The organism is Dickeya aquatica (assembly GCF_900095885.1).
Classification (GTDB): domain Bacteria; phylum Pseudomonadota; class Gammaproteobacteria; order Enterobacterales; family Enterobacteriaceae; genus Dickeya; species Dickeya aquatica.
This window is the reverse complement of record NZ_LT615367.1, coordinates 3,686,651-3,917,336: the sequence shown is the minus strand read 5'-3', so window position 1 is coordinate 3,917,336 and position 230,686 is coordinate 3,686,651. Positions and strand designations below refer to the sequence as shown.

Sequence of the window (230,686 nt, the reverse complement as noted above, 5' to 3'; positions counted from 1 at the left end):
GACAGATCACGCCAGCAGCATCAATGCGCAGGCTGCGTCAAACTCTCGTCTGGGCAATATCCTGATGGGCATCTCATTTGCTCTGGCTATCCTGCTGGCGGTAATAAGCTACCTTATCATTCGTAAAGCGATTCTGGTGCCGATCAACGTGTTGATCACGCGCATCCAGCGTATCGCCCAGGGCGACTTGACACACCCGGCCGAAAATCTGGGGCGTAATGAAATCGGTATTCTGGGTGAAAATCTGCAACAGATGCAGGCCTCACTGACGAATACAGTCACGGTGGTGCGCGAAGGGGCTGACTCTATCTATCAAGGCGCATCCGAAATCAGCGCGGGTAACGTTGACCTCTCTTCCCGTACTGAGCAGCAGGCGGCTGCGCTGGAGCAGACGGCTGCCAGTATGGAGCAGTTGACCTCAACGGTGAAACAGAACTCTGATAACGCTAACCATGCTAGCCAACTGGCGCGTAACGCATCAAATAAAGCGGAGCAGGGAGGAAGTATTGTGCAGGATGTCGTCAGCACAATGAATGAAATCTCATCCAGCTCAAAGAAAATTTCCGAAATTACCAGTGTTATCAACAGTATTGCGTTTCAGACTAACATTCTGGCACTGAATGCTGCGGTTGAAGCGGCCCGTGCCGGTGAGCAAGGCCGTGGCTTTGCGGTGGTAGCAGGGGAAGTGCGTAGTCTGGCGCAGCGCAGTGCTCAGGCAGCAAAAGAGATAGAGTCGTTAATTGGTGAGTCGGGCCGGCTGGTGGAAACCGGTTCAGATCTGGTTGCCAAAGCCGGGTCTACCATGGAAGAGATTGTGAAGGCAGTCGTCAGTGTTACGGATATCATGGGAGAAATTGCTTCCGCTTCTGATGAGCAGAGCCGTGGGATTGGTCAGGTAAATCAGGCTGTGCTGGAAATGGAAGGTACGACACAGCAGAATGCGGCGTTGGTGCAGGAAGCATCTGCGGCTGCGTTATCACTGGAGTCTCAGGCTGAAAGGCTGACGCAGGCGGTGGCGGTGTTTAGACTGAATCACCATCAGGAACGGGTATCGGCAAAAGCGGCATTACCATCGGATAAGACGCCGCTGCGACCTGTTGCGGCAATAAGCGCCGGGCGTCGTGATAATAACAGCGAGCATAACTGGGAAACCTTCTGATGCGCTGACGAACCAGTCAGGCATCGTGACTAAAACAGGCCCGCCATTATGGCGGGCCTGTTGCTATCAGCACCGTATCGCGTTGCTTCATCAGGCCAGAAAAGCTGACCTGATGGATAAGCTTTGCGAAGATAAAATACGGGTTGGGCCTTACGCCATCTTTTTATACTTGATGCGATGGGGCTCCAGTGCTTCAGCGCCAAGCGTCCGCTTTTTATACTCTTCGTATTCTGTGAAGTTGCCTTCAAAGAACTCGACCTTACCTTCATCCTGATAGTCAATAATGTGTGTGGCAATACGGTCAAGGAACCAGCGGTCATGGGAAATGACCATTGCACAGCCAGGGAATTCCAGCAGGGCGTTTTCCAGCGCACGCAGCGTTTCGATATCAAGGTCGTTGGTAGGTTCATCGAGCAGCAACATATTGCCACCCACTTGCAACAGTTTTGCCAGATGGACACGACCGCGTTCACCACCAGACAGCTCACCAATGCGCTTACCCTGGTCAACGCCTTTAAAGTTAAAGCGGCCAACATAAGCGCGGCTTGGCAGCTCGAAATTGCCGATGCGCATAATGTCCTGACCACCTGAAATTTCTTCCCACACGGTTTTACTGCCATCCATCTTGTCTCGGAACTGATCAACCGAAGCAAGTTGTACCGTTTCACCTAAGGAAATAGTACCGGCATCGGGTTGTTCCTGAGCTGACAGCATACGGAACAGGGTTGATTTACCCGCACCGTTAGGGCCGATGATCCCGACAATGGCACCTTTAGGAATTGAGAACGACAAGTTATCAATCAGTACCCGATCGCCATAGGATTTGGTCAGACTTTGGACTTCCAGCACTTTGTCACCGAGGCGTGGGCCGGGTGGAATAAACAATTCGCTGGTTTCATTGCGTTTTTGATATTCAACGCTATTAAGCTCATCAAAGCGTGCCAGACGGGCTTTCCCTTTTGCCTGACGGCCTTTGGGATTTTGGCGTACCCATTCCAGCTCTTTTTCAATCGACTTACGGCGCGCCGCTTCTGTTGAGGCTTCCTGAGCCAGACGCTGATCTTTCTGCTCCAGCCAGGAGGAGTAGTTACCTTCCCACGGAATACCTTCACCACGGTCAAGTTCCAGAATCCAGCCTGCTACATTGTCAAGGAAGTAGCGGTCATGGGTGATGGCGACGACCGTACCTTCATAGTCGTGCAGGAAACGTTCCAGCCAGGCAACAGATTCGGCATCCAGATGGTTGGTCGGTTCGTCGAGCAGCAGCATGTCTGGTTTTTCCAGTAACAGGCGGCAGATAGCAACACGACGACGTTCACCACCGGAAAGGTTGGCAATCTTTGCCTCCCAGGGGGGAAGGCGCAAAGCATCCGCTGCGCGCTCAAGCTGGTTATCGAGGTTGTGACCATCGTGCGCCTGAATGATAGATTCCAGCTCACCTTGCTCTTTGGCCAGTTTATCGAAGTCAGCCTCTGGGTCGGCATAAGCGGCATACACTTCATCAAGCCGGGTCAGAGCGCGTTTAACTTCAGATACCGCCTCTTCGACAGCTTCCCGGACAGTGTGCTCCAGATTGAGCTGGGGTTCCTGCGGCAGATAGCCGATTTTAATCCCTGGCTGTGGCCGGGCCTCGCCTTCAATGTCTTTATCGATACCCGCCATGATGCGCAGTAGTGTGGATTTACCTGCGCCGTTTAACCCCAGCACACCAATTTTGGCTCCAGGGAAAAAGCTGAGGGAGATATTTTTCAGGATATGTCGCTTCGGCGGAACAACCTTACCGACGCGGTGCATGGTGTAAACGTATTGAGCCACGTTGCTCTGAGCCTCTTTTCTGTCTGTTCAGTTTAGCGTGATGCCATTAAAGCATGGCGCTTATAGGGGCATGTTGCTGGCGGCACATAAGTATGTGCGACCAGCAAAGGGAATTTACTGTTGACGGAGTTTAGCTGTTTTCGCCGAATGATCCCAGCTATCCCGTTACCGTGTTGCTGAGTCTGCGAAGTGCATTCCGGCAGCGATGTCATTAACGGTATTGCTGTCAGTTGAAACTGCGGGCCGCGTGGTAACGTATACCAATAACTCAATATTTTGTTCTGTATTCCGGCTGCTTGAGCGTATCGTTGCCAGGCAGGATATGCCAAACTGGCGATGAGCCTGATACAGATTATGGTGGAGAAAACCGCTCTGTTGGTATTGGGTATGCATCGGTGCAACGCGTCTTTAATCCGTGACACTGGCGGAGATAATCATGAGTGAGGGCAGGAAAGTGATGTTCGCAATGAGGTGCTGGCGATATGTGGCCATCGCGCTATGTCTTATCGGGGCGTCGTGTCAGGTATTGGCCGATTCGCTCAATGAGCAACGCCAGCGCTATCAGCAGATAAAAACAGCCTGGGACAACAACCAGATGGATATCGTGTCTCAGTTGATGCCGACGCTGCGCAGTTACCCGCTCTATCCTTATCTGGAATATCGTGCATTAACGCAGGATTTGTCTGTGCTGAGCGTAGCGCAAGTCAAACAGTTCATGGCAGAACACCCGACACTCCCGTCAGTACGAACACTGAATCACAGCTTTATTAATGAGCTGGCTCGTCGTCAGGATTGGCCTGGTTTACTGGCCTTTAGTCCGGAGCAACCTAAACCTGTCGCCTCACGCTGTAATTATTTGTATGCCAAAGTGATGACAGGGCAGCCTCAGGGCGTGTGGGAGCAAACCCGCGAAATCTGGCTGGCGGGGCGTTCTTTGCCGCCTGTCTGTGACAAGCTGTTTTCAGCCTGGCAGCAACAAGGCGGGTTGACAGTATTAATGATTCTGGAGCGAATGAGGCTGGCAATAGATGCGGGTAATGCAGGCCTGGTCAGCCACTTATCCAAACAGTTACCGACAGATTATAAAACCATTACCGATGCATTACTGAAATTACAAAGCAATCCTAAAACGCTAGACCGCTTTGCCCGCAGTGTTGGCCCAACTGATTTTACCCGTAAAGCGATGTTATCTGCGTTTAGCCGCCTGGCTCGTCAGGAGCCTGAAAGCGCACAGGCGCTGTTGCCCCAACTGGTGAGTTTACAGAAAGTCACCCCGCAGGAGCGTCAGAGCATGGAAGAGGATGTCGCCTGGCGCTTTATCGCCAGTGACGTGACGCAGGCACAGGCAGAGTGGCGTGATGCGGTTATTCAGCGTAGCTCCTCGGTGCCGTTACTGGAGCGCCGTGCGCGTATGGCATTGGCTCAGGCAGATAAACGAGGGCTTGCACAGTGGTTAGCTCGCCTGCCTTCTGAAGCGCAGCAGAAAGATGAATGGCGTTACTGGCGTGCTATTTTACTCATAGAACAGGGCCAAAAGGCTGAAGGGGAAAACCAGCTTCGTGAATTGATGACGATTCGTGGTTTTTACCCAATGGCGGCAGCACAGAAACTGAATCTTAATTATCCGTTAACCACCGTTATTGCGGCGAAACCCGATCCTTCACTGGGTCAACTGGCTGAAATTGCGCGTATAAGAGAGCTGATGTTCTGGGGGCTGGAAAGCCTGGCGCGGTCGGAATGGGGAGCATTAGTCGCCAGTCGGGATCGCTTGCAGCAAGAGGCACTGGCACGATTTGCGCTCGAGCAAAATTGGTATGATCTCAGCGTGCAGGCGACGATCGTCGCAAAATTATGGGACAATTTGCAAGAGCGCTTCCCATTGGCCTGGGAGGCGGTGTTTCGTCAGGCAACGCAAGGAATGGGCGTGAGCCAGAGCTATGCGATGGCGATTGCTCGTCAGGAAAGTGCGTGGAATCCGCAGGCTCGCTCAAGCGTTGGCGCATCAGGGCTGATGCAGTTGATGCCCGCGACAGCCCAGCATACGGCAAGCATGTTTAACATGACCAATTACACAAACAGCAGTCAGTTGTTAGACCCGCTGATGAATATTCAGTTGGGTACCCGTTATTTAGATTATGTTTATCAGTCGTTTGGGCAGAATCGCATTCTGGCATCAGTTGCCTATAACGCGGGGCCTTCTCGTGTCAGCAACTGGCTGAAAGACAGTAGCGGCCGTATAGATGCTGTTGCGTTTGTAGAAAGTATTCCGTTTTCTGAAACCCGGGCTTATGTTAAGAATGTGCTGGCGTATGACGTCTTTTACCGCAGTTTGATGCAGCGGCCAACCGCCTTGTTTACCGATAATGAATGGCAACGGCACTACTGATACTGAGATGTACGGGGTGTGAAAGCGGTATTTATCTCTGCCGCTTTCACCCGCAGTGCGATTATGGCAATCATGCTGTCCATTTTCGCAACCTGATAAGTCCAGCATAGCCAGAGCTATACGGGCTCGTAGTAAGGGGGCATGTCTTGCTGTGTGGGCCTCAGGGATTATGCTGTGGCTGCCTGGTATATAGCGAGATATCCTTTCCCGCCTGCTTTTTTTCGTTTGAAAGAGTATGCTATGCTGATGTACTAGTTTAATAGTATGGCCTGCCATTATGACACTATTTTCTCCCCCTGATGCGGATTCTCCTGAACAATATGATAAGGACTGGCACGCCTTTGTTGCCTTGCTGCAACAGGCGGTATCTGAAGGGCTGGAGCAGCCATTGTTACAGTTATTGTTGACGCCGGACGAACGCACCGCCCTGGGAACGCGGGTTCGTATTATTCAGGAATTGATGCGTGGCAAGATGAGTCAGCGGGAGCTGAAAAATGAACTGGGGGCCGGAATTGCGACGATTACACGAGGCTCTAACAGCCTCAAATCCGCGCCGCCCAGATTAACAATGTGGCTGGAAGCGCAATTATTACCAGAGCATGAGCCTTCTTCACCGAAAGAGTCGTGAGGGATTGCCAGATGGCTGCCATCATGCGCTTGGGGCAAGTATCGGGTGTTGATAAACCGGATTATGGAACGGAACCAGAGCTAATAGCAGTGCCTGATAATACACGCTGGTTCGGGACAGTTTGCCATCAGTAAAGACCCCAATTGCACCGCCCTGGCGTTTGATGTCCTGAATTCCGGTCAATCGTGCCATTTCATCCCCAAGCTCGCGGCCTTCACTGATGCCTTGCAGAATACTTTCAGGCAATACCAGGCTTGCTGAGCGAGATTCGCCGCGAATAGTGGCATTTTCAATTACCATCCAGGCGAACGTCATGCTCTCTTCAATGCCTGCTTCTACGCCAACCCAGAAGTCAGCTTCGGGACGTACCTGACGTGCTCTCATGACACGGTTCCTGGCCCCTGTTCGGGTTTCAACCGAACCCAGCGGCTGATTGGGTACTCCACTATCTACATCCACCCCTTCAATACGGCAATTATCTGCACCAAAGACATCAGCAAATGCTAAAGTGATGGCTCGAATTTTGGCCGGGTTAGTCGTAGATGCGACAACATGGTACATAATGCTTCCCTACCTTGCAGTGAGTTTGACGCAGTATAACGGAAAAAGAGTATGTTACAGGTATATCTTGTTCGCCATGGTGAAACCGAGTGGAATGTGGCGCGTCGTATTCAGGGTCAATCAGATAGCGCACTGACGCTTGCCGGAGAATGTCAGGCACAACGCGTCGCTGAAAGAGTAAAAAAACTGGGTATTACACATATTTTTAGCAGCGATCTGGGGCGAACCCGCCAGACGGCTGACATTATTGCGCGGGCATGTGGTGATTGCCCGGTTATTCTGGAGCCAGACTTACGCGAGTTAAATATGGGGATATTGGAGGAGCGTCTGATTGATTCTCTTAGCCCTGAAGAAGAAGGGTGGCGTAAGCGATTGCTTGATGGAACGCGCGACGGGCGTGTTCCTGAAGGTGAGTCCATGTCTGAGCTGGCGTTGCGCATGCATCGGGTTCTGGAGAAATGTCTGGCATTACCGCCAGGCAGTCGTCCGCTGCTGGTGAGTCATGGCATTGCGCTGGGATGTTTGCTCAGTACGCTACTGGGGCTACCCGCTTTTGCCGAGCGCCGATTGCGCCTGCGTAACTGCTCGTTATCGCGAGTGGATTATCAGCAAAGCCCTTGGCTGGCATCGGGATGGGTGGTGGAAACCGCCGGAGACGTCTCCCACCTTGACGCCCCCGCGTTGGATGAGTTATAGCGTTAACGCTGAATTGGGATAAGGTATTCGCACCGAATGATCTTCGGTGGTTCAACGTCGTCTCTGTCACCTTGTGGATGGTAACGCTCAATGTCAAAGCCCTGGCGACGCGTCAACTTATAGGTTGGCAGGCAAGTGTCGTACAGGGTAATGATGAAGTCCTGCAAATCATCTGCCGGGCCTTCGTAGATAAATGTCGCGTAGTCGCCGCCTGGCAACATCACCGGCTCACCAGGGTGAACGCCATCAGGAACATGATGAGGTTCTAATGCTGTGGTATATAGCACTTCATGTTCATCGTCCTTCTCTTTACTTGGGCGAGAATGATGCAGGCCGTAGAGCACTGGCGGTACACGCTTCGCTTCTCCCAGATACTGTCGCCAAAAGTGAATACGAATTTCGGTGCGAAAACAGGTAATTTGCTCAAGGTTACAGGTGTAACTTTGTGTCAGGCCAACCAGTTGCGTTTCAGGGAGCTGGATGAACTCTGGCTGTGGCATGGTAAATGCGCCGAGCCGAATGGGCGGATGAATGCCAAAGGTGTTCCAGTCGTCTGCGCGCCGGTAAGAGGCGGGCGTTTGGGCGAACTGCTTTTTAAATGCCCGAGTGAACGTTTGCTGCGAATCGAAACGGTATTGCAAGGCAATGTCGAGAATCGGTCGGCTGGTTAGACACAGTGCTACAGCCGCTTTAGTGAGGCGACGAGCACGGATGTATGAACCGATAGCGTGACCTGTTACATCCTTGAACATTCTCTGTAAGTGCCACTTAGAGTAGCCGGCCTTGGCCGCGACATTATCCAGCGATAATGGCTGGTCAAGATGACTCTCCAGCCAGTTAAGCAGGTCACGTATGATACTGGCTTGATCCATAGATCGTCCTCATAAAATACACTGAGCGCTAAGCGTGTAAGATCCGGCATCATAGCAACTTTTTCCCTGACGCACTTACACAAGATTTTTGTGCCTGACGAGCAAAGAATCTGATTAACATAGACAGCAGCAGTAATTTGTCCCATACATGTTCTGTGAACCACGGCCATAGCACCGTTATGGCGATAAAGTGAGAGAAAGCCAATGATGAAAAAACACTGGGTATTAACGGCTGCGGCCTTGTTTTTCGGCGTCACCACCGCGCAGGCGGAGGAGATTGGTTCGGTAGATACGGTTTTTAAGCTGTTTGGCCCAGACCATAAAATTATTGTTGAAGCCTTTGATGACCCTGATGTTGCCAATGTGACGTGTTACCTGAGTCGTGCCAAAACCGGTGGTATTAAAGGAGGGCTGGGGCTGGCCGAAGATACGTCAGATGCGGCCATTTCTTGTCAGCAGGTTGGGCCCATTACGTTGAGTGATAAAATCACTAACAGTAAGGGTAAAGGGAATGTGGTTTTTCAGCAGCGAACATCGTTGATTTTCAAAAAATTACAGGTCGTTCGTTTCTATGATGCGAAACGGAATGCATTGGTTTATCTGACCTACTCTGATCGTGTGGTCGATGGTTCACCGAAGAATGCACTCAGTGCCGTGCCGATTCTGCCCTGGAATAAGTGATGGTTTTCATTCCATGACGCGCATAATAAAGGCCGGGATATAAAACCCGGCCTTTTACTGTGTGCAGAGCTGGAAGCGGTTTAGTCTTCCAGATCACCACAGAAGCGATAGCCTTCGCCATGAATGGTAGCGATGATTTCCGGCGTATCAGCCGTAGATTCAAAATGCTTACGAATACGGCGGATAGTCACATCAACCGTGCGGTCATGTGGCTTGAGTTCGCGGCCTGTCATTTTTTTCAACAACTCGGCACGGGTCTGGATTTTGCCTGGATTTTCACAGAAGTGGAGCATGGCGCGAAATTCACTACGCGGCAGTTTGTACTGCTCACCGGTCGGGCTAACCAGAGAGCGGCTGTTGATATCCAGCTCCCAGCCATTGAAGCGGTAGCTTTCCACCAGACGACGTTCTTCCGTACCACCGCCTAAATTCATCGTGCGCGACAACAGGTTACGCGCGCGAATGGTGAGCTCACGCGGATTAAATGGTTTGGTGATATAGTCATCCGCGCCGATTTCCAGGCCCAGAATTTTATCAACCTCGTTATCGCGCCCGGTCAGGAACATCAGTGCCACGCTTGCCTGTTCGCGTAATTCACGCGCCAACAGCAGGCCATTCTTACCTGGCAGATTGATATCCATAATGACCAAATTGATGTCGTGCTCAGACAGGATATGGTGCATTTCGGCACCGTCGGTGGCTTCGTGAACAACATATCCCTCAGCTTCAAAAATACTTTTGAGGGTGTTACGAGTAACCAATTCGTCTTCGACAATAAGAATGTGCGGGGTCTGCATGTTTGCTACCTAAAATTGCCAACTAATATAGAGATTCGAAAGTACAGAAGTCCTGGTTCTCTCGGGCGTTTTGGGAAATCATGTTCACCGTTTTTTCGCCGACCGACTCAAGTACGTAAATACGTTTTGATGCACTCGTTTCCACCTGAAGCGCATCTGGTAACAGGTGACGATGAGGCATTACAACCGGGCCTGATGTAGCGCTCAGTTTAACCTTATTAACAGCAACATAACAGTGAACACTGATTTTACCGACTGGCAAATCTACGGTTCCATTGACATATATCAAATTTCATTGTAGCACGTTAGCAATTTGTAGAAAACGCGCAACGAATACTGGTATCTATCACAATTTAACATTTTTATTTTCGCCACGGCATAATAAATGTTGATGGCTGAAGCGTTTCCGTTTTTGCAATTACTGGTATTTGGCGCTTGTCAGGCAACAAGGCTGCTTTTGTCTGCGATTGTTCCTGGTTTTGTGCGCCCATAACATTCTGAACGCCAGTGCCTGTGAAGGCCATCTGGGAGGTAATGTGCAGTTTTATCTTGTTTTAGTGGCCCCTGCGCGAGCGGAAAATGTTGGGGCGGCGGCCCGGGCGATGAAAACCATGGGGTTTGGTCAGTTGCGTATTGTCGAGAGTTCGGCGCATCTGGAACCCGCAGCGCGTTGGGTGGCACATGGTTCGGGGGATGTGCTGGATAATGTGGAAACCTTTGCGACACTGGCCGATGCGTTGGCTGACGTGGAGTTTACCGTTGCGACAACCGCCCGCAGTCGCGCACGCTTTCATTATTATTGTACGCCTGCGCAACTGCTGACCGTGCTGGAGGAGAAACGTCAGTGGGTATCGTCTGTCGCCCTGGTGTTTGGTCGGGAAGATTCCGGGCTGACCAACGAGGAACTGGCGTTGGCCGATATTCTTACCGGAGTGCCTATGGTGGCAGATTATCCATCATTGAATCTGGGTCAGGCGGTGATGGTGTATTGCTATCAGTTGTCATCACTGATGCAGGTTACAGCTCCGGCAGCCCAACCCGCGCAGGCCGGACAACTGGCAGCATTAAGACAGAGGGGGGAACGTCTGCTGGCGAGGGTGGGCGCGCAGCATGATGAAAAACTGCGTGACTGGCTGCAACAGCGCCTTGGATTGCTGGAGCAGCGTGATAACGCAATGCTGCATCGGCTGTTACATGACGTAGAAAAAACGTTCTTGGCAGAAGATAGTGAGAAGTGAGTCATTTTTAGGAAAACATCGCCCATAGTTTTTTTTTATAAATGATTATCTGGTTTTTTTTGTTGGGTGCAGCCAATATCTCCATTGTGATCGCGGAAAACAAACACAGGCAGTGAAGAAATCCATTGACTTGGCAGGGCGATTGCCCTAACTAATAGGGCAGATTAATTTTCTTTTTACAAGAACGGTACGCAATGCATTCCATCAGCCTGGTTATCACCACCATTATTATTACCACCGGTACTACCAGTAACGGTGCGGGCTGACGCGTACAGAAGAATCCAGAAAAAGCCCGCACCTGAGAGTGCGGGCTTTTTTTTTACAGATATCGCGGGTTTATTTCTGCCTGCCAGCCTAACAAGGCCGTAGTAAACGGTATTCAAAAACGCACCGGGCGTTTTGGCCACTGAAAATTCAGGAGAACAGACAAAAATGCGAGTGTTGAAATTTGGCGGGACTTCGGTTGCCAACGCAGAGCGGTTTGCGCGCGTTGCCGATATCATCGAAAGTAATGCACGTCAGGGACAGGTTGCCACTGTGTTGTCGGCACCGGCGAAAATCACCAATCATCTGGTCGCTATGGTTGAAAAAACCGTGGCCAGACAGGATGCACAGCCAAATATCACCGAAGCAGAAGCCATTTTTGCTGATTTGTTGCAGGGTCTGGCGCAATCACAACCCGGTTTTGCCTATGACCGCCTGAAAGCACGGGTGGATGACGAGTTTGCCCAGATAAAACAGGTGCTACATGGTGTTGAACTGTTAGGTCAGTGTCCTGATAGCGTTAACGCAGCCATGATCTGCCGTGGTGAAAAGCTCTCTATTGCCATTATGGATGCGGTGTTTCAGGCGCGCGGCTATCAGGTGTCTGTCATCGATCCGGTGCGTAGTTTATTGGCTCAGGGCCACTATCTGGAATCGACCGTAGATATTACCGAGTCGACTCAACGTATTGCCGAGCTTGCGATTCCGGCTGATCATGTAGTGCTGATGGCCGGTTTCACCGCCGGGAATGATAAAGGCGAATTGGTCGTGTTAGGTCGCAACGGCTCTGACTATTCGGCCGCCGTGCTGGCAGCGTGTCTGCGGGCTGACTGTTGTGAGATCTGGACTGACGTTGACGGGGTGTACACCTGTGACCCACGTCAGGTGCCGGATGCCCGATTGCTGAAATCGATGTCTTATCAGGAAGCGATGGAGCTGTCTTACTTCGGTGCCAAAGTGCTTCATCCTCGTACTATCGCGCCTATCGCTCAGTTCCAGATCCCTTGTCTTATCAAGAACACGGAAAACCCTCAGGCACCCGGTACGCTTATCGGCCTTGAAAGTCTTGATACCCAATACCCGGTTAAAGGCATCACCAACCTGAATAACATGGCGATGATCAACGTTTCCGGCCCCGGTATGAAAGGGATGGTGGGCATGGCCGCGCGCGTGTTTGCCGCTATGTCGCGCGCCGGTATTTCCGTTGTGCTGATTACCCAGTCGTCGTCTGAGTACAGCATCAGTTTTTGCGTGTCTCAAAGCGAGTTGCCGCGAGCCCGTAAAACGCTGGAAGATGAATTCTATCTGGAATTAAAAGAAGGCGTGCTGGAGCCGCTGGATGTGGTGCAGCGACTGGCTATCATCTCCGTTGTTGGCGACGGTATGCGCACACTGCGTGGCCTGTCGGCCCGTCTGTTTACCGCGCTGGCCAGCGCCAACATCAATATTGTGGCGATAGCACAAGGCTCGTCCGAGCGCTCAATCTCGGTTGTTGTGAACAACGACGTGGCGACCACTGGCGTGCGGGTGGCGCATCAGATGTTGTTTAACACCAATCAGGTGCTGGATGTGTTTGTGATTGGCGTGGGTGGCGTGGGTGGTGCACTGCTGGAGCAGATCCAGCGTCAACAGCCGTGGCTCAAGCAAAAACATATCGATGTGCGCGTATGCGGGATTGCCAACTCGAAGGCGATGCTGACCAACGTACACGGTATTACGATGGATAACTGGCGTGATGAACTGGCGCGGGCGCGTGAGCCGTTTAGCCCGGCGGCCATCAGCCGCCTGGTGAAAGAGTACCATCTGCTCAATCCGGTGATTATCGATTGTACCTCGAGCCAGGCGGTGGCTGACCAATACGTTGATTTCCTGGCTGAAGGTTTCCATGTCGTGACCCCGAACAAAAAAGCCAATACCGGCTCATTGCGCTACTACCATCAGTTGCGGCAGGTCGCGGCCAAATCCCGCCGTAAGTTCTTGTATGACACCAACGTGGGCGCGGGGTTGCCTGTCATTGAAAACTTGCAGAACCTGCTGAATGCCGGTGATGAGCTGATTCGTTTTAATGGTATTTTGTCGGGTTCGTTGTCGTTTATCTTCGGTAAGCTCGATGAGGGCATGTCACTTTCTGCGGCAACCTTGCTGGCGAAAGAAAAAGGCTTTACCGAACCAGACCCGAGAGATGACCTCTCTGGCATGGATGTGGCGCGTAAGTTACTGATTTTGGCGCGTGAAGCAGGCTATGAACTGGAGCTTGAGGATATTCAGGTGGATTCCGTGCTGCCGCCTGACTATGCCCAGGGCGATGTCGCCAGTTTCCTGTCACGCTTACCGGCGCTGGATGCCGAATTCTCCCAGCGTATTGAGGCTGCCCGCGCGGAAGGTAAAGTGTTGCGTTACGTTGGCAAGATTGACGAGGGCAAATGTCAGGTGACGATCAGTGCCGTGGGCAGCAATGACCCGCTGTTTAAAGTTAAAGACGGCGAGAACGCGCTGGCGTTTTACAGCCGTTATTATCAACCCTTACCACTGGTGTTGCGTGGATACGGTGCAGGTAATGACGTGACGGCCGCCGGGGTGTTTGCTGATTTGCTGCGCACGTTGTCGTGGAAGGTAGGAGTATGAGAATGGTGAAGATTTATGCCCCGGCGTCTATCGGGAATGTCAGCGTCGGCTTTGATGTGCTGGGCGCGGCGGTATCACCGGTTGATGGTACGTTGCTGGGCGACTGCGTGAGTGTGCAGGAAGCGGCGTTGTTTACGCTGCGTAACGAAGGGCGTTTTGTCAGTAAATTGCCGGATAACCCGAAAGAGAACATCGTTTATCAGTGCTGGGAACGTTTTTGTCAGGAAATCGGCAAGACGGTGCCGGTCGCAATGACGCTGGAAAAAAACATGCCGATCGGCTCCGGGCTCGGCTCAAGCGCCTGCTCCGTGGTGGCCGGTTTGATGGCGATGAACGAGTTTTGTGGCAAACCGCTGGATGATAACCGTCTGCTCACGCTGATGGGTGAGCTGGAAGGGCGTATCTCCGGCAGTGTGCATTACGATAACGTCGCGCCCTGTTTCCTCGGCGGTATTCAGTTGATGGTCGAAGAGATGGGGATCGTCAGCCAGCCGGTGCCAGGGTTTGATGAGTGGCTGTGGGTGATGGCCTATCCGGGGATTAAAGTCTCCACCGCTGAGGCGCGGGCGATCCTGCCTGCACAGTACCGCCGTCAGGATTGTATTAGCCATGGCCGCTATCTGGCCGGTTTCATCCATGCCTGCCATACCGGCCAGGCGGAACTGGCGGCAAAACTGATGCAGGATGTGATTGCTGAACCGTATCGTACCCGTCTGCTACCGGGCTTTGCGGCCGCACGTCAGGCAACCCGTGAACTCGGTGCGCTGGCGTGTGGTATTTCCGGCTCCGGGCCGACGCTGTTTTCCGTGTGCAACGAGATGAACGCTGCCCACCGTGTAGCGGATTGGCTGCGTGAAAACTATCTGCAAAACGACGAAGGGTTTGTTCATATTTGCCGTCTGGATACCGCAGGCGCGCGACAATTGGGATAACGCATGAAACTGTACAATCTGAAAGACCACAATGAACAGGTGAGCTTCGCTGAAGCGATTAAAAAGGGGCTTGGCAGCAATCAGGGCCTGTTCTTCCCGCTGGAGTTACCCGAATTCGATCGCACCACGATTGATGAACTGCTGTCGCTGGATTTTGTCACCCGCAGCAGCCGTATTTTGTCGGCGTTTATTGGCGATGAAATGTCTGATGAGACCGTCTATCAGCGAGTGAAAGCCGCTTTCCGCTTCCCGGCCCCGGTGGCCCCGGTGAGTGAAGATATCGGTGCACTGGAGTTATTCCACGGCCCGACACTGGCATTTAAGGATTTCGGTGGCCGCCTGATGGCGCAGATGCTGGCCGAGGTTGCTGGTGATGAACAAATCACCATCCTGACTGCCACCTCCGGTGACACTGGTGCCGCCGTCGCCCATGCGTTTTACGGCCTGAAAAATGTACGTGTGGTTATCCTCTACCCGAACGGTAAAATCAGCCCGTTACAGGAAAAATTGTTCTGTACGCTGGGCGGCAACATTCACACCATTGCGATTGATAGCGACTTTGATGCCTGTCAGGCACTGGTGAAACAGGCGTTCGACGATGAAGAACTGAAGCGTGCGATAGGGCTGAATTCGGCAAACTCTATTAATATCAGCCGTCTGTTGGCACAAATCAGCTACTACTTCGAAGCGGTTGCCCAGTTACCGCAAGATGCGCGCAATCAGTTGGTGGTGTCAGTGCCTAGCGGTAACTTTGGCGACCTGACGGCGGGCCTGCTGGCCAAATCGCTCGGCTTGCCGGTGAAACGTTTTATCGCAGCCACCAACGCCAATGACACGGTACCGCGCTTTTTGCAAAGCGGTGTCTGGCAGCCGAACCCGACGGTGGCGACGCTCTCTAACGCGATGGATGTCAGCCAGCCGAACAACTGGCCACGAGTCGAAGAATTGTTCCGTCGTAAGAATTGGCCGCTGACTGCGCTGGCGTTTGGTGCGGTGAGCGATGAGACGACCAAAGCCACCATGCTGGAGCTGGAAGCGCTGGGTTATACCTCAGAGCCTCATGCGGCAATTGCGTATCGCCTGCTGCGCGATCAGTTACAGCCGGGCGAGTACGGCCTGTTTTTGGGTACCGCCCATCCGGCGAAATTCAAAGAGAGCGTGGAGGCGATTATGGGTAAAACACTGGTGCTGCCGCAGGCGCTGGCCGAACGTGCCGACCTGGCGTTGCTGTCGCATCACTTTGCCGCAGACTTTGCCCAACTGCGTCAGTTCCTGATGGAACTGCCGCACTAATTTGTCGCCGCTTGCGGCCAGCGGTGAAAACGCTGTCTGGCCGCGTTTATCGGGCGTGGTGTCTCATCAGGCATCACGCTCATCGCGCTTGAAAATGAGTTCCTCTGCCGAGGAGCTATCAGCATCAAAGTAATACCCTTCGCTGTCAAAATGCTTTAACTGTTCCGGTTGCGTCAGGCGGTTTTGAATGATGAAGCGGCTCATGAGTCCACGCGCTTTTTTGGCATAGAAACTGATAACTTTGAACTTACCGTTCTTTTCATCGAGGAAGACCGGTTTTATCAGCCGTGCCTTGAGTTTAGCCGGTTTGACGGCTTTGAAATACTCATCCGATGCCAGGTTAATCAACACCTCATCATCTTGCGCCGCCAGTGCCTGGTTCAGGGTGTGCGTGATGGTGTCGCCCCAGAATGGATAGAGCGAATCCCCGGCATCGTTTTGCAGCCGGGTGCCCATTTCTAAACGATAAGGTTGCATCAAATCCAGCGGGCGCAGTACGCCGTAAAGGCCGGACAAAATGCGCAGGTGCCGCTGGGCAAAATCAAAGTCACTTTCACTAAAGTCCTCCGCGGCCAGCCCGGTATACACATCGCCTTTGAACGCCAGCAGTGCCTGGCGCGCATTATCAGGAGAAAATACCGGTTGCCAGGATTGAAAGCGTGCGGCGTTAAGGTCGGCCAGTTTATCGCTAATCCCCATTAATGAGGCGATTTCGGCAGGGGTAAGCCGTTGACAGTGCCTGATAAGTTTTTTGGAGCAATCGAGCAGTTCGGGTTGCGTATAGCGTGATGTGGCAAGCGGGCTGGTGTAATCCAGCGTTTTGGCCGGTGAAAGAATTATCAACATGTAACGTACCCCGTGCAGGTTTTGAGTTGGGCTTACTGTAGCAAACGTGGCTAAAAAAAGGGGCAATGACTGCAACAGGTGCCGGGCATTAACGTAGCCAGACTGAGGCCTGTTTACAGGTAAATATCGTATTTTATTGATTTATAAGTGATAAATTGATGGTGCTAAGCCGGGGGCGTTTACCGGGCCGCTTGCGCAGGTAGTGGTGCGTGTTATTATCAGGCTCTGGCGACAGTTCCTGCCACCAGTTCATGCACAAACAATGAGAAAGGCCAACATGACGGATAAACTGACTTCCCTACGCCAATTCACCACTGTAGTGGCGGATACCGGTGATATCGCGGCAATGAAGCTTTACCAGCCGCAGGACGCCACCACCAACCCTTCGCTGATTTTGAATGCGGCTCAGATCCCCGAATACCGTGTGCTGATTGATGATGCGGTTGCCTGGGCGCGTGCCCAGAGTGACAAGCACGAACAGCAGATTATTGATGCCGGTGACAAACTGGCGGTGAATATCGGTCTTGAGATTCTTAAACTGATCCCTGGGCGTATTTCCACAGAAGTGGACGCTCGTCTTTCCTATGACACCGAGGCCAGTGTTGCCAAGGCCAAGCGACTGATCAAATTGTATAACGATGCCGGTATCAGCAATGATCGCATCCTGATCAAACTGGCGTCGACCTGGCAGGGTATCCGTGCGGCAGAGCAACTGGAAAAAGAAGGCATCAACTGTAACCTGACGCTGCTGTTCTCTTTTGCTCAGGCTCGTGCGTGTGCTGAAGCGGGCGTGTTCCTGATTTCACCGTTTGTTGGCCGTATTCTGGATTGGTACAAAGCCAATGGCGATAAAAAAGAGTTTGCGGCGCATGAAGACCCAGGCGTGGTGTCTGTTACTGAGATTTACGCCTACTACAAACAGCATGGCTATGAAACCGTGGTGATGGGGGCAAGCTTCCGCAATGCGGGCGAAATTCTGGAGCTGGCTGGCTGTGACCGTCTGACCATTGCTCCGGCACTGCTCAAAGAGCTCTCTGAAAGTGAGGGTGACGTGGTGCGGAAACTGGCGTATAGCGGTGAAGTCAAAGCGCGCCCGGCGAAGCTGACCGAAGCGGAATTCTACTGGCAACATAATCAAGACCCGATGGCGGTAGACAAACTGGCTGACGGTATCCGCAAATTTGCTGTAGACCAGGGCAAACTGGAAAAAATGATCGCCGAGCTGCTGTAAGCGGTGTGGTGAGAGGCGACTCCTGCCACCCTTCGGCCAGTGATGTTGACCCAAGAATGGCCAGCGTATGCTGGCCGTTTTGTTTACTGAGTCTGTTTATTTCGGCATGGACTGGTGTAAAGCGTATCTGGTGTTGGGGTTATGCCATCGTTTTAGCAATATTATCGGTGACGGTACAGTCGCGCGTTCTTTTTGCCAGATAGAGATTCACGTCAGCCCGCCGGATGATGTCATTAAGCGCTTCATCAGGCGATTCCAGTGCTACCAGCCCGATACTGACAGAAATGCCGGGTGCGATTTTTTGCACCTCAGCCTGTGGGTCGCCAAGATTGGCTCTGACGCGCTCTGTTACACGAATCGCGTTATCCAGCGTGGTATTCGGCAACACAATGGCAAATTCATCGCCACCCAGACGACAAGATATGTCGTGATGGCGAAAGGTATGGCGAAGCGTGTTGGCCACGGCTTTTAGCGTTTCATCCCCGGCAGCATGTCCGAGTGTGTCATTCACTTGTTTGAAGTGATCAATATCAATCAGCATGGCGCACAGGGGTTTATTGCCCTGACGAACGGCTTTTAGTGCACGATTGGCGAATTGATAAAAGGCGTCACGACGTAAAAAACCGGTAAGATCGTCATAGCGGGCAGAGGCAGGCAGTTCTATCAGGTATTTCTTTGCGACCAGCGACAGTACGCTGCCCATAACCGCAGTCATCAGGCTGATGCAGACCAGCGTGATAATTTCCGCCGAGGAGGAGAAAATGCTGTCAATACCCGGTGAGGAGCCAAGTGTGGTGATGCGCACCCGTACGCCAATTAACTGATCCGTGGGTGACAAGATGGGAGTAACCGTGGTGAGCTGGTTCTCTTCCGGCAGATTCCCCGAGGAAGGCAACAGGTTCCTGCATACCCGGATAATGGCCATTTCATTGAGTGAGAGGCTCATTTCCGACAGGCGATTGATACATTCATGGCGGGTATCCCGCGTGTTAAATGACATAATGCGCACCCGGGAAAACATGGCATTACCCACTTTATAGATACGATCGCTTTCAATGGCTTCGCCACCGGTGTTGTAGGATTCGTACACCTGAACAGCATGGTCGAAATTGCGTTTTTCTTCCTGCCAGTCTTTTTGACGTGAATTCAGTAATAACAGGCTGGTCAAGGCAACAGAGAAGATGCCGAATAAGAAAAATGCGGAAACAGGGTTGGCAAGTAACCGGACAAGCTGGCTTTTAATTATATTCATTCACTTTTCCTGCATTTCCCAGTGATGTGCCGTAGTACGGCAATGTAGTCCAGCCCCATGGCGGTTTGGTTCATCAGCGCGTGCTGCTCGTTGTATTCAGGAGAACCCTCGGCGTTGAGCGGTTTTTTCCTGCGGTAATCACTGAGCAAACGGGCCTTGACCACCATGCTGGTTGGGGTGGACTCTTTAATAATGGTTATAACCGCTAAACCCGGAGGGGGGAGATGGCGTTGCTATCCGCCACCACGCTTTGGCAAATGACCGCTGTAGCGCTTCCCTGCAACCCGGAAAATTTAGGGGGCATTATTTGAAACGGTCGCCAATCTCTAATTGCTAACTCTATGAATAATTAGAAATTAAAGGTGGCTTGTCTCGTTTCTTATTGTTCCGTACAGATTTCAGGCATTGTCGCATTAGTACACAGATTTTTGAATGGTTTAATGCGTAAGATAATGCGTCGAATTTTTAGAAAAATTTTTTGATAAACAAGGGGTGTTTATGAACAGTTTGTGTGTTGGTTTGGTATCGATTTCTGATCGTGCATCCAGCGGTGTGTATCAGGATGAAGGTATTCCAGCGCTGCAAGCCTGGCTTTCAGAAGCCTTGACGACGCCTTTTAATGTACAAACCCGTTTGGTGCCGGATGAACAGCCGTTAATTGAACAGGCACTGTGCGAGCTGGTGGATGAGTGCGGTTGCCATCTGGTGTTGACGACTGGCGGCACGGGGCCGGCGCGACGCGATGTGACGCCGGATGCCACGCTCGCCGTCGCGGACAGAGAAATGCCTGGCTTTGGCGAGCAGATGCGCCAGATAAGCCTGCGCTTTGTGCCAACGGCAATTTTGTCGCGTCAGGTGGGCGTAATTCGTAAGCAGGCGTTGATTCTGAACTTACCGGGTCAGCCAAAATCTATTCGTGAAACGTTGTCGGGTCTTAAAGATGCTGACGGGCAGGTCATTGTTGCAGGGATTTTTGCCAGCGTGCCTTACTGTATTCAACTGCTCGAAGGCCCGTATATTGAAACCAATCCCGATGTCGTAGCAGCTTTTCGACCAAAGAGTGCCATCCGCGAGATTAAAAGCTGAATTTTGCGATTTTAATTTCCAAATATTTCACCATGCTGGTGTGTAAGAATGCTTACGTTATAGTAATCTTTCCTTTACATGAAAAATGAAGGTTATTTTTCTTATCACGCTGGCATTTTTTGGTGATTTATGATTGCTGAACAACAGCGCCGGTTGAACCGGCATGATTACAAAACCCTGTCACTGGCGGCACTTGGGGGAGCCCTCGAATTCTACGATTTCATTATTTTCGTGTTTTTCGCTGCCGTTATTGGTGAATTGTTCTTTCCCTCAGATATTCCTGAGTGGCTGCGTCAGATGCAAACCTTTGGCATTTTTGCCGCCGGTTATCTTGCCCGCCCGCTGGGGGGCATTGTGATGGCTCACTTTGGCGATAGGGTCGGGCGCAAGAAAATGTTCAGCCTGAGTATCCTGCTGATGGCGTTACCGACGCTGGTGATGGGGATGCTGCCGACTTACGCGAATATTGGTATTGCGGCTCCGCTGTTGCTGTTACTGATGCGCGTATTGCAAGGGGCGGCGATTGGCGGAGAAGTGCCCGGAGCCTGGGTTTTCGTGGCTGAACATGTACCGCGTGCGCGTATTGGTTTTGCCTGTGGCACACTGACTGCCGGGCTGACGCTGGGGATTTTGTTTGGCTCAATGGTGGCAACCTTGCTCAATACGCTGCTGGTGCCATCACAAATTGTGGCTGGCGGCTGGCGTATCCCATTCTTTATCGGTGGGATTTTTGGCCTCATCGCGCTCTATTTGCGTCGTTGGTTACAAGAGACACCGATTTTTCGCGAAATGCTGGCGCATAAAACGCTGGCTGAGGAGATGCCGCTCAAGGCGGTCGTGTATCGGCATAAAAAAGCGATAGCCATCTCCATGCTGCTGACCTGGATTTTGTCAGCGGGGATTGTGGTGGTAATCCTGATGGCTCCGGTGTACTTGCAGAAACTGTACGGTATCCCGGCGGCATTGACATTGCAGGCCAACAGTCTGGCGATTGTCATGCTGATGGTCGGTTGCATTATCGCCGGGCTGGCATCGGACAAGATTGGCGTCGGCCGTACCTTTATCATCGGCAGCCTGCTGTTTGCGGTGTGCAGTTGGTTCTTTTATTCGCAGGCGGCTCAAAGCCATAGCCTGTTGTTCATCAGCTATGCGCTGGCGGGGTTGAGCGTCGGGGTTGTGGGCGCGGTGCCGTATGTGATGGTGCGTGCGTTCCCGCCAGCGGTGCGCTTTTCCGGTATTTCTTTTTCCTACAATGTGGCATACGCCATTTTTGGCGGTATGACGCCTATCTTCGTGACGCTACTGATGAAATGGACACCACTGGCACCGGCTTTTTATGTGCTGTCACTCAGTGCGCTGGGGCTGATGCTGGGGATTTATCTGCAAAGCCATACCCACGAAGAGGGGGAGGCTTATGCAGAACCGGCGACATCGCCTGCTGGCGTATAGTCGCTGCTCTGGTGTGTTCCGTGAAAGGGGTAACTCACTGATAAAAAGCTGAATAAAAAAGAGAGGGACCGCATGGATGCCTCTCTTTTTGTACCTGATAGCTTAGGTCATGCGAGTCTATCAGTGTGCGCCACGGGCACCAATTGGCAGAATGGTACGGCCATACTGCTCATTGATCACTTCAGCCATGGCCAGATAAATGGCGCTGGCCCCGCACACGATCCCTTCATAACCGGCAACGGTCAGCAGGGCATGGTTGCCCGTGATGTTGCCGATAGCCAACAGGGCAAACAGTACCGTCAGGCTGGCAAAAACGAATTGCAGCGCGCGGTTGGCCGCCAGCGTGCCAAAGAACATAAACAGGGTGAAAATGCCCCACAGTGCCAGGAATACCCCGAGGAACTGGGCATCCGCCGCTTCTGCCAGACCCATTTTCGGCAACATGATAATCGCAACCAGCGTTAGCCAGAATGCGCCGTAAGATGTGAATGCGGTGACGCCGAAGGTATTGCCTTTTTTGTATTCCAGCAGGCCTGCCAGAATCTGCGCGATACCGCCGTAAAAGATCCCCATACTCAGAATGACAGAGGTCAATGGGAAAAAGCCTGCGTTATGCAGGTTCAACAAAATAGTGGTCATTCCGAAGCCCATCAGTCCCAGTGGACCCGGATTCGCCAACGTTTTAGCGTGCATACATCCTCTGCAATAACAAAATAGTCAATATACGTGGTCAATGTGTTGTGTCGCCTGGGTATTATCACCCGGCAGCTAACGAGCCATAACCTGCCTACAGGCCGGGTTAATCCCTTTTTCTGTGGCGGGCGCGGCATCATAGCGGGCTGACATGGGCGAGACAACAAGATAGGGAGCGAATAATTTGATCAAAAACCGGGAAGATGCAGTTTTTTTTGGTGAGGGCCCCTTGATGCCGGAATTGTTGTCCCCATCTTAGAGTCATCAGTATGGTTTGGCTGCATGACAAAGACGATTTCGGGGTGTTGAAACGTCGTTTTTCGCCCGCATAGTAGGTTAAACCACCACACCGGATATGACTTTTAAGTGGAGATGTTTAGATGGGTAAGATTATTGGTATCGACTTGGGGACAACCAACTCTTGTGTAGCGATTATGGACGGTACGCAGGTTAAAGTACTGGAAAACAGCGAAGGCGATCGCACCACGCCTTCCATCATTGCCTATACGCAGGATGGTGAAACTCTGGTTGGCCAACCGGCTAAACGTCAGGCGGTGACTAACCCGAAAAATACGCTGTTTGCTATTAAGCGTCTGATTGGCCGCCGTTTTCAGGATGAGGAAGTACAGCGTGATGCCGATATCATGCCGTACAAAATCATTCCGGCTGATAACGGTGATGCCTGGGTTGATGTGAAAGACCAGAAACTGGCTCCGCCGCAGATTTCCGCTGAAGTCCTCAAAAAAATGAAAAAGACGGCGGAAGATTATCTGGGTGAAACCATCACCGAAGCCGTTATCACCGTTCCGGCTTACTTTAACGATGCCCAGCGCCAGGCGACCAAAGATGCCGGTCGTATTGCGGGTCTGGAAGTGAAACGTATTATCAACGAACCGACAGCGGCGGCACTGGCTTACGGCCTGGACAAAGGTGTTGGCAACCGCACTATCGCCGTGTATGACCTGGGCGGTGGTACATTTGATATCTCCATCATCGAAATCGATGATGTGGACGGTGAAAAAACCTTCGAAGTATTGGCGACCAACGGTGACACTCACCTGGGCGGCGAAGACTTTGACAGCCGTATGATCAACTATCTGGTTGATGAATTTAAGAAAGATCAGGGCTTTGACCTGCGTAACGACCCGCTGGCAATGCAGCGTCTGAAAGAAGCGGCAGAAAAAGCGAAAATCGAGCTCTCTTCTGCCCAGCAGACTGACGTTAACCTGCCGTACATCACCGCCGATGCGACGGGCCCGAAACACCTGAACATTAAGGTGACGCGCGCCAAACTGGAATCTCTGGTTGAAGAGCTGGTGACGCGTTCGCTGGAGCCGCTGAAAGTGGCATTGAAGGATGCCGGCCTGTCTGTTTCTGATATCCACGATGTGATTCTGGTCGGCGGCCAGACCCGCATGCCGCTGGTGCAGAAGAAAGTGGCTGACTTCTTCGGTAAAGAACCGCGTAAAGACGTGAACCCGGACGAAGCGGTAGCGATTGGTGCCGCGGTGCAGGGCGGTGTGCTGGCTGGTGATGTGAAAGACGTGCTGTTGCTGGACGTTACCCCGCTGTCACTGGGTATTGAAACCATGGGTGGCGTGATGACTCCGCTTATCTCTAAAAACACCACTATCCCGACCAAACACAGTCAGGTGTTCTCAACGGCGGAAGATAATCAGTCTGCGGTGACTATCCATGTGCTGCAAGGTGAACGCAAACGTGCACATGACAACAAATCACTGGGGCAGTTTAATCTTGATGGTATCCAGGCGGCACCGCGTGGTATGCCGCAGATTGAAGTGACCTTCGACATCGATGCGGACGGTATTTTGCATGTGTCTGCGAAAGACAAGAACAGCGGTCGTGAGCAGAACATCACCATCAAAGCCTCTTCTGGCCTGAATGAGGAAGAAATTCAGAAGATGGTGCGTGAAGCGGAAGCAAACGCTGAAGCAGACCGTAAGTTTGAAGAGCTGGTACAGGCGCGCAATCAGGGCGATCACCTGCTGCACAGCACCCGTAAGCAACTGGAAGAAACCGGCGACAAACTGGCCGCAGCGGACAAGACCGCTATCGAAGAGGCACTGAAGGCGCTGGAAGCCTCGCTGAAAGGCGAAGATAAAGCCGATATCGATGCGAAAATCCAGAAGCTGGCAGAAGCTTCCACCAAACTGCTGGAAGCGGCGCAGCAGCAACAGGCTCAGGCCGGTGCTGCGGGTGCTGATAACGCCGCCCGTCAGGATGACGACGTGGTGGATGCTGAGTTCGAAGAAGTTAAAGACAAGAAATAATCGCCCTTAGGCGGGCGCAGTAGCGGTAGCTCATACTGTTGCTGGCAACCAGCACGGGCGTCGGGGAAACTCTGCGCCCGTGCACGCATGTTGAGGGCAGGAAAAAATAATGGCCAAGCAAGACTACTACGAGACTCTGGGCGTTGCGAAAAGCGCAGATGAGCGCGAGATTAAAAAGGCGTATAAACGGCTGGCGATGAAATACCACCCCGATCGTAATCCGGGTGATAAAGACGCTGAGGCTACGTTTAAAGAAGTCAAAGAAGCCTATGAAATTTTGACCGATGCTCAGAAACGTGCCGCCTACGACCAATATGGGCACGCCGCATTTGAGCAAGGCGGTATGGGCGGTGGCGGAGCCGGTGGTTTCGGCGGCGCAGATTTTGGTGATATTTTTGGCGACGTGTTCGGCGATATTTTTGGCGGAGGCCGTCGTCAGCGCGCCAGTCGCGGTGCTGATTTGCGTTACACCATGGAGCTGACGCTGGAAGAAGCGGTGCGCGGCGTCACCAAAGAGATTCGAATTCCCACGCTGCAAGAGTGTGATGTTTGCCACGGCAGCGGTGCCAAACCTGGCAGCAACGCAGTGACGTGCCCTACCTGTCACGGTAATGGTCAGGTGCAGATGCGTCAGGGCTTCTTCACGGTGCAGCAGACGTGTCCGCACTGTCATGGGCGCGGCAAGATAATCAAAGATCCTTGCACCAAGTGCCACGGTCATGGCCGTGTCGAGAAAAGTAAAACGCTGTCGGTAAAAATTCCGGCAGGCGTTGATACCGGCGATCGTATTCGTCTGGCTGGCGAAGGGGAAGCGGGGGAGTTTGGCGCTCCGGCAGGGGATTTGTACGTACAGGTTCAGGTACGCGAACACCCCATCTTCCAGCGTGAAGATAATAACCTCTATTGCGAAGTGCCGATTAACTTCGCCATGGCGGCATTAGGCGGCGAAATCGAAGTACCGACCCTTGATGGCCGCGTGATGCTGAAAGTGCCTGCAGAAACGCAGACCGGCAAGTTGTTCCGTATGCGTGGTAAAGGCGTGAAATCGGTGCGAGGCGGTGTGCAGGGCGACCTGCTGTGCCGCGTGGTGGTGGAAACACCGGTGAACCTGAGTGACAGGCAGAAGCAGTTGTTGCAAGAGTTGCAGGAAAGCTTCGGTGGCCCCACCGGCGAAGGCAATAGTCCGCGCTCCAAAAGTTTCTTTGATGGTGTGAAAAAATTCTTCGATGACCTGACGCGTTAAGCGCGCAGTCAACGAGTGAGAAAACCGGCCGCTATGTAGCGGCCGGTTTTTTACTCTCGACCTTTTACTCTCAACCTTATCCCTCTCAGGGCGTGAGTTGATGCTCGTCAGCGAGACAGCACACAACAGCTCGGTTTTCAAAACAACGGCTCGGTTTTCAAAACAATGACTCGGTTTTTTCGTGCTTTAACTGCGTTTAAAACTGCTTTTAACGAAGGATGAAGTGGCTTAATCTTGCCTGCCGTGATGGCCGGGTGGGAACGCCTGTATTGCGCCATGACGGTTTTATTGGTGTGTTTGCATCAGATTTTGTGCGCCATTCTCTGGCATCGTTGCAGTGATAACGGTGCGTCTGGTGCATAACCTATAAGGGAGAAGACGCGTGATAAAGCTCGTTCGTTATCTGATAGGCCTTGAGGCAGCAGCCGGTCTTATTTTAATTGCCGCAACGCTACTGGCGCTGGCGATAGCCAATCACCCGGCCACATTACCGTGGTATCAGGCATTTCTGGACACGCCGGTGATAATGGGCATGGGAGCATTGCATCTCAATAAGCCGTTGCTGCTGTGGATTAATGACGGCCTGATGGCATTGTTCTTTTTGATGGTAGGGCTGGAAGTTAAACGCGAACTGGTGATGGGAGCGTTAGCCAGCCGTAAACAGGCCATGCTGCCAGTGCTTGCTGCCCTCGGCGGTATGCTGGTTCCGGCCTTGTTTTTCCTGTTATTTAACGCCAGTGATGCGCAAATGCGTTCTGGCTGGGCCATACCCACCGCGACGGATATCGCCTTTGCGGTAGGCATTCTGGTGCTGTTGGGTAAACGGGTGCCAGTCGGGTTGAAAGTGTTCTTGCTGGCGCTGGCTATCATTGATGATTTGGGCGCGATTGTGATTATTGCCCTGTTCTATACTCAGCAACTGCACTGGCTGGCACTCTCTGGCGCGCTGGCTGCTATTGCCTTGCTGGCGTATATGAATTACCAGCAGGTGATGAAAACCTCGGTCTATTTGTTGGTTGGGGCGGTGCTGTGGGTGTTTATCCTGAAGTCAGGCATACATGCGACCCTTGCGGGTGTGATTGTGGGGTTCTTTATTCCATTGCGCGCTCCTGCGGGTAAGCCTTCTCCGGCAGTGACGCTGGAGCACGGTTTGCAAAGCTGGATTGCCCTGTTGGTGATCCCGCTGTTTGCCTTTGCCAACGCCGGTATCTCGCTGCAAGGTGTGACGTTGGATAATCTGGTGTCGCCGTTAACGTTAGGGATAGCGAGCGGTCTGTTGCTGGGTAAACCAATTGGTGTATCACTGTTTAGTGTTCTGGTGGTGCGTCTGGGATTGGCCAAATTGCCCGCAGGTGTGACATTACGACAGATTATGGCGGTATCCGTGTTGTGCGGTATCGGGTTTACCATGTCGATTTTTATTACCCTGCTGGCATTTGGCGAAGCCGATATGCAAGACATCCTGTATGCCAAACTGGCGATTTTGCTGACCTCTCTGGTGACCGCGGTGCTGGGCTATTGGATATTACGCTCAGTGTTGCCTGCCAGCGCACGTTAACTCTCACCCGCTTAGGGGACCGGCTGATATGTCACACATCAACTTCAACCACCTCTACTATTTCTGGCAGGTGTATAAAGCCGGTTCAGTGGTCGCTGCCGCTGAACGGCTGTTCCTGACGCCGCAGACGGTGACCGGACAAATCAAGTTACTGGAGGTGCGTTTACAAGGCCGGTTATTTAAGCGTAAAGGGCGAGGGCTTGTCCCTACCGAGCTTGGGCAACTGGTATTCCGCTATGCTGACAAGATGTTTGCGCTGAGCCAGGAAATGCTGGACATCGTTAATTACCGCAAAGAATCCAGCCTGTTATTTGATGTTGGTGTGGCGGATGCGCTCTCCAAACGCCTGGTCAGTCGGGTGCTGGAATCGGTGGTGAATGAACAGGCGTCGATTCATTTACGCTGTTTTGAGTCAACGCATGAGCTGCTGTTAGAGCAGCTCAGTCAGCATAAGCTGGACATGATTTTATCTGATTGCCCGGTCGATTCAGGCCAGCAGGCCGGGTTGTTCTCTCGGAAGCTTGGCGAATGCGAGGTGAGTTTTTATTGTCGTCAACCGGTACCGGATTTGCCATTTCCTGCGTGTTTGACGCAACGCAAGTTGCTCATTCCGGCGCGCCGTACCATGCTGGGCCGCAAGTTGCTTAACTGGATTAGCGGGCAGAACCTGTCGGTTGAGGTGATGGGCGAATTCGATGATGCTGCGCTGATGACTGCGTTTGGGCTTAATCATGATGCTATTTTCGTTGCGCCATCGCTGCATGTCAGTGTGATACAGGCTCAGGGAGAGGTCGAAGAGATTGGCCGCCTTGAGGATGTTAAAGATGAGTATTATGTGATTTTTGCCGAACGGATGATCCAGCATCCTGCGGTGCAGCGGGTATGCAATGAGGACTACTCCTCTCTATTCCGGCTATAGATATTATTCTGACTATCGCCAGTAAGGGAGGGGCCATCCAGCCTGGTAGATTCAGCGACAAAAAAACCGGCCAGAGCCGGTTTCTTTAGCGAGCTATCACGTTGCCGTGATTACTGCATCGCGCTGATCTGTGCAGTCAGATTAGATTTATGACGCGCAGCTTTGTTTTTGTGGATCAAACCTTTGCTGGCCTGACGATCCACGACTGGTTGCATGTCATTAAACGCTTTCTGCGCAGCTTCTTTATCGCCGCTGGCGATGGCCGCATACACTTTCTTGATGAAAGTACGCATCATCGAGCGACGGCTAGCGTTGTGCTTGCGGCGCTTTTCAGACTGTACGGCGCGTTTCTTAGCTGATTTGATATTAGCCAAGGTACAACTCCCAAATATATTCTATCGAGGACAATTCAAAGGCCGAGGAATATGCCCGTTTAGCCTTCTTTTGTCAATGGATTTGTGCAAATAAGCGCCGTTTGTACGTCAGCGCCAGTTACGTTGTGATGGCGCGGGATTTTAACAGCTTAAGCGCCCGGAATACAGCCTTTCGCGTCATAAATTCACCCTTTACCCACCTTATCTCAGGCACAAAGGCTCAACCGTTTGATTACGGGCTAAAAGCCAGCACCGCGCCGCAGGCCGCAGCCAGTGCTGGATGAAAATTTCTCATCGCTCTGGCAGACTAAAATCCGGTGCGCAGGCAACAAAAGGCATGAATCGCGGGTTAACCTTACCCGTTGTACAAGGTATAATCCGCCGATTTCCACTGTTTTGAGCCAGTTATGCAGCTAATTCGCGGTATACACAATCTTCAGGCCTGCCATTACGGCTGTGTGCTAACTATTGGTAACTTTGACGGTGTTCATCGCGGGCATCAGGCGCTGCTTGAGCGCCTCAGGCAGGAAGGAAAATCGCGCGGCCTGCCGGTGATGGTGATGATTTTCGAGCCTCAGCCATTAGAGCTGTTTGCGACCGACAAAGTGCCTGCAAGGCTGACCCGTCTGCGAGATAAGGTGAAGTATCTGGCACAGGCAGGCGTGGATTATGTATTGTGCGTCACGTTTGATGCCAGTTTTGCCGCCAATCATGCCAGCACCTTTATCTCCAGCCTGCTGGTGGAAAAACTGGGCGTGAAATTCCTGGTGGTGGGGGATGACTTCCGCTTTGGTGCTGGTCGTGAAGGGGATTTCCTGTTATTACAGAAAGCGGGTGCCGGGCTTGGGTTTGAGGTGTGCAGTACCACCACCTTCTGTCGCAGCGGTAAACGGGTAAGCAGCACCGCGGTGCGCGAGGCGCTGGCAAACGATGAGCTGACGCTGGCAGCGGAACTGCTGGGGCATCCGTTTAGCATCTCGGGCCGGGTGGTGCATGGTAACGCGCTGGGTCGCACTATCGGCTTTCCCACCGCCAATCTGCCGCTTAAACGTCAGGTGTCACCTGTTAGTGGTGTTTACGCTGTTGAGGTACATGGACTGGGAGCCGCCGCGCTACCCGGTGTGGCGAATATCGGTACACGCCCGACGGTAACCGGAGATAAACGCCAGCAACTGGAAGTGCATGTGCTGGATGTCACGCTGGATCTGTATGGCAAACATATAGATGTGGTGATGTGCAAGAAATTACGTAGTGAGCAGCGGTTTGCTTCGCTGGATGCGCTGAAGCAGCAAATCGCCAACGATGTGGTGGCCGCCCGTGACTTTTTTGGGTTGAAGGCACCGGTTTAATTTTTCTCTAGCCGAAAACGAAATCGAGAAACGAATGAGTGACTATAAAACTACCCTGAATTTGCCGGAAACAGGGTTCCCGATGCGTGGCGATTTGGCCAAGCGTGAACCTGACATGCTGAAACGTTGGTATGAGCAGGATCTGTACGGGATTATTCGTAGCGCCAAGAAGGGTAAGAAAACCTTTATTCTGCACGATGGCCCTCCGTATGCGAACGGCAACATTCACATTGGTCACTCAGTTAACAAGATCCTTAAAGATATTATTATCAAATCCAAAGGGTTATCTGGCTATGACTCGCCGTATATCCCCGGCTGGGACTGCCACGGCCTGCCGATCGAGTTAAAAGTTGAGCAACTGGTCGGTAAACCCGGAGTGAAAGTGAGTGCTGCCGAGTTCCGCGCAGCCTGCCGTAAGTATGCCGCCGAACAGGTGGCCGGGCAGAAGAAAGACTTTATCCGTCTGGGTGTGCTGGGTGACTGGGATCGCCCTTACCTGACGATGGACTTCAACACTGAAGCCAACATTATTCGCGCGCTGGGCCGCATCATCGAAAACGGCCATCTGCACAAAGGAGCTAAACCGGTGCACTGGTGTGCCGATTGTGGTTCTGCGCTGGCGGAAGCGGAGGTGGAGTATTACGACAAAACCTCTCCGGCCATTGATGTGGCGTTCAACGCAGTTGACCGTGCGGCGGTGCTGGCAAAATTCGGGCTGGCGGCTGATGCTGTTGATGGCGATGTGGCGCTGGTTATCTGGACGACGACCCCCTGGACACTGCCTGCCAACCGCGCCATTTCACTGAATGCCGAATTTGATTACGTACTGATTCAGGTAGCGGATAAAGCGATTATCGTGGCTGAAGGTCTGGCTGATTCCGTTGTCAAGCGCGTGACGGGCAGTGACGCCGTTTCTCGTCTGGGCCAGGCGGTAAAAGGCAGAGAGCTGGAACTGCTGCGCTTCCGCCATCCGTTCATGGCGTTCGATGTGCCGGCTATTTTGGGTGATCACGTTACGCTGGATGCCGGTACGGGTGCAGTACACACCGCCGGTGGTCACGGCCCGGATGACTATGTCATCAGCCAGAAATACCAGTTGGAAATCGCCAATCCGGTCGGGCCGAACGGCTGCTATCTGTCTGGTACGTTCCCTGGGCTCGATGGTCTGTTCGTGTTTAAAGCCAACGACAAGATTGTTGAATTGCTGCGCGAGCGCGGTGCACTGCTGCACCATGAAAAGCTGCAACACAGCTACCCGTGCTGCTGGCGTCACAAGTCACCGATTTTGTTCCGCGCCACGCCACAGTGGTTTGTCAGCATGGATCAAAAAGGGTTGCGTGCGCAGTCACTGTCGGAAATCAAAGGGGTACAGTGGATCCCTGACTGGGGTCAGGCGCGCATTGAGTCGATGGTCGCCAACCGCCCTGACTGGTGTATCTCCCGCCAGCGTACCTGGGGGGTGCCGATGTCACTGTTCGTGCACAAAGAAACCCAGGCATTGCATCCGCGTACCGCAGAGCTGATTGAAGCCGTGGCATTGCGTGTTGAGCAGGATGGCATTCAGGCATGGTGGGATCTGAACCCGGCGGATCTGCTGGGGGCGGATGCCGAGCACTACGAGAAAGTGCCGGATACGCTGGATGTATGGTTTGACTCAGGTTCAACCCATGCATCAGTCGTGGATGTGCGCCCTGAATTCAGCGGTCACGCGGCGGATATGTATCTGGAAGGTTCTGACCAGCATCGTGGCTGGTTCATGTCTTCACTGATGATTTCGACGGCAATTAACGGTAAAGCGCCCTATCGTCAGGTGCTGACGCACGGCTTCACCGTGGACGGCCAGGGCCGCAAAATGTCGAAATCCATCGGCAACACCGTCAGCCCACAGGATGTGATGGATAAACTGGGTGCCGATATTCTGCGTCTGTGGATAGGCTCTACCGACTATTCCGGCGAAATTGCTGTCTCTGATGAAATCCTCAAACGTTCTGCTGATGCGTACCGCCGTATCCGCAATACCGCCCGTTTCCTGCTGGCTAACCTGAATGGGTTTGACCCGGTGCAGCACAGCGTGAAACCACAAGAGATGGTGGTGCTGGATCGCTGGGCGGTGGGTCGTGCCAAAGCCGCGCAGGAGGAGATAGTCGAAGCCTATGAGAGCTACGATTTTCACCGCGTGGTGCAACGCCTGATGCAGTTCTGCTCCATTGAGATGGGCTCGTTCTATCTTGATATCATCAAAGATCGTCAGTACACCGCGAAGAGCGACAGCGTGGCGCGTCGTAGCTGCCAGACTGCGTTGTATCATATTGCCGAGGCGCTGGTGCGTTGGATGGCCCCGATTATGTCGTTTACCGCTGATGAAATCTGGGGATATCTGCCGGGTAAACGTGCACAGTTCGTCTTTACCGAAGAGTGGTATGACGGGCTGTTCGGTCTGGCTGATGACGAGCCGATGAACGATGCCTTCTGGGCCGACATGCTAAACGTGCGTGGTGAAGTGAACAAGGTTATCGAGCAGGCGCGTAACGACAAGCGTGTCGGTGGCTCACTGGAAGCGGCGGTGACGCTGTATGCCGATGACACACTGTTTGCACAGCTCAACAGCCTGCAAGGTGAGTTGCATTTTGCCTTATTAACCTCCAAAGCGCGGTTGGATCATGACAACAATGCACCGGCAGACGCGCAGCAAAGTGAATTACCGGGGCTGAAAATTGTCCTCAGTAAGGCGCAAGGCGAGAAATGCCCGCGCTGTTGGCACTATGAGACGGATATCGGCAGCAGTGCTGCGCATTCTGATGTGTGTGGTCGCTGTGCGACCAATATTGGCGGTGATGGCGAAGAGCGTAAATTTGTCTGATGAGTAACTCGACTGGAGCAACAACGGGTTTGCGCTGGCTATGGCTGGCTGCACTGGTATTGGTGGTGGATTTGGGCACTAAGCAGTGGGTGATGACCCACTTTCAACTGGGTCAATCCGCGTCATTAATGCCTTTCTTCAATTTTACCTATGCCCATAATTATGGCGCGGCGTTTAGTTTCCTCGCAGATAAAGGCGGCTGGCAGCGTTGGCTGTTTGCCGCCATTGCGCTGGCAATCATTGTGGCGTTACTGGCGATGATGTACCGCTCCAGTGCTGCCCAGAAACTGAACAACATTGCTTATGCGCTGATTATCGGCGGAGCGATTGGTAATTTGACGGACAGACTGGTTCATGGCTACGTCATCGATTTTCTGGATTTTTTCATCGGTGACTGGCATTACCCGACGTTTAATCTGGCGGATACCGCTATTGTGATTGGTGCGTTGCTGATTGTGCTGGAGGGGTTCCTGACCTCGCCACAAAAAAAGCAGCAGGAAGGTAAATAATCGATGTCGGTATCTGTCACTCAGGGCTGTGAAGTGCTGGTGCACTTCACGCTGACACTGGAAGATGGCTCGGTGGCTGAGGCAACCCGAGATAGCGGCAAGCCAGCGATGTTCCGGCTTGGTGACGGTAGCCTGTCAGCCGGGCTTGAAACTGCGCTGTTTGGGCTGACTGTCGGTGAGCGACGCCAGTTTAGCCTGCCGCCGGAGTCGGCGTTTGGCCTGTCCAACCCGGATCTTGTCCAGTTTTTTCTGCGCCGTGATTTTGCCCAGACTGGAGTGCCGGAAGTGGGCACGATTATGCTGTTTAGCGGCATGGCGGGTAATGATATGCCAGGCATTATCCGTGAGGTGGCCGAGGAGTCTGTCACGGTTGATTTTAATCATCCGCTGGCAGGCCATACCATTACCTTTGACGTGGAAGTGCTGGAGATAACCCCCCTTCAGACGGAGGTCACGCATGAAAATCCTGCTGGCGAATCCCCGAGGGTTCTGTGCCGGAGTCGATCGTGCCATCAGCATTGTGGAGCGGGCGCTGGAGGTATATGGCGCACCGATTTACGTTCGTCATGAGGTGGTGCATAACCGCTATGTGGTTGATGGGTTGCGCGAGCGTGGCGCGATTTTCATTGAGCAGATTGAAGATGTGCCGGATGGTGCCATTCTGATTTTCTCTGCTCACGGTGTGTCACAGGCGGTCAGAACAGAAGCGAAAAACCGCGATCTGACGGTGTTTGATGCCACCTGCCCGCTTGTCACCAAGGTGCACATGGAAGTCGCGCGTGCCAGCCGCAAAGGCACGGAGGCGATTCTTATCGGCCACGCCGGGCACCCCGAAGTGGAAGGCACCATGGGGCAATACAGTAACCCGAAAGGGGGCATGTATCTGGTTGAGGGGCCGGATGATGTCTGGAAACTCAGGGTGAAGGATGAATCTAACCTGTGTTTCATGACGCAGACCACGTTGTCGGTGGATGACACCTCAGCGGTGATTGATGCGCTACGGGCGCGTTTCCCGCTGATTATCGGCCCGCGTAAAGATGACATTTGCTATGCCACCACCAACCGCCAGGAGGCGGTGCGCAATCTGGCCGCCCAGGCTGATGTGGTGCTGGTGGTCGGTTCAAAAAATTCCTCTAACTCCAACCGGCTGGCGGAGCTGTCACAGCGTGTGGGTAAGCCCTCTTTCCTGATTGATTCGGCCGAGGATATTCAGGAGCACTGGCTAAAAAATGCGGCTTGTGTCGGCGTCACGGCTGGCGCTTCCGCACCCGATATTCTGGTGCAGCAAGTGATAAAACGCTTGCAGAGCCTTGGTGGAGCGGTAGCGTTCGAGATGGAAGGGCGCGAAGAAAATATCGTGTTCGAAGTACCGAAAGAGCTGCGTGTAGACGTGCGCGAAGTGGAATAAACCCGCAACTGAAGAGATACGCAGCCACTGCGTGTTAACCCCATTATAAAAATGCCAGCCGGTGTAGATCGTCTGGCATTTTTTTGGAGAACGATATGTCCCCGCTGGCGATAATTCTGGATACCGACCCTGGCATTGACGATGCGGTTGCCATTGCCGCTGCGCTGTTTTGCCCTGAACTGGAGTTGCGTTTACTGACCACGGTAGCAGGCAATGTCACCGTCGATAAAACGACCCGCAATGCGTTACAACTGCTCGATTTTTGGCAATCGACCGTTCCCGTTGCAGCCGGTGCCGCCGCCCCCTTGTTGCGGCCATTATCGAGCGCCGCTGATGTGCATGGCGAGTCAGGATTGGGCGGCTATGATTTTGCACCACCGCGTCGTCAGGCACTAAACCAGCCTGCGTTCCAGGCCATCTATCAATACCTTAACGACAGCGACAGGCCGGTTACGCTTGTCACCATTGGCCCGCTGACCAACATTGCGCTGCTGCTGATGCACTACCCTGATTGTCGCTCGCGTATTGCGCGGCTGGTGATGATGGGCGGCTCTTGCGGGCGGGGCAATGTCACGCCGAGTGCTGAATTTAACATGGCCGTTGATCCCGAAGCGGCGCGGCGCGTGTTTGACAGTGGTATCGATATCGTGATGTGTGGGCTGGATGTCACGCATCAGGCGGTGCTGACGCCTGAATATTTGGCGACACTGCCTGCACTTAATCGCTCCGGCGCGATGTTACATGCGCTATTTAGTCATTATCGCAGCGCCAGCATCACCGGTGGTCTGCGAATGCATGATTTGTGCGCGATTGCCTGGCTGGTGAAGCCAGAGTTGTTCAGGTTACAGCGCTGTTTTGCCACGGTTGAGACACAGGGAGAGTACACCTCCGGGGCAACGGTGGTGGATCTGGACAATCGCCTGCAAAGAGCGGCGAATGCGCAGGTTGCCGTAGGGCTGGATGTGGACGGCTTTCGTCACTGGGTGTCTGAGATGCTTTCATCTCTGCCTTAATTGGGCCGCTTTGCCTTATGGCGTTTACTGATATCGCACCGCTGCTGTCGTAAATTTCTAATTATGGAGATTTTCGGCTGGCGGCTCAGGGCCGGGCTGGTTAACCTGAGACGATTTCCTCACTCCTCAACAGATAAAGAGTATGAATATGCGTGATGCACAGGTTCGCGTCGCTATCGCGGGCGCGGGTGGCCGCATGGGGCGGCAGTTGATTCAGGCAGCGTTACAAATGGAAGGCGTGGTGCTGGGCGCGGCGCTGGAACGCGAGGGTTCTTCCCTGATTGGCTGTGACGCCGGGGAACTGGCCGGTGTGGCAAAAACCGGTGTCGTGGTACAGAGCGCGCTGGATGCGGTTGTCGATGATTTTGACGTGTTTATCGATTTCACCCGTCCTGAAGGCACACTTCACCATCTGGCATTCTGCCGTGAGCACAGTAAAGGGATGGTGATTGGCACCACCGGGTTTGACGACCAGGGCAAAGCGGCTATCCAGCAGGCAGCGGCTGATATCGGTATTGTGTTTGCTGCGAATTTCAGCGTTGGCGTCAACCTGTTACTGAAGTTACTGGAAAAAGCGGCCAAAGTGATGGGCGATTATACCGATATCGAAATCATTGAAGCGCACCATCGTCATAAAGTGGATGCGCCATCAGGCACGGCACTGGCAATGGGTGAAGCGATTGCCGGGGCGCTGGGGCGTGATTTGAAGGATTGTGCGGTCTATGCCCGTGAGGGGCATACCGGCGAGCGCGATCCTCAGAGTATCGGTTTTGCTACCGTGCGCGCAGGCGATATCGTCGGTGAGCACACCGCCATGTTTGCGGATATTGGCGAGCGCATTGAGATAACCCATAAAGCCTCAAGCCGTATGACGTTTGCAAATGGCGCTGTCAGGTCAGCATTGTGGTTAAGTGCGCATAATCACGGCCTTTTTGATATGAGAGATGTGCTTGGGTTAAATGATTTATGATTTTTCTTCTAAAAGAAACTTTCATAATTCATTGAAAAAAATGGCATCTATAGGGATGCCATTTTTTTTATGCAAAAAATAGCATTTAAGTTTAATTCTATTTTTAGATTGCCATTTTCCATGGTTTTCTTTGTGTTTTGTTGGGGTTGTCTGTATGTTTTTTGCTCTTTAAATCAGGTGTGCGGGAGTTTTCATCACTTTGTGATTCATAATGGCTGGCAACCGTTTACTTTTTCCAGTTGATATGGGTTTTTGTCGCTGTGGCTGGAAATTGTGTCTTGAAGCCATAAAATACCTAAAAAAATGCCGCTTTGGGTGGACAACGGACGGGGGCATCATTAAAATGCGCGCAATTTGCCAAAAATTTGCCTTACAGGTGGTTTTTGCATTGATTTAGCGTTTGAAACTGAATTAATATGCAAATAACATGATTTTTTATTCCTTGGAGGGTGTTTTGATTAAGTCAGCGCTGTTGGTTCTGGAAGACGGAACCCAATTCCACGGTCGGGCCATTGGGGCAGAGGGAGCGGCAGTGGGGGAAGTGGTCTTCAATACGTCGATGACCGGTTATCAAGAAATCCTCACTGATCCTTCCTATTCCCGCCAGATTGTTACTCTTACTTATCCTCATATCGGCAATGTCGGTGCCAACAAAGCCGATGAAGAATCTCCCGCTGTTCATGCACAAGGGCTGGTTATTCGAGATTTGCCCCTGATTGCCAGTAACTACCGCAGTGAAGAAAGCCTGTCTGACTACCTCAAACGTCACAACATTGTGGCGATTGCCGATATCGATACCCGCAAGCTGACGCGTTTGCTGCGTGAAAAAGGCGCGCAGAACGGTTGTATCATCGCGGGCGATGCGCCGGATGCGGCGCTGGCGCTGGAAAAAGCCAAAGCGTTTCCTGGCCTTAAGGGGATGGATCTTGCCAAAGAGGTGACGACACAATCACCCTATACCTGGTTACAGGGCAGTTGGACGCTGGAAGGGGAATTGCCCGCAGCAAAAGACGAGAGTGAACTGCCGTACCATGTGGTGGCCTATGACTACGGCGTGAAGCGCAACATCCTGCGTATGCTGGTGGATCGCGGCTGCCGCCTGACGGTTGTGCCAGCGCAAACCCCGGCTGATGAGGTACTGAAACTCAACCCGGACGGTATTTTCCTCTCCAATGGCCCCGGCGACCCGGCACCGTGCGATTACGCGATTGAGGCTATCAAAGCGTTTCTGGAAACCGATATTCCGGTGTTTGGTATCTGTCTGGGCCACCAGTTGCTGGCGCTCGCCAGCGGCGCGCAAACCGTCAAGATGAAATTCGGCCACCACGGTGGCAACCATCCGGTGAAAGACTTGGATGGCAACCGCGTGATGATAACCGCCCAGAACCACGGCTTTGCGGTCGATGAAACGTCGCTGCCCGCCACGCTGCGCGCGACGCACAAATCGCTGTTCGACGGTTCGTTGCAGGGGATTCACCGCACCGATAAAGCAGCGTTCAGTTTTCAGGGGCACCCGGAAGCGAGCCCCGGCCCGCACGATGCCGCACCGCTGTTTGATCACTTCATTGAACTGATTGAGTCTTACCGTAACACCAAATAATCGGAGCCCGTTTAGTCACGCTGCGGTAAAAGAACAGGGCGAAAGCGCCAGTGCAGCAGTGAGTAAACGGGTTCGCAGGAGCGAGAAATGCCAAAACGTACAGACATAAAAAGTATCCTGATCCTCGGTGCCGGCCCGATTGTCATCGGCCAGGCCTGTGAGTTTGACTATTCCGGTGCTCAGGCGTGTAAGGCACTGCGCGAAGAAGGCTACCGTGTCATTCTGGTGAACTCTAACCCGGCCACTATCATGACTGACCCGGAGATGGCCGATGCCACCTACATCGAGCCGATTCACTGGGAAGTGGTGCGTAAAATTATCGAAAAAGAGCGCCCGGATGCGGTGTTGCCGACCATGGGTGGCCAGACGGCGTTGAACTGCGCGCTGGAGCTGGAGCGTCAGGGCGTGCTGGCCGAATTCGGTGTGACCATGATCGGTGCTACCGCCGATGCGATTGATAAAGCGGAAGATCGTCGCCGTTTCGACATCGCGATGAAAAAAATCGGCCTGGAAACGGCGCGTTCCGGCATTGCACACACCATGGAAGAGGCACTGGCGGTCGCGGCGGATGTGGGTTATCCCTGCATCATCCGTCCTTCCTTTACCATGGGCGGCACCGGCGGCGGTATCGCGTATAACCGCGAAGAATTCGAAGAGATTTGTACCCGTGGGCTGGATCTGTCGCCGACCAAGGAACTGCTGATCGACGAATCGCTGATCGGCTGGAAAGAGTATGAAATGGAAGTGGTGCGGGATAAGAATGACAACTGCATCATCGTCTGCTCGATTGAAAACCTGGATGCGATGGGCATTCACACCGGTGACTCCATCACTGTCGCTCCGGCACAGACGCTGACCGATAAAGAGTACCAAATCATGCGTAACGCCTCGATGGCGGTACTGCGTGAAATCGGTGTGGAAACCGGCGGCTCCAACGTGCAGTTTGCGGTCAACCCGAAAACCGGCCGCCTGATCGTTATCGAAATGAACCCGCGTGTGTCGCGCTCTTCTGCGCTGGCTTCCAAAGCAACCGGTTTTCCGATTGCCAAAATCGCCGCCAAGCTGGCGGTGGGTTACACGCTCGATGAGCTGATGAATGACATTACCGGCGGGCGCACCCCGGCGTCGTTCGAGCCGTCTATCGACTATGTTGTCACCAAAATCCCGCGTTTTAACTTTGAAAAATTCGCTGGCGCTAACGATCGTCTGACCACGCAGATGAAGTCGGTGGGTGAGGTGATGGCCATTGGCCGTACTCAGCAGGAGTCGCTGCAAAAAGCGCTGCGTGGTCTGGAAGTGGGCGCGACCGGTTTCGATCCGAAAGTGAGCCTGGATGACCCGGAAGCGCTGACCAAAATTCGCCGCGAGCTGAAAGATGCCGGTGGCGAGCGTATCTGGTATCTGGCGGATGCATTCCGCGCCGGGATGTCGGTTGACGGCGTGTTCAACCTGACCAACATCGACCGCTGGTTCCTGGTGCAAATTGAAGAACTGGTGCGCCTGGAAGAGCAGGTGGCTGAACAAGGGGCGAATGGCCTGACGCCGGAATTCCTGCGGTTACTGAAGCGTAAGGGCTTTGCCGATGCGCGTCTGGCGAAACTGGCGGGTGTGTCCGAGAGTGAAATTCGCAAACTGCGCCAGAAATACAATTTGCACCCGGTGTATAAGCGCGTGGATACCTGTGCGGCGGAATTTGCCACCGACACAGCCTATATGTACTCGACCTATGATGATGAGTGTGAAGCCAACCCGAATCAGGATCGCGACAAGATAATGGTGCTGGGCGGCGGGCCGAACCGTATCGGTCAGGGCATCGAGTTCGACTACTGCTGCGTGCATGCGGCGCTGGCGCTGCGTGAAGACGGCTATGAAACCATCATGGTCAACTGTAACCCGGAAACCGTCTCCACCGATTACGATACCTCCGATCGCCTCTACTTCGAGCCGGTGACGCTGGAAGACGTGCTGGAGATTGTGCGTATCGAGCAGCCGAAAGGGGTTATCGTGCAGTACGGCGGGCAAACGCCGCTGAAACTGGCGCGCCAGCTTGAAGCCGCCGGTGTGCCGGTGATTGGCACCAGCCCGGATGCCATCGACCGCGCCGAAGACCGTGAGCGTTTCCAGCAGGCGGTTAACCGTCTTGGCCTGAAGCAACCGGCTAACGCCACGGTCAGCACCATCGACCAGGCGGTGGAAAAAGCCGTTAACATCGGTTATCCGCTGGTGGTGCGCCCGTCTTATGTGCTGGGTGGCCGTGCGATGGAAATCGTCTATGACGAAGTGGACTTACGTCGCTACTTCCAGACGGCCGTCAGCGTGTCCAACGATGCGCCCGTGCTGTTAGACCGCTTCCTTGATGACGCGGTAGAAGTGGATGTGGATGCCATCTGTGACGGCGAGCGCGTGCTGATTGGCGGCATCATGGAACATATTGAGCAGGCGGGGGTTCACTCCGGTGATTCCGCGTGTTCGCTGCCCGCTTACACCCTGAGTAAAGAGATTCAGGATGTGATGCGCCAGCAGGTGGAAAAACTGGCGTTCGAGCTTTCCGTACGTGGCCTGATGAACGTGCAGTTTGCGGTGAAGAACAATGAAGTCTATCTGATCGAAGTTAACCCGCGTGCGGCGCGTACCGTGCCGTTTGTCTCCAAAGCCACAGGGGTTCCGCTGGCCAAAGTGGCGGCTCGCGTCATGGTTGGCCAAACGCTGGCGCAGCAGGGCGTCACCAAAGAGGTGATCCCGCCGTACTACTCCGTCAAGGAAGTGGTGCTGCCGTTTAATAAGTTCCCTGGCGTTGACCCGATCCTCGGGCCGGAAATGCGCTCTACCGGTGAAGTGATGGGCGTGGGCCGCACGTTTGCTGAAGCCTTTGCCAAAGCGATGCTGGGCAGCAACTCGCCGATGAAGCAAACCGGCCGTGCGCTGCTGTCAGTGCGTGAGGGCGATAAAGCTCGCGTGGTGGATCTGGCTGCTAAATTGCTCAAACACGGTTTTGAACTCGATGCGACTCACGGCACTGCGGTGGTGCTGGGCGAAGCGGGGATTAACCCGCGCCTGGTGAACAAGGTGCATGAAGGCCGCCCGCACATTCAGGATCGTATCAAGAATGGCGAGTACACCTACATCGTGAACACCACGGCAGGTCGTCAGGCGATTGAAGACTCCAAACTGATTCGCCGCAGTGCGTTGCAGTATAAGGTGCATTACGACACCACCATGAACGGCGGCTTTGCGACAGCGATGTCACTGAATGCTGACCCGACCGAGCAGGTTATCTCGGTTCAGGAAATGCATGCCCGCATTCGTGGTTAAAGCATAAAAAAACCGCGCCTGAGTTCAGGCGCGGGATTGGCGTGTGAGAAACCGGTCAGCTATCTGGCCGGTTTTTTTTGTCGGTTATCCGGGCGGCGATTTAGCTTAGTGCGACCTTGATACCGAGGGTTATCAACACCCCGCCCAGCAGTTTATCAAGCAGTTTTTGCGCTTTGGATAGCCCTTGCCGCACGGCTTCGCTCTGGATCAGTATCACCAGCAGCGGCCACCAGATGAGCGTCAACCCCAGAATGATCCCGGCGTACCACAGCTTTTCGCCCAGGCTGGAATTCAGGTGGAGTACCTGAGTGAACACCGCCAGAAAGAACAGCGTGGCCTTGGGGTTGAGCAGGTTACACAGATACCCTTGCATGAAGGCTTTCCACAGCCCGATTTGCTGGCTACGGATGCCGGAAAGCGCGAGCTGGCTGCCGCCACGGGCGCGAAGTGCCTGAATACCCAGCCAGATAAGGTAGGCCGCACCGACATATTTCAGCAGGCTGAATAACCAAGGTGTGGTGGTGATAACCACCGCCAGCCCGGCGACACAGTAGGCCATATGGGTAGCGACGCCTGCGATGACGCCAAGTACGGTCATCATGGCAGCGATACGCGGATAACGCACCGCGTTTTTGATAACCAGAAAGAAGTCCGGGCCGGGAGAAATCATCCCCAGCGCAGCGATGGTGGCGACAAATAAAGAGGTCTCAAGCATGATGGATTAGGTGTGACAATCAAAGAACCGGCGGAAAAAGGTGGGCATAATACCGCCAGTGAAATTTTTTCGCACTATTCATTTTTCCACGCTATCCATCACCCGTTTTACGTGTTAATAAACTTATAAAAGCCACAGCGATAGTGGTTATATTTGGGCAGACAGTAGGGATGTAACATGGTATGTGAAACGACACAGCAACGGGATATTACCCGCTTGTGTATTCAATGTGCGCTGTTGCTGTTGCAGCATGGCGCGGAAAGTACGCTGGTTGAACAACTGGCATCACGCCTTGGCGTGGCATTGGGGATGGATAGTGTTGAGGGCTCTATCTCGGCGAATTCGATTGTCCTGACCACCATCATGCAGGGGCACTGCCTGACATCGACGCGTAAAAACGTCGATCGCGGCATCAATATGCATGTGGTGACGGAGGTTCAGCGCGTGGTGATTATGGCTGAGCATAAACTGCTGGATGTGGATGGTGTGGCGAAACGCTTTAGTCATATCAAACCGCTACGTTATCCTCGCTGGTTAATGGTGACGATGGTGGCGCTGTCGTGCGGTTGCTTCAGCCGCCTTAATGGTGGTGGCTGGGATGCGTTTCTGGTGACATTAATTGCCAGCGGCATGGCGATGTATGTCCGTCAGGTTCTCACGGCTCGTCATCTCAATCCTTTGATTAATTTCTGTATTACCGCTTTTGTTGCCACCTCTGCATCGGGCCTGCTGATGCGAGTCCCCGGCCTTGAACACAGCTCGCCGGTGGCTATGGCGGCCAGTGTGTTGTTGCTGGTACCCGGTTTTCCGTTGATTAATGCGGTGGCGGATATGTTTAAAGGCCACATCAATACCGGGCTGGCACGCTGGACGATGGCCAGCCTGCTGACACTGGCGACCTGTATTGGTGTGGTCACGGCGATGGCACTATGGGGGCTGCACGGATGGTCATTGAACTGATTGTTGCGTTGATTCAGGATATGCTGCTGGCGGCCATCCCTGCGGTGGGGTTTGCCATGGTGTTCAATGTGCCGATGCGGGCGCTGCCGTATTGTGCATTACTCGGTGGGCTGGGGCATGGCGCGCGCTTTTTATTGATTCACTTTGGCGTGCCGATTGAATGGGCGACGTTTGCGGCCTCTATCATGGTAGGGATTATCGGTATTCGCTGGTCGCGCTGGTTTCTGGCTCATCCCAAGGTGTTTACGGTGGCGGCCGTTATCCCGATGTTTCCCGGTATCTCAGCCTACACGGCGATGATTTCCGTGGTGCAGCTCTCCCATCAGGGGTACAGCGAAGCCTTGATGCAGATGCTGATTACCAATTTTTTGAAAGCCAGCTTTATTGTCGGGGCTTTGTCTATCGGTTTGTCACTACCCGGTATCTGGATTTACCGTAAGCGGCCTGGAGTCTAATCGACAGGCGTTCGGTGTTCTCTTAAATATTGGCCGGGGGCCCGGTTATGATATCGACGCCTCCACGGCCTTTCCGTATAGTGACACCAATTTTGTAGCCTGTAGGGTTTTACCATGGTGATTAGTTTGATTGCCGCACTGGCAATAGATCGTGTGATCGGTATGGAAAATGCCATGCCGTGGCATTTGCCCGCCGATTTAGCGTGGTTTAAGCGCAATACCCTCAATAAGCCTGTTGTCATGGGGCGCAAGACATACCAGTCTATTGGCAGGCCGCTGCCGGGCCGGTTGAATATTGTGGTGAGTCACCATCCCGGTGATGACGATCGCGTCACCTGGGTTGACTCTCTGGATGCAGCGCTGGCAGCCGCAGGCGATGCTGAAGAAGTGATGGTGATTGGCGGAGGCCGGGTGTATCAGCAGATGTTGCCGCGCGCTACCCGGCTCTATCTGACCCATATCGATGCTGACGTTGAAGGCGATACCCATTTCCCTGACTATGAGCCTGATGAGTGGATATCGAGCTTTAGCGAATTCCACGATGCCGATGAACAGAACTCCCACAGCTACTGTTTCGAAATTCTGGAACGCCGCTAGCGTCTTGCTGCACCCTTGTCTGACCCGCCGTTCGGCGGGTTTTTTTATCACGTCAGGTGCGATTTGTGCACCATCCTTGTTACTGGTGCTGCATTTTTGTTGTCTCTTTGTATCTCCATGTAAACGTTTGGTCATATTTATTGCGTAGCATTGGTCGTCATTTGTGTCTCGCCGTGAGGCTTGTGGCCTCATTTGAATGAATCATGCAAAGGACGTAGCCGACTATGACTGACAAGATGCACATTAATCATGACGCCAGCCTGATGGATCCTGCCCGCCGCAAACTGTTGGGCCACGCCGGAGCACTGGGGCTGGCGGGTTTCCTGGGCGGGGGTATCGGTTTTTTCCCCGGCGTGACCAAGGCGGCCAACAGCAATACGCCTTCCAGCCCGTTACTGGGTTTTAAAGGCATCGCCACCTCGACGGAAGACAACATTGTGATTACGCCCGGCTACCGTGCCGAGGTGCTGATCTCCTGGGGAGAGCCGTTACTCGAAGGGGCACCGGCCTTTCATCCCGAGGGCAAGAACAGCGCCGCCGATCAGGAAAAACAGTTTGGCGATAATAACGACGGCATGAGCTTTTTCCCGATTGATGAACGCCACGGCGTGATGGCCATCAATAACGAATATGTCAACGAGCAGTACCTGTTTGCGCATGGCGGCACCAAAGCCGTCAGCCTTGAAGATGTGCGCAAATCTCAGGCCGCTCACGGTGTGTCGATTGTCGCCGTCAAGCGTGTCGCCGATTCAGTACGTTGGGAGATTGAACGCCCGTCGCGCTATAACCGCCGTATTACCGCTAATACGCCGATGCGCTTTAGCGGCCCGGCGGCAGGCCACGCGCTGTTGAAAACCGCCGCCGACCCACAGGGTACGCAGGTGCTGGGGACATTTGGCAACTGTGCCAACGGCAAGACGCCGTGGGGCACGTACCTGACCTGTGAAGAGAATTTTGACACTTACTTCGGTACCCGTCAGGCGGACTATCAAACCACATCAGAACAGAAACGTTATTCATTGAAGGTCAAGGAGCCTGAGCGTAACTGGGTGGATTTTGATGATCGCTTTGATGTCGCTGTGCACCCGAACGAATTTAACCGCCACGGCTGGATTGTGGAAATCGACCCGATGAACCCGGACGCTACGCCGGTAAAACGCACCGCTCTGGGGCGCTTCAAGCATGAAAATGCTGCCGTGACCGTGGCCAAAAACGGGCAACTGGTGGTGTATATGGGGGACGATGAGCGCGGTGAATTTATCTATAAATACGTCTCGACAGGTCGGGTGGATATGAGTAATCCGGCGGCGAATGCCGCACTGCTGGATGACGGCGTGCTGTATGTTGCGCAGTTTGATGCCGATGAAGCCGGTACACCGCTAAAAGGAAAAGGGCGCTGGATTGCGCTGGAGTTTGGCAAGAGTGGCCTGACGCCGGAAAACGGTTTTCACAGCCAGGCTGAGGTGCTGATTTTCGCCCGTAAAGCAGCCTCACAGGTGAAGGCTACGCGCATGGACAGGCCGGAGTGGATCGCGGTTAACCCGCATGATGGCCGCGCTTATTGTACGCTGACAAACAACAGCAAACGGGGCGAGGAGGGGATGCCGGTCAATGCCGCCAACCCGCGCCCGAATAATATTTATGGTCAGATAATCCGCTGGGATGAGGGCGGCGATGCCAGCGCGGCTCTCTTTAACTGGGATATGTACGCCCTGTGCGGCAATCCGGTAGCACACCCGGAGGGCGTGAATCGTGGTACGCCAAATATTACCGCAGAAAACAGCTTTAACAGCCCCGATGGGCTGGGCTTTGATAAGGATGGCCGCCTGTGGATCCTGACAGACGGTAACTACAGCAACAGCGGCGATTTTGTCGGCCAGGGCAATAATCAGATGCTGGTGGGTGACCCGACCAGCGGCGAGATCCGCCGTTTTATGGTCGGCCCGAAATCCTGCGAGCTGACCGGGATCGCCTTTACGCCGGATTACCGCACGCTGTTTGTCAACGTGCAGCACCCCGGTGAGAAAGGGGATTCACACTTTCCCGGCAACAGCGTGCGGCCTCGCTCATCGGTTGTGATGATAACCCGTGACGATGGCGGTGTGATTGGCGCGTGATGGTGTGATGTGACTGTCACCGGCTGTCAGCGCCGGTGACCTTAAAGCGCGATGTCGCCGCTGTTCAGCTGCGTTTGCCGTGATGGCTCGTAGAAATAGCGTTTATCTTCCCAGCGCAGGCAGGTCAGCGCGCCTCCCCAACAACAGCCGGTATCCAGCGCATAGATGCCTTTTGGCGTGCCTTTGCCTTCCAGTGATGCCCAGTGGCCGAAGGCGATGGCGTATTCAGAAGCTACCGGCCCGCCCAGAGAAAACCAGGGTTTGAGTAATGACGGAGCCTGCGAAGGCGCTTCTTTACACAGCATGTCAAGCTGGCCACCGGAGAAGCAATAACGCATGCGGGTGAGCACATTGGTACTAAAGCGCAGCCGCGCCAGACCACTGAGTTCCGGGCTCCAGTGGTTTGGCATATCGCCATACATCGCATCGAGAAACAGCGGGTAGCTGTCGCTGCTGAGGATCGCTTCTACCTCGCGCGCGCACATTTTTGCCGTTTCCAGTGTCCATTGCGGCGTGATACCGGCATGGGACATCACCAGCTTGTGCGCTTCATCGACCTGAAGCAGCGGCTGGCGGCGCAGCCAGTTAATCAGTTCGTCCGCATCCTGTGCGTTGAGCAGCGGATCTAAACGATCTTTCGGTTTATTACGGCTGATCCCCGCGTAAACCGCCAGCAGGTGTAAATCGTGGTTGCCGAGCACCAGACGCACTGCGTCACCCAGTGAACGCACATAGCGCAGCACTTCCAGCGAGTCAGGGCCACGCGCCACCAGGTCACCGGTCAGCCACAGGGTGTCATGACCAGGGTTAAAGCCAATTTGAGCCAATAGCGCCTTGAGTTCGACGGCGCAGCCGTGAACATCGCCAATAAGATAGGTAGCCATAATCGTTTAATGTATGAGTGAGGGAATGGCCAGACGAAATACCGTAATGGGAGCCTGAAATGTTTCACCCTGATGGTCAATCATCTGGTAATACCCTTCCATGGTGCCCATCGGGGTTTCCAGAATCGCGCCGCTGGTGTATTGGAATTCGCCACCGGGCTTGATAACAGGCTGAAGGCCGATAACCCCCTCGCCCTGCACCTCGGTCTGTTTGCCGTTACCGTTGGTAATCAGCCAGTAGCGATTAAGCAGTTTGACGTCATGACGCCCCAGATTACGAATAGTAATGGTATAGGCAAAGACGAAGCGCGCGTCCTCTGGCTGGGATTGCGCTTCGACATAGAAGCTCTGAACCTGTATGCAAACTCGGGGCGCATTCATCATGACGACAACTCCAGCTTATTCCTGCGATGTGGGGTGTGCGGTCAGCCATTCGGCCAGCCGACAATATTGCGTAATGGTCACGTTTTCAGCCCGGATATTCGGGTCTACCTCTAGCGCGCTCAGTTGCCCGGGAGTGAACAGATTCCCCAGACTGTTGCGCAGCGTTTTGCGACGCTGGTTAAAGGCTTCGGTTGTTATCCGGCCCAAAATACGGGTATCCACCACCGGATAAGGTGACGTGGTGTGCGGCACCAGTCTGACCACCGCCGAGTCCACTTTAGGGGCGGGGCGGAAAGCTGTTGGCGGCACTTCCAGCACCGGGATCACCTGACAATAATACTGCGCCATTACGCTCAGGCGGCCATAGGCTTTGCTGTTTGGGCCCGCGACCAGCCGGTTCACCACCTCTTTTTGCAACATGAAGTGCATGTCACGGATGGCGTGAGTATAGCTGAACAGATGAAACATCAGCGGTGTCGAAATATTATACGGAAGATTACCAAATACCCGCAGCGGCTGTCCTGCCTGTTGCGACAGCGCGGAAAAATCGACGGTCATCGCATCCTGCTGGATGATGGTGAGCTTGTCTTTGAGAACCGGATGCACCTCCAGACGGGCCGCCAGATCGCGATCGAGCTCCACCACGGTGAAACGATCCATTCGATTGCCGATCGGTACTGTCAGCGCCCCCAAACCGGGGCCGATTTCTACCACCGCCTGATCCGGCAACGGGTGAATGGCGCTGACAATACTGTCGATCACAAACTGATCGTTGAGGAAATTCTGACCAAAACGCTTACGGGCGAAATGGCCTTGGTGGACGCGATTATTCATTACAGTTAGTCGTCATATCAATAGCGAGATGTAAGGCAGTCCGCAGACTGCCTGAGTCGGCCTGGCCGCTGGCGGCCAGTTCCAGCGCGGTGCCGTGGTCAACGGAGGTACGGATGAACGGTAGCCCCAGGGTGATATTCACAGCCCGGCCAAAGCCCTGATATTTCAGTACCGGCAGGCCTTGATCGTGATACATCGCCAGCACCGCATCGGCATGGTCGAGGTACTTGGGCTGAAACAGGGTATCGGCAGGAAGTGGGCCGATAAGCTGTATTCCGGTTTGGCGCAATTCGTCCAGAGCCGGGATGATGACATCCAGCTCTTCACGCCCCATGTGCCCGCCTTCACCGGCATGCGGATTGAGCCCGCACACGTAGATGGCAGGCTGAGGTATGCCGAATTTTTGCTGCAAGTCGTGATGCAAAATCGTGATCACTTCATGCAGGCTGTCACGGGTAATGGCATCTGCCACCGCTTTTAACGGCAGGTGAGTGGTAGCCAGCGCCACGCGCAGCTCTTCGGTTGCCAGCATCATCACCACACGCGGGCGGTGGCTGCGATCGGCAAAAAATTCGGTATGGCCGGAAAAGGCGATACCGGCATCGTTGATGATCCCTTTGTGCACCGGGCCGGTGACGAGAGCGGCAAATTCACCGCGCAGGCAACCATCACACGCACGGGCCAGTGTTTCTACCACATAGCGGGCGTTGGCTACGTTTAACTGCCCCGCGACAACCGGTGCGTCAAGCGATACCGGCAGCAGCGTCAGCGTACCGGCCTGCTGAGGTTGTGCGGGCTGCTCCGGCTGATACTCACGCCATTGCAGCGGCAGTTGCAATGCCTGAGCGCGCGTTTGCAGCAAATGTGCATCAGCGCACACCACCAGTTCTACCGGCCAGTCTTGCTGGGCCAGTGTGACTATCAGGTCAGGGCCAATCCCGGCCGGTTCGCCGGGTGTCACCACTATTCTGGTGACACTACGCGGTTGCCGCTTTTCGCTCTGCATCAGTTCTGCCCACTGATGATTTTCACGTAGGCTGCGGCGCGTTTTTCCTGCATCCAGGTCTGGGCTTCTTCGGCAAATTTACGGTTAAACAGCATGCGATAGGCGCGCTCTTTTTGCGTCGCATCGGTTTTGTCTACCTGACGGGAATCCAGCAGTTGGATCAGGTGCCAGCCAAAAGAAGAGTGCACCGGCGCACTGAGTTCGCCTTTTTGCAGTTGGGTCAACGCATCGCGAAATGCCGGATCGTACATATCCGGTGACGCCCAACCCAGATCGCCGCCCTGATTGGCGGTACCAGGGTCTTGCGACAGCTGTTTGGCTGCCGCGGCAAAGCTCAGTTTACCGCTGCGAATCTGGCTGGCGATATCTTCAAGCCTGGCGCGGGCCTGCGCGTCGTTCATCACCACCGAGGTACGCAGCAGGATGTGACGGGCGTGCATTTCTGTCACCGAAACCGCCTGATCGCCGCCACGGGTGTCGTTAATACGCAAAATATGGAAACCGACGCCTGAGCGGATGGGCCCGATTATCTGGCCTTTACGCGGGCTGGAGAGACGTTCAGCAAACAGCGACGGTAACTCCTGCGGGCGGCCCCATCCCATCTGGCCGCCTTTCAGTGCCTGAGGGTCGGCCGAATAGGTGATGGCCAGTTTGCCGAAATCTGCGCCCTGAGAGGCCTCTTTTACCAGTCGGTTAGCCAGTGACTCGGCTTTATCGACCTGATCCTGGGTCGGGTTTTCTGCAAGCGGGATCAATATCTGGCTCAGGTTGACTTCGGGGCCGTTCGCCCCCTGGCTTGCGAGCTGCTGGGCCAGCGAATCCACTTCCTGCGGCAAAACGCTGACACGGCGGCGCACTTCACTGTTACGCACTTCGGCGATGGTCATGTCTTTGCGGATCTGGCTGCGATAAGTGTCAAAATTGACGCCTTCAGCGGCCAGACGGCTGCGCAGTTGATCCAGACTCATGCGGTTTTGCGCCGCGATATTGGTGATGGAACGATCCAGTTGATCGTCTGAAATCTGCACACCCATCTTCTGCGCCATCTGCATGATGATGTTATCCATGATCAGGCGTTCCAGGATCTGGTGGCGCAGCGTGCTGTCATCCGGCAATTGCTGACCGGCTTCCTGTGAATTCATTTTCACGGATTGCAGCAGGCTATTGATATCGCTTTCCAGAACCACACTGTTATCGACCACGGCGGCGATTTTATCCATCTCCTGCGGTGCCGCAAACGCCATGTTGGCACTCAGTGCCAGTCCCAGAACAAGCGCTCTCCAGTTCTTCATACCTTTCCCGTTAATGTCATCCGCCAGAGCGGGTTAAATGTTGAGAACCTATCCCATCAAGGCTGCGTGAGCGGCCATGTTGAACCCAGACTACCCCAAAAGCGCGCTGCGGTTTTTGGCAGGCAGGCCGTGTTAACACTGGTCGCGAAACACGGCCTGCTGCGCCAGGTTCTTAATCGTTACCGGTTATTTAGACGTCTCTCGTTGTCAGAGTTCCCGGCATTACATCGTCATAACATACCTTAGAACGCGCGCTGGTAAGGCAGGATGCTATTGCCCAGCATTTTTTCTGTGCCCAGGCCGTAATTGCTGCTCAAGCCGCGTAACTCAAAGCTGAAGCCTATTTTATTGTCATACACGCTTTGGTTGAGGTTGCTGTTCCACTTGGTAATTTTGCGCTCGTAGCCAACGTTGACCGCCCAGCAGCAGGTGTTGTATTGCAGGCCCAGTAACTGATCGGCCGGTTGATTCGCTTTGGTGTCATAGTAGTAAGCACCAATAATTGCCCAGCGCTCTGATAACGGCCAACTGGCGGTGGCACCAACCTGAGAAATCCCTTGCTGATAACCGGGGTTTCTTATGTTGGGCAGCATGGCCTGAATGTATTCAGCACTGGCAAAACGGTAGTTCAACTGGAACATGCGCTCGCCACCACCACGGTACTCCAGCACCGCATCCCCCAGCGTGAAATTATTGATGCGCTTGTCATACTGCGCCCCGCCGCGCACGCCCCAGTTATCGGCAAACTTCCAGTAGGCATCGCCAGCCCAGGCGAGGCTGCCGCTGTCATTATTCTGGTCAATGCTGGCGGCCGTGCCGGTACGCGGGCGGTCAAAGTAATAAATCTGACCGAGGGAGGCATTAAAGCGCTCCTCAAGCGCACCGTCGTATAAACGGGTGGTCACACCGCTGGAGACCTGATTGGCTGAGGCGATGCGATCCAGACCGCTGAAGGTTTTATCACGGAACAGACCGGCGTAGTTAGCCTGTAACAACGTGGAGTCGTAGGTGCGAATGGATGACTGATTCCGGTACGGCACATACAGGTACTGCACGCGAGGCTCCAGGGTTTGGGTGTAGCCTGTTGCCCAGTCCATGTCGCGCTCAAACACCATTTTTCCATCGGTTTTGAATTGTGGCATCACACGATTGGCACTCTCTTTTAGAGCCTGAGCCTCGGTATTGTTAATGCCACTGGCGAGGTATTTATCCAGGTTTTCCTGCTGATAGTGGGTGGCCATCAGTTTGGTTTCGGTATTCAGGCTGGCCCACTGGTTGGCAATCGGCAGTGATAACGTTGGCTCGATGTGAAACCGTGTCGCATCCGGGTAGACCGGGTTTACGTTGGTAAATTTCACCGCCTGGCCATAGAGATGGAAGTCAAACGGGCCGACGTCGTTTTGATAGTAGTTGACATCGAGCTGCGGTATCGCGCGATAGACATCCCGGTTAGCCAGGCTGCTGAAAATCTGGTACTGACGGGTTGATAATGTGGCGTCCCAGTTCAGGTTGGCATAGCCCAGGCTGAACTTTTGGGTGGCATAACCATCGGTGGTGTTGCCGTAAACGGAGTCCAAATCGGTGAAATAGCTCGAGTCACTGACTTTGGTGTAATCCGCGCTGAAACGCCAGACCTGATCGACCACGCCGAAATGCTGCCAGTGGAACAGCCAGCGGGTATAGCTTTCATCAGGCGCATAACCGGACTTGCCCGACATCACATCGTTTTTGTACTGCTTGTCGTTCTCCAGCCAGTCAAACTCAATCAGGCTAAAACCAAAACGAGACAAGTGACGGAATTCGTTTTGCCACTGCATACCACGGTTGGTCTGCACATGTGGGGTAATGGTGGCATCGTAGTTCGGGGCGATGTTCCAGTAATACGGGGTAATCAGCTCAAAACCATTGCTGCTGCCGTACTTGGCATTCGGAATAAGAAAACCGGAGCGGCGTCTGTCACCCAGCGGTAACTGCATATAAGGGCTATAGAACACCGGGACACCTGCGATGCGAAAACGGGCGTTCCAGATTTCAGCCACTTCTTCTTGTCTGTCCTGAATCACTTCCGAACCGACTACACTCCAGCTATCATCTCCTGGCAGACAAGAGGTGAACGAACCGTGATCCAAAATAGTGTAACGGTTGTTCTCACGCATCTTCATCTTGTCGGCATCGCCGCGCCCCTGACGGCCAACCATTTGATAGTTGCCGTTTTCCACGTCGGTGTCTTTTGTGTTCAGGTTAGACCAGGCTCTCGGGCCTTTGAGAATGACCTGATTGTCGTCGTAATGCGCATTACCAATCGCGGTCACGGTACGGACCGGATCGGCCTGATTGGCCTGCTGCTTTTGGTTAAGCAGAACCTGATCGGCAGTGAGTACGCGGTTGCCTTGCTCAACGTAAACATTACCCGTGAAAACCGCATCGTTCGGGTAGTTGGCCTGTGACTGGTCAGCGGTGATATGAACCGGCAACTGGCTGGTATCACCCGCGATGAACGGGCGATTGTACACAGGCACGCCCAGCATACACTGAGAGGCGAGATCGGCCAGCGCGTGCTGGCTGTACAGCGCCGACCCAATAACTGAGGCCAGCAAGGTTGGAAGACTTTTTTTCATACGCGGTATCAGGTGTTCCGTCATCAAGGGCATCATGCCGGCAAACGGTCAGAGACTCGATATAACTACTGGCACGGTGCCAGTGCAAAATCCCCGCCATTTTCTATGCGTTGCCGTTAGGAGCAAAGATAAATGACGGGTATGATAAAGCAATTTTTAGCCGACGGCATGGGGATTTGAGGAGTATATGCGGTATTGGGGAAAGTTGCTGGGGCTGGCGCTCGGGATTGTATCCAGCGCGGGTATCAGCGGGTTGATTATCGGGCTGTTGCTGGGTCATTTGGTTGACAGAGCCCGTGCATCCCGTCAGCGCGACTTTTTTTCCGCCCAGGCGACCCGTCAGGCGTTGTTTTGCCTGACTACGTTTCAGGCCATGGGGCACCTGGCCAAATCCAAAGGGCGGGTTACCGAGCTGGATATCCGCGTCGCCACCAACATGATGGATAGACTGGAGCTACACGGTGAAGCACGCAATGCCGCGCAACAGGCGTTTCGTGAAGGTAAAGCCAGCCAGTTTCCGGTGCGCAACAAGCTGCGCAAGCTGCGTGATGCCTGTATCGGGCGCTTTGACCTGATTCGTATGTTTCTTGAAATTCAATTGCAGGTTGCGTTTGTCGATGGCGCGCTGCATCCCAATGAACGTCGTCTGCTGTACGTGTTTGCTGATGAACTGGGCGTCACCCGTGAACAGTTTGAACTGTTCATGCGCAATATCGAGCGCAACAACGCGTCTTCTCGCCAGGGGAATTATCAGTCGCGGCAAAACAGTTATCAGTCAAGGCAAAACAGCCAATCCAGGCAAAACAGCCAGTCGAGACAACAAGGGCAGTCGCAGCAAGGGAATTCCCAGTCACAGAACAACAGCTATCACTCTTCTTCCCGGCAGGGCAATAAATCCTACCAGCGTTCTTACGGCGGGCAGTCTTACGGGCAGCGCCCGCCGATATCATCGCGTGGGCCAACGCTTGAAAGCGCCTGCCGCACGCTGGGGGTTCATACCAGTGATGATGCCGCGACAGTGAAGCGCGCTTACCGCAAGCTAATGAGTGAGCATCATCCCGATAAAATGATGGGCAAAGGGCTATCGCCCAGAATGATTGAAATGGCCAAGCGCAAAGCCCAGGACATTCAGGCCGCTTACGAATTTCTCAAAACCCACAAATTTTCCCGCTGACGCCCTGCGCGTTTCTCCGCTGTCATCCTGTTGTTAACGAGACACGTCATCGTGCCGGACGCGCTTTAAAAATCGGCTTCGCAGCGAAAATGTATTGGTGTGGCGAACGCCGGATGGGTGATGGCCAGCTCTTGTGCGTGCAGTAACAGCCGTGGAGCCATCGCCAGCGCCTCGGGTGAGGCATAAAACCCGTCGCCTAAAATCGGGTGGCCGAGCGCCAGCATATGTACCCGCAACTGGTGCGATCGCCCGGTAATCGGCATCAGTTTGACGCGCGTCGAGCCATCATTATCGCGTGACAACACCTGATAGGCGGTCTGAGCGGGTTTACCTTGTTCGAAGCAGACTTTCTGTTTGGGCCGGTTCGGCCAGTCACAAATCAACGGTAAATCTATCAGCCCTTCATCCTGCTCAAGATGGCCAAACACGCGTGCGACATAGGATTTCTTCGGCTCTCGTTCTCGAAATTGCCGTTTAAGCTCGCGCTCGGCGGCCTTCGTCAGCGCCACGGCTATCACACCGCTGGTCGCCATATCGAGCCGATGCACCGACTCGGCGGTGGGGAAATCAGCCTGAATGCGGCTCATGATGCTGTCTTTGTGTTCTTCAGCACGGCCGGGCACCGAGAGCAAGCCGCTGGGTTTATTCACCACCATGATGTGCGGGTCTTGATACAGGATATGTAACCAGGGGTCGCGCGGCGGATTATAGGGTTGCATGAATACTCCGACAGCGCGGCAAGGGGTCTTGCCGCGCTAAATGATAGACAACCGGCGGCGCTTACTGATGCGCCACCATCACCAGACGGATGGCATCAAGACGCCAGTTGGCCTGTTGCAGGTTTTGCAGCACCTGTTCACGCTGTTCTTCCAGCGCTTCCAGCTCGTCATCACGAATATTCGGGTTAACGGCTTTCAGCGCTTGCAGGCGTTCAAGTTCGCGGCGTAATTCGGCATCGGCACGGTTTTTCGCTTCGGTTATCAGCACCTGTGCCTGTGCATCAACCAGCGGTTGGGCCTTTTGCAGCATGGCATGGACATCATCCTGTACCGCATTGACCAGCTTGCTGGAGGTATGACGGTTCACCGCGCTCAACTGACGATTGAAACTTTCAAACTCCACCTGTGTGGCCAGGTTGGTGCCTTTGCGATCGAGCAGTACGCGAATCGGCGTCGGCGGCAGGAAGCGGGTCAGTTGCAGTTTTTTCGGTGCCTGCGCTTCAACCACATACACCAGCTCCGCCAGCAGGGTGCCAACCGGCAAGGCTTTATTTTTCAGCAGTGAGACGGCGCAACTGCCGGTGTCACCTGAAAGCACCAGATCCAGCCCGTTACGGATAAGCGGGTGCTCCCAGCTGACGAACTGCGCATCTTCGCGCGACAGCGACTGTTCCCGGTCAAAGGTGATGGTGCAGCCATCCTGCGCCAGGCCGGGGAAATCCGGCACCAGCATATGCTCAGAGGGCGTCAGCACGATCAGGTTGTCGCTGCGGTCATCCTGATGGATACCGATGATATCAAACAGGTTGAGGGCAAAATTGACCAGACCGACATCATCATCCTGCTCGGCGATTGCCGCAGCCAGCGCCTGTGCCTGCTCACCGCCATTGGAGTGCAGTTCCAGCAGGCGGTCACGCCCCTGTTCCAGTTGTGCCTTGAGCTGGTCATGTTGCTGGCGACAGGTGTGGATGAGCTCATCAAGCCCGTCGGTTTCGGTGGGTTTCGCCAGCAGCGTAATCAACTGTTCATGGTGCTTATCATAAATGGTGCGACCGGTCGGGCAGGTGTGCTCGAAGGCATCGAGCCCTTCGTGATACCAGCGTACCAGCAATGCCTGCGCGGTATTTTCCAGATACGGCACCATAATCTGGATGTCACGGCTCTGGCCGATACGATCCAGACGACCGATGCGCTGCTCCAGCAGATCCGGGTTAAACGGCAGATCAAACATGATCAGATGGCTGGCGAACTGGAAGTTGCGGCCCTCGGAGCCTATCTCGGAGCAGATAAGCACCTGTGCGCCGTCTTCGGCGGAGGCGAAATACGCTGCCGCCCGGTCACGCTCAAGAATCGACAGCCCTTCGTGGAACACGGCTGCGCGAATCGCCTCGCGGGTGCGCAGCACTTGTTCGAGTTGCAGCGCGGTGGCGGCTTTGGCGCAGATAACCAGCACTTTTTCATCGCGGTGGCTGGTGAGGAAATCCAGCATCCATTCAACGCGCGGGTCAAAGCTCCACCATGTCGCGTTATCATCTTCAAATTGCTGATAAATCTGCTCCGGGTAGAGCATATCACGGGCACAGTCTTCCGCTGATTTACGCGCATTCATGATACCGGCGACGCGCATCGCGGTTTGATATTGCGTCGGCAGCGGCAGTTTTATCTGGTGCAGTTCGCGTTTCGGGAAGCCTTTTACCCCCTGACGGGTATTGCGGAACAGCACCCGGCTGGTGCCGTGGCGATCCATCAGCATCGCTATCAGCTCCTGACGGGCGCTGATAGCATCCTCACGCTCGCTGGCGATGGATTTCAGCAGCGGCTCGATATCCTGCTCGCCCAGCATGTCGCTTAACATGTTGCGCTGCGCATCACTGATAGGCTCGCCGCCCAGCAGCAAGCTGACGGCATCCGCCACCGGGCGGTAGTGCTGTTGTTCGGCGACAAATTCCTGATAATCATGGAAGCGATCCGGGTCAAGCAGGCGCAGGCGGGCAAAGTGGCTTTCCTGGCCTAACTGCTCTGGCGTTGCGGTCAACAGCAAGACGGCGGGCGTGACCTCGGCGAGCTTCTCAATGGCGCGGTACGCCGCACTCGGTGCCGCTTCACTCCAGGCCAGATGGTGCGCTTCATCGACCACCAGCAAGTCCCATTCGGCATCCTGTAACTGTTCAAAGCGTGAGGGGTTGCGGCGCACAAAATCGAGCGAGCAGATAATTAACTGCTCGGTTTCAAACGGGTTATCGCTGTCCAGACGCGCTTCGGCGTAGCGCTCGTCATCAAACAGGGAAAACAGCAAATTAAACCGGCGCAGCATTTCCACCAGCCACTGATGCTGCAAGGTTTCCGGCACCACTATCAGCACGCGCTCGGCACGCCCGGCCAGCAGTTGCTGGTGGATAATCATGCCCGCTTCAATGGTTTTCCCCAGCCCCACCTCATCAGCCAGCAGTACGCGAGGCGCGTGGCGCTGGCCCACTTCGCGGGCAATGTACAACTGATGGGGGATAAGGCTGGCGCGCATACCGCGCAGGCCGCCCCACGGCTGCAATGCCTGGGCGTGCTGGTGCAAACGGGCGCGATAGCGCAGCGCAAAGCGATCCATCCGGTCTATCTGCCCGGCAAACAGCCGGTCTTGCGGCTTATTAAAGGTGAGTTTGCTGTCTAAAAAGACTTCGCGCAGCTCGGCGGCTTCTTGCGTATCCAGCCGCTGGCCGATATAGGTACGCAGGCCATTCTCGTCACGAATATCGTCAACCTGTAACTGCCAGCCCTCATGGCTGGTGACGGTATCGCCGGGATTGAACATCACGCGGGTGATGGGGGCGTCATTTCTGGCATAGAGGCGGTTTTCGCCGCTGGCGGGAAACAGCAACGTCACCATACGGGCATCCATCGCCACTACCGTACCCAATCCCAAATCGCTTTCTGTGTCGCTTATCCAGCGTTGACCAAGTGTAAAAGGCATAAATTCTAAACTCGATACTCGTCGTTGTCGGAGAATGTGTTGACCGGGGTCGCGCCCCTCATCTGGCAATACCTGCCCTGCCTTGCGCAACTCGCCGGGGCGATGCTGGGCATAGCGGGTAGTACGGGGATGGGGAGCGCCTGATATTTTGAAAGGGCGCTATGGTACTGGATGGTGGCCTGTTCGTCACCTGTCAGGCAGCAGCATCACATTAAAATAGCCCCATTTGTCCGGTAATCAGTGTAGCAAAATCGTCGTGCAGGAAGGGTAAAATTGCATCAGCCACCGGCTGAAGCTGCTTTTCCACGTAATGGCTGTAATCGAGCGTGGAACGGCGGTTCTCCAGCGGTTCCGGGCCGTTGACGGTGATGACATAACTTATCCAGCCGCCGTTCTGATATTGCAACGGCCTGTCGTGTAGGCGGTTGTAGTCGTCGGCCATGCGTGCCGCGCGCACCTGCGGCGGCACATTGCGCTGATAGTCGCTGAGCTTGTGACGCAGGCGTTTGCGGTAGACCAGCCATGCATCATGTTCGCCACTGAGCGTGCGCTGCACGAACGCTCGCACCCAGTCCTGATAAGGTTCTCGGTGGAAAATGCGCAGGTAGAGTTGCTGCTGGAACTGTTGCGCCAGCGGTGTCCAGTCGGAGCGCACCGTCTCCAGCCCTTTAAACACCATCTGCTCGCCTTGCGCACTGTGTATCAACCCGGCGTAGCGTTTTTTGCTGCCAAGCTCGGCACCGCGAATGGTCGGCATTAAAAAGCGCCGGAAATGGGTTTCATACTCCAGTTCCAGCGCGCTGGTGAGCCCATGCTGTTGAAATAAGTGCTGTTGCCACCAGTGGTTGACGTGTTCTGCCAGTTCCTGGCCAATCGCATCCGCCGCGGCGTTGCTGTGCGCTTGCTTAAGCCAGACGAATGTCGAATCGGTATCGCCGTAGATGACCTGATAACCCCTGGCTTCAATCAGCGCCCGCGTCTGGCGCATGATGTCGTGGCCGCGCAGGGTAATCGATGAGGCGAGGCGCGGGTCGAAAAAGCGGCAACCGCTGGAGCCGAGCACGCCGTAAAACGCATTCATGATGATTTTCAGCGCCTGCGACAGCGGCTTATCACCGTGCTGTTTGGCCAGGTCGCGTTGCTGCCAGATAGCTTCCACAATCGCCGGCAGGCAGTGGTGCTGGCGGGAAAACCAGGCCCCGAGAAAACCGGCTACCGCGTGCTGTTCATCAGGATGCTGCAACCCGGCTATCAGCCCGACCGGGTCTATCAAAAAGGTGCGGATAATCGCGGGATAGAGGCTTTTGTAATCCAGCACCAGCACCGAGTCGTAGAGACCGGGGCGCGAGTCCATCACATAGCCGCCTGGGCTTGCCTGCGGCGGCACCTCGCCAAGATTGGGGGCAGCGAAACCGGCGCGGTGCATACGCGGCAGGTACAGGTGGGTGAAGGCGGCCACCGAGCCGCCGCTGCGGTCAGCGGCTAACCCGGTAACACTGGCGCGCGCCAGTAAAAACGCCAACAGGTGTGTGTGTTCAATAATGCGAGTCACCAGCTCACAATCTTTCAGGTTATAGTGCGCCAGCGCCGGTTTATTGTGGGCGAAGCGCTGTTCTATCTCATCCAGCCGTTGATAGGGATTCTCGCTGGCTTTGCCTTCGCCGAGCAGCGTTTGCGCGACAAATTCCAGGCTAAAAGACGCAAAATGCCAGGTGGCGGATTTCAGCGCCTCAATGCCATCGACAATCAGGCGGCCCGGTGCGCTGGCGAAAAAGTGCCCTTGCCGGTAGCCGTGCTCCCGCCATTCCAGCACCTGTGCGTGACGCCCAAGGCGCAGCGGGATGTGATAGCGTTGCGCGTGTTGTTGCAGCACCCGTAAATCAAACTGCACCAGATTCCAGCCGAGGATCACGTCCGGGTCATAGGTTGCCAGCCACTGATTGAGTTTTTCCAGCAGTTGCGGGCGGCTGGCGACATAATCCAGTTGCAGCCCCCGGGCGTCCTCGGCTTCGCCATTTGCTGGCCCCAGCATAAAGACCTGACGCTGGCCGCACCCCTCAAGCCCGATGCAGTACAGCTCACCGTGGCGACTGGTTTCAATGTCCAGCGACACGGTTTTAAGCGCCGGTTGATAGCCAGAGGCAGGCTTAAGGCGGGTATTTTCCAGCACGCCGCTGGCAGAAGGCTCACCGCTAAACCACACCGGTGCGGTGATAAAGCGCTCCATCAAAAAGCGCTCTGGCGGGCGGATATCGGCTTCATACACCGCGATATCTGCCTCGCGCAGCTGTTTTTCAATGCGCAGTAACTGCCGGTATTGCTGGCAATACAGCCCCAGCAGGGGCTCTTGGTGAAAACTCTGTAGCGGCACCGGGCGCAATTGCCAGTGGCGCTCATGGCGCAGCAGGCGTGCGATTGATGCCTGATGGCGCAAGGGAACGAACGCCACCGCCTGCTGCATCGGCAAGCGAACCTGGCAAGGGCCGTCGTCCGTCGCCAGCCAGAAATCGACCTGAATACCGGCGGGGGTATCCTGCCAATGGCGGGTTAACACAAAGCCTTGCCGGGGAGAGGTAATGCTCATCACATGTCGTCAGGGTTAGGTTGTCAGAGTAAAAAATCTACGGTGTAGAAAATTATGGATATTTATACAGTATCTGTCCAGTTATGCCTGTGCCTGACAACGCTCTGGCGTGATACATCCCACTGCTATTCATCCCACTGCTATTATCGGCCATCGTTTGCCGCTTTCCTGCTATCATCCCGTTATCTTCGTTCATAAAAAAGCAGAAATGTAGAGATTTATGGAAGCCTGGCTGGAACACTTCATCACACAATCACTGGCCTATTCGCTCACAGCGGTGTTGCTGGTGGCGTTTCTGGAGTCGCTGGCGCTGGTGGGGCTGCTGCTGCCTGGCACGCTGATGATGGCGTCACTGGGGGCGCTTATCGGCAGCGGCACCATGGGGCTTTACCCGGCCTGGGGCATGGGGATTGTCGGTTGCCTGCTGGGGGACTGGATTTCCTATTTTATTGGCTGGCGTTTTAAAGAAAAACTCCATAACTGGTCGTTTCTGCAAAAGCACAGCGCTTACCTGTATCGTACGGAAAAAATGTTGCACCAGCACAGTGTGGCGACCATTTTGATCGGGCGGTTTTTTGGCCCGACGCGACCACTTATTCCAATGGTGGCGGGAATGCTGGAGCTTTCGCCCCGGCGTTTTGCGCTGCCGAATATTATCGGTTGTCTCACCTGGCCACCGGTATACCTGATGCCCGGCATTCTGGCGGGGGTAGCCATTGAGATCCCTGCGCAGGCCGATAGCGGCAGTTTTAAGTGGTTGCTGCTGGTGACGGCTATCCTGCTGTGGTGTGCGGGGTGGTTGCTGTGGCGTTGGTGGCGCGTCTCTCGTGGGGAAGATGCCGTGTCAACCGGCTGGCTGACGGCTTTACGTCTGCGCTGGCTGGCTCCACTGTTATCGGTTATCGCCGCCGTTAGTCTGTGGCAGTTGTGGCAGCATCCGTTGATGCCGGTGTACCGGCATCTGCTGTGGCAAATCCTGAATGGATAATCGGGTCGCAGCCATACCGGGTAAACCGGTATGGCTGCCCGCAGGTTAGCGGTAGAACTCCGCTACCTGATCAAAAATCCGCATCTCTTCGCCGTGGCGCGTCACCTGCAACACGTCTTCCAGCTTTTCGACCTGGCTTATCATCTGTGCCAGCCGTTGATCGTCTTTAACCAGTAGCCAGATGCGGCTTTGCTCGCTGTCTGGCAGCGGCATACACATAATGCCTTCGACGTTAAAGGCGCGGCGGGCAAACAGCCCGCACACATGTGACATCACACCCGGATGGTTGCGAACCGAAAGCTCTAGCGTAACCTGTGCAGCAATAGTCGGGGTCGGCATGATTTACTCTCCAATCATCTCAATGTTGGCGGCACCCGGCGGCACCATCGGGAACACTTTTTCGTTGATATCGATTACGGCGTGAATTAACACCGGGCCAGGGCGGTGCAGCGCATCGTGCAACGCTGCCTGCGGGTCATCGGCGGCATTCAGGTCACAGGTGGCGAAGCCAAAGCCCGCGGCAATGGCCAGAAAATTGGTCTGATAGCGGTAGTCAGAGGCAACATAATTTTGCTGGTAGAACAAATCCTGCTGCTGATGCACCAGCCCAAGTGACTGGTTATTCATCAGCACGATTTTAACATTCAGGTTCTCTTCAACGGCGGTGGCCATCTCCTGAATATTCATCATCAGGCTGCCATCGCCGGAGAAGCACACCACGGTGCGCGCAGGTTCAGCCAGCGCAGCACCAATGGCGGCAGGCACGCCAAAGCCCATGGTGCCAAGGCCGCCGGAGGTCAGCCACTGACGAGCCCGGCGCAGCGGATAAGCCTGCGCCACCCACATCTGATGCTGGCCGACATCGGTGGTGATAATCGCGTTGTCATCAAGGTGCCCGGCCACCGCACGCACCAGCCCGTAATGGCTGAGTGGGTCATCGGCCCTTGGCATACTCAGCGGGAATTCGCGTTGCAGCGCCTGTACCTCATCGCGCCATGCCTGACGTGATTGTGCCTCAATTAACGGCAGCAACTGTGTGAGCGCCTCTGCCACATCGGCATTCAGGGCAACATGCGGCGTGCGGATTTTGCCAAGCTCGGCCGGGTCGATATCAATGTGAATGACGCTGGCATCTGGGCAGAACTGTTCGGCTTTGCCGATAGCGCGGTCATCAAAGCGCGCGCCGAGCACGATAAGCAGGTCGGATTGTTGCAGGATAAGGTTGGTACAGCGGGCGGCGTGCATTCCTAACATGCCAAGCGACAGCGGGTGGTCAACCGGCATGGCACCGAGCGCCATCAGCGTCATGGTGGTGGGCAGACCGGCGCGCTCCGCCAGTTCGATGGCTTGCTGATGCGCTCCGGCGCTGATGATGCCACCGCCCAGATACAGAATCGGCCGTTTGGCCTGATTGATAAGCGCGGCTGCCTTATGGATGGCCGCATCGTCAACTGCCGGAGTGGCTGGCAGCACGGCTGGTTCGGGCAATCGGTCAAGTTCAATGGTCGCGGTTTGTACATCTTTGGGAATGTCCACCCAGACCGGGCCGGGGCGGCCCGTTTGTGCCAGCCGGAAGGCATCGTGGATGACGCGCGGTAGTTCGTTGATGTCGCGTACCAGATAGTTGTGTTTGGTGACCGGAATCGAGATGCCATAGGTGTCAACTTCCTGAAACGCATCTGTACCAATCATGCCGGAAGAAACCTGCGCGGTGATGCACACCAGCGGGATGGAGTCGAGCTTGGCATCGGCGATGGCGGTCAGCAGGTTGGTGGCTCCCGGCCCGCTGGAGGCCATGCAGACGGCGGCGTTACCGCTGACGCGTGCCATCCCCTGGGCGATAAACCCGGCTCCCTGTTCATGGCGGGCCAGCACATGGCGAATGGTCTGGCTTTTGCCCAGTGCATCGTACAATGGTAACGCCGCACCGCCGGGAATGCCGGTCACGGTAGTAATGCCTTGCTGTTCCAGCAGGCGGATGATCAGCTCCGCGCCTGTATAACGCATAATCCTGTCCTTTTTCAGAGCCGGTGTCAGGAGAGCGGGGAGGGTAGAAAGCAGAAACCCCGCTCGGCTTGCGCCGGCGGGGTTTGGAATCTCGGTTTGATTCGGAACCCGTTACGGCGCGCTGCCGACCACGACCACCACGCGCACGACGACGACCGCGTCAAGCAGCGCGGTGTTGTTTAGTAGTGCGAAAGTAGCGGCGGTGTGTTTCACGGAGAACCTTTGTTCGTTTTGGTTAATTAGCGCACCCATATAAGCATGGGTGTGGAAAAGCCGACAAGGCTTTACCACCATAAAAAGGTAAAATCGTGCTGAATGTCACGTTTTTTTTGCAAAGACAGCAAGCACGTTATGCCAGTCCCAGCATTCTGGCCGCTTCAGGGTGGTGTGACAGCATGGTGGTTTGGCCGTCGTAACCAATCTGGCCTTGCGCAACCAACAGGCTACGCGGCGCGATGCGCAGCGCATCATCCAGTTGGTGGGACACCATCAGCAGCGTCAGTGAGCGCTCCTGACAGATGTGTTCGACCAGTGCCAGCATCTCCTGGCGCAGTGCCGGGTCGAGCGCGGAAAACGGTTCGTCAAGCAGCAAGATCGGTTGCTGGCGAATCAGGCAGCGTGCCAGTGCGGCCCGCTGGCGCTGACCGCCGGACACCTGCGCAGGCAGGCGCTCCAGCAAACCGCTTAACCCCATGCGCCCGGCGATGTCATGCAGCGTCGCGTGTTGCGTGGCCGTCAGCTTCAGGCCGGGGTGTAAGCCGAGCGCGATATTCTGCCAAAGCGTCAGGTGGGCGAACAGGTTATTTTCCTGAAACAAAATCGACACCGGGCGTTGTGACGGCGCACTGGCGCGGTGGTCTTGCCCGTTGAGTATCAGTGCGCCGCTGTCCGCCATCAGGAAACCGGCTATCAGCGCCAGTAGCGTGCTCTTGCCTGCACCGCTGGGGCCAAGCACAGCAACCCGTTCACCGGGCTCAATGGTGACATCAAAGCGCATCGGCAGGTGTTGGTAGACGTAGGTCAGCGTATCAAGCGTTATCATTCTTGCCTGCCAGTTTCTCAATGAGCGTAAACAACAGAAAACACAGCGCCAGCAGTATCAGCGCGGTGACGGCTCCTTCGCTACTGCGATAAGCGCCGATTTGCTGATAGAGATAATACGGCAGGGTGCGAAACTGCTCGCTGCCAAACAGCGCGATGATGCCAAAATCCCCTACCGACAGCACACAGGCAAAGGCGAGCGCGCGTGCCAGCGGGGCACGCAAGGCGCGCAATTCCACCATCTTCAACCGTTGCCAGCCGCATAAACCCAGTGACTGGCACAGCCCGTTATAGCGCGCGGCGGTGTCATACATCGGGCCTTCGAGCACTTTCATCGCGTAGGGGATGGCCAGCAGGGCGTTGGTCAGCACCACCAGCGCGTAAGGTGACGAGGGTAGACCGACTGTGCGGTTAAACAGCAGAAAAAAGCCGCACGCCAGCACGATGCCGGGCATCGCCAGAATCAGCATGCCGCTGAGATCCAGCCATTGTGCCGCCAGCGGTTGCTGGCGTAAGCGCAGTGTCCGGCTGCTCCACAGCAGCATCAGCGTCAGGCACACGCTCACCATCCCGGCGGCCAGTGCCACGCTAAGCGAGGTGCCCAGCGCCTGCCAGAGTGCGGGCTGGGCGAAGACGGTGCGCAGCGATGGGTTAATGCCATCCGCCAGCACCGCCAGCAGCGGCGGCAAGAGCAGAGCGAGCGCCAGCGTAATGATCAGCGTGTCGCACAGGCGGCTCCACCGGCTGTCTTGCGGGTCACGCCAGTGCAGGCGCTGGCTGGTGCCTGGCGCAAGCCAGTGGCTGAGGCGCTGGCTTGCGAGCAGCAGCGTCAGGCAGCAACACAGTTGCAAAAGCGCCAGCAGCGCTGCGCGCGCCGGGTCATAGTCAAAGCTCAGGGCCTGATAAATCGCCAGTTCAAGGGTGGTGGCCTGCGGGCCGCCGCCGAGCGCCAGTACGGTGGCAAAGCTTGAAAAACAGAGCATAAAAATCAGCGCGCCTGCGGGCAGCAACTGGCGGCGCAGCCACGGCCACTCCACCAGCCGAAAAAAGTCCATGCCGCGCAGGCCAAGCTGGGCGGCCAACTGGCGTTGTTCGGTGGGAATATTTTCCAGCGTTTGTAAAAACAGCCGCGTTGCCAGCGGCAGATTAAAAAAGACGTGGGCCAGTAAAATGCCCGGCAAGCCATAGGGCGAAAACGTATAGGGAAGACCGAACAGGGCCAGCGCGTGCGCCAGCCAGCCCTCGCGGCCATAGACCCGTAACAGGCCGAAGACTGCCACCAGCACCGGCAGCACCAGCGTCATGGCGCACAGGCGCAATAGCCAGCGGTGGCCGGGAAAACGGCGGCGGTATAACGCCCTGGCAAGCAGCAAGGCCGGCCCCAGCGAGAGCGCTGAAGACAGCAGCGCCTGCCAGACGCTAAAACGCAGAACGTGCCACAGGTAGTGGTCTTGCCATAAGGCGAGCCAGGGGGCATCGCCCGCCTCGTACCACAGCGCGCCGAATGCCAGCAACGCGGTGGCGCACAGCAGCCCGGCGGCGAAAACGCCCGGCCACAGTGCTCCGGCAAGAAAACGCCGGGATGTTATCAACGGCTGACGGCGCGTTGCCATGCCTGCACCCAACCGGCACGCTGTTCTGCGACCTGCTGAGCGCTAAAGGTCAGTGCGTTGGCCGGTACGGATAAGTTTTGATAGCCTGCGGGCAGATCGGTACGGATAGCCGGATACATCCAGTTGGTGGTCGGGATCAGGTTTTGAACCGTCGGGCTGACCATAAATTGCAGGAACTGCGCCGCCAGTTGCGGGTTTTTGCTGCCTGCCAGCGGTGCGGCGACTTCCACTTGCAGGTAGTGGCCTTCGCTAAAGTTCGCTGCCGCATAGTTCTCTTTCTTCTCGGCAATTACATGGTAAGCCGGAGACGTGGTGTAACTGAGCACCAAATCCGCCTCGCCTTTCAGGAACAGGCCATAGGCCTCGCTCCAGCCTTTGGTAACGGTGACGGTTTTCGCCGCCAGTTTCTGCCAGGCATCCGGCGCGTTATCGCCGTACACTTTTTGCATCCACAGTAGCAGCCCCAGGCCCGGCGTGCTGGTGCGCGGATCTTCATAAATCACTTTCCACGCCTGCGGCCCTTCTACCAGCTCTTTGAGGCTGGCAGGCGGGTTTTTCAGTTTGTCTTTGTTGTAGACAAAGGCAAAGTAACCGTAGTCAAAGGGCAGGAACGTGGCGTTTTGCCAGCCGCCGGGCACCGCTAACGCACCCGTATCGATACCGTGTTTGGCAAACAGCCCGGTTTGTTCTGCCGCCTGCACCAGATTGTTATCCAGCCCCAGTACCACGTCGGCCGGGGTGTTTTTACCTTCCATGCGCAGACGGTTGAGCAGCGCCACACCATCTTCCAGCGCCACGAATTTCAGTTCGCAGTCACAGGTTTTTTCAAATGCGGTCTTGATAGACGGGCCTGGGCCCCATTCAGAGGAGAATGACTCGTAGGTGTAGACCGTGAGGGTGGATTTGGCGAACGCCGGGGCACTGAGCACCAGCAGGCAGGACATCAAGGCAGTAAGAGAATGTTTAAGCACTTTGCGCTCCAATATGTTGAAGGCGGCAAAGGTCTTTGAGCAGGCAAAGTATGCAATCTCAAATCCCTTCGCCGGTATTAACCGGATCAGGTTCGACGGGTATTTTCTCAGCGGCCCATGACACAATGCCCAGGCGCACCCCGTTGAGAACGGCGCTATTGTAGAGGGTTCGTTACAGCAGGAAAAGCGCGATTCGCGCGGCGGGCGATATTCCTTACGCCTGTCGTCTAGTCCCCCGGTGCAAACCAGGCGGATTTAAAATCAAACCAGCCCAGCGTGTTCATGCGCAGGCCGCGCATGTTGGCCTGCCCTTGCAGGCGCAGCCAGTGGTGGAACAGCGGGTGAATGGCCGCATCGCACACCAGTGATTGGCACCACTGCGCCAGATCCAGCTCGCCCTGATGCCATTGACGGGTGAGCCCATCAAGCTCACCATCAGCCAGGCAGTGGCGCAAAAGCGGTAGCTCGCACAGCATGGCGAAGACGGAAAACTCCAGCGGCAGATAAAAATTGGCGCTGCCAAGCCAGAGATCACCGGCCTCTTCTCCCTGGCACCACGCGTCGAACTCCAGCGTGCGCAGCGTCAGCTTCACGCCGTGCGCGGCCAGCAATTGCTGCATGATCCGGCTTATCACCGCGTATTCCGGGTGGTCACGATAACAGCTGAGGGTCAGCTCGGTCAGGCCGATGGGTTTGTCGCGCACCCTGCGCGGCGGGCTGTGATGCCAGCGTGGCAGCAGGCCATAGGCGGGCGACCAATCGCTCTGGTAGGGGCTTTGCGCCAGACTTAACATCGCCACCGGGCTGAGTACCTGAGATAACCAGTGGCGCACATCCGTGTCAGTCATGGCCGGGGAGCGGCGGTCAAACAGCAGGAAATAGCACCCTTCTTCCAGCCGGTTTTCCAGCTCATTATCGAGGGTGTCATCACCTTGCAGCGTGACGGTGCAGGCGGGGATCACCGGCGCATCGGGCAGCACCCAGATGCTCACCTCGTCAATCAGCGCCCGGTAGCCGAAGTAATCATCAAAGGCGTCTATTTTGAGCTGGTCGGGGCTGTTGCGGACCACCTGATACGGCCCGGTGCCAATTGGCTGGCGCATAAAATCGGGTAACGTCGGCCACTCTTTGGGCAGCATCATCGCCGCCACGCTGCCCAGTAACCACGGCAGCCAGCGGTCTGGCATATTGAGGTGGATATCCAGCACGAACGGCATCGGCGAGCGGATGTCTGTCAGGTGCGAAAACAGTGCCAGTGGCTTTAGCCGGTTTAGCGAGGCGATAACATCCTCCATCGTCAGCTCCCTGCCATGATGAAACCGGACGGCAGGGCGCAGGTAAAAACGCCAGTGCAGCGGCGACAGCGCCTGCCAATGGTGGGCGATATCCGCCAGCAGTTCCCCATTTTCCTCATTTAGCTGGGTCAGGCCGCTGAAAATCTGGCGTGCCAGATGCGTTTCCGAGCGGCGCAGCGCACTGCCGGGTAACAGGTTCAGCATCGGCCGGTAGTAGAGGATGCGCAGCAGGTGGCGTCCCTGACGCACGCGGCGGCCCAGATGGGACAGCACCATCTGGCGCACGGCGTCTTTATCACCCAGCAACTGCACCAGTTGGTCAATGCGGTCTTGCTCAAGCAGGTCTTCGGCGCGCTGTTGTTGCAGGGTCAACCCGGTGTAGAGAAAGCACAGGCGTGAGTGTTTACCTCGTCCGGCCTGCGCCTGCCAGGTCAGCCAGCCTTGCTGTTGCATCGCGCCGAGCAACGAGCGGATGTGGCGGCGTGAGCAATGCAGCAATCCGGCCAGTTGTTGCAGCGTGGTGTCGGTATCCTGGCCTTGCAGGCACTGCCAGAGCCGGATGAATTGTTGTTGCAGACGGGGCGAAGACATCGGTGGCGAAGGCATAAAAGAGGAACTCCACGGCTTAAGCTCATCAATATATTTTTCCCTATATTACGCGGATACTTGATGACAGCGAAGGGGAGTTATCTGAGGGGGGCAATATGAACCGATTATTGTATTTCTATCGCTACTGGCTGTGTCGCGGCATCGGTTGTGGCCTGGCGCGGTTGAGTGAGGCCGAGCGGATGGCCATATTGCTACAGGCCACGCAATGGCACATCGCACAGATGGATGAGAAGACGTATCGCCACTGGTTATAACGACACGTCATCGGTTAACGCTGACGGATATCACATCCGGTGGTGCTAAATAACGTGGCGGTTCACCGCCACACAGTTCTGAGTAATGGTGCTGTTCACCAGCCAGCGGCCTGTTCCGCTGGCTTTTTTTATGGTGCGGCGTTATTCCAGCGGTTTTAGCCGGGCGACGAAGTGACGTAGTACCGGCGGTTCATAGGTAAACGTCAGCCCTTTGATACTGCTGGCTCTCTCTTTGAGGGCAATCAGCGAATCGGCGATGTAGTCCATGTGGTCGTTGGTGTAGACGCGGCGCGGAATGGTCAGGCGCAGCAACTCCAGCGGCGAAGGTTTCTGTTCGCCGGTATCCGGGTCGCGCCCCAGCAGTAATGAGCCGATTTCCACGCTGCGAATACCGGCTTCCAGATAGAGCGCGTTATTGAGCGCCTGTGCCGGGAACTGCTCGGCAGGAATGTGCGGCAGCAGCTTTTTCGCATCGACAAATACCGCATGGCCGCCCACCGGGTATTGAATCGGAATACCGCCTGCGCGCAGGCGCTCGCCAAGATACGTCACCTGGCCGATGCGGTAGGTCAGGTAATCTTCGTTCATGCCTTCCTCAAGCCCTATCGCCAGCGCTTCCATGTCGCGCCCGGCCAGCCCGCCATAGGTGACGAAGCCTTCCATCGGCACGCAGCGAATGCGCACCTCGTTGAACAGTTCTTCATCGCTGCGAAAACAGCACAGGCCACCAATGTTCACCATCGGATCTTTCTTCGCTGACATGGTCAGCATATCGCCATATTGGTACATCTCATGGACGATCGCTTTGATGGAGCGGTTTTCATAACCGGCTTCACGCTGTTTGATGAACCAGGCATTTTCACAAAAACGGGCAGAGTCAATCACCACCGGGATGCCGTGCTGCTGCGCGATGCGATACACCTCACGCATGTTACCCATTGAAATCGGCTGGCCGCCGGAGCTGTTACAGGTGACGGTGGTGATGATAGCCACCACGTTGTCTGCGCCATGCTGCTCAATCGTCGTCTGTAACAGGTCGAGGTCGAAGTCGCCTTTCCAGTCGTAATAGGTGGTGGTGTCAAAGGCTTTCGGCGTGACGACGTTAATGGCGCGCGCGCCGTTGAGCTCAACGTGGGCGGCGGTGGTATCAAAATGGAAATTGGAAATAAACACCGGTTTTTTGCCGCCGCCGGCGCGCTGTTTTTTGGCTATCAGGCAGGGGAACAGAATTTGCTCGGCACCACGGCCCTGATGGGTGGGAATCGTAAAGGGGTAGCCCAGCAACGTTTGCACTTTTTCACACAAATGGTAGTAGTTGCGCGACCCGGCATAGGCTTCATCACCCATCATTAGCCCGGCCCACTGGCGGTCGCTCATGGCACCGGTGCCGGAGTCGGTCAGCAGGTCGATATACACATCCTCGCTACGCAGCAAAAACGGGTTATAGCCTGCTTCCTGCAAGGCTTTCTCCCGCTCGGCGCGGTTGGTCATACGGATGTTTTCTACCATTTTGATACGAAAAGGTTCAGGAATACGTTTCATGCAATCTCTCCTCTCGCCCGCAGGGGCGCAACGGCACCACGTTTCGGATGTGGCGTCAGTTGAATGTTTTGTCAATGCAATAAAATCAGGCGGTTATGCGCCAGATGGACAGAACAACGGAAGGTCAGCGCGCGGCTGACTCAGGCATGAAACGGGCGGGGAAAATCATTGGTCAGACGATGGTCGATATTGAACCAGGGGCGGCAGTCGCCACAGAGGTTCTGTCGATAACACCGGATGATACGTGTCATGAGCCCTCCTTATCTCGTGAGTCTTGAAAGCCCAGCATAGGCGAAAAGCGGTGGTAAAAACCGTGATCCCACGGGCAAACCGGCACCAGGCAGTGAGGCGTGATGAGAATAACAACATATCAATAATGCTTCTCATTACCATGAAGTGCTGGTAAAACAGAGCGGAAAGCCACTTGCCATGTTCAGGCCGGGTGGCGAAAACCGGTGTAATCAAGAGGTGAGCAGCGTTATGGCTGGGGTAAAGGAATATAGAGTCTTTGATGTCACATTGGCGCACAAGGTCTTGCTGACGCCGTCTCTGATAGCGTGTGTGTTACAGGGCGAGGCGGTCAAAGAGATGAAAATCTGTGCGCCGGATCAGCGCATCAAAGTGCTGTTGCCTGCGGAAGATGGCACGCCGTCAAGCCTGCCGCCGACAGGCGAGTGGTACAAGCTGGCGCAGGCGCTGCCCAAAGCACAGCGCCCGATTGCGCGTACCTATACGCTGCGTGCGCTGGATACCGAGCGCGGTGAGATGACGGTAGAGTTTGTCGCGCACGGCACCGAAGGCCCGGCTTCCGCCTGGGCGCTGGGTGCCGAGCCCGGTGCGCGTTTGCAGGTGGTCGCGCCGCGTGGGGATTATGCCGGTGATAACGGCGGCTATGAGTGGGTGCAGTCAGCACTGACCCGGCAGGTGTTACTGATGGGCGATGAAACGGCGCTACCGGCCATCAAGAGTATTCTTGAGCAACTGGCGCGGCAGGATAACCCGCCGCAGGTGCAGGCGTTCATCGAAGTACCGTTACAGGCGGATTGCACCGATGACTATCGCACGTTGCCGTTTGCCGAGGTGGTGTGGCTGCCGCGCGAAGGCACGGGCGCAACCTATGGTGAGCGTTTGCTGGAAGCCGCGCGGCATTGGTCATGCCCGACAGCGCAAGCCGTATCACATCCGGTGACGGTTGAGGATATCGCCGAGGGGGAAAAAGTCTGGCAACCGGCCAGCGCGCAGCAAGGTCAGTTCTTTGGCTGGGTGGCGGCGGAATCCTCTGCGGTGAAAGCATTGCGCCGCTATCTGCTGGCAGAAAAAGGGGGCGCACAGGATGCCATCACGTTCATGGCCTACTGGAGCCGGGGCCCGCGTCCACATTGAGTTTGTTGGCAAACCGCCGTGTTTTGTTGCTTGAGGAGCTTATGCAAGACTGGTGGGAGGTTTCGTGCGCGATAACGGCGATTCTCCCTTTGCAGCACCGTCGCACGCACGACAAGGAGAGGCTCAAACGCCGCCTCTCCTTGACCACTGGCTGGAGGCTAAACTGCGCCGCTAACGCGGTACCTTCGGCGTTCGCCTTCGCTGTTCGGGCCGCCCGTGACGCGTTCCATACGCGGCACGGGCTTTCGCCGCATCCATGCGGCTCACCCGGCGAAGTCGTCCACCTCAGCGCAGTTTGGATGCCTGAAATCGCTTTGCCTGCGCTTAAGTCGTTTTGTCTGTAAGCCAAAAGCCCACAGAGCCGAATTAACGCAGAAACGCCGGTTGCTGTTCTTCGTAACGGGCGATGGCGGCATCGTGTTGCAGCGTCAGGCCGATGCTGTCCAGACCGTTTATCATGCAGTGGCGGCGGAAGCTGTCTATTTCAAACGCGTAGGTGTTGTCGCCCGCTTTCACCTGCTGGGCTTCCAAATCCACCGTGAAGGTGATGCCTTCGTGGCTGGCGACCAGTTTGAACAAGTCATCGATATCCGACTCGCTCAGTTTGACCGGCAACAGCTGGTTGTTAAACGCGTTGCCGTAAAAAATATCGGCAAAGCTTGGTGCAATCACCACGTTGAAGCCGTAATCGGTCAGCGCCCAGGGCGCGTGCTCGCGCGAAGAACCACAGCCGAAGTTTTCGCGCGCCAGCAGAATACTGGCTCCTTTGTAGCGCGGCAGGTTCAGCACGAACTCCGGGTTAGGCTGCTGCCCGGCATCGTCAAGAAAACGCCAGTCGTGAAACAGGTGTTGACCAAAGCCGGTGCGCGTCACCTTTTGCAGAAACTGCTTGGGGATAATCGCATCGGTATCGACGTTGGCGGCATCGAGCGGTACGACCAGACCTGTGTGTTGGGTAAATTTAGCCATGGAGTGCCTCTCTTAATTCAGTTCACGAATGTCTGCGAAACGGCCGGTAACCGCCGCCGCCGCTGCCATCGCCGGGCTGACCAGATGGGTACGTCCACCGCGGCCCTGACGCCCTTCAAAGTTACGGTTGCTGGTGGAAGCGCAGCGCTCGCCGGGGTTCAGGCGGTCATTGTTCATCGCCAGACACATGGAGCAACCGGGCAAGCGCCATTCGAAACCGGCGTCGATAAAGATTTTGTCCAGCCCTTCGGCTTCCGCCTGCGCCTTGACCGGGCCAGAACCGGGCACCACGTAAGCCTGTACGCCGTTGGCCACTTTGCGCCCTTTGGCGATGGCGGCGGCGGCGCGTAAGTCTTCAATACGCGAGTTGGTGCAAGAGCCGATAAACACTTTGTCGATGGCAACATCGGTCAGTTTCACGCCCGCTTGCAGGCCCATGTAGGCCAGTGCTTTTTCCGCCGAGGCACGCTCTACCGGGTCACTAAACGATTCCGGTAACGGAATGATTTGATCAACGGCAATCACCTGACCGGGGTTGGTGCCCCAGGTGACTTGCGGCGCGATGTCGGCGGCATCCAGTGTGACGACGGCGTCGTAGGTAGCGTCGTCATCAGAGCGCAGGGTGCTCCAGTAGGCAACGGCGGCATCCCAGTCGCTGCCGGTGGGGGCGAACTGGCGGTCTTTCAGGTAGGCAAAGGTGGTGTCATCCGGTGCCACCAGACCTGCTTTTGCGCCCATTTCGATGGCCATGTTGCACAGCGTCATACGGCCTTCCATGCTCAGAGCCTGAATCGCGTTGCCGGTGAACTCCACCACATAGCCGGTGCCGCCCGCGCTGCCGGTTTTCCCGATGATGGCCAGCACGATGTCTTTGGCGGTGATGCCGGGGGCTGCTTCGCCACTGACATCAATTTTCATGGTTTTGGCGCGGCCCTGTTTCAGGGTTTGTGTCGCCAGAACGTGCTCGACTTCCGAGGTGCCGATACCAAATGCCAGCGAGCCAAACGCGCCATGAGTCGCGGTGTGAGAATCACCGCAGACGATGGTCATGCCCGGCAGCGTCATGCCTTGTTCCGGCCCGATAACATGCACGATGCCCTGAAACGGGTGGTTCAGGTCATACAACTGCACGCCGAATTCGGCGCAGTTTTTGATAAGTTCCTGCATCTGGATCCGTGCCATTTCGCCGCTGGCATTGATGTCGCGGGTCTGGGTGGACACGTTATGATCCATGGTGGCAAAGGTTTTCCCCGGCTGGCGTACTTTGCGGCCCATGGCGCGCAGGCCGTCAAACGCCTGTGGTGACGTGACTTCATGCACCAGATGACGGTCGATATACAGCAACGGGGTTTCATTCGGCGCTTCGTGCACCACATGCGCATCGAACAGTTTTTGGTATAAGGTCTTCGCCATGATCACGCCCCTTCTGCTACAAAGCGGGCAATCGCGTCGCCCATTTCATCCGTGGTAACGGCTTCATCACCGTTTGCCAAATCGCCGGTGCGATAGCCTTCCGCCAGTGCGCGGTTAACCGCCTGCTCAATGGTGGTGGCGGCGTCATCGGCCCCCAGGCTGTAGCGCAACAGCAGCGCGGCAGACAGGATTTGCGCAATCGGGTTGGCGATGTTCTTACCGGCGATATCCGGTGCCGAACCGCCAGCCGGTTCATACAGGCCAAAACCCTGCTCGTTGAGGCTGGCTGACGGCAGCATTCCCATAGAGCCGGTTATCATCGCGCACTCGTCGGACAAAATATCGCCGAACAGGTTAGAGCACAGCAGCACGTCAAACTGCGACGGGTCTTTGATCAACTGCATGGTGGCGTTGTCGATGTACAGGTGATTGAGTTTCACGTCCGGGTAGTCACGGGCGATTTCATTGACGATTTCGCGCCACAAAATCGAGCTTTGCAGCACGTTTGCCTTGTCGATAGAGGTGACAAGGCTGCGGCGTTTGCGCGCTGATTCAAAGGCGATGCGGGCAATCCGCTCGATTTCGAAACGGTGATACACCTCGGTGTCGAACGCGCGTTCGTGCATGCCGCTGCCTTCACGGCCTTTCGGCTGGCCGAAGTAAATGCCGCCGGTCAGTTCGCGCACGCACAGAATATCAAAGCCTTTGGCGGCGATATCACTGCGCAGCGGGCAGAAGGCTTCCAGCCCTTGGTACAGGCGTGCCGGGCGCAGGTTACTGAACAGGCGGAAGTGTTTACGCAACGGCAGCAACGCGCCGCGTTCCGGCTGCTCTGCCGGTGGCAGATGTTCCCATTTCGGGCCGCCGACGGAGCCGAACAGAATGGCGTCGGCCTGTTCGCAACCCTCGACCGTGCTTTGCGGCAGCGGTGTGCCCTGACGGTCAATGGCGATACCGCCGACGTCATACTCGCTGGTGGTGAGCTGTAAACCGAAACGCTGGCGAACGGCGTCCAATACTTTGTATGCCTGGGCCATCACTTCCGGGCCGATGCCGTCACCGGGTAAGACGGCGATATGGTAACTCTTGGTCATCACACTGTTTCCTGACTGTTGTGTTTGTTGTGCTGCTGCAAACGTTGCACTTCTTTTTCTACCAACTGTGCGCGTTTGATGTTGTTTAATACGTTAACCATGGCGTTCGCGGAGGATTCGACGATATCCGTTGCCAGCCCCACGCCGTGGAAGCGGCGTTCCTGATATTCCACTACGATGTCAACCTGACCCAGTGCTTCTTTGCCTTGCCCTTTGGCCGACAACTGGTATTTGACCAGATTAATCGGATAACCGGTGATACGGTTGATGGCCTGATACACCGCATCCACCGGGCCGTTGCCCGTCGCCGCTTCAGACAGTGTCTCTTCACCGCATGACAATTTGACGGATGCTGTTGCCATCACGCTTGAGCCGGACTGCACGCTAAAGTAATCGAGGCGATAGAACTCGGAGCTCTCCTGCTGGTTGTTGATGAATGCCAGTGCTTCCAAATCGTAATCGAACACCTGGCCTTTCTTGTCGGCCAGTTTCAGGAAATCGGCGTACAGCGTATCCAGATTGTAATCATTTTCTTTGTAACCCATTTCTTCCATGCGGTGCTTGACGGCAGCACGGCCGGAGCGGGAAGTCAGGTTCAACTGCACTTCTTTCAGGCCGATCGATTCCGGCGTCATGATTTCGTAATTTTCGCGATTTTTCAGCACGCCATCCTGATGGATACCGGAGGAATGCGCGAAGGCGTTAGCGCCGACCACCGCTTTGTTCGCCGGGATCGGCATGTTGCAAATCTGGCTGACGATTTGGCTGGTGCGGTAAATTTCCTGATGGTTGATACCGGTGTGCAGGTTCATCAACTGGTTGCGCACCTTAATCGCCATAATCACTTCTTCCAGCGCACAGTTACCGGCGCGCTCGCCGATACCGTTCAGCGTGCCTTCTACCTGACGCGCCCCGGCATGAACCGCGGCCATGGCGTTACCGACCGCCAGACCCAGGTCATCATGGGTGTGTACGGAAATAATGGCTTTATCGATATTTGGTACGCGCTGATACAAGGACGCGATGATATTGCCGAATTCGTGCGGCAGCGTGTAGCCCACGGTATCAGGGATGTTGATGGTACGCGCACCGGCGTTGATAGCGGCTTCCACCACCCGGCTTAAATCTTCAATCGGCGTGCGACCCGCATCTTCACAGGAGAACTCTACGTCATCGGTGTAGTTGCGCGCGCGTTTGATCATATACGTCGCGCGTTCAATGACCTCATCCAGCGTGCTGCGCAACTTGGTGGCGATGTGCATCGGCGAGGTGGCAATAAAGGTGTGGATACGGAACGCCTCAGCGACGCGCAAGGATTCGGCTGCCACATCAATGTCTTTTTCAACGCAACGGGCCAGGGCGCAGACGCGGCTGTTTTTGATGTTGCGGGCAATCGTCTGCACAGACTCGAAATCGCCGGGAGAGGAGACCGGAAAACCGACTTCCATCACATCGACGCCCATACGTTCCAGCGCCAGCGCAATCTGCAATTTTTCTTTTACGCTGAGGCTGGCTTGCAGCGCTTGTTCACCGTCACGCAATGTCGTATCGAAAATAATGACTTGTTGGCTCATCAGTCTTCTTCCTTAATGTGTTGTGTCTGACGCCCGGCGAGTAAAAAAAAACCCGCGCATTGGCGCGGGTTTTTATGTGAAGTGTGACGTGAAATCAGCTGTGATTATCGCCCACTGGCATACCGCGCAAAGAAGATGCGTGTAGTAGTAGGCCTAGTAGTTTAGCGAAGTTAAACATGCTGTTTCGTCATCCAAATCGATTAAAATTCAGTTCTGCTCTTATTGGTACTTGATTCACGTTGTGATGTCAACAACGGGATATAATACAAACGAGCGCGGGTCAGGTGTCTGGTCGGTCACAGTCCCTGCGCAAAAGCAGTGGAAAGCGCTTTGACGCCGCTTTCTGGCAGGGTAGACTGCCAGCCCGATTTATATCGCCGATTATTGAAATTGCCAGGCTCATGCACGCATCATGAAGACTCATTCACACTCTCAAAACCCGTCACTTTCGCAATACCACCTGGTTCAGCGTATTCAACAACAGATAACCCAGCGGCCAAATGCGCTGGCATTTCGTGAATGGGAACCGGACAGGGAATGCCAGCTCGACTGGCATCAGGCCGGTGAACGTATTCGCCGCATCGCCTGCGGGCTGCTCGGATTAGGCATTGATGTGCAGGAGCGGGTTGCGATTTTCGCTGACAATGCGATTGCCTGGTCGCTGGCAGATTTAGCGCTGTTGCACTTGCGCGCCGTGACTGTACCGCTGTATGCAACCAGTGCGGCTGCACAAACAGCCTTTATTCTCAATGATGCGGATATCCGCACGGTGTTTGTCGGCGGTCAGGCGCAGTTTGACTTGCTGATGTCTTTGCGCGATAGCTGCCCGCAATTGCGTACCATTATCTTGATGGATGAGCAGATTCGCCGCCGTGGTTGCGATATTGCCGTATCGTTACAGGAGTTTGAAGAGAAGGCGGAACTGTCGGTATGGGAGCCGGTGCTGCGCCAGAGAGTGGCAGAGCGCAGCCTTGAGGATTTATTCACACTGATCTACACCTCCGGCACGACTGGCGAGCCCAAAGGCGTGATGCTCGATTATGCCAACATGGCGACCCAACTGGCGCTGCATGATGAACGCTTAGACGTGGGTGGGCAGGATGTGTCGCTGTGTTTTCTGCCGCTGTCGCATGTGTTTGAACGTGCCTGGAGCTTTTTTATCATGCACAGCGATGCGGTGAACGTTTTTCTGCGCGATACCAATCGGGTGCGCGAGGCGATGGCGGCGGTGCGGCCAACGGTGATGTGTGCGGTGCCGCGCTTTTACGAGAAAGTATTTAGCGCGATTCATGAAAAAGTTGCGCAGGCTCCGTGGTTGCGACGCGGGCTGTTTCATTGGGCGATGACGCAGGGGAAGCAGCGCTTTTTGTGTCGTCAGGCCGGTAAACGGGCCGGGTTGTGGCAGATGCTGTGTTATCGTCTGGCAGATCGGCTGGTTTTGTCGCGTTTGCGTCACGTATTAGGCGGTAATGTGCGCTTTCTGCCTGCCGCAGGCGCACATCTTGATAGCCGGGTGATTGCGTTTTTTCAGTCGATGGGCGTGCGGATTGTCTATGGCTATGGGTTGACGGAAACCTGTGCCACCGTTTCGTGCTGGCAAGAGTATGGCGAAACCGGCTCCGTAGGGACGCCGTTGCCTGGTATTGAGATACGGATTGGCGAGCAGAATGAAATTCAGGTGCGCGGTGCAACGGTGATGCGCGGTTATTATCGTCGGGGGCAAGAGACGGCCGCCGCCTTCACGCCTGATGGCTGGTTTAAAACCGGAGATGCCGGGGAAATAGATGAGCATGGCAACCTGTTCATCACCGAGCGGTTGAAGGATTTGATGAAAACCTCTGGGGGCAAATATATCGCGCCACAGCATCTCGAAGGTGCGCTGGGCCAGGATCGCTTTATCGAACAGGTCGCGGTGATTGCCGATGCGCGTAAATATGTGTCGGCGCTGATTGTCCCCTGTTTTGATGCGCTGGAAGAGTACGCCCGCTCTATCAACCTTATCTATCAGGACAGGATGGAGCTGTTACGCCACAGCCATATTTTGTCGCTGTTTGAACAACGCCTGCACACGGTGCAAAAAGAGTTTGCCCGTTTCGAGCAGGTGAAAAAATTTACGTTGCTGTCGGCCCCGTTTAGTCTCGAGCAAGGCGAGCTGACGCCGACACTAAAACTCCGCCGAAAAGTCATTCATCAGCGTTATCAGCTGGAAATCGAAGCCATGTACACGGATTAGCAGAGGTTTTGGCGGTCAGGTGACGTGATTTGCTATTTTTTGTGCCAATATTTCACTCTGTAATGCATCGGCCCGGCGGGATATATTGTAATGCCGTGCCGATGCATTAGCGTTTTATCCCCTATTACCCTCTTTTAACAGTTGATTTACTAAAAGTGCCTCATCTTCAGCGTGGGCGCGGCGTTTGCCTGCATCATCATCTGGCGTTATGTTAATAAGTTATATGTTAAAACCCGGACGGGCTCTTTTAGGTCACCGTCTGCGAGCGCGGGGTCTTTCCCCTGTCAATACAGTGGCGTGAAGCGTCGCCATCTGAACAATAAGAGGCAAACCCATGGAGATGTTGTCAGGCGCCGAAATGGTGGTTCGATCGTTGATCGATCAGGGCGTAAAACATGTGTTCGGTTATCCGGGGGGGCGGTGCTGGATATTTATGATGCACTGCACACCGTCGGCGGTATTGAGCATATTTTAGTGCGTCATGAGCAAGGCGCGGTACACATGGCCGATGGCTATGCCAGAGCGACAGGTGAGGTGGGGGTCGTGTTGGTGACATCCGGCCCGGGAGCCACCAATGCGATTACCGGGATTGCGACCGCCTATATGGATTCTATTCCGCTGGTGGTGATTTCCGGCCAGGTGGCGACGTCTCTGATTGGCTATGACGCGTTTCAGGAATGCGACATGGTGGGCATTTCCCGGCCGGTGGTGAAACACAGTTATCTGGTAAAACAAACGGAAGATATCCCCACCGTACTGAAAAAAGCGTTTTACCTTGCTGCCAGTGGGCGACCCGGCCCGGTAGTGGTGGACTTGCCAAAAGATATTCTCAACATCGCCAACAAGCTGCCCTATGCCTATCCCGATCAGGTGAGCCTGCGCTCCTACAACCCGACCGTGCAGGGCCATAAGGGGCAGATTAAACGTGCGTTGCAAACGCTGCTGGCTGCCGAGCGCCCGGTGATTTATAGCGGCGGTGGCGTTATCAATGCCAATTGTCATCAGGAGCTGCGTGCGCTGGCAGAAAAACTGAATCTTCCGGTGACCTGCTCGCTGATGGGGCTGGGGGGATTTCCCGGCACTCATCGTCAGTGCCTTGGCATGCTCGGTATGCACGGCACCTATGAAGCTAACATGACGATGCATAACGCCGATGTTATCTTCGCCGTCGGGGTGCGTTTTGACGACAGAACCACTAATAATCTGACCAAGTACTGCCCGAATGCCACCATTTTGCACATTGATATCGATCCGGCGTCCATTTCCAAAACGGTGGCGGCTGATATCCCCATCGTTGGTGATGCTCGCCAGGTGCTCGGCCTGATGCTGGAATTGCTGGCGCAAGGTGGCAATACACAGCAAAAATTCGATGCTTTGCGTGACTGGTGGCAGCAGATTGATCAATGGCGTACGCGCCAGTGCCTGAAATACAGCACCGAGGGTGATGCCATTAAACCGCAGGCAGTGATTGAAACCCTGCACCGGCTGACAGAGGGGAAGGCGTATGTTGCCTCTGACGTCGGTCAGCATCAGATGTTCGCTGCGCTCTATTATCCCTTTGATGAGCCGCGCCGCTGGGTAAATTCCGGTGGTCTGGGAACCATGGGCTTTGGCTTACCTGCCGCGCTGGGGATTAAGCTGGCGTTGCCGCAAGAAACGGTTATCTGCGTGACCGGTGATGGCAGTATCCAGATGAATATTCAGGAGTTGTCTACGGCGTTGCAGTATGACTTGCCGGTGGTTGTCGTCAGCCTCAACAACCGTTTCCTCGGCATGGTGAAACAGTGGCAGGACATGATCTATTCCGGTCGCCATTCCAGCTCTTATATGGAATCGCTGCCAGATTTTGTCAAGCTGGCAGAGGCTTATGGCCATGTCGGTATCACCATTGATAAGCCAGATGAGCTGGAGTCGAAGCTGAAAGCGGCGCTGGAGCAGAAAAACCGCCTGGTGTTTGTGGATGTACGCGTAGACAGCAGTGAGCATGTCTATCCTATGCAAATCCGTGGCGGAGCAATGGATGAGATGTGGTTAAGCAAAACGGAGAGGACCTGATCATGCGTCGTATTTTGTCAGTATTGCTGGAAAATGAATCAGGTGCTCTGTCGCGCGTGATTGGCCTGTTTTCACAACGCGGTTATAACATTGAAAGCCTGACCGTAGCCCCGACGGATGACCCGACACTTTCACGTATGACGATTCAGACCGTCGGTGATGAAAAAGTGCTGGAACAGATTGAAAAGCAACTGCATAAGCTGGTCGATGTGCTGCGCGTGAGCGAACTTGGGCAAGGCGCGTGTGTTGAACGTGAGCTGATGCTGGTGAAGCTTCAGGCAACCGGCTATGGCCGTGAAGAAGTCAAACGCAGTGCAGAAATCTTCCGCGGGCAGATAGTGGATGTCACTGCGTCGCTGTATACCGTACAACTGGTGGGCACCAGCGAGAAACTGGATGCCTTTCTGAACAGCGTGCGCGACGTGGCCGAGATAATTGAAGTCGCTCGTTCCGGGGTAGTGGGTGTCGCGCGCGGCGAGCGTATCATGCGCTGACGCGAAGCTGAAACAAGGCCAGCCGTTTGGCGATATGCTGATTTTCTTACAGCAAAACGGGCTTCTATGGTGGTAATATCTGGCCCGGCTATGATGCCGGGCTTTTTATTGGCGAGAGAGATAAATAATAAAAGCGGTTGCCCGTCAGTGTTTTCTGCGCTTAGATCGGTATCATATCCACGGTTAATTCATGGTTATCGGTTTATTCTTTACTTTTTATCCGGCTTATTAAGGGGTTGCCAGTGAAACTGGATGAAATTGCGCGTCTTGCTGGGGTTTCGCGTACGACGGCCAGTTACGTCATTAATGGTAAGGCGAAGCAATATCGCGTGAGCGATAAAACCGTCGAGAAAGTTATGGCGGTGGTCAGGGAGCATAATTACCACCCCAATGCCGTTGCTGCTGGTTTGCGTGCCGGGCGCACCCGTTCTATCGGGCTGGTGATTCCTGATTTGGAAAACACCAGTTATACCCGTATTGCCAATTATCTGGAGCGTCAGGCGCGTCAGCGTGGTTATCAGTTGCTGATTGCCTGTTCGGAAGATCAACCCGATAACGAAATGCGTTGTATTGAACACCTGCTACAACGCCAGGTCGATGCCATCATCGTCTCGACGGCTTTGCCACCAGAACATCCGTTCTACCAACGCTGGGCTAATGATCCGTTACCGGTTATCGCACTCGACCGCGCCCTTGATCGCGAGCATTTTACCAGCGTGGTCGGCGCGGACATGGAAGATGCGGAGATGCTGGCACAAGAGCTGCGCAAAATCGATGCTCAGGCGGTGATGTACCTTGGCGCACTGCCGGAGTTATCGGTCAGTTTCTTGCGTGAACAAGGGTTCCGGCGTGCCTGGGAAGGCGATGCGCGTCAGGTCGATTACATTTACGCCAATAGCTATGAGCGCAGTGCCGCTGCTGCCGTGTTCGAAGAGTATTTGAACACGCATCCGATGCCCCAGGCGCTGTTCACCACCTCGTTTCCGTTATTGCAGGGTGTGATGGATGTGACGCTCAAGCAGAGTGGCCGCCTGCCTAATAATCTGGCGATTGCCACCTTTGGCGACAACGAGCTGCTGGATTTTCTGGAGTGCCAGGTGCTGGCGGTGGCGCAGCGCCATCGTGAGGTGGCCGAGCGTGTGCTGGAGCTGGTGCTGGCGAGCCTGGATGAGCCGCGTAAGCCCAAGCCCGGTTTGTACCGTATTCGTCGCAACCTGTACCGGCGTGGTTTTCTCAGTCGACGTTAATCGGCAAGTATTGTGCCCTGTCAGTGAGGCGTTTCTTAACAGATGAATCCGCTCTGGCAGGGTAATGATGGTGTCAATATCACCTGATTCATTCAGCGAGTGATGTGCTTCACACCCGACGGGCTCAAACGTAGCAAGATCGCGGAACCGCGGATAACGTCCATATTTCTGCGTTAATCACCGTGTGGCTTTTGCGCCATATTCCCGAGTTTATTTGATAAGATAATTCTCATTTTTATTCCTTTTCTCTTTTTTTTTCTTCTTTTATATTCCGGTTAATCATTCTGGATTAATGACTGATAATTTGTGAACTTTGGGAAATAGTGACCCGGAACAGGCGGCGGCAATATTCCAAAAAATAACCGTAGGCGACGCCCATGAACATGGAAATAAGCGCGTTGCTGGCAACCGCTTTAATGATTTGTGCGGGTTCTGCACCAATAATCAGTAAGATAGCGGCATACACCGGTGACTGGAAACTGACATAAGCAAACAGGTCGGCCATGTTTTTTCCTCTTTGGCCGTGCATTTTAAATCGCAACGTTATTGCAACAATACGGTCGCGATAAACCCCATAAGGCCAGGCAATGACGATATTAACCGGGATAGATAATAACCGTGAAGAAAGTGACTGCTCAAATGTCATGCCAGATAACAGTATTTCAATGGCCATTCCTGTGAGAAAACAGTAGACCACCATGGCGAAAGTATCGGCGATAATGCCGCGCATTTTGGATGGAGAAGAAATCATCTTCTTTGACCTCATGTTAAAGGACAATGTTTTATTTTTAAGGCTGTTTTTTGGTTTTTGATGTGGCATTTTGGCTTGAAATGTAGTCTACATGACTATCAATGATGTTTTAACTAGTAAAAAAAACTTATTTTTGCCTGTTTTTTGTTCAGCGGCGCAACTTTATGGCTGCAAATCGTCTTTTCTGTGCCATATATCGGGAGGTGAATATTTAATTTCATATAAAACAGTTGATTACATATTTTTTCACCACGAATGGGCTCATGCAGTGCGCATGGCGTGTTTTTTCGCGGGGAATGTTGCGCGCGAGTAAAGTGCAAGTGAATGTGAATGGGGGTGGATATAACACCCAAGATGTCTGGCGGAAGTAACGAAACCGCCGCTTAATATTTCTGTGATAAATAGATAACGTTGTCTGAAGTGGCGCAGAGTGTGTGCTACATCAAAAAAATGTCATTCCGATAAAAATAAATTCGCTCAGTTGCCAAAGAACGTGAGAAATGAACAAAATTTGTCAGGAAAATGTTTAAAAATCAGCCGATAAAAATAGTTCATCCGCAGTGGCAAAATCAAAAAATACGTATCTAACTGTGACAATCAAAATAATATTGCACTGGATAAAAAACTCTATATCTTTATGCACCCTCTGATGAGGCATTAATTTTCCTTAAATAATCACAGCGTTAATACTCATTATTTTGAGGTGGTGATTTTTTGGCGGTTTTTTCATACCACGATCGGGCTGGAAATAATACCCAGGCGCGCCCGTGCTGGCTTGACAAGCTTTTCATCCGCTCCGTAAACTCTCAATAGTGGGGATTTGTGGGATAAAGTGGTAAAAAAGGCCATGAAGGGTTAAATACGGTCATGTTTCGTGGGGCGACGCTGGTCAACCTCGATGGTAAAGGACGGCTCGCCGTTCCTACCCGGTATCGGGATTTACTGAACGAGGAAGCACAAGGCCAAATGGTCTGTACCATTGACCTTCATCAACCCTGCCTGCTGCTTTACCTGCTGCCCGAATGGGAAATTATCGAACAGAAACTTTCTCGCCTGTCGAGTATGAACCCTGCTGAGCGTCGTGTTCAGCGTCTGTTGCTGGGGCATGCCAGTGAATGCCAGATGGATAGCGCTGGCCGGATACTGATTGCATCCACACTACGGCAACATGCGGGTCTTACGAAAGAAGTGATGCTGGTTGGACAGTTCAACAAGTTTGAGCTGTGGGATGAACAGACCTGGTATCGACAAGTCAAGGATGATATTGACGCGGAGCAGTCAACTCAGGAACCTTTATCTGAGCGGCTGCGGGACTTATCACTATAGTCATGGCAGAAACGTTTAAACATACCACCGTGCTGTTGGATGAAGCCGTGAACGGCTTGAATATCCGCAGTAACGGTATCTATATCGATGGCACGTTTGGTCGTGGTGGTCACTCGCGCCTCATTCTGTCTCATCTCGGGCCAGAAGGCCGTTTGCTGGCGATTGATCGTGACCCACAGGCCGTGGCCGTGGCCAGCACCATTAACGATGCTCGCTTCTCCATTATTCACGGGCCATTTTCCGATCTCGCTGACTATGTTTCAGAATACGGACTGACCGGCAAAATCGACGGCATTTTGCTGGATTTAGGCGTTTCTTCACCTCAGCTTGACGACCCGGAACGCGGCTTTTCTTTTATGCGTGACGGGCCATTGGATATGCGCATGGACCCGACTCGCGGGCAGTCGGCCGCTCAATGGTTAATGAGCGCCGCAGAAGAGGACATCGCCTGGGTGCTGAAAACTTTTGGTGAGGAACGGTTTGCCAAACGTATTGCCCGCGCCATTGTGGAGCGCAATCGCGTGGAACCGCTGACTCGCACCAAGGCTTTGGCCGAACTGATTGCTGCTGCCAGCCCGATACGGGAAAAACACAAGCACCCGGCGACGCGTTCGTTTCAGGCTATTCGCATTTATATCAACAGTGAACTCGAAGAAATTGAGCGCGCCTTGAATGGGGCTTTGCAGGTGCTTGCCCCCAATGGCCGCCTGTCGGTTATCAGTTTCCACTCGCTGGAAGACCGGATTGTAAAACGCTTTATCCGTCAGCATAGCCGTGGGCCACAGGTGCCTGCCGGATTACCGCTAACGGAAGAGCAGTTGCGCAGTCAGGGCGGCCAGACGCTGAAAACGATAGGGAAAATGATGCCATCAGAGGCTGAAGTCGCCGATAATCCGCGCGCGCGCAGTTCGGTGCTGCGTTTTGCCCAAAGGCTGCCGTCGTGATCGGTAATGAACGTCATTCGCTTGGTGGGGTGATTGGGGAAGACTTGCTGCGTCACGGCAAGATAGCGGTATTGCTACTGATTGGGGTGCTGGTTTCCGCCATTCTGGTGGTGACAACGGCGCACCGTACGCGCTTGCTGACGGCCGAGCGGGAACGGCTACTGCTGGAGCGCGACGCACTGGATATCGAATGGCGTAACCTGATTTTGGAAGAAAATGCCTTAGGCGATCACAGCCGTGTTGAACAGATCGCCACCGAAAAGCTTCATATGGTGCATGTTGATCCTTCACAGGAAAATATTGTGGTTAAGCAACAATGAGTTAACAGGTATCTGCTAAATTATGAAAGCAGCGCGGCCAGGAAAATTAAAGCGTCAGGAAGAACATGCCAGCTTTGTCAGCTGGCGTTTTGCGTTGCTGTGTGTGGGAATTTTGTTGTGCATGCTCGGCCTGATGTTGCGGGCGGCCTATTTGCAGGTGATAGCCCCCGATAAACTGGTGCGTGAAGGTGACATGCGCTCCCTGCGCGTACAGGAAGTTCCGACCGCGCGCGGCATGATCAGTGACCGTGCTGGCCGGCCGCTGGCGGTAAGCGTACCGGTCAATGCGATATGGGCAGACCCGAAAGATGTTAATGACCACGGCGGCATTTCCCTTGATACGCGCTGGAAAGCGCTGGCGGATGCGCTGGATTTACCCCTTGACCAGATAGCGGCCAAGGTCAATGCCAATCCGAATGGCCGTTTTGTCTATCTCGCCCGTCAGGTTAACCCGGCAATCGGCGATTATATCCATAAGCTGAAATTACCGGGTATCAATCTGCGTCAGGAATCGCGCCGCTACTATCCTTCAGGCCAGGTGACATCGCATCTGATTGGTTTTACCAATATCGACGGGCAGGGAATTGAAGGCATTGAGAAGAGCTTTGACCGCTGGTTAACCGGGCGGCCAGGTGAGCGTACGGTGCGTAAAGACCGCTTTGGCCGTGTGATTGAGGATATCTCCTCGGTAGACAGTCAGGCCGCTCATAATCTGGTGCTTAGCATTGATGAGCGTTTGCAGGCGCTGGTCTACCGTGAGCTGAACAATGCGGTGGCGTTTAACAAGGCGGAGTCTGGCACAGCCGTGTTGGTGGATGTCAACACCGGCGAAGTGCTGGCGATGGCTAACAGCCCGTCTTATAACCCGAACAACCTGAGCGGTACAGCAACGGATGTGATTCGTAACCGGGCGATTACCGACATTTTCGAGCCCGGTTCAACGGTCAAACCGATGGTGGTAATGACGGCACTTCAGCGCAACGTGGTCAAGGAGAATGCGGTACTCAATACGCAGCCGTATTACATCAATGGCCATGAAATCAAAGATGTGGCGCGCTATAGCGAACTGACGCTGGCCGGTGTGCTGCAAAAATCCAGTAACGTTGGCGTATCACATTTGGCGCTGGCGATGCCTGCCTCGGCGTTAGTGGACACTTACTCTCGCTTCGGCCTTGGCAAACCAACCAATCTCGGGCTGGTTGGTGAAAGCCTCGGGCTCTATCCGAATCGTCAGCGCTGGTCAGATATCGAGCGCGCGACCTTCTCATTTGGCTATGGTCTGATGGTGACACCGCTGCAACTGGCCCGGGTTTACGCCACTATCGGCAGCTTTGGCGTGTCTCGCCCGCTGTCGATAACCAAAGTTGACCCGCCCGTCCCTGGTGAACGGGTATTCCCCGAATCGATAGTCCGTACCGTGGTGCACATGATGGAAAGCGTTGCATTGCCCGGCGGCGGCGGGACGAAGGCGGCGGTGAAAGGCTACCGTATTGCGATTAAAACCGGTACGGCGAAGAAAGTCGGCCCGGATGGAAAATACATCAACAAATACATTGCCTATACCGCCGGGGTGGCTCCTGCCAGTAATCCGCGTTTTGCGCTGGTGGTGGTTATCAACGATCCACAGGCGGGCAAATACTATGGCGGTGCAGTATCGGCACCGGTCTTTGGCGCAATTATGGGCGGTGTGCTACGTACCATGAACATCGAGCCTGATGCGCTGGCGAACGGCGATAAAAGTGAATTTGTGACTAACAGAAAAGAGGGTTCAGGTGACAGATCGTAACTTGCGCGATGTCCTGACGCCGTGGGTCAGTGATGCCCCGGAATGTGCGCTGCGGGAAATGACATTAGACAGCCGTGCAGCGGCTGCCGGGGATCTGTTTGTGGCCGTGGTGGGTCATAAAACCGATGGGCGGCACTATATTCCGCAGGCTATCGCACAGGGTGTGGCGGCGATTGTCGCGCAGGCAGATGCCGATACACCAGATGGCACGCGCGTTGAGATGCACGGTGTCCCGGTGATTTATCTTGCCAACCTGAATCAGCGGCTGTCAGCGCTGGCCGGGCGTTTTTATCACCAGCCCTCGTCAGCGTTGCAACTGGTCGGCGTGACGGGGACGAACGGCAAAACCACCACGACCCAGTTATTGGCCCAATGGTGTCAGGCGTTGGGGAAAACCAGCGCGGTCATGGGTACGGTGGGCAATGGTCTGTTAGGGCATGTGGTGCCATCGGAAAACACCACCGGCTCGGCGGTCGATGTACAGCAGAGATTAAGCCAACTGGTGAGCCAGGGGGCGCAATTTGCGGCGATGGAAGTATCTTCACACGGGCTGGTGCAGCATCGTGTTGCCGCACTGTCGTTTGCCGCTGCGGTGTTTACCAACCTGAGCCGCGACCATCTCGATTATCACGGCGACATGGCCAGCTATGAAGCGGCTAAATGGCAACTGTTTGCCGAACATCAGTCAGGGCAGCACATTATTAATGTGGACGACGAGGTTGGACGCCGTTGGTTGTCGCGTCTGCCTGATGCCGTTGCCGTCAGCATAAGCACAGAAAGGCATATCGAGGCCAGCCGCCCGCGCTGGCTTAACGCAACGCAGGTGACGTATCACGACAGCGGTTTTACGGTGCATTTTGATTCCAGTTGGGGGGCCGGGGTTATCAACAGCCGCCTGATGGGCGCTTTTAATGTCAGTAACCTGCTGCTGGCGCTGGCGACGTTGCTGGCGTTGGGCTATCCGCTGGCGCAATTGGTGGAAACGGGCTCCTCGCTTCAGCCAGTGTGCGGGCGCATGGAGGTTTTCGTTGCCGAGAATCGCCCAACGGTGGTGGTGGATTATGCCCATACGCCGGATGCGCTGGAAAAAGCCTTGCAGGCCGCGCGTTTGCATTGTCACGGCACCTTGTGGTGTGTGTTTGGCTGTGGTGGTGACAGGGATAAAGGTAAACGCCCACTGATGGGGGCGGTTGCAGAGCAGCTCGCCGATCGGGTGATCGTTACAGACGATAACCCGCGCAGCGAAGACCCTCACGCAATTGTGACTGATATCCTCAGCGGACTGCTTGATGCCGGGCGCGCTCAGGTGATTGCCGGGCGTGCAGAAGCGGTGACCAGCACAGTGATGCAGGCATCCGCTCAGGATGTGGTGCTGGTCGCCGGGAAAGGGCATGAAGATTATCAACTGATAGGCAACGAGCGGCTGGACTACTCTGACCGTATCACCGTCGCACGCCTGCTGGGGGTAGTGGCATGATCCGTGTGTCGTTACGACAACTTGCCGATATTCTCGCTGCCCGCCTTATCGGGGATGACCTCTCGATTGATGAGATTTCAACCGATACCCGTAAGCTAACCGCGGGTTGTCTGTTCGTGGCATTACGTGGCGAGCAATTTGATGCTCATGATTATGCTGATACTGCCGTTAAAGAAGGGGCGGCGGCATTGCTGGTCAGTAAGCACTTGCCAATTGACGTGCCGCAACTGGTTGTTGAGGATACCCGGCTGGCGCTGGGGGGAATAGGCCGTTGGGTCAGGCAGCACAGCCGTGCGAAAGTCGTGGCTCTGACGGGCTCTTCGGGGAAAACCTCCGTTAAGGAGATGACCGCATCGATTTTGCGCCAGTGTGGCAATGTGCTTTATACCGCCGGGAATTTTAATAACGACATTGGCGTGCCGCTGACGCTGTTTCGCCTGACGCCAGAGCACGACTACGCGGTGATTGAGCTGGGAGCCAACCACATTGGCGAAATCGCGTACACCACCGCGATGGTATGCCCGCAAGCCGCCCTGGTGAATAATCTTGCCGCCGCGCATCTGGAGGGGTTTGGTTCTCTGACGGGTGTTGCACAGGCGAAAGGGGAAATTTTCAGCGGCCTGCCGCAAGACGGTGTGGCGATTGTGAATGCTGACAGTCATGACGAAGCCCGCTGGCAGGCGGCATTACAGGGCAAGACTCACTGGCGTTTTTCACCTCAGCAACGTGACGGCGTAGATTTTTATGTCAGTGAGGTAAATGTCAGCGCCAGGGGAACGGATTTTACCCTGCATACGCCGACCGGGGCGATAGCGGTCACGCTGCCACTGCCGGGGCGGCACAATATTGCCAATGCGCTGGCGGCAGCGGCACTGGCGCAGGCCGCTGGTGCGCCGTTAACGGCGGTAAAAGCCGGTCTGGCGCAGCTCGCTGCCGTACCCGGTCGTTTGTTTCCGATTACGCTTGCTGCCGGGAAACAACTGCTTGATGACAGCTATAACGCCAATGTTGGCTCAATGCAGGCCGCCGTGCAGGTGCTGGCAGAAATGCCGGGATACCGTGTGATGGTGGTTGGCGATATGGCTGAATTGGGCCAGGATGCGCAGGCCTGCCACCGTCAGGTTGGTGAGGCGGCATGTCAGGCAAACATTGACAAGGTACTCAGTGTGGGCGTGTTAAGTGCGCTCATCAGTGAAGCCAGCGGGTCGGGTGAGCATTTCGCGGATAAACCGGCGCTGATAGCACGCTTACGCGCGCTCATGGCGCAGCACGATACCCTGACGATATTAATCAAAGGCTCCCGCAGCGCGGCGATGGAGCAGGTAGTACATGCATTACAGGAGAATGCCACATGTTAGTTTGGCTGGCCGAGCATCTGGTCAAGTATTATTCCGGCTTTAACGTCTTCTCTTACCTGACGTTCCGGGCCATTGTCAGCCTGCTGACGGCATTAATGATTTCGCTATGGATGGGGCCGCATTTGATTGCCTGGCTACAGCGCTTGCAGATAGGCCAGGTGGTACGCAGTGAAGGGCCTGAGTCTCATTTCAGCAAACGTGGTACGCCAACGATGGGCGGGGTGATGATCCTGGCCTCAATCATTGTCTCGGTGTTGTTGTGGGTCAACCTTGCCAACCCCTACGTCTGGTGTGTGCTGTTGGTGTTAATCGGTTATGGCATTGTCGGGTTTGTCGATGATTACCGCAAAGTGGTGCGTAAAGACACCAAAGGGCTGATTGCGCGCTGGAAATATTTCTGGCAGTCAGTGCTGGCGCTGACGGTGGCATTTTCTATGTATGCCATTGGCAAAGGTACGCCGGCAACGCAACTGGTGGTGCCGTTCTTCAAAGATGTGATGCCACAGTTAGGGTTGCTCTACATTTTACTGGCGTATTTTGTCATCGTCGGCACCAGTAACGCAGTGAACCTGACCGATGGCCTCGACGGGCTGGCGATTATGCCGACCGTGTTTGTCGCCGCCGGGTTTGCGCTGGTGGCCTGGGCCACCGGTAACATGAATTTCGCCAGTTATCTGCATATCCCCTACATTCGCCACGCCAGTGAACTGGTGGTGGTGTGTACCGCGATTGTCGGTGCCGGCCTTGGCTTTCTGTGGTTTAACACCTATCCGGCCCAGGTCTTCATGGGGGATGTCGGCTCACTGGCGCTCGGTGGTGCGTTGGGAACGATTGCGGTGCTGCTGCGTCAGGAGTTCCTGCTGGTGATTATGGGTGGCGTTTTTGTGGTGGAAACCCTGTCGGTTATTTTGCAGGTCGGTTCTTTCAAGCTGCGCGGCCAGCGGATTTTCCGTATGGCTCCTATCCACCACCATTATGAACTTAAAGGATGGCCGGAACCCCGGGTGATTGTACGGTTCTGGATTATTTCGCTGATGCTGATGCTCATCGGTCTGGTCACGCTCAAGGTACGGTAAATAAGGTACGGTAAACATGGACTATCAGGGTAGAAAGGTTGTCATTATCGGGTTGGGCCTCACCGGGCTTTCCTGTGTTGATTTTTTCCTGGCGCGAGGCGTTGTGCCGCGCGTGGTAGATACCCGTATCAGTCCACCAGGCCTTGATAAGTTACCTGCCAATGTCGAGCGCCACCTCGGTAGCCTTAATGAGACGTGGGTGCTCTCAGCCGACTTGATTGTGGCAAGCCCGGGTATTGCGCTGGCCACGCCATTGCTCTGTGAGGCGGCGCAAGCGGGGATTGAAATCATTGGCGATATCGAGCTGTTCTGCCGTGAAGCACAGGCCCCGATTGTTGCCATCACCGGTTCTAACGGTAAAAGTACCGTGACCACGCTGGTGGGGGAAATGGCGCGAGCGGCTGGTTGGGCGGTGGGTGTGGGGGGAATAATTGGCGTTCCGGCGCTGGAATTACTCAAGCAGGAATGCCAGTTGTATGTGCTGGAGCTGTCGAGTTTTCAACTGGAAACCACCTACAGCCTGCGTGCGGCAGCGGCCACGATTCTGAATGTAACCGAAGATCATACCAACCGCTATCCGCTGGGGTTACAGCAGTACCGGGCTGCCAAGTTACGCATCTATGAGCAGGCGGGTGTCTGCATTGTGAATGCCGATGATGCGTTAACCATGCCGGTACGCGGTGCGGATGCACGTTGCCTGAGTTTCGGTGTGGATGTCGGCAATTATCACCTCAATCGCCAGCAGGGGGAGACCTGGCTGCGCGTGAACGGTGAGCGGGTACTAAATACCCGTGAGATCAAACTGGTCGGCCAGCATAACTATACCAATGCACTGGCTGCGTTAGCGTTGGCTGATGCCGTTCGCATTCCGCGCGCGTCGGCGCTGACGGCCCTGACCACGTTTACCGGCCTGCCGCACCGTTTTCAACTGGTGCTTGAGCGCCAGGGTGTGCGTTGGGTGAATGACTCGAAAGCCACCAATGTCGGCAGCACCGAAGCCGCACTCAGTGGCCTGCATATCGATGGCACCTTGCACTTATTACTCGGTGGTGATGGTAAATCCGCGGATTTCTCGCCGTTATTGCGCTACCTGCAAGGTGATAGCCTGCGGCTCTACTGCTTCGGGCGTGATGGTGCCCAACTGGCGGCGCTGCGCCCTGACATTGCCGATCAGACAGAAACCATGGCGCAGTCCATGCACCTGATTGCCAGCCGTCTGCATCCCGGTGACATGGTACTGCTCTCGCCAGCCTGTGCCAGCCTGGATCAGTTTCGCAGTTTTGAGCAACGCGGTGATGAGTTCGCCCGTTTGGCGCAGGAGCTGGGATAATGCGCATTATCGGGGCCAGTGTCATTGAGCGTCTGAAACGCTGGGTCATGGGGACGCGTGAAAGCGATACCCTCAGCACCGTGCTGTATGACCGGACGCTATTATGGCTGACCCTGGGATTGGCGGTGATCGGTTTTGTGATGGTGACGTCGGCATCCATGCCGGTCGGGCAACGATTAGCCAGCGATCCCTTTTTATTCGCCAAGCGCGATGCTCTTTATCTCGGTCTGGCATTTGGCTTATCGCTGGTGACGATGAGAGTGCCGATGGAGGTCTGGCAGCGTTATAGCATAGTGCTGCTGCTGGCATCCATCGTGATGCTGCTGGTGGTGCTGGTGGTTGGCAGCTCGGTCAATGGGGCATCACGCTGGATTTCACTTGGCCCGCTGCGTATTCAGCCCGCTGAATTATCAAAGCTTTCGCTGTTTTGCTACCTCTCGAGCTATATGGTGCGCAAAGTCGATGAAGTTCGCAGCAACTTTTGGGGCTTTTGCAAACCGATGGGCGTCATGGTGGTGCTGGCGGTGCTGCTGCTGGCTCAGCCGGATTTAGGAACGGTGGTGGTGCTGTTTATTACCACGCTGGCGATGCTGTTTCTGGCGGGTGCCAAGCTGTGGCAGTTTTTGGCGATTATTGGGTGTGGCGCGTTTGCGGTAGGGCTGCTGATTATTGCCGAACCTTACCGTGTACGTCGTGTCACCTCATTCTGGAACCCGTGGGATGACCCGTTTGGCAGTGGCTATCAGCTCACCCAGTCTTTGATGGCCTTTGGCCGCGGAGAATTGTGGGGGCAGGGGCTGGGAAATTCCATCCAGAAGCTGGAATACCTGCCCGAAGCGCACACTGACTTTATTTTCTCCATTCTGGGAGAGGAGCTGGGCTATATCGGTGTGGTTTTGGCATTGTTAATGATATTCTTCGTCGCTTTTCGGGCGATGTCCATCGGGCGGCGGGCGCTGGAAATCGATCAGCGTTTTTCCGGTTTTCTGGCCTGTTCGATAGGGATTTGGTTTAGTTTTCAGACGCTGGTGAATGTTGGTGCCGCGGCGGGCATGCTGCCCACCAAAGGGTTAACACTGCCGCTCATCAGTTACGGTGGTTCCAGTTTGTTGATTATGTCAACGGCCATCGTGTTGTTGTTGCGTATTGATTATGAAACGCGCCTGGCCAACGCGCAGGCGTTTACGAGGAGTGCCCGATGAGTGGCAAAGGCAAGCGTTTGATGGTGATGGCGGGCGGAACCGGTGGGCATGTGTTCCCCGGTCTTGCTGTTGCGCAACACCTGATGGCGCAGGGCTGGCAGGTGCGCTGGCTTGGTACCGCTGACAGAATGGAAGCCGAACTGGTGCCTAAACACGGCATTGATATCGACTTTATTCGTATTTCCGGCCTGAGAGGCAAAGGGTTGGCGGCGCTGTTGCTCGCCCCGGTGCGTATTTTTCGCGCGGTGAGACAGGCTCGGGCGATAATACAGCGTTATCAGCCGGATGTCGTGCTGGGCATGGGGGGGTATGTGTCTGGCCCCGGCGGTATCGCTGCCTGGTTATGCGGTGTGCCGGTGGTTCTGCATGAGCAAAATGGCATTGCAGGTCTGACTAATCGCTGGCTTTCACGTATTGCCACCCATGTATTACAGGCGTTTCCCGGTGCTTTTCCTGATGCAGAGGTTGTGGGGAATCCGGTACGTACCGATGTGCTGGCGCTCCCCACTCCCGAACAACGGCTGGCCGATCGTCACGGCCCGGTGCGCGTGCTGGTGGTCGGTGGGAGCCAGGGGGCCCGCGTGCTCAATCAAACGCTACCTGGCGTGGCGGCAAAACTGGGTGAGACGGTGACTATCTGGCACCAGACAGGCAAAGGGGCTAAGGCCGAGGTGCAGGCGGCCTATGCTCATAGCGGGCAGGCACAGCATCGTATTAGCGAATTTATTGATGACATGGCCGAGGCTTATGCCTGGGCTGATGTCGTGGTATGCCGCTCTGGCGCGTTGACCGTCAGTGAAGTTGCCGCCGCAGGTTTACCGGCACTGTTTGTTCCCTTCCAGCATAAAGACCGCCAGCAGTATTGGAATGCTTTACCGCTGGAGAAGGCGGGCGCGGCAAAAATTATCGAGCAGGCTGATCTTAGCGTTGAGGCGTTAAGCGCGGTTTTGTCTGGCTGGGATCGCGCCACGCTGTGTGACATGGCACAACGGGCCCGGACAGTAGCGATCCCCGATGCGACGCAGAGGGTGGCCGGGTACGTTATCGCCGCAGCGATAGCAAACCCGCCCCGTTCTGCACAGAATTAATGATATGGCCGGAGAAGTCCGGCGTTGATGTAGGTTGCGATAACAATAGTGAATACTCAAGAACTGGCGAAACTGCGTTCCATCGTGCCCGAGATGCACCGCGTCCGGCACATCCATTTTGTCGGCATCGGCGGCGCGGGTATGGGCGGCATAGCTGAGGTGCTGGCGAATGAAGGCTATGAAATAAGCGGTTCTGATCTGGCACCGAATGCGGTCACGCAGCAACTGAGCGATTTGGGCGCACAAATTTATTTTCATCACCGCCCGGAAAATGTGAATAACGCAAGTGTGGTCGTGGTGTCCAGTGCGATTACAGCCGACAACCCGGAGATTATCGCGGCTCATGAGGCCCGTATTCCAGTGATTCGTCGTGCAGAAATGCTGGCAGAATTGATGCGCTTTCGTCATGGCATTGCAGTTGCGGGCACGCACGGTAAAACCACGACGACGGCAATGGTCACGAGTATCTATGCCGAAGCCGGATTAGACCCGACTTTTGTCAATGGCGGGCTGGTGAAAGCGGCGGGTACACATGCCCGTTTGGGCTCAAGCCGCTTTCTTATCGCTGAAGCTGATGAAAGTGACGCGTCCTTCCTGCATTTGCAGCCGATGGTCGCTATTGTCACCAATATTGAAGCCGACCATATGGACACCTATCAGGGCGATTTTGAGAACCTCAAGCAGACGTTCATCAATTTCCTGCACAACCTGCCTTTTTACGGGCATGCGGTGATGTGCCTTGATGATGCGGTGATCCGTGAGTTGCTGCCGCGTGTCGGCCGCCACATCACAACCTATGGGTTCAGTGACAATGCGGATGTGCGCGTGGCGGATTACCGTCAGGTGGGTGCACAAGGCATGTTTACCCTGGCGCGCCAGGGGAAACCGCTATTGAACGTGACACTGAACGCACCAGGGCGTCATAACGCGTTGAATGCCGCGGCCGCAGTTGCGGTGGCGACGGAAGAGGGCATTGACGACGAAGCGATTTTGCGAGCGCTGGCGCGTTTTCAGGGTACCGGGCGGCGCTTTGACTTTCTGGGTGAGTTTCCGCTGTTGCCGGTGAATGGCAAAAGCGGTACTGCCATGCTGGTGGATGACTACGGGCATCATCCGACCGAGGTTGATGCGACCGTTAAAGCGGCGCGAGCGGGTTGGCCGGATAAACGGCTGGTGATGATTTTCCAGCCGCATCGTTATACCCGTACCCGTGACCTGTACGATGATTTTGCGCATGTTTTATCTCAGGTGGATGTGTTACTGATGCTGGATGTCTACCCGGCCGGTGAAGCGCCAATCCCTGGGGCGGATAGCCGCTCACTGTGTCGTACGATTCGTGGGCGTGGAAAAATAGACCCGATTATGGTGCCTGACGTGGAAGCGTTACCGGAATTGCTGGCGCAGGCATTACAGGGTGACGACCTGATACTGGTACAGGGTGCCGGTAACATCGGTAAACTGGCGCGTCGGCTGGCGGAAAGCCGTCTACAGCCTATAACCAAAGACTGAGCATGGGAAAACGAGCGCGTGATGGCAGTAATAAAGCAAACCGATATTGGCTGTCTTCATCGTCAGCGACCCGATGCACAGCAGGCGGGAGGAGGCCGAACGATGCAGAGCCATAACGCGGGCTTCACGCGCTCAACCCCGAAAGAAGCCGGGGTATCGCCGCGCATGTATTGCGGAATTGGCTGATTAGTATGTCGCAGGCGGCGTTAAATACACACGGGCGTGAGCCGGAAAAAGGCGCACGACGCAGTAATGGTGGTCAACTGGCCGGGATGATTTTCCTGCTGATGGTGTTGGGTACCATCCTGTGGGGCAGTTGGATGGTACTGGGCTGGATGAAAGATGCCAGCCGTCTGCCGCTCTCCAGGCTGGTGGTCACAGGTGAGAGGCACTACACCACCAACGACGATATTCGTCAGGCGATCTTGTCATTGGGCCCGCCAGGAACGTTTATGACACAGGATGTGAATGTCATCCAGCAGCAGATTGAACGCTTGCCCTGGATTAAACAGGCCAGTGTACGCAAGCAATGGCCGGATGAATTAAAGATTCATCTGGTTGAATATATTCCGTTTGCGCGTTGGAATGACCAGTTAATGGTCGATAGTGACGGGAACACGTTCAGTGTGCCAGCCGAGCGGGTCGGTAATAAAAAAATGCCGATGCTGTATGGCCCTGAAGGCAGTGAAGACGACGTGCTTGAGGGATACCGCGAAATCAGCCAGACCCTGGCGGCAGGCAAATTTGTCGTGAAGATGGTGGCGATGACCGCGCGTCACTCATGGCAGGTTGGATTAGAAGATGATGTCCGCCTTAATCTGGGGCGAGATGATCGCAGTCGGCGACTGGCGCGTTTTCTGGAACTGTATGCGTTGTTACAACGGCAGGCTCAGACGGAAAACAAGCGGGTTAATTATGTCGATTTACGCTATGACACCGGCGCTGCGGTAGGGTGGAGCCCGGCATTTATTGATCAGCAAAAAGACATTGATCAGCAAAAGAACGGTAATCAGCAACAGAATCAGGCACAGGCTAAACAGCAATGATCAAGTCGACGGACAGAAAACTGGTAGTTGGGCTGGAAATCGGGACAGCGAAAGTCGCTGCACTGGTTGGTGAGGTTCTGCCAGATGGCATGATCAATATCATCGGCGTGGGCAGTTGCCCATCCCGGGGTATGGATAAAGGTGGTGTTAATGATTTGGAGTCGGTGGTCAAGTGTGTACAGCGCGCCATCGATCAGGCGGAGCTGATGGCAGACTGCCAGATCTCTTCGGTGTATCTGGCATTGTCAGGCAAGCACATCAGTTGCCAAAACGAGATTGGCATGGTGCCTATCTCGGAAGAGGAAGTCACACAGGATGACGTGGAAAGCGTGGTGCATACGGCCAAATCTGTCCGCGTTCGTGACGAACATCGTATCTTGCATGTTATTCCGCAGGAGTACGCGATTGATTATCAGGAAGGGATTAAAAATCCGGTCGGTTTATCCGGCGTTCGAATGCAGGCCAAGGTGCATCTAATCACCTGCCATAATGATATGGCGAAGAATATCGTCAAGGCAGTAGAACGCTGTGGCTTGAAGGTGGATCAACTGATTTTTGCCGGCCTTGCCTCCAGTTATGCGGTGCTGACCGAAGATGAACGGGAGTTAGGTGTCTGTGTGGTGGATATCGGCGGTGGCACCATGGATATGGCGGTGTATACCGGTGGTGCGTTACGCCACACAAAAGTGATTCCGTATGCTGGTAACGTTGTCACCAGCGATATAGCCTACGCGTTTGGCACGCCGCCGACGGATGCAGAAGCCATCAAAGTGCGTTATGGCTGCGCGCTCGGTTCGATTGTCAGCAAGGATGAAACCGTAGAAGTACCGAGTGTAGGCGGAAGACCTCCTCGTAGTCTGCAACGTCAGACACTGGCTGAAGTGATTGAGCCGCGTTATACCGAATTGCTGAACCTGGTCAATGAAGAGCTGTTGCAATTGCAGGAGCAATTGCGTCAGCAGGGCGTTAAGCACCATCTGGCAGCCGGTATCGTACTGACTGGCGGTGCTGCGCAAATTGACGGGCTGGCGGCCTGTGCACAGCGTGTGTTTCATACACAGGTGCGTATTGGTCAGCCGCTGAACATTACAGGCTTAACGGATTATGCGCAGGAACCCTACTATTCAACCGCTGTAGGGTTACTGCATTACGGCAAAGAGTCTCATCTGAGTGGTGAACATGAAGTTGAGAAACGAGCATCGGTCAGCAACTGGTTTAAACGCCTGAATAGCTGGCTGAGAAAAGAATTTTGACGATTATCAAAAGAGATCATGATTACGACTTTTTTGATCTTGAAGTAACACAGGCACAAGACGGAGAGAGATTATGTTTGAACCAATGGAGTTGACCAACGACGCGGTGATTAAAGTCATCGGCGTCGGTGGCGGTGGCGGTAACGCCGTCGAACACATGGTGCGTGAACGCATCGAAGGTGTTGAATTCTTTGCGGTTAACACCGATGCCCAGGCACTGAGGAAAACGGCAGTAGGTCAGACAATCCAGATTGGTAGCGGCATTACCAAAGGGCTGGGCGCGGGAGCGAACCCTGAGGTAGGCCGTAATTCTGCTGAGGAAGACCGTGAAGCGTTGCGTACAGCCCTGGAAGGCGCAGACATGGTATTTATCGCTGCCGGAATGGGCGGTGGTACCGGGACGGGTGCGGCTCCGGTTGTCGCAGAAGTTGCCAAAGAGCTTGGCATACTGACGGTTGCCGTCGTTACTAAACCGTTTAATTTCGAAGGTAAAAAGCGCATGGCGTTTGCCGAACAGGGCATTGCCGAGCTTTCCAAACACGTTGACTCGCTCATTACCATCCCGAATGATAAGCTGCTGAAAGTATTGGGTCGTGGCATCTCTCTGCTGGATGCATTCGGTGCCGCTAACGATGTGCTCAAAGGTGCGGTACAGGGTATTGCTGAACTGATCACTCGCCCAGGCCTGATGAACGTGGACTTCGCTGACGTGCGAACCGTGATGTCTGAAATGGGTTATGCCATGATGGGGTCTGGTGTCGCTCGCGGTGAAGATCGTGCCGAAGAAGCCGCAGAAATGGCGATTTCCAGCCCGTTACTTGAAGACATCGACCTGTCCGGTGCCCGTGGTGTGCTGGTTAACATTACTGCGGGTTTTGACTTGCGTCTGGATGAATTTGAGACGGTGGGGAATACCATTCGAGCCTTTGCATCCGATAATGCAACCGTGGTAATTGGTACGTCGCTCGACCCGGATATGAATGACGAGCTGCGTGTCACGGTGGTTGCAACCGGTATAGGTATGGATAAACGTCCCGAAATTACGCTGGTGACGAACAAGCAGACCAGCAGTCAGCCCGTGATGGATCACCGCTATCAGCAACATGGCATGGCACCATTGCCGCAGGAAAAACCTGCTGCTAAAGTCGTCAATGATCAGAGCGTGCAGCCCAATAAAGAGCCGGATTATCTTGATATTCCCGCTTTCCTGCGCAAGCAGGCCGACTAAGGTCGGTTGGCATCTCCGCTCTTTGTGCTAAACTGTGCCGCCGGTCTTGGTATAAGCTAAGGCCGTAGGTTCAGATGAATGCGAGAGAATACGATGATCAAACAACGTACACTAAAACGTATTGTACAGGCGACAGGGGTCGGGCTTCATACCGGCAAGAAAGTCACCCTGACTATGCGCCCTGCACCGGCAAACACCGGGGTCATCTATCGTCGTACTGACTTGAATCCACCGGTTGATTTCCCGGCTGATGCCAAATCCGTGCGTGATACCATGCTCTGTACTTGCCTGGTTAATGAGCATGACGTGCGTATTTCAACCGTGGAGCATCTGAATGCGGCTCTGGCGGGATTGGGGATCGACAATATTATGATTGAAGTCGATGCGCCGGAAATCCCGATTATGGATGGTAGCGCCAGTCCTTTCGTTTACCTGTTGCTGGATGCCGGAATCGAAGAACTGAATTGTGCCAAAAAGTTCCTTCGCCTCAAGCAGACTGTTCGGGTGGAAGAAGGCGACAAGTGGGCCGAATTGAAGCCGTTCAACGGTTTTAGTCTGGATTTTACCATTGATTTCAATCACCCGGTGATTGATGCCGGTTCACAGCGTTTTAAACTGGACTTCTCTGCGGATGCGTTCGTTCGCCAGATTAGCCGGGCGCGTACTTTCGGTTTTATGCGCGATATCGAATACCTACAGTCACGGGGTCTGTGTCTGGGCGGAAGCTTCGACTGTGCCATCGTGGTTGATGATTACCGTGTGTTGAATGAAGATGGTTTACGCTTTGATGATGAATTTGTTCGTCACAAGATGCTCGATGCCATCGGTGATTTGTTCATGTGCGGGCACAATATCATTGGTGCATTTACGGCGTTTAAATCTGGTCACGCGCTGAATAACAAGCTGTTGCAGGCTGTGCTGGCCAGGCAGGAAGCGTGGGAGCTTGTTACCTTTGAAGATGAGGCGGAAATGCCGCTGGCTTTCAAAGCGCCCTCTACCGTGTTGGCTTGAGTGCCACACGGAAAGCTTAACGTTATAGCGATTAGCCATCAGAGTTAATCTTTATAACATAAGTGCTGTAGTGATTTATGACGACGAGGTGTTGCTGGTATTCTCTCCGGCCAGTGACGCCAGTCGTTTTAGTATTTTCTGTAATCCCTCCGGGCTTTGTTCTGCCAAACTCTTTAATATTTCAGCACTCTGTGCACTCAATATGCGTGCTGTCGGTGTTGCTGCGGCGATAGCTTTTGTCATGTGGTGGCTCTCATTTTCATGCACTTTTGCGGCCAGTGCTGGATTAATCCTGATGTCGATTGCGACCAATGATGGTAGTATTTGTGCGCGCAGGGCGGACAATATTGTTGGTTGCTCATAACGTAACCGCATTAGCCAGTTGGCACTGGTTGTTTCCAGTATCAGCATTCCCTGCCGATAGTTAGCGACCCGGCAAAATGGATGTAACGCCGCGGGAAGCAGGCTCTGAACTGCCCGATTAAGTTTTAATAGCGCGACCGCACGTTGTTGAATATCCTGCAGCGGGCCAGAGGCAGTTGGCGATGCGCCATCGAAAAATGAATCCAGTGATTGTGGACGGTTATCACGCATAACGCAGGCTCCGACGGAAAGAAACTTGTGATTGGTATTTTAAATCGTTGGCGACAATTTGGCAGACGTTATTTCTGGCCTCACCTGCTATTGGGGATGGTCGCGGCCACGCTCGGCCTGCCTGCCAATTTTACCGAGTCGCGTGATACCTCAACGGAGCCTAATTCTGCCCCGACGGTTAGCCGTCAGCATGCCTCTTATTTTAATCTTCACGATCTGGTTGCCTTAAAAGACGCTCGTCTTCGCTCGTCATTGAGTAACGATTTTTGGCATCAACATGCCATTCGTACAGTTATTCGGCATCTCTCGTTTGCACTGACTCCCCCGGTGACGGTTGCGGAGGTTACGTCAGTGCATCATCAGGCATTGCTGGAAACGCTCAACGCACTGTTAATGCGCGATGCGACGCCACTTGTTTTTTCCGGCACATCCATTGCACCTCCCCATGTTACTCCTTCTTATCACACCGGTCTGTGGTTATCACAGATTCAGGGGATTCGGGCCGGGCCATTCCGCTGACAGTTGCAACCGCGTACTCGTGTGCGCGTAGCGCTTGTGCTGAAAAATTTCCTTTTTTGATGTCGTGCCAGCATCAGTGAACTGGCATTGTTGAGACTAAAATTATTATGTTAATCAAATTATTAACCAAGGTTTTTGGTAGCCGTAATGACCGTGCGTTGCGTCGCATGCGCAAAATCGTTGAGGTGATAAACCGCTTTGAGCCCGATATGGAAAAGCTCTCTGACGACGAACTGAAAGCCAAAACGCAGGTATTTCGTGAACGGCTCAAGAAAGGTGAAACGCTGGAAGCGTTGCTGCCGGAAGCCTTTGCCGTTGTACGTGAAGCCAGTAAACGTGTGTTCGGCATGCGCCATTTCGACGTACAGCTAATAGGCGGTATGGTGTTGAACGAGCGCTGCATTGCCGAAATGCGTACCGGGGAGGGGAAAACACTGACGGCAACACTGCCAGCGTACCTGAATGCGCTGACCGGCCGTGGTGTACACGTTGTGACCGTCAACGATTATCTGGCACAGCGCGATGCGGAAAACAACCGTCCGCTGTTCGAGTTCCTGGGCTTAACGGTTGGTATTAACCTGCCGGGAATGCCTGCACCCGCCAAACGTGAGGCGTATGCAGCCGACATCACCTATGGCACCAACAACGAATATGGTTTCGATTACCTGCGTGACAACATGGCGTTCAGCCCGGAAGAGCGTGTACAGCGTCAGTTGTACTATGCATTAGTGGATGAAGTGGACTCTATCTTGATCGATGAGGCGCGTACTCCGCTGATCATTTCCGGCCCGGCGGAAGACAGTTCTGAGCTGTATATGCGGGTGAATAAAATTATTCCGTATCTGATTCGTCAGGAAAAAGAGGACTCTGACACTTTCCAGGGCGAAGGCCATTTTTCTGTTGATGAGAAAGCTCGTCAGGTTAACCTCACGGAGCGTGGCCTGGTCAAAATTGAAGAGTTGCTGGTCAATGAAGGCATCATGGCGGAAGGTGAGTCACTGTATTCACCTACCAATATTATGTTGATGCACCATGTGACAGCGGCACTGCGCGCTCATGTGCTCTTTACCCGTGATGTGGATTACATCGTAAAAGATGACGAAGTTATCATCGTGGATGAGCACACCGGGCGAACTATGCAGGGACGTCGCTGGTCTGATGGCTTACACCAGGCGGTGGAAGCCAAGGAAAATGTGAAAATCAATAACGAGAACCAGACGCTGGCCTCGATTACCTTCCAGAACTATTTCCGTATTTACGAAAAACTGGCCGGGATGACAGGGACGGCGGATACGGAAGCGTTTGAATTCAGCTCTATCTATAAGCTGGATACTATTGTTGTGCCGACCAACCGCCCGATGATCCGTAAAGATCTGCCCGATCTGGTTTACATGACCGAGCAGGAAAAAATCGGCGCAATTATTGAAGACATCAGAGAACGCACCATTAACGGTCAACCGGTACTGGTGGGAACGATCTCGATTGAAAAATCTGAGGTGGTTTCTCATGCGCTGACGAAAGCCGGAATCACCCACAATGTCTTGAATGCCAAGTTCCACGCGATGGAAGCCGATATTGTTGCACAGGCCGGACGTCCTGGTGCGGTGACGATAGCCACTAACATGGCAGGTCGTGGTACGGATATTATGCTGGGAGGCAGTTGGCAGGCGGAAGTCGCGCAGCTAGAGAACCCGGATGATGCACAGATAGCCGAAATTAAAGCGCAATGGCAGCAGCGACATGATGCGGTTCTGGTCGCAGGCGGTCTGCACATTATTGGCACCGAGCGCCATGAGTCACGTCGTATCGACAACCAGCTACGTGGCCGCTCCGGTCGTCAGGGGGATGCCGGTTCTTCACGTTTCTATCTGTCGATGGAAGATGCGTTGATGCGTATTTTTGCCTCCGATCGCGTATCGAACATGATGCGCAAACTGGGGATGAAAGAAGGTGAGGCGATTGAACACCCGTGGGTAACGAAAGCGATTGCCAATGCACAACGCAAGGTGGAAAACCGCAACTTCGATATTCGTAAGCAACTGCTTGAATATGATGATGTTGCAAATGACCAGCGGCGGGCTATCTACACCCAGCGTAATGAATTGCTGAATGCCTCTGATGTCAGTGAAACCATCAATAGCATCCGCGAAGATGTGTTTAAAGTCACCATTGATGCGCATATTCCACCGCAATCGCTCGAAGAAATGTGGGATATTGCGGGCCTGGAACAACGTCTTAAAAATGATTTCGATCTCGACCTGCCGATTGCTGAATGGCTGGATAAAGAGCCGGAGTTGCATGAAGAAACGCTGCGTGAGCGCATTTATGAGCAGGCGATTGAGGTTTATCGTCGCAAAGAGGAAGTGGTCGGCAGTGATGTAATGCGTAACTTCGAGAAAGGCGTCATGCTACAAACGCTGGATTCACTGTGGAAAGAGCATCTGGCGGCGATGGATTATCTGCGTCAGGGTATTCACTTGCGTGGTTATGCACAAAAAGATCCGAAACAGGAATATAAGCGCGAATCCTTTGCTATGTTTGCTTCTATGCTGGAAGGTCTGAAATATGAAGTTATCAGTACATTGAGTAAAGTACAGGTAAGGATGCCAGAAGAAATCGAGGCGCTGGAGCAGCAGCGTCGCGAAGAGGCCGAGCGTTTGGCACGCCAGCAGCAGCTGAGCCATCAGGCTGAGGTTGCCGTGGCGGGAGATGCCCAGTTTGCCGATCGCAAGGTTGGCCGTAACGACCCCTGCCCATGTGGTTCAGGTAAGAAATACAAACAGTGTCATGGTCGTTTGCAAAAATAATACGGTCATCGCGTATTGATATGTGTGCTGAGGCGGTCTATGACCGCCTTTTTACTGAGAGAAGGGTCAATATGGTGCAAAAATCCTTATCTGTTGCTGTAGGGATTATTCGTAATCCACAGCAGGCATTTTTTATTGCCCGCCGTCCTGAAGGGGTACATATGGCGGGTAAGTGGGAATTCCCCGGAGGCAAAGTAGAAAAAGGGGAAACGCCCGAGCAAGCGCTGATACGTGAGCTGCACGAAGAAGTCGGCATTGATGTGATTAGTGCTAAACCATTAGAGAGTAAAACATTTTCTGCCGGTGATCGTATCATCACTCTGCATTTTTTTCTGGTAGAGCAGTGGCTGGGTGAACCTTATGGGCGTGAAGGGCAGGCGTCCCGGTGGCTACGCGCTGATGAACTGGACGAAGAGGCATTCCCCCCCGCGAATGTAGACATGATCCGGCGTCTTAAAGCCGGTATTGCGTCAACATAAAACGCCATATCGATTCATGCCCGCCGAGGCATGAGTCGATATGTTTTAGAGAAAAGCCCCTCAGTGAAGTGTTACACTCAGCGGTCAGCAGCCCCTGTACCGGGCCACGGAGTGGTTGGTTATTGCTGTGCTTCGCTCCAGGTGTCGCTATCAGAAATATTTTCCTCACTGGGAATACGCTTTTCTTCATCAGCCCATTCGCCCAGATCAATTAACTGACAACGTTTGCAGCAAAATGGCCGGTAAGGGCTATTCTCGCCCCATTCGACAGGCCGCATGCAGGTGGGGCATTTCACAAAAATTATCTCATTATCCATGTTGTTGATGTCCACTCGGTTGCCTTCTATTAGTTATGTTTATTCAGAGTCGCTGGCTGCACACGAGTGCTATCCATACCCCATGATGGGTAACTCTTTCAGCCGCTCCCTGTATTGCCCATGAAGGTTCAGCAGGCGCGTTAGCAGCAGGCGAGTTCAAAAGTGATCTGCTCAGGAATTAACCCCTGTTCGCTATCCAGTGGTATAAAACGAATGGCAAAGCGTGTCTTATGACCAGATATTTGCGGATAGAGCTGATATTCCAACGCAATGCTTAAACGCAGCAAGTCTGCATCGCTCGCGTTGTCCTGAAAAAAACCGTTGAGGCTGGTTTGCTCGCGAAAAGTACCGGCGTGACGAATCAGCTCAAGAACGCTGTCCAGCGAGTGTTTTAGCGCACTCACACTATCAAGCCACATATTCGTCTGACGCTGTTTGAGCTCTGGTATTTGATGTAGCCAGATATGTAAGGTGGGTAAATCAAAGCTGCAACAGCCCCCAGGCAGGCTAAGGCGCTGCCTGACCATCCCGATAAGTTTCTCTTCACGCAGGCCCTGCCCCATTCGCGGTGCAGCCATGAGTATTGCTGATAAATTGTGTAATTTCTGCCGCAAGTTATGGATGCGCTCGATGTCTGCTTCGGGGAGTTCACTCCATTGCGCCAGCTTCTGCTGCTGGCGTTGCAGCTCTTTTAGCAAATCTGGACGCACATCACCCCGTTCAAGAATATCCAGCAACTCAGCCACTGCACGAAAAAATATCAGCGCGACGCCAATGTCTTTCAATTCAGAATTGTCATACATCTGCTGAAGTAAAAACTCCAGACGCAGCCAGGTACGCATTTTTTCATTTAGCGGATATTCAAAAAGGACTGTTGGGGTTTCGTCACTCATTATGGTTCATCCTGTCAGTTGCGAAAGCCGCCAGCTCAAGATAGTGCTGGTGAAGTGCAGCAATTCGCAGAGCGAGTTCGTTCGGATTATTGTTATTGTCGATAATATCATCTGCACAGGCGAGCCGTTGTTCCCGGCTGGCTTGTGCGGCCAAAATACGTTGTGCCTGAGTTCGTGAGATTTTATCTCTTGCCATTGTGCGTTGTAATTGAATTTCAGGCTCAACATCAACGACCAAAATTCGCTGGGCTTGCTGTTGTAAGTGATTTTCTACCAACAACGGGACAACCCAGAGAGCATAAGGGCTGGTTGTCGCAGCCAACTGACGCCGTGTCTGTGCCTGGATGATCGGGTGCAGCAGAGCATTCAGCCAGCCTTTGTCTTCCCCGTTTGAAAAAATACGCTCACGCAGTGCTCCGCGATTTAGCGAGCCATCGGGCAACAGGATTTGGTGACCAAAATGTTCAATAATGGCCGCAAGGGCCGGCTGCCCTGGTTCTACAACCTGGCGAGCTATCACATCGGCATCGACAACGCCGATCCCCAGAGCTGCAAACCCTTGGGCAACAGTGCTTTTCCCGCTGCCAATGCCGCCAGTTAACGCGATGATATAGGCCATGATAATCCACTGAAAATGGACGGGTAAATTTACCGGATTCTAGCCCAATTCGGTAGAAAATCGCAGTGCTGTACACTGGCATTATCCGTGAGATATAGCGGGACAGTGAGAGTAAGCATTCACCACTTCGGCTGGCACGTTACATGTTACAGAGCCTGATTGCGTTAGCTATGGTAGTCCGTGTCAGGCCCCGGCCAGAACGTTCCCTAACTGAAATATGGGGAGGTACATGGCGATGACCAATATACCGACTAATCCGCCAACCGTTGTTAATAACAGCGGCTCCAGTGTTTGAGTCAGGGTATCGGCAAACTGGCGCGTATGATTTTCATACCAGAGTGCCAGCCGCGTAAATACTTCATCGAGTGCACCACTCTCTTCTCCGACGATAATGAGCTGTTCGCAAGGTGAGGGATAAAGGGATGAGTATCTCTGCATGGCCTGGCCGAGTGAAATACCTTGCTCTAGTTGATGCTGTATGGCAGTCAGCGACTGCTGATATAGCTTGTTATTCAATGTGGCTGCTGCGAGGAGGCCAACAGGCAGAGTCAACCCTGCCTGTTGTGTCATCGACAGCGTATGAAATATTTGGCTAAGGCAATGACTGCGGATCAGGTTGGAAAGCAGGGGGAGCTTCAGTAATAACCGATGCTCCCGTGTTTGCCATGTCGGGTGTTGCCGACGTAATCGCTGATAGTACAGTAACACAAGAGCGGGTAAGCCGATTCCCCATGCACCATACTCTGTGAAACGTTGCGAGATAACGAGCATCACACGGGTGAGCCAGGGTAAAGGGGCATTGAATGAGGCATACAAGGTGGCGAACTCGGGTAAGACCAGCGTAAGCATTAACAAGGCAACCAGAATACCCGTTATTATCACAACGGTGGGATAACGCAGCGCTTTCATGATATCTCCGGCCAGTTTTTGCCGGGTTTCCTGATATTCCGCTAATCGTGAGCAGCATTCATCCAGTTTGCCTGTCAATTCGCCAACGGCCAGCAATGTGCTGAACAGGGGAGGAAATGCGTCAGGATAGTCAGTCAGAACGCTCGATAGCGCCCGCCCTTGCGAGACTTGCAACCTGATTTCCTCCAGCAGGCAGCGCCAGCCGGGTTTTTCATGCTGGCGGCTCAACAGCCCCAGTGCGTCCAGCAAGGGTAATCCAGCCTGCAAGAGTGTGGCTAACTGCCGGGTGATGCCCACCAGTTGTGGCCCGCGCCAGTAGCGTTTTGTCAGATTCGGGCCCGTTTTTAGGTGCAGCGGCTGATAGCCCGCAGATAGCAAAAAATGATAGACATCCGTTTTGCTAAGGCCTATGCGTTCACCGCGACATAATGTGCCATCAGGTCGCAATGCCTGCCAGTAATAGAGCGTTTGTTTTGTCATGGTGTTTGTGGGGGGATCTGTTCTCCCACGACGCGATAGACTTCCGCGAGTGAGGTAATGCCTTCATGAACCAAAACCAGCCCAGCGCGTAGCAAGCCATTCTCTTCAACCCGTGTTCTGGCATGTGGAGACATCAACTGAACGGCTGGTTCAGTGAGTATTTGCTGAATTGCCGGAGTGATGGGAAGTAAATCATAGAGGGCGGCCCGGCCATAGTAGCCTGAAAAACAGTGTTCACATCCGGCAGGCTGCCATTGCCTCAGTGAGCCTTGCCAGAGGGAACCGGGGAGAGTGGTAATATCCTGCAAAGGCTGGCGACAGTGCGGGCATAAACGCCGAACTAAACGCTGCGCAATTATCAGTTTCAGGGCCGCACTGAGCAAATAACCCGGAATACCAAGGTGACTCAGGCGAGTAAGTGTCTCGATGGCTGAGTTGGTATGCAGCGTTGATAGCACCAGATGGCCTGTTTGTGCGGCTTTAACGGCAATCTCCGCTGTTTCTGTATCACGTATCTCGCCAATCATTATCACATCTGGATCCTGGCGCAGTAATGCACGTAACACCCTGGCGAAACTTAACTGGCTTTTGCTATGGACACTGGTTTGATTAATACCGGCGAGTGGGATTTCCACAGGATCTTCCACGCTGCAAATATTGCGACTGACTTCATTTAGCCAGTCGATGGCGCTATAGAGTGTGAAGGTTTTTCCACTCCCTGTTGGCCCGGTAACCAGAATCAACCCTTGCGGCAGGGCCAGTATCTGTTTGAACTGCTGTAATGCTGAAGTCGGTAGCCCCAATTCATCAAGTGCGAGCGCTTGCTGCTGTGTTTGCAATACTCTCAGAACGACTTTTTCGCCCCCTTGTACTGGTAGCGTGGCGATGCGCAATGAGTAGTCTTGCTGTTCCAGTTCTAGATTGAACTGGCCATCCTGAGGCAGTCGGCGTTCAGCAATATTCATGCGGCCCATAATTTTTAGTCGGGCGACAAGGTGGCTGGAGATCCCTTCCGGCACAGTTAGCGCTGATTGTAAAACACCATCAATACGCAACCTGACGCGATAGGTGTTGCTGAGCGGTTCGAAGTGAATGTCAGATGCCCGCCGTTCAATCGCCAGCGCCAGCGTGCGATTAATGAACCGGACGACGGGGGCATCCTCGCTTTCTTGTGATGGCAATGTCTGTGCCTGATAAACGGTCGCCGCTTCTTGTACATGTGGTGCGGCCAGATGCTGCTCCATGCGTGCCGCAGGCCACTGCTCGACGATAACCCGCCGGTGGCTGGCAAAACGCAGCGCGGCAATCAGTTCTTCTGCAACCAACCCTGTCACGGCAATACAGACAGTGTGCTCATCCATATCCAGTAGCAACGCATGATAGCGTTGACAGAGTTTTTGTAACTCATGATGTTGCCGGGTGATGTTGGTCATGATGTTCACCCCGCACTGGTATCAAAGCGGAACACATCTTCACAGGCCTGGCGCAAGCTTTCGGATCCAGAACCCAACTGGCAGGCACGGGTCCAGCGCGGTGCACCATTTTGTGTATCCATGGTGGGGGTCATCACCACGCTTAGCCCTTGCAATGTCGATTGCCCGGTAAGTGTAATGACACCACGATTGATTGTGACGTTGCTGACATAGCGTGACGCTGCGGCAGCCGGAATACCTTGTGAACCTGCGCTGCATTCGTCAAACCCTGCATTGCTAAGCCCACACAAATCGACGGCAGTCTTATAGGATGCCATGGCTTGCAGCATATCGGTCATCGCTGCTTTTTGCAGATAGCCTTGATAGGCCGGTATACCTAAAGCACTCAACATGGCGATGATGACAATCACCACCATCAGTTCAATTAATGAAAATCCTTGTTGTGTCATGTTGTTCATTCCCTGGTGTGGCTGGTAGCGGCAGGATAATGGCGGTGAGCATCGCTGGCGACAGTGATATTTTTAATCAGGAATCCGCTATGCAAACAGCCTTGATCAACGATGTGGCGTTACAGGATACGGGCGAGGCCGCTCGCAAAATGACGGAATAATGTGAAAGGAATACGGGTGGAAAAACAGATACGGCGGTAGGATAGCCATCAACCCACAGAGGCTGGGCTGATGGCGTGGAGGCGAATGCAACAAGAGTGATGAAGGATTAATTAAACCGCATCGACAGATCGAGCGCCTGTACATGCTTGGTCAGCGCGCCGACCGAGATATAGTCGACGCCGGTCGCGGCATAAGCGGGCAGTGTTTGCAGTGTCACGTTACCCGAGACTTCCAGCAGTGCACGGCCACGGGTCAGCGTTACCGCTTCGTGAATGGCTGCCAGCGTGAAGTTGTCCAGCATGATGATATCGGCATTAGCGTCCAGCGCCTGTTGCAGTTCATCGAGTGTTTCGACTTCGACTTCTATTGGTACATCGTTACGCAGCCGGAAGGCTTGTTCGACTGCCAGTTTAATGGATCCAGCAGCGATAATGTGGTTTTCCTTAATCAGAAAGGCATCTGCCAGGCCGAGGCGATGGTTGCTTCCTCCGCCACACAGTACCGCGTATTTAAGAGCAGTACGCAAACCGGGCAGCGTTTTTCGCGTGTCCAGCAACCGGGTGTGTGTTCCTGCTAATTGAGCGACATAACGGTGGACTTCGGTTGCCACGCCACTGAGCGTTTGCAGGAAATTTAACGCGGTGCGCTCACCGGTGAGCAGTATGCGCGAAGGCCCGTGCAGGCGGCACAGCGGCTGGTTTTCTGTCAAAACATCACCGTCGTGCACCAGCCAGTCGATGGCCACGTTTCCGCCCAACTGACGGAACACTTCATCCAGCCAGCGCTGGCCGCAAAAAACCCCGCTTTCACGGGTAATAATGACGGCGTGGGCCTGGGCGTCTGCTGGCAACAATTGTGCGGTAATGTCGCGCTCCGCGCTGGCATCGCCGCCAAGGTCTTCACGTAATGCCAGATGTACGCTGGCGGGGATATCCTGCTCAATGCGCTCCAGCAGTTCAGCCTGACGCTGTTCCTGACTATAACGACGTGTTGTCATCATGTTACTCCGACGGAAATCCGGACGTTATGCTATCCCATTTAGCGGGCGGTATATGCTCTAAATATTATTGTAGTTCAACATGTTGTTTTTCTATCCCGGTGCTGGCCGGGATAGATAATGCCAACAATCAGAAGTTGTAACCTGCGACCAGATAATAGCCCCAGCCGGTGGAGCGAACATTAAACGGGCCCCGGCCAAAATCCAGTTCTGTGCCTTCAGCCCATTGGCCGCCGTTATGGAAGTAACGTGCGACGACCGAGTAGTGCCAGTGGTCATAGTTCAAGGCCAGAATATGGCTTGAGGCAATGGCGTTGCCGGTGCGCGATGGGCCCGCTGCGTTTGCCAGGTCGGAGCCAAAGTCGAAGTTGGTAAAGCCAATATAGGTTAGCTTGCCGCCCCACAGCAGTGCGATCGGGTAGAAATATTTGATTTTGAAACGGTAGCCATCCCAGCGGTCTTCATTTGGCGCGCTGTAGTTCTGGCCCTGGTAGCGGGCATAGATATTGGCGGACAGTGACAGGTCAGTGCCGGTGTTGATGTCGGTTCCCAGACCGACGAACCAGGTGCTCTGGCGTGAGTCGTTGTTGCGGCCTTGATCGTAGATAATGTTATTGGCGACGTACCACTCTTTGAACGGGCCGAATCCTAACTGTGTGTTGGTCAGCTTGTCGATGGAAAAGCGCGGTTCAATTTCCATAAACAGCGGAGAACCTTTGTCCCAGATACCACGGTCAGGTGTGTTACCGGCACCAAACGTTTTTGGCACATCGACGTAGCCGTAAAAATCAAACCAGTCCTTGCGGGCGAAAGCTTCATACTCCAGATACACATCATTGTTTAACTGGGGCCCGAAGCGCGTGTGATAACTGCCTACAACATTAATGCTCTGGTGCCACCAGTCAGAAAGATATTGCGGGGCGCTGGCATCCGCAAGGGTGGGTAAACTGTATGACAATGTGCTGATTGCACAGGCAGCAAGGATTTTTTTCATGATGATTCTCTGTATTGTCCGATGCTCGATTGGCATCCCGGCCTGCCCGGTCTGCAAAGGGGGTTCGGACGGTAATAACAAAATAAAGACTGAAAAATTTTCCGGCGATGAACTGCGGACAACCACGTTTGCCTGTCATGACAAATTCGCTGGGTACAGGCCGCAGAAGGGGCGCAGCATACCAGAAGATGAGTAGAACATCATGGGGGGGGCGTCTCAGGAGTGATGACAGCGGATAAATTGGCATGCTTTTTTCGCGCCTCAGAAGCATAGCAGATGCGGTAAGATGTCTGCATGATGAGTTCGAACAGGCGGTTAGGGCCTGTGGCCGATGACGGGGGGATACCGGAGTGGGCAGTGGCTCGCATTCGCAATAGCCGGTCAGATAAAAGGAGTGTTGATGAGAGTCGAGCATGGCTGGTTGACAGGCGTTAAACGCGTTCTGTCACCGCATCAGGATGAGCGTCCAGAGGCGGAATCCCCTTCTTTGTTGGTGATTCACAACATCAGTTTGCCACCGGGAGAGTTTGGCGGGCCTTATATTGACCAGCTTTTTACCGGTATGTTAGAGGGCCGTGACCACCCTTATTTCGCCACGATAGCCCATTTGCGGGTGTCCGCTCACTGTTTGATTCGTCGTGACGGAGAGATTGTTCAGTATGTTGCGTTTGATAAACGGGCCTGGCATGCCGGTGTTTCGGTGTTTCAAGGGCGCGAGCGCTGTAATGATTTCTCGATTGGTATTGAGCTCGAAGGCACTGATACCGAGCCATTTACCCCGGAACAGTACCAGAGTCTGGCGCGGGTGACGCGATTACTCAGTAAAGAGTACGGTATGACATCAGACCGTATTACCGGGCATAGTGATATTGCGCCGGGGCGCAAAACCGATCCCGGCCCGGCATTCGACTGGGCCCGATATCAACAGTTATGGCAGACACAAGAGCAACAAGGGGAGTAAACCGATGACGTTGTTTAGCCTGTTACTGGTATTGGGGTGGGAGCGTATGTTTAAACGCGGCGACCACTGGCAACTGGATCATCATCTGGAGCAGGTGTTTCGCCATCTGTCTGCTCCGTCATTGCTGCAAACGCTTTTTCTGTCAGCGATGTCGATGGGCATCATGCTGATGTTGCAATGGTTGCTCGGTGGCTGGCTGTTTGGTTTGCCACTGCTACTGTTGTGGATTGCCGTTGGGTTATTGTGCATCGGAGCCGGTGAGGCGCGTCAACACTATCATCGTTACATTCAGGCGGCACAACGCGGAGAACGAGATGCCTGTCAGGAAATGGCGCTTGAGCTGGCGCTCATCCACGGCTTACCGCAGGACGCAACGGAGCGTGAACGGTTAAAAGAGCTGCAAAATGCGTTACTGTGGTTAAATTTCCGCTTTTATCTGGCCCCGTTGTTCTGGTTTGTGGTGGCGGGCCCTTATGGTGCGGTTGCGTTAGTGGGGTATTCGGTACTACGGGCAAGGCAATGTTGTCTGGCTCGCCATCATACGCCGCTGGAGCGGGCGAACGCTGGTGTAGATATGCTGTTACATTGGCTTGATTGGGTTCCGGTGCGTTTGGCTGGCGTGGCTTATGCCTTGCTGGGGCATGGTGAGAAAGCGCTGCCAGCGTGGTTTGCCGCGATGATGGATTTGCGCTCCTCGCAATATTGGGTTTTAACCCGACTGGCGCAGTTTTCACTGGAAAGGGAACCGCATAGCGATCCTCTCTCGACCCCCCGGGCCGCAGCGTCGCTGGCAAAAAAAGTGACGCTGGTGCTGGTCGTGGTGGTCGCGTTGTTGACGATTTATGGCACGCTGATTTAGGTATTGGCGATGAAGAATGAAGAAAGAGGATGACGAAATGGTCATCCTCTTTTCGTTATTGCCTGATATGACGAGAAATAGCGATTATTGGCGTTTTTTGGTGAAGCGATAGCCGATACCTAACACCACCAGCCATACGGGGATCAGCAGCACCGAAATCTGAATACCCGGAGTCATGAACATAATCACCAGAATCCCGGCCATGAAGGCCAGACACAGATAATTACCGAACGGGAACCACAGCGCCTGAAAACGTGTCTTAACGCCTTGTTTGTCCTTCGCTGCGCGGAATTTCAGGTGGGCCAGACTGATCATCGCCCAGTTGATAACCAATGCGGAAACAACCAGCGCCATCAACAGTTCAAAGGCTTTACCCGGCATGAGATAGTTGATGAGTACGCACAAGGCGGTTGCCAGCGCTGATAATCCAATGGCGACGACAGGAACACCGCGACGATCGACTTTCAGCAGTGACTGCGGGCCATTCCCCTGTTTGGCAAGGCCGTAAAGCATGCGGCTGTTGCAATAGACACAACTGTTATAGACCGATAACGCCGCTGTCAGCACAACCAGGTTGAGAATGTTAGCCACCAGTTCGCTGTTTAATGCATGGAAAATCATCACAAACGGGCTACCGCCTTCTACCACTTTCCCCCAAGGATAGAGAGATAACAGCACGGTGAGTGAGCCAATATAGAAGAGCAATATACGATAGAGCACCTGGTTGGTTGCGCGTGGGATGCTTTCTTCTGGTTTGTCGGCTTCAGCGGCGGTAATACCCACCAGCTCGAGGCCGCCAAAGGAAAACATAATGACAGCCATCGCCATGACTAATCCGCTGACGCCATTGGGGAAAAAGCCGCCCTGAGCCCAGAGGTTGGTTATGCTCGCCTCAGGCCCACCATGGCCGCTCATCAAGAGCCAGCCACCAAAGGCAATCATGCCGATAATGGCGGCAACTTTGATAATCGCAAACCAAAATTCCAGCTCACCGTACATTTTGACGTTGGCGAGATTAATGGCGTTAATCAGCACAAAAAAGATGGCTGCGGAAATCCAGGTAGGCACACCCGGCCACCAGTACTGAACATAAATACCGACCGCGCTCAACTCGGCCATCGCTACCAGTACGTAGAGCACCCAGTAATTCCAGCCGGAGGCGAAACCGGCAAAGTTGCCCCAGTATTTATAGGCGAAATGGCTAAAGGAGCCTGCAACCGGTTCTTCTACGACCATTTCACCTAACTGGCGCATGATGAAAAACGCAATCAAGCCGCCTATCGCATAGCCCAGTAATACGGAAGGGCCTGCCATTTTGATCGTCTGTGCGATACCGAGGAACAGGCCGGTTCCTACTGCACCCCCCAGGGCAATCAACTGTATGTGACGGTTTTTCAGGCCACGCTGTAGCGTACCGTCTTGTTGATCTTGCATGCTTTTAACCCTCTGCCGATGGAAAGGTAAGCCCGGCACCCGCGCGGTGTGCTTGCCTTTTTACGTATATGTAATTTTATTTTTACGACGTTGACAAACCTGAATTGTTATCAACGCTATCGCGCGTCAGAGAATAGTGATAAGCGTGCCGAATTGCACTGATTTCTTGCGAGCAGGAACGCAAAAGTGTGATGTCATGATCGTTGTCATCTTCTCACTATGATTGGATGATTTTCGCCACCAGGTCATGTCATCTCGCCGTTCTCTTCACGGTTGTTAAATGGTGCGCAGAAGCGATATTGCTCAATACCGTCTCCCGTTGTTTTCAGCTATGCCAATACCGGAGAGTCATCGATAAGCGTGATGACAGTGTGCTCCAGCGCACGAATGCATAATGTTTGATTTTTTATGCATTTTTTGGATTTTTTTATTCATTTCGTCATGGGTTAAACGGTTCAGCTTTGCCTGATTTTGGTTTCAAAAAAGTTAAAACAAACCGGGGTTGGGAATGGTAATACCACTGACCTGTTGGTGATTTTTCCACAACATTCAGGGCATTTGTTAAAAAGTGAGGTGATTGGTAATTTCACTCGACGTCCGTATGGACAGAAGGTGAATACTTTGTTACTTTGTGCGTCACGTTTTTAAAATTGGTATTACCAATTGACTCCGCGCTTTTTCGCCGGGAAGAATCTACATGGCCTACAGCAAGATCCGTCAGCCCAAACTGTCAGATGTGATTGAACAGCAACTGGAGTTTCTGATCCTTGAAGGAACCTTGCGTCCTGGTGAGAAACTTCCTCCCGAACGTGAGCTGGCTAAACAGTTTGATGTTTCCCGCCCTTCGCTGCGCGAAGCTATTCAACGTCTTGAAGCTAAAGGGTTGCTTTTGCGCCGTCAGGGTGGCGGTACATTTGTGCAGAGTAATCTTTGGCAGAGTATCAGCGATCCGCTGGCGGAATTGCTGAGTAATCACCCCGAAGCACAGTTTGATCTCCTCGAAACCCGTCACGCTCTGGAAGGCATCGCCGCTTATTATGCTGCTCTACGCGGTACGGAAGAAGACTTGCAGCGTATTCGCGACTGCCATGCACTGATTGAGACGGCGCGTGAATCGGGCGATTTGGTCGCCGAGTCCGAGGCGGTGATGCAGTATCAGGTGGCGGTTACCGAGGCAACGCACAATGTGGTCTTGCTGCATCTGTTGCGGTGCATGGGGCCGATGCTTGAGCAAAACGTCAGACAGAATTTTGAGTTGCTTTACCTGAGTCGTGAAGTGCTGACACAGGTGAGTGACCATCGTGCCAGAATTTTTGAGGCAATTGTCGCTCGTGAACCGGAAAAGGCACGCGAGGCGTCACATCGCCATCTGGCATTTATTGAGGAAGTACTGCTGGAACTTAACCGGGAACATAGCCGACGAGAACGCTCGTTACGACGGCTCCAGCAACGCAAGGATTAGGCTGCCAGTTGGTAGCCAAATGCGGCAAACAAGACGAAGGGCCTGTCTTCCTGCGCTTTATCATTTGGTAGCAGAGTGCAAGAAGACAGGCTCCAGATAAATCCACTGATTAGAAACAGATAAGGAATACACCATGTCAGAACGTTTGAATAATGACGTGGATCCGATCGAAACGCGTGACTGGCTGCAAGCGATCGAATCGGTTATCCGTGAAGAGGGTGTTGAGCGCGCTCAGTTCCTGATTGATCAGGTACTGACTGAAGCACGCAAAGGTGGTGTGAAAGTCGCTGCGGGTAGTGCTGGCAGCCGCTATATCAACACCATCGCGGTTGAAGATGAACCCGCATATCCGGGGAACCTTGATCTGGAGCGCCGTATCCGTTCCGCGATTCGCTGGAATGCGGTAATGACGGTACTGCGTGCCTCTAAGAAGGATCTGGAGCTGGGCGGTCATATGGCGTCTTTCCAGTCTTCCGCTACCTTCTATGACGTGTGCTTTAACCATTTCTTCCGCGCCCGTAATGCACAGGATGGCGGTGATCTGGTGTTCTTCCAGGGCCATATTTCTCCCGGTGTTTACGCGCGTGCTTTCCTTGAAGGCCGCCTGACCGAAGAGCAGATGAACAACTTCCGTCAGGAAGTTCATGGCAAGGGGCTCTCTTCTTATCCGCATCCGAAACTGATGCCGGAATTCTGGCAGTTCCCGACCGTTTCTATGGGCCTGGGGCCAATTAATGCGATTTATCAGGCTAAATTCCTGAAATACCTGAATAATCGTGGTTTGAAAGATACCAGCAAACAAACCGTTTACGCCTTCCTGGGCGATGGTGAAATGGATGAGCCAGAATCCAAAGGTGCGATTACCATCGCAACCCGCGAAAAACTGGACAACCTGGTGTTTGTCATCAACTGTAACTTGCAGCGTCTGGATGGCCCGGTAACGGGTAACGGCAAGATAATCAACGAGCTGGAAGGTATCTTTGGTGGCGCTGGCTGGGAAGTTATCAAGGTTATCTGGGGCGGACGTTGGGATGAACTGCTGCGTAAAGACACCAGTGGTAAACTGATCCAACTGATGAATGAAACCGTTGACGGTGACTATCAGACCTTCAAGTCCAAAAACGGTGCCTATGTGCGTGAGCACTTCTTCGGGAAATACCCGGAAACCGCCGAGCTGGTAAAAGACTGGAGCGATGATGACATTTGGGCACTGAACCGCGGTGGCCACGATCCGAAGAAAGTCTATGCAGCACTGAAAAAAGCACAGGAAACCAAAGGCAAGCCGGTGGTTATCCTGGCGCATACCGTCAAAGGTTACGGTATGGGTGATGCGGCTGAAGGCAAGAACATTGCCCATCAGGTCAAGAAAATCAACATGGACGGCGTGCGTTATTTCCGCGATCGTTTCAATGTGCCGGTATCTGATGCGGATGTCGAAAATCTGCCGTTCATTACGTTTGACAAAGACTCCGAAGAGTACAAATACCTGCACGAACGCCGTCAGGCGCTGGAAGGCTACCTGCCGTCCCGTCAGCCGAATTTCTCTGAGAAGCTGGCACTGCCTTCACTGGAAGACTTTAGCTCGCTGTTAGAAGAACAGACCAAAGAAATTTCGACCACGATTGCATTCGTGCGTGCGCTGAATGTGATGCTGAAGAACCCGTCGATTAAAGACCGTCTGGTGCCGATCATTGCCGATGAAGCGCGTACCTTCGGGATGGAAGGTCTGTTCCGTCAGATTGGTATCTACAGCCCGAACGGTCAGCAGTATACCCCGCAGGATCGTGAGCTGGTGGCGTACTACAAAGAAGATCAGAAAGGCCAGATCTTGCAGGAAGGGATCAACGAGCTGGGCGCAGGTTCATCCTGGCTGGCGGCGGCAACGTCATACAGCACAAATGATCTGCCGATGATCCCGTTCTATATCTACTATTCAATGTTCGGTTTCCAGCGTATTGGCGACCTGTGCTGGGCAGCAGGCGACCAGCAGGCTCGCGGCTTCCTGATCGGCGGCACGTCTGGTCGTACTACGCTGAACGGCGAAGGTCTGCAACATGAAGATGGCCATAGCCACATTCAGTCGCTGACTATCCCGAACTGTATTTCCTATGACCCGGCATTCGCATACGAAGTTGCTGTCATCATGCATGACGGTCTGGTGCGTATGTACGGTGAAGCACAGGAAAATATTTACTACTACATCACCACGCTGAACGAAAACTACCACATGCCAGCGATGCCGAAAGGCGCTGAAGAAGGTATCCGCAAAGGTATCTACAAGCTGGAAACGGTGGCGGGCAGCAAAGGTAAAGTGCAGTTGCTGGGTTCAGGTTCAATTCTGCGTCATGTGCGTGAAGCCGCGCAGATCCTGGCCAACGATTACGGCATCGGTTCTGATGTGTACAGCGTCACCTCCTTCACGGAACTGGCCCGCGATGGTCAGGACTGCGAACGCTGGAACATGCTGCATCCGACCGAAGCGCCGCGCGTACCGTACATCGCTCAGGTGATGAACGACGCACCGGCAGTCGCGTCTACTGACTACATGAAACTGTTTGCCGAGCAGGTGCGTACTTACGTTCCAGCCAGCGACTACCGCGTACTGGGTACGGACGGTTTCGGTCGTTCTGACAGCCGTGAAAACCTGCGTCACCACTTTGAAGTGGACGCGTCCTACGTGGTTGTGGCGGCACTGGGTGAACTGGCTAAACGCGGTGACGTTGAAAAATCTGTCGTGGCTGAGGCCATCAAGAAATTCAGCATTGACCCTGAAAAAGTTAACCCGCGCGTAGCATAAGAAGGAAAGCGTAATGGCTATCGAAATCAACGTACCGGATATCGGTGCAGATGAAGTTGAAGTCACCGAAGTGCTGGTTAAAGTGGGTGACAAAGTGGAAGCTGAGCAGTCGCTGATTACCGTAGAAGGCGACAAAGCTTCAATGGAAGTACCCTCACCGCAAGCCGGTGTGGTGAAAGAAATTAAAGTGGCGGTTGGCGACAAAGTGGCGACCGGCAAATTGATCATGGTCTTTGAAGCAGAAGGTGCGGCGGCTGCCGCACCGGCTCCAGCCGCGGCTGCGCCTGTTGCGGCACCGGCCGCGGCCAGTGCAGCTAAAGAAGTCGAAGTGCCGGATATCGGTGGCGACGAAGTTGAAGTGACCGAAGTGCTGGTAAAAGTGGGCGATACCGTAAGCGCTGAACAATCGCTGATTACCGTTGAAGGCGATAAAGCGTCAATGGAAGTGCCGGCACCGTTTGCGGGCACCGTCAAAGAAATTCGCATCAAGGCGGGCGACAAGGTGAAAACCGGTTCGCTTATCATGGTGTTTGAGGTTGCAGGCGCAGCACCTGCGGCGGCAGCGGCTCCCGTAGCCAGCGCCCCGGTTGCGGCCCCGGCCGTGAGCAGTGGTGCCAAAGACGTCAACGTGCCGGATATCGGCGGCGATGAAGTCGAAGTGACCGAAGTGCTGGTGAAAGTCGGTGATAAAGTGGCGGCCGAACAGTCGCTGATTACCGTTGAAGGCGACAAGGCCTCAATGGAAGTCCCGGCACCGTTTGCGGGCACCGTAAAAGAAATCAAAGTTAGCACCGGTAGCAAAGTCAAAACCGGTTCGCTGATTATGGTGTTCGAAGTCGAAGGTGCGGCTCCTGCGGTGGCTTCTGTTGCTGCGGCACCGGCACCGGCAGCCAGCGCTCCTGCACCGGCGGCAGCGAAAGCCGAGGGTAAGAGCGAGTTTGCTGAAAATGATGCTTACATCCATGCGACCCCGGTTATCCGCCGTCTGGCGCGTGAATTTGGTGTCAATCTGGCGAAGGTAAAAGGCACTGGCCGTAAAGGTCGTATCCTGCGTGAAGACGTGCAGGCATACGTGAAAGATGCGGTGAAACGCGCCGAGTCTGCGCCAGCAGCGGGTGCCGCGACCGGTGGTTCCCTGCCTGGCTTGCTGCCGTGGCCGAAAGTTGATTTCAGCAAGTTTGGTGAAGTTGAAGAAGTCGAACTGGGCCGTATTCAGAAGATCTCTGGTGCTAACCTGAGCCGTAACTGGGTGGTTATTCCGCACGTTACGCACTTCGACAAAACCGATATCACCGATCTGGAAGCGTTCCGCAAGCAGCAGAATGTGGAGGCTGAGAAGCGTAAGCTGGATGTGAAGATAACCCCTGTGGTGTTCATCATGAAAGCTGTGGCCACTGCGCTTGAGCAGATGCCGCGTTTCAACAGTTCACTGTCTGAAGACGCCCAGCGCCTGACGTTGAAGAAATACATCAACATCGGTGTGGCGGTAGATACACCAAATGGCCTGGTAGTGCCGGTGTTCAAAGATGTTAACAAGAAAGGCATCATTGAGCTGTCTCGTGAGCTGACCGTCATCTCCAAGAAAGCCCGTGATGGTAAACTGACGGCGGGTGAAATGCAGGGCGGATGCTTTACCATCTCCAGCATTGGTGGTCTGGGAACCACCCACTTCGCGCCGATCGTCAATGCACCGGAAGTGGCGATTCTTGGGGTGTCCAAATCCTCAATGGAGCCGGTCTGGAATGGTAAAGAGTTTGTGCCGCGCCTGATGCTGCCTATCTCCTTGTCGTTCGACCACCGCGTGATCGACGGTGCTGATGGTGCTCGCTTTATCACCATCATCAACAACACGCTGAGCGATATTCGCCGGTTGGTGATGTAACCGTGGAGGCTGGCCCTGCGGCCAGCCTTTTTGTTAATGCCCGCACCGTAGCGCACCACCTGTGTACTACGGTGTGAGTGAGGCGCACCGTTACGTGCTTTGCAGATTATTAACAATTCTGTAAACTGCTGGCGGTGGACGCGTCCCGGTGGATGACGGGCGTAATGACTTGACTCGCCATAAATAACGACGTCTGACCCGCCGGACAAACAAAACAAGAGGTCATGATGAGTACTGAAATTAAAGCTCAGGTGGTGGTACTTGGCGCGGGCCCCGCAGGCTACTCTGCGGCGTTCCGTTGTGCAGACTTAGGTCTGGATACCGTGCTGGTCGAGCGCTACTCCACTCTGGGTGGTGTCTGTCTGAACGTAGGCTGTATCCCCTCCAAAGCACTGCTGCATGTTGCGAAAGTCATTGAAGAAGCCAAAGCACTGGCGGAACACGGCATCGTATTCGGCGAGCCGCAGACTGATATTGATAAAATCCGTACCTGGAAAGAGAAAGTCATCAATCAGTTGACTGGTGGTTTGGCTGGTATGGCGAAAGGCCGTAAAGTCAAAGTCGTCAACGGTTTTGGTAAATTTACCGGCCCCAATACGCTGGTTGTGGAAGGCGAAAGCGGCAGCACCACGGTGAATTTCGATAATGCGATTATCGCCGCCGGCTCCCGCCCGATCCAACTGCCGTTTATTCCGCATGATGACCCGCGCGTATGGGATTCAACAGACGCACTGGAGCTGAAAACCGTTCCCGGCCGTCTGCTGGTGATGGGCGGCGGTATTATCGGCCTGGAAATGGGCACGGTATATCATGCTCTGGGTTCACAGATTGACGTCGTAGAAATGTTCGATCAGGTGATCCCGGCAGCGGATAAAGACATCGTTAAAGTGTTCACTAAGCGTATCAGCAAGAAGTTTAACCTGATGCTGGAAACCAAAGTGACCGCAGTAGAAGCCAAAGAAGATGGCATCTATGTTTCGATGGAAGGCAAAAATGCCCCTGCCGAAGCCCAGCGTTATGACGCGGTGCTGGTGGCTATCGGCCGTGTGCCGAACGGTAAACTGCTGGATGCCGGTCAGGCCGGTGTGGAAGTTGACGATCGCGGCTTTATTCGTGTTGACAAGCAGTTGCGTACTAACGTGCCGCACATCTACGCGATTGGCGACATCGTTGGTCAGCCGATGCTGGCGCACAAAGGCGTGCACGAAGGTCACGTTGCAGCTGAAGTGATCGCGGGCAAGAAACACTACTTTGACCCGAAAGTGATCCCGTCAATTGCCTATACCGAGCCGGAAGTGGCCTGGGTTGGCTTGACTGAGAAAGAAGCGAAAGAGAAAGGCATCAGCTATGAAACCGCGGTATTCCCGTGGGCGGCTTCTGGCCGTGCTATCGCTTCTGATTGCGCTGACGGTATGACCAAACTGATTTTCGACAAAGAAACACACCGTGTCATCGGTGGGGCGATTGTCGGCACCAATGGCGGTGAACTGCTGGGTGAAATCGGTCTGGCCATTGAAATGGGGTGCGATGCAGAAGATATCGCGTTGACCATTCATGCTCACCCGACGCTGCACGAGTCCGTGGGCCTGGCTGCGGAAGTGTTTGAAGGCAGTATCACTGACCTGCCAAACCCGAAAGCGAAGAAGAAATAATCTGCGGCTCCGCCGCCTGGCGGCGGAGTGCGGTGCTTCTTGCTATTGCGTTGCAGATCCGGCACTGGTTGCCGGATTTTTTTTAATCCCGCTCCCAGAATTCACTTTTCTCCCTGTCCTGCGTTTATCGGGGCTTTACACTTAGCCACCACAAAGGAAACCGCTGGGTATTTAGGGAGATCTCATGACGGTGTGCATGAAAACGTTCATCAGAACGTCCATGAAAAAATTCAGTTTACGTCGTATTCTCAGTGCCTTGATAGCTTGTCTGGTCAGTTTTTCGCTTATGGCTAATGATGCTGCTTACACAACGCGTGCAATCACCGATGACGCGTTGCCCACGTTCTATCCACAACTCAAACAACAGCTTACTTATCCTGACTCCTGGCTGTCCGGGCGTTATCACCATTTTGCCGACTGGCAGAAACACGCCAGACAAGTGGTGCGCTCACAGCTATTGACGCCAGATTCCCGACGCGCTTTTACACCCCAGGTCATTGATAGTCAGGATAGAGGGACGTATGTCGCACAAAAGGTAGCCTTTAACCTCACAGATGAAAGCCGGGTGCCAGGATTACTGTTAGTGCCGAAAACGCCGGGGCCGCATCCGGCGGTGTTGTTACTGCACGATCACGGCGCGAAATTTGACATCGGTAAAGAGAAAATGGTCCGTCCGTGGGGCGATGAGGGCCGTATAGCCTCCGCCACCGCCTGGGCAGAACGCTACTTCTCCGGGCGTTTTGTAGGTGATGAACTGGCCGGGCGAGGGTATGTAGTCTTGGCCGTGGACGCACTGGGATTCGGTGACCGGGGGCCGCTGAAATACGAGCAACAGCAGGCGCTGGCCAGCAATTTCTTTAACCTTGGCCGCTCGCTGGCGGGCCTTGTTGCCTATGAAGATACGCGCGCGCTGGATTTTTTGGCCTCGTTGCCTGACGTTGACCCGAAACGCGTCGGTGTGCTCGGGTTTTCGATGGGAGCGTATCGGGCCTGGCAACTGGCGGCGTTATCCGATAAAGCGGCGGCCAGCGCCGCCATCGCCTGGATGGGCACCTATGAAGGGCTGATGGTGCCTGGCAATAACATTCTGCGCGGTCAGTCATCGTTTTATATGCTGCACCCCGGCTTGCCTGCACATCTTGATTTTCCTGATGTGGCCAGTATTGCCGCTCCGCGCCCGATGCTGTTTTTCAACGGTGGCAAAGACCCTTTGTTTGCTCAACCGGTTGTCGAAGCCGCTTATCAACGCCTGCATCAGGTATGGCAGTCGCAACACGCGCAGGCACAACTGGAAACGCGCATCTGGCCGGAACTGGGACATGTGTTTTATCAGGAACAGCAGGACGCGGTATTTCACTGGCTGGATAGTATGCTGGGTGTGTCAACGGGGCGTTCGGTGCGCTAGCGGGGTGTGCACCGAAACGGCCGGCGACATTGGCGGTTATGACAGCACGTTCACCAGCGCTGATAGTGACCCCGGTGCGGCCAGCAAGCTGGCCTGGCGTATTTGGCTGGCGGGCAGGGTCGGCAGCAGTGCCAGCGTCTGGTCAAGTTTGGCGGTGACATCTGTTCGAATGGCGGCGGTTTGCTGCCAGCTTACTCTGGCGTTCAGGCTGTCTCCCCCTTTTAGCCACAGGCTGACGTCATGAAAACGCGCGTCGGGGTTTAGCTCATCCGGTGGTGCATTCAGGTCAGGCTTTCGGGTGACGGTGCTGGCCAGTGCGGCGATATGCGCGTCAACCGGGCTTTCACTAAAGCGATCCAGGCGTAATTCACCCTTGATGAGTGCCGCTGCAATCACATATTCCAGACTAAAACGCCCCTCAACACCGGTGCGGGCCTGATGGATAAATGGAGCAGCATCACCACCGGGCGGGAAGGAAACGGTGATTCGCTCAACGGATGCGGCTAACTGCTCAAACGGCAGGTTGGTATGCCGCTGCCACTCAGCCCGTAGTTGAAAGGCGGCTTCTGCCGCACTGTGTGTACCGCCACAGGTGGGGTAACGCTTGAAGGTGAGCCCAGGAGAAACAATGCGCCACGGTTTTCCCCAATCGGCTATCAACGCTTCACTGTGATGCTGGCCATCGCCGTGGGCAAGGAGAAAGGCATCCAGCACCGTGTCGTGGTTGCCGTGAAATCCGGCAAATGCCAGTTGAGCAGCACTTAAGCCAGCGCGAGCCGCCAGCCCCGCATGCAGCGGTTTCATGGCTGAACCGAATTGCGCACGCAACCCGGCTGCCTGTGTGGCGGCAATACCGAGCGCATTCGCGGTTTGCCCGGCGGATGCCCGGCAAGCATGGCATACGGCTGCCGCAGCGGCCAACGGGCCAAGCGTGGCGGTGTTATGGTAGCCAAGGCTGTAATGACGCGGCCCGGCGGCCAATCCGAGCCGCCCGGCTGTTTCTATACCGATGACATAGGCGCTGAGAAATGCGGTTTCGGTGAGGGTGCGCTCACTGGCCAGTGCGAACAGGGCTGGCAGAATAACGGTGCTGGGATGCCCGCGGAACCCTGAGTGGAAGTCATCAAAATCGAGAGCGTGACCGGCGTAGCCCAGCAGCAGGCTGCGAGTCTGGCTGTCGCGGCCGCTATACACAGACTTTAGCGGTGTCAGGCCGCTATCGACAACCGCGCCATACCAGACGGGCAGTACGCAGGCGAGAAAATCGATGACGCCCTCACGGGCAAGAGGCAGGGCGTGAGTCTCAGGCTGCGTTGAGACAATAAGATCCGCCAGTTGGCGGGTGAGGCTGGAATGGGCAGACATAGTAATATCGGCTCGGGTCATTTGCAGGTGAATGAAGAAGAAGCACAATGCCGTGAACAGGGCATCAAGTATAGGCCGCAAATCGTATGCGGCATCGGTTGACGATAACGGGGAAACCCTGACGACTCAAGTGAGCCAGACGCAGGGCTTTCTTTCTCATTATCCTTTTCGTTTATGTGGGTTACCCAATGGTTGATTTTCATGTCAACTGCTATGCTGGCCTTTATAGCCCATTTACTGAATTACGGGTTGCGCGGCGAGCGCTGGTGTCCCGATATCGTGCTGGTACAGCGCTGTTAAATGAAAGGTATGAGTACGTTGCGTCAACACGGGAACCGAAAATATAAAAATAACCGTGACGGGCAGCTTATTTATGAAATGTTGCTTTAATGTAAACGAATTAACAATCAGTTTGAACTCTGGTATGCTCGATTAGCTGGACTGGGCCGCTGGTTTTGGCTATTCACGCACAGCTCATTCATCAAGATCGGTAATGATCATAAATCATTTGCGTGGCGGGGCCAGTGTAAACGAATCCAATACCGTTCACTCAAATCGGTGATCGGAGGAGTGACAACCCGGCAAAAACTGATGTTAAAGACTGATGTTAAAGTGGTTTGTCACGGCCCGCAGGGCAGGGTAACAAAAGCCAACGTACCGGCAACGTGAAGTAGGGGAATAACCTGGAACTGAGTGCCGGGCATAATTAGACAATGAGAGCGAGGAGAACGTCGTGCTAGAAGAATATCGCAAGCACGTAGCCGAGCGGGCTGCACAAGGGATCGTACCCAAACCGTTAGAGGCTTCGCAGATGGCGGCATTGGTGGAGTTGCTGAAAAATCCCCCCGCCGGAGAAGAAGAGTTTTTAGTCGATTTGTTAGTCAACCGCGTTCCGCCTGGTGTCGATGAGGCGGCCTACGTCAAAGCCGGTTTCCTGGCTGCCATCACCAAAGGCGAGACGGTTTCTCCTCTCGTCACCCCGGAAAAAGCAACCGAGTTGCTCGGTACTATGCAGGGTGGCTACAACATTCATCCGTTGATTGACGCGTTGGATAACCCGGCGTTGGCCGCAGTTGCAGCGAAAGCGTTGTCTCATACCCTGCTGATGTTTGACAACTTCTATGATGTGGAAGAAAAAGCCAAAGCAGGTAACAGCTATGCGCAACAGGTGGTGAAATCCTGGGCTGATGCTGAATGGTTCCTCTCCCGTGAACAACTGGCTGAAAAAATCACCGTCACCGTATTTAAAGTGACGGGTGAAACTAACACCGATGACCTTTCACCGGCGCAAGATGCCTGGTCACGCCCGGATATTCCGCTGCATGCGCTGGCGATGCTGAAAAATGCCCGTGAAGGTATTGAACCGGATCAACCCGGCGCAGTTGGCCCTATCAAACAGATCGACGCCCTCAACGAGAAAGGCTTTCCACTGGCGTATGTCGGGGATGTGGTCGGGACAGGCTCTTCGCGTAAATCCGCCACTAACTCGGTGCTGTGGTTCATGGGTGAAGATATCCCGAACGTGCCGAATAAGCGTGCGGGCGGCGTAGTGCTGGGCGGCAAGATTGCTCCTATCTTCTTTAACACCATGGAAGATGCCGGTGCATTGCCGATTGAAGTGGATGTCACCAAACTGAATATGGGCGATGTGATTGACATCTACCCGTACAAGGGGGAAGTGCGTCATCACGAAACCAATGAACTGCTGGCGAGTTTTGAGCTGAAAACCGACGTCCTGCTGGATGAAGTCCGTGCCGGTGGTCGTATTCCGCTGATTATCGGCCGTGGTTTGACGGCGAAAGCGCGTGAGTCTCTCGGTTTACCGCACAGTGAGGTATTCCGTCAGGCGAAAGATGTCGCGCTGAGTGAACGCGGCTTCTCGCTGGCGCAGAAAATGGTGGGCCGTGCGTGCGGCGTCACTGGCGTTCGTCCTGGTGCCTATTGTGAACCGAAAATGACGTCAGTCGGCTCGCAAGATACCACCGGCCCGATGACCCGCGACGAGTTGAAAGATTTGGCGTGTCTCGGCTTCTCCGCTGATCTGGTGATGCAGTCATTCTGCCACACCGCAGCCTATCCAAAGCCGGTCGATGTCACGACTCACCATACCCTGCCGGACTTCATCATGAACCGTGGCGGTGTGTCGCTGCGTCCGGGGGATGGTGTTATCCACTCCTGGCTTAACCGCATGCTGCTGCCTGATACCGTTGGCACCGGTGGTGACTCTCATACCCGTTTCCCGATTGGTATCTCTTTTCCGGCTGGCTCTGGTCTGGTGGCGTTTGCCGCTGCAACCGGCGTGATGCCGCTGGATATGCCGGAATCGGTGCTGGTGCGTTTTAAAGGCCAGATGCAACCGGGCATTACCCTGCGTGATCTGGTTCATGCGATCCCGTTCTACGCTATCAAACAAGGCTTGCTGACCGTTGAGAAGAAAGGCAAGAAAAACATCTTCTCCGGGCGCATTCTGGAAATCGAAGGTTTGCCAGACTTGAAAGTCGAGCAGGCGTTTGAACTGACGGATGCCTCGGCTGAACGCTCGGCGGCAGGCTGTACCATCAAGCTGAATAAAGAGCCGATTATCGAGTACCTGAACTCGAATATTGTGCTGCTGAAGTGGATGATTGCTGAAGGTTATGGCGACCGCCGCACGCTGGAGCGCCGTATTCAGGGCATGGAAAAATGGCTGGCAGACCCGCAGTTGCTTGAGGCTGATGCCGATGCGGAATACGCCGCAGTGATCGACATTGATCTTGATGAGATCAAAGAGCCGATTCTGTGTGCGCCGAACGATCCCGATGATGCGCGTTTGCTGTCTGATGTGCAGGGCGACAAGATCGATGAAGTGTTTATCGGCTCTTGTATGACCAACATCGGCCATTTCCGTGCCGCAGGCAAACTGTTGGATCAAAACAAAGGTCAGTTACCAACGCGCCTGTGGGTGGCTCCGCCGACCCGTATGGATGCAGCACAACTGACCGAAGAGGGTTACTACAGCGTATTTGGTAAGAGTGGTGCTCGGGTTGAAATCCCTGGCTGTTCGCTGTGTATGGGTAATCAGGCGCGTGTGGCCGATGGTTCAACTGTCGTTTCCACATCGACCCGTAACTTCCCGAACCGTCTGGGCAATGGGGCTAACGTGTACCTGGCTTCAGCCGAACTGGCCGCTGTGGCAGCCCTGTTAGGGAAGCTGCCAACGCCGCAAGAGTATCAGGCATATATGGCGCAGGTAGATAAAACGGCAGCGGATACCTACCGTTATCTCAACTTTGATCAGTTGCAGCAATACGCTGATAAAGCTGACAAGGTTATCTTCCAGACGGCCGTCTAAATCGCTATAGTTCGTCGTCACAAAGGAAGGGAGGCCGAGAGGTCTCCCTTTTTTGCTCTTTTTACCGCCAGAGTACATTGGCCACCTGCGTAAATGTACCGGTGGAACACAGGAGAACGAACATGGATTATGAATTTTTACGTGATGTGACCGGGCAGGTCGTGGTGCGCATGTCGATGGGGCATGAAGCCGTTGGCCACTGGTTAAATGAAGAAGTCAAAGGTGAACAGGCGGTGCTGGATGAAGTTGAGGCCGCCGTGCGTGAGCTTTCTGGCAGCGAACGCCAGTGGGAGCGTGCCGGTCATGAATACACACTACTGCTGGACAGCGAAGAAGTGATGGTGCGCGCTAACCAACTGGCGTTTGAAACCGACGAGCTGGAAGAGGGCATGAGCTATTACGATGAGGAAAGCCTGTCGCTGTGCGGGCTGGATGATTTTCTGGCGTTGCTGGAGAAATACCGCGCATTTATCGATAAGCGCTAACAGCAACCGTGCATTTTCCTGCGGGCATGACTCGCTGGTGGCAGCCGGTGTTATCTGTGCTGACGGGGTGTAGTGGTCAGGGGGAGCCGGTTGCCAAAATGAGCCACAGAGTGTCGCCGTTGGCCGTGTTATGGCCGTTATATCATTGTCTCCAATCGTATTAATAGCATGAGACGATGTACTGACCTATCGATTACCGCGCTAATTTAACTTAGTATGAAATAAAAATACGACTGAAATGAAAATAAATGGTGATTGATTACGTTGGCACCGGAGGCAGTATGAAAAATACCATGACGGTAAAAAAACAAATTGTTGTTGGCTTTATTATTCCGATTGTCGTTAGTGTTTTGTTGGGCGTGTTGGGGCTACTGACTATTCGTCATATCAGTTCAATATTAACTGAAATTAATGATGAAAACAGCGTGAAGCAATTTTATGCCGTGAACTTGCGTGGCAGTGTGCATGACAGGTCGATTGCGGTGCGTGATTTACTGATCGCCGATAAACAGGAATTGCCTGGCATTGTTAATAATATTAATGAGTTGTCGAGATTTTACCAACAGTCAGATACCCAGCTTGAGGTGATGTTACGCCAATTGGAAGCGACAGAAAAAGAAAAGCAGTTGTATCAGAATATTCAGCGTTCAGACAGTAAAACCCGCGCGATTATTGAGAAACTGATTCGTCTGCAAAGCGAGGGGAAAACGGATGTAGCACGTATTTTATTATTGAATGAAGGGCGAGGTACCTTTGTGCAATGGCTGGCTGATGTGAATGCATTCATTAATGATAAAGCGGCTCAGAATAATCAATTAACGCACTCAGCCAGAGACACAGCCCGATATTTTACGGTGGCGATGCCCGTTATTTTATTGGTGGCCATATTACTGGGTGCATTAGCGATGCTGACAACCCGACGCCGTATTCTTCAGGCATTAGGCGCAGAGCCTGCGGTGTTGCTGGCGATGACCCGGGCGATTGCCTCCGGTAATTTGGCGGTGAAAACGGCCATTGATGAAAAGCAGCAGCACAGTGTGATGGCCGCGATAGAAACGATGCGCCAGTCATTGATAGCGATAGTGGCCAATGTGCTCAATAGCGCCGATGGGGTGACGGCTGCCAGTGAGAACATCAGCAAAAGCAGTGCAGCCTTGTCACAGCGTACCGATACGCAGGCGGCAGCCTTGCAGCAAACGTCCTCGGCGATGGGGCAGGTGTCGGCATCCGTACGGGAGAATGCCGCCAATGCCAGACAGGCCAGCGAGTTATCAGAGAATGCCGCGAATGAAACACATCAGGGCTATCAGCAGGTGAACCAAATTGTCAGTACCATGGAGAGTATTAAACAGCACTCCGACAGTATTTCGTCCATCACCAAAGTGATTGAGGGCATCGCGTTTCAGACCAATATTCTGGCGATTAATGCCGCCGTTGAGGCCGCCCGCGCCGGAGAGGTTGGGCGCGGGTTTTCCGTCGTGGCGGCGGAAATTCGTGCGTTGTCACAGAAAACCACCTCGTCGGCACACGAGATCAAAAAACTCATTGAGGCGTCATCCGGCCAGATCGGTGCCGGGTATAGCGAAATCAGTCGGGCGGCCGAAGCGATGCAGCGAATTAATCAGGCTGTTGATTTATCGAGTGAATTTATCAGTAAAATTGCAGATACCTCGGCGGAGCAATCTGTTGCCACGCAAGAGATAGCGCAGGCGCTTAGCGAAATGGAGCGCTCGACCCAGCAAAATGCGGCGATGGTTGAGCAGACGACGACAGAAACGGCTTATCTGGAAACGCACTCACATCAGCTTAAACAGTCCGTCAGCCAGTTTACCCTTGATGAACATGTGTCGGGTTTAACATCGTCAGGTGCGGTATTGCGTCTGAGATAACGCAGATCATTGTTCAACCTCAGCAATGACAGAAGCCCCGGCCTGGGTGCGAGGCCGGAGCTTGTCGATAAGGCGACGACGTGAACACGGTCTGTTACCGGTCATCACGAAGTCAGAGCGAGGCCCCACCGCAGATGACCAGCTGTTGCCCGGTAATGGCGGATGCCATTGGCGAGAGCAGGTAGGCTACCAGCGAAGCGACTTCCTGTGGCTGGATAAACCGGCCAATCGGTGGCAGCTTCGGCGGCGAACTTTGTCTGCCGGGCTGGTGGAGCATCGGTGTTTCTGTTGCCCCCGGAGCCACGATATTCACGGTAATGCCGCAGGGAGCCAGCTCTGCCGCCCAGCTTCTCACCATGCCAATCATCGCTGACTTGGTGGCAACATATTGGCTGCGTCCGGCGGCTCCGCTGGCTGTGCGGCTGCCTAACAGCACGATGCGCCCGCCCTGCGGCAGTTTACTCACCAGCCGGTCAGCCAGCACCTCAGCTACCTGAATGTGCAGCTTCCACAACTGTGCGCTGTCGGCGTAGTCCAGCTGGCCTAGCCTGGCGGCTTTCATGGCCCCCGCCGCGTGCACCACGGCATCAAGGGCTGGCAGGCTATCGAGCCAGTCAGCGAGTGCCGACAGGTCAGTAATATCCAGTGCGTGATGCGTGAAGTTGGGATGCTGATGCATGCCGGGCTTGCGTGATACACCAATCACTTTCCAGCCTTCTGCCAGCAGGGTCGTGGTAATGGCCGCACCGATACCGGAACTGCTGCCGGTGATCAGCGCCCGTTTCGCGTCTGACATGCGGTTTACTCCTGTGAATGCAGCAGCCCGAGCGGGATTTTGAACACCGCTTTTTTCACCGCAGCCGGTGTGTCATCAATGGCGCACAGTGCCTGATGCGGCTCGCCGGGATAAAACGTGACGAAATCCCCGGCACTGAGCCGGATGGCGTGCGGCACCTGTGGTTGTTCCAGAATAAACAGATCCGGTTTGCGCTCGGTCGCAGGACGATCGCGGGCGTCGTTCAGGTCGTAGCCGATTATCTCTTCGCCTGCCAGAACTAGCTGGATGTCGAGAAAACGGCGGTGAAATTCGGTATGACGCCCGGCTCTCGGGGCGGTGGATACGGTGCCGATGGAGTAGAACCAGTCAACGCCGTCCGGCTGGTATTTGCCTTCCGGCAAGGCGTTTAACTGTGCCAGCGTGAAGCCAGAAAGAATGTGCCACAGCGGTTCGGGTAGCGTTGCCAGCGGCAGATGATTCAGATTACCTGCGATCATAAGCGGTTCCTTAGCAAGTAGGGGAAATGGGCGAGCCAGCGTTTTTCCCTCCCCGCAAGCAGGGGAGGGAGAGGTGGGGCGATATTAACCTTTGACCCACGCTTCGCTGACGCTGACGTACTTAATCGCCTGGCGGAAGTAGGTAAACGCGATGTGCAGCTTGCCATCCGACCCCTGCTTGATACTGGGGTAGGAGAACTCGCGGTTGCGCTTGTCGGTGGAGTTGTTGGTCATGCAATACCCGTCACCCACTTCCAGATTGCGCTGCCACGGCCAGGTTTTCCCGCCGTCTTCGGAAATCGCCAGCGTCATCGGCGCACGCGGCGCGCCCCAGAAGGCGCTGCGACCGGAAGAAACCTCTGGCATTTTGGCGTCGGTTTCTTCTTCATCTTCGATTTCGTCATACAGCGACAGGCGGCGCTCGGTGGCTCCGTCGGCGTTCATGGCATTGAACACCAGCGCCAGATGGCCGTTGTCCAGTGTCGTCACCTGAATCGACGAGTTGTTGTTCGGCAAATCGGTCGCCTCGGGCTCTGACCAGGTTTCGCCGCCGTCGGTGGAGTGGCTGCGGTAGATGAAATCGGCCCAGCGGCTGCGGAACAGCGCCAGCAGGGTGCCATCCTTGAGCAGGGTGATGTTCATGTGCACGCAGCCGGTGCTGTTCGGCACCACCGACTCACGCCAGGTTTGCCCGCGATCGCTTGAAATCTTCACCGCGCTGATGTCATCGTTGCCGACCCATTTTTCACCCGGCTGAATGCGGCAGTAGAATACCGGCAGCAGCCAGTCGCCGTTGGGCAGCACGGTAATCGGCTGGCGGATAAAAGTGCCGGGCTGCTCCAGCAGTACGCCGATTTCGCCCCAGGTGTAGCCTTGATCCAGCGACTGGCGGTAACGCACGATGGCGGTGTCCTGATTGCCGGATTTCTGCGCGGTGTACAGTAACCACAGTACGCCGTCCGGTGCCAGAAACAGCACCGGGTTCTGTTCGGAGCGGGTCGGGTCGTCGGAGAGCTTGACGGCGGGCGTCCATTGCTCGCTGCCTTTCACCAGCCGCGACAGATAAATCGAGATGTCAGACACCCCTTCCTGCGTGCCACCGAACCAGACGCACAGCACATCGCCATTGGGCAGATGCAGCAGGTTGGCGGCATGATTCTGCGGACATTCTGACGGAATGTAGGCATCAAGACGTTGGTTGTCAGCGTCAGCCGGGCGCACCAGGCCGTCACGTTCAATGGTAATAGTTTCGGTCGTCATGACTACTTAGGCTCCAGAATGGGGGACGGAAGATTGAGTTTGCGCTTTGGCTTTGGCGGCTTTGTTGGGGATCAAGCGGTCAAGCGCCATCACTATCGCCGGGGTTACCAGCGCGATGTACATGTTGTCGATGCCAAATGGGTTACCCATGATGTACCACACGGATGTCACCACACACGACAAGATCAAACCGGCGTTGACACCACGGGAACTGCTAAAGAACGGCAGGTAGAAGGCAACCATCGCCACCACGGAAATCGACAGGCGGATAGCACGGGTGAAGAACGACAGTTTCAGCACTTCCGGCACCAGCAGCACGAACACCAGCGGCAGGAAACCGATGATGAGCGAGAACACGCGCGTCATCTTGAACTCTTTTTCTGGCGTCGGTTTGCAGTACGGCACGTAGAAATCTTTCACGATAAGAGATGCAATCGCCAGTGCCACGGTACTGACACTAATGAAGATGGACGCGACCAGTGAGGTAGTCACGAGCCCTGCCAGCCACGGATTCATGTCCTGCAAGAAGATAGGCAGGGCGTACAGGCTCTTGATTTCCGGGTGGACGAATTTGGCGGCGACACCGATGATGGCAATCGCAATGGCGATAGGCATACAGAACAGGAATGCAATCCAGGTGGCGCGCTTGGCGGATTTTTCATCCCTGGTGGACGCGATAGCCTGAATCACAAACTGGGTACAGAAAATCGAGCCGATAGTGCCGATAAGCCATGCACCGATGGTACTGGCCCCGATGCTGCCATCCCAGGTCCAGTAGAATTCCGGCATTTTCTCAACCATCGGCGTGATGCCGCCGGTCATTTTCAGCGCCACGAACAGAATGATCATCACCCCAACGTATTTCAGGCCGCTGTGGATAAGCGTGACATAGGCAACGCCTTTGATGCCGCCGAAGTAGAAATAGAAGGTACTGACGATAGCGGTAATCAGCGCCGCCACCGGCAGGCTCACTTTCAGCACCGTAGAAATGGCCGCCGCGCCGCTGACGTAGTTACCCACGTTAACCAGCAACAGTGCGTAGATCATGATGATGGAAATGATGTTTTTGGTGGTGTTGCCGTAGCGCTCGGCAATCGCCCCCGAAATGGTGATTTTCCCGGTGTTATAGATCTTCTTCACCAGAATCATGCCAAACAGCAGGAAGCCGATGGCCGCGCCAATCACCGACCAGGAGGCGGCGATACCGCTCTCAAAGGCGGCCTGTGAGGTGCCGACGGTCGATTTGGCACCGATAAACTCCGTCATCAGCAGTACGCCGACGATAAACGCGGGCAGTGAGCGTGAGCCTTCCATAAATTCCGAGTTGGACTTACTGCGCAGGCGCAGCGTCAGCCAGGAGGTAAAGGCAATGTAAAACACAATTATCCCAACGATGATAAGTGTGTCAGTCAGATCAAAATGGTTCATGGTTTTCGATCCTGTAGGAGTAAGGGTAAGTGTTCATTCATTCAGCGAATGGTTGAATAATTTGACGAATGGTGTCTTCGTCTTGTGCTGAGAACTGGATAGGATAACGGCTGACGCCAACATCCTGCCCCATCAGCACCAGCGCCTTTTTCACCACCGCCGGTGAAAATGCCACCGCATAAAGCGTTTTGCGCAGATCGCTCACCTGCTCCTGCGCCTGACGGGAACCCTCGATGTCACCGGCGTGGAAACGGTGCCAGATTTCGCTAATGGCGCGTGGCGCGACGTTGGCAAGACCAGAAATACACGCGGAGCAGCCATCGACAAACCCTTGATGAATCAGCGAGTCCGGCCCGTTGAGCACATCGCAGTTCGGCATATCTTTCACCGCGCTCAGGAAACCGCTCAGGCTTTCGTAGCTGCCGGCGCTGTCCTTGATGCCAATAATGTTCGGGTGCTCAGCCAGCACGCGCACCGTTTCAGGTTGCAGCGTATTGCCGGTGCGGGCCGGAATGTTGTACATGAACACCGGCACCGGCAGGGCATCGGCCACTTCACGGTAGTGGGCGATCAGTTCGCTTTGTTTGAGCGGCACGAAATACGGCGTGATCACGGAAACGGCATCCACGCCCAGCGCGGCGATGCGTTTGCCGAGCTTGATGGTTTCACGGGTGGAGATTTCACCGATGTGTGCCACGACAGGCACTTTTCCGGCGGCTTCATCCACGCAGGTTTCGGTGACGGCAACTTTCTCGTCGGTGTGCAACACAAAGAATTCACCGTTGGTGCCGTTACAGAAAATGCCGTTGCCGTAACGCATCTGGCGTTGAACCTGCTGGCGCAGGGCGGTGGGGCTAAATTCCCCCTGATGGTCAAAGGGCGTGACGATCGCTGTCAGAACGCCTTTAATGGGTTTACTCATTGTTATGCCTCGTTATTCATCAACCGTTATGTATCAACTGTTATGTATCAAAATCGTTGTTTGCGAACCTGCTGACGTTGGCGTGCTACAGGATTAAAACAGCGTTGAATAGATGGCGTGCACATCGTCAGCCAGCACCGCTGTCGGGACATTTTTCATCAGTCGCTGCACTTGCAAGGCGGAATCCACCAGATAGGGCAAGTCATCCCGGCTGATGCCTAACTGTTGCAGCGATGAGGGGAGGTTCAGCCGCTTCACCAGGGCACTGAAGTAATCGACCAGTGCCTCGGCTTTCTGTTCCTGGGTGAGCGTGGCATCGGCATTCGGCAGCAGGTCGTAGGCTTGTGCGAATTTTTCCGCTGCCGCATGTTGCACAAAGCGCATGCAAGGAGCCAATAAAATGGCGTTCGCCACCCCGTGTGGAATGTGGTATTTGCCGCCTAACGGGTAAGACATGGCATGAACCAGATGAGTACCGGCATGAGCGATGGCGGCCCCGCCATAATAGGACGCCCACAGCATGTTCAGGCGCGCTTCCAGGTTTTCCGGCTCACTGACGGCGGTTTCAATACTGGCGAACAGCTTTTTCATGCCCATCAGCGCATAGTTGTCGGCTACCGGGTTGGCAATGGTAGCGGTAAAACATTCAATCAGATGGCAGAGCGCATCAATGCCGGTAGAGGCCGCAATGTGTGCCGGCATACTGGTGGTCAGCTCCGGTATCAGCGCGACGTAATCAGGCAGCATCACCGGGGTAATAATGCCCACTTTGGTTTCTTTCTCCGGGATCGCCAGAATCGCATTTGGCGTGGCCTCAGAACCGGTGCCCGCGGTGGTCGGGATCAACAGCGATGTTACCCGGCGCGTGGGTTTGCGGCCTTCCAGCAGGCTCTCAAGCGTAATGCCCTCTTCCCCGGCACACAGCACGGACAGCAGTTTGGCCACATCCAGCACACTACCGCCACCAACGCCCACCACCAGATCAGGCCGTGCCTCAGGCAGGTGTTGCAGCAGTGCTGCTACGTCATGCTGGCTTGGCTCTGCCGGTACGTTATCTATCACCGTCAGTTGCGGCACGCCGGTTTGCAGTTGTGTCATCAGTGCCTGTACGCCACTTAGCCCGATGATGTTCTTGTCAGTGACCAGTAACACCTGTTGCTTGCCGTGCAGCAGGTAGCTGAGATCCCCGAGTGCCTGATAACCGCTGATAAGAGTGCTGTTGATATTCATACGATGACCTTGTCTTGTCGCTTTTTCACTGTGATGTCAGTGGGATGTGAGTGATTTATTTCAATCACAACCTGGATTTTTGATGGAAATAAATCGGTTTCCTGCATTGTGTGGCTAATTTATAGGTGAAATTGGTTTTGAATAATTTGATATTGCTCACATATAATCAATCGTGATTCAATATAATCAATTTAAGGTTATCGAACGGATGGAGAGCGAGTATGCCTGAGCGGCGTGAACTCACCCAGGTCTTCGTGGTGGCAGATGATTTTACCGGTGCCAATGACGCCGGTGTCGGGCTGGCACTTAAAGGGGCGCGTGTCAGTGTGCTGTTTGATGCAGTGCAATGGCGTAGCGCACCACCGTGTGACGCGTGGGTCGTCAATACCGACAGCCGTGCGCTGCCTGCGCCGATTGCCGCAGAACGCACGGCTCAGGCGGTGGCGGCTTTTCGGCTGCAGGGCGCAGAGGGCTGGATAGTAAAAAAAGTTGATTCCACCTTACGCGGCAACCTGGGGGCAGAAATTGAAGCCGCACTGAATGCGGCTGATTTGTCGCTGGCGCTGATTGCACCTGCGGCACCCGCGCTTGGCCGCATCACCCGCGACGGCCAGGTATGGGTGAATGGCACGTTAGTGACGGACAGCGAGTTCGCCAGCGACCCGAAAACACCAGTGCGCTCGGCCTCGGTGAGCGTCTGTCTGGCGGCGCAAACGGTATTGCCACAGGCAAGCCTGTCGCTGGCGCAGATCCGTCACGGTGACTTGAGTGCAACGCTGCAACAGTTGGCGACACAGGGAACCCGGTTGGTGATTCTGGATGCAGAACACCCCGAAGACCTTGACCGGATTGTCAGCGCGGCGGCCCAACTGGCAGAAAAGCCGTTGCTGGTTGGTTCCGCCGGGTTGAGTGATGCCCTGGCGCGGCACCTGACATTGTCGGCTCCCTGCCGTGCGTTGCTGGCGGTGGTCGGCTCAATGAGCGAAATCGCTCAGTTACAGATTCATGCAGCCAGCCAGCGGGCTGATGTCACCGTGCTGGCGGTGGATATCGACGCTTTACTGGCCGGTGACGGGGCGCTGGCTCAGACCGCAGCGCAGGCAGCGGCGTTACTGGCTCGCGGTCAGCACTGCATTGTGCGTACCTGCCATGACGACAATCAGCGTTTTGAGATAGCGCGCTTGTGCCAGCGCTACGCCATGAGCCGACAGCAATTGGGGGAAACCATCAGTCAGCGGCTCGGTGAGCTGACACGACAGACAGTGCAGCAGCAACGACCAGGTGGGCTCTATTTATCGGGTGGGGATATTGCGATAGCGGCGGCCAGTACGCTGCAAGCCAGTGGATTTCGCATTCTGGGGCAGATTGCCGGTTGTGTTCCCTGGGGGCACCTGCAAGACAGCCTGGTGGGAGATATCCCTGTGATGACGAAAGCGGGCGGGTTTGGCGATGACGCCACCCTGCTACATGTTTTGCGTTTTATTGAGGAGAGTGCGTGTGAGTAAAATAATTGCGGTAACGATGGGCGACCCGGCAGGTATTGGCCCGGAAATCATCATTAAGTCGCTGGCTGAAGGCGAATTGTCTGGTGCACCGGTGGTGGTGGTGGGGTGTATACAAACGCTGCGCCGTATTCTGGCACTGGGGATTGTGCCGCAGGTGGAGCTCAATGAAATCGCGCGTCCTGCCGACGCCCGTTTCGCTCCCGGCGTTGTCAATGTTATCAATGAGCCGCTGGCCGAGCCTGAGAGCCTCAGGCAAGGTGTGGTGCAGGCGCAGGCCGGTGATTTGGCCTACCGTTGTATCAAACGTGCAACCGCGCTGGCGATGGCCGGCGAAGTGCATGCTATCGCTACCGCACCACTTAACAAAGAAGCGTTGCACTCAGCCGGGCATCTCTATCCGGGGCATACCGAGCTGCTGGCCAAGCTGACCAACAGCCGCGACTACGCCATGGTGCTCTATACCGATAAGCTGAAAGTGATTCATGTCACCACCCATATTGCCTTGCGCAAATTTCTGGATACGCTCAACCGCGACCGTGTGGAAACCGTGATTGCGATGGCCGATACCTTCCTTAAGCGTGTGGGCTATCAGGCACCGCGTATCGCCGTGGCCGGGGTCAACCCGCATGCCGGTGAGAACGGTCTGTTTGGTGATGAAGAGATTAACATTGTCGGCCCGTCTGTCGAGGCGATGAAAGCCAAAGGCATTGACGCTTACGGCCCGTGCCCGCCGGATACGGTCTACCTACAGGCCTATGAAGGGCAATATGACATGGTGGTGGCGATGTATCACGATCAAGGGCATATTCCGCTCAAACTGCTGGGCTTTTATGATGGCGTGAATATCACCGCCGGGCTGCCGTTTATTCGCACCTCGGCCGATCACGGCACCGCATTTGATATCGCCTGGACAGGGAAAGCGAAGCCTGAGAGCATGGCCGTTTCGATTAAACTGGCGATGCAATTGGCCTGATTGGTTTGATAACGTTGGCCTGATAGCCCTGCGCGTTTGCACGCCAGAGGACGTGTTCGGTGAGTGAGCGGGCCTGCTTTTTGCCTGATTGTCTTTTTGTGAAGGGAAAAGGAGCAGGCCTGACGCGCTGATGGCATAATACGATATTGTGCCATCAGCGATTGGTGCAGGTGGTAATCAGGCAGTAATACCGTGATAAAGCAGCAACGCTGTTGAATAGGGTGTGGGGCATAGATTGACTGATACATTGCGTGTAACCGGAGAGCGAGTGAGAGGGCAAAGCCGGCTTGATCAAATTCTGGATTATCTGAAAAGTCACAATCTGGTGACGGTGGATGAGCTGGTTACGGTCATTGATGCTTCACCTGCGACTATCCGCCGCGATTTGATAAAACTCGACGAGCAGGGTGTTATCAGCCGCAGTCACGGCGGGGTCACGCTCAACCGTTTTATTCCTTCCCAGCCCACTACCAATGAAAAATTGCAGCGTAGTCTCGCGGAGAAGCAGGCGATTGCCCGGCAGGCGGCAACGCTGGTCAAAGCGGGTAATGCGGTGGTGCTGGATGCCGGCACCACCATGCTGGAGCTGGCACGTAACCTGACGCACCTGCCGCTGCGCGTGATCACCGCCGATTTGCAAATCGCGCTGTTTTTATGCGAATTCAAGCAAATTGAGGTGACGATTATCGGCGGGCGCATTGATGACAGCAGCCAGTCTTGCATCGGTGAGCATGGCCGCCGCCTGTTACGCAGCGTCTACCCCGATATTGCCTTTATCAGCTGTAACTCGTGGAGCCTGGAGAAGGGCATTACCACGCCTACCGAAGAAAAAGCCGGGATCAAACAAGATCTCGGGGCCAATGCCAGTCGCCGCGTGTTGCTGGCTGACAGCAGTAAATACGGTGCCTACTCGCTGTTTTGCGTCTCGCCGTTATCTGAACTGACCGATATCATCACCGACAGCAGCTTGCCCGCGGAAGTGGAGCGCCAGTTGCGCGCACAACCGCTGGAGCTACAGCTTGTGACGGTCGCAGGCCGCTGACCGGCGGCCTTTTTGCCAGAATCGTCTTCTTTTTTTCTTCTTTTTACTGCCTGTTTCCCCTGCGGGTTTGTCCTGCCTGCCAGCTTATGCATCTGGCGAGGTTAGCTGCCTGAAATCCGTATATGTCGTGCAACGCGCCTGTGTCAGGATGGTGTTTTACCCCATCAAGCCACAAGGAGATGAGCATGGGAATTACCCGTTTGAATCATGCTGTGTTGTATGTATCGGATGTGGAAAAAAGCACCGAATTTTACCGCGATATTCTTGGTTTTCGCCCCAAATCACACGGCCGTCAGGCGGTGTTCACCCAGGCTGCCGAGTCACAAAACGATCATGACCTGGCGCTGTTTGCCAAAAATCAGGGGCAGCAGCGGGCGGGGGTATTTCGTGCGCGCGGCGAGCAACCGGGCGAGCATGAGCCGCCTGCCGGGCTTTACCATCTGGCCTGGGAAGTGGACTCGCTCCATGAGCTAAAACGCATTCGTGACCGGCTGGAACAAGAGGGCCGGTTAGGGCTGGAGGAAGATCACGGTGTGCACAAAAGTGTCTATGGTCATGACCCGGACGGCCTGCTGTTTGAAATCACCTGGTTTATCCCGTCCGATCAACTCACTCAGGATGACCGTGCGGCAAGCGGTGTCCGGCCGCTGGATTTTGCGCGCGAACTGACGCGGTTTGGCGAATAAAGAGGCCCGCTTGCCGGTGTGAACGGGCAAGCGGGTTCAGGAGAGTTATTTCATCCCGGCGGCAAGGGTGTCCACATTGTGCTTAAAGGCGGCGGTATAGGTGGCGGCCGGGCCACTGGCATCGGTCAGCGCTTCCGGGTACAGTTCACCGCCGGGCTGCGCGCCGCTGGCATCGGCTATCTGTTTGACCAGCCGAGGGTCAGTCTGGTTTTCGATGAAATAGAGCTTAACCTGCTCCTGTTTTATCTGGGTGATGAGCTTGGCTACGGTTTTGCTGCTGGCCTGTGATTCGGTGGAGTAGCCCACCGGCGAGAGGAAATGCACGCCGTAAGCGGCGGCAAAGTACCCGAAAGCATCGTGGCTGGTCAGCACTTTGCGTTTTTCCTTCGGGATGGCAGTGAAGGTCTGGGTGGCGTAATCATCCAACTGTTGTAACTGCTGGATGTAGCGCTCGCCCTGCTGGCGATAGTCCTGGGCGTGTTGCGGGTCTGCCTTGGCCAGCGCCGCTGCGATATTGCGGGCGTAGACGATACCGTTTTTCATGCTGTTCCAGGCATGCGGGTCAGTGACGGTTTTGCCGTCTTCTTCCATCTTCAGCGTCTTAATGTCGTGGCTTGCCGTGACCACCTCGCCTTTGTAACCGGAGGCTTTAATCAGGCGATCCAGCCAGCCTTCCAGCCCTAATCCGTTAACGAACACCACATCGGCCTGCGACAGGGTTTTGCTGTCTTTGGGCGACGGTTCAAATTCATGCGGGTCACCGTTGGGTTTCACCAGCATCGTCACCTTGACGTGCTGACCACCAATCTGGCTGACCATATCCCCCAGCACAGAAAAACTGGCGACCACATTCAGCTCTTTTGCCATGGCCAGCGGGCTTAACAGCAGGCCGGCCAGCAGGACAGTCAATACAGAACGTTTCATTTCTCTTCCCTCTCAATACGTTGTTATGAGCGGCCGGTGCGCAACATGCCGCCATTAGGACCAAACAGAACCGAAAAACAGAACAACAGCGTGGTGGTGAGGATCACCGCCGGGCCGGCAGGCAAATCGGCATAGTAAGACCAGATAAGCCCGACCAGGCTGGCGGTGGCACCGATAGCAACGGCGATTGCCAGCATCACCGGCAGACGGCAACTCCAGAAGCGGGCACAGGCAGCCGGCAGCATCATCATGCCGACGGCCATCAGCGTGCCAAGAAGCTGAAAACCGGCCACCAGATTCAGCACCACCAGTGACAGAAAGACTCCGTGGATAAGCGCGCGCGCGCGGTGTGACAGCATGCGCATAAAGGTGACATCAAACGATTCAATCACCAGTGCGCGGTAGATAACCGCCAGTATCAGCACCGAGGCGGAACTGATAACGCCGATGGTGATAAGGGCCTCGGCATCAATCGCCAGTATTGAACCAAACAGCACATGCAGCAGGTCAACGCTTGAGCCGCGCAGCGACACCAGCGTGACGCCGAGTGCCAGTGAGCCGAGGTAAAACCCGGCAAAACTGGCATCTTCTTTCAGCTCGGTATGGCGGCTCACCACACCTGAAAGCATGGCGACCGACAGCCCGGCAATAAAACCGCCGATGCCCATTGCAAGTAGCGACATGCCTGAAATCAGGTAGCCGATAGCGACACCGGGCAACACTGCATGAGAGAGCGCATCGCCAATCAGGCTCATGCGGCGTAACAGCAAAAAGCAGCCGAGCGGCGCGGCACTGAGCGTTAACGCCAGGCAACCGACCAGTGCGCGGCGCATGAAGCCAAAGTCGCTAAACGGTGTGGTCAGCAGGTCAAACAGCATCATGTCACCTGCCTTAGCACTGGCTGTTTGGCTCGTATCGGGTGGTGTGCGCCTGTGGCATCCGCAGTATGGCTTTCAGCCAAAATCGACCGGCAATCGCCCCAGCGGTGGCCTGCCGGGTGCAGCATTAACACCTGGGGAAAGTGTGCCCGTACCTGCTCAAGGTCGTGCAGCACCGCCAAAATGGTGCGACCTTGTTGATGCAAGTGTCGGATGGTCGCCAGCAGCAACTGCGTGGTGTGTTCATCAATGCCGGTAAAGGGTTCATCGAGCAGAATCACCGGCGATTGCATCACCAGCAGTCTGGCAAACAGCACCCGTTGCAGTTGGCCGCCCGAGAGTGTGCCGATAGGTGCGTGCGCGGCATCAGCCATGCCGACGGTATCAAGGGCTTCCTGCGCGTGTTTGCGCCACTGGCCACTAATGCGGCCGAACAGGCCACAGTGCGGTACACACCCCATCAGCACCAGATCGCTGACACTGAGTGGAAACTGGCGGTCGAACTCGCTGAGTTGCGGCAGATAACCGAGCGGGCGGCGCTCACCCGGAGCCATACAGAAATGGCCTGCCAGTGCAGGCAGCAGCCCCGCCAGTGTTTTCAGCAGGGTGGATTTGCCTGAGCCGTTGGCACCGACAATCGCCGTCAGCGAACCGCTGTCAAAGCAGCCATCAAGCGTACCCAGCGGCTGGCCGGGATAACCGAACGTCAGTGAATGCAGTGCAATCATGCCAGTGCCACCGCCCAGCCAATGAGTCCCCACAGTAATAACAGCAACATGCCGACCAGCCCCAGACGGGCAACGGCAGAAAATGCGTAAAGACTGGCCACAGTATCCTCCGATTAATTGTCATATGTTATAACATAACAATCATCAGCGGGAGGATCAGAAGTAAAAAAGTGTGTCTGGATAACATGTGTTTTGGCGGGGAGCGGTGTCAGCGGGCCGCTGAATCTGACTCAGGGTAGAGCGCGTAGCCATGCAAGGCGATAAGCCGTGCGCCGTCCAGCGCGTCACCGCCGGGGGGCGATAAACGCTGTTGCCACGCTGGCGATAGCCAGGGTTGAATGTGCAGGCCGATACTGCCCATCAGCGACAGGCGGGGCAGCGCATGGCGCGACACCGCCGCCAGCAGCGCTTCAATTTCGCGGGCGGTGTGGTGCAGCAGCGCGGTGGCCTGCGCATCACCCTGACGGGCGCAGTCAAACACTGCAGGGGCGAAGCGGGCATAATCTCCCGGCTGGGCCTGTTGGAGCCACTGTTCTGCATCCTGTTGATTGTCAAAGGGGAGGGCGTGTTGTTGACTGAGCGCAGACGGTGCCGCCCAGCCCTGTCTGACTCCCCACAAGTATTGCAATGCCGCAAGGCCGAGGCGCGCTCCACTGCCCTGATCGGAGATGGGAAATTCGTGACCGCCATAAGCCGTGATGGTGCGCTGTTGCCAGACCAGTGCGCACGAGCCGGTGCCGGCAATCACTACCCCGGCCTCGTCACCCCGGTTCACCGCCAGACAAGCGCCCAGTGCATCAGTATTCAGCACTTGTGAGGCATAGCCGTGCGGCAGCGCCAGGAAAGCCTGATAGGCGCTGCGATGCTCGGCACCCGCCAGCGCCAGCCCGACGTGCAGGCGCGCGGCATCTTTCACACTCAGGCCACTGTGCAGCAGTGCCTGATGCAGCGCGTCATCCACCGACTGGCGGACAGATGTGACGCCAAGCAGCAGATTGGCGCGACCGCCAGCGCCCTGACCGAGCGGCGTGCCATCGGCGCGATAAAGGCGCGCCCGGCAGCCGGTGCCACCGCCGTCTACTCCGGCATACAGCGGTGCGAGTGCGTTATCAATGTGACTCATCAACATGCTTCCCTGTGGCTTTCGTCACCCAGTACCGCCAGACAGGCGGTACACAGCGGCCCGCTAAGCCAGACTTGTTCGGCCTGTTGCGCACGCGCGACATGCAGCAACGCCCACAGTTCCTGAGCCGCGCGACTGAGCAATGGTTGGGCGAGCGGGTCATCGGGGTGAGCCAACATGTCTGCTGTCAGTGCCGCATAGTCAGCGGCCTGCGCCCGTTTTGACCAGTCCACCACCTGTTCGATGTGGCCTGAAAAGCGCGTAAACAGCTGGCTTGCCAGCGGGGTGAGCGGGGTGATGCCTTCGGCTGCCTGCAACATGGCCTGTACCCCCCACAACCCCAGACGAGCCAGGCTCGCCGGGTCGCCCAGCGGAAACAGGCCGCCGCCATAGCAGTGCAGCTTGCCCGGCTGCCAGTACAACAGCCGGGTGAACGTGCCGCTTACCAGCAACCAGCGCGGTGTGTCCGGCCAGTGCTGCTGGCATTGTTCATGTTCTGCCTGCCGGTCAAACGGGGTGTCACCGTCAATCGGCACGGGCATTAGCGCAAGTTTCATCCCGGCATGACTCCCGGTTATTGGGTTTTTTGCTGTTGACGGTTGCTGGTGATGGTCTGGTTGAGCCGTTTCACGTCGTTTTCCGTCAGGCGCAGGTACTCGTCATACGACACCTGATTGTTCAGGTATTGCGTAAAGCGGGTCAGGATAATCGGGTAGAGTTCACTGCCGCCGAAGCTCTCCATTTTTTCCCAGTCGAACACATACGCCGGGATGTTGGCAATCTCGCCCCGGGCGGTGTTGAGCCCGTCTGTCACATGCTGATCTTTGGTCTGGTAATTCAGGCTGGCGATATCCGCGCCGACAATAATGTTAAAGTGTTCGGCAATTTCACGCTGGATGGCCTCGCTGCCCAGCCACTCCATGAATTCCGCCACTTCTTTCGGGTGCTTACTGGTTTTAAACGGCATGATGAAGGTGGCCCCGCCCATTGAAATACATTTCTCTTTGCAGGGGGCTGGCAGCATTTTCCAGTCAAACCCGTTGCCGATTTGCTTACTGAACTGGTTTAACTGCCAGTTACCAGAGAAGTAAGTGACGATGTTGCCGTTCACAAAGTCATCCGCCATGCTTTTGTACTGCCCGCCACCGGCTGCACCCCACATTTCACGCGGGAAAATCCCTTCGTCTGACCAGCGTTTCAGGTCTTTTATCCAGGCCTGAGCCGCCGCATCGGGGAAGGTTATCTGGCCGTCTTTATCATAGCGAGCGCCGTAGGAGTAAGCCGGGCCGGAGAAGCGAAAACCACTGCGATCGATGGTAAAGGGGATCGCCACGCCGGTTTTTTCCGCCACTTTCTTTGAGGCCTGCATCAGTTGTTCCATGGTGTAACCCGGCTGCGGCAACGGCACGCCTGCCTGCTGGAACAAGGTGGCATTGACGAAGGGTAAATCCGCCGTCCATGAAGCGACAAAGCCCGGTAGAGCGTTATCTTTATGCACGCCTTTGATACGCATGATTTTTTCAATGCCCGCGCCGTAACGCTTTTCAAATCCGGCAGCGTCCGTCAGATAAGGTCGCAAATCGAGTGTGTAAGACAGCAGGCCCATTTGGGTGGTTTTGGCAATATCCGGGCCCAGGCCGGCGGCCAGTTGCATCGGTAATTGGGTTTGCAGCGCGTTATACCCGGTGCTGACAAAATTCACGTCAATATGATCGTTATTTTGTGAAAACGATTTAACTTTCTGCTCCATAAAATGAACCAGCTCTGGATCGTCGTCACTGTATAAAAAAGTAATTTGTGTTTTGGCGGCGATAGCGCTGCTGCTGGCGAGCGCACCCAGCGTCATGAAGGAAAATAACAGCGCATGTTGATAGCGATTCATAAACCCCTTCCTTCCAAAATAGGTAGCGCCGGTAAATACCCATTACCACATCACGCTGGGTATATTTTACGGCATGTCTGATGCATGAATGCAAATTTGCACAATTGCCCGGTGTGGCGACTGATTATGAGCAATAATGGCCGTTTGTTTTGTGAAGCATATTAAATATATTTCGGGTTTTAGCATAGTCAATCTCTTTTTGTGATAAGAATCGCATATTGTTCATCCAATAATTTACTCTATAATGCAAAAATACGATGTTAAGTGCAAATTGGCAATGAATGCAAAGTTTGCATTCATTCGCAATGAAAATAACCAAAGCACCAAAAAGTTGCACGGCGTGAATACAGTAATGGGCATTGCGCACGATAACGGTGCAGATACCTTAAATGCATCCACAATTTTACCGATTGTGTTTATTTTTGATTTTTTTATTCGTCATGCATTTTTATTGTGTCATCCGTTTTCGATATTTCATTTATTCGCTGAGGCGGCAACAAAGGATTTACCATGAGTATCGGTTGGGTATTAAAGCAGAACAGCGTTATTAACCGCTTTATGATTACCTCACTTGCGGAAAAATATTATCCGGCAGAGGTTGACACCCTGCCGGATACGGTGAATTACCGCTTTATTAATGGCTTTGTTGATGTAGGGGTATTACCTTGCCGGGTGCGCTTTTTAAAAGAAACCGCCCCGCGCGAGATAAGCCTGCCGAATCATGTCGATTTTAACGCCCTCTGGAGTGGCGGAGATCAGAGCCAATCGGTCAATTTCAGCGACTTCTGGCCGTGCCCGACGCATGTGCAGCGCTTTGCCCGCTGTTTTATTTACAGTGATGGTTTGCACGCTGCGCGCTTTAGATTGGGGACGTGCGGTGGCGTGACGCTGTGGCTCAATGGCCGCCAGATTGCCCGCTTTACGCCGTTTAGCCGCAATACTGAGCAGTTTTGCGAGCTGATACTGCCGCTGCAACTGGGCCTCAACACGCTGATAGTACACGCAGAAGAGCTGTGCGAGCGTGATACGGATTATCTGTTTAGTCTGCGTTACCTGGATGAACGGCCGTTGCGCTGGCAGCTTGCACCCGACGCCGCCTGTAGCGAGCGTGCGTGGGCGCTGGATAATTGGCTCAATAGCCTGTCGCTTGACGATAACCTGATTAACCATGACACCCTGACCCTGCGCGCCGCGGTGCCGCTCCCCGACGCGGTGACGGTGCATCACCACCTGTTGTGTAACGTCAATGAATCCGTCACGCCCTGGCAGCAGCAACAGGCGCTTTGTGCCGGGCAAACCGACTGGCAGGCTCAGCTACCCGCAGGGCTGGTCGGGTATTACGATTTGGTGTGCCGCGCAGAGTACGAGGGGATCTCGCTGAGTCGTAACATCAGTTTTGGCCGCCTGCCGACCCAGACCCTGCCCGCATTACCCTCGCTGGCACAGCGGCGGGAGCACCTATTGCGCCATACGGCGCGACACGGTTTTGAACGTATTGGCCGGGTGCTGGCCAGTTTTGCGACCGGCGAAGGCACCGAGGCTATCGACCCTATTCTCAATCAGGTGTTGCACAAAATCAGCCGCCGTGAAGACTGTGCCGATTTTCAACTGGTGCCGCTTATCTGGCTGTGGCAGCGCTATCAGGGGCAGCGCCTGAGCGCACCGCAGTGGCAGCGCGTGCGTACCGCCATTGTCGGTTTTCGTTATTGGATTGATGAGCCGGGCTGCGACACCATGTGGTTTTGGAGCGAAAACCACTGCCTGTGTTTCCACGTCGCCCAGTATCTGGCCGGGCAAAACTTCCCGGATGAGGTGTTTGTGTGCAGCGGCCGCACCGGGCGCGAGCAGCATGCGATTGCGCGTCAACGGCTGGAGCGCTGGTTTGATGCCATTCTGGCGCACGGCCTGGTGGAGTGGAACTCGGCTGCCTATTACCCGATTGACCTTATCGGTTTACTGGCGCTTTCAGAGCTGGCTGGCGATGAAAGTTTGCGGGAGCGCGCGCGTACGGTTATCGACAGAATCGTGCTGATGACCGCCTGGGTACACCAAAACGGCGTGGCCGTCGGCACCATGGGGCGGGCGTATGACAAAGAGCTGCGCTCAGGCATGCTGACCGAGCTGGCTGGCTTTTGCGCACTGCTCTGGGGCGAAGGCTGGATGCTCCCGCACTGCGCCGCCTTGCCGTTAATGTGTCTGAGCCAGTATCAACCGCCGCAGGAAGCGCAAGCCATTGCCCAGTGGCAATCGCCGCAGGGGGCTCAGGCACGCTGGGTGCAGGGGCTTGGGCGCAGCGCGAACGTGATTGCCTGGAAACAGCAGGATGTGGCGTTCTCTTCGGTGTTTGACCATCACCCCGGCCAGCCGGGGCATCAGCAGCATGTGCTGGATATCCGCCTCGGCCGCCATTATGCCGCGCGGTTGTGGGTCAATCACCCCGGCGAAGACCGCCCGGATGGCGTGCATCGCCCCTCTTACTGGGCCGGAAATGGCCGCCTGCCGCAGGTGATGCAGCACCGTAACCGCGCCTGGATGCTGTTTGATTTGCAGCATGATTTGCGCCGCTGGACGCACCTGTATTTGCCGCGTACCGCGCTTGATGAGGTGGTGGTTGAGGCGTGCTGGTGTTTTGTGCGCGGCGGCAATGGCTATGCCGCGCTGCATAACCCCGCCGGGCTACATCTGTACACGCCGCAAGGTGGCCAGCCGGGCAGTGAATTGCGGGCGTTTGGCGAACGCAATGTCTGGTACATCGCCGTAGATTGCGGTGCGGGCAGCCGCGGCTTTGCTGAATTTATCGACCATTTTCGCCATCGTCAGGCACAGCAGTCGCCCGACGGTAGCGTGCAGTTTGATGACCCCGATTATGGCCTGATGGCCTGGCAGCCGGAGGGCGGTTTTACCATCGACAGTCAGCCGTTCGTTTTTCCCGACACCGTATCGGTGATACCACAGCGTACTGAGGAGGCGCAGTAACATGACCGAACACACGCCACAGGCTCTTGAGGGCGCTCCGCCGTTGACGCCGCAAAACATCGATACGCTGTTGGATAAGGTAGCGCTGGCATTTTGCCGCCTGAAAGCGATTGATAGCGTGACCGAGGATACGCCCGCCAGCGATACGCTGACCATCCAGTTTGAGGAGTGGGACTGGGAAGTGGGCGTCGGGCTATATGGTTTTTGGAAACTGGCGCAACAGCGTGGCGATAGCGCGATGCTGGCGGCGCTGGCGCAGTGGTATGAGCAGAAATTACAGGCCGGATTACCGCCCCGGCAAATCAACTCGACCGCACCCATGCTGGTGCTGGCGCTATTGTGCCGTGATGACCCTCGCCCGCACTGGTTACAGGCGGTCGAAGAGTGGGCCGACTGGCTGCTGCATTCGTTGCCGAAAACCGAAGACGGCGGTTTTCAACACACGGTGAAAGAGCGCCCGAATACCGGGCAACTGTGGGATGACACGCTGTTTATGGCCGGGCTGTTTCTCGTCGTCAGCGCCGGGGTGCTCAACCGTCAGGCGTTGCAGGATGAAGCGGAATACCAGTTATTGACGCACGCGCGTTATCTGGCCGATGCCCCCAGCGGGCTGTGGTATCACGGCTGGACGTTTCTTGGCCGTCACCATTATGCCGGAGCGTTCTGGGGGCGGGGCAATGCCTGGGTCACGCTGGTGTTGCCGGAAATCTGCTGGCTGGCGCAAACCCCGCTCTCGCCGCCGGTTCAGCGCACGCTGGAAGCCATCTTAACGCAACAGACGAAAGCACTGGCGGCCTGCCAGCATCACTCCGGGCTGTGGCACACGCTGCTCAATGACCCGGACTCACCGCTGGAAACGTCGGCCAGCGCCGGGTTCATCGCCGGAATTCTGAATGCCCGCAGGCTCGGTATGTTAGGGGATTTCCCGCAGGCAGTGCTGGAGAAGGGGCTGGCGGCAGTGGTGGCGCAAATTGACCCGCAAGGCGTGGTGCAAGGCGTGTCTGATGGCACGGCGATGGGTCATGACCTGCAATTTTATCACGACATTCCCAATGTGGCGGTGCCCTATGGCCAGGCACTGGTCATGCTGATGCTGCTGGCGCAGCGACATTCTGTGTGAGGACGCGGTAATGGCAAGTCTGGAACTGAAAAACATCCATAAGAGTTATGGCGCGGTGCCTGTTATCAAAGGGGTGAACCTGAGCATCCGCGACGGCGAATTTATCGTGTTTGTCGGGCCGTCAGGTTGTGGTAAATCGACGATGCTGCGCATGATTGCCGGGCTTGAATCCATCACCGAGGGCGAGCTGTGGATTGGCGATCGCAACGTCAATGCGCTGGGCCCGGCGGAACGTAAAATTGCGATGGTGTTCCAGTCCTACGCACTCTACCCGCATTTGTCGGTGCGTAAAAACCTGGCCTTCGGCCTGGAGAACCTGCATTTTCCCAAAGACGAGATAGTCCGGCGCATTGAGCAGGCCGCCCGGATGCTGGGGCTGGAGCCTTATCTGGAGCGCAAGCCGCGCGCCTTGTCGGGCGGGCAGCAGCAGCGTGTGGCTATCGGCCGGGCCATCGTGCGTGACCCGGATCTGTTCTTGTTTGACGAGCCGTTATCTAACCTCGATGCCAAACTGCGCGTGCAAACCCGAGGCGAGTTGACCCGGCTGCATCAAAAACTGCGCACCACCATGATTTACGTCACCCACGATCAGGTGGAAGCGATGACCATGGCGCAGCGTATCGTGGTGTTTAATGGCGGGCGTATCGAACAGGTCGGCACGCCACTGGAGCTGTTTAACCGGCCTTGTAATAAATTTGTCGCCGGGTTTATCGGTTCGCCGCGCATGAATATCTTCCCGGTGACGCTTGGCAACTGCACGGCGGATGGCGTTGAGGTGCAGTGTCCGTCGGGCATGGTGTTAACGCTGCCGTTTCGCGGCGAAGCCGGAAAATGCGTGGAGCTCGGTATCCGCCCGTCGCATTGCCAGTTGGTTGGCGATCAGGAGGGTGGCATTTCACTGTGCATTGACCGCTGTGAAATGATGGGGCATGAAACCTTTATCTACGGACGCTGCGCCGGAATGGACAATGAACTGATCGTGCATTTGCCAGGCCACCATGAGTTTCGCAGCGGCGAGCTGGTTTTTGTGCGCTTCCCTGAGGCCAGCTGCCACCTGTTTGATGCCGACAGCGGTGAGACACTGACTCGCCTGACTGACCCACAAGCCTGATAACCGGAGAGCGCCATGAAGCAAAATCCTTTGTTCCAGCCCGGTGCATCGCTGGTTGATACGCTGGTGACACCGGTAGAAAAATCGGTCAATTTGCTGCAAAAATTCGGTGGGCGGCGGGTGATGCCGTGGTTTTTTATCGCCCCGAACATGTTGCTGTTTGCCGTGTTTGTGTTTATTCCGATTCTGCTGGCGGTGTGTTACGCCTTTACCGGCGGCACCAACATTCTGCTGTGGGATCGCCCGTTTATCGGGCTACAGAATTTTGCCACCTTGCTCAACTGCGGCAATTATGCCGAGCCGGCCACCTGCGAACAGGATCTGTTCTGGACCGGGATTTACAACACCGTGTCCTTCACCTTCTTCAACGTGGTGTGCACGCTGGGGTGGGCGCTGGTGACGGCGCTGATCCTCAATCGTAAAATCATGGCCAGAGGGTTCTTTCGTGCCATCTTTTTCTATCCGGTACTGCTCTCGCCGGTGGTGGTGGGGCTGGTGTGGCAGTGGTTTCTTAACCGCAATGGCCTGCTTAACCTGGTGTTGTCATCACTGGGGGGCCAACCGGTCACGTTTTTGCTGGAGCCGTCGCTGGCGCGCTTTTGGGTGGTATTTGTTTCGGTGTGGTTCCATGTCGGCTTTTATACCCTGATTCTGCTGGCCGGGTTACAGGCTATCCCAAGCGATATTTATGAAGCGGCCGCCGTGGACGGCACCTCGCGCTGGCGCGGTTTCTACCGCCTGACGCTGCCGCTGCTGGCACCCAATATTCTGGTGGTGGTGATTCTGCTGACCATCAACAGCGTGCAGATTTTCGATGAAGCCTGGGTGCTGACCAACGGCGGCGGGCCGGGCACCGCCAACAACTTTATTGTGCAGTACATCTACCAGACGGCGTTTTCCTCCAATGCCTCGCTGTATGGGCTGGCATCGGCAGCCTCAGTGCTGATGGGGCTGGTGTTAATGATCCTCACGGCATTGCAGTTCTTGCTTACCCGCCGTCTGGAAGGCAAAAAATAACCGGGAGTCGGCATCATGAAGATCATTGCATTTCTTACCCGCACCCGCTATCCGGGGCGTATTCATGTCACCGACATTTTAAGCTGGGTGTGGCTGGTCATCGGCACGTTGCTGGTGTTGATCCCGGTGATGTGGGCGGCGATGTCATCGCTGAAAACCCCGTCGGAAATCAACCGCTTTCCGCCGAGCTTTCTGCCGCAAGCAGCCAGCACGGTAACGCTGCCTGAGTACCCGAAACCGCTGGAGCTGTGGCAGGTCAAGCTTGAGGATGGCAGTGACAAAACGCTGGCGATGGTGCGGCGTATCGGCCTGCTGGCGCAGATGGTTGACCCGAAAACGCCGCAGGATATTATCCGGGTGCCGGTACAAAACCTGACGCCGCAGAAAACCCTGCATCTGGAAACCGATAACTACGCCACGCCGCTGGCGAAATTCCACTTCGCCACCTATCTGAAAAATACCGTATTTGTCACGGTGATGGCGACCTTGCTGACGCTGCTACTGAGCTCAATGGCGGCGTTTGCGCTGGCAAAATACGAGTTTCGCGGGCGCGGCACGGTGCTGACGCTGTTTTTGTCTACCATGATGATCCCGCTGTCGGTGGTGATGGTGCCGACGTTTTTGGTGGTGATTGGCCTGCACATGGGCGACAACCTGTGGGGGGTGATTATCCCGACCATCGCCACGCCGACTGGGGTGTTTTTGTTGCGCCAGTATATGCTGACCATTCCTGATGAGTTGATTGAAGCGGCGCGCATTGACGCGGCCAGCGAGTTTCGGATTTACTGGAAAATCATTCTGCCGCTCACCGCGCCTGCGCTGGCAGTGCTGGCGATTTTCTCGGTTATCTGGCGCTGGAACGATTTCCTGTGGCCGTTAATCGTGCTGTCAAGCCAGGATAATTTCACGTTGCAAATTGGCCTGAATGCCTTTCAGGGCCAGTTCTCGGTGCAGTGGCACTACATTCTGGCGATGACCATGCTCTCGCTTTTACCGGTCACGGCGGTGTTTGTGTTCCTGCAAAAATACATCACTACCGGCATTGCTAACACGGGAATGAAATAGATGGCGACACTTAAGGAGATAGCCGAGCGGGCTGGGGTGTCTATCAGCACGGTGTCACGGGTGCTGAGCGGCAGTGCGCCCATCAGCGCCAAAGTGCGCCAGCAGGTGATGGCGATTGCCACCGAGCAAGGCTATCCGCTTCATAAACCGGCCAAAGTGGCGGAACAACCAGACCCGTTGCGCCATATTATGCTGGCCACGCCGCGTAACCTGATGCTGGAAAGCGATCTGAATCTGGTGTCGCTGACGCTGATTAACCGGCTGAAAACCTTGTGCCAGCAGCGCAACATTCAGCTCAGCCCGTTTGTTGGCGAGCCGGACAGCATCAACGAGCAGCAATTGCTTGAGGCGCTACAAGAGGGCAAGGCGAGCGGCATTCTCATCGTCAATGACGACCACCCGACATTGCTTAATGCCGTGGCGGAAAGCGGTGTGCCCGCCGTGCTGATTAACGGTGAAGACCCCACCATGCGCCTTAACACGGTGATGCCTGCCAATCACTACTCGGCCGCTGCCGCCGTGCGCTACCTGATAGCTCAGGGGCACCGGCGCATTCTGCACCTCACCTGGCCATCGCGCCAGACGATCCGTGAGCGTGAGCGCGGCTATCGTGATGCGCTGGCCGAGGCCGGTATCGCTGTGGATGAGCGCCTGATTCTGTCGCTGCCGGATTTTCAGCCGCTGACCGCCCGGGATGCGCTGCGCGACTGGCTGGTGCACCACCCTGACCGGCTGGGTGTCACGGCCATCTTCTGTGCGGCCGATAATCAGGCAATTGGCGTCACCGACGCGCTGAATCACCACGGATTACGCGTACCGGAAGATATCTCGGTGATGGGGATGGATGACATCCTGCCGCTCGACATGCTGCCGCTGTCGCTGACTACCGTCCATCTGCCGTTTGAGGAAATGGCGCGCGCTGCACTTCAGTTACTGACGCAACAATTGCTGCCTGCCCAGGCGCTCGGTATCGCCCAGCGTATTGAGCTGGCCGGGCATTTGGTGGTGCGTGAGTCGGTGCTGGCAACACCGGCTGGCGCATCCGTCGGCGTGTCTTAGAGCGACGACAGGGCGTTTGCGAGCGCCTCGTGAGTGCGCGGTTTGACCGGCTGGCTGGCTGCCAGCCTGAATTAGCCCGATAGTCACTCAGTGCAATTATTCCTGTGGGATGGAACTGGCCGCAACGTGGCGGACACTTAACGTTGTCATGTCCACTACACAGGAAAGCGATGATGTTCATTCGTTCTGCCACCTCCCCGCACGCCGGGCCGTCGTCTGCGGCGTCTGCCGCTGAGGTCATTCGCGCCTCGGCGTTGTCAAAAGACGCGCTGGCACATACTCAGGCCTTTAAACAACACCCGCAGCGTTATCTTGAGCATCACTTGCTGGATATTTCCGGGGTGATGCGTGCGAATGATAAAACCGGCACGCCGATGCAGCTCAACGAGAGCCCGAAAAAGGGGTACTTTGCGCTGATTCCCGATGCGATGGATAAAAATAAAGTCAGCCTCAAGCCCGTTACCGTGGCAAGTACCCGAGAGGCGGAGCAGGCGATTTACGCCCATTGGATCCCGTTTAAAAGCGGCGATGTTCTGCCAGGTTATACCGATATACCGAAGAACCCGCGCCTGGCCGCCGCACATGACAACGCGGTCTTTGCCTTCACGCCTGGGATGAATGGCTGTTCGCTGGAGGTGAGAGAGCACCCGGAGCGTAGCGATTATTATCGCGTCTTTCATAACCAGCACCCCACCAGACAAAAACAGAGCGACCTGATTCATGAGCATGCCGGTAGCCGGGTGGATGCATTTAGCGAGAAAGAGTATTTCCAGCCCCACAGTGTGGCGTTGATGCCGGTTTCAGCCAATGTGATGCACTTCAATCCACATCAGAGCGGCTGGGAGTTTATCGGCCAGCCGCAGGGGATTAACCCGCATAATAATACGGTGCAGCCAATGCCGCAGGGGAAGGTCGTGTCACGGCCATTGGCTGCATCAGGCTGATTGGTCTGGGCGGATATCGCGCCAGGCATATCAGCCGTACCAGACTATCAGCCGCATCGCTTACGGATTGCGCTCACGCCGGTTTTTTCGCACCTGCTGTCGCAACAGGATGAGCACGATAATGGCCGCAAACAGCAGCAAAATTATCATCTGATACTGTTGCCAGTATGGGTCGGCCAGCAAGGCCAGCATCAGTACCGCGCTAAACAGCACGACAAAACCGCTAAACCAGAGTGATTCCGTCACGCGCCGCAGCGGAAAAAACCACAGGCTGGTAAGCCAGGTCAGCGTCATTAGCCAAAAGGTGATAAACAGCATCAGGCGCAGCACCCAGCGGTTGGGGCACACCACATCCATCACCGTATCGATCAGTGCTGCCATGTGTGCCAGCGGCGCGGGCAGCACGTCATCTATTGGGTAGAAGGTGTGTTCAATGGCCTGTTGGCTGGCCTCATCAAGCGGCAGCGGCCAGTAAGCTGCGCCGGAAAAACTCCAACTGCTGTAGTGTAACAGTTCCGTTAATGCCGGTAATGGCTGGCGGTTGTCCGCGGTTATCAGCACCGGCACCATCTTGCGATAAAGTTCGGGCACCTCCGCTTGTGGCTGCTGGCTTAAAAAGTGATGCAGGTTGCGCAATTGCTCCTGTGCGTTGCGCGCCGGGGTGGGGATGTCGCTGCCGTCGGTTTGCAAAATCAACAGTGTGATGTAAGGCAAGAGTGCACGCAGGTTCTCCAGCGTGTAGAAGCCTTGCCCGGCGATCAGTGCCTCCGGCGGGACTATCAGGTTAATCGCGTAATGTGGCGTGCTGCCAGCGGGCTGAGGCGGTGGGTTTAGGCTGCGGTGTAACACCTGCACGAAGCGAATAAACGCTTGCTGGCCTGCGCGGGTGGTCAGGCGCGTCAGGTCGAAATCCAGCGTCAGTCCGTCGCCCTGGGTGTAGGGCGCACTTTGGCCAAAAGTCAGCCAGGGGCGGGCGAGGTTGACCCAGTCATCGGCAAGCGGTGTTTGAATACTGTCGCGCAGGCGAGTGACCAGCGAGGTGGTGAGCAGGCTCATCAGCACTGGTTCCGCCAGCTTGCGTGGTGTGGACACCACCAGATCAACATCGGTACGGTAGCGGTGCGCCAGCCGGATAAAGTCAGCCTCGGGCCGGGTGGCGCGCCAGTTCGGCGGCAACACCAGTTGTGGGCCGCGTGCGCCGGGCAGCACGGAAGCGGAAAAATAGCCGATACGATCTAAATGGCGAAAGTTGAGGCTCTGCCCCTGTGCCAAAGGCTGCCAGTAGGGATAAAAACCGTAGAAGAGCGCCTGGGGGCAGCTGATGTTGGGCTGGCTCTCTTCACACCCGCAATTCTCCGGCGCTCGCCACACCATCGCGGGCAGGTGCGCTGATGCCACGCCGGGTTTGTAGGCCAGATCCTCAATGCGCTGCCAGCTCTCGCTGCCCAGCGACGATAATCCGGCCAGTTTCATGGCAACCGACAGGTGGTAGCGATCGGCAAACGGGATGTTTTTCAGCGTCGCCAGTTGCGCCAGCGCGGTGTCATTGAGCGTCACCAGATGCAAATCCAGATAGGCCAGTTCCAGCGCATTGGGGTTGATGGCATACAGTGTGACCGGCGCGCGAGGCGGCGCGTCCGGTGCGCGGTCGTCATCCGCTTCCGGCTCTGTGTGGTCACTCGGCTCGCTGGCGGGAGGCGTGGTGGCGTCATCTGCGGCCGTGCTGGGGGGGTGGCGGCTTATCTCAGGCGCGGGAACGGCTTCGACAATCTGTTGCAGAATCTGCTGCTCGTCGCCGTGTAACTGGCGAATCAGCGGACGCACCGCGTTATTGAGCGCCGCCGGATTGGTAAACTGCTGGCTGGTAAGCGCATCAAGCTGGGTTTGCAGGCGGTGGTGTTCTGAAAGCCGGTGCAGATCATCGTCGCTTAACAGGTAATAGCTTTCTGGCAAGGCGTCTGCGCGGGTCTGCTCGTCAAGCGGCTGGGCGCTGAGAAACTCGATGGTTTTCTGCGTCGGCCATTGCAGCAGTTCCGGCGGGCTTAAGCGGCTGCGCCAGAAAGGGAAAAGCTGGTTCAGCTCCGAGACTTTCGTCAGCGCCACCAGCAAATCCTCGGCAAAACGGTTGCGGTTAGGCGCAGGCTCAATGGCAAACTCGCCACAAAAGGTGGCCAGCCATTTACGGGTTTTCGGGCCAAACACGCCATCGGCCAGGTAGTCACCCGGCTGGTGATAATCGGCCTGATAGTCTGGTTCATCGCGGTAGATAATCGCCAGCCTGCCCTGCGTGATATGGGTAAAGCGGCGGCCATCCATGTGTGACAGCGCCTGAAAACACTGCGCATAGCCTGCCGATGCTGCCAGGGTATTGGCGGCAGACCGCGCCGCCTGGGCGGACAGGGGCAGCAGGCCGCTGAGGAGCAGTATCAGGCTGGCGGCCCCCCGTTGCCAGCCTGGAGGGAAGGTCAATCCCATGACAGATTGCAGTCTCATGGTGAGCGTGTCTCCGAAAGAATGGGCGTCATGGCGTGTTAGCGCCAGACCACATGCAGTGGGTGCGTCATCCACGGGTATTTGAGGGTGCTAAATCCCCACGGCAGGTGGTCAATCAGCATGTCAAACGGCCCCGGCATCACCTCCAGCCGCCAGCTATCCGCCTGTCGCCACAGGCAGCCTTCGCGCTGCAAAAACGTCTGCCGCAGCCCGGCGCTGGAGGTGTGCCCCAGTGCCTGCCAGTGCTGGCGCACGGCATCCAGCAGCGAGGCTACGGTGTCGCGTGTGTCGGCATTCAGCACGGGCATGGCGGGCAACGGCGCATTGAGCGGCATACCACACAGCAACTTATTGAGCGCCAGCTGGTATTCGGCACCCGTCTGGCGTTCATCCACCAGATAGTGCAGGCAGGCCAGCGCCTGATAACGCTGTGGCTCACCGCAGAACTCACCCTGTTGCACCAGCGTCAGGGTGGTGAACAGGCATGGTAAATAAGGGGCAAGCAGCACCAGCCCGGCATGCGTTACCACAATCGGCTCAGTGGATGGCAGCGCTTCATCACCGCGCCAGTCAGGCGGCGTGGTGCTGACCACCCGCGGCAGTGGCGCAGGCGCGAGTGTGGCGGCCGCACCCGGTGTGATTATCTGCGTGCCCGGTGGCGCGGTTTCAGAAGGCGCGGGCAGCGGGCGGGGGCGGGGCAGGTACGCCGGTTGCAGGCAGCGTTGCAGCCGCGCAGCCAGGCGGTGCATGGCAGGCCACGAGGTTTCTTTTACCTGCTCAAGCAGAAAACGGTAGAGCGCCTGTGCGTCACTGGCGTGGCTGCGCTGTTGCCAGTCCTCACCCAGCAGTGCCAGATAGCGGCTGATAAATGGCGCGATATCGGCGCGTGCGCCCGTGGCCGGTAGCGCCTGATACAAGCCATACCAAAACAGGCTTTCCAGCGTTTGTGGTTTAGCCCGGTAGGTTGGGTGGCGCAGGCACAGGTTGGTTATCAGGCGGGCGTAAGGATACAGCGCCATGAAATCATCCCGGCAGCGGTGCGATAGCAGGGCGGTGTGCAGGCTTTCCGGCAGGCGGGAGGCCAGTTGCCGGGCGGTACTGGCCGAGCGCAGGCAAGGTAACAGCAGGCGGCACAGCGCATCGATATCTTGTGCCAGCAAGGTGCGCAGAGCGGCAATCACCTCTGGCGTGAGCTGGGGGGCCGCATCGTCACAAAATCGGGTCAGGCAGGTCAGCGCCTCTGCCGGTGTCAGCGAGGGTGCGCTGCGCACCGGTGTGGTGGCTGCGGGCCGTGGTCTTGATACCGGCAAGGGCGGCAACGCAACGCGCGTACCGGCTGACCGGCTCAGGTCAGCGCGGATGGCCGCCCAGTCAGGCAGCCGGTTGTCGGCCAGTTGCGCCATCACCTCGCCATAAAACGCCCGCCGCTGTGTAGGGTTAAGCGTGCGGGTCGCGTCGTCCAGCGCGCGGGCTATCGGGTGCGGGCGCAGCGCAGGCTGGCGCAGTTGCAACAGCAGCATCACGACGCGCATGGCCTGTGAAGGTCGCAGGGCGGCACTCAGGCGCTGCCAGCGCTCCGGGTAATCGGCAGAGGTGACCTGCCAGCGCTGGAGCAGCAGCGGATTGTGTAACTGTAAATAACACAGGCAGCGCAGCAGGTCGTCTTGCTCGCGGTGGTCATGGCGTAACCATAGGCTGCGCAGTGCCGGAGGCAGGTGAAAACGCCGTGCCGGGCTGGCATGGCACAACACGCTATGCAGATACTGGTAGCAGGCGCTGTCGAGCAACAGCGAGGGGGACGCAGTGAGGTCTTCCTCGCTGCGCCAGGCTGGTTGCGCGGGCGGTGTGGCAGATGTCGCCATGTCGTCTGGCGGCGCGATTACCGTGACAGCGCCTTGCCCGGCGCAGTGGTCAGGCGGGGTGTTATCCGGCACGGCTTTCGGCGGTGCCGGTTCGATGGGAGATTGTGCCTGATATTCATCGGCAAGTGCGGTGAGCACAGACAATAGCGCCTGATGCAGCGCCGTGTGAGCCTGTGTGCGCTGCACGTACTGGCGCAGGCCGTCGAGCAGCGTGTGGTAGCTCAGGTTGTGGTGTGCGGCCAACTGGCGCAGTAGCGTTTGCAGGTAAACCCGGCGGTTGAATTCGCTGCCGCGCGCGGCCAGCAGATAGCTCAGTGTCAGGCTCCAGAGGCTTTCAGCAAGCCGGGTGGCACTCAGGCCGTTGCCCGGCGCTGGCGGGCTGCTGGCCTGCACATCGGTTATCACCTGGCTGATAAACGGTGCGCCCGCCGGTTCCAGCAGGTTTAACAACCGCTCACGGGTGGATTCGCTAAAGTGCGTGACCCAGAGCTGGCGCACGCTCTCGGTCTGCCCGCAGGCCAACAGGATGTGGTGCAGCAGCGGCAAGTCTTCGCTGTGGCACCGCTGCCATAGCTGATTAACCGTTTCTTCATCACCTTGTTGCAGCGCATGCTGCCACCACTGCCAGCGTGATCCATCCTGTATATCGGCGTGCGCAGGTGCATCATGGCCGGTCGATGTGTGGGGGGCGATGCGCGAGGCTGAGGGGGCGGGAGCGGAGATGCGCTGCTGGGGCGCGGCCATCTCTTCCCACAGCACCGCCAGCAGTGACAGCAGTTGCTGGCGCAGCGCGCTGTCGCCCTGCCAGAGCATCAGGTGCTGGTGCAAATTATGCAGCATGGCGGTGCGCGCCAGATTGTGGTGGGCCGCCAGACGTGCCACTAATCCGGCCATGTAACGGCGTTTGTTAAAGTGGCTGCCACGCTGCACCAGCAGGTAGTGCAGGGTAAATTCCCGCAGGTGATGGCGCACGCTGGCATGGGCTTCTTCTGGCTGTGCCTCGGCCGGGGTGGTTTGCGCCGGGGCAAACCAGTGTGGATGGCGGATAACATCACGGATAAAAGGCCGGGCCTGTGGTGCCAGCAGCATCAGGACATCATCAAACCGGGTATCATCCAGCGCCTGCACGATGGCGCGAATAACCTCCGGCTGCTGGCTACAGGCATAGAGCGCGAGCTGAAAACGCAGCCGCTGTGCGCCAATCAGCGCAGGCCACAGGGGCAGCAATTCCTGACGCAAGCGCCGCTGCATCAGTGCCTGATGGATGTGCTGATGCCAGTAGTGATGGAGCTGAAGGCGCAGCGCGGCAGGCAGTGAGGCGGTTTCCGGCTGGGCGGCCAGACAGCGCAGTGCCATGGTTTGATAAGTCGGCTCAAGCCGGGCAAGCCAGCCACTGAGGGCACTGGCCGGGAGTTGTGAAACCAGTCGGGTGAGCAGCGTGGCCGGGTGCGCGCTGGTGCGCAGCAACCGCTCAAGCCGGGTATGGTGCAAGCGTACCGCCTCTGCCAGCCAGTGGCGGCCATCGTCATCCTGATACCAGCCTTTGCGGCCCGGGTAATGCCAGGGCATCACGCCGTGTTGCAGGAAAAAGGCTAACTGCTGCCAGCGCACCTGAGCGTCGTCCCACACCGCAATGTGCGGTGCGTTATCGCCGTCGCTGGGCGGGGAGAGGGCTTTCAGCCCATCGGCAGGCGTTTGCCCGGCGCTGGCCGGGGGCGATAGCCACAGTGCGCTAAGCTGGCGTTCGAGGGCGGCAGCGGCCTGCTGTGCGATGTCATCGGCGTGCAGCACGCCGAGATCCAGCGTCAACTGATCCATCACCCAATGCTGGTGCGGCGGTGAAATACGCCCGAACAGCGCATCCATTTGCACCAGCAGAGACTGTTTTACCCAGAGAGGAGCCTGCTGTTCGAGCTGGCTGGCGAGTGCTGCGCTATCAACATCGAATGTCAGGATGACGGTATCAATGCGGTGTGGCTGTGTCATGCGTCCTGTCCTTGTGGTGAGGAGTGCGTCATATCGGTCTCGGATTCGTTGCCGCAGGCGGGCTGTGGGGGGGACAGGCGCGGCGCTAAACAGGCCATCAGTTGAGCGGCCGCCTGCTCGCAGGCCATGCTTCCCGGCGCGCTGGCCCTCGCGCTGCGCCAGTCGAGGTAGCTGCGCTCAAAAGCCCGCATCGCCTCAAGGCTGAGCCAGTGGCTGTGCGCAAACAGGTGCGCCGGGCTTTGGCTGGCGATAAGCCGCTCAGCCTGATGGCGAAACACCGGGTCGCTTCCTCTGGCGCTGTAGCCGGGCAGCACCAGACTCAGTTGGGCGAAGTACGGATCGGCTGAATCCGGCGTGTGGGGGGAGCCGTCAGAGGACGGCCGCAGCACGTCGTGCTCCACCACATAAATGCCTTCACACAGGCGGTTCAGGCGCAGCAATACGCGGCGCAACTGGTTGATGAAGGTAATCAGTGGCGCGGGTTCCGGGCTGTAGCCGAGGCTGAGCCATAACCCCGGCGCACTGGTGAGGCGAAACAGCGCCTGATAGTCACCTTGCTGCGGGCGCGCGAGGATCTGGTAATGCGCCAGACGGATGCCGCGGGCGAGCAGCGACACCGGTTGTGGCAGGCCCGCCAGCAGTTGCCGGTAGCGGGCGCTGACCGGGTTGTCATCATCCGGCCACAGTCTTTCATGCGGCCATGTGCTTTCTGGGGGCGAACTGTCATCGGCGGCGGGCGGCGGCGTTAGCGGCACATCCAGCAAGGTGTCGCAAACCGCCTCGGGCAGCCATTGCAACTGCCAGCGGCCGGTGTCGCTGTAAAGAAACGCCTCATCGTCAATAAAGCGGTGTGTCGGCTGGTCGAGCACCTGACTGTAGGGCCAGCCTGCGGCGTCATTCATGCCCAGTAATAGCGTGAGCCGGTCGGCAAAACCACCACGATGGTGCGGCTCATCAAGGCACGCGGCACCGGCACGCTCACGCGTGAGCGGGACAATGTGCTCCAGGAAATGCTGCGGGTAGCGCAGGCGTCGCGGAGCGGGCGTGCTGTCGGTTTCATTGTCCAGCGGCTGCCAGAAACGTGCGTCAGGCTGTTCGCCATACAGCGCCAGCAGGTAGTCAAACAGTTGCCCTTTGCGCTCGACATAGTGGTCTGCCTCGGCCTGCAACGCCTGAAAATGGCGCGCAGCCTGTTCGGGGTAGAGCGTGTTGATTCCGGCAAAGTGTGCGTCATCCAGCAGGGCGAAACCGTAGCTATGCCCGGTGTCAATGTCGGTGGAAAACAGCGTGCGCAGGTTGGCAAGGCTGGCGCAAAAGTTGGCCATCAGTTGCTCAAATAGCAATAAATACCCACGAAATTGCTGTATTTGCATCTGTTCCTGGCGGTTGAGTGCCCCGGGCGAGGCGGGGGTATCCAGCCGGTAGACGGCCGGAAACAGTGACTGAATCGAGCGATATTCCCCCAGCGGGCGAAACTGACCTTGTGGCGGCACGCTCAGGCTGGCGGCCTGACGGCGTAACTGTTCGCTCAGGGTGCTTTTCTGGCGCTGGCGTTGTGCCAGCCGGATGAGCATGGCGCTGAAATCTATCGTCAGTGCTTGCCCCTGGTAGGTCAGATGCAGGTGGATATCCGCCGGCTGTTTGGGCAGCACTAGCCAGTCGCCGGGGCCGATATGCACCGGCGCGTGCGCATCTGCCTGGTCGCTGCGCAGCAACCGTAAACGGTGGATGTGCGCCACCGCGTCAAGATGAATCAGATGCGAGTAGAGTGAGGTGATGGCCCGGCTGGCGATCGGCAGGTCGTGCGGCTGGCTGTCATCGTCCAGCCACAGCAGCGTATGGTGGTAAATATCAGCGGCCAGCGCGTCGGCATCGTCGTGGTGCAGTAGCGCAATCTCGGCATGCAGTTGCAGGCCGTGGCTGTCAATCAGGCGGATATCCGCCAACTCTTCACCCAGATTACGCTGGCGCTGATAAAGCCGTGCGATGTCGTTAATAAGGCGCTCACGCCAGGCGGGGTCGTCAGTGCTGCGCTGGCGGGCGGCATCATCAAGTAAAAACCGGATATGGTAGCGGCCTTGCGCATCACTGCTGACCCAGACATGTTCGATGTCGCTAAAGTGGCTGAGAATGGCGTGCTGGTAATCTTGCCGGGTGCTGGGGCGCGCCGGGAAAATCTGTTCGGGCAGCATCAGCCCCTGGGCGACGTAATCGAGCGTGCCATCCGGGCGAGTCAGGTAGTCTGGCAGCGCGAAATCAGTGCGATAGATAAGGTCGCTCAGGGCAAAACACAGCAATTCCAGCAGGGTGACGCCGGGGTCATGGCGGTTGTAGTCGCTCCAGCGCTGGCCGCTGAGGCGCTGCACCTCAGCCAGCGCGTCGCGCAGCAGCGAGGCCAGATTGTCCGGGTCTTGCGCGGGGGCTTCGCGCGCAATAAACGAGGCGGCCGCCATGTTACACCTCGCTGACCGGCGGCAGGCTGCCTTGCATATAAGCGTCGTGCCACAACCGCGTCAGGTGGCAGCGCACCACAATGCCTTCGCCATAGCCGGTTTGGGTGCGAATTTGCAGCCGGTAGGGGCGAATGGTGCTGTGGCGATCAGACGGTGAACTCTCGCGCAGCCAGCGCAGCGCCAGTTTGTCGGCGCGCGAATGGTAGTAGGCGTGCCGGGGGCGAATGCGATTTTTATGGCCGAACAGGTTGAACCAAAATCCATCCGGCGCGCAGGTGTTCAGCGCAATGGCATGCATCAGCGCATAGCGCCCGGAATGGCGGATGCCGACACCGGCCACCACCTCAAAGGCCTGGCAGCCCTCCAGCGGCGGGGTCAGGTCGTGCCACTGGCCATCGGCGGGCAGGCGCTCGGCCCACTGGGTGCCACAGCGTCCTTCGGCGGCAATCACCCCGTGGACGTCGAGCGTATGCTGCGGTGTGGCGGTATTAATGCCGGTGTAACCCTCGGGTGTGAAGGTCAGTTGGGCCGTGCTGCCGTATTGGCCACGCCCGTTGTCGCTGTGGCGCTGCCATGAGAGATGGTGTGTGTCGGGTTGCAACGCCAGCGACCACAGCTCGCGGCCAGGGTCGTTGTCGCGATAAAACGTCATCAGCCGGGCGTGGGCATCCAGCGTGGAGACTTTCAGCCCCTGCTCCGGTGTTTTATCAAACCCTTCTTCTATCTTGTTGAGCGACGAGTCAATCAGGTCGGCAAAATGTTCGGCGGATGGCATCGCCCCTTGGCGGAAATAATTCTTCAAGGTGCTGCGGTTTCGTTTGGCCACAGAGGCGCTCTCCCGTGCTGGTGATATCAGTCTGGTTATCCCGGTGACAGGTAACCGTGGCGGCACCGGAGAGGGGGCCGTTGCCGCCACGGTAAACGGGCTACCCGACGGTGATAAAGCTTTCACCCAGCGTCAGGTCGCCAATGCCGGTTTGGCGCGCAGGATGCGATGTCAGGTCGGTGCTGACTCGCAGGTCGTGCTGTTCTGCCGGCAAGATAATATTCCAGCGATAGCGTGGCGTTAGCCCCGTCGAAAGCGTGCTGTTTACGGCGGGATCACCGATTTGTCGCTCATCTGGCATGCTGGCGCTGTCAAACAACTGCCAGTACGGTGGCGTGTCGTCAGTGTTGGGCTGGCAACTTAGGGTGAACAGCGAAAAACCGGTGACAAACCGCACATACTCACGGTGCGCGATAAACGCTTCAATCTGGCGCAGCGCCACGGTGTGGCCAAAGCCCCGGTTGACGCTCTCCTCGCGCCACGGGCACAGATAGGTGTTGATATCCTGATTCAGGCGGCGCAGCGCCAGCCCGGTGTGCTGGCCCGGTTCAAACGTCACCGTGCAGCGTATCTGCACTTTTTCGTAGTGCGGGGCGCGCACATCAATGACGGCCCGCGGGGGAGCCAGTGCCTGTAAATGGCGCTGAATTTGCGCCAGCCGGGCGGCGCTGACCGGCAGCGGCTGGCAGGGCTGGTGCTGGCAGGCATGATGGTGCGGGTAGACCAACAGCAGTACCTGCCCGGGATGGTGGCCCGGCACACCAAAGCGGGTGTGGGCAAAGCAGCGCACCTGTTCGATATCGGGAAAGTGTTGCAGTACCAGTCGTTCATAATCCCACCCGGTCAGCGCCCGCCCTTTGTGGCGCAACTGCTCGCTGACGCGTGCCCGAAACCCGGCGGTTGATTCGCGTGGGCGTGCCGGGTGGCGCGGTAACAGTTGTACGATCGGCCCCAGCCCGGCCGGGGGCGATATTGCCCGCCAGATGAGGGTGTCTCCTGCCCGCGTCTGCGTGTCATCACGGTGCGCCGCCCCTGCTGTTGTGTTGCCGTCGGCGGTGTCGGGCGCATCCTCTGGCGTGGGCCACTGCCGGGTGACGCGTACCACATGGGGCGTGACATGCAGGCAGTTGGCGTACTGGCCGATGTCATCATCGGTGCTGACCCGCAGCCAGTAGCGGCCATCAGGCATCAGGGTGTGGCTGGTGTTGATGTCAGCGGGCACATCCAGCGTGATGATGCCGGATACGGTAAACCCTTCGGTGGTATCGGCGATAACCTGTGCAGCAGACAGCGCCTGCCAGCGGTTATCGACCAGATAGTGCCAGTGAAACACCGCTGCCGGGCCGACGCGATCGCACGCCGCCCGGTCGTCGAGTTGAAAAAACAGGTTGAGCATACCGCCGGGCGCACCCCCCTGCAGGCCGATAAACAGATTGCCGTCATGGTCATAGCGGGGAAAGAGTGTGCAGTCATACCCGGTGACAGGGTGGCGCGGGTGAAGGGACTCATTCTCAGGGGCGCGATATTCATAGCCAAACGGGTGCAGGTGCACAATGTGGCTATCTGGCGTGCGCGCTGGCATGGCAAGGCCCGGTTGCAGCCGCGAGCGGGCACGATAGCCGAGCGTCAGGCGCTGAATGGCGGGTGTATAGGGCGGATTGGGCGCAGGCAACGGCAGGCGGCGTCTCAGCCACCCTCGTGATGGGCTGTTGTGCATCAGGGTTTCGCTGATAAGCGTGCTATAGCGGCGGTGGCCGAAAGCCTGTTCCGGCTCGCAGAGCGTCAGGCGCAGCAGGCCGTTACGTCGGGTCGGGTCGTGCTGAAAATCGTCACCGCTGGCCTGTGGGCGCACCGGCTGGAAATCATGCTGGACGTCGGCGTGAATCTGTACGCCCGTCAGCAGTCGCTGGCTTGTTGCATCGCAGCCAAACAGCGGCATACGCTGACCCACGTTTTTCCACTCGCCGTCGCGCAGCACCGCGAGTTGTGCACGAAAAGCCTGATTGCGGTAGTCACCGGGATAGCGTTGATAGTGGCGGGAAAAACCGTCGTTGTCGCCCGGCAGATTCGCCCAGTCGATAGTCAGCGTCACCTCCTGTAGCGGTTTTTGCGCCAGCTCGTAGCTGGCGATGGTCAGCGCCGAGTGGCAGGCAGGCTGTGCCCCGAACGGGTAGAAGGTCTTGCTGGCATCGGCCTGGCCGTCAGGGTTGTACACCTCCATCGTGGTGACGCCCTCTACCTGCGTGTCGATAACCACGCTGCCCAGCACCCAGTCATGCAACAGCGAGTAGGGGAAAAAAGGCGTATCCGGCTGCATCTCCAGCCGTATCGCAGCACAACCGGCAGGCCAGATGTCGCCATGCAGCGACGGTTCACAGGGGATGATGGCGGCAAACCCCGGCGAGAGCGTAAAGCTAAGGCGCAGGCCGTAGGGGCCGTCATCGTCGGCAGACAGCGGGTGCAGGCGGTAACTGTCCACCGTCTGCCAGCCGGTTTCGCTACTCAGGCGCACGCGAAACAGGCCGTCACACAGCCGGTAAAACCCGGTATCGGCGCGGTAGGTGAGCCATTCGGCCAATACAGCCTGGCTGCTGGCCGGCAGGTGTTGCCGGGTTTGTGACAGGATACGTGCCCGGTCATCGTCATCCAGAAACGGCGTTGCGCTTAATAGCTGGCGGCTAAAGAGTTGCCCGAGGAGCCGACAGCAGTGGGCGGTATCGCGGGCCTGAGGCAGCAGGCCGAGCAGAAAATATTTATACAGCAGGGTGATGACGTCTGGTTCACTACCCTTTCGCAGCGCGTGTCGTTGTCCCGGCGTCAGCGCGTCCACCAGTTGTTTAATGGCTGCCGGGGCGTCGGTTGCGGGCAACAACGCTGGCATGGCCTGTGCCAGGAGAGTCAGCGCCGCTTTCAGGCGGTGCGGTAACAGGTAGGGCGGGGCGTCGCGCAGCAGCGCGACCTGCTGCGCCAGCGCCGGGCGCTCGGCCTCGTGCAAATTTAGCGTCAGGCTAACCTGACGTCGCCCCTGCGGCAGATAAAGCACCGGGTCGAGAATGGCGATACCCGGTGCACGCGCCTGAGGATGGCGGTGCAGGCCCGGTGTTTCACCAAATAGTGCCAGCAGTGTGCGGGTTCGCGGTTTATCCGCCTGCCACGGCCACAGGCTGTCACTGTGGATGGCGGTGACAAACCCCAGTTCCCGCTCAGGCGACATCAGCGGGTCGCGTTTAAGCAGCAGTGAGTAGACCTCGGTGACAGTGACATCGCTCACCCACAGTAGCTGGTCGCTGTCATAACGGATGTCGCGCAGGTGCGCATCCTGCCCGCCGCTAAAGGCACAGCCTGATGGCAGCAACACCGGCTCGCTCTGACGCGCATCCAGCGACAGTTTGAGAAATACCGCATCGGCGGGGCCGGGCGCAGGCTGTTGCTGTAACACGTCGCGGTAGTAAAAATCGAGATGACGCTCGGTAAAACGGTTGAGGCGTGCCTGCGCGCGCCCCAGCTGGCGCAGGAAACTGAGGTAGAGCGCCATTTGCGGGGCGTGGCCGTCATGAGCGAGCGCGGTATCGAGCGCGCGGCGACAGTCTCGCTGCCACTGGACGATGGCATTCAGCGCACAGGAAAAGCACCACTGTAGTTGTTCATCGAGTATCGACAACGCGGGCAACTGTGCGGCGCTCAACACCGGGTAGGCACTGGCATGAAAGTGCGGCGGCTGATAGCGAATGCCCCACAGCGGGTCGAGCTGATGCAGCGCAGGCTGTGCCAGCAGTGACGGCTGGCTTGCCGAGAGTGCCTGCGCCAGCATCACCAGCAACTGAAACGGGCGGGTGAGCGTGGCACCGATCACCGTTTGCATCATCAGGCTCAGATGGTCAGCACCGGGGCTGTGACCCGGCGTCAGGGTGCGGTAGCTGTTATCAATGCGCAGATAGAGTGGCAGCAGATAGGCAAGCAGCGCCGACAGCCCCCGCGAGCGGGCGTGCCGAAAACGGCTTTGCTCGCGCGGGCTGTCAAAGGACAACAGCTCTGCCATTGCGGTGACATCACTGTTATCAAACAGCGCCCGCCAGTTGCCCGCGGGCGTTGGGCTGCCGTCATCAAAGGTGATGCCGGTGGCGATATCGCGCGCCAGCACCAGCAGCGTTTCAAACGACAGTTCATCCACCTGAAAGCGGCTTTCGGCGAGCGCGGCAGGCAGGCGCTGGTGCTGTGATGTGGCTGGCGGCGGCGGTGGCGTGTGAGTCTCGGTCATCGGCAGTACCTTGGTTGACGTCTCTTGGTTAAACCAGCCTGGCTGGCATTCGGGGGGATCGATGCTGACGCCGGATGGCGCTCAGGTGCCAACCAGCGTGCCTTCGCGCAGGTAGAACGGGTACACCATGTTGCTGCGGGTGTTGGTGGCAATCAGCGTGTAGTCAAGGTGGATAAGCAGTGTGCCTGCGGCGGCGTGGCTGTCATCCAGCGTCACTGACTCAAGGCGGATGCGCGGCTCAAAAAATAACACCGCCTGCTCAATGCAGGTTTTCATCTCGGTCAGGGTGGAGAGGTTGAGGGTGTCAAATACCCGGCCCCGAAGGTCACAGCCGTAATCCGGTGCGATAAGGCGCTCGCCGGGGCGGGTGGCGAGCAGCAGGCACAGGCTTTGGCGCACATCCTCATCGCCACTGACCATGCCAATGTGCAGCGTGTGCGGGTCAAACTGCGGCGGGAACCCCCAGCCGGTGCCGAGGAAAGCATTGTCGTTGGTCATTTATCCTCCGATTAACACGGTAAACAGCCCAAGGGCGATGCTGCCGCCGTGGGCGGTGTTATCGCCAAGGCGCGCCGCCGGTTTGCCGCCAATCAGCACCGTGGCCGAGCCTTTGATTATCACATCCGGCGGCCCGACGCACAGGCAGTTGTCGCCCAGCACCGCGGCCGGTAGCTGGCCTATCAGCACCGTGGGCACGCCGGGGCCAAGCACCGGGCCGCCAACGTGGGGAATGGGCGGTAGCCCCGGTGTCACCATCGGGCAGGTGTGTAAATCAGTCAGTCGGGCAGCAGGCGGCATGGTCGTCTCTCGTGTGGTGTGAAGCGTATCGTCGCGGCGGCGTCAGTTGATCATCACGATGCCGCCTTTGACCACCGTCTGGCCGGAGGCGGTCAGTTCGGCGGTGGCCGACCCTTTGGCGCTGAACGCGGTTTTTGCCGACAGGCTGACATTCATGCCCTGTGCGCTCAGGTCGCCTTTGGCGCTGATATCCACCGTGCGCGCGGCATTGAGCGTGATTTGCCCTTTGGCATTGAGCGTGATGTCTTTCGGGCTCTCCAGCGTGATGCCGCTGCCATTGAGCGTGATGCGGTTGCCGTGCTGGTCTTGCAGTGCGACGGTTTTGTCCTTATCGCTGAGCCGCCACTGATTGCCGCCGGGCGTGAGCAGGGTGACGCTTTTCTCCTTGTCATCAAATTGCAGGCTTAACTGGCTGCGGGTGAGCAGGGTTTTCAGGCGGTTTTCGCCCTCAAGCGCCAGCGGCGGCGGGTTTTTACTGCTATAGAGGCTGCCGAGCACCACCGGGTCTGACGGGTTATTGTTGAAATAACCGAGCACCACTTCATCGCCGATTTCCGGCACAAACTGCGCGCCGATACCGCTTGAGGCGTAATAACTGGCCAGGCGCGCCCAGATACCATCATGCTCGGCCTGCATCACCGGCACGCTGACCTGAATGCGGTGCTGTTTTGCCGGGTCGCCGTCAAGCTGTTTGACGATGCCTATCTGCAAGCCTTCTACCGCCGGTAGCAGGCCGCTGGCTGGCGGTGTCGCGAGGTCGCGGTGTTCTGCCGACCACCGCGCGGGCATACCGAAGCTGAGGTGCGTCAGCCACTGGCCGTGCGTTATCTGGTGGCGAATGCCGCTGACATACAGATTGCCGTTAAAGCGTGCACCGACCCCGTTCAGCGCCACCAGCGTGTTCAGGCGCGCCCGCGCCGTGCCCTGGCAGGTTAGCGTGCCGCACAGCCGCGACAGCGCGGATTTCACCTGCTGGCCGCGCGCCCAGTGTTGCAGTGCGCTGGCGCTCAGCGGTGTGGCGCTTTGCAGGCGCACGCCTTCCAGCCCAAGCGCTCCGGCGAGCTTATCCGCGCTGAGATTGCCCTGCTGGCTGACGGATAGCGCGCCTGCCTGCTGTGAGAGCGGTTGCTGGCTGGCCGGATCCCAGCCGACGCTGGTGACCGCGCGAAACTGGTAGCGGGCGTCGATATCGGCATGCAGCGCGATAATATCCTCGCCGTAGGTGAGCGTTAATTGTGGCGAGCCGCTCAGACAGGGCGGTGCGATGGTTATCTGGTTGTCGTCGTTGCATACCACCATTGCGTTGGCCTCGGCGCGGGCGAGCAGAAAATCCCAGTCGGTACAGTAGAATTGCACCAGTTCACTGTGCTGCGCGGCGGTGTGCTCAATGGCGGCGCTGACACCGGCACAGCGGCTGATGAGCTGTTGCCAGATATCGCTGTCGCTCTGTTGCAGGTAGTTGTCGTTGCGCCGCGCCAGCGTCATGCCGATGGCGTTGTCACGGCAGTCGATAACCAGTTGCGGCTGGTTGCCCTCGTCGATGCGAATACCGTGGCGCACAATCACGCCGCTGAAAATGCACTGCTCCTGACTGGCGTAACCGGCGTACAGGCTTAGGGCGTTGCCGGGTAAAAACAGGCTGTCATCACTGAGCGGCAGGCGGTTTTGCGGCATGTCGCCATCGGCCAGCACCACGCGGGCGCGTGCAATACGGTTGACGTGTTTTTCCACCTCGAGGGTGATAATCGGGATGTCGCTGCCGAGCGAGCGCCCATTGCTGTGCAGCGTGCACGTCACCACGCCATCGCTGTTTTTTGCCGGTGAGTCAGCCACAGTCGTTTCCTTTTGTCATGGTGATATCCGCCCGGTTATGCCAGCGGCGGAAAGTAGAGCCGGGTGCCGGGAGTAAGGTGGCACAGCGTATTGAGATCGTTATGACGCGCCACCGCCGGGCAGTAGGCAATGTCCTGATAAATCTGCTGACAAAGCCGGGGCAGGGTGTCACCTTGCTGCACCACCACACAGTGGGTGAGATCCGGCGAGGAGCGATTAGCCCGTAGCGCCTGCTCGCGGCTGTCGAGGTAGCTGTCAAAACGCAGGCTGACGGTGGCGCGCAGCGGCGCACCGGCGGCATCAAACAGCGAGTAGTGAATGGTCAGCCGGGTCAGTCGCCCTTTGAAGGACAGCGTGCCCCAGCTCAGCACCACCACGCTTGGTTCATGTTTGTCACCGACATAGCGATAGACCACCTCTTTTAGCCGGGTGATCTGGCCTGCCACATCGGTTTTGGGCGCAGACTCCACCACGCCGGTGCCATCAATCACAATGTCAAAACCGAGGCTTTCGCTCTGGTAGCTGGCAAAGCCCAGACGTGGCGCGAGGCTGCCCGGCGGGCGGCTGCCGGGGGCCTGATTGCTGTAGTCAATGCCGTGGCTATGGCGCAGCGTCGCCGGGTTCAGCATGACGTCAAACTGCTGTTTTTTATCCAGCGTGCGGATATTCAGTTTTTGCATGACGAGCCTCTGTTAACAGGTGATACGGTGTGGATAGCCCCACGGCGATTAGCGCTCGCGCGGCTGTGCCTGCGTTTGATGAGCCGTATCGTTTACCAGCGGCACAGGCTGGTTATCCTGACCAATGGCAGCAGGCAGGGGGGGCGCTGCTTCATCTGCCACGTTTTCAGGTGCGTTGCCTGAATGGGTGACGTTGGCGTAAATGGTCAATTGCCGTATTTCGATGGTCATATCGCGCTCCATGTGTCAGGGGTGAGAAACAGAAATGGTGTGGTGGCGCAAGTCCGCTATTGCTTGCGCTTACTGCGGCTAAAGCACAGCACAATCTCTTCAACCGCCACCTCGTTGCGGCTGGCATGAAAACGCCCCACCTGCCAGCTAATCGGGTAGGCGTTGTAAAACAGCCAGGTACGCAGCGGGTCGCCCTGTTCATTGAGCAGGCTGATGCTGAGATCTTTAGTGATAATCGCCTGATTAAGCTGCCCTTCCAGACAGCTTTTGCACCAGCGCACCAGCAGCGAGTTGGCCGCCGTCAGCCCGCGGCGCAGGCGCAATGGTTGCTGGCGAATGCCGACCGGCAGGTGATAGACGCTGTTGCCGCCGCCTTCGATAAACGGCTGGGTTTCAAGGTGCGTTTCAATGCCGCTTATCTCTTCAAACGCTTGATCGTCACTGCCGTTATCAATACTGACCCGGAAATAAAATGCCGGGAGCGGCCATTCGTTTTGGGTGCTGGTTTTTTGCATGGCGCTACCTGCCTGTTCATCTTGTTTTTGCCAAGACTGCAATACCGGTGCCCGCCCTGCCGCTCAGAGCCACAGGGCAGGCGCAACGGTTACACGGAGACTTGTAACCCTTCGTGCGCCAGTTCGATGGTTTCTATCGCCACTTCGTTGCCGTCCGATTTCAAATCGGTGCCGCTGACTTTGGTCGGCCAGGCGTTCTTGAGCTTCCAGGTCATCGCCGGGCTGCCGCTCTCGTCGAGTAAATTGATGGTGACGGCGGTGCGGGCAATGGTGTTCATCTTGATTTTGGCAAACCAGTCATAGAAGTGATTGTCTTTGACGAAGATGCCTTTTTTCAGCGTGACATTGCCCGATTTGATAATGCCCGGCATTTTGATGGTGGAAAAAACCGGGCTGTTACCGGCGCGGTATTCGATAATCTGCGCCTCGATATCCAGACCAGTGATTTCCTGAAATGACGCCACCATGCCCGCGCCTGCGCCGCCATCCCATTTCACTTCGAAGTGAAATTTGGGCATCGGCCATACGGTGCCTGACTGCGCTGAACCGTCATCTGCCATGAGTGTTCTCCTTGATGGGGGAAATAAAACGTAAAATCATCCACACAGACTCAGGATTTCTGCATCTGCTGCTGGAAGGTAATTTCGATGAACTCCGCCGGACGGCTGATGGCGACCAGCACCGTGATGCGCAAGATGCCCTCGAGAATGTCTTGCGGCGTCATGGTCTTGCCAAGCCCGACATCGACGCTGTAGGCATCTTCCGGGGAAGAACCGGCCAGCCCGCCGCGTTTCCAGATGCCGAACAGAAAGTTTTCTATCATGCTCTCCATCGACACCCAGGTATTGGCGGTATTCGGTTCAAACACATAGGCTTTGGCCGCCAGCCGGATGGACTCTTCGAGCATGATCATGGTGCGGCGCACGTTCACATAGCGCCAGTCAAGGCTGTTGCCATCCAGCGTGCGCGCGCCCCACACCAGCGTGCCTTCGCCCATAAAGGTGCGCAGTGCATTAATCGATTTCCCCTGGGTGGTGACGTTCAGGTCTTCCTGCTCATCGGCGCTGATGTTGACACTCGGTGACACCACTGCACTCAGGCTGACGTTCGCCGGGGCTTTCCACACGCCGCGGGTGTTATCCACCATGGTGTAGATCCCGGCCATGGCCGCTGCGGGCGGCAGCAGGTTCTGCTGGCGCTTGAGGTTATCGAGCAGGCTTTTATAAACCGGGCTGATGGAGAACAAGGTCTTGTGCAGCAGTGCCTGCTGTGTTTCCCCCTCGCTGGCCGACAGCCTGGCGATTTCATCCAGCATTTGCTGTTTTTTCGCCGCTTTCAGCTTATTGCCGCCGCTGCTTAACTGCTCTTCACTCAGCCCTTCCAGTTCTTTAAAGGCGCTGGTGATTTCTGCCGTGAGCACGCGGGTGAGCTCGTCGGGATTATTGATGTTGGCAAAACTGATATCGCTGTCTTGCACAATTGAGGTGTTTAACCACGGGTAATAGGCGCTGGCGTAATCGAGATAATTGACGCCGAGCTTGTCACGAAACTGGCTGATGCAATCCCCCGCCGGGTCTTGCCGGTCTTGATAGCCCTGCCAGATATCAAGAATGGCGATGCGGTTTCTCATGTTACCGCCGCAGTGCTCCAGCACCGCCTGCTGCACGTTGATGCAGTCATCCTCTTTCAGGCAGACGGCTTCTGGGGTCAGCAGCATGGTGGGTTCCGGCTCTTTGAGTAACGGCGTAATACCCTTTTTCAGCGCGCTGGCATCAATATCGTCCTGATAACTGCCCACCGACACGATATAGCACGGGCCACCGCCATTCTGGAAAAAGAACAGCATGCTGTAATAGAGCAAATAACGGGTATTCGCCAGCGCAAGGGTATAGCTTTTGCCTTCCTGATTAAATGCCGCATCGCCGGGTTGTGTTTCGGTTTTTTCGACAATATCGAATTTATGCAGCGGTGCACCACCGAAATAATGACGAAAGTCAGACATCGACGTAATACGCCACGGTTTATTACGCAGTGAGACGCTGCCATTCTCAGCTTTTTCGGTATAACCGATAAAGGCAGGCACCGCTGTGGCCACTTCCACCACTGAATTCGGAAAGGCATTTTTTTCGACAATATAAACGCCTGGGGTTTTCATTACGCCCATAAGCTATTTCCTTTTGGTTAAACAGTTTCACCATGCGGGTTATTCGCCCGAATAAAGGCGGTGCCGGTTGCGGTGATTGCGTATTTATTTCTTGCTAGTCATTTACAATAATTTCTGCCAGCGTTTCCTGTTGGTTATTGATTGTCATGCGGCATGAATGAAAGGGCGTAGCCACCGGCAATGTATTTCGTAATATTTTCCCCTGTTGATACAGTCGAAAACGATACGGTGATATTTTTTGTATCCACAACGGTTGTCGTGAAATAAACACCTGTGCTGATTGCCCGTTTAATACGGTTTCTGTACCCCAATACTCGAAAATATCGGGGCTATCTTCATCGCCAATATGGCATTGCGCGGTGACATAAGATGCCGTAAACAGATATTTCCAGCGCCGACACGGAGCCTGAAAGGGCACAATACCGCGAGCCTGCTGCCAGCTCGGTTGCTGCGCGGTGTCTGCTGCCGCGTAATGGGCAATCAACGCGGCGATTAACGGTTTATCCAGTTGTACCTCCACCACCCAGTCTGGGCGGCGTACCTGATGAGCAACCGGGGGAGCCACACCATCATGGGCGCTCAGCCTGCTGGCCTGCGATAACGGCGCAGCTCGCTGACAGACAAAATAGTCGTACCCGCGACCGCTGACAGGTTCATGGGCGGTGTAGCAGCAAAACCGCCCATCCGGCATGAAAAACAGCAGTTGCAGCCGGATGTCGTCCGCCTGCGGTAACGCCACGCCATGTGTATCCGCCAGTATGCTGACGCCATAAGGCTGGGGTTTTATCAGCAGCCCGTACTGTGCAGCAATGGCCTGACTGGCGTGTGCCAGCTTGCTGTAAAACGGCACCCGCTCACCGGCGGGGAAAAAACCATGCTCAATGTGCAATTCAAACAGCGTGGCGTAATGGCTCATGTGTGCTAACTCTTGCTGACTGAAACGTCAACCTGACCGACGCTTTCTGCTTGCGACTGAATACTGTGGCTGCCCGCTATCATCACCCGCAGGCGATACACTGTTGACGGTAAATAACGGCTACCCAGCATTTGCCACAGTAAAGCAACGTCTTGACGCGGCAGGTTTTCCATCTCCACTAATATTTGCTCAATAGCGCCATCCATATCTGGGGCGTTATAACGATTAAATTGGGGGTTTTTATGCAGGAACGCCATAGCGTGAGCCAGCATCGTTAATCCTTGAGGATATTGTGTGCCGGTGAAATTTGCCGCCACCATAATATTCACCCGTACATACAATGGCTGGGTGGCCAGCGTATAACGGTTGTTTGACATCATGGCCTGATTGCGGTGCGGCAGCGTCTCCTTTTCGATACCGGCTAAAAATATCACGAGTTTATTTTTGGTGAGCGGAAACATTTTGCCATCGTCATCAGCCGGGTTGGCGATGACGACCAGCTCATCATGCAACTTCAGCATATTCTTTAAATATTGATTTAACTGTTTCGCCAGATAATCAAGAGAGGCGGAAATCATATAGTGTCCTTTATTACCCGCTTTGCTACATTGTCAGCGCGGCGATATGATGAATGAAAACCAGTATTGCTGATGAATAAAATGAGGGGAAGAGTGATCGGATATTTGGCGGGGTAAATAATAATTAAATCCAATTGATGATGGTGTAAGAATTTTTGTTTTAAAAAATACCTCAGAAATCTTTTTGACAACGAATCTCTATGATATTCTTAGGTGATTTTCTGCCTAACCCCGTTGTTTGAATAGAGTCTAAAGTGCATGCTTTTGCCTTTCTTTCATTTCGGGTTGGTATCATTTATTTTTCTTTTATCTGTCTGGAGGCTGTTTACATGACACTTGGTCGCTCTCTGTTTTTTCTCTTAAGCCTTGCTCTCGTTTCATCATACGCAACGGGTGCTGAAAAATGGTTTGATGGTGTTACCTGCAATACTGATATTCCCTCAGCATTAATCGGGCGTCATACGCCAAACGATCGGGTTGTCACTATCGAAGGTAGATACAAAAACATTGGTCTGGAAAATCATGGTGCATTTGGAATTGAAGAGGAGGGCGATCCCTGGACATTGACTTTCTGGCAAATATGCGGCCGAGAATATTTACTGCTTGAACGCCGTAGCGTCGTTAAGGATGTATTGATGTCTCCTTTGCCAAAAGAAAATCCTGCATCGAAAATCGTTTCTTGCGATGTTGACGACACGAATTCTTATAGCACGGCAATTACGTTCATTCCGTCAGAGGAGACGCCGTGGCCAAAACAGGTTAAGCAAGCCTGGATAGTCGATGACAAGAAACTCAAATTCTCGAAAATTGAAGGTAAAAAAATTGTTTGTAACCCATAGCAAAGATTTGAGCTGAATGGATACAACAGGTGAATGCGTTTGTGCAAAACTTGTGTGGTGCGTTCACCTAAGTCAGGACATGCGGCTGATGCCTGATGCATTTATACAATTCAGAGCACGCGCTGTTAGCGTATTTTGCCATTATGGCGATGTCGTTTCGCTCCCTAACCTCAAACAGAGAAATCAGCATGCGATTATTACTGGTCGGCGCAACCGGGCTGGTGGGGCAGCAGGTGTTATTACAGGCGCTGGCTGACTCACGAATTACGCAGGTGGTGACGCCGGTGCGGCGCGCATTACGCCCCCATGAGAAGCTGCTCGCGCCGTTGGTGAATTTTGAACATTTGCCGCAAGACGCCGCGTGGTGGCAGGCGGATGCAGTGATTTGCACGCTCGGCTCCACCATCAAGGCGGCAGGCAGTCAGGCGGCGTTTTACCGGGTCGATCACGACTACCCATTGGCCGTCGCGCGGCTGGCACAAGTGCACGGCACACCGGTCTATGTGTTGAATTCAGCGGCGGGTGCTAACGCCGCCTCGCGTTTTTTCTACAACCGGGTGAAAGGCGAACTGGAGCGCGATCTGGCCGGTGTGGGATTCTCCTCACTCACGCTGGTGCGTCCAGGGTTAATCGGTGGTGAGCGTGACGAGCGTCGGCCCGGTGAATGGGTGGCGCAGCAGTTACTGCGCGCACTACATCCGTTGCTGCCGCCACGCTGGCGTATTAATCCGGCTGATCGCATTGCGGATGCCTTGCTGGCCGCGGCGCTAAAGCCCGCCATTGGCGTGCATGTCATCCCCTCTGCGCAACTGGTGTAAGGTGTCAAGTGAAGGGAAAAGCGCATAACGCAGGAGTGGATATGAAGTGTGAGATGTTACCGGTTGAGCTGGCCAAGGCGTATCGGTTGATTAACCACGGGCCGACGGTGCTGGTGTCTGCCAGTCATGAAGGCATTGATGATGTGATGGCGGCCGCCTGGTGCTGCGGGTTGGATTTCACCCCGGCAAAACTGACAGTGGTGCTGGATAAGGCGAACAAAACCCGCGAGTTGCTGGAAAACAGCGGTTATTTCGCAATTCAGGTGCCGACGGTGGCACAACGGGAATTAACCCATCAGGTTGGCAGCATCAGCCTGCGCGATAACCCGGACAAACTGGCCCGCTGCCAGGTGGACCTGTTTCGTCGCAGCGAGTCGGATGTTCCTCTGGTTAGCGGTTGCGCTGCCTGGCTGTTGTGCAAACTGATCCCTGAACCTCACCACCAGCAAACTTACGATCTCTTTATTGGCGAAGTGATCGGTGCCTGGGCTGACTCACGAGTCTTTAGTGACGGTCACTGGCATTTTGAGGATGCTGACCCTATGTTACGCAGCCTGCACCATGTGGCCGGTGGGCATTATTATGCCATCGGCGATGCGCTGGATATGAAAGAAAAGTGATGATAAAACAACGCCCTGTGAGAACAGGGCGTTGAGAGGCAAGTCAGGCGGGTTAGTTGGGTAGGGTACGTGCGTCCTGACGGATTAGCCGTTACCCCCCACCGAACCGGACTTGCATATTTCTATGCATCCGGCTCTCCATTGGATCAAACAAAGTTTCTTCGGTCTGGCAGTGTTCCTCTGTGAAGGTTGACGTGACAGCTTCGGCAGATCACTAATGTTTTCCTGTTACGGGCAATCATCCGCTTCTTCCAGTTATCTGTACCCGACTTGATATCCTTAAGTTTCCTCACATGGTGGACTTCAAAAGGGCCGGTTCTGGTACCGCAATATTCACATTGGCATGCAGCCATTCTGTCCAGCAATTCAGTTCTACCAGAATATTTATGCGTATTCGGCAATATATCCGGTGAGCTGTGTTTGGGCGCACTCCTGTTTTTGAGTCTAAATACCTCCAACTCATATACCTTTCCATTACGATTTTCCCGATAAACATACCTGCCATCCGCTTGCCTTAACCGCCGCGCGATTTTGGTGCGAGATATCCGATGTTTACCTGCCAGCGTCTTATAAAGACTGTTTTCCCATATCCAATGCAACTTATTGAGATAGAGAACGGGGGCAAGATTGTAGTAATTCGCATAGCCGCGCATTTCGGCGTTGTACTGACCAATGATTTCATAGTCAGACATATGCATCATTGCTGGCCGAGCCGCACTATTACCATATCCGCCATCGTAATTCCCATAGCCACGTAGAGAGCAGAATTTAAGGATTCTTTCCCTCGGTACACCCAGATGGACGTGTTCCGTTATCGTACGTTTTACCGCATGAGTTTTACTTCCATCTGTATTAAGCCCTACAACACATTTGACCTGTTTTCTTTCACGGCGTGTTTTTATTTCGTAACCGAGAAAAGTGAATCCTTTCTTCGGGTCAACAATGCCGGATTTTTCCTTTGATATTTCCAGATGAAGTTCGGATTCAACAAAATCGACAACCTCTTCCATTATCTTTTTTGCCTCGCCTTTACTTCCTATCACACCAATCAGAAAATCATCAGCATATCGAACATAGCGCATTCTTTTGAATTCAGTATCATCCATAATAACACTGGATAGTGTACGCAATTGTTTCTCCAGTTCATCCGCTTCATGTTTCCATTTTTGGATTTTCTGCTCATCAGCAGGCATTCCTGAAGCGCCGAAACCTTGCCTGATCCATTTAATACGATTTGCCCGGTTTTGTAGTGCTCTTCTGTATATGGGATTGGGTTTCCTCCGTCCTCCTTTGCCGAACTCGGTGATTCTATTTTTCATAAATTCATCAAGCTCGTGGAGAAATACGTTGGCAAGAATAGGGGAGATAATTCCACCTTGTGGTGTTCCGCTATGAGTGCCAAAGTAACGCCAGTTGTCCAGATAGCCAGCTTTCAGGAACTTCTTGAGAAGCACCAGAAATTTGTTATCAGCGATCCGCTTGCTCAGGAATTTCAGCAGCAGATCGTGGTCAATGTTGTCGAAGTAACCTTTGATATCAACATCACATACCCATTTTGTTCCTTTCCAACCGTTTCTGATTTCTTTTAATGCAGAATGACAGGAACGCTCAGGCCTGAATCCATAGCTCCAGTCGCTAAAAACCGGTTCATAGATCTCTTCCAATAACATTCTCATTACTTCCTGTATTAATTTATCGTCTCCAGTTGGAATACCTAATGGACGTTTCTTTCCATTCGGTTTTCGGGCATCTTTAGGTATGTGCGTGCGCCTACAAGGTTTGGGTATGTACGAACCTGAGTCTATGAGATGAATAAGACTGATAATCCTGTCCACACTCATTCCATCCATCGTATTATTATTTATTCCTCTCGTCATGGCTCCCGAATTGGAATAAATATTAGCATAAGCTTGTGCCCAAAGATCTTTATTACTGCACATGATTTTATGCAGCTTCTTGATCTTATAACCTTGTATACTGGCTTTGTTTATACCACTTAGAGCATTGAGTGTTCTCTGTGATAGCACTGACTATCGAACCTCGCTTCTATTAGTATAGATCCAACTGACTCCCTTCCCCCTTACGAATATAATTTCATTGATAATTGCTTATCAGTTTATATATATTTTTCAGATTGGTTAGCAAATTGCGACTCCATTACAGAGCTACATTGGGTACTACGGAGTCTCCGTTACCATATTGGTTAATTACTTAACCAACTTAGGTAATCCCGTATTTCTTTGTAGTCAAGGTGCATCCCACTTAGGTTTCACTTACGTTCAATTACCACTCTCACCGAGCAGGTGCCAATATTGTTGGATATAGTAACCTTCTAAAAATAATTACTATAAATATTGGTATGACTCCTAAATAACCGTGAGCCATCGATATCCCGAAACCCACTATGAACTATGATTCAACCAATCAGGCTTAACCATATGGGATTTGCAATGGCTGGCGCAAAGTAGGTTATTTCCCCGCAACCAGCCTTTTCCTGACATGCTACACTCCCCTCCCTCTTTCGAGGTTCAAACCCATTACTGGGTAAGGATAAGTCAGGCTTGCAATAGGCACTCCAACAGCCTATGATTAATTCAATAAATCGAATTAACCACTTGATTTACAAAGCAAAACGGCGCACTCAGAACGGAATGTCGTCGTCAAAATCCATTGGCGGTTCGTTGCCCGGCATCGGCGCGCTTTGCTGCGGCCGGGACTGAGCACCACCGCTGAACTGGTTGGCTTGCTGCGGCTGTTGCGGTTGACCCCAACCACCTTGTGGCGCGTTACCGCCCATCGCGTTACCCATATTGCCGCCGCCCATGTTGCCACCCGCAGGTGCCCCGCCGCCGCTGCGGCCACCCAGCATCTGCATGCTGCCGGAAACATCGACCACCACTTCGGTGGTGTAACGGTCTTGCCCACTTTGATCCTGCCATTTGCGGGTGCGCAACTGGCCTTCGATATACACCTGAGAGCCTTTACGCAGATATTCACCGGCGATTTCTGCCAGCTTGCCGTAAAGGGCTACGCGGTGCCACTCGGTGCGCTCTTTCTGCTCGCCGGTTTGCTTATCGCGCCAGCTGTCCGACGTGGCCAGAGTCAGGTTGGCGACTGCGCCGCCGTTCGGCATGTAGCGAACTTCCGGGTCTTGACCCAGATTGCCGATAAGAATCACTTTGTTAACGCCTCTGCTGGCCATGTTGGTGTCTCCTGAAAAATCACTTTTTTAAAGTTTAAGCGAGCAATTCTATCACGCCACCGTGACAGATAATACCCGCGAGCCGTGCCGCATTCTTTTTTCCCCGGTGATGAAAATTGCCGTCAGATACTGGATATCCATTCAGTTTTGTTTGTGCCATAATCGATCGTTTCTACTGGCTTTCTTTGGCATACAGCCGCTGTGCCGGGGCCAACACTGTGTCTTTTGCGGGAAAAGTGTGCATGGATAAGATAGAAATTCGTGGTGCCCGAACCCATAACCTGAAGAACATTAACCTGGTGATTCCGCGCGATAAACTGATTGTCGTGACCGGGTTATCGGGTTCCGGCAAATCCTCGCTGGCGTTTGACACGCTGTATGCCGAAGGGCAGCGCCGTTATGTCGAGTCGCTGTCAGCTTATGCGCGTCAGTTCCTGTCGCTGATGGAAAAACCGGATGTAGACCACATCGAAGGGCTGTCGCCCGCCATTTCCATCGAGCAGAAATCCACATCGCATAACCCGCGGTCTACCGTGGGCACCATTACTGAAATTCATGATTACCTGCGTTTGCTGTTTGCCCGCGTCGGCGAGCCGCGTTGCCCGCAGCACGATATTCCGCTGGATGCCCAGACCGTCAGCCAGATGGTGGATAACGTGCTGGCCCAGCCGGAAGGCAAGCGGCTGATGCTGTTGGCACCTATCGTGAAAGATCGCAAAGGTGAACACACCAAGACACTGGAAAACCTGGCGACGCAGGGCTATATCCGTGCCCGCATCGACGGTGAAGTGTGCGATCTCTCCGATCCGCCGAAACTGGAATTGCAGAAAAAACACACCATCGACGTGGTGGTCGATCGTTTCAAGGTGCGTGAGGATCTGGCACAGCGCCTCGCTGAGTCATTTGAAACCGCACTGGAGCTTTCCGGGGGCTCCGTCGTGGTGGCGGACATGGATGACCCTCATGCGCCGGAACTGCTGTTCTCCGCCAATTTTGCCTGCCCGGTGTGCGGCTATAGCATGCATGAGCTGGAGCCGCGGCTGTTTTCCTTTAACAACCCGGCGGGAGCCTGCCCGAGCTGTGACGGGCTGGGCGTGCAGCAGTTTTTTGACCCGGCGCGCGTGGTGCAAAACGGCGAGCTGTCACTGGCCGGTGGCGCGATTCGCGGCTGGGATCGCCGCAATTTCTACTATTTTCAGATGCTGCGTTCGCTGGCAGAGCACTATGAGTTTGACGTTGAAGCGCCGTTCGACAGCCTTGGCGCATCGATTCAGAAAGTGATTCTGTACGGTTCCGGCAAAGAAAATATCGAATTTAAGTACATCAACGATCGCGGTGATACCTCGGTGCGCCGTCATCCGTTCGAAGGGGTGCTCAATAATATGGAGCGCCGCTACAAGGAAACCGAATCGACCGCGGTGCGCGAGGAACTGGCAAAGTTCATCAGCAACCGGCCCTGCGCCAGCTGTCACGGTACGCGTCTGCGTGAAGAGGCGCGCCACGTCTATGTGGAGCAGACCACGCTGCCGCAGATTGCCGACATGAGCATCGGCCATGCGCTGACCTTTTTCGAAAACATCAAACTGAGCGGCCAGCGGGCGAAAATCGCCGAAAAAGTGCTGAAAGAAATCGGCGACAGGCTGCGTTTTCTGGTTAACGTGGGGCTGAATTACCTGTCGCTGTCGCGCTCGGCGGAAACCTTGTCCGGCGGTGAGGCGCAGCGTATTCGTCTGGCCAGCCAGATTGGTGCCGGGCTGGTGGGCGTGATGTACGTGCTCGATGAGCCGTCTATCGGTTTGCACCAGCGCGACAACGAACGCCTGCTGGAAACCTTGATCCACCTGCGTAATCTCGGCAATACGGTTATCGTGGTGGAGCACGATGAAGATGCGATTCGCGCCGCTGACCACATTATCGATATTGGCCCCGGCGCAGGCGTGCACGGCGGGCAGGTGATCGCCGAAGGTACGGCAGCGCAGATCATGGCGACGCCGGAATCGCTGACCGGCCAGTTCCTGAGTGGCGCACGTAAAATCGAGATCCCGGCGCAGCGCGTACAGGGCGATCCCTCGAAGGTGTTAAAACTGATTGGCGCGCGCGGCAACAACCTCAAAGACGTGACCCTGACGCTGCCGGTCGGGCTGTTCACCTGTATTACCGGGGTGTCCGGCTCGGGGAAATCGACGCTGATTAACGATACACTGTTCCCGATTGCCCAGCGCCAGCTTAACGGCGGCGAGCTGAACGAACCGGCACCGTACCGCGAGATCCAGGGGCTGGAGCATTTCGACAAGGTGATTGACATCGATCAAAGCCCAATTGGCCGCACGCCGCGCTCCAACCCGGCCACCTACACCGGTGTGTTCACGCCGATCCGCGAATTGTTCGCCGGTGTGCCGGAAGCGCGCAGCCGTGGCTATAACCCCGGCCGTTTCAGTTTTAACGTGCGCGGCGGTCGCTGTGAAGCCTGCCAGGGCGATGGGGTGATCAAGGTGGAAATGCATTTTCTGCCAGATATTTACGTGCCCTGTGACCAGTGCAAAGGCAAACGCTATAACCGCGAAACGCTGGAGATCAAATACAAGGGCAAGAGCATCCATGAAGTGCTGGAGATGACCATCGAAGATGCCCGCGAGTTCTTTGATGCCATTCCGGCGCTGGCGCGTAAGCTGCAAACGCTAATCGACGTCGGTTTGTCTTACATCCGGCTGGGGCAGTCGGCCACCACCTTGTCCGGCGGCGAAGCACAGCGCGTGAAACTGGCGCGTGAGCTGTCAAAACGCGGCACCGGCCAGACGCTGTATATTCTGGACGAGCCGACCACCGGGCTGCACTTTGCCGACATCCAGCAACTGCTCGAGGTATTGCATCAGTTGCGTGACCAGGGCAACACCATTGTGGTGATTGAGCACAATCTGGATGTGATCAAAACCGCTGACTGGATTGTCGATCTGGGGCCGGAAGGGGGCAGCGGCGGCGGCGAGATTCTGGTGTCCGGCACGCCGGAAACGGTGGCGCAGTGCGAACAATCCCACACTGCCCGGTTCCTGAAACCGATTCTGGATCGGGGTTAGTCCCGCCAGCAAGATGAGGTTTGTTAAGCGCGGCGAGCCGCGCTTTTTTATGCCAATCACTCACCACCGCAGGAGACGTGAAATGTGGAAACAATACGATATTCGGCTTAAACCCCGCGCCCGTGGTTTTCATTTGATAACCGATGACGTGCTGGAGCCGGTGACAGATTTACGTAATGTGAAAGTCGGGCTGCTGCATGTGTTTATCTGCCACACGTCGGCGTCGTTGACGGTCAATGAAAATGCCGACCCCACGGTGCGCCAGGATTTCGAGAACTTCTTTAACCAGCTGGTGGCGGAAGACGAGCCTTATTATCGCCACACCGATGAAGGCAGTGATGATATGCCCGCGCACCTGAAAAGCAGCCTGCTTGGCAGCAGCCTGACGCTGCCGGTGCGCAACGGCCGGTTGCATGTTGGCACCTGGCAGGGCATTTACCTGTGTGAACACCGCAACCACGGCGGCAGCCGCTCGCTGGTGGTGACGTTACAGGGCGAATAAAAGGGAATAATAAGCGGCGGGCCATCAATGCTGGATAAGCGAGATGTCATCCGAGAGGTAATCCACCACCACCCGGTTTCGCCCTGTATTTTTGGCTTTATACAACGCGTTATCCGCGATTTTCAGCGCGGCATCCAGTGATGATTTTTGCGGGTTGAAGGTGGTCACGCCAAGCGAAATGGTTATCTGGCGTAGCGGGGCATCGGGCAGGTAGGTGGTGCTGGCAACCGTATTACGCAAGCGCTCGGCAATCACGCTGGTGATATGAATGTCGGCTCCTGGCAGCAGGATAACAAACTCTTCTCCGCCGATGCGACATACCAGATCGGTCTTGCGGAAGTTTTTGCGTATTTGCTGACTGAGCTTGCGGATCACCTCATCACCCATGTCGTGGCCGAACGAGTCGTTTACCGATTTAAAATGATCGATATCAATCGCGATCACTGAGATCTTTTTGTATTCATTGCGGATCTCCTCAAGGCTTTCCTGCATTCCCCTACGGTTCAGCATGCCGGAAAGCGGGTCGGTATGCGCTTCGGAACTTAACCTGCCGATGCGTTTATGCAGCAGTACGGTGCCCATCAGCAGCACCCGTTTTAACTGCTCAATTTCCAGATACCAGGCGTTGACGGCTTTGATCTTGCTGATCACCCCCGGTTGTTCCATGGTGCTGGCAGATTTGGCCAACTGGCGCAGCGGTCTGGCGATGTAAAACGCCAGAATCGTCAGCGCCAGCAGCGTGATAAGCCCAAGCGGCGTTCCCTGACGCAATACACTGAACATCACGTTATTGAGCGCTTCTTCCATTGAGTGGAACGACTGTTGGGTGATAATAATCCAGTCTGCTTTTTGTGTGCGTATATAGGTTGCCGGTGAGGGAATGCCTTGCTCATCCGGCATCATAAAATCGCCTTTGGGCGGTGTGCTCTGTCTATCCATCAGGCGTGACAGCGACAGTCGCGTGCCAATCTTCGCCGTATCGTGGTGATAAATAATGGTACCGCTATTATCAACAACGTAAGTGTTGAAGCTATCGTTACTAAATTGGGTATTCATAAATTCATTGAGTATGCGACGATTATTCAGATAGAGCGACCCGCCGATATACCCAAGGTAATTCCCGCTTTCATCAATAATCGGGTAAGAAATAAAAATAATATAATTGCCGCGCGGTGAAACAAACGGCGAGCTAATGAAAAAGCGTTTTGACTGTAATGTTTTCTGCTGTTCCTGACTGTTGAGTATCACGCCCGCCAGATTGAGCGACGGGGGAGAGGCGGCGATCACCCGGCTATTTTCTGTGACCACCAGCATCGAGTTAAAACGATGACTGAGCTGATGGATGCGTTGCAGCTCGGTTTGCAATTGCAAGACATTACCCGTCTGAATATTTCGGGTAATCAATCTGGCGCTGTAGGCCAGTTGCTCTTCCGAGGCTGAAAAAAAAGTATCGACGGTGGAGGCTAACTTGGCAGAGTAACTGGCATTCACTTTAAAAGCCTGCTCAACAAGCAGTTTTTTCTGAACGTGATAAATGGCGAGATAACTATTCAGCAGTGTGGTGAACATACTGGCAAGCGACATGAACAGGATTAAATGCAACAAATTAATTCGCAGCAGTTTCTTTATTCGCATTGTCGTTATCGTTACCTGCTTCGTATTGAAGTACACCTGCCGAAAAATGAAATGATCCCAGGTCTTCGCCGGGTTTGGATATCCTATCAGTGGCAGATATCAATCTGTTTTGGGCATCATCGAAGGTTTGACGTAACGATACAAACCGGACAGAAACCGACCCGCGACTGGTTCATTTCATAAGCGGGATGACACCGTGCTTGTGCCACACTGAACCGGGTATTGCTAAGTTAACATGCTTATAGTGCTGTTTAAGTAATAGTCAATGGTTAAAATAGTGTCAACCTGCGTGGGGTGAATTTTTACGTGCTCAGCAGTGCCTGGCGTGCTCACACGCCTGGCACAAGGTGTGATTCTTGCTGGTCTGGCATGGTTTTTGGCCTGCTTTTTTCATATCACTGGCTTATTGTTTATTAAGTTACTGTTAGCGTGTTAATTGCATTGTGTAGCCGGGTTGTGTGTTTTGTGTTTTTATTGTTGCTATTTCCGATCAATAAACAGTTATTGATAGTTTTATTCTATTTTTGGTCTTTATTTGAATGTTTTTATCGATCGAACCATAAAGGTTGTTAGAATGGATTGCGGGTAAAGATCAGGGAACGGTTTCGTGTGCATACAATGGCAACAGATGAATGATAATTCAGTATCCGGTTGTGTTCTGGCGTTATTCCAGCGCCTTTTAATTTATGTTGTTTTTGTCTTAATCACTGAGGAAAAGAAATGGCTTTTGTCTGTTAACAATAGATAAGAGATATTTCATCGTGATGGCTGACCGGTAAAAACCGCTAAACGCCGGTAGATTGTTGGCGCTTTTTATCACAACTATTGACGGCCCGGAACGTAGCCCGCCATGTTTGCCCAAGCTTAGCCCTGAAAGTTATCTGTATGGCGTTTTATTCTTAACAAAGGAGTGAGGAGCTAATGATACGTTTATCTGACTGGCGGATTGGTGCACGCCTGGGGGCGGGGTTCTCAGCACTGGCGGCGATGCTGCTGATTGTCGGTGTGCTGGCAATAATCAAGTTGGCGAATTTTCATGATAATGCCCGCGATATTGTTCAGGATATTTATCCGCAAACAGTGGATGCAAATGACCTGATTGAAAATGTGAATGAAGGTGTCAGAGTTTTTCAGCAATTATTACTGGTTTCTGGTGATGAAAAAATTAATGCTGTTATTGAACAGATTCCCTCAGTTTCTCAGGAAATAACCCGTCTAATGGGTAAACTGGAAAAACAGGCGGATCAATCCAATAATTCCAGAGTCAAACAAGTTATTAGTGATATTCGCACCATTCGGGCCGACTTTCTTAATTCGGGCCAAAAAATCATTGCACTGGTCAAAGCCGGGGAGCGTGACAGGGCTATTAATGAATTTAACGATCGCCTGAATCCGACACAAAAAGCCTATCGCAAGGCGGTACGCCAACTGGTGGATTATCAGGACGATGTCATGATGGGAACCGTGGCAAACATGTCTGCCACGTACCATGACATCCGGCTGGTGTTGCTGGCTATTCTGGCCGCTGGCGTGGTGCTCAGCGGCTGGATAGCGCTGGCGATCACCCGCAGCGTCACCCAACCGATTCAGCAGGCTCTGATGATGGCAGACCGCGTTTCGCAAGGCGACCTCACCTTACACATTGCCACCGATCGCAAAGATGAAGCAGGTCAACTGCTGCATGCGCTCGATAACATGAATGCCAGCCTGCACCAGATTGTCGGGCAGGTGCGCGATGGCGCACAGGCGATTTCCAGCGCTGCCTCACAAATTGCCGCCGGGAATCAGGACTTATCTTCCCGCACCGAAGAGCAGGCAAGCTCACTCGAACAGACTGCCGCCTCAATGGAGGAACTGGTTTCCACCATCAAGAACACGGCAGACAACACGCATCAGGCGACGGCGATTGCCAACCAGGCCTCGTCGGCGGCGCAGCGCAGCGGCGAGGTGATGCTTTCTGTCACCCATAAAATGCGTGGCATTCGTGGCGCGTCTCAGCGCATGGCGGAAATCATCAGCGTGATTGACGGCATCGCCTTTCAGACCAACATTCTGGCGCTCAATGCCGCCGTTGAAGCCGCCCGCGCCGGTGAGCAGGGGCGAGGGTTTGCCGTGGTGGCAGGCGAGGTGCGTTCGCTGGCTCAGCGCAGTGCCACCGCCGCGAAAGAAATCAAAGAGCTGATTGATGACTCGGTAGACAAAATTCAGGAGGGGATGGCGCTGGTGGATAACGCCGAGTCCACCATGAGCAGCCTGACCAGCCACGTCAACGATGTGCACAGCATCATCAATGAAATTGCGCAGGCCAGCCATGAGCAAAGCGATGGCATGAGCCAGATTAATATCGCCGTCGGGCAGATAGACACCACCACCCAGCAAAATGCGGCGCTGGTTGAACAGGCGGCATCTGCCGCGTTGTCGTTACAGTCGCAAGCCTCGCTGCTGGCCGAGGCGGTCAGCGCATTTCGCCTGATGCCGCAAGGCAACAGCGGCGCAACGTCGCCAACCCGTCAGCCAGCGATGTTATCTCCGGCGCTGCCGGAAAAACGGGCGGCGGCGGTGGCGGGTAGCAATGGTGATTGGACGTCGTTTTGATATTGTCCTTTCCCGGGCGTTAGATAGTGAGGTTTATCGGTAGAGTGAGGGTTTCGTGCGTGATTAACCGCATTGTTTCTTTGCGGCTTTATCGCACGCACGACAAGGAGAGGTGCAAGCGCCACCTCTCCTTGACCTCTGGCTGAGTGGCTAAACTACGCCGCTGGCGCGGTGCCTTCGGCGTTCGCCTTCGCTATTCGGACCGCCCATTACGCGTTCCTTACGCGGAATGGGCTTGCACGGCCTCCATGCCGTGCATCCGGCGAAGTTGCCCACCTCAGCGTAGTTTTAACGCCAGTAACACCGTCAACCGCTGCCTACCCGGCAGTGAACGGGCCGAACATTATGTGCTGGTGGATATCATCTTTCTAAGCTGCCTACTCGGCAGTGAACAAAAAATCTCTGATATCACAAGAGATTTACATTTCTAAGCTGCCTATCCGGCAGTGAACCCGTCTCAGCGCTGCCGGTCATAATGTCCGTCTTTCTAAGCTGCCTATCCGGCAGTGAACGGCATCACCGCTGTATTGCCCGGCGCGAACTGTTTCTAAGCTGCCTATCCGGCAGTGAACTCCCGCCGTCGCCGTTCGTCCACACGTCTATTTTTCTAAGCTGCCTATCCGGCAGTGAACCCGCAGCAGCACAAGCGGCGATTGAATTTGTCTTTCTAAGCTGCCTATCCGGCAGTGAACCTGATTTGAACTCACTGACCTCGCGAGCTGAATTTCTAAGCTGCCTATCCGGCAGTGAACGGGATTCATTGCGATATTTTAGCGGTTAATCTTTTCTAAGCTGCCTATCCGGCAGTGAACGGGCGGAATGATGACCCATTCGCCGCTATCGCTTTCTAAGCTGCCTATCCGGCAGTGAACGAGTGCTGAGTAAGGTGTATCGTCATGGTAAATTTCTAAGCTGCCTATCCGGCAGTGAACTTTTGTAGGTAGGTAGGACTGTTGCATCCAGCTTTCTAAGCTGCCTATCCGGCAGTGAACTCGTTGCCGCTGCCGCTGCCGCTGCCGCTGCCGCTGCCGCTGCCGGTGTCGGGTACAACACTGTTTCTAAGCTGCCTATCCGGCAGTGAACACGACGGAAATGCTGTCGTGCCGGTAATGCGTTTTCTAAGCTGCCTATCCGGCAGTGAACTTTCACCAGGTCTGGCATGGAGCCTTCCGGGCTTTCTAAGCTGCCTATCCGGCAGTGAACACCCGGCGTAGCTCACAAGAACCGCCCCTGTATTTCTAAGCTGCCTATCCGGCAGTGAACAACCTCAGCGGGCCAGACAGTTTCCTGCACATCTTTCTAAGCTGCCTATCCGGCAGTGAACGAACATCGTCGGATTCACTCTGAATGGCATCATTTCTAAGCTGCCTATCCGGCAGTGAACGAGCTGATCGGGGCTAATCTGACACGCAATCATTTCTAAGCTGCCTATCCGGCAGTGAACCGATTTAATACCTCGACGATTTCGCGACACTCTTTCTAAGCTGCCTATCCGGCAGTGAACGAGGTAGCCGCCGACAGACAGCCCCTCTGGCATTTCTAAGCTGCCTATCCGGCAGTGAACTTCAGCGCCAGTCCGCGGCCCATCATATTGATTTTCTAAGCTGCCTATCCGGCAGTGAACGTGCCACCGGCCAAGTCCGCAGCGCCGACGATTTTCTAAGCTGCCTATCCGGCAGTGAACGGATTGGGCTGGACACAGGAAAGAGCGGCTGATTTCTAAGCTGCCTATCCGGCAGTGAACGGGTAAATAGTGAACACGATGTTTTTGCTAATTTTCTAAGCTGCCTATCCGGCAGTGAACTTGACCGTGACGATAAAATCGTGTGGAAGCGTTTTCTAAGCTGCCTATCCGGCAGTGAACATATTAAATAAATTCAAGTGAGGTTGTAAGATTTTCTAAGCTGCCTATCCGGCAGTGAACATCATCTTTGGTTAGATATATGGTTAGCTCAGTTTCTAAGCTGCCTATCCGGCAGTGAACAAACCGCATTGCCCGTCTGCAAAAAGTCCTCGTTTCTAAGCTGCCTATCCGGCAGTGAACGCGATGCGCCCGGCACATTTCGGCTGGATATCTTTCTAAGCTGCCTATCCGGCAGTGAACATCGAAGTGCTGGACTTCGAAGCCATCCTTCATTTCTAAGCTGCCTATCCGGCAGTGAACTGATGCGCTGGCGTAACAGCAGGTTTTCCAGCTTTCTAAGCTGCCTATCCGGCAGTGAACGTCTTTTGGCTGGCAGTCTCCAGAGTAGTGACTTTCTAAGCTGCCTATCCGGCAGTGAACCCCCGCAGCAGGCAATGGAACGGTCAGTGTGTTTTCTAAGCTGCCTACTCGGCAGTGAACTTCAGACATTCGTTCCGAACCGGCTGGGAATGTTTCTAAGCTGCCTACTCGGCAGTGAACTCCCCGGCGGACGTGGTGCTGGACGATACCCATTTCTAAGCTGCCTACTCGGCAGTGAACTTCACGGTAGAGCCGTCGGTCAGCCAGACGCTTTTCTAAGCTGCCTACTCGGCAGTGAACTGTGCTTGCGACAGGCCAAGTTTTTTTCGCTCTTTCTAAGCTGCCTACTCGGCAGTGAACTCTAAGCTGCCTGTGCGGCAGTGAACGATTTCTCTTTCTAAGCTGCCTACTCGGCAGTGAACCCAACCTGTACGAGTGCATATTCGTGAAGCGCTTTCTAAGCTGCCTACTCGGCAGTGAACTGCCGGGTATTTTCAGGTCTACCACATTGACCTTTCTAAGCTGCCTACTCGGCAGTGAACAGTGCGCTGTCGCTCTCCATCACCGCATCAGCTTTCTAAGCTGCCTACTCGGCAGTGAACCTGGACATTATCGCCGCCAGTTACCCGGCACTTTTCTAAGCTGCCTACTCGGCAGTGAACAGCGCAGACTGGCTGATGCCTGTGGCGACATTTTTCTAAGCTGCCTACTCGGCAGTGAACGCGAACTGGCGTTATCCCCTGACTGTCGAGGTTTTCTAAGCTGCCTACTCGGCAGTGAACCCCTTGGAGTTCTGTCAATAACTGTACGCGATTTTCTAAGCTGCCTACTCGGCAGTGAACAAAACGGCAACGATTACGGCGATGACGTCAGTTTTCTAAGCTGCCTACTCGGCAGTGAACAAAACCGGCTGTTGTATGCGCTGGTTACACTCTTTCTAAGCTGCCTACTCGGCAGTGAACGTCGGTGGCTTTAACCGTCACACCGGCATTCTTTTCTAAGCTGCCTACTCGGCAGTGAACGAGTGCAGGCGGATCAGGCCGTTGGCCATATGTTTCTAAGCTGCCTACTCGGCAGTGAACACACAGAATTTTTACGCATGAAAGGCTCAGCATTTCTAAGCTGCCTACTCGGCAGTGAACTTATCTGTTTATTCGTCAAGCGGTGTTCTTATTTTCTAAGCTGCCTACTCGGCAGTGAACTTTGCGAGTCTCCCAATCGAAATGTGGGGATATTTCTAAGCTGCCTACTCGGCAGTGAACCGGTGATGCTGCAATCGATGCGTTGCAAGCATTTTCTAAGCTGCCTACTCGGCAGTGAACTGTAGCCCGTTGACTCTAACCCGTTGTATTTCTGCCCGCAATTGGCGATTTTCGCTGTCAGACCCTTTTTTTTCGGCTGTCGGTAACTTGTTGATTTTTCAATATCGAAAAAGACAGCGGAAAAAAAGGGTATGAAAATAAGGAAAGTCTTTTTGGCGTCATTCACTTTCCTGCTTGGGTTGTGATAGGTTAATTCTCGTTACTTTCCAGTGTATTACGTGTTTTCCAATGAATTATTAGTCTGCGTTTTATTACGCGGATAGGGTTGTTTTATCACCACCACAGAGAAACGGTTTTATGGATAACGTATTCAGCCCGTCGGATTTAAAAACCATTCTGCATTCCAAACGCGCCAATATTTATTACCTCCAGCATTGCCGTATTTTGGTGAATGGCGGGCGGGTGGAATATGTCACCGAAGAGGGGAATCAGTCGTTGTACTGGAATATCCCGATTGCCAATACCAGCGTGGTGATGCTCGGCACCGGTACTTCGGTCACGCAGGCGGCGATGCGGGAATTTGCCCGCGCCGGGGTGATGGTCGGGTTTTGCGGTAGTGGCGGCACGCCGCTGTTCGCCGCCAATGAAGCGGAGGTGGCGGTGTCGTGGCTGTCGCCGCAGAGCGAATACCGCCCCACCGGCTATTTGCAGGATTGGGTCAGCTTCTGGTTTAACGAAGAGCCGCGGCTGGCGGCGGCGATTGCCTTCCAGCAGGTGCGCATCGGCCAGATTCGCCAGCACTGGCTGGGCGGGAGGCTGGCGCGTGAGTCGCGTTTTGCTATCAAACCCGAGCATGTGGAAGCACTGCTTAACCGCTATCAGCAGGGGCTGACGAACTGTCGCACCAGTAACGACGTATTGGTGCAGGAAGCGATGATGACCAAAGCGCTGTACCGGCTGGCGGCCAACGCGGTGAGTTACGGTGATTTTACCCGCGCTAAACGCGGTGGCGGTACCGACCTGGCGAACCGTTTTCTCGACCACGGTAATTATCTGGCTTACGGGTTAGCGGCGGTGGCGTTGTGGGTGCTGGGGTTGCCGCACGGGCTGGCGGTGCTGCACGGTAAAACCCGGCGCGGCGGGCTGGTGTTCGATGTGGCGGACCTGATTAAAGACGCGCTGATTCTGCCGCAGGCGTTTATCGCCGCCATGGAAGGGGAAGACGAGCAGGACTTTCGCCAGCGTTGCCTGACATCGTTTCGTCAGGCCGAGGCGCTGGACGTGATGATCGACAGCCTGCAACAGGTGGCGCAGCAATTAAGCCAGGTGGCGAAAACCGGGAGTCAGGGGGCGCAATGAACATCCTGCTGATTGCCGAATGCAACAAGCGGGCGCTGGTGGAAACCCGCCGGGTGCTGGATCAGTTCGCCGAGCGCAAAGGGGAACGCACCTGGCAGACCGCCATCACCGAAGAGGGGCTGAAAACACTGCGCCAGTTGCTGCGTAAAACCGCGCGGCGCAACACGGCGGTGGCCTGCCACTGGATCCGCAGCGCCAATCACACCGAGCTGTTGTGGATTGTCGGCAACCTGCGGCGTTTCAATCCGCAAGGCAGTGTGCCGACCAACCGTACCGGGCGCGATATTCTGCGCCGCCAGGATGAAAACCCGTGGCACAGCGCCGAAGCCTTCAGCCTGCTGGCGGCGATTGCCGGGCTGTTTCACGACATCGGCAAAGCCAATGCGCTGTTTCAGGCCGGGTTGCGGGGCAAGGGGCCGCGCAGCCAGCCGCTTCGCCACGAGTGGGTGTCGCTGCGGCTGTTTCAGGCGTTTGTCGGCGAGCAGGACGATACAGGCTGGCTGACGGCGCTGGCCGCTATCCGCGCGGAGGAGGAAGCGGCGTTGCTGGCGCGCGTGCAGCAGGATGAGAGAATCCCCAAATCCTCGCCGTTTGGAAGCCTGCCGCCGCTGGCGCAGGTGGTGGGCTGGCTGATTGTTTCCCACCACCGTTTGCCGATGTTCTGGGATGACAAGAGCGGCAATCCCAGCCCTGATTTAGGTGAGGTGAGTCAGTGGCTGACCGGGCTGGTGTCACCCTGCTGGAATGCCGTTAATCACCTGCGCCCGGATATCAGCACGCAGGAATGGCAACAGGTGTGGCAGTTCCCGCACGGCACGCCGCTGCAAAGCCGCGTCTGGTGTGAAAAGGCGCGCAAGTTCGCCACCCGTGCGCTGACGTTACCCTCGTTGATGACCTTCGGCCAACTGGAGCAACGGCTGACGGTGCATCTGGCACGGTTGGCGCTGATGCTGGCAGACCACCATTACTCCTCTTCCGATGCCACCTCCGGCTGGCAAGACCCGCGTTACACCGTGTGGGCCAATACCGACAGAAAGACCGGCAAGCTCAAACAGCAACTGGATGAGCACTGCGTCGGCGTGGCACAGAATGCGCTGTTGCTCGGGCGTAGCCTGCCGCACCTGCGCGACACGCTGCCAGCCATCACCCGGCACAAAGGCTTTCGCCAGCGCAGCACCGATGCGCGCTTCCGCTGGCAGGATAAAGCGTTTGACAAGGTTTGTGCGATACGTGAGCAGGCGGCTCGCCACGGCTTTTTTGGCGTCAACATGGCGTCTACCGGGCGCGGCAAGACGCTGGCGAATGCCCGCATTATGTACGCGCTGGCAGATGAATCCGTCGGGTGTCGCTTTTCGGTAGCACTTGGCCTGCGCACCCTGACGCTGCAAACCGGCGATGCCCTGCGCCAGCGCCTGACGCTGGATGAAGACGACCTGGCGGTGTTGATTGGCTCGCAGGCGGTGCAGGAACTGCATGAGCTGCGCCAGCAGGAGCAGGCAACGCGTGTGGTGCAAACCGGCAGCGAATCGGCTGAGTCGCTGTTTAGCGAGCATCAGTACGTCAGTTACGACGGCTCGCTGGATGACGGTCGGCTGAAAACCTGGCTGGAAAAATCGCCGACGCTGCATCAACTGCTGAGTGCGCCGGTGCTGGTCACCACCATCGACCACCTGATGCCCGCGACCGAAAGCCTGCGCGGTGGCCACCAGATTGCGCCGATGCTGCGGCTGCTCACCTCGGATTTGGTGCTGGATGAGCCGGACGATTTTGGGCTGGAAGACCTGCCCGCGCTGTGTCGGCTGGTGAACTGGGCGGGGATGCTCGGCTCACGGGTGCTGTTGTCCTCCGCCACGCTGCCACCGGCGTTGATCCGCGCGCTGTTCGAAGCCTACCTGAAAGGCCGCGCCGCCTGGCAGCAGGCGTACGGCGAGCCGGGCACGCCGCTGAGTATTTGCTGCGGCTGGTTTGATGAATTCGACAGCCAGTGCCATCAGATTGCTGATACCCAGGCTTTTGCCACTCAGCATCAGGCGTTTGTCACCGGGCGTATCGACAAGCTGCAACAGCAGGAGCAGCGGCTGCGCTGGGCGGAAATTGAACCGGTGGCAAGCCCGACGCGAGAAGCGAGCGCGGTGTGCCGGGCGGTGGCGCACACCCTGCACCAGCGGGTGTTTGCGCTGCATCAGCATCACCACCAGACGCATTCCGGCGGCAAAACCGTGTCGCTGGGGGTGATTCGCATGGCGAACATCAACCCGCTGGTGGCGGTGGCGCGTGCGCTGATGGCGATGCCCTCGCCGACGGATTACTTGTGGGGGAGTGATCATTTATGCATAGCTTACTAGGAGAGTCTGGAATAGCGGGACGCCTTGAATGGCGCGGCTTTGCGGGAAATCGTGGGCTTTTGCATAGCCCGGAGAAAAATGGAAAAAACTGGTTATTTCTGCGTTATATTTTGCACAGCTTTGATCGTCGAGTGATCCGTTTTAAGCAGCTTTTAATCTGGCTTTACAACACACGCGCACTTTCTTTTCCTGCCACCTCAAAAGAACCTCTGCATTGTTTTATTGCTTAATGTTTCATTTCTTAAAATGATATGTTTATCAACACATTGCCAGCATGGAGGCAGTTGGCTTTCTCTTTAACAAAGAAACCTCGCGCTTTTCCTTTCCAGTTCTTTCAGCCAGCCTGCCTTTTATTAGTTGTCAGGCTTCTTTGTGCTGCGTCCGAATCGCCCTGAGATGCCCCCTCTTTGATTTGCTCATATACCCGTAAGACCTGCGCCCTCTCATTCTCTGAAAGCCGCAGGAAATCTGTCACTGTAGCCATACCTTTTAGAGCTGTAATGATGCCTGTAACGCCGTGGTCAATAATGGCATCACTTAGCATCTTAGCTTGTTCCGCAGACAATCTCTGGAGTATAGAATCTGAGGGTTGTGCCCCCTGTCTTGTCGGACTATTGGTTTCTTCTTCGATATTTAATTCGATGCCGCATAAAAGCCAAACCAACGACACATTACACGCATACGCAACAATGGCGGCGCTATCTATCCCAGGGTAGATATCCCCTTTGAGATACTTCCTTATTGTGGTTTCAGACATACCGCTTTTTCTTGCCAGCTCGCTATTGCTCATGCCATTCATGGCCTCCTTGAGGCGCTCGCGAAAGCGGTTTATTCCGCTACTCACAATAATCCGATCTCGGTTTATTGTTTCAATGTCGGTCTTTTCTTTATAACTCATTGATTTATATCCCTTAATATCTGGTCTTTTGGGCTGGGTTTGATGCAAACAATAATCCGACAAAAATCTTTTACTTCGGATTATTGTTCGTGATAGATTGTGTTTATCCGATAACCACATCTGATTATCGAATTAGGTAAACCAGAGAGGATCACACAATGCAGTTACTGAAACAAGACATCACCCACCTGTTTGTGGATGTCGGCCGTGACTGGTCAAGCAAGGCGATTATCGCCGCTCTCGATCGCAAAGGGGTCAGCTTGCACGACATCGAGAAAGATCTGTGTCTGAAAGAGAACACCATTCGTAACGTGTTCTATCGCAAGTGCGGCCGTTACGAGGACGCGATTGCGCAAAAAATCGGTATATCTCCGGCGGTCATCTGGCCGAGTCGTTACCCATCGAATGACCGCACGGCTGCTTAAGGGGGCAGGATGTCTATTTGGTTAACAGCGAAGGAATGTGTTGATCTCCCCGGACTGCCTCGGATGGAGCACAACATTCGCAGCCGACTGGATAAGCGCTCGGGTGGTAATGCTGAATTACGCCGCCGCCGCGAGGGCAGCAAAGCCTTTGAATATCACGTTGATTGTCTGCCTGATATCGCCCGCGACACGGTATTGCAGCGCCACTACAACACCCTGCTGCAACAGCAGCCTGCTACCGCCCCGGCAAAGGCCGTCACTGCATCAACCACCGCGTCAACCAGTCAGATGCTTGAGCTGGTGCGCCAGTGCCCGGCCATGCTTGAACAGAAAACCGCTGCGCTGACGCAGAAACAGCGCGACATCGCCGATGCCCGCATGGTGCTGGTTGTTGAAGTGCTGCGCCTGCAAGACACCGGCCTGTCACGCATCAAAGCAATCCAATTTATTTGTGACCGGTCACGTTCTTGTGACCTGCCGGAGCACTTGCAGCGCTATGTCACCACCGCAAACGCCCGTAAAGGTCAGCGTGTCGGCGTCAGCGTCCGGGCGCTGAATCAGTGGGTGATTGACTATCTGCGCGCCAAAGATGCGTCGGAGCGCCTTGTGTTACTTGCTCCCGGTCATCTCAAAGCCAAGAAACCGGAACAACTGGCCTGGCTACCGCTGTTTATGGCGCACTACCGCAACCCTAACGGCCCCTCTGTTGCCGAGGCGTATCAGGATTTTTGCGCCGACTGGCACATGCAGTATGCCGATCAGCCTGCGATGCGTGATGCCTGCCCGTCTATCTATGCGGTTCATCGTGCGCTGAACAAGATGCCGAAAATCGTGCGACAGCGCGGCCGGGTTACCGGGTCTGCCATGACCGCATTGCAGACATACGTCAAGCGCGACTGGGACGTGATGCCGGTTAACGGGGTGTGGATTGGTGATGGTCACAGCATGAAGATGAAGGTGGCTCACCCTGACCACGGTCGCCCGTTTACCCCCGAGCTGACGCTGGTTATCGATGGCCGCACCCGCTACGTTGTCGGCTGGAGCCTGGGGCTGGCTGAGAACGTGATCGCGGTGGCTGACGCCCTGCGCCACGGCATCGAGCGCCACGGCGTACCGCTGCTGTACTACTCCGATAACGGGGGCGGTGAAACAGCCAAACTGCTGGACGCCGACATTACTGGCATCCTGCCGCGCCTTGGCATCGAACACCCGACCGGTATTCCCGGCAACCCACAGGCGCGCGGAATTATCGAACGTCTTAACAAGGAAATTCCGGCACGCATTGCCCGCAAGTTCGCCACCTACAACGGTAAAGCGGCAGACAAAGAAACTGTGCGCATTACCAGTCGGGGAGTCGATTCGGCCATCAACGCGCTGAATCAGGGTAAGGAACTGAACCCGGTACAAAAATCGGCCATCGCAAAATTGCCGAGCTGGAACCAGTTGATTGACGCCATTGAAGACGAAATCGACGCCTATAACACACGGCACCGGCACAGCGAGCTACCGCGCCGCGCCGATGGTCAACACTACACTGCTGCCGAATATCGCGCCACGCTGCTGGAAACAGCAGAGATTGACCGGTTGTCCGAGGCTGAATTGCGAGAAATGTTCCGCCCGCAAGTCAGGCGCACCGCGCAGCGTGGGTGGCTGTCTGTCTTCAACAACCAGTATTTCGCCGAGGAACTGATCCGGGTGGATGGTGAGGCGGTGCTGGTTGCATTCGATATCCACGATGCCAGCAGCGTCACCGTTCGTCAGTTGGACGGTACGTTCATCTGCACTGCTATCGTCAACGGTAACACACGCGCCGCGTTCCCGGTCGATTACATCGAGAAGGTTCGCAAAGACCGCCACGCACGCCGCATGGCGCTGGTTAACAAGAAAGCAGAAGAAATCGACGCTGAGCTTAACCCTGTCCGCACTATCGAGCACACGCCAGATTTTGGCGCGTTGTTGCGGGGGGATGTGGCTCAACTAAATGATGACCGGGAACCGCTGTTTTTATTCGAATCTGAGCGTGACGAGTATTTGCGCCGCAAAAACAACGCGGTTTGACTGCCATCAAACCGCTATTGATTGCTAACAGGAGTACATCATGACTATGAGAACGCAACTATCTGAATTAATAGAACGCAAGGGACTGACACAGTCTCAAGTGGCGCGCGCAATCGGTAAGAGCGTTGCCGTTATTAATCAGTACTTGCAGGGTAAATATAACGGCGATGTAGATGGCGTCAACAAAATCGTCTCTGAGTTCATTGAACGCGTCCGTGAAAAAGATAAGTTGCAGCGTATTGAGGCGAGTTTTGTATCTACTTCCACCTCAAAAAAAGCGCTCGAAATCATCCGTCTGGCGCATGTTGATGCTGAAATCAATGTGATTTATGGCGAGGCGGGGCTGGGTAAAACGATGGCGCTGAAACACTACGCTGCCGCTAACTCGACTGCGCTGCTTATTGAGGCTGACCCGAGTTACACCGCCCGTGTATTGCTGGAGGAAATCTGTTCGCGCCTCAATCTGTCCACGCGCGGCAATATGCATGAATTGTTTGAACTCTGCGTTAACAAACTGCGCGACTCCGGCTATCTGCTGATGATTGATGAAGGCGAGTTATTGCCTCATCGGGCGCTTGAAGTGCTACGACGCATCCATGACAAGTCAGGGATTGGCATTGTTCTGGCTGGTATGCCGAGACTTATCCTGAACCTGAAAGGTAAGCGTGGCGAATTCGTGCAGTTATATAGCCGCGTTGGCTTTGCGCTGAATCTCGGTAATGCCCTGCCACAAGACGACACCGATGCAATCTCTGAAAGCCTAATTCCTGACGCATGGACGCCGGAAATGGGTGCCGTTCTCTACAAAGAAAGTCGGGGGAATGCCCGGAGACTGTTCAAGTTGCTGCGCGGTGTAGTCCGTACCAGTCACATCAACGACAGACCCGTCAGTGTTTCTACCGTCCGTCAGTTCGCTGAAATGCTGATTAATTAATGAGAATTATCATCATGGATATTAAAGATATGGCGCTTAAAAAAGAAAGTCTCGCCTTGCGTCGCATCACCAGAAATGTGATGGCTAATGGAAGAATGCGTGACAACGTTTATCTGATGGATACGGAGGGTGGTAAAGGGTTTTGTATCACTATTGATGTTTATTCAATGGTCTGCGACGCGCTGCGTCTGCCGTGGCATGACCTTTGCGGTGATTCATTGCGATTCAGCATTCAGGGTGCGGCCACACCAGCGGCGTTCCGTCAGGCTTACCGGCTGATGCGCATTTATCTTAAAGGTGAGCCGGTATTTCTTCCGGGTGGCTACCGTTGTCTGTTGGATGATTTGGGTCTGATAAAGAGAAATGCCACGCTTTCTGTGTGAAATGCTGATTAATTAACGAGGTATTTGCTATGTGCAATTTGCCAATTAATAACCCCGAATTAATGAAACCCATCAATCGACTGCTGCGTGCCGGAATTAATGTCGTGGATTATCACGCTACATTCCGCCGCCCGATTATTGAAGTTGATCGTCCGTTTGCAGCATGGGAACCGACGGCAGTCGAAATCACTGAAACAAAAAACGGTGTACAGCGCATCGTGAAGATGACCGTTTGGCGCGGCGCGCACATTATCTGGAGATAAAACGAATGGCTAAAGTAGTAATTAGCATCACCCCAAAGGCGCGGGGCATTGATGTGCAATGCAAGGTCGAACTTGAAAAGGACGATAGCAGTATGGCCCGGGTCATCGCCGTTGCCGTAGGTGCCGGTCTTGCTGGGCACGTTAACGAGAAAGTCCGTAACGCAATTGAAAAAGTCAAAAAGGAGAAAAAGCATGCCCACTAAACAATTCACAGAGAAAGCAGCAGCGCCTGGCTACTGGGTTGATGCAAAGGGCGTACTGACGCCGGAGCATCTGATTAAACCAATCGACGTGGCCCGCGATGAACTGGTCGCGGAACTGGTTGGCCGTGCGCTGGCAGTGAACGCCGCGCTGGCTGAATTTAAGGTGGCCGGGTTTGCCGATATCGCCGCGTTCGTGGCCCTTTCAGGGGGTGAGTACGGCGTCAACCTTGGTGGTAAGAAAGGCAACGTCACGCTCTATAGCTACGACGGGCGCTACAAAATACAGCGCGCAATGCAAGACCGCATTGCTTTTGACGAGCGTTTACAAGCTGCCAAAGCGTTGATTGATGAATGTCTGTCAGACTGGGTTGAGGGCGCACGGCCGGAGATTCACGCGATTATCAACCGCGCTTTTCAGACTGAAAAGGAAGGTGAGGTTAATACCGGCGCGGTGCTGGCCCTGCGTCGTTTAGAGATTTCGGATGAACGCTGGCAGCGGGCTATGGACGCCATTGGCGAGGCTGTTCAAGTCGTCGGTAGTCGTTCTTATATCCGCGTCTATGAACGAATCGGCGACTCTGACCAGTACCGGCCAATACCGCTTGATATTGCCGGGGTGTGATATGTGCGCTGATGAGTTCAATAAAAAATATGCCGTCGGGCATTCCTTTATGTATTGCCCCAACCCGATATTGCGCGGCGGGAAGATAGTAAAAACGGCAGATGTCGCCCGTGATTTTGAGTGCGGGTCAATTGTTGAAATTAATCTGGAGCCATATTTCGTCAAAATCGATACGTTGAAATCACCGCAGTAATTTAAACCGAAATTAAACATCTTTAAAAATGGCGTAAACCCGCCGGGGCTGGCTTACGCCTAAATCTGAGGAAATGAGAATGTCAGATATTAAGGTTAAATGCACACGATGCAGAAATCAGCATATGAAATCGGAGCGCAAATTAACGCCTGGCTATATCTGCGGAATTGCCGCGTCCCACTCGGTATGCCCGCGCTGTAGCTGTAAAAGCTACTTAGATATGACGCCACAATTCGCATGGTGCTGGGCAAGCGGCTTAATTGAAATCGGTGATGAATTACCGGCAGATAGACTGGATGGCTCCGGTGCTATTCAAATCGCTACTGGGCCTAAGTATGCATTACACGGTTTTCTCGACGTTGTTGCTCGTCATGGCAAAGGTGACAGCGCTGGAAAACTTCTGGTTCCCGGAGTGCCGGAAGCGTCGGACGGTGATGCTGCAATCGATGCGTTGCAAGCGTGGTTAGCGTGGTGTGAATCAAAAGGCGGCGCAAAGCTAGGCGGCATTCAAATGGTATTAGGCGGGAGGGTCGAATAATGTCTATCTCTCATCTTGATATCTCTGTCCGCTATAGCAGCGGTACATATATCGCCCGTAATAGCGGCAAAACCGCATCATGCACATACAGCCCGGATGTTGCAGTGAAAAACCTGGGCGCAAAGATTTTCAGCACAAAACAGCGGCTGATTATCACCGCATTACACCCGGTGTCGTACACAAAACCCGGCGTGTATCGCATCAGCCCCGACCCGTCTCAGATGTGCCGCCAGTGCCGCTGTAACTGGTATGAGGCGTGTCAGCCCAGTTGCCACTGGGTCGAAGACGACCTGTGCAGCGCCTGTGCCGGGAGGGACAGCTAATGCCAATCGTCAACAATTGCCAATACTGGGACAACGGTGCATACCGCGTCTATTCGCTGAGTGACGGCTCCCGCGTCAATGAGCGCCCGGTATTACCGGGTAAATCACGTTGGGAATATTTCGATGCGCGCGGCTCCCGCATCTACAAGTCCGCTGTTCAGCGTGAAATGAAACGCGCCGTCGAGAAACATAAAAAACTCTGGAGGGTGTCATGATGAAAAATAACCTTGCTCGCGTGCGCGCCAACCTGTTCCTCCTCGATGACTTTATTTGTCATAACCCTGAATTGGGTGATCGGTGGCTGGGTTTGCTGGCTGATTGTCGCGATGAAATCACGGTGCTGCGTGCGCAGAGCGACAATGTCGATCAGCGGGCGCGCTGTGTTGTTGATACTCATTCGGTCGAATGCCGCCTGACGCGCTTTGAGTCATTCGGCAATACGGCTGGCATCGGCCTGACGCTCAGGCATAACAACGGCAGCACGATGCTTGAGCAGCATATCACACTGTCAAATGTTGGTGATGGCAGGTGGCAACCTACTATCGTGCTTGAGGATTTTCCAGGCGCAGAAACACCGGCTGGGGCGCTATATCAGTTGTCGGATTGGCTGTTGCGTTTGGGTCTGGCATCGCAAATTGACCTAGTGGTGGAATCGCGGCTGGAGGCGCTGACAGAGTGAGAGATTTATTTATTGATGCGTTTTTGCTGGGCATGACCGTCGGGTTCGTCGCCGGTCTGCTGGTCGCAGAGTGGATGTATCGCCATGACATTCAAATACTAATGAGGCTCCAATGATTATTCCACGCACGATAAAAATTGTGGCATTTGGCCCGGCGGCCCGTACCGACCTAGGTCAATGCATTTACGCCGGGCTGATCAGCGCTGGCCGCAAGGCTGCAAAGAAAGTCTGCATTTATCTGATTGTCGGCGCTGTAGCTATCCCCGCTGTCTCATGGCTGGCATTTAAGACTGGCCTGACGGGCGATGACACAGACGGTGTGGGTCGTTCTGGTTTGTCGCTGTATACCGATGCAGGAACGGGCTGCCAGTACATCAGTGCCGGAGGTTCTGGCATCACACCGCGTATGGATAAGGACGGCTACCAAATTTGTGATGACCGCCCGGTGCGGATGGCGGTGCGACATGACTAACCTCAACCAAAAACAGCAGGCAGCGGCGCGCAAGCGCCGCCAGCCAGTGAATAGCTCAATCACAAAGGAACAGTGGGCGAAGATTAAAACGGAGTTACAGAGCTATTTTTGCCACATTGAATTTAAATATAGCGACACGGTAATTTCCGTCTTACGTGTGCGTGACGGCGAAAGCCGCACTGTTCTGTCCGTCTATTTTGACGGGGAACAGCGCTTTTCGTGGGGGGATGAAAAAACCGAGGCTTACAACCCAATTACCCGTCTGTTCTGGTGTGAAAAGAAAAGACGTCTTTTCTCGGTGAGGCGTGTGGCACAACTCGAAAGGGCAATCGGAGAACGCAGAGCTAAGGAGTGCATTCCCGGTTTACATGATTCAGTTAGCTATTGGCTGCCGTTCTTCTCCAGCTCGACCAGCCTTATTCGTCAGTTCAAAAAAGCCGAGGGGTTGACGTGGGTTAATAACGCTGGGGGTGTTGATGATGCGAGCTAAACCACAGGCGAATCGGGCGTTGATCGGCGCAGTAAAAGCGGGTCAGGCATACTTAAAATGGGATGATGAAACGTACCGCGCTGTACTGGCGCGGTTAACCGGGAAATCATCCGCTACGCAATGCAGTATGCAGGAACTCGAAGCCGTTAAAGCGTACATGCACACACACGGCTACCCGCGCCGCGCAAGGAATCATGGCCGCAAGCCTGGTGTGCCTGCCAGTAAAAGGGCCATCCTTAGCAAAGTTGAGGCGCTGCTAACAGACGCGGGTCGACCATGGGCTTATGCGGAGACTATGGCGCAGCACATGTTTAATGTACGATATGTTGACTGGCTGGATATACAGCAATTAACGAAACTCATGCAAGCGTTGATCATCGACGCCAAACGCCGTAAACCCAAGAACGGGGAATAATCATGGAACTGGAGCGCGTAGCCGGGCTGCTGCCCGATGTTGTCCTGCAAATTGCAGACTTGATTGGATTCCCGGCTACCGCCCGGTTGATTGAGCGATTCGGCGGAACAACCTTCCCGATTGGCAAAGGCATCCACGCGCTGGGTGCCGCCCGCGCCGAACTTCTGCGCGAAACTATCGGCGCTGAAAACGCGACGCTGTTGTCGAAGACCTTCGGCGGCGATATTGTTTATCTGCCGCGCTGCGCTGCCGCACTGCGTGAGCTGCGTAATCAGCGTTTTATGCACGATTTAAACCAGATGACCGAGGCGGGTATATCGATAACGATGGCGATGTCCCGGCTTTGCCCTGGATATGGATTTTCAGACCGTCTGGCGTGGGAACTGGTGCGCGAAAGCAAGAACCCGGTAACACATCAGCAGCAAAGTCTTTTTTGAGGAAATTATATGAAATTTAAAACAATAGCTTTGGTGATTGCATTATCTGCTACGTCATTCGGAGTAGCAGCGGTGGATGGGTATAAAGGCGTGAAGTTTGGGTCTGACGTAAAGACTGTTATTGCAGCAAAGTGGTGTAACCTGAAGAAATACGAAGAGAAAAAAATCAACGGAGTTGAAACTTACTACTGCCACGACTTCAAATTCTCAGGCTCGGATTCATTGGCTATGGTGCTATTTATTAATGGAAAATTCGAGCGTTTAGCAATCACACTGAACGATGGCATCAACCCTGTCGTTGCTGCCCTCGAAAAGAAGTATGGTCAGCCATCATCGTCATCAACGCCAGATGAAGCAAAGGCAGCGCTGGCAAATGGAGGAACTATCTATATCAGATATGATAATGACACTATTTTTGTTGCTGGGCATCGAGATGCGTCGACGGGTAAAGATTTCAGTCAATTAATTTATACATCTCCGAACTTTGATCAGGCGATGGCAGCACAGCAGGCAAAAAACCTGGGAAATGATCTGTAGCCCATAAACCACTGAACCCCATCCAGTTATAAAAATCCTTCATCAATCAGACACTGACACCACTTTTTACACACAACAAAGCTGGTGTCATGTCTTTAATCACAGTAGAGCAGTTCCAGCGCGCCGCCGGTGTTAAGGCCGAGATTGCCGGGAAATGGCATCAGCACATCGTCGCCGCGCTACAGCACTTCGATATCACTACCCCGCGCCGCATTGCCGCATTCATCGCTCAGACGGGCCACGAATCCGGTGGTTTCACTCGCATTGTCGAGTCGTTCAACTATTCCATTGCCGGTCTTGCCATTTTTTCTCAGCTAACCGCCGGACAGCGTGAAGCGCTGGGCCGCCATGCCGATGAGCGCAGCCTGCCCGCAGAGCGTCAGCGAGCCATCGCTAATCTTGCCTACGGCAACCGCATGGGTAACAAAGCCCCGGATGACGGCTGGAAATTCCGCGGCCGTGGCCTTATCCAACTCACCGGCCTTGATAATTATCTGGCCTGTGGCCGCGCCCTCGGCATTGACCTGATCACCTCCCCGGAACTGCTGGAATCCCCGCAATACGCTGCGCTGTCTGCGGGTTGGTTCTGGTCTGAAAACAAGCTGAATTCGCTGGCTGATATCGGCGACATCGTGAAAATCACCCGCCGTATTAATGCAGGTATGGCCGGGCTGGCTGAGCGTCAGGCGCTGTATAAACAGGCGCTCCGCGCACTGGGGGCCGCATGAAACTCAGCGACCTTGTCACTAATCCGAAATCCGGCCGTCTTTCCACGTCCGACACCATCGTTTTCATCGCGTTCCTGGCGACGACCGGTGTGCTGCTGTTCTGCACGTACACAGGCAATCTCACCGAGTGGCTGTTTATGGCGTATCTCGCCGCCTGGGTAACGCAGTCGCAAGCCTCTAAATATCACGCCATCAAACGTGACCAGACCCAGACCACGCAAACCGGAACAGACAAAGGAGGCCAACAGTGAATACCGCCATTCTCCAGTTCTTGCGCGTTGCCTGGCTACCGCTGGTGTTTATCGTCGCTGCCGCCGGTGTTGCCTACAACGTCGGGGAGACGTCAGGACGCAACGCGGGCGTAGCATCGCAGCGCGATGAAAACCAGCAACTGACCCTAAAAAACGAGCAACTGGCGGCACAAGTGCTGGCCGCCGAACAGGAAAAACGTCAGGCCGCAGAGCTTCAGGTCGCTGCACTGCAACAGGCGCAGGCAGACGCGACGGCGCAGCGCGTCCGTGCGGATGAACTGGCAGTTGAGCTGCTGGACGTGAAAACGGAACTGACGAAAACGACGCAAAAACTGAAAGAGGGGATCGACCGTGCAGTTAAAAATGATTCTAACGCTTTTACCGGCATTGGCCCTGACAGCCTGCGGCTCTACCGCGCCAGTCTTGGCTACGCCGACGACACAGTCGGTATGTCCGACGCCCCCGGCCGAGCTGCTGTACATCCCACCGATGCCGCCCGCCCCGGACGCGGACTCTCCCCCGCAGGGCTTTTGAACCACGCGGCCGACTATGGGGCATGGTGCCTGACCTTGCGCGGGCAACTGGAAAAACTAAACGCCTATTACAAAGGGGGCAAGGACAAATGACCCCGGAATGGGTTTTGGGTGTAGCGATGACGCTGATATCAGCACTATTTGGGCTGGTCGTTCGCGGACTGAGCGATGCGCTGAAATCGCTCCGGGCTGATGTTGAACGCATCAAAACGGACTATCAGCGCCGTGACGACGCCCGGCGCGATCACGAGTCTGTAATGGATACGTTGCGCGATTTGAAGAGCACTATCGATCGGATTGATAACAAACTGGACAGGAAGGCAGATAAATGAAGGCACGACAAAAGCGCCGCGTGCGTCGCGTAGCAACAGTAACGGCTGCTGATTCGGCGGCTCTGAGCAATATCTCGAAACGGCTGGATGCGTTGCAAATCCCGGCCCCGGCTATTGACGGGCTGGCAGATATCTCTGCGCAACTGACCCGGATTGAGCATCGCATGGACACTATCGAATCCGCTGCTGTTCGGCGCGGTGCAATTGCCGGTGGTGTGGCGGGTGGTGTTGCAGGTGGCCTGATTACAACGGCAATTTTGCTAATCAAAGCGAGACTGGGACTCTGATGGCGCACCCGCAGGAAGTCAAAGACAAGCTGCGCCGGGCTTATATTTTCGGCCAGATGTCGCTTGAAATCGCAGCGGCACAGTCTGGCGTCGCGTTCGGCACAGCACGGCGCTGGAAAAAAGACGCGCAAGACGCTGGCGACGACTGGGACAAGCTGCGGGCGGCACATGTCATGGCGGGCGGTGGTCTGGAGGATATCGGCCGTGCGGTATTAACCGGGCTGGTAACGCAGTACCAGACCACGCTGGAAATGCTTAACGGCGCGGCAGATATCCCGCCGCAGGCTCGTGTTGAGCTGCTGGCAAGCCTTGCTGATGCGTTTAACAAAGCGACGTCGGCAAGTAAAAAGATTCTGCCTGAAACAAGCGAGCTGTCTGTTGCGCTTGAGGTTATCCAGTTGCTGTCGACCTTTATCCGGGAAAAACATTCAAAACACCTGGAGGCGTTCGTCAGCATTCTTAATGGGTTCGGTGAAGAAATAGGGAAACGTTATGGCTGACAAAATCATTAGCATCAACCAGCAAAATTCTGTCATGGCCAGCAGCATCACCCGTATCGAAGTGGGTGCTTATGATGATGTGTTTGTTTGGGCTGACGGCGAGAAACTTGTGCTAGATCGTGGCTACAACGAGCGGCCCTATGCTGCGAAACAACGCATCACTGACGAGATTAACGCGGCGTTAAGCGGGGATTAAATGATGATTAAAGAAAATAGATCTTCTGTGAATTTGTCTACTGCTGATGAGCAAAAGGACGGCAGTTGTACGGTTTGGTCTGATGAGATGAAAGTAGTTCTTCATCATCTGGTTGATCAGGGGGATGCCGAGGGTCTGATTGATACCCTCGGTAATAGTCAAAATGCATTAGAGACGAACACCTAATGCTTTGGCTAGACGATGAATCAGACTAGGTGTGTTTTCGTAGTCTGTTACGCCAACAACGGTGCCGCAAGATGAACACTGAATGAACATCATCTTAAACCGGGCGTTGCGAATTTCTTTCTCAACCATTTCAAACTGGTGCTCCTCGCATTTAGGGCATCGAGATACGGCCATTAAGACTCCTTAAAATTTATCGGTGGCTTCGGAAAGATATCAAATAAACCTCATTTTATGTAGGTGAATGGTGGCACGTAAATCCAATAAGCTCACAGCCAAAGATTTTGCCAAAGAGCTGGAAGAACTGGCGGCAACGCTGCGCCGGACGATTGAAGCCGAATGCGTCGGCTTTGATCCGTCTGCGGCAGCAATAGCAGAACGGCGCGCCCGCGTTCTCGACCCCGTTGGCGGCTACGTCTATTTTGTTGAGCACTATTTTCCGCACTACGTTCGACATGCAGACAAGAGCGAACTGCATAAGTACCTGTTCGCTCGTCTGCCGGAGATTGTCGCCAGCACAACCAGCGAGAATGACGCCATCGCTGCGCCGCGTGGCGAGGCGAAATCAACGCTGGTCAGTCAACTATTTAACATCTGGTGCATTGTCTGTGCGATCAAGCATTACCTGGTTATCGTCATGGACTCGATTGACCAGGCGTATCCGATGCTTGAGGCCATAAAAGCCGAGCTGGCTTACAACCCACGGATTGCGATGGATTTCCCCGAAGTGGCGGGCGGCGGGCGCGTCTGGCAGGCCGGAACCATTGTCACGCGCAACGATATCAAAGTGCAGGTCGCGGGCAGCGGTAAAAAACTGCGTGGCCTGCGCCACGGCCCGTACCGCCCCGATTTGGTGGTACTGGATGATATCGAGAACGACGAACAGGTGCGCAGCCCTGAGCAGCGCGACAAGCTGGATAACTGGCTTAAAAAGACCATCCTGCCGCTTGGCGGGGCGGGCGCGAAGTTCGATGTCATCTACATCGGCACCATCCTGCACTACGATTCCGTACTGTCCCGGACGCTGAAAAATCCACTGTGGAAGACGGCGCGATTCAAGGCGATCATCCAGTGGCCGGTCAATATGTCGTTGTGGGATGAATGGGAAGAAATCCTGCGCAATAACGACGATAAGGGCCAGTGGCTGGCGAACGCGTTCTATCAGCAGCATAAGGCCGAAATGGACGAAGGCGCGGTGGTGTCATGGTCGGCCCGGCCTATTCTGGCCCTGATGCTGATCCGCGCCCGCGACGGCCACTCAACATTTGATTCTGAGTACCAGAACGACCCGGTGAGCGGAGAGGATGCACCCTTTGCCAACTGCATTACGTTCTGGGTCAATCGTCTTAATGAGTGGGTCTTCCTCGGCGCATGTGACCCGAGCCTTGGGCGTGCTGGTGGTAAGCGTGACCCGTCCGCCCTGCTTGTGGGTGGGTTTAACCGCCATACCGGCATCCTGGATGTCGTCGAAGCGGCAATCCGTAAGCGCGTTCCCGACAAAATTATCTCGGACATCATCGAATTGCAGCGCATCTACCGCTGTTTGTGCTGGTCTGTTGAAGCTGTGCAGTTCCAGGAATTCTTACGCACGGAACTTGTAAAGCGCAGTGCGGCTACAGGTATCCCGGTTCCCGCGCGTGGCGTGACGCCCAGCAGCGACAAAATTCTGCGCATCGAGTCCTTGCAGCCGCACATAGCGAATGGGCTGATACGCCTGCACCCCAGCCAGTCAACGTTGATTGACCAGTTACGGCACTTCCCGGTGGCTGACCACGACGATGGCCCGGACGCCCTGCACATGCTCTGGGCGCTGGCCGTGTCCGGGTTCGCTGCATTTTCGTTTACTCCCGTCCCTCGCAATAACCCGGATTTTGATGACCGGGACACCGGTTTTCACCGCGCTGGTGCTGCTGGGCATGGTTTTGGTTCAGGAGGTTGGTAAGTGGCAATAGTTGATCAATTCGGTCGCCCGTTTAACAAAGAAGTGCTGGACGGCCCGCAGACCACGAGAACGGCACAGATACAGCGGCACTGGCCGGAGCATCCATCGCGTGGGCTGGATATTCGCCGCCTGCCGCGCATCCTTGAAGCGGCCGAGCGTGGTGATATCGCCGCCCAGGCTGACCTGTTCGAAGACATGATCGAGAAAGACGGACATATCTTCAGCGAGATGGCAAAGCGCAAAAACGCGCTGTTGGGTCTGGACTGGAGTATTGAGCCGCCGGTGAATGCCAGCGAGGCAGAAAAGAGCCAGGCGGCGATGGTGACGGAGTGGATGCTCGGCATCCCGGACATTCATGATTTGATCTTAAATGCGGCGGACGCCATCGGCCACGGATTCTCCGCGCAGGAGATAGAAAAGTGGGATAACGAAGGCGATGTGTGGTTGCCCATTAAGACCGTGCTGCGCCCACACCGCTGGTTTTGCACTAATCCCGAAATTGACGATACCGTGCGGCTGGCTGACGGCACAATGAACGGCGCGGAACTGTGGCCGTTCGGATGGCTTGTCCATGCGCATAACGCCAAGTCTGGCTATATCGCGCAGGCGGGCCTGTATCGGGTTTTGGTCTGGCCGTACCTGTTTAAAAACTTCTCGCTACGCGATTTGCCGAGTTCCTGGAGATTTACGGACTGCCGCCAGAATCGGCACGTACATGGCAAGTGCGACTGAGGAGGAGAAAAAACAGGCTGCTGCACGCTCTTGTGACTCTCGGTCACGATGCGGCCGGTAATCATCCCCGAAGGGACAAACATCAGGTTCGAATCGGCGGCGGACGGGCAGGCAGCGACGTTTATGTCGATGATCGAATGGTGCGAACGCACGCCGAAAGTGATACTGGGCGGTACACTGACAAGCCAGGCTGACGGCAAAACATCAACCAATGCACTCGGCAACGTTCATAACGAAGTGCGGCACGATATCCTGGTGGCCGATGCCCGGCGTTAGAGGGCTTCTTTAGCAATGTTATATCGATGTTGTTGTCAATTAATGGCTATGCAGTCTCTCGTCGACGTCAGCCCCGCTTTGTGTTTGATACCCGCGACATTGCAGATATCAGCACGTTCTCTGCGGGCATTAAAACGCTGGTCGATGCCGGGTTGAAAAGCATTCCTGTGTCGTGGGTGCATCAGAAAATGGGTATCCCCGTCCCGAAAGATGACGAGCCGGTACTAACGCCTGCCCCAGCAGTGACACCAGCCGCTGCGCTATCGTCTCGCCCGTCGCCGTACCGGTCATTCGCCGCACTTAGCACAACTGCCGTGGATGATATCAGCGACCCGGCACAGATAGCGCTCGATAACGCCCGCTCTACGCCGGAAGCGATTACCGCCGCGATGCATGCGCTGATAGCGCCGCTGGTTGCAGCGTTGCAAAACGGGCAAACCCGGATGACGCGCTCGACATTATCGCGGCGAGCTATCCAGCGCTTGATGATGCACAGTTGCAACAACTGTTAGCTCAGGCGCTGTTTGTGGCGGACGTGTGGGGACACCTGAATGCCGACAAATAGCGTCGATCTGGCGTATGCCATCGGCCTGAAACCCGAAGAGGCGATCCGTTATTTCGAATCCAAGGGCTACACCATCGGTTTCAACTGGCACGATGTCGAAGCGCGCACTCACGCTACTGCGTTCACTGTCGCAGGTATCCTGAAACAAGATGTGCTGGAAGACATCCGGGGCGGGTTAAATCATGCGCTGGCAAATGGGGAAACGCTGGAGCAGTTCCGGCGTCGCTTAACGCCCGTTCTCGAGCAAAGGGGCTGGTTTGGGCGTGGACTTAAGGCTGATGAAGACGGCGTGCTGGAAGGCAAGAAGCTGACGCCGCGACGCCTCAAGACCATTTTTGAAACCAATATGCAAGCCGCCTATAACGCCGGGCGCTATGAAGAGCAGATGGCAAACGTCGCGTTTCGGCCTTATTTTCAGCGCTTCGCTGTCATTGATACGCATACGCGCCCAAAACATGCGGCGCTTAATGGCTACACGGCGCGGGCCGATGACCCTGTCTGGCGGTTTATGTATCCACCGGACGGCTATCATTGCCGTTGCCGCATTCGCGCCCTGTCTCAGTCGGATGTTGATACACGCAACATCACTATTCAGCACAGTGAGATTATTGAAGTCGAGCAAGCATGGGGGCCGAACGATTCCAGAAAAGTCCCGGCCATTCGCTGGAATGGTGAGCTATACACCGCCGATGCGGGTTTCGGCCACAACCCCGGACAAGGTTATCTTGCGGCACTCGGACAGCGCTTGCTTGAGCGTTCAGCGACTGCTGAGCCGCGTCTGGCCGCGCTTGCGGTACAAGAGACACTGAGCAATAAACGCGCTGTTAACGGCGGTTTCAAACGACGTTAGCGAGTTCGTGAGTAACACACTGCTTAACAAACAGTCTCGCGGCCAGTTGCGGCATGTCGGCGCGCGCCGTCAGCCGTCATCGACAGGCTGGCAGAGAAAGGCGCGGCGGTTGAGTCAGCAGTTATTACGCTGACAGACGAGAACCTGTTGCACGCGGTTCGTGATAGCAAAGAGGCGCAGTTGCCTGCCGAGCTTTGGCGGCGTTTGCCGGAGTTTATGCAGTCACCGAAGGCGATCTTGTATAACACGCAGAAGACCGATGCGGCGTTGACCTATGTGCTGGAGCTGCCAGATGCCGCAGGAAAACTGGTGGTGTTTATTGATCGCGAACTCAAAGCCCGCCCGCCAGGCGGCGGAAAGAAAGAGCGGATAAAAACGAATCTGATACGAACAGGCAAAATGCTGGCGAATGATGAATCACTGAAGAATAAAGGGGTTAACGAGTTGCTGTGGGGAAGTCTGGATTAGCGGCGGGAATAGCGCCGGACTCGAACCGGATCATGCTCTGACGGTCATGGCCGTAGCAGCAACCGTTACCCATTGGAAACAACTACTCACTCGCCGCTGATTAATTATACATCAGGATAATCATGAGCAACAGTTACGAGATCAAATACAACATTACCGATTTTGAAAAAGGTCTTGGCGAGCTGATACAGCGCCTGGAACACCGCGAGCCGTTGATGCGTGAGCTGGCGGCGGCGATGCACGATGCTGTCGAAGAGAATTTCGCATCGCAGGGTCGGCCTGCATGGGCGGGATGGAGTCCGCGTTATGCCCAACAGCGCCAGGGCGGGAAAATTTTGCAGAAATCCGGCCGTTTGGCTACAAGCATCAACGAATATTCAGACAATGACACCGCGACTGTCGGCACAAACGTTGCCTATGCCCGCATCCACCAGGAAGGCGGCACAATCAACATCCCCGCCCGCAGTCAGCAGGCCTACTACAGGCAGCACAAGGATGGCAGTATCGGCAACCGGTTCGTCAAAAAATCACGGTCTAACTTTGCGCAGTGGAACACCATCGGTGAATACAAAATTAAGATGCCGGCGCGGCCGTTCCTGCACCTCACCGAGCCAGATGTGGACGGATGGAAACGACGGCGCAAACCTATTTGCAACGTGTCATTGATGCATAGCGCTGAATGCGTCTGTATATCGCGTTGAATCCACACCATCACAGTATCGCGAGTGCTACAGCGGCGTAAAATCGTTTTTAAACGGGTTTTAAAAACGGTTGCATCCGTTATCATGACCGCATTAACGACCCCACCCCGCATTATCACCCACTGAACCCCATCACATTATTTCTGTTTTCAGGCTGACTTACCTTCTCAGCATGAAAAAGAAACCGCTCATTGCCGCCCTGGCGGTAGAAATCAATAAAGCCTCGTTGGGCACTATTCAGTTGTTCCCCGCTGGCGAGTTCCGCGCCCGTGATGGTCGCCCAGCTGAATGCGATTGCTGGCTAATGAACGCCGAGATTGCCCAGGTGTTGATCGCAGCGGCGGCGGCATCAAAAACGCCGTTTGTGCTGGACTATGAGCATCAAACTCTGAATGCAGCAAAAAACGGTCAGCCCGCCCCGGCTGCTGCGTGGTTCCATGCGCTCGAGTGGCGTGATGGTGAGGGATTGTTTGCTGTCGACGTGCAGTGGACGAAAACCGCAGCAGCGATGATTGATGCTGATGAATACCGCTATATATCCCCTGTTTTCTCCTATGACAAGTCAGGTCGTGTGCGGCAACTGCTGCACGCAGCGCTGACTAACACGCCGGCCCTTGATGACATGGAGGCTGTCATTTTGGCCGCCACCTCGTTGTTGATGGCTGCAACAACCACAAACGAGGACACTATGGACGAACTATTGGAGCGTCTGCGCTGGATGCTGAATTTGCCAATCACAGCAACGGCAGAAGACATTACCGCCGAGTTAAACAAACTCATTGATCAACTGGCCGCCGCGCCAGCCGGAACGGCAGCGGCATCGTTTCAGACGCTGTCTGCCACCCCGTTCAACCTGATTGAAAGACTCACGGCAGATGCCGCAAACGTTGCTGCACTGACCGCGCAGGTTGCCAGTCCCGACCCGGCCAAATGGGTGCCGGTTTCGGTGATGCAGCAATCTGTTGCCGAAGCGCTCGCAACCGCAAACAACAACGTCGCTGTCCTGGCGCAGCAGCAATGCACTGAGCTGATTGCCGCAGCATTGTCCGATGGTCGGTTGCTGCCCGCACAAAAATCCTGGGCGGAATCTCTGGCGGCGTCGTCCCCGGACAGTCTGAAAGACTTCCTGTCAAAAGCACCCAAAATCGCTGCGCTGACGTCTACCCAGACCGGTGGCCTGCCGCCCACTGGCGCACCGAAGAAAGCCCCTACGGCGCAGGACGACGATGTTATCGACCCGGCTATCTGTTCGTTAATGGGTGTTGATCCCGCAGATGTTGTCCAGTTTATCAAGGAGAACCGCAATGAGTGATCGCAACACACCGCACCGCGACGGCGAGCTGTTCGCCGTTCCCGTCGCGGCCAGCACTGAGATTTACGGCGGCCACATCATCGCCGCCAATGCTGCCGGTTATGCCGTTCCGGCCACAGCTAACGCAGCACAGGTCACGCTGGGCGTCAGTGACGGCTGGGTTGATAACAGTACCGGTGCGAATGGGGATGCTGACGCTATCGTGCGCCGTGGCCGCGCCTGGCTGTTTGCCAATTCCTCCGCCGATGCCGTTACCCAGGCGTCAGTCGGGCAAAACTGCTACGTCGTGGACAGCCAGACCGTCGCAAAGACCAGCAACGGCAGTGCTCGACCAGTTGCCGGTAAGGTTCAGGCTATCGCTGATGATGGCGTGTGGGTTCTGATCTGATTTAAAGGAGAAATACTGTGTTAGTGAATGCAGGCAATGTTCGTCAGATTTTTATCAATCTGAAAACCACGTTTCAGAAGGCGTTTAAGCAGGCGTCGTCTGACTGGCAAAAGGTCGCAATGCTTGTGCCATCGACAGGGAAGGAGAACGATTACTCCTGGCTATCCCGCTTCCCAAAAATGCGGGAGTGGATCGGCGACAAGGCGATCAAGTCGCTGGAAGCCTTTAACTACACCATCCGTAACAAGGACTGGGAAGCCACTGTCGAAGTTGACCGCAACGACATCGAAGACGATCAGCTTCTTGGCTACGGTATGCAGGCGCAAGCAGCCGGTCAATCCGCCGCTGAACTGCCTGCGGATATCGTCTTTGCGTTGTTGAGTGATGGATTTACGAATCTGTGCTACGACTCCCAGCCGTTCTTTGATGTTGACCACCCCGTTGCAGGTCGTTCGGTATCCAATAAAAGCACCAAAGCGTTGTCGGCCGCATCGCTGGCGGCTGCGCGGGCCAGTTATGGTGCAGCCCGCACTGCATTGCGTGCAATGAAGGACGATCAGGGGGCATCCCTGCGCATTACCCCCGGCCTGCTGGTTGTTCCCCCTGCGCTGGAAGATGTGGCGAATTATCTGATGACGGCCGACCGCTTCCCGGATAACACGCCCAACACGTACAAAGGAACGGCTGAAGTGCTGGTGGTGCCGGAGCTGAAAACCGATACCGAGTGGTTCCTACTTGATAACGCGCAGTTGATGAAACCGTTGATCTACCAGGAGCGTAAAAAGCCGGAATTTGTTGAGCAGACGGATTACAGCAACGACAACGTCTTCTCTCGCAAGAAATTCCGGTTTGGGGCAGAAGCCCGCGCCAACGGCGGCTACGGCTTCTGGCAAATGGCCTATGGCTCAACGGGAGTAGACGCATAATGCCAATCCAAATTACCGCCCGCGTTGAAGGCTTTCGGCGTTGCGGCATCGCACACAGCGCGAAAACCCGGACTTATCACGATGACGAGTTCACTGCCGAAGAACTGGCGACGCTGGAGGCCGAGCCGCAGTTGATCGTCGTGCGTATCAGTGACGAACGGGAAACCGCCAATGATAGTGCGGCGCTGTCCGCCGCCCAGGTTCGCATTGCTGAACTGGAGGTCGCTGTGCAGGAACGAGACGCCCAGCTGACAGCCGCGCAGGACGCCGTTGCGGCGCTGACGACAGAGCGTGATGCGCTCAAGGCTCAGTTAGCCGCAGCGGCAACGGCAACGGCAACCGATGATGGCAAGGCGAAGAAATAATGTACGCGACCCGCGATGACATGGTGCTGGCATTCGGTGAGCGTGAGTGTGTCTCGCTCACCGACCGGGCTTTCGCCGGTGAAATTGACGATGAGGTACTGACTGGCGCGCTGACCCGCGCCAGTGCTGAAATCGACAGCTATCTCGCCGGGCGCTACCCGGTGCCGTGGACTGACACGCCGCGAATTCTGGTCGGTCGCTGCTGCGATGTTGCCCGGTATTTGCTGTGTGGTTCGGGCCAGATGACAGATGAAATCCGCGCGCGTTACGAGGACGCCATTCGTTACCTTGAGCGCGTTGCAGATGGGCGCATCACGCTCGGTCGTCTGCCGTCAGGTGATGTGGTTCAGCCATCGGGAACCAGCACGACATTCACGTCGGCCGGGCGTCGGTTTGGGCGGGACTCTACTCAGGGAGGTGCATTTTGAACACCATCAAAGATATCGAACTGGCAATCATCGACAGGCTAAAGCGCGGGCTCGGGCGGATTGCGCCGACTGTGTGCTCGTATGGTGGTGAGCTGGATGGAGAACCGGCAGAAATCGCCCGCGCGCTGCCCGCCTGCTGGGTGACGTTTGGCGGTATACAGAGGACTGAAAATGCCAATCTCACTAAACGTAAGTACAGAACACTCGGCCGTTTCGTGGTGATTGTGGGTGAGCGCAGCGTGCGCAGTGAAGAAGCGTCGCGGCATGGCGGTGCGCGTCTTGACGAGGTCGGGACGTACCGCATGGTTACCGCTGTCCGTCGCTTGCTGTCTGGGCAGGATATGGCTGATGCCGGGCTAAGTATTCAGGCGCTGATGCCAGGGCGCGTTAGAACGCTGTTTAACACGAGCCTGAAAGACAACGCGCTGTCGGTTTTTGCGTGTGAGTTCGACACGGCATGGATGGAAGAGGCGCTGGAAAACGGCAAGTACCCGCGGTCTGGTGTCGCACCATTCCACCCGGATGCGATTTTCAGCGGCTATTCCGGACAGGTAAGTGAAGACGACCCGGACTGGCTGAGAACACGCTTTAGCTACGACATTCCACAAACCCCGGCCCGGCCGGATGCAGAGGAAATCATCACTCATGTCACAGATAACAGTTAAAGCGGCACCTGGTGTGCGCGTGCCGCGTGAAGAAAACGCCCGGCGCTATATCGATGATGCGCCAGTGCATGTGGAGCGCACGGCGTATTACTTGCGCCAGATTTCAGCCGGTGACCTGGTGATCGTCCCGGATGAAAAGGCGGTATCCGGGCCGAATGTGAAGACCAAAGCGGAGGCAAACAACGATGGCTAGCCCTAATGTCACGTTTTACGAAATTCCAGGCAGCACACGCAAGCCCGGTCGGTATTTCGAATTCAACACTCGCCTGGCGGTGCGTTCGCTACCTGGCAATCAGCAAACAGTATTGATGCTGGCTCAGATGCTGCCGACTGGCACGCAGCCGCCATTAACGGCTGTCGATGTGTTTTCCTCTGACGAGGCCGAAACCTATTTCGGCGCGGGTTCGATGGCGCATCTGATGGTGGTCAGCGCGCTGACCTGTTACAGCTACCTGCAATTACAGGTCATCGGCATCAGTGATGCGACCGGCGCACAGCCTGCTTCCGGTACGGTCACGGTGACGGGCCCGGCCGCAGGTAACGGCACGATGAGTGTGTGGGTTGGGACAGCCCGCGTCAACGTTGCTGTGTCAACCGGTGACACCGCTGCTGCCATTGCAACTGATATGGTGGCGGCGCTGAATCAACAGGCGGCGCTACCGGTGACGGCTGTGGCGGCCAATGGCGTTATCACGTTCACGGCCAAAAACAAAGGGGCGGCGGGTAACGAAATCGTACTGCGGGCGGCGGCAACTGCGTCGGGCGTCAGTGTTGCAGCAACGGCAATGACCGGCGGCGAAATTAACCCGGACATCGCACCCGCGCTGGCACACGTGTTCTCTGCGGGCCATAGCATCATCGTTTGTCCGTATGCGACGCAGGATGCGCTAACCGAACTGCGTTCGCACCTGGACAACGCATCCGGGCCGCTGGAGCAGCGTGGTGTCATCGGCGTCACTGGCTGGAAAAACTCGCTGTCAACCGGTATCACGCTGACGTCGAGCATTAATGCCGGACGTATCACAGCGGGATGGCACCGCGACTCTGTCTGTACCGTCGCACAAATCGCGGCAGGGTATGCCGCAATGGTGGCGAGCGAGGAAGACCCGGCACGGCCGCTCAACACCCTGGCAATGTCGGCGCTCGACGTGACCGCGCTGGCGTCACGCCCGATGCGCACCGAGCAGGAAAAAGCCTTGTATAACGGCCTGGCTCCTTTCGAGATCGGCCCCGGCGACACGGTGCAGATAGTGCGTGCAATCAGTACCTATACAAAAAGCGCGGCCGGTGTTGACGATGTGGCCCTGCTGGATATCACAACCATTCGCACCCTCGACTATGTGCGCAAGGCTTGCCGTGAGCGCATCACGCTGCGTTTCCCGCGCGACAAGCTGAGTTCCCGCACGCCTGCAAAGGTTCGCAGCGAGTTACTGGATGTGCTCTACAAGCTGGAAGAGCTGGAGATCATCGAGAACGTCGACGCAAACAAAGGCGCGCTGATTGTTGAGCGTGATTCGCAAGACATGAACTGCCTGAATGCTGCCATCCCTGTTGATGTTGTGAATGGGTTGCACGTGTTTGCGGGCCGCATCGACCTGTTGCTGTAACTGACGGAGAAAAACAATGGCTATTGAGGAATACGTCGGGTCAATCGTTCTTGAGATTGACAGCCGTGAGCTGGAATGTACTGACCTGAAGGTCACATCGAAGACGGGACGAAAACTCGTCAAAACGATGAACAAAACCGGGCGTGCGAAGGGCTTCGCTCGGGGTATCGCTGAATATCAGCTGGCGGCAACAGTGGTGATTCCGTTGGATGGTGACCTGGACTGGGAGGGCATGGAGGGTGTGAAAATCACGCAATACCCATTATCCGGCTCAGGCGGCAAACGCACCACGTACATGGACTGTTTTACGACGGATGTCGGCGCGCAGTACTCAACTGACAACGAAGCGAAGCGCGATATCACGTTTCAGTGCTTGAGAGTAGTAGAGGAATAACAATGGCCCAGTTACTGCACGGAATTGAAATCGACGGCCAGTTGCATTTTGAGTTCAGCGCCCGCCTGCCCGTTATCGGCGACACCGTTGATGCTCTGGCTGTGACGCATGACGCACGCGGTACGACAGCCGGCCCTGCCGCCTCGCTGTTCTACCGGGTCGCGGTTACATCCAGCGTGCTGACCCTGCCGGGTGTCGATGCTGAAAAAATCACGCCGGAACTACTGCTTGATCAACTGTCTGACGACGATTTTGATGTGATTGACGCGGAGATTGAAAACATCAAAAAAAAGCGGATGCGCGAGAATCCCAACTTGCCGGATACCGAGCAGCAACCCTCGCCCTCGGCCGATACGGCATCACAGAAGCAAGAATAGCTGCTATGACCCGCCCGGAACTGGATGGGTATCTCAACGCGCTGGCGGTACTGAATGGCGGCAAACCTGCCGCCGATAAGCAACAGTCAGGTGGTAACACTCGCGTTATTAAGTCGATGAGAAAGAAACGCAAGCAACGAGGCAAATAAATGGCGCGCAATCTGCAACTGGCGTTAACGCTGACCGCGAAAGATGCTGGCTCACAAGTGCTACGAAAGGCGATGGCCGACGCGGTGACGGCAACGAAAAATGCTGAACGGGCATCAACTGAACTGGCTACCACACAGCAGAAAGCGAGTACAACGGGCATTCAGGCGTCGCGTGCACTGTCGTCTGAGTTTCAGCGGGTGGCAAATGCCAGGGAAACGCTCGGCATTCGTTCGGAACGGCAGATACAGCGCGAGATACAGCAGACGATGTCGGCTTACAACCGTCTTACACGCAGCGGCATGTTGTCGGCGAATGATCAACGCCGTGCGTTTGCGGCGATGACTGAGCAGTTGACGCGGCTGCGCACTGAGCTGAATGGTACGGCAAGCGCAATGGGTAAGTTTGAGCGACTGCGTAATGCCGGGGCCAGCGCAGCGGCAGTGGCGGGTGGTGTTGCTGCGGCGGCGGCTGTGGTGTCGCAGCCGATAAAAAACGCTCAATCGTATGAGTTTCGTCTGGCGAATATGGCGAACACCGCGTATGCAGACCGGGATATTGCTGGACGCCAGGCCGGTATGGGTGAGCTGGATAATGTGATTCGTGACTCTGTTAAATTTGGGGGCGGAACAAAAGAGGGGGCGGCGGAAACACTCGATACGCTGCTGGCGTCTGGTGCTGTCGAAATGGATTCGGCCAAAGCGATGTTGCCGGTGTTGCAGAAATACTCGACAGCGACAGGGACTGACTCAAAAGATCTGGCGCAGATTGCGATACGGCTAAAGCAGACATTCGGCATATCGGATAAGGACATCGGAAAAGCGCTGAATATGGCTATTTCTGCTGGTCAGGGCGGCGGATTTGAACTAAAAGACATGGCCAAGTGGTTGCCTCAGCAATTGGCGTTAGCCGGGTCTGCGGGGATGAAGGGGCTGGGTGATTTTTCAGTGCTGCTGGGGTTAAACCAGGCGTCTGTGATCACTGCGGGGACAAAAGACGAAGCTGGTAATAACGCAGTGAACCTATTGCAAAAAATTAACAGTCAGGACGCCGCTAATGCAGCAAAGCGAATAAAAATCAACGGTAAGGGAATCGACCTTCCGGGCTCAATTGCGGCTGCGCGCAGTAAAGGCATGAACGCGCTGGATGCATTTGTCGGCATTGTTGATAAGGTTGTCGAAAACAACCCAGAGTACAAAAAACTACAGGAAAAACTGGCTACAGCAAAAGGCGCCGAGCGTCACGAAATAATTGAGTCGATGGCGAAGATTTTAGAGGGATCTGCCGTCGGTTCGATGGTCGCAGATCGTCAGGCATTGATGGCACTAATGGCGTATCGCAGTAACAAGCAGTACGCAAAAGACATCGCGAAAAATGCTAACGCACAGCGTTACTTGCAGGATGGCGAAACGGCGGGCGATAAAAATTTTCAGCTGATACAAGGCACTGGGGTTTTCAAGGCGGAGCAGTTGGGTAATGCGGCGGATCTTGGTCAGATTGATGCTGTCAAACCGCTTGCAGATGTGATCGGGCGCATATCTGGGCTTCTGACCGATTACGCGAACGAATACCCGGCACTGACAACGGCGGTATCCGGTGCGACAGTCGGCGTTAAAGCGTTGGCGGCGGCGGCGGCTGTTTTTGCTGGAATGCGATTGTTGGGGGGTGGAAAAATCCCAGGCATTACCGGCTCTGGTGGTAAAACTGACGGTTTCAATCCGATGGATTTGATTACTGGTGGTAACGCGAGTGGTGCAGTGCCAGTGTATGTAACGAATTGGCAAGATCAAGGGGGGAAAGATGACGGCTTGCTTGATAAAGCCAAGGACCTGCCGGGTCGGATTGGCAAGTATGCGGCATACGGTGCGTTTGCGCTAGCAGTTGCGTCAATCGCGACAATGACAACTCCGGAGGAGGAGGATGAGCTGCAAAATGGCCCGGCAAAATGGGATGAGCTAAAAAATAACTACGGACAGGATACGATTGATGCGGCACGTAAGCGCTATCAGCCTTGGTATCAAGTTGGGCGTGGGTATGCAAAAGAAAACGAAGAATGGATCAAAAAATACCTGGCTGATAATGTCAGCGACGAAAGCGGGAGTTGGTGGAGCAAGCCATCAACAATTGGACAGGGCGCAGGCGGTGTCACGTCGTCTTATCTGATGCAAATCCCTCAGCAGCCGGTTGCCACCCCTCAGCCTCAGCCGCCTATCACTCACATCACAAAAATCGAATTGGATAGCCGCGTACTCGCCGAGGCGGTGAACGAGTACAACGGCACGCAAGCTGTCCGGGGTTCAGTTGGGGGTGGCTACTAATGGCATGGACTGACAATTTGCAGGACGCGAAGTTTCGCGGTATCAGGTTCGATGTCGTAAACGTCAAAGACGGCGAGCAACGCGACATTGCACAAGACGAATACCCGTACATTGACGGCGCAGACGTGCGCGATATGGGGGCAAAGCCACACACTGTTGCTGTGCGCGCGGTTTTTTTTGGTGACGACTATGAGGTCAGGCTGCAGGCGTTTATCGAGGCGCTGCGTAAACGCGGTGCGGCAGAGTTGATACACCCGGTGTTTGGCTCAATGCCTGCCATGCAGGTCACTGATTTTAGCATCGAACACGAAGCCGACAGTATAGATTACTGCACTGTTGATGTGCAGTTTATGCAGTCAACGCCTGGCAATCCGTTTTTTGTCACAAACTATCCGCAATCCAAGGCCGACGAGCTGTTCAGTCGCTCGCAGTCGCTGATTGACAGCACAAGTAAGATGCTGGAGAACGTCACAAAGCCATTGCGCACGGCAAAGGCGATGATGAATAAGGTAAAAGGCCTGGCGAACGGCGCGCTAAACATGATTGCGGTTTTCCGCAGTGATATCTCCGGGTTCGTCAGTAGCGTCACAGATTTTGTCAATTATCCGGCCGCGTTCCTGCGTGATTTGCAGTCAGCATTATCGCTGAAAACCGGGGCGTCAAAATCCAGCCTGCACTCGTCCTATACCGGCTCGTACAGCGGGGCGGATGCGGCGACGGAACAAGCTGCAGCAGCAACAGCGTATACAGCATCCCCTGCAGTTGTGATGTCCGACTGGTCAAATACGCAAACCGCGCTGACCGCCGTTCAGGCCATGCCCACCGACATTATGACAGGCAGCGTTGACGCGGCGGTTGAGATGCCGCCACAACTCACGACGTCGGATATCATTGAGTTAATTGTTGTCGTCACCATTGTTGTTGCAATCGAAGCAGCAGCAGAAGCATCTGCCGTACTTGAGGATGCGGCTATCACCGCAGTATTGACGCCGGATGACGTCGAGAAAATCACCAGCGATACGCGCACGATGATCCAGACAGCAATTGACAGTACGCGCACCGCCTTTGAGCCAGCGATGAACGATATCAGCAGTAGCGAACAACCAACGGGGCTGACATATCAGCCGGTTATCGAGCAGCTAAAAGCCGTCGCGCTGCTGGTACAAGAGATGGCGGCGGCGGTTATTGAATCGAAACCACAACTGATTCAACGCACTGTCGCCGCCCCCGGAAATCTGCACCTGGTGGCGCATCTTTGGTATGGCGACTATACGCGCGCTGACGAGTTGCAACGGCTGAATCCGCAGGTGTGTGACCCTAACGGACTTGTCGCGGGAGACGTGCTCAATGCCTACGCAGAGTGATAACAATACAGTCTCAATTATCGTCAACGGCAAGGCGCACAGCGCGTGGTCGCGCTATCAGATTGACAGTGATTTTCTGGTTCCGGCCGATGCATGGAGCGTTAGCCTGGGGCTACCTGAAGGGGCATTTCCGACGGGCATCACGCGTGGTGCGCCGGTACAAGTGAAAATAGGTGCAGACGTTGTGATGATTGGCCGCATTGATCGCATTCGCCGCGCGGCAAGCAAGCGCGGTTTGACGCTTTCGCTCAGTGGTCGCGATAATATGTCTATATTGGTCGATTGTGCCGCCCCGCTGTTAACATCGCGCCAAATTGGGCTTGAAGAGGTTATCGCTCAGGTGGTTCGCCCGCTCGGCATCACAAAAATCCAGCTGAACGCAGAAAGCTCCATGCGTAATGACAAGATTTCAACAGAACCTGGTGAGCGCGCCTGGGATTTGCTGCATCGGGCGTGCGCCGGGCGCGGGCTGTGGCCGTGGTTTTCCCCGGATGGGACGCTGATGATCGGCGGCCCGGATTACACCGCTCCGCCTGTTGCGACACTGATTTTGCGGCAGGACGGCAAAGGCAATAACGTGATTCAGCTCGACGATGAGAGCAGCGAAGACCGCTCGTTCTCTGAATTGACGGTGTTAGCGCAAGGGCACGCGCACACGACAAAAAAGTCAAAAAAGCTGGCGATTGTCGATGTCGATAACGCATCGACAGCAACCGCGTCTGAGTCTGATGATGAAGACAACGATGATGACGAGCTGGACATGTACACCGGCACTGCTGAAACCGGTATGCACGGCCTGAACGCCAGGGCATATGACCCGTCCGTGACGCATTACCGGCCGCAAATCATCGTCTGCGGGGATGCGGAGAGTCAGGAGCAGATGAACTATC

General features: G+C 55.1%; 203 protein-coding genes, 5 pseudogenes, 1 CRISPR repeat array, 1 riboswitch and 1 other annotated feature (2 of these 211 cut by a window edge). Of the genes and pseudogenes, 134 read left to right on the top strand and 74 right to left on the bottom strand.

The genetic code is table 11. From position 1 onward, the window contains the following. Positions 1-1,159: the 3' portion of a methyl-accepting chemotaxis protein gene (locus tag DAQ1742_RS17730; protein WP_035344351.1), read on the top strand. It extends 545 nt beyond the left edge of the window; only the last 1,159 of its 1,704 coding nucleotides appear in the window; its start codon lies off the left edge, out of view; it ends in the stop codon at positions 1,157-1,159. A 150-nt stretch (positions 1,160-1,309) separates the two neighbouring features. Here the strand turns inward: DAQ1742_RS17730 and ettA are convergent, their stop codons facing one another. After that, complete coding sequence (gene ettA / locus DAQ1742_RS17725; protein WP_035344349.1) at positions 1,310-2,974, bottom strand: energy-dependent translational throttle protein EttA; 1,665 nt, start codon at positions 2,972-2,974, stop codon at positions 1,310-1,312. A gap of 466 nt (positions 2,975-3,440) precedes the next feature. On the opposite strand from ettA, the gene sltY reads away from it, so the two are divergent. Continuing rightward, on the top strand, positions 3,441-5,360 hold the full coding sequence (sltY, locus tag DAQ1742_RS17720) for a murein transglycosylase (protein WP_035346340.1): 1,920 nt from the start codon (positions 3,441-3,443) through the stop codon (positions 5,358-5,360). A gap of 277 nt (positions 5,361-5,637) precedes the next feature. After that, positions 5,638-5,988, top strand: a complete 351-nt coding sequence (gene trpR, locus DAQ1742_RS17715) for a trp operon repressor (protein ID WP_035344347.1) — start codon at positions 5,638-5,640, stop codon at positions 5,986-5,988. Positions 5,989-6,009: 21 nt separating this feature from the next. On the opposite strand, the gene yjjX is transcribed toward trpR, so the two are convergent. Beyond that, a complete protein-coding gene (yjjX, locus tag DAQ1742_RS17710) occupies positions 6,010-6,549 on the bottom strand; it encodes an inosine/xanthosine triphosphatase (RefSeq protein ID WP_035344346.1) in 540 nt (179 codons plus the stop codon). 51 nt (positions 6,550-6,600) lie between these two features. On the opposite strand from yjjX, the gene gpmB reads away from it, so the two are divergent. Beyond that, complete coding sequence (gene gpmB, locus DAQ1742_RS17705) at positions 6,601-7,245, top strand: 2,3-diphosphoglycerate-dependent phosphoglycerate mutase GpmB (RefSeq protein ID WP_035344344.1); 645 nt, start codon at positions 6,601-6,603, stop codon at positions 7,243-7,245. Between the two features lie 2 nt (positions 7,246-7,247). On the opposite strand, the gene robA is transcribed toward gpmB, so the two are convergent. Next, on the bottom strand, positions 7,248-8,117 hold the full coding sequence (gene robA / locus DAQ1742_RS17700; protein WP_035344342.1) for an MDR efflux pump AcrAB transcriptional activator RobA: 870 nt from the start codon (positions 8,115-8,117) through the stop codon (positions 7,248-7,250). A gap of 207 nt (positions 8,118-8,324) precedes the next feature. Here robA and creA point away from each other — a divergent pair, with 207 nt between their 5' ends. Beyond that, complete coding sequence (gene creA, locus DAQ1742_RS17695) at positions 8,325-8,798, top strand: protein CreA (protein ID WP_035344340.1); 474 nt, start codon at positions 8,325-8,327, stop codon at positions 8,796-8,798. An 80-nt stretch (positions 8,799-8,878) separates the two neighbouring features. On the opposite strand, the gene arcA is transcribed toward creA, so the two are convergent. Beyond that, positions 8,879-9,595, bottom strand: coding sequence for a two-component system response regulator ArcA (gene arcA / locus DAQ1742_RS17690; protein WP_035344338.1), 717 nt, complete (start codon positions 9,593-9,595; stop codon positions 8,879-8,881). Positions 9,596-10,131: 536 nt separating this feature from the next. On the opposite strand from arcA, the gene DAQ1742_RS17685 reads away from it, so the two are divergent. The 4 genes from DAQ1742_RS17685 (at position 10,132) to thrC (ending at position 15,947) form a co-directional block, all read left to right on the top strand. Continuing rightward, on the top strand, positions 10,132-10,833 hold the full coding sequence (locus DAQ1742_RS17685; protein ID WP_035346338.1) for a tRNA/rRNA methyltransferase: 702 nt from the start codon (positions 10,132-10,134) through the stop codon (positions 10,831-10,833). A 201-nt stretch (positions 10,834-11,034) separates the two neighbouring features. Beyond that, positions 11,035-11,154 (top strand) — a sequence feature (Thr leader region). 111 nt (positions 11,155-11,265) lie between these two features. Continuing rightward, a complete protein-coding gene (thrA, locus tag DAQ1742_RS17680) occupies positions 11,266-13,722 on the top strand; it encodes a bifunctional aspartate kinase/homoserine dehydrogenase I (RefSeq protein ID WP_035344336.1) in 2,457 nt (818 codons plus the stop codon). Positions 13,723-13,724: 2 nt separating this feature from the next. Beyond that, complete coding sequence (gene thrB, locus DAQ1742_RS17675; protein ID WP_035344335.1) at positions 13,725-14,654, top strand: homoserine kinase; 930 nt, start codon at positions 13,725-13,727, stop codon at positions 14,652-14,654. A 3-nt stretch (positions 14,655-14,657) separates the two neighbouring features. Further along, a complete protein-coding gene (thrC, locus tag DAQ1742_RS17670) occupies positions 14,658-15,947 on the top strand; it encodes a threonine synthase (protein WP_035344333.1) in 1,290 nt (429 codons plus the stop codon). A 66-nt stretch (positions 15,948-16,013) separates the two neighbouring features. Here thrC and yaaA read toward each other — a convergent pair whose 3' ends face one another. Then, positions 16,014-16,793: a peroxide stress protein YaaA gene (gene yaaA, locus DAQ1742_RS17665; RefSeq protein WP_035344331.1), complete on the bottom strand. Its 780-nt coding sequence runs from the start codon at positions 16,791-16,793 to the stop codon at positions 16,014-16,016. A 277-nt stretch (positions 16,794-17,070) separates the two neighbouring features. Between yaaA and tal the strand changes: the two genes are divergently transcribed. Continuing rightward, positions 17,071-18,024: a transaldolase gene (gene tal, locus DAQ1742_RS17660; protein WP_035344329.1), complete on the top strand. Its 954-nt coding sequence runs from the start codon at positions 17,071-17,073 to the stop codon at positions 18,022-18,024. Positions 18,025-18,163: 139 nt separating this feature from the next. Here the strand turns inward: tal and DAQ1742_RS17655 are convergent, their stop codons facing one another. Then, positions 18,164-19,276 (bottom strand): GGDEF domain-containing protein, encoded by a 1,113-nt coding sequence (locus DAQ1742_RS17655; RefSeq protein WP_067487302.1) that lies wholly within the window; start codon positions 19,274-19,276, stop codon positions 18,164-18,166. Between the two features lie 498 nt (positions 19,277-19,774). Here DAQ1742_RS17655 and mog point away from each other — a divergent pair, with 498 nt between their 5' ends. Both mog and DAQ1742_RS17640 read left to right on the top strand, forming a co-directional pair. Continuing rightward, the gene (gene mog, locus DAQ1742_RS17645) at positions 19,775-20,362 is read left to right on the top strand and encodes a molybdopterin adenylyltransferase (RefSeq protein WP_035344325.1); all 588 of its coding nucleotides are present in this window, start codon (positions 19,775-19,777) and stop codon (positions 20,360-20,362) included. 129 nt (positions 20,363-20,491) lie between these two features. Beyond that, a complete protein-coding gene (locus DAQ1742_RS17640; protein ID WP_035344323.1) occupies positions 20,492-21,811 on the top strand; it encodes an MFS transporter in 1,320 nt (439 codons plus the stop codon). A gap of 120 nt (positions 21,812-21,931) precedes the next feature. On the opposite strand, the gene satP is transcribed toward DAQ1742_RS17640, so the two are convergent. Continuing rightward, complete coding sequence (satP, locus tag DAQ1742_RS17635; RefSeq protein WP_035344321.1) at positions 21,932-22,504, bottom strand: acetate uptake transporter; 573 nt, start codon at positions 22,502-22,504, stop codon at positions 21,932-21,934. A gap of 380 nt (positions 22,505-22,884) precedes the next feature. On the opposite strand from satP, the gene dnaK reads away from it, so the two are divergent. From dnaK to nhaR, 5 genes are all read left to right on the top strand, one after another. Then, positions 22,885-24,795 (top strand): molecular chaperone DnaK, encoded by a 1,911-nt coding sequence (gene dnaK / locus DAQ1742_RS17630; RefSeq protein ID WP_035344319.1) that lies wholly within the window; start codon positions 22,885-22,887, stop codon positions 24,793-24,795. A 109-nt stretch (positions 24,796-24,904) separates the two neighbouring features. Beyond that, the gene (dnaJ, locus tag DAQ1742_RS17625) at positions 24,905-26,038 is read left to right on the top strand and encodes a molecular chaperone DnaJ (protein WP_035344317.1); all 1,134 of its coding nucleotides are present in this window, start codon (positions 24,905-24,907) and stop codon (positions 26,036-26,038) included. A gap of 218 nt (positions 26,039-26,256) precedes the next feature. Further along, a complete protein-coding gene (locus DAQ1742_RS20750; RefSeq protein ID WP_256388384.1) occupies positions 26,257-26,379 on the top strand; it encodes a hypothetical protein in 123 nt (40 codons plus the stop codon). A 41-nt stretch (positions 26,380-26,420) separates the two neighbouring features. Beyond that, a complete protein-coding gene (gene nhaA, locus DAQ1742_RS17620) occupies positions 26,421-27,596 on the top strand; it encodes a Na+/H+ antiporter NhaA (RefSeq protein WP_035344315.1) in 1,176 nt (391 codons plus the stop codon). Positions 27,597-27,624: 28 nt separating this feature from the next. Further along, a complete protein-coding gene (gene nhaR / locus DAQ1742_RS17615) occupies positions 27,625-28,515 on the top strand; it encodes a transcriptional activator NhaR (protein WP_035344313.1) in 891 nt (296 codons plus the stop codon). Positions 28,516-28,625: 110 nt separating this feature from the next. Here nhaR and rpsT read toward each other — a convergent pair whose 3' ends face one another. Further along, complete coding sequence (gene rpsT, locus DAQ1742_RS17610) at positions 28,626-28,889, bottom strand: 30S ribosomal protein S20 (protein WP_035344311.1); 264 nt, start codon at positions 28,887-28,889, stop codon at positions 28,626-28,628. A gap of 407 nt (positions 28,890-29,296) precedes the next feature. Here rpsT and ribF point away from each other — a divergent pair, with 407 nt between their 5' ends. From ribF to carB, 9 genes and pseudogenes are all read left to right on the top strand, one after another. Further along, entirely contained in the window at positions 29,297-30,238 is a 942-nt protein-coding gene (ribF, locus tag DAQ1742_RS17605; protein ID WP_035344309.1) for a bifunctional riboflavin kinase/FAD synthetase, read from the top strand. A 34-nt stretch (positions 30,239-30,272) separates the two neighbouring features. Beyond that, positions 30,273-33,098 (top strand): isoleucine--tRNA ligase, encoded by a 2,826-nt coding sequence (ileS, locus tag DAQ1742_RS17600; protein ID WP_035344307.1) that lies wholly within the window; start codon positions 30,273-30,275, stop codon positions 33,096-33,098. After that, the gene (gene lspA, locus DAQ1742_RS17595; protein WP_035344305.1) at positions 33,098-33,607 is read left to right on the top strand and encodes a signal peptidase II; all 510 of its coding nucleotides are present in this window, start codon (positions 33,098-33,100) and stop codon (positions 33,605-33,607) included. The genes ileS and lspA overlap by 1 nt, the downstream gene beginning before the upstream one ends. A gap of 3 nt (positions 33,608-33,610) precedes the next feature. After that, a pseudogene (fkpB, locus tag DAQ1742_RS17590) lies at positions 33,611-34,081 on the top strand (FKBP-type peptidyl-prolyl cis-trans isomerase); the annotation flags it as partial. Next, a complete protein-coding gene (gene ispH, locus DAQ1742_RS17585; protein ID WP_035344301.1) occupies positions 34,065-35,015 on the top strand; it encodes a 4-hydroxy-3-methylbut-2-enyl diphosphate reductase in 951 nt (316 codons plus the stop codon). The pseudogene fkpB and the gene ispH, both read left to right, overlap by 17 nt. A 95-nt stretch (positions 35,016-35,110) precedes the next feature. Next, positions 35,111-36,028, top strand: a complete 918-nt coding sequence (gene rihC / locus DAQ1742_RS17580; RefSeq protein WP_035344299.1) for a ribonucleoside hydrolase RihC — start codon at positions 35,111-35,113, stop codon at positions 36,026-36,028. 148 nt (positions 36,029-36,176) lie between these two features. After that, a complete protein-coding gene (dapB, locus tag DAQ1742_RS17575) occupies positions 36,177-36,998 on the top strand; it encodes a 4-hydroxy-tetrahydrodipicolinate reductase (protein WP_035346334.1) in 822 nt (273 codons plus the stop codon). 454 nt (positions 36,999-37,452) lie between these two features. Further along, complete coding sequence (gene carA / locus DAQ1742_RS17570; RefSeq protein WP_035346332.1) at positions 37,453-38,598, top strand: glutamine-hydrolyzing carbamoyl-phosphate synthase small subunit; 1,146 nt, start codon at positions 37,453-37,455, stop codon at positions 38,596-38,598. Between the two features lie 87 nt (positions 38,599-38,685). Further along, positions 38,686-41,910: a carbamoyl-phosphate synthase large subunit gene (gene carB, locus DAQ1742_RS17565; RefSeq protein WP_035344295.1), complete on the top strand. Its 3,225-nt coding sequence runs from the start codon at positions 38,686-38,688 to the stop codon at positions 41,908-41,910. A 100-nt stretch (positions 41,911-42,010) separates the two neighbouring features. Here the strand turns inward: carB and DAQ1742_RS17560 are convergent, their stop codons facing one another. Beyond that, positions 42,011-42,625 carry a LysE family transporter gene (locus DAQ1742_RS17560; protein WP_035344293.1) on the bottom strand — a complete coding sequence of 205 codons (615 nt, stop codon included), beginning with the start codon at positions 42,623-42,625 and terminating at the stop codon, positions 42,011-42,013. Positions 42,626-42,802: 177 nt separating this feature from the next. Here DAQ1742_RS17560 and DAQ1742_RS17555 point away from each other — a divergent pair, with 177 nt between their 5' ends. The 4 genes from DAQ1742_RS17555 to DAQ1742_RS17540 all read left to right on the top strand — a co-directional run bounded on the left by DAQ1742_RS17555 (position 42,803) and on the right by DAQ1742_RS17540 (position 46,754). Beyond that, positions 42,803-43,585 carry a threonine/serine exporter family protein gene (locus tag DAQ1742_RS17555; protein WP_035344291.1) on the top strand — a complete coding sequence of 261 codons (783 nt, stop codon included), beginning with the start codon at positions 42,803-42,805 and terminating at the stop codon, positions 43,583-43,585. After that, positions 43,570-44,040 (top strand): threonine/serine exporter, encoded by a 471-nt coding sequence (locus tag DAQ1742_RS17550; protein WP_035344289.1) that lies wholly within the window; start codon positions 43,570-43,572, stop codon positions 44,038-44,040. The genes DAQ1742_RS17555 and DAQ1742_RS17550 overlap by 16 nt, the downstream gene beginning before the upstream one ends. A gap of 117 nt (positions 44,041-44,157) precedes the next feature. Continuing rightward, positions 44,158-44,637 carry a type 3 dihydrofolate reductase gene (gene folA, locus DAQ1742_RS17545; RefSeq protein ID WP_180706345.1) on the top strand — a complete coding sequence of 160 codons (480 nt, stop codon included), beginning with the start codon at positions 44,158-44,160 and terminating at the stop codon, positions 44,635-44,637. A 224-nt stretch (positions 44,638-44,861) separates the two neighbouring features. After that, a complete protein-coding gene (locus tag DAQ1742_RS17540) occupies positions 44,862-46,754 on the top strand; it encodes a PhoX family protein (RefSeq protein WP_035344285.1) in 1,893 nt (630 codons plus the stop codon). Between the two features lie 41 nt (positions 46,755-46,795). Here DAQ1742_RS17540 and apaH read toward each other — a convergent pair whose 3' ends face one another. The 6 genes from apaH to lptD all read right to left on the bottom strand — a co-directional run bounded on the left by apaH (position 46,796) and on the right by lptD (position 53,808). Then, entirely contained in the window at positions 46,796-47,638 is an 843-nt protein-coding gene (apaH, locus tag DAQ1742_RS17535; protein ID WP_035344283.1) for a bis(5'-nucleosyl)-tetraphosphatase (symmetrical) ApaH, read from the bottom strand. A gap of 6 nt (positions 47,639-47,644) precedes the next feature. After that, complete coding sequence (gene apaG / locus DAQ1742_RS17530; RefSeq protein WP_035344282.1) at positions 47,645-48,022, bottom strand: Co2+/Mg2+ efflux protein ApaG; 378 nt, start codon at positions 48,020-48,022, stop codon at positions 47,645-47,647. A 15-nt stretch (positions 48,023-48,037) separates the two neighbouring features. Continuing rightward, positions 48,038-48,856, bottom strand: coding sequence for a 16S rRNA (adenine(1518)-N(6)/adenine(1519)-N(6))-dimethyltransferase RsmA (gene rsmA, locus DAQ1742_RS17525; protein ID WP_035344280.1), 819 nt, complete (start codon positions 48,854-48,856; stop codon positions 48,038-48,040). Then, positions 48,849-49,862 carry a 4-hydroxythreonine-4-phosphate dehydrogenase PdxA gene (gene pdxA, locus DAQ1742_RS17520; RefSeq protein WP_035344278.1) on the bottom strand — a complete coding sequence of 338 codons (1,014 nt, stop codon included), beginning with the start codon at positions 49,860-49,862 and terminating at the stop codon, positions 48,849-48,851. Before pdxA ends, rsmA begins: the two co-directional genes overlap by 8 nt. Beyond that, on the bottom strand, positions 49,862-51,154 hold the full coding sequence (gene surA, locus DAQ1742_RS17515) for a peptidylprolyl isomerase SurA (protein WP_035344276.1): 1,293 nt from the start codon (positions 51,152-51,154) through the stop codon (positions 49,862-49,864). Before surA ends, pdxA begins: the two co-directional genes overlap by 1 nt. A gap of 242 nt (positions 51,155-51,396) precedes the next feature. Then, positions 51,397-53,808 carry an LPS assembly protein LptD gene (gene lptD, locus DAQ1742_RS17510; protein ID WP_180706183.1) on the bottom strand — a complete coding sequence of 804 codons (2,412 nt, stop codon included), beginning with the start codon at positions 53,806-53,808 and terminating at the stop codon, positions 51,397-51,399. A gap of 151 nt (positions 53,809-53,959) precedes the next feature. Here lptD and djlA point away from each other — a divergent pair, with 151 nt between their 5' ends. After that, positions 53,960-54,946 (top strand): co-chaperone DjlA, encoded by a 987-nt coding sequence (djlA, locus tag DAQ1742_RS17505; protein ID WP_035344273.1) that lies wholly within the window; start codon positions 53,960-53,962, stop codon positions 54,944-54,946. 65 nt (positions 54,947-55,011) lie between these two features. Here the strand turns inward: djlA and rluA are convergent, their stop codons facing one another. The 3 genes from rluA to DAQ1742_RS17490 all read right to left on the bottom strand — a co-directional run bounded on the left by rluA (position 55,012) and on the right by DAQ1742_RS17490 (position 61,208). Next, the gene (gene rluA / locus DAQ1742_RS17500) at positions 55,012-55,665 is read right to left on the bottom strand and encodes a bifunctional tRNA pseudouridine(32) synthase/23S rRNA pseudouridine(746) synthase RluA (RefSeq protein ID WP_035344272.1); all 654 of its coding nucleotides are present in this window, start codon (positions 55,663-55,665) and stop codon (positions 55,012-55,014) included. A 61-nt stretch (positions 55,666-55,726) separates the two neighbouring features. Further along, positions 55,727-58,630 carry an RNA polymerase-associated protein RapA gene (gene rapA, locus DAQ1742_RS17495; protein WP_035344269.1) on the bottom strand — a complete coding sequence of 968 codons (2,904 nt, stop codon included), beginning with the start codon at positions 58,628-58,630 and terminating at the stop codon, positions 55,727-55,729. A gap of 211 nt (positions 58,631-58,841) precedes the next feature. After that, positions 58,842-61,208: a DNA polymerase II gene (locus DAQ1742_RS17490; RefSeq protein WP_180706344.1), complete on the bottom strand. Its 2,367-nt coding sequence runs from the start codon at positions 61,206-61,208 to the stop codon at positions 58,842-58,844. Between the two features lie 226 nt (positions 61,209-61,434). Between DAQ1742_RS17490 and DAQ1742_RS17485 the strand changes: the two genes are divergently transcribed. After that, the gene (locus DAQ1742_RS17485; RefSeq protein WP_067487298.1) at positions 61,435-62,202 is read left to right on the top strand and encodes a DedA family protein; all 768 of its coding nucleotides are present in this window, start codon (positions 61,435-61,437) and stop codon (positions 62,200-62,202) included. Between the two features lie 45 nt (positions 62,203-62,247). On the opposite strand, the gene ilvN (DAQ1742_RS17480) is transcribed toward DAQ1742_RS17485, so the two are convergent. The 7 genes from ilvN (DAQ1742_RS17480) to sgrR form a co-directional block, all read right to left on the bottom strand. Next, complete coding sequence (ilvN, locus tag DAQ1742_RS17480) at positions 62,248-62,541, bottom strand: acetolactate synthase small subunit (RefSeq protein WP_035344264.1); 294 nt, start codon at positions 62,539-62,541, stop codon at positions 62,248-62,250. A gap of 3 nt (positions 62,542-62,544) precedes the next feature. Beyond that, positions 62,545-64,209, bottom strand: coding sequence for an acetolactate synthase large subunit (ilvB, locus tag DAQ1742_RS17475; RefSeq protein WP_035344262.1), 1,665 nt, complete (start codon positions 64,207-64,209; stop codon positions 62,545-62,547). A gap of 111 nt (positions 64,210-64,320) precedes the next feature. Then, complete coding sequence (locus tag DAQ1742_RS17470; protein ID WP_232046550.1) at positions 64,321-64,422, bottom strand: ilvB operon leader peptide IvbL; 102 nt, start codon at positions 64,420-64,422, stop codon at positions 64,321-64,323. A 136-nt stretch (positions 64,423-64,558) separates the two neighbouring features. Continuing rightward, positions 64,559-65,251 (bottom strand): thiamine ABC transporter ATP-binding protein ThiQ, encoded by a 693-nt coding sequence (gene thiQ, locus DAQ1742_RS17465; protein ID WP_035344260.1) that lies wholly within the window; start codon positions 65,249-65,251, stop codon positions 64,559-64,561. Beyond that, positions 65,238-66,863 carry a thiamine/thiamine pyrophosphate ABC transporter permease ThiP gene (gene thiP / locus DAQ1742_RS17460; protein ID WP_035344258.1) on the bottom strand — a complete coding sequence of 542 codons (1,626 nt, stop codon included), beginning with the start codon at positions 66,861-66,863 and terminating at the stop codon, positions 65,238-65,240. The genes thiQ and thiP overlap by 14 nt, the downstream gene beginning before the upstream one ends. Continuing rightward, positions 66,839-67,807: a thiamine ABC transporter substrate binding subunit gene (gene thiB / locus DAQ1742_RS17455; RefSeq protein WP_035344257.1), complete on the bottom strand. Its 969-nt coding sequence runs from the start codon at positions 67,805-67,807 to the stop codon at positions 66,839-66,841. Before thiB ends, thiP begins: the two co-directional genes overlap by 25 nt. Positions 67,808-67,879: 72 nt before the next feature. Beyond that, a riboswitch (TPP riboswitch) is annotated at positions 67,880-67,987 on the bottom strand. A gap of 74 nt (positions 67,988-68,061) precedes the next feature. Then, a complete protein-coding gene (gene sgrR, locus DAQ1742_RS17450) occupies positions 68,062-69,720 on the bottom strand; it encodes an HTH-type transcriptional regulator SgrR (protein WP_035344256.1) in 1,659 nt (552 codons plus the stop codon). 113 nt (positions 69,721-69,833) lie between these two features. On the opposite strand from sgrR, the gene sgrT reads away from it, so the two are divergent. Beyond that, on the top strand, positions 69,834-69,992 hold the full coding sequence (gene sgrT, locus DAQ1742_RS17445) for a glucose uptake inhibitor SgrT (RefSeq protein WP_035344255.1): 159 nt from the start codon (positions 69,834-69,836) through the stop codon (positions 69,990-69,992). A 141-nt stretch (positions 69,993-70,133) separates the two neighbouring features. Here the strand turns inward: sgrT and tnaA are convergent, their stop codons facing one another. After that, positions 70,134-71,534 (bottom strand): tryptophanase, encoded by a 1,401-nt coding sequence (gene tnaA / locus DAQ1742_RS17440; protein WP_035344254.1) that lies wholly within the window; start codon positions 71,532-71,534, stop codon positions 70,134-70,136. A 140-nt stretch (positions 71,535-71,674) separates the two neighbouring features. Continuing rightward, positions 71,675-71,785 carry a tryptophanase leader peptide gene (gene tnaC / locus DAQ1742_RS17435; protein ID WP_071604110.1) on the bottom strand — a complete coding sequence of 37 codons (111 nt, stop codon included), beginning with the start codon at positions 71,783-71,785 and terminating at the stop codon, positions 71,675-71,677. A 229-nt stretch (positions 71,786-72,014) separates the two neighbouring features. Here tnaC and DAQ1742_RS17430 point away from each other — a divergent pair, with 229 nt between their 5' ends. Next, the gene (locus tag DAQ1742_RS17430; protein ID WP_035346328.1) at positions 72,015-72,917 is read left to right on the top strand and encodes a siderophore-interacting protein; all 903 of its coding nucleotides are present in this window, start codon (positions 72,015-72,017) and stop codon (positions 72,915-72,917) included. A 366-nt stretch (positions 72,918-73,283) separates the two neighbouring features. Here the strand turns inward: DAQ1742_RS17430 and leuD are convergent, their stop codons facing one another. The 4 genes from leuD to leuA are packed head-to-tail and all read right to left on the bottom strand — an operon-like array spanning position 73,284 to position 77,967. Then, positions 73,284-73,886 carry a 3-isopropylmalate dehydratase small subunit gene (gene leuD, locus DAQ1742_RS17425; protein WP_035344248.1) on the bottom strand — a complete coding sequence of 201 codons (603 nt, stop codon included), beginning with the start codon at positions 73,884-73,886 and terminating at the stop codon, positions 73,284-73,286. 12 nt (positions 73,887-73,898) lie between these two features. Beyond that, positions 73,899-75,299: a 3-isopropylmalate dehydratase large subunit gene (gene leuC / locus DAQ1742_RS17420; protein ID WP_035344246.1), complete on the bottom strand. Its 1,401-nt coding sequence runs from the start codon at positions 75,297-75,299 to the stop codon at positions 73,899-73,901. Between the two features lie 2 nt (positions 75,300-75,301). Further along, positions 75,302-76,393 (bottom strand): 3-isopropylmalate dehydrogenase, encoded by a 1,092-nt coding sequence (leuB, locus tag DAQ1742_RS17415; protein ID WP_035344244.1) that lies wholly within the window; start codon positions 76,391-76,393, stop codon positions 75,302-75,304. Next, positions 76,393-77,967 (bottom strand): 2-isopropylmalate synthase, encoded by a 1,575-nt coding sequence (gene leuA / locus DAQ1742_RS17410; protein ID WP_035344242.1) that lies wholly within the window; start codon positions 77,965-77,967, stop codon positions 76,393-76,395. Before leuA ends, leuB begins: the two co-directional genes overlap by 1 nt. Before the next feature lie 412 nt (positions 77,968-78,379). Here leuA and DAQ1742_RS17400 point away from each other — a divergent pair, with 412 nt between their 5' ends. The 4 genes and pseudogenes from DAQ1742_RS17400 (at position 78,380) to cra (ending at position 83,996) form a co-directional block, all read left to right on the top strand. After that, on the top strand, positions 78,380-80,200 hold the full coding sequence (locus DAQ1742_RS17400; RefSeq protein WP_035344240.1) for an AMP-dependent synthetase/ligase: 1,821 nt from the start codon (positions 78,380-78,382) through the stop codon (positions 80,198-80,200). 334 nt (positions 80,201-80,534) lie between these two features. Next, positions 80,535-82,255 (top strand): annotated as a pseudogene (gene ilvI, locus DAQ1742_RS17395) (acetolactate synthase 3 large subunit). A 2-nt stretch (positions 82,256-82,257) separates the two neighbouring features. After that, on the top strand, positions 82,258-82,749 hold the full coding sequence (ilvN, locus tag DAQ1742_RS17390; RefSeq protein WP_035344236.1) for an acetolactate synthase small subunit: 492 nt from the start codon (positions 82,258-82,260) through the stop codon (positions 82,747-82,749). 242 nt (positions 82,750-82,991) lie between these two features. Then, on the top strand, positions 82,992-83,996 hold the full coding sequence (gene cra / locus DAQ1742_RS17385; protein ID WP_035344233.1) for a catabolite repressor/activator: 1,005 nt from the start codon (positions 82,992-82,994) through the stop codon (positions 83,994-83,996). Positions 83,997-84,285: 289 nt separating this feature from the next. On the opposite strand, the gene DAQ1742_RS17380 is transcribed toward cra, so the two are convergent. Continuing rightward, complete coding sequence (locus DAQ1742_RS17380) at positions 84,286-84,747, bottom strand: L-alanine exporter AlaE (RefSeq protein WP_035344231.1); 462 nt, start codon at positions 84,745-84,747, stop codon at positions 84,286-84,288. An 867-nt stretch (positions 84,748-85,614) separates the two neighbouring features. Here DAQ1742_RS17380 and mraZ point away from each other — a divergent pair. From mraZ to lpxC, 16 genes are all read left to right on the top strand, one after another. Then, the gene (gene mraZ, locus DAQ1742_RS17375; protein WP_035344229.1) at positions 85,615-86,073 is read left to right on the top strand and encodes a division/cell wall cluster transcriptional repressor MraZ; all 459 of its coding nucleotides are present in this window, start codon (positions 85,615-85,617) and stop codon (positions 86,071-86,073) included. Between the two features lie 2 nt (positions 86,074-86,075). Then, a complete protein-coding gene (gene rsmH, locus DAQ1742_RS17370; protein ID WP_035344227.1) occupies positions 86,076-87,017 on the top strand; it encodes a 16S rRNA (cytosine(1402)-N(4))-methyltransferase RsmH in 942 nt (313 codons plus the stop codon). After that, positions 87,014-87,337 (top strand): cell division protein FtsL, encoded by a 324-nt coding sequence (ftsL, locus tag DAQ1742_RS17365; RefSeq protein WP_035344226.1) that lies wholly within the window; start codon positions 87,014-87,016, stop codon positions 87,335-87,337. The genes rsmH and ftsL overlap by 4 nt, the downstream gene beginning before the upstream one ends. Before the next feature lie 22 nt (positions 87,338-87,359). Continuing rightward, positions 87,360-89,123, top strand: coding sequence for a peptidoglycan glycosyltransferase FtsI (locus tag DAQ1742_RS17360; RefSeq protein WP_035344224.1), 1,764 nt, complete (start codon positions 87,360-87,362; stop codon positions 89,121-89,123). Continuing rightward, on the top strand, positions 89,110-90,600 hold the full coding sequence (gene murE, locus DAQ1742_RS17355) for a UDP-N-acetylmuramoyl-L-alanyl-D-glutamate--2,6-diaminopimelate ligase (protein ID WP_035344222.1): 1,491 nt from the start codon (positions 89,110-89,112) through the stop codon (positions 90,598-90,600). The genes DAQ1742_RS17360 and murE overlap by 14 nt, the downstream gene beginning before the upstream one ends. Further along, entirely contained in the window at positions 90,597-91,958 is a 1,362-nt protein-coding gene (murF, locus tag DAQ1742_RS17350; RefSeq protein WP_035344220.1) for a UDP-N-acetylmuramoyl-tripeptide--D-alanyl-D-alanine ligase, read from the top strand. Before murE ends, murF begins: the two co-directional genes overlap by 4 nt. Continuing rightward, positions 91,952-93,034: a phospho-N-acetylmuramoyl-pentapeptide-transferase gene (mraY, locus tag DAQ1742_RS17345; RefSeq protein ID WP_035344218.1), complete on the top strand. Its 1,083-nt coding sequence runs from the start codon at positions 91,952-91,954 to the stop codon at positions 93,032-93,034. The genes murF and mraY overlap by 7 nt, the downstream gene beginning before the upstream one ends. Before the next feature lie 16 nt (positions 93,035-93,050). Then, complete coding sequence (gene murD / locus DAQ1742_RS17340; RefSeq protein WP_180706182.1) at positions 93,051-94,364, top strand: UDP-N-acetylmuramoyl-L-alanine--D-glutamate ligase; 1,314 nt, start codon at positions 93,051-93,053, stop codon at positions 94,362-94,364. Further along, a complete protein-coding gene (ftsW, locus tag DAQ1742_RS17335) occupies positions 94,364-95,566 on the top strand; it encodes a cell division protein FtsW (RefSeq protein ID WP_035344214.1) in 1,203 nt (400 codons plus the stop codon). The genes murD and ftsW overlap by 1 nt, the downstream gene beginning before the upstream one ends. Beyond that, positions 95,563-96,654 (top strand): undecaprenyldiphospho-muramoylpentapeptide beta-N-acetylglucosaminyltransferase, encoded by a 1,092-nt coding sequence (murG, locus tag DAQ1742_RS17330; RefSeq protein WP_035344212.1) that lies wholly within the window; start codon positions 95,563-95,565, stop codon positions 96,652-96,654. The genes ftsW and murG overlap by 4 nt, the downstream gene beginning before the upstream one ends. A 48-nt stretch (positions 96,655-96,702) precedes the next feature. Continuing rightward, the gene (gene murC / locus DAQ1742_RS17325; protein ID WP_035344210.1) at positions 96,703-98,163 is read left to right on the top strand and encodes a UDP-N-acetylmuramate--L-alanine ligase; all 1,461 of its coding nucleotides are present in this window, start codon (positions 96,703-96,705) and stop codon (positions 98,161-98,163) included. A 21-nt stretch (positions 98,164-98,184) separates the two neighbouring features. Then, a complete protein-coding gene (locus DAQ1742_RS17320) occupies positions 98,185-98,349 on the top strand; it encodes a hypothetical protein (protein ID WP_158513822.1) in 165 nt (54 codons plus the stop codon). Between the two features lie 5 nt (positions 98,350-98,354). Next, the gene (gene ftsQ / locus DAQ1742_RS17315) at positions 98,355-99,209 is read left to right on the top strand and encodes a cell division protein FtsQ (RefSeq protein ID WP_035344208.1); all 855 of its coding nucleotides are present in this window, start codon (positions 98,355-98,357) and stop codon (positions 99,207-99,209) included. Then, on the top strand, positions 99,206-100,462 hold the full coding sequence (ftsA, locus tag DAQ1742_RS17310) for a cell division protein FtsA (protein ID WP_035344206.1): 1,257 nt from the start codon (positions 99,206-99,208) through the stop codon (positions 100,460-100,462). The genes ftsQ and ftsA overlap by 4 nt, the downstream gene beginning before the upstream one ends. A 73-nt stretch (positions 100,463-100,535) precedes the next feature. Then, positions 100,536-101,690, top strand: a complete 1,155-nt coding sequence (gene ftsZ, locus DAQ1742_RS17305) for a cell division protein FtsZ (RefSeq protein WP_035344203.1) — start codon at positions 100,536-100,538, stop codon at positions 101,688-101,690. Between the two features lie 93 nt (positions 101,691-101,783). Further along, the gene (lpxC, locus tag DAQ1742_RS17300; RefSeq protein ID WP_035344201.1) at positions 101,784-102,701 is read left to right on the top strand and encodes a UDP-3-O-acyl-N-acetylglucosamine deacetylase; all 918 of its coding nucleotides are present in this window, start codon (positions 101,784-101,786) and stop codon (positions 102,699-102,701) included. 75 nt (positions 102,702-102,776) lie between these two features. Here the strand turns inward: lpxC and DAQ1742_RS17295 are convergent, their stop codons facing one another. Continuing rightward, positions 102,777-103,295, bottom strand: a complete 519-nt coding sequence (locus tag DAQ1742_RS17295; RefSeq protein ID WP_035344199.1) for a DUF721 domain-containing protein — start codon at positions 103,293-103,295, stop codon at positions 102,777-102,779. Positions 103,296-103,322: 27 nt separating this feature from the next. Between DAQ1742_RS17295 and secM the strand changes: the two genes are divergently transcribed. The 3 genes from secM (at position 103,323) to mutT (ending at position 107,100) form a co-directional block, all read left to right on the top strand. Further along, positions 103,323-103,814: a secA translation cis-regulator SecM gene (secM, locus tag DAQ1742_RS17290; protein WP_035344197.1), complete on the top strand. Its 492-nt coding sequence runs from the start codon at positions 103,323-103,325 to the stop codon at positions 103,812-103,814. 107 nt (positions 103,815-103,921) lie between these two features. Beyond that, positions 103,922-106,621, top strand: a complete 2,700-nt coding sequence (gene secA / locus DAQ1742_RS17285) for a preprotein translocase subunit SecA (protein WP_035344195.1) — start codon at positions 103,922-103,924, stop codon at positions 106,619-106,621. Positions 106,622-106,692: 71 nt separating this feature from the next. After that, on the top strand, positions 106,693-107,100 hold the full coding sequence (gene mutT, locus DAQ1742_RS17280) for an 8-oxo-dGTP diphosphatase MutT (protein ID WP_035344193.1): 408 nt from the start codon (positions 106,693-106,695) through the stop codon (positions 107,098-107,100). Between the two features lie 119 nt (positions 107,101-107,219). Here mutT and yacG read toward each other — a convergent pair whose 3' ends face one another. From yacG to DAQ1742_RS17240, 8 genes are all read right to left on the bottom strand, one after another. Then, positions 107,220-107,417, bottom strand: coding sequence for a DNA gyrase inhibitor YacG (yacG, locus tag DAQ1742_RS17275; protein WP_035346325.1), 198 nt, complete (start codon positions 107,415-107,417; stop codon positions 107,220-107,222). A 140-nt stretch (positions 107,418-107,557) separates the two neighbouring features. After that, the gene (gene zapD, locus DAQ1742_RS17270) at positions 107,558-108,310 is read right to left on the bottom strand and encodes a cell division protein ZapD (protein WP_035344191.1); all 753 of its coding nucleotides are present in this window, start codon (positions 108,308-108,310) and stop codon (positions 107,558-107,560) included. After that, complete coding sequence (gene coaE / locus DAQ1742_RS17265) at positions 108,303-108,929, bottom strand: dephospho-CoA kinase (protein ID WP_035344189.1); 627 nt, start codon at positions 108,927-108,929, stop codon at positions 108,303-108,305. The genes zapD and coaE overlap by 8 nt, the downstream gene beginning before the upstream one ends. 183 nt (positions 108,930-109,112) lie before the next feature. Further along, positions 109,113-110,318: a protein transport protein HofC gene (gene hofC / locus DAQ1742_RS17260; protein ID WP_035344187.1), complete on the bottom strand. Its 1,206-nt coding sequence runs from the start codon at positions 110,316-110,318 to the stop codon at positions 109,113-109,115. Next, positions 110,315-111,751 carry a type II secretion system protein GspE gene (gene gspE, locus DAQ1742_RS17255; RefSeq protein WP_035344186.1) on the bottom strand — a complete coding sequence of 479 codons (1,437 nt, stop codon included), beginning with the start codon at positions 111,749-111,751 and terminating at the stop codon, positions 110,315-110,317. Before gspE ends, hofC begins: the two co-directional genes overlap by 4 nt. A 5-nt stretch (positions 111,752-111,756) precedes the next feature. Then, the gene (ppdD, locus tag DAQ1742_RS17250) at positions 111,757-112,200 is read right to left on the bottom strand and encodes a prepilin peptidase-dependent pilin (RefSeq protein WP_035344184.1); all 444 of its coding nucleotides are present in this window, start codon (positions 112,198-112,200) and stop codon (positions 111,757-111,759) included. Between the two features lie 268 nt (positions 112,201-112,468). After that, positions 112,469-113,359 (bottom strand): carboxylating nicotinate-nucleotide diphosphorylase, encoded by an 891-nt coding sequence (gene nadC / locus DAQ1742_RS17245; RefSeq protein WP_035346323.1) that lies wholly within the window; start codon positions 113,357-113,359, stop codon positions 112,469-112,471. A 130-nt stretch (positions 113,360-113,489) separates the two neighbouring features. Then, entirely contained in the window at positions 113,490-114,353 is an 864-nt protein-coding gene (locus DAQ1742_RS17240; protein ID WP_035344182.1) for a nucleoside-specific channel-forming protein Tsx, read from the bottom strand. Between the two features lie 400 nt (positions 114,354-114,753). On the opposite strand from DAQ1742_RS17240, the gene ampD reads away from it, so the two are divergent. Both ampD and ampE read left to right on the top strand, forming a co-directional pair. Next, a complete protein-coding gene (gene ampD / locus DAQ1742_RS17235; protein WP_035344178.1) occupies positions 114,754-115,314 on the top strand; it encodes a 1,6-anhydro-N-acetylmuramyl-L-alanine amidase AmpD in 561 nt (186 codons plus the stop codon). A 4-nt stretch (positions 115,315-115,318) separates the two neighbouring features. Beyond that, entirely contained in the window at positions 115,319-116,173 is an 855-nt protein-coding gene (ampE, locus tag DAQ1742_RS17230) for a beta-lactamase regulator AmpE (RefSeq protein ID WP_035344176.1), read from the top strand. An 84-nt stretch (positions 116,174-116,257) separates the two neighbouring features. Here the strand turns inward: ampE and DAQ1742_RS17225 are convergent, their stop codons facing one another. Further along, positions 116,258-117,607, bottom strand: a complete 1,350-nt coding sequence (locus tag DAQ1742_RS17225; RefSeq protein WP_035344174.1) for an amino acid permease — start codon at positions 117,605-117,607, stop codon at positions 116,258-116,260. 697 nt (positions 117,608-118,304) lie between these two features. Between DAQ1742_RS17225 and pdhR the strand changes: the two genes are divergently transcribed. The 5 genes from pdhR (at position 118,305) to DAQ1742_RS17200 (ending at position 126,805) form a co-directional block, all read left to right on the top strand. Continuing rightward, positions 118,305-119,069, top strand: coding sequence for a pyruvate dehydrogenase complex transcriptional repressor PdhR (gene pdhR, locus DAQ1742_RS17220; protein WP_035344172.1), 765 nt, complete (start codon positions 118,305-118,307; stop codon positions 119,067-119,069). Positions 119,070-119,202: 133 nt separating this feature from the next. Continuing rightward, entirely contained in the window at positions 119,203-121,866 is a 2,664-nt protein-coding gene (gene aceE / locus DAQ1742_RS17215; protein ID WP_035344170.1) for a pyruvate dehydrogenase (acetyl-transferring), homodimeric type, read from the top strand. A 13-nt stretch (positions 121,867-121,879) separates the two neighbouring features. Then, a complete protein-coding gene (gene aceF, locus DAQ1742_RS17210) occupies positions 121,880-123,748 on the top strand; it encodes a pyruvate dehydrogenase complex dihydrolipoyllysine-residue acetyltransferase (protein ID WP_035344168.1) in 1,869 nt (622 codons plus the stop codon). A 227-nt stretch (positions 123,749-123,975) separates the two neighbouring features. Beyond that, positions 123,976-125,400 (top strand): dihydrolipoyl dehydrogenase, encoded by a 1,425-nt coding sequence (gene lpdA / locus DAQ1742_RS17205; protein ID WP_035344166.1) that lies wholly within the window; start codon positions 123,976-123,978, stop codon positions 125,398-125,400. A gap of 220 nt (positions 125,401-125,620) precedes the next feature. Next, positions 125,621-126,805, top strand: coding sequence for a dienelactone hydrolase family protein (locus DAQ1742_RS17200; protein WP_035346321.1), 1,185 nt, complete (start codon positions 125,621-125,623; stop codon positions 126,803-126,805). Positions 126,806-126,841: 36 nt separating this feature from the next. Here DAQ1742_RS17200 and DAQ1742_RS17195 read toward each other — a convergent pair whose 3' ends face one another. Continuing rightward, entirely contained in the window at positions 126,842-128,170 is a 1,329-nt protein-coding gene (locus DAQ1742_RS17195) for an MmgE/PrpD family protein (protein WP_035344164.1), read from the bottom strand. Between the two features lie 733 nt (positions 128,171-128,903). Here DAQ1742_RS17195 and acnB point away from each other — a divergent pair. The 3 genes from acnB (at position 128,904) to DAQ1742_RS17180 (ending at position 133,875) form a co-directional block, all read left to right on the top strand. Then, positions 128,904-131,501, top strand: a complete 2,598-nt coding sequence (gene acnB, locus DAQ1742_RS17190) for a bifunctional aconitate hydratase 2/2-methylisocitrate dehydratase (protein ID WP_071604109.1) — start codon at positions 128,904-128,906, stop codon at positions 131,499-131,501. Positions 131,502-131,623: 122 nt separating this feature from the next. After that, a complete protein-coding gene (gene yacL / locus DAQ1742_RS17185) occupies positions 131,624-131,986 on the top strand; it encodes a protein YacL (RefSeq protein WP_035344161.1) in 363 nt (120 codons plus the stop codon). A 281-nt stretch (positions 131,987-132,267) separates the two neighbouring features. Next, positions 132,268-133,875 carry a methyl-accepting chemotaxis protein gene (locus DAQ1742_RS17180; RefSeq protein ID WP_067487524.1) on the top strand — a complete coding sequence of 536 codons (1,608 nt, stop codon included), beginning with the start codon at positions 132,268-132,270 and terminating at the stop codon, positions 133,873-133,875. Positions 133,876-133,987: 112 nt separating this feature from the next. Here the strand turns inward: DAQ1742_RS17180 and DAQ1742_RS17175 are convergent, their stop codons facing one another. The 6 genes from DAQ1742_RS17175 to DAQ1742_RS17150 all read right to left on the bottom strand — a co-directional run bounded on the left by DAQ1742_RS17175 (position 133,988) and on the right by DAQ1742_RS17150 (position 139,990). Next, entirely contained in the window at positions 133,988-134,671 is a 684-nt protein-coding gene (locus DAQ1742_RS17175; RefSeq protein WP_035344159.1) for an SDR family NAD(P)-dependent oxidoreductase, read from the bottom strand. A 5-nt stretch (positions 134,672-134,676) separates the two neighbouring features. Next, positions 134,677-135,150, bottom strand: a complete 474-nt coding sequence (locus DAQ1742_RS17170) for a YhcH/YjgK/YiaL family protein (protein WP_035344157.1) — start codon at positions 135,148-135,150, stop codon at positions 134,677-134,679. Between the two features lie 84 nt (positions 135,151-135,234). After that, positions 135,235-136,410: a sialidase family protein gene (locus DAQ1742_RS17165; protein WP_035344155.1), complete on the bottom strand. Its 1,176-nt coding sequence runs from the start codon at positions 136,408-136,410 to the stop codon at positions 135,235-135,237. A 6-nt stretch (positions 136,411-136,416) separates the two neighbouring features. Further along, on the bottom strand, positions 136,417-137,838 hold the full coding sequence (locus tag DAQ1742_RS17160; RefSeq protein ID WP_035344153.1) for a sodium:solute symporter family protein: 1,422 nt from the start codon (positions 137,836-137,838) through the stop codon (positions 136,417-136,419). A gap of 37 nt (positions 137,839-137,875) precedes the next feature. Further along, positions 137,876-138,760 carry a dihydrodipicolinate synthase family protein gene (locus tag DAQ1742_RS17155; protein ID WP_035344151.1) on the bottom strand — a complete coding sequence of 295 codons (885 nt, stop codon included), beginning with the start codon at positions 138,758-138,760 and terminating at the stop codon, positions 137,876-137,878. 93 nt (positions 138,761-138,853) lie between these two features. After that, positions 138,854-139,990 carry an iron-containing alcohol dehydrogenase gene (locus tag DAQ1742_RS17150; protein WP_035344149.1) on the bottom strand — a complete coding sequence of 379 codons (1,137 nt, stop codon included), beginning with the start codon at positions 139,988-139,990 and terminating at the stop codon, positions 138,854-138,856. A 221-nt stretch (positions 139,991-140,211) separates the two neighbouring features. Here DAQ1742_RS17150 and dtnK point away from each other — a divergent pair, with 221 nt between their 5' ends. The 4 genes from dtnK (at position 140,212) to DAQ1742_RS17130 (ending at position 144,196) form a co-directional block, all read left to right on the top strand. Further along, positions 140,212-141,495: a D-threonate kinase gene (gene dtnK, locus DAQ1742_RS17145; RefSeq protein WP_035344147.1), complete on the top strand. Its 1,284-nt coding sequence runs from the start codon at positions 140,212-140,214 to the stop codon at positions 141,493-141,495. Continuing rightward, a complete protein-coding gene (locus DAQ1742_RS17140; RefSeq protein ID WP_035344145.1) occupies positions 141,488-142,468 on the top strand; it encodes a D-threonate 4-phosphate dehydrogenase in 981 nt (326 codons plus the stop codon). The genes dtnK and DAQ1742_RS17140 overlap by 8 nt, the downstream gene beginning before the upstream one ends. A 223-nt stretch (positions 142,469-142,691) precedes the next feature. After that, on the top strand, positions 142,692-143,510 hold the full coding sequence (locus DAQ1742_RS17135; RefSeq protein WP_035344143.1) for a DeoR/GlpR family DNA-binding transcription regulator: 819 nt from the start codon (positions 142,692-142,694) through the stop codon (positions 143,508-143,510). A gap of 185 nt (positions 143,511-143,695) precedes the next feature. Next, complete coding sequence (locus DAQ1742_RS17130) at positions 143,696-144,196, top strand: VOC family protein (RefSeq protein ID WP_035344141.1); 501 nt, start codon at positions 143,696-143,698, stop codon at positions 144,194-144,196. A gap of 45 nt (positions 144,197-144,241) precedes the next feature. On the opposite strand, the gene DAQ1742_RS17125 is transcribed toward DAQ1742_RS17130, so the two are convergent. The 6 genes from DAQ1742_RS17125 to DAQ1742_RS17100 all read right to left on the bottom strand — a co-directional run bounded on the left by DAQ1742_RS17125 (position 144,242) and on the right by DAQ1742_RS17100 (position 149,731). Next, a complete protein-coding gene (locus DAQ1742_RS17125) occupies positions 144,242-145,120 on the bottom strand; it encodes a metal ABC transporter substrate-binding protein (protein WP_035344138.1) in 879 nt (292 codons plus the stop codon). Between the two features lie 23 nt (positions 145,121-145,143). Continuing rightward, positions 145,144-146,001 (bottom strand): metal ABC transporter permease, encoded by an 858-nt coding sequence (locus DAQ1742_RS17120; RefSeq protein WP_035344136.1) that lies wholly within the window; start codon positions 145,999-146,001, stop codon positions 145,144-145,146. After that, on the bottom strand, positions 145,998-146,726 hold the full coding sequence (locus tag DAQ1742_RS17115) for a metal ABC transporter ATP-binding protein (protein ID WP_051124122.1): 729 nt from the start codon (positions 146,724-146,726) through the stop codon (positions 145,998-146,000). The genes DAQ1742_RS17120 and DAQ1742_RS17115 overlap by 4 nt, the downstream gene beginning before the upstream one ends. 208 nt (positions 146,727-146,934) lie before the next feature. Further along, positions 146,935-147,849 (bottom strand): BadF/BadG/BcrA/BcrD ATPase family protein, encoded by a 915-nt coding sequence (locus tag DAQ1742_RS17110; protein WP_035344134.1) that lies wholly within the window; start codon positions 147,847-147,849, stop codon positions 146,935-146,937. Next, on the bottom strand, positions 147,849-148,406 hold the full coding sequence (locus DAQ1742_RS17105; RefSeq protein ID WP_035344132.1) for a glucosamine kinase: 558 nt from the start codon (positions 148,404-148,406) through the stop codon (positions 147,849-147,851). Before DAQ1742_RS17105 ends, DAQ1742_RS17110 begins: the two co-directional genes overlap by 1 nt. A 17-nt stretch (positions 148,407-148,423) precedes the next feature. Next, on the bottom strand, positions 148,424-149,731 hold the full coding sequence (locus DAQ1742_RS17100) for an ABC transporter substrate-binding protein (protein ID WP_035344130.1): 1,308 nt from the start codon (positions 149,729-149,731) through the stop codon (positions 148,424-148,426). Positions 149,732-149,975: 244 nt separating this feature from the next. Here DAQ1742_RS17100 and DAQ1742_RS17095 point away from each other — a divergent pair, with 244 nt between their 5' ends. The 8 genes from DAQ1742_RS17095 (at position 149,976) to DAQ1742_RS17060 (ending at position 159,023) form a co-directional block, all read left to right on the top strand. Continuing rightward, a complete protein-coding gene (locus tag DAQ1742_RS17095) occupies positions 149,976-150,245 on the top strand; it encodes a hypothetical protein (RefSeq protein WP_035344128.1) in 270 nt (89 codons plus the stop codon). Next, the gene (locus tag DAQ1742_RS17090) at positions 150,242-152,707 is read left to right on the top strand and encodes a hypothetical protein (RefSeq protein WP_035344126.1); all 2,466 of its coding nucleotides are present in this window, start codon (positions 150,242-150,244) and stop codon (positions 152,705-152,707) included. The genes DAQ1742_RS17095 and DAQ1742_RS17090 overlap by 4 nt, the downstream gene beginning before the upstream one ends. Before the next feature lies 1 nt (position 152,708). Continuing rightward, the gene (gene bglB / locus DAQ1742_RS17085; protein ID WP_051124120.1) at positions 152,709-153,827 is read left to right on the top strand and encodes a beta-galactosidase BglB; all 1,119 of its coding nucleotides are present in this window, start codon (positions 152,709-152,711) and stop codon (positions 153,825-153,827) included. A 10-nt stretch (positions 153,828-153,837) separates the two neighbouring features. Next, positions 153,838-154,938 carry an ABC transporter ATP-binding protein gene (locus DAQ1742_RS17080; protein ID WP_035344124.1) on the top strand — a complete coding sequence of 367 codons (1,101 nt, stop codon included), beginning with the start codon at positions 153,838-153,840 and terminating at the stop codon, positions 154,936-154,938. A gap of 15 nt (positions 154,939-154,953) precedes the next feature. Further along, positions 154,954-155,955: a carbohydrate ABC transporter permease gene (locus DAQ1742_RS17075; protein ID WP_180706181.1), complete on the top strand. Its 1,002-nt coding sequence runs from the start codon at positions 154,954-154,956 to the stop codon at positions 155,953-155,955. Between the two features lie 15 nt (positions 155,956-155,970). Further along, on the top strand, positions 155,971-157,020 hold the full coding sequence (locus DAQ1742_RS17070) for a carbohydrate ABC transporter permease (RefSeq protein ID WP_035344120.1): 1,050 nt from the start codon (positions 155,971-155,973) through the stop codon (positions 157,018-157,020). Continuing rightward, positions 157,021-158,079, top strand: a complete 1,059-nt coding sequence (locus DAQ1742_RS17065) for a LacI family DNA-binding transcriptional regulator (RefSeq protein ID WP_035344118.1) — start codon at positions 157,021-157,023, stop codon at positions 158,077-158,079. Between the two features lie 170 nt (positions 158,080-158,249). Beyond that, entirely contained in the window at positions 158,250-159,023 is a 774-nt protein-coding gene (locus DAQ1742_RS17060) for a hypothetical protein (protein ID WP_067487297.1), read from the top strand. Between the two features lie 60 nt (positions 159,024-159,083). Here the strand turns inward: DAQ1742_RS17060 and DAQ1742_RS17055 are convergent, their stop codons facing one another. The 15 genes from DAQ1742_RS17055 to DAQ1742_RS16985 all read right to left on the bottom strand — a co-directional run bounded on the left by DAQ1742_RS17055 (position 159,084) and on the right by DAQ1742_RS16985 (position 180,616). Beyond that, positions 159,084-161,516 carry a hypothetical protein gene (locus tag DAQ1742_RS17055; protein ID WP_067487296.1) on the bottom strand — a complete coding sequence of 811 codons (2,433 nt, stop codon included), beginning with the start codon at positions 161,514-161,516 and terminating at the stop codon, positions 159,084-159,086. A 38-nt stretch (positions 161,517-161,554) separates the two neighbouring features. Continuing rightward, positions 161,555-165,364, bottom strand: coding sequence for a contractile injection system tape measure protein (locus DAQ1742_RS17050; RefSeq protein WP_180706180.1), 3,810 nt, complete (start codon positions 165,362-165,364; stop codon positions 161,555-161,557). Beyond that, on the bottom strand, positions 165,361-167,817 hold the full coding sequence (locus DAQ1742_RS17045; protein ID WP_035344110.1) for a hypothetical protein: 2,457 nt from the start codon (positions 167,815-167,817) through the stop codon (positions 165,361-165,363). The genes DAQ1742_RS17050 and DAQ1742_RS17045 overlap by 4 nt, the downstream gene beginning before the upstream one ends. A gap of 1 nt (position 167,818) precedes the next feature. Then, positions 167,819-168,643 (bottom strand): hypothetical protein, encoded by an 825-nt coding sequence (locus DAQ1742_RS17040; RefSeq protein WP_035344108.1) that lies wholly within the window; start codon positions 168,641-168,643, stop codon positions 167,819-167,821. Between the two features lie 100 nt (positions 168,644-168,743). Further along, entirely contained in the window at positions 168,744-172,901 is a 4,158-nt protein-coding gene (locus DAQ1742_RS17035) for a baseplate J/gp47 family protein (protein ID WP_035344107.1), read from the bottom strand. A gap of 81 nt (positions 172,902-172,982) precedes the next feature. Next, positions 172,983-173,399 carry a GPW/gp25 family protein gene (locus DAQ1742_RS17030; protein ID WP_035344105.1) on the bottom strand — a complete coding sequence of 139 codons (417 nt, stop codon included), beginning with the start codon at positions 173,397-173,399 and terminating at the stop codon, positions 172,983-172,985. Next, entirely contained in the window at positions 173,400-173,699 is a 300-nt protein-coding gene (locus DAQ1742_RS17025; RefSeq protein ID WP_035344103.1) for a PAAR domain-containing protein, read from the bottom strand. It lies immediately after the preceding gene. A gap of 42 nt (positions 173,700-173,741) precedes the next feature. Beyond that, positions 173,742-175,532, bottom strand: coding sequence for a type VI secretion system tip protein VgrG (gene vgrG, locus DAQ1742_RS17020; protein ID WP_035344101.1), 1,791 nt, complete (start codon positions 175,530-175,532; stop codon positions 173,742-173,744). Positions 175,533-175,567: 35 nt separating this feature from the next. Further along, positions 175,568-176,212, bottom strand: a complete 645-nt coding sequence (locus tag DAQ1742_RS17015; protein ID WP_035344099.1) for a CIS tube protein — start codon at positions 176,210-176,212, stop codon at positions 175,568-175,570. 48 nt (positions 176,213-176,260) lie between these two features. Next, positions 176,261-176,443 carry a hypothetical protein gene (locus tag DAQ1742_RS17010; RefSeq protein ID WP_035344097.1) on the bottom strand — a complete coding sequence of 61 codons (183 nt, stop codon included), beginning with the start codon at positions 176,441-176,443 and terminating at the stop codon, positions 176,261-176,263. A gap of 56 nt (positions 176,444-176,499) precedes the next feature. After that, positions 176,500-176,958, bottom strand: a complete 459-nt coding sequence (locus DAQ1742_RS17005) for a phage tail protein (protein ID WP_035344095.1) — start codon at positions 176,956-176,958, stop codon at positions 176,500-176,502. Positions 176,959-177,047: 89 nt separating this feature from the next. Beyond that, entirely contained in the window at positions 177,048-177,518 is a 471-nt protein-coding gene (locus DAQ1742_RS17000; RefSeq protein ID WP_035344093.1) for a phage tail protein, read from the bottom strand. A 50-nt stretch (positions 177,519-177,568) separates the two neighbouring features. Beyond that, a complete protein-coding gene (locus DAQ1742_RS16995) occupies positions 177,569-179,122 on the bottom strand; it encodes a phage tail sheath family protein (protein ID WP_035344091.1) in 1,554 nt (517 codons plus the stop codon). Between the two features lie 94 nt (positions 179,123-179,216). Then, a complete protein-coding gene (locus tag DAQ1742_RS16990; protein ID WP_035344089.1) occupies positions 179,217-180,038 on the bottom strand; it encodes a hypothetical protein in 822 nt (273 codons plus the stop codon). 5 nt (positions 180,039-180,043) lie between these two features. Beyond that, on the bottom strand, positions 180,044-180,616 hold the full coding sequence (locus DAQ1742_RS16985; RefSeq protein WP_035344087.1) for a DUF4255 domain-containing protein: 573 nt from the start codon (positions 180,614-180,616) through the stop codon (positions 180,044-180,046). 329 nt (positions 180,617-180,945) lie between these two features. Between DAQ1742_RS16985 and DAQ1742_RS16980 the strand changes: the two genes are divergently transcribed. The 3 genes from DAQ1742_RS16980 to DAQ1742_RS16970 all read left to right on the top strand — a co-directional run bounded on the left by DAQ1742_RS16980 (position 180,946) and on the right by DAQ1742_RS16970 (position 182,893). Continuing rightward, positions 180,946-181,455 (top strand): hypothetical protein, encoded by a 510-nt coding sequence (locus DAQ1742_RS16980; protein WP_035344085.1) that lies wholly within the window; start codon positions 180,946-180,948, stop codon positions 181,453-181,455. Between the two features lie 188 nt (positions 181,456-181,643). Then, complete coding sequence (locus tag DAQ1742_RS16975) at positions 181,644-182,273, top strand: Rossmann-fold NAD(P)-binding domain-containing protein (RefSeq protein ID WP_035346316.1); 630 nt, start codon at positions 181,644-181,646, stop codon at positions 182,271-182,273. A gap of 41 nt (positions 182,274-182,314) precedes the next feature. Continuing rightward, complete coding sequence (locus tag DAQ1742_RS16970; RefSeq protein WP_035344083.1) at positions 182,315-182,893, top strand: flavin reductase family protein; 579 nt, start codon at positions 182,315-182,317, stop codon at positions 182,891-182,893. Positions 182,894-183,039: 146 nt separating this feature from the next. On the opposite strand, the gene DAQ1742_RS16965 is transcribed toward DAQ1742_RS16970, so the two are convergent. Beyond that, positions 183,040-184,920, bottom strand: a complete 1,881-nt coding sequence (locus tag DAQ1742_RS16965; protein WP_035344081.1) for a reverse transcriptase domain-containing protein — start codon at positions 184,918-184,920, stop codon at positions 183,040-183,042. A gap of 614 nt (positions 184,921-185,534) precedes the next feature. Then, a complete protein-coding gene (locus DAQ1742_RS16960; protein WP_035344079.1) occupies positions 185,535-186,095 on the bottom strand; it encodes a single-stranded DNA-binding protein in 561 nt (186 codons plus the stop codon). A gap of 242 nt (positions 186,096-186,337) precedes the next feature. Between DAQ1742_RS16960 and uvrA the strand changes: the two genes are divergently transcribed. Together uvrA and DAQ1742_RS16950 are read left to right on the top strand one after the other, a co-directional pair. Beyond that, positions 186,338-189,169: an excinuclease ABC subunit UvrA gene (uvrA, locus tag DAQ1742_RS16955; protein ID WP_035344077.1), complete on the top strand. Its 2,832-nt coding sequence runs from the start codon at positions 186,338-186,340 to the stop codon at positions 189,167-189,169. Between the two features lie 82 nt (positions 189,170-189,251). Next, positions 189,252-189,671: a secondary thiamine-phosphate synthase enzyme YjbQ gene (locus tag DAQ1742_RS16950; protein ID WP_035344075.1), complete on the top strand. Its 420-nt coding sequence runs from the start codon at positions 189,252-189,254 to the stop codon at positions 189,669-189,671. A gap of 24 nt (positions 189,672-189,695) precedes the next feature. On the opposite strand, the gene DAQ1742_RS16945 is transcribed toward DAQ1742_RS16950, so the two are convergent. Next, positions 189,696-191,306 (bottom strand): sensor domain-containing diguanylate cyclase, encoded by a 1,611-nt coding sequence (locus tag DAQ1742_RS16945; RefSeq protein ID WP_035344073.1) that lies wholly within the window; start codon positions 191,304-191,306, stop codon positions 189,696-189,698. A gap of 924 nt (positions 191,307-192,230) precedes the next feature. On the opposite strand from DAQ1742_RS16945, the gene DAQ1742_RS16940 reads away from it, so the two are divergent. The 4 genes and pseudogenes from DAQ1742_RS16940 (at position 192,231) to DAQ1742_RS16925 (ending at position 201,321) form a co-directional block, all read left to right on the top strand. Next, a complete protein-coding gene (locus DAQ1742_RS16940) occupies positions 192,231-193,901 on the top strand; it encodes a methyl-accepting chemotaxis protein (protein ID WP_035346314.1) in 1,671 nt (556 codons plus the stop codon). 365 nt (positions 193,902-194,266) lie between these two features. Beyond that, a CRISPR array of direct repeats spans positions 194,267-197,447; the repeat unit is 28 nt; unit sequence TTTCTAAGCTGCCTATCCGGCAGTGAAC. A gap of 297 nt (positions 197,448-197,744) precedes the next feature. After that, a complete protein-coding gene (cas1f, locus tag DAQ1742_RS16935) occupies positions 197,745-198,746 on the top strand; it encodes a type I-F CRISPR-associated endonuclease Cas1f (RefSeq protein ID WP_035344069.1) in 1,002 nt (333 codons plus the stop codon). Continuing rightward, a pseudogene (gene cas3f, locus DAQ1742_RS16930) lies at positions 198,743-201,052 on the top strand (type I-F CRISPR-associated helicase Cas3f); the annotation flags it as partial. The gene cas1f and the pseudogene cas3f, both read left to right, overlap by 4 nt. A 23-nt stretch (positions 201,053-201,075) precedes the next feature. Beyond that, positions 201,076-201,321 (top strand): hypothetical protein, encoded by a 246-nt coding sequence (locus tag DAQ1742_RS16925; RefSeq protein WP_145916215.1) that lies wholly within the window; start codon positions 201,076-201,078, stop codon positions 201,319-201,321. Between the two features lie 104 nt (positions 201,322-201,425). On the opposite strand, the gene DAQ1742_RS16920 is transcribed toward DAQ1742_RS16925, so the two are convergent. Then, positions 201,426-201,989 carry a helix-turn-helix domain-containing protein gene (locus DAQ1742_RS16920; protein WP_051124119.1) on the bottom strand — a complete coding sequence of 188 codons (564 nt, stop codon included), beginning with the start codon at positions 201,987-201,989 and terminating at the stop codon, positions 201,426-201,428. Between the two features lie 158 nt (positions 201,990-202,147). On the opposite strand from DAQ1742_RS16920, the gene DAQ1742_RS16915 reads away from it, so the two are divergent. The 46 genes and pseudogenes from DAQ1742_RS16915 to DAQ1742_RS16705 all read left to right on the top strand — a co-directional run. Further along, the gene (locus DAQ1742_RS16915; RefSeq protein WP_067487293.1) at positions 202,148-202,414 is read left to right on the top strand and encodes a helix-turn-helix domain-containing protein; all 267 of its coding nucleotides are present in this window, start codon (positions 202,148-202,150) and stop codon (positions 202,412-202,414) included. A 9-nt stretch (positions 202,415-202,423) separates the two neighbouring features. Then, a complete protein-coding gene (locus DAQ1742_RS16910) occupies positions 202,424-204,472 on the top strand; it encodes a Mu transposase C-terminal domain-containing protein (protein ID WP_232046543.1) in 2,049 nt (682 codons plus the stop codon). Positions 204,473-204,512: 40 nt separating this feature from the next. Then, positions 204,513-205,406 (top strand): AAA family ATPase, encoded by an 894-nt coding sequence (locus tag DAQ1742_RS16905; RefSeq protein ID WP_067486496.1) that lies wholly within the window; start codon positions 204,513-204,515, stop codon positions 205,404-205,406. Positions 205,407-205,420: 14 nt separating this feature from the next. Continuing rightward, entirely contained in the window at positions 205,421-205,789 is a 369-nt protein-coding gene (locus tag DAQ1742_RS16900) for a hypothetical protein (RefSeq protein WP_035345548.1), read from the top strand. Between the two features lie 29 nt (positions 205,790-205,818). Further along, complete coding sequence (locus tag DAQ1742_RS16895) at positions 205,819-206,052, top strand: hypothetical protein (protein WP_035345551.1); 234 nt, start codon at positions 205,819-205,821, stop codon at positions 206,050-206,052. 5 nt (positions 206,053-206,057) lie between these two features. Further along, on the top strand, positions 206,058-206,255 hold the full coding sequence (locus DAQ1742_RS16890; protein ID WP_035345554.1) for a hypothetical protein: 198 nt from the start codon (positions 206,058-206,060) through the stop codon (positions 206,253-206,255). After that, positions 206,245-206,877 (top strand): DUF3164 family protein, encoded by a 633-nt coding sequence (locus DAQ1742_RS16885; protein ID WP_035345557.1) that lies wholly within the window; start codon positions 206,245-206,247, stop codon positions 206,875-206,877. Before DAQ1742_RS16890 ends, DAQ1742_RS16885 begins: the two co-directional genes overlap by 11 nt. A gap of 1 nt (position 206,878) precedes the next feature. Next, positions 206,879-207,070, top strand: coding sequence for a hypothetical protein (locus DAQ1742_RS16880; RefSeq protein ID WP_035345559.1), 192 nt, complete (start codon positions 206,879-206,881; stop codon positions 207,068-207,070). Between the two features lie 79 nt (positions 207,071-207,149). Then, positions 207,150-207,608 (top strand): hypothetical protein, encoded by a 459-nt coding sequence (locus DAQ1742_RS16875; protein WP_035345561.1) that lies wholly within the window; start codon positions 207,150-207,152, stop codon positions 207,606-207,608. Next, the gene (locus tag DAQ1742_RS16870; RefSeq protein ID WP_035345563.1) at positions 207,608-207,931 is read left to right on the top strand and encodes a hypothetical protein; all 324 of its coding nucleotides are present in this window, start codon (positions 207,608-207,610) and stop codon (positions 207,929-207,931) included. Before DAQ1742_RS16875 ends, DAQ1742_RS16870 begins: the two co-directional genes overlap by 1 nt. Continuing rightward, entirely contained in the window at positions 207,931-208,146 is a 216-nt protein-coding gene (locus DAQ1742_RS16865) for a hypothetical protein (RefSeq protein ID WP_035345565.1), read from the top strand. The genes DAQ1742_RS16870 and DAQ1742_RS16865 overlap by 1 nt, the downstream gene beginning before the upstream one ends. Continuing rightward, a complete protein-coding gene (locus DAQ1742_RS16860; RefSeq protein WP_051124157.1) occupies positions 208,143-208,610 on the top strand; it encodes a hypothetical protein in 468 nt (155 codons plus the stop codon). The genes DAQ1742_RS16865 and DAQ1742_RS16860 overlap by 4 nt, the downstream gene beginning before the upstream one ends. Positions 208,611-208,722: 112 nt before the next feature. Continuing rightward, positions 208,723-209,082: a hypothetical protein gene (locus tag DAQ1742_RS16855; protein WP_035345566.1), complete on the top strand. Its 360-nt coding sequence runs from the start codon at positions 208,723-208,725 to the stop codon at positions 209,080-209,082. Then, positions 209,075-209,572: a hypothetical protein gene (locus DAQ1742_RS16850; protein ID WP_067486499.1), complete on the top strand. Its 498-nt coding sequence runs from the start codon at positions 209,075-209,077 to the stop codon at positions 209,570-209,572. Before DAQ1742_RS16855 ends, DAQ1742_RS16850 begins: the two co-directional genes overlap by 8 nt. Beyond that, positions 209,559-209,987, top strand: a complete 429-nt coding sequence (locus DAQ1742_RS16845; protein WP_035345568.1) for a gp16 family protein — start codon at positions 209,559-209,561, stop codon at positions 209,985-209,987. Before DAQ1742_RS16850 ends, DAQ1742_RS16845 begins: the two co-directional genes overlap by 14 nt. Positions 209,988-209,989: 2 nt before the next feature. Next, positions 209,990-210,424, top strand: coding sequence for a Mor transcription activator family protein (locus tag DAQ1742_RS16840; RefSeq protein WP_067486502.1), 435 nt, complete (start codon positions 209,990-209,992; stop codon positions 210,422-210,424). 9 nt (positions 210,425-210,433) lie between these two features. Beyond that, positions 210,434-210,961 carry a hypothetical protein gene (locus DAQ1742_RS16835; RefSeq protein WP_051124158.1) on the top strand — a complete coding sequence of 176 codons (528 nt, stop codon included), beginning with the start codon at positions 210,434-210,436 and terminating at the stop codon, positions 210,959-210,961. A 98-nt stretch (positions 210,962-211,059) separates the two neighbouring features. Further along, positions 211,060-211,689 (top strand): glycoside hydrolase family 19 protein, encoded by a 630-nt coding sequence (locus DAQ1742_RS16830; RefSeq protein WP_067486448.1) that lies wholly within the window; start codon positions 211,060-211,062, stop codon positions 211,687-211,689. Further along, a complete protein-coding gene (locus tag DAQ1742_RS16825) occupies positions 211,686-211,940 on the top strand; it encodes a DUF2644 domain-containing protein (protein ID WP_067486416.1) in 255 nt (84 codons plus the stop codon). Before DAQ1742_RS16830 ends, DAQ1742_RS16825 begins: the two co-directional genes overlap by 4 nt. Next, positions 211,937-212,566 (top strand): hypothetical protein, encoded by a 630-nt coding sequence (locus DAQ1742_RS16820; protein ID WP_067486419.1) that lies wholly within the window; start codon positions 211,937-211,939, stop codon positions 212,564-212,566. The genes DAQ1742_RS16825 and DAQ1742_RS16820 overlap by 4 nt, the downstream gene beginning before the upstream one ends. Beyond that, entirely contained in the window at positions 212,563-212,805 is a 243-nt protein-coding gene (locus tag DAQ1742_RS16815; RefSeq protein ID WP_024107989.1) for a hypothetical protein, read from the top strand. The genes DAQ1742_RS16820 and DAQ1742_RS16815 overlap by 4 nt, the downstream gene beginning before the upstream one ends. Further along, positions 212,802-213,092, top strand: a complete 291-nt coding sequence (locus DAQ1742_RS16810; protein WP_024110358.1) for a hypothetical protein — start codon at positions 212,802-212,804, stop codon at positions 213,090-213,092. Before DAQ1742_RS16815 ends, DAQ1742_RS16810 begins: the two co-directional genes overlap by 4 nt. After that, a complete protein-coding gene (locus tag DAQ1742_RS16805) occupies positions 213,092-213,592 on the top strand; it encodes a DUF1804 family protein (protein ID WP_067486422.1) in 501 nt (166 codons plus the stop codon). Before DAQ1742_RS16810 ends, DAQ1742_RS16805 begins: the two co-directional genes overlap by 1 nt. After that, positions 213,585-213,788 (top strand): hypothetical protein, encoded by a 204-nt coding sequence (locus tag DAQ1742_RS16800; protein WP_067486425.1) that lies wholly within the window; start codon positions 213,585-213,587, stop codon positions 213,786-213,788. Before DAQ1742_RS16805 ends, DAQ1742_RS16800 begins: the two co-directional genes overlap by 8 nt. Beyond that, positions 213,789-213,974, top strand: a complete 186-nt coding sequence (locus DAQ1742_RS16795) for a hypothetical protein (protein ID WP_067486428.1) — start codon at positions 213,789-213,791, stop codon at positions 213,972-213,974. Between the two features lie 241 nt (positions 213,975-214,215). After that, positions 214,216-215,913 carry a phage terminase large subunit gene (terL, locus tag DAQ1742_RS16790; protein WP_083960936.1) on the top strand — a complete coding sequence of 566 codons (1,698 nt, stop codon included), beginning with the start codon at positions 214,216-214,218 and terminating at the stop codon, positions 215,911-215,913. Positions 215,914-216,108: 195 nt separating this feature from the next. Beyond that, a pseudogene (locus DAQ1742_RS16785) lies at positions 216,109-216,921 on the top strand (phage portal protein family protein). A 26-nt stretch (positions 216,922-216,947) separates the two neighbouring features. After that, positions 216,948-217,433, top strand: coding sequence for a phage portal protein family protein (locus DAQ1742_RS20745; RefSeq protein WP_269472540.1), 486 nt, complete (start codon positions 216,948-216,950; stop codon positions 217,431-217,433). 39 nt (positions 217,434-217,472) lie between these two features. After that, complete coding sequence (locus DAQ1742_RS20660; RefSeq protein ID WP_269472539.1) at positions 217,473-218,336, top strand: phage head morphogenesis protein; 864 nt, start codon at positions 217,473-217,475, stop codon at positions 218,334-218,336. Between the two features lie 7 nt (positions 218,337-218,343). Further along, entirely contained in the window at positions 218,344-218,469 is a 126-nt protein-coding gene (locus DAQ1742_RS20740) for a hypothetical protein (RefSeq protein WP_269472538.1), read from the top strand. Positions 218,470-218,483: 14 nt separating this feature from the next. Next, on the top strand, positions 218,484-218,804 hold the full coding sequence (locus DAQ1742_RS20655; protein ID WP_232046541.1) for a hypothetical protein: 321 nt from the start codon (positions 218,484-218,486) through the stop codon (positions 218,802-218,804). Positions 218,805-218,926: 122 nt separating this feature from the next. Further along, positions 218,927-219,477, top strand: a pseudogene (locus DAQ1742_RS16775) (phage virion morphogenesis protein). 200 nt (positions 219,478-219,677) lie between these two features. Beyond that, the gene (locus DAQ1742_RS16770; RefSeq protein ID WP_035345445.1) at positions 219,678-220,817 is read left to right on the top strand and encodes a phage protease; all 1,140 of its coding nucleotides are present in this window, start codon (positions 219,678-219,680) and stop codon (positions 220,815-220,817) included. Further along, positions 220,810-221,205 (top strand): hypothetical protein, encoded by a 396-nt coding sequence (locus DAQ1742_RS16765; RefSeq protein ID WP_035345447.1) that lies wholly within the window; start codon positions 220,810-220,812, stop codon positions 221,203-221,205. The genes DAQ1742_RS16770 and DAQ1742_RS16765 overlap by 8 nt, the downstream gene beginning before the upstream one ends. Positions 221,206-221,222: 17 nt before the next feature. Then, a complete protein-coding gene (locus DAQ1742_RS16760) occupies positions 221,223-222,131 on the top strand; it encodes a Mu-like prophage major head subunit gpT family protein (RefSeq protein WP_035345450.1) in 909 nt (302 codons plus the stop codon). Beyond that, positions 222,131-222,496 carry an HI1506-related protein gene (locus DAQ1742_RS16755; RefSeq protein ID WP_035345452.1) on the top strand — a complete coding sequence of 122 codons (366 nt, stop codon included), beginning with the start codon at positions 222,131-222,133 and terminating at the stop codon, positions 222,494-222,496. Before DAQ1742_RS16760 ends, DAQ1742_RS16755 begins: the two co-directional genes overlap by 1 nt. After that, a complete protein-coding gene (locus DAQ1742_RS16750; protein ID WP_035345455.1) occupies positions 222,496-222,924 on the top strand; it encodes a gp436 family protein in 429 nt (142 codons plus the stop codon). The genes DAQ1742_RS16755 and DAQ1742_RS16750 overlap by 1 nt, the downstream gene beginning before the upstream one ends. Positions 222,925-222,929: 5 nt before the next feature. Beyond that, positions 222,930-223,589, top strand: coding sequence for a DUF1834 family protein (locus tag DAQ1742_RS16745; protein WP_035346450.1), 660 nt, complete (start codon positions 222,930-222,932; stop codon positions 223,587-223,589). After that, complete coding sequence (locus tag DAQ1742_RS16740) at positions 223,570-223,782, top strand: DUF2635 domain-containing protein (protein WP_083960943.1); 213 nt, start codon at positions 223,570-223,572, stop codon at positions 223,780-223,782. Before DAQ1742_RS16745 ends, DAQ1742_RS16740 begins: the two co-directional genes overlap by 20 nt. Then, positions 223,775-225,196 (top strand): phage tail sheath C-terminal domain-containing protein, encoded by a 1,422-nt coding sequence (locus tag DAQ1742_RS16735; RefSeq protein WP_067486439.1) that lies wholly within the window; start codon positions 223,775-223,777, stop codon positions 225,194-225,196. Before DAQ1742_RS16740 ends, DAQ1742_RS16735 begins: the two co-directional genes overlap by 8 nt. Before the next feature lie 16 nt (positions 225,197-225,212). Further along, complete coding sequence (locus DAQ1742_RS16730) at positions 225,213-225,590, top strand: hypothetical protein (protein WP_035345461.1); 378 nt, start codon at positions 225,213-225,215, stop codon at positions 225,588-225,590. 2 nt (positions 225,591-225,592) lie between these two features. After that, positions 225,593-225,967, top strand: a complete 375-nt coding sequence (locus DAQ1742_RS16725) for a hypothetical protein (RefSeq protein WP_035345463.1) — start codon at positions 225,593-225,595, stop codon at positions 225,965-225,967. Between the two features lie 5 nt (positions 225,968-225,972). Continuing rightward, positions 225,973-226,116 carry a hypothetical protein gene (locus DAQ1742_RS16720; protein WP_158513798.1) on the top strand — a complete coding sequence of 48 codons (144 nt, stop codon included), beginning with the start codon at positions 225,973-225,975 and terminating at the stop codon, positions 226,114-226,116. Then, a complete protein-coding gene (locus DAQ1742_RS16715; RefSeq protein ID WP_067486442.1) occupies positions 226,117-228,432 on the top strand; it encodes a phage tail tape measure protein in 2,316 nt (771 codons plus the stop codon). Further along, positions 228,432-229,796, top strand: a complete 1,365-nt coding sequence (locus DAQ1742_RS16710) for a DNA circularization protein (protein ID WP_035345470.1) — start codon at positions 228,432-228,434, stop codon at positions 229,794-229,796. Before DAQ1742_RS16715 ends, DAQ1742_RS16710 begins: the two co-directional genes overlap by 1 nt. Further along, positions 229,780-230,686, top strand: partial view of a phage baseplate assembly protein gene (locus DAQ1742_RS16705; RefSeq protein ID WP_035345473.1) — the 5' portion only. 317 nt of this gene lie beyond the right edge of the window; the window shows 907 of its 1,224 coding nt (coding positions 1-907); it begins with the start codon at positions 229,780-229,782; its stop codon lies beyond the right edge, outside the window. The genes DAQ1742_RS16710 and DAQ1742_RS16705 overlap by 17 nt, the downstream gene beginning before the upstream one ends.

Bases quoted from the DNA above. Each gene is read 5' to 3' on its own strand.
- DAQ1742_RS16975 (WP_035346316.1), top strand. From the start codon at position 181,644: ATGCGATTATTACTGGTCGGCGCAACCGGGCTGGTGGGGCAGCAGGTG.
- DAQ1742_RS16735 (WP_067486439.1), top strand. From the start codon at position 223,775: ATGGCTAGCCCTAATGTCACGTTTTACGAAATTCCAGGCAGCACACGC.
- DAQ1742_RS17150 (WP_035344149.1), bottom strand. From the start codon at position 139,990: ATGAATATCAACAGCACTCTTATCAGCGGTTATCAGGCACTCGGGGAT.
- pdxA (WP_035344278.1), bottom strand. From the start codon at position 49,862: ATGCAGAGCGAAAAGCGGCAACCGCGTAGTGTCACCAGAATAGTGGTG.
- nadC (WP_035346323.1), bottom strand. From the start codon at position 113,359: ATGACAACACGTCGTTATAGTCAGGAACAGCGTCAGGCTGAACTGCTG.
- rsmA (WP_035344280.1), bottom strand. From the start codon at position 48,856: ATGAATAATCGCGTCCACCAAGGCCATTTCGCCCGTAAGCGTTTTGGT.
- ilvN (WP_035344264.1), bottom strand. From the start codon at position 62,541: ATGCCGACCCCGACTATTGCTGCACAGGTTACGCTAGAGCTTTCGGTT.
- mraY (WP_035344218.1), top strand. From the start codon at position 91,952: ATGTTAGTTTGGCTGGCCGAGCATCTGGTCAAGTATTATTCCGGCTTT.
- DAQ1742_RS17380 (WP_035344231.1), bottom strand. From the start codon at position 84,747: ATGATTTCTTCTCCATCCAAAATGCGCGGCATTATCGCCGATACTTTC.
- lspA (WP_035344305.1), top strand. From the start codon at position 33,098: ATGAGTAACTCGACTGGAGCAACAACGGGTTTGCGCTGGCTATGGCTG.
- satP (WP_035344321.1), bottom strand. From the start codon at position 22,504: ATGCACGCTAAAACGTTGGCGAATCCGGGTCCACTGGGACTGATGGGC.
- DAQ1742_RS17045 (WP_035344110.1), bottom strand. From the start codon at position 167,817: ATGGCGGCCGCCTCGTTTATTGCGCGCGAAGCCCCCGCGCAAGACCCG.
- rsmH (WP_035344227.1), top strand. From the start codon at position 86,076: ATGGCAGAAACGTTTAAACATACCACCGTGCTGTTGGATGAAGCCGTG.
- mraZ (WP_035344229.1), top strand. From the start codon at position 85,615: ATGTTTCGTGGGGCGACGCTGGTCAACCTCGATGGTAAAGGACGGCTC.
- DAQ1742_RS17640 (WP_035344323.1), top strand. From the start codon at position 20,492: ATGATTGCTGAACAACAGCGCCGGTTGAACCGGCATGATTACAAAACC.
- DAQ1742_RS16905 (WP_067486496.1), top strand. From the start codon at position 204,513: ATGACTATGAGAACGCAACTATCTGAATTAATAGAACGCAAGGGACTG.
- DAQ1742_RS17035 (WP_035344107.1), bottom strand. From the start codon at position 172,901: ATGACCGAGACTCACACGCCACCGCCGCCGCCAGCCACATCACAGCAC.
- thiP (WP_035344258.1), bottom strand. From the start codon at position 66,863: ATGGCAACGCGCCGTCAGCCGTTGATAACATCCCGGCGTTTTCTTGCC.
- DAQ1742_RS17010 (WP_035344097.1), bottom strand. From the start codon at position 176,443: ATGACCATCGAAATACGGCAATTGACCATTTACGCCAACGTCACCCAT.
- thiB (WP_035344257.1), bottom strand. From the start codon at position 67,807: ATGTCCTGCCTGCTGGTGCTCAGTGCCCCGGCGTTCGCCAAATCCACC.
- DAQ1742_RS17560 (WP_035344293.1), bottom strand. From the start codon at position 42,625: ATGCTTGAGACCTCTTTATTTGTCGCCACCATCGCTGCGCTGGGGATG.
- DAQ1742_RS16990 (WP_035344089.1), bottom strand. From the start codon at position 180,038: ATGAGCCATTACGCCACGCTGTTTGAATTGCACATTGAGCATGGTTTT.
- DAQ1742_RS17005 (WP_035344095.1), bottom strand. From the start codon at position 176,958: ATGCAAAAAACCAGCACCCAAAACGAATGGCCGCTCCCGGCATTTTAT.
- DAQ1742_RS17225 (WP_035344174.1), bottom strand. From the start codon at position 117,607: ATGCAAGATCAACAAGACGGTACGCTACAGCGTGGCCTGAAAAACCGT.
- DAQ1742_RS16840 (WP_067486502.1), top strand. From the start codon at position 209,990: ATGGAACTGGAGCGCGTAGCCGGGCTGCTGCCCGATGTTGTCCTGCAA.
- ampD (WP_035344178.1), top strand. From the start codon at position 114,754: ATGAGAGTCGAGCATGGCTGGTTGACAGGCGTTAAACGCGTTCTGTCA.
- DAQ1742_RS16710 (WP_035345470.1), top strand. From the start codon at position 228,432: ATGGCATGGACTGACAATTTGCAGGACGCGAAGTTTCGCGGTATCAGG.
- DAQ1742_RS16805 (WP_067486422.1), top strand. From the start codon at position 213,092: ATGGCGCACCCGCAGGAAGTCAAAGACAAGCTGCGCCGGGCTTATATT.
- DAQ1742_RS17030 (WP_035344105.1), bottom strand. From the start codon at position 173,399: ATGACCAACGACAATGCTTTCCTCGGCACCGGCTGGGGGTTCCCGCCG.
- DAQ1742_RS16900 (WP_035345548.1), top strand. From the start codon at position 205,421: ATGGATATTAAAGATATGGCGCTTAAAAAAGAAAGTCTCGCCTTGCGT.
- DAQ1742_RS17130 (WP_035344141.1), top strand. From the start codon at position 143,696: ATGGGAATTACCCGTTTGAATCATGCTGTGTTGTATGTATCGGATGTG.
- cas1f (WP_035344069.1), top strand. From the start codon at position 197,745: ATGGATAACGTATTCAGCCCGTCGGATTTAAAAACCATTCTGCATTCC.
- DAQ1742_RS17015 (WP_035344099.1), bottom strand. From the start codon at position 176,212: ATGCAAAAACTGAATATCCGCACGCTGGATAAAAAACAGCAGTTTGAC.
- dnaJ (WP_035344317.1), top strand. From the start codon at position 24,905: ATGGCCAAGCAAGACTACTACGAGACTCTGGGCGTTGCGAAAAGCGCA.
- DAQ1742_RS16850 (WP_067486499.1), top strand. From the start codon at position 209,075: ATGACTAACCTCAACCAAAAACAGCAGGCAGCGGCGCGCAAGCGCCGC.
- DAQ1742_RS17165 (WP_035344155.1), bottom strand. From the start codon at position 136,410: ATGACGACCGAAACTATTACCATTGAACGTGACGGCCTGGTGCGCCCG.
- DAQ1742_RS17555 (WP_035344291.1), top strand. From the start codon at position 42,803: ATGGTATGTGAAACGACACAGCAACGGGATATTACCCGCTTGTGTATT.
- zapD (WP_035344191.1), bottom strand. From the start codon at position 108,310: ATGAGTGACGAAACCCCAACAGTCCTTTTTGAATATCCGCTAAATGAA.
- DAQ1742_RS16925 (WP_145916215.1), top strand. From the start codon at position 201,076: ATGCATAGCTTACTAGGAGAGTCTGGAATAGCGGGACGCCTTGAATGG.
- creA (WP_035344340.1), top strand. From the start codon at position 8,325: ATGAAAAAACACTGGGTATTAACGGCTGCGGCCTTGTTTTTCGGCGTC.
- DAQ1742_RS17655 (WP_067487302.1), bottom strand. From the start codon at position 19,276: ATGAATATAATTAAAAGCCAGCTTGTCCGGTTACTTGCCAACCCTGTT.
- DAQ1742_RS20660 (WP_269472539.1), top strand. From the start codon at position 217,473: ATGCCGACAAATAGCGTCGATCTGGCGTATGCCATCGGCCTGAAACCC.
- DAQ1742_RS16890 (WP_035345554.1), top strand. From the start codon at position 206,058: ATGGCTAAAGTAGTAATTAGCATCACCCCAAAGGCGCGGGGCATTGAT.
- apaH (WP_035344283.1), bottom strand. From the start codon at position 47,638: ATGGCTACCTATCTTATTGGCGATGTTCACGGCTGCGCCGTCGAACTC.
- rapA (WP_035344269.1), bottom strand. From the start codon at position 58,630: ATGCCTTTTACACTTGGTCAACGCTGGATAAGCGACACAGAAAGCGAT.
- lpxC (WP_035344201.1), top strand. From the start codon at position 101,784: ATGATCAAACAACGTACACTAAAACGTATTGTACAGGCGACAGGGGTC.
- uvrA (WP_035344077.1), top strand. From the start codon at position 186,338: ATGGATAAGATAGAAATTCGTGGTGCCCGAACCCATAACCTGAAGAAC.
- DAQ1742_RS17065 (WP_035344118.1), top strand. From the start codon at position 157,021: ATGGCGACACTTAAGGAGATAGCCGAGCGGGCTGGGGTGTCTATCAGC.
- DAQ1742_RS16715 (WP_067486442.1), top strand. From the start codon at position 226,117: ATGGCGCGCAATCTGCAACTGGCGTTAACGCTGACCGCGAAAGATGCT.
- gspE (WP_035344186.1), bottom strand. From the start codon at position 111,751: ATGACCAACATCACCCGGCAACATCATGAGTTACAAAAACTCTGTCAA.
- rluA (WP_035344272.1), bottom strand. From the start codon at position 55,665: ATGCAACCCTATAATCCGCCGCGCGACCCCTGGTTACATATCCTGTAT.
- DAQ1742_RS16855 (WP_035345566.1), top strand. From the start codon at position 208,723: ATGATTATTCCACGCACGATAAAAATTGTGGCATTTGGCCCGGCGGCC.
- yaaA (WP_035344331.1), bottom strand. From the start codon at position 16,793: ATGTTGATAATTCTTTCACCGGCCAAAACGCTGGATTACACCAGCCCG.
- DAQ1742_RS17360 (WP_035344224.1), top strand. From the start codon at position 87,360: ATGAAAGCAGCGCGGCCAGGAAAATTAAAGCGTCAGGAAGAACATGCC.
- DAQ1742_RS17195 (WP_035344164.1), bottom strand. From the start codon at position 128,170: ATGTCTGCCCATTCCAGCCTCACCCGCCAACTGGCGGATCTTATTGTC.
- trpR (WP_035344347.1), top strand. From the start codon at position 5,638: ATGACACTATTTTCTCCCCCTGATGCGGATTCTCCTGAACAATATGAT.
- DAQ1742_RS20750 (WP_256388384.1), top strand. From the start codon at position 26,257: ATGAAGTGGCTTAATCTTGCCTGCCGTGATGGCCGGGTGGGAACGCCT.
- sltY (WP_035346340.1), top strand. From the start codon at position 3,441: ATGAGGTGCTGGCGATATGTGGCCATCGCGCTATGTCTTATCGGGGCG.
- DAQ1742_RS16750 (WP_035345455.1), top strand. From the start codon at position 222,496: ATGTACGCGACCCGCGATGACATGGTGCTGGCATTCGGTGAGCGTGAG.
- DAQ1742_RS16970 (WP_035344083.1), top strand. From the start codon at position 182,315: ATGAAGTGTGAGATGTTACCGGTTGAGCTGGCCAAGGCGTATCGGTTG.
- ftsZ (WP_035344203.1), top strand. From the start codon at position 100,536: ATGTTTGAACCAATGGAGTTGACCAACGACGCGGTGATTAAAGTCATC.
- yjjX (WP_035344346.1), bottom strand. From the start codon at position 6,549: ATGTACCATGTTGTCGCATCTACGACTAACCCGGCCAAAATTCGAGCC.
- ftsQ (WP_035344208.1), top strand. From the start codon at position 98,355: ATGTCGCAGGCGGCGTTAAATACACACGGGCGTGAGCCGGAAAAAGGC.
- DAQ1742_RS16765 (WP_035345447.1), top strand. From the start codon at position 220,810: ATGAGTGATCGCAACACACCGCACCGCGACGGCGAGCTGTTCGCCGTT.
- DAQ1742_RS16960 (WP_035344079.1), bottom strand. From the start codon at position 186,095: ATGGCCAGCAGAGGCGTTAACAAAGTGATTCTTATCGGCAATCTGGGT.
- hofC (WP_035344187.1), bottom strand. From the start codon at position 110,318: ATGACAAAACAAACGCTCTATTACTGGCAGGCATTGCGACCTGATGGC.
- DAQ1742_RS17175 (WP_035344159.1), bottom strand. From the start codon at position 134,671: ATGTCAGACGCGAAACGGGCGCTGATCACCGGCAGCAGTTCCGGTATC.
- dtnK (WP_035344147.1), top strand. From the start codon at position 140,212: ATGCCTGAGCGGCGTGAACTCACCCAGGTCTTCGTGGTGGCAGATGAT.
- DAQ1742_RS16800 (WP_067486425.1), top strand. From the start codon at position 213,585: ATGGCTGACAAAATCATTAGCATCAACCAGCAAAATTCTGTCATGGCC.
- gpmB (WP_035344344.1), top strand. From the start codon at position 6,601: ATGTTACAGGTATATCTTGTTCGCCATGGTGAAACCGAGTGGAATGTG.
- apaG (WP_035344282.1), bottom strand. From the start codon at position 48,022: ATGATGAATGCGCCCCGAGTTTGCATACAGGTTCAGAGCTTCTATGTC.
- DAQ1742_RS17105 (WP_035344132.1), bottom strand. From the start codon at position 148,406: ATGAAACTTGCGCTAATGCCCGTGCCGATTGACGGTGACACCCCGTTT.
- DAQ1742_RS16910 (WP_232046543.1), top strand. From the start codon at position 202,424: ATGTCTATTTGGTTAACAGCGAAGGAATGTGTTGATCTCCCCGGACTG.
- DAQ1742_RS16995 (WP_035344091.1), bottom strand. From the start codon at position 179,122: ATGGGCGTAATGAAAACCCCAGGCGTTTATATTGTCGAAAAAAATGCC.
- DAQ1742_RS17125 (WP_035344138.1), bottom strand. From the start codon at position 145,120: ATGAAACGTTCTGTATTGACTGTCCTGCTGGCCGGCCTGCTGTTAAGC.
- DAQ1742_RS16860 (WP_051124157.1), top strand. From the start codon at position 208,143: ATGATGAAAAATAACCTTGCTCGCGTGCGCGCCAACCTGTTCCTCCTC.
- rihC (WP_035344299.1), top strand. From the start codon at position 35,111: ATGTCCCCGCTGGCGATAATTCTGGATACCGACCCTGGCATTGACGAT.
- DAQ1742_RS17160 (WP_035344153.1), bottom strand. From the start codon at position 137,838: ATGAACCATTTTGATCTGACTGACACACTTATCATCGTTGGGATAATT.
- murD (WP_180706182.1), top strand. From the start codon at position 93,051: ATGGACTATCAGGGTAGAAAGGTTGTCATTATCGGGTTGGGCCTCACC.
- tnaC (WP_071604110.1), bottom strand. From the start codon at position 71,785: ATGACACGTATCATCCGGTGTTATCGACAGAACCTCTGTGGCGACTGC.
- ispH (WP_035344301.1), top strand. From the start codon at position 34,065: ATGAAAATCCTGCTGGCGAATCCCCGAGGGTTCTGTGCCGGAGTCGAT.
- DAQ1742_RS16950 (WP_035344075.1), top strand. From the start codon at position 189,252: ATGTGGAAACAATACGATATTCGGCTTAAACCCCGCGCCCGTGGTTTT.
- DAQ1742_RS17170 (WP_035344157.1), bottom strand. From the start codon at position 135,150: ATGATCGCAGGTAATCTGAATCATCTGCCGCTGGCAACGCTACCCGAA.
- thiQ (WP_035344260.1), bottom strand. From the start codon at position 65,251: ATGATAACGCTTGATACGCTGACCTACGTCTACCAACACCTGCCGATG.
- DAQ1742_RS17115 (WP_051124122.1), bottom strand. From the start codon at position 146,726: ATGATTGCACTGCATTCACTGACGTTCGGTTATCCCGGCCAGCCGCTG.
- thrC (WP_035344333.1), top strand. From the start codon at position 14,658: ATGAAACTGTACAATCTGAAAGACCACAATGAACAGGTGAGCTTCGCT.
- DAQ1742_RS17070 (WP_035344120.1), top strand. From the start codon at position 155,971: ATGAAGATCATTGCATTTCTTACCCGCACCCGCTATCCGGGGCGTATT.
- DAQ1742_RS16795 (WP_067486428.1), top strand. From the start codon at position 213,789: ATGATGATTAAAGAAAATAGATCTTCTGTGAATTTGTCTACTGCTGAT.
- murF (WP_035344220.1), top strand. From the start codon at position 90,597: ATGATCCGTGTGTCGTTACGACAACTTGCCGATATTCTCGCTGCCCGC.
- DAQ1742_RS16740 (WP_083960943.1), top strand. From the start codon at position 223,570: ATGTCACAGATAACAGTTAAAGCGGCACCTGGTGTGCGCGTGCCGCGT.
- DAQ1742_RS17320 (WP_158513822.1), top strand. From the start codon at position 98,185: ATGGCAGTAATAAAGCAAACCGATATTGGCTGTCTTCATCGTCAGCGA.
- DAQ1742_RS17120 (WP_035344136.1), bottom strand. From the start codon at position 146,001: ATGATGCTGTTTGACCTGCTGACCACACCGTTTAGCGACTTTGGCTTC.
- ribF (WP_035344309.1), top strand. From the start codon at position 29,297: ATGCAGCTAATTCGCGGTATACACAATCTTCAGGCCTGCCATTACGGC.
- surA (WP_035344276.1), bottom strand. From the start codon at position 51,154: ATGAAGAACTGGAGAGCGCTTGTTCTGGGACTGGCACTGAGTGCCAAC.
- DAQ1742_RS17155 (WP_035344151.1), bottom strand. From the start codon at position 138,760: ATGAGTAAACCCATTAAAGGCGTTCTGACAGCGATCGTCACGCCCTTT.
- sgrT (WP_035344255.1), top strand. From the start codon at position 69,834: ATGAACCGATTATTGTATTTCTATCGCTACTGGCTGTGTCGCGGCATC.
- DAQ1742_RS17240 (WP_035344182.1), bottom strand. From the start codon at position 114,353: ATGAAAAAAATCCTTGCTGCCTGTGCAATCAGCACATTGTCATACAGT.
- DAQ1742_RS17090 (WP_035344126.1), top strand. From the start codon at position 150,242: ATGAGTATCGGTTGGGTATTAAAGCAGAACAGCGTTATTAACCGCTTT.
- DAQ1742_RS16845 (WP_035345568.1), top strand. From the start codon at position 209,559: ATGATGCGAGCTAAACCACAGGCGAATCGGGCGTTGATCGGCGCAGTA.
- lpdA (WP_035344166.1), top strand. From the start codon at position 123,976: ATGAGTACTGAAATTAAAGCTCAGGTGGTGGTACTTGGCGCGGGCCCC.
- thrA (WP_035344336.1), top strand. From the start codon at position 11,266: ATGCGAGTGTTGAAATTTGGCGGGACTTCGGTTGCCAACGCAGAGCGG.
- DAQ1742_RS16835 (WP_051124158.1), top strand. From the start codon at position 210,434: ATGAAATTTAAAACAATAGCTTTGGTGATTGCATTATCTGCTACGTCA.
- DAQ1742_RS16720 (WP_158513798.1), top strand. From the start codon at position 225,973: ATGACCCGCCCGGAACTGGATGGGTATCTCAACGCGCTGGCGGTACTG.
- ilvN (WP_035344236.1), top strand. From the start codon at position 82,258: ATGCGTCGTATTTTGTCAGTATTGCTGGAAAATGAATCAGGTGCTCTG.
- DAQ1742_RS16915 (WP_067487293.1), top strand. From the start codon at position 202,148: ATGCAGTTACTGAAACAAGACATCACCCACCTGTTTGTGGATGTCGGC.
- DAQ1742_RS16880 (WP_035345559.1), top strand. From the start codon at position 206,879: ATGTGCGCTGATGAGTTCAATAAAAAATATGCCGTCGGGCATTCCTTT.
- arcA (WP_035344338.1), bottom strand. From the start codon at position 9,595: ATGCAGACCCCGCACATTCTTATTGTCGAAGACGAATTGGTTACTCGT.
- pdhR (WP_035344172.1), top strand. From the start codon at position 118,305: ATGGCCTACAGCAAGATCCGTCAGCCCAAACTGTCAGATGTGATTGAA.
- nhaR (WP_035344313.1), top strand. From the start codon at position 27,625: ATGTCACACATCAACTTCAACCACCTCTACTATTTCTGGCAGGTGTAT.
- tnaA (WP_035344254.1), bottom strand. From the start codon at position 71,534: ATGAAACGTATTCCTGAACCTTTTCGTATCAAAATGGTAGAAAACATC.
- DAQ1742_RS16895 (WP_035345551.1), top strand. From the start codon at position 205,819: ATGTGCAATTTGCCAATTAATAACCCCGAATTAATGAAACCCATCAAT.
- aceF (WP_035344168.1), top strand. From the start codon at position 121,880: ATGGCTATCGAAATCAACGTACCGGATATCGGTGCAGATGAAGTTGAA.
- DAQ1742_RS16725 (WP_035345463.1), top strand. From the start codon at position 225,593: ATGGCCCAGTTACTGCACGGAATTGAAATCGACGGCCAGTTGCATTTT.
- DAQ1742_RS17060 (WP_067487297.1), top strand. From the start codon at position 158,250: ATGATGTTCATTCGTTCTGCCACCTCCCCGCACGCCGGGCCGTCGTCT.
- DAQ1742_RS17025 (WP_035344103.1), bottom strand. From the start codon at position 173,699: ATGCCGCCTGCTGCCCGACTGACTGATTTACACACCTGCCCGATGGTG.
- DAQ1742_RS16815 (WP_024107989.1), top strand. From the start codon at position 212,563: ATGACCCCGGAATGGGTTTTGGGTGTAGCGATGACGCTGATATCAGCA.
- DAQ1742_RS17100 (WP_035344130.1), bottom strand. From the start codon at position 149,731: ATGAATCGCTATCAACATGCGCTGTTATTTTCCTTCATGACGCTGGGT.
- DAQ1742_RS16885 (WP_035345557.1), top strand. From the start codon at position 206,245: ATGCCCACTAAACAATTCACAGAGAAAGCAGCAGCGCCTGGCTACTGG.
- DAQ1742_RS16770 (WP_035345445.1), top strand. From the start codon at position 219,678: ATGAAAAAGAAACCGCTCATTGCCGCCCTGGCGGTAGAAATCAATAAA.
- DAQ1742_RS16985 (WP_035344087.1), bottom strand. From the start codon at position 180,616: ATGATTTCCGCCTCTCTTGATTATCTGGCGAAACAGTTAAATCAATAT.
- leuD (WP_035344248.1), bottom strand. From the start codon at position 73,886: ATGGCTAAATTTACCCAACACACAGGTCTGGTCGTACCGCTCGATGCC.
- ppdD (WP_035344184.1), bottom strand. From the start codon at position 112,200: ATGACACAACAAGGATTTTCATTAATTGAACTGATGGTGGTGATTGTC.
- DAQ1742_RS17540 (WP_035344285.1), top strand. From the start codon at position 44,862: ATGACTGACAAGATGCACATTAATCATGACGCCAGCCTGATGGATCCT.
- DAQ1742_RS17110 (WP_035344134.1), bottom strand. From the start codon at position 147,849: ATGAGTCACATTGATAACGCACTCGCACCGCTGTATGCCGGAGTAGAC.
- aceE (WP_035344170.1), top strand. From the start codon at position 119,203: ATGTCAGAACGTTTGAATAATGACGTGGATCCGATCGAAACGCGTGAC.
- DAQ1742_RS16870 (WP_035345563.1), top strand. From the start codon at position 207,608: ATGTCTATCTCTCATCTTGATATCTCTGTCCGCTATAGCAGCGGTACA.
- leuB (WP_035344244.1), bottom strand. From the start codon at position 76,393: ATGACCAAGAGTTACCATATCGCCGTCTTACCCGGTGACGGCATCGGC.
- DAQ1742_RS17180 (WP_067487524.1), top strand. From the start codon at position 132,268: ATGAAAAATACCATGACGGTAAAAAAACAAATTGTTGTTGGCTTTATT.
- thrB (WP_035344335.1), top strand. From the start codon at position 13,725: ATGGTGAAGATTTATGCCCCGGCGTCTATCGGGAATGTCAGCGTCGGC.
- tal (WP_035344329.1), top strand. From the start codon at position 17,071: ATGACGGATAAACTGACTTCCCTACGCCAATTCACCACTGTAGTGGCG.
- carB (WP_035344295.1), top strand. From the start codon at position 38,686: ATGCCAAAACGTACAGACATAAAAAGTATCCTGATCCTCGGTGCCGGC.
- yacL (WP_035344161.1), top strand. From the start codon at position 131,624: ATGGATTATGAATTTTTACGTGATGTGACCGGGCAGGTCGTGGTGCGC.
- sgrR (WP_035344256.1), bottom strand. From the start codon at position 69,720: ATGTCTTCGCCCCGTCTGCAACAACAATTCATCCGGCTCTGGCAGTGC.
- DAQ1742_RS17550 (WP_035344289.1), top strand. From the start codon at position 43,570: ATGGTCATTGAACTGATTGTTGCGTTGATTCAGGATATGCTGCTGGCG.
- yacG (WP_035346325.1), bottom strand. From the start codon at position 107,417: ATGGATAATGAGATAATTTTTGTGAAATGCCCCACCTGCATGCGGCCT.
- DAQ1742_RS16865 (WP_035345565.1), top strand. From the start codon at position 207,931: ATGCCAATCGTCAACAATTGCCAATACTGGGACAACGGTGCATACCGC.
- lptD (WP_180706183.1), bottom strand. From the start codon at position 53,808: ATGATGCCCTTGATGACGGAACACCTGATACCGCGTATGAAAAAAAGT.
- ampE (WP_035344176.1), top strand. From the start codon at position 115,319: ATGACGTTGTTTAGCCTGTTACTGGTATTGGGGTGGGAGCGTATGTTT.
- dapB (WP_035346334.1), top strand. From the start codon at position 36,177: ATGCGTGATGCACAGGTTCGCGTCGCTATCGCGGGCGCGGGTGGCCGC.
- djlA (WP_035344273.1), top strand. From the start codon at position 53,960: ATGCGGTATTGGGGAAAGTTGCTGGGGCTGGCGCTCGGGATTGTATCC.
- DAQ1742_RS17050 (WP_180706180.1), bottom strand. From the start codon at position 165,364: ATGACACAGCCACACCGCATTGATACCGTCATCCTGACATTCGATGTT.
- terL (WP_083960936.1), top strand. From the start codon at position 214,216: ATGGTGGCACGTAAATCCAATAAGCTCACAGCCAAAGATTTTGCCAAA.
- DAQ1742_RS17295 (WP_035344199.1), bottom strand. From the start codon at position 103,295: ATGCGTGATAACCGTCCACAATCACTGGATTCATTTTTCGATGGCGCA.
- dnaK (WP_035344319.1), top strand. From the start codon at position 22,885: ATGGGTAAGATTATTGGTATCGACTTGGGGACAACCAACTCTTGTGTA.
- DAQ1742_RS16810 (WP_024110358.1), top strand. From the start codon at position 212,802: ATGAAGGCACGACAAAAGCGCCGCGTGCGTCGCGTAGCAACAGTAACG.
- DAQ1742_RS16875 (WP_035345561.1), top strand. From the start codon at position 207,150: ATGTCAGATATTAAGGTTAAATGCACACGATGCAGAAATCAGCATATG.
- ilvB (WP_035344262.1), bottom strand. From the start codon at position 64,209: ATGCGTTATACAGGCGCGGAGCTGATCATCCGCCTGCTGGAACAGCAA.
- DAQ1742_RS17200 (WP_035346321.1), top strand. From the start codon at position 125,621: ATGAAAAAATTCAGTTTACGTCGTATTCTCAGTGCCTTGATAGCTTGT.
- DAQ1742_RS17430 (WP_035346328.1), top strand. From the start codon at position 72,015: ATGGCTGGGGTAAAGGAATATAGAGTCTTTGATGTCACATTGGCGCAC.
- DAQ1742_RS17400 (WP_035344240.1), top strand. From the start codon at position 78,380: ATGAAGACTCATTCACACTCTCAAAACCCGTCACTTTCGCAATACCAC.
- mog (WP_035344325.1), top strand. From the start codon at position 19,775: ATGAACAGTTTGTGTGTTGGTTTGGTATCGATTTCTGATCGTGCATCC.
- secA (WP_035344195.1), top strand. From the start codon at position 103,922: ATGTTAATCAAATTATTAACCAAGGTTTTTGGTAGCCGTAATGACCGT.
- leuA (WP_035344242.1), bottom strand. From the start codon at position 77,967: ATGAGCCAACAAGTCATTATTTTCGATACGACATTGCGTGACGGTGAA.
- ftsA (WP_035344206.1), top strand. From the start codon at position 99,206: ATGATCAAGTCGACGGACAGAAAACTGGTAGTTGGGCTGGAAATCGGG.
- DAQ1742_RS16755 (WP_035345452.1), top strand. From the start codon at position 222,131: ATGCCAATCCAAATTACCGCCCGCGTTGAAGGCTTTCGGCGTTGCGGC.
- bglB (WP_051124120.1), top strand. From the start codon at position 152,709: ATGACCGAACACACGCCACAGGCTCTTGAGGGCGCTCCGCCGTTGACG.
- DAQ1742_RS17080 (WP_035344124.1), top strand. From the start codon at position 153,838: ATGGCAAGTCTGGAACTGAAAAACATCCATAAGAGTTATGGCGCGGTG.
- mutT (WP_035344193.1), top strand. From the start codon at position 106,693: ATGGTGCAAAAATCCTTATCTGTTGCTGTAGGGATTATTCGTAATCCA.
- DAQ1742_RS16920 (WP_051124119.1), bottom strand. From the start codon at position 201,989: ATGAGTTATAAAGAAAAGACCGACATTGAAACAATAAACCGAGATCGG.
- DAQ1742_RS16980 (WP_035344085.1), top strand. From the start codon at position 180,946: ATGACACTTGGTCGCTCTCTGTTTTTTCTCTTAAGCCTTGCTCTCGTT.
- robA (WP_035344342.1), bottom strand. From the start codon at position 8,117: ATGGATCAAGCCAGTATCATACGTGACCTGCTTAACTGGCTGGAGAGT.
- DAQ1742_RS16730 (WP_035345461.1), top strand. From the start codon at position 225,213: ATGGCTATTGAGGAATACGTCGGGTCAATCGTTCTTGAGATTGACAGC.
- DAQ1742_RS16945 (WP_035344073.1), bottom strand. From the start codon at position 191,306: ATGCGAATAAAGAAACTGCTGCGAATTAATTTGTTGCATTTAATCCTG.
- leuC (WP_035344246.1), bottom strand. From the start codon at position 75,299: ATGGCGAAGACCTTATACCAAAAACTGTTCGATGCGCATGTGGTGCAC.
- DAQ1742_RS17075 (WP_180706181.1), top strand. From the start codon at position 154,954: ATGAAGCAAAATCCTTTGTTCCAGCCCGGTGCATCGCTGGTTGATACG.
- DAQ1742_RS17095 (WP_035344128.1), top strand. From the start codon at position 149,976: ATGCAAAAATACGATGTTAAGTGCAAATTGGCAATGAATGCAAAGTTT.
- DAQ1742_RS17485 (WP_067487298.1), top strand. From the start codon at position 61,435: ATGGAAGCCTGGCTGGAACACTTCATCACACAATCACTGGCCTATTCG.
- ftsW (WP_035344214.1), top strand. From the start codon at position 94,364: ATGCGCATTATCGGGGCCAGTGTCATTGAGCGTCTGAAACGCTGGGTC.
- coaE (WP_035344189.1), bottom strand. From the start codon at position 108,929: ATGGCCTATATCATCGCGTTAACTGGCGGCATTGGCAGCGGGAAAAGC.
- ileS (WP_035344307.1), top strand. From the start codon at position 30,273: ATGAGTGACTATAAAACTACCCTGAATTTGCCGGAAACAGGGTTCCCG.
- DAQ1742_RS16825 (WP_067486416.1), top strand. From the start codon at position 211,686: ATGAAACTCAGCGACCTTGTCACTAATCCGAAATCCGGCCGTCTTTCC.
- murG (WP_035344212.1), top strand. From the start codon at position 95,563: ATGAGTGGCAAAGGCAAGCGTTTGATGGTGATGGCGGGCGGAACCGGT.
- DAQ1742_RS20745 (WP_269472540.1), top strand. From the start codon at position 216,948: ATGTTGTTGTCAATTAATGGCTATGCAGTCTCTCGTCGACGTCAGCCC.
- DAQ1742_RS17000 (WP_035344093.1), bottom strand. From the start codon at position 177,518: ATGGCAGATGACGGTTCAGCGCAGTCAGGCACCGTATGGCCGATGCCC.
- DAQ1742_RS17055 (WP_067487296.1), bottom strand. From the start codon at position 161,516: ATGAGACTGCAATCTGTCATGGGATTGACCTTCCCTCCAGGCTGGCAA.